Here is a 218,981-nt window from a genome sequence, read left to right as displayed (position 1 = left end):
GGGCGGGTCTGCACTTACGGGAGTGTAGAGGTGCACGAACTCATGGTTATCGAAAGATATTCCCATGTCATGCACCTGGTCTCCGGGGTGCGGGGGGAGCTAGCCCCGGGAAAAGACATGTTTGATGTCTTTCGGGCCACCTTTCCCGCAGGCACGGTCTCCGGGGCCCCCAAGATCCGGGCCATGGAAATCATCGAGGAACTGGAGCCGGAAAAGCGCGGGCCTTACGCCGGGGCCGTGGGTTATTTTGGGTTTTCGGGAAATATGGACCTCTGTATTACCATCCGCACCCTCTTCCAGAAGGGCGACCGGCTCTACCTCCAGGCCGGGGCAGGGATTGTGGCCGATTCCGATCCGGAAAGGGAGTATCAGGAGACCCTCAACAAGGCCCGGGGCATGATGCAGGCCCTGGAATTGGTCAAAAAGGGGGTGGTCTAGACCGTGCGCCTTCTGGTCATCGACAACTACGATTCTTTTACCTATAACCTGGTGCAACTCCTGGGGGTGATGCTCGAAAGGCTCTTTCCCGGGGGAGAGATTCGGGTCTTTCGCAACGACGAGATCACCCTGGCCGAGGCCGAAGCCCTGGATCCTACCCACATCATCGTTTCTCCCGGACCCTGTGATCCCTCCAAGGCCGGGATCTCCGTCCCCCTCATCCGGCACTTTGCGGGGAAGGTCCCCCTCCTCGGGGTCTGTCTGGGGCACCAGTGTATCGGGGCGGCCTTTGGGGCGCGCATTGTGCGGGCCCGGCGTCTCATGCACGGAAAGACTTCCGAAATCTCTCACGACGGCCGGGGGATCTTCGAGGGTCTGCCTAATCCCTTTGAGGCCATGCGCTATCACTCCCTGGCCATTGAGGAAAAGAGCCTGCCCCCGGAGCTTGAGGTCACCGCCCGGTCCGAAGACGGGGAGATCATGGGGGTGCGGCACCGGGAATATCCCCTGGAAGGAGTACAATTTCATCCGGAGTCCATCGGGACCTCCCTTTCGGCCTGGCGTCGGCTCCGCCGGCCTCCGCGGGAGTGGGACTTCCGGAGCGCCGATCTTCCGGAAGGAGTCCTTCTCCTGCGCAATTTCCTTACCCGCTACTGAATCCCATGGGCGGCTTTCTTAAAGGCCCTCTTCTTTTCCTGCTCCTTCTTTTCTTTTTGAGTCCAGGCTGCGGGCGCAAGGGGCCCCCGGTGCCCCCGGAAGAGGCCCGTCCCGAGGCCCCTAAGGATCTCCGTCTCCTCCCTCGTCCCCTATTCGTGGAACTGCGCTTTAAGGTCCCACTTGAGGATGTAAGAGGGGTGCCCCTCAAGAAGATCAAGGCCTTCGAGGTGGAGCGGGTCTGTCGGCCGGCCGAAGGCCCCGGCCCGGAAATACGGACCCGGGAGAAGATTCCCTTCGGGGATTCCCCTTCCCGGCTTGAGGAATTCCTCTGGCGAGAGCGGAGGTTGCGCTCCGGGTGGTGTTGCCGCTTTCGGGTGCGGGCGGTAAAGGGCTGGCGCTCCCGAAGCGACTGGACTCCCCCCCAGGCCCTCTGCTGGCACACCCCGCCCCGGACCCCGGAAGATTTCTCGGTAAAGGTCCTGGTCCCGCATACGGTCTATCTCTCCTGGAGGCCCGTAAAGAAAGACCTTCAGGACTTTCCTCTGGAGCATTTGGTCCTTTATCGCGTGAGGCGCCGGGAGGGAGAAGGCCCCTCTCAGGTCTTCCCCCCTATCCGGGAGACGAGCCTTTTTGACACCTCGGCCCGGGCCGGAAAGACCTATTGCTACCGGGTAGAGCCTCTTTTATCATACTACGGTACGCTGATCCCGGGTTTTGCTACCCCGGAGATCTGCGTCACTCCCTAGGTTGAGGAAAGAAGATGCACCATTTTCATTATCATAAACGGGAACTTTATGCCGAAGAGGTCCCGGTAGCCCGTATCGTCGAGGAGGTGGGCACTCCGGTCTATATTTATTCTGCAGCCACGCTGAGGCGCCATTTTCGGGTCTTTCGAGAGGCCTTTTCCGGGATCCCCCACCTCCTCTGCTATTCGGTGAAGGCCAACTCCAATCTGGCAGTGCTGGCGCTCCTGGCCCGGGAGGGCTCCGGGGCGGACATCGTCTCCGGGGGAGAACTTTACCGGGCCCTCCGGGCCGGCATTCCTCCGGAAAAGATCGTCTTTTCCGGGGTGGGCAAGACCGAAAAGGAGATGGAGGAGGCCCTTTCGGCCGGGATCCTCATGTTCAACGTGGAGAGCCTGGGAGAACTGGAGGCCCTTTCCCGGGTGGCCCGGCGCCTGGGACGCAAGGCCCCTCTGGCCATTCGGGTCAACCCCGATGTGGACCCCCGTACCCATCCCTACATCTCTACCGGGCTCAAGAAAAACAAATTCGGACTTCCGGAGGGCCTGGCCTTCCAGGCCTACCTTCGGGCCAAGGAGGACCCCTATCTGGAGCCCGTGGGAGTGGACTGCCATATCGGCTCCCAGCTTACGGAGATCTCCCCTTTTGTGGAGGCCTTAAGGCGCCTTAAGACCCTCTACCTCCGGCTGCGGGAAGAGGGCCTGCCCTTGAGGTATCTCGATCTGGGAGGGGGACTGGGGATTGTCTACGGAGAAGAGGAGCCTCCTCCGCCCCGGGAATATGCGGAGGCCCTTTTGCGGGAGATGCGGGACCTCCCAGAGACCACCCTTATCCTGGAGCCCGGACGGGTGATTGCCGGAAACGCAGGCATTCTGGTCACCCGGGTCCTTTATGTAAAACATCACCCTCCCACCGAGGAAAACCCCGAAGGGCGCACCTTCGTGATCGTAGATGCAGGGATGAACGACCTTATCCGCCCCACCCTCTACCAGGCCTACCACCGCATCCAGCCGATCAGGGAAACTCTGGAAGGGGAGACCCTGGTGGCCGACGTGGTGGGCCCCATCTGCGAGAGCGGAGACTTTCTGGCCCGGGAAAGAAGGCTTCCCGCGGTAAGGCCGGGGGAGCTTTTGGCGGTGATGAGTGCCGGGGCCTACGGCTTTGTGATGTCCTCCAACTATAATTCCCGGCCCCGGGCCGCCGAAGTCCTGGTGGACGGGGCGCGCTTTTTCGTGGTAAGAAAAAGAGAAACCTATGAAGACCTGGTGCGCCTGGAAGAGATCCCCGAATTTTAGCCCGCGGCTTTCCATTTATGTGCCGGGCCTACGCCGTCTCCGGGACTGTCTGAGAAAAAATCTTTGAGAGGAGGAGGCCATGAAAGTTCTGGTGGTCGGAGGAGGGGGACGGGAGCACGCCTTATGTTGGAAGTTAGCCCAGAGTCCGAAGGTGGAGAAGGTCTACTGTGCCCCGGGAAATGCGGGCATCGCCCGGGAGGAAAAATGTGTCTGTCTGCCCATCGACCCCTTTGATTTTGAGGCCCTGGCCCGGTCCGCCCGGGAAAAGGAGGTGGCCTTCACCGTGGTGGGACCGGAGGATCCCCTGGCCCGGGGACTGGCCGACTATTTTCAGGAAAGGGGGCTTCGGGTCTTTGGACCCACGAAGGCCGCGGCCGAAATTGAGGCCAGCAAGGCCTTTGCCCGGGAACTCCTGGCCCGCTATGGAATCCCCGTGCCCCGTTTCGAGGTCTTCGACGACCCCACGGCGGCCAAGCGCTATATCGAGAAGACCGGGGCTCCCATTGTAGTCAAAGCGGATGGCTTGGCCGCGGGCAAAGGGGTCATCGTGGCCGAGACCGTGGAGGAGGCCCTTTCTGCAGTGGAAAAGATCATGGAAGAGCGGGTCTTCGGGGAGGCCGGGGCCCGGGTGGTCATCGAAGAATGCCTGGTGGGAGAGGAGGCCTCCTTCATGGTCCTTACCGACGGGGAGGTGGTGCTGCCTCTGCCCACCTCTCAGGATCACAAGCGCCTCCTTGACGGAGACCGGGGCCCCAACACTGGGGGCATGGGGGCCTATTCCCCGGCCCCTCTGGTCACTCCGGAGCTTCAGGAGGAGATCCTTGAACGGATTATGAAACCCACCATCCGGGCCCTGGCCCGGGAGGGACGGCCCTATCTGGGGGTGCTTTACGGGGGGCTCATGATGGTAAAGGGGCGGCCTTATGTGCTGGAATTTAATTGCCGTTTCGGGGATCCGGAGGCCCAGCCGGTCCTCATGCGCCTGGAGTCCGATCTGGTGGAACTCATCGAGGCCGCTTTTGAGGGAAGGCTTGCCGAAGGCGAAGTGAAGGTAAGGCCGGAGCCTGCGGTCTGTGTGGTCCTGGCCTCTGAGGGCTATCCCGGAAAGTACGAAAAGGGCAAGGAAATTCGCGGAATTGAGGAGGCCGAAAGAATCCCCGGAGTAAAGGTCTTTATGGCCGGAGTGGCCGAGGCTGAAGGGCGACTGGTGACCTCCGGAGGCCGGGTCCTGGGAGTCACGGCCCTGGCCGAAGACCTCCCCTCGGCCATCGACCGGGCCTACGAAGCGGTGGAAAAGATCTCCTTTGAAGGAGCCCATTTCCGCAGGGACATTGGGGCCAAGGCCCTGAAACATCTTAAGCCCCCCAAGGTGGGCCTTTTGGTGGGAAGCCCGAGCGATCTTTCCCAGGTGGAGGCCGCCGAGAGGGTCTTTCAGGAGTTCGGGGTCCCTTATGAGGTGGTGGTGGCTTCGGCCCATCGCACCCCGGAGAAGGTCCGCCGCTATGCGGAGGAGGCCGAAGCCCGGGGGACCAAGGTCCTCATCGCCGGGGCGGGCCTTTCCGCCCATCTTCCCGGGGTGGTGGCGGCCCATACTACCCTTCCGGTAATCGGGGTGCCGGTGGCTGCCGGGCCTCTTAAGGGGGTGGACGCCCTCCTTTCCATAGTGCAGATGCCCCGGGGGGTGCCGGTGGCCACGGTGGGCATAGGGAATTTTGCCAACGCCGCCCTTCTTGCGGTAGAGATTCTGGCCCTTTCCGAGGAACGCCTGCGCAGGAAACTCCAGAATTATCGTAAAAACCTTTCTTCGGGATGAAGATCCTGCGTGCGGAAGAGGAAGAGGCCTTAAGTGAGGCCCTGCGGGTGCTCTCTGAGGGGGGGCTGGTGGGTTTTCCCACCGAGACCTTTTATGGTTTGGGGGCCGATCCCTTCAACCCGGCGGCCATTGAAAGACTCTATGAGGTCAAGCGCCGCCGGAGGGACAAGCCGGTTCTCCTTCTCCTCGGGGACCGGGAGGAGGTGGGCCGGCTGGTGGAAGAAATACCTCCGGTAGCCGAGCTCCTGATGGAGCACTTCTGGCCCGGGCCTCTGACCATTGTCTTCCGCGCCCGGACGGATATCCCTCCCTGGCTCACCGCTGAGACCGGAACCGTGGCCCTGAGAGTGTCCTCTCATCCTCTGGCCCGGGATCTCCCCCGCCTTTTTCGCGGGCCGGTTACCGGAACCAGCGCCAATCTTTCCGAAGAGCCTCCGGCCCGAACCGCCGAAGAGGTGGCCCACTATTTTCCCGAGATCGACCTTATCCTGGACGGCGGTCCCTGCCCCGGAGAAAAGCCTTCCACCCTGGTCTCCGTGGTCTCCGAACGGGTGGAGCTTCTGCGCCCCGGGGCCGTGCCCTGGGAGAAAATTGAAAAGCTGTTAAAATCATTCTCATGAAAATCGCCTTCTGCGGAAAGGGCGGAGTAGGAAAGAGTACGGTGGCGGCCCTCCTCTGCCGGGCCCTGCGCGAGGAAGGCCTTTCCGTCCTGGCCATCGATGCCGATCCCAGCCCTCATCTGGGGCGCTTGCTCGGCTTTTCGGAGGAAGAAAAGCTCACGCCGCTTTCCGAGATGCGGGAGCTTCTGGCCGAAAGGGCGGAGAAGGCCGGCCCCTACTATACCCTGAACCCCCGTATCGAGGATCTTCCGGAAAGGTTTATGCTCACCCGGGACGGACTCAAGCTCATGGTCCTCGGGGCCATAAGAGAGGCTGGAGGGGGCTGTGCCTGCCCGGAGCAGACCGTCCTGCGCCGGCTCCTTTCCCATCTCATCCTCCAGGCCCGGGAGGCCGTGGTGGTGGACATGGAGGCCGGGGTAGAGCACTTCGGCCGGGGCACCGTGGTCCCCATGGACTTCATCCTGGTAGTCACCCAGCCTTACCGGGGTAGTCTGGAGACCGCCAAACAGATCCTCCGCCTGGCCCGGGAGCTAGAGCTTAAAAACGTTCTGGTGGTGGGAAACGCCGTCCGCACGACCGAAGACGAAGCCTTTATCGAAAAGACCCTGGGGCAAAGCCCGGTGCTCTCCTTTCCGGAAGACCCGCAGGTGGCGGCGGCGGAGAGGGAGGGGCGCAGTCTTTTGGAGGTAGAAGGTCCGGCGGTGGAGGCCGCCCGGCGCCTGGCCCGGATCCTCCTTTCCCATGGAGCTTAAAGACGTCCAGAGCGAGCCGGCCAGCTGCGAGATCCCCATCGATAAGGTGGGGATCAAGGGCATCCGCTATCCGGTCTCGGTGCTCGACAAACGCCGGGGGCTTCAGCACACGGTGGCCGAGATCGACATGTTCGTAGATCTACCCCAGGAATTCAAGGGCACCCACATGAGCCGCTTCATTGAGATCCTCAACGAATTCCGGGAGGAGATCCACATCCGCAACATTCCCTTTATCCTGGATCGCATGCGGGAGAAGCTCTCAGCCAAGGTGGCCCATCTGGAAATACGCTTTTCTTACTTTCTTAAAAAGGAGGCCCCGGTGAGCCGGGCCCCCTCCCTGATGGAATATCGCTGTCTTATTGCCGGGGCCAAAGACGAAAAGGCGCTGGATATCGTTCTGGGGGTTAGAGTGCCGGTGATGACCGTTTGTCCCTGTTCCCAGGCCATAAGCGAGATCGGGGCCCACAACCAGCGGGGGGAGGTCAATCTCCGGGTGCGTTTCCGGCGCTTTGTCTGGTTGGAAGATCTGATCGAGATCGTGGAGGCCTCGGCCTCAAGCCCGGTCTATCCCCTTCTTAAACGACCGGACGAAAAATTCGTCACCGAGGAAGCCCACCGCCGACCGCGATTTGTGGAGGATGTGGTCCGCGAAGTGGCCCAGCGGTTGCTGGAACACCCAGACATTACTTGGTTTGCGGTCTCGGCCGAAAATTTCGAATCCATTCACGCCCACAACGCCTACGCCTATATCGAAAGACGGAAAGGCTGAACTTATTCCCCCTCCTCGGTCTCCATCTCTATTTCCAGGAAGGAATGTCCACACTCGTAACATTTGACGTCCAGGATCCTTCCGAGCAAGGCCACATAGATCTCCTGGGCCCCGCATTCCGGGCACTTTTTATCTATTTCGGCCTCCTCTACGAGGCTGCGGATTTCCTCCTTTAACTCCTCCGTAACCTCCGGATCGAAGATAATCTTCACCGCCAGACCTCCTCCACAGACTTTCTCGCAAAATAACAATCCCTCTCAGGCTTGTAAAGGAGATTTTTGGAACAAAATGAAAAACTCCCGATTTCCGGAAGGGCCGGGAAGGGGGCTTTCGGCCACCCCCAGGGCCTTGAGCCCCAATTCTTCCCCGAAGCACCAGATTTCTTTTATCACCCGGCGGTGCTTGGCGTGGTCCCGCACCACCCCTCCCCGCCCCACCTCCCTTCGGCCCACCTCGAATTGGGGCTTAATCAGGGCCAGGATCCTTCCCCCGGGTTTGAGGATGGTGAGGGCCGCCGGAAGGATCTTTTTGAGGGAGATAAAAGAGACATCGATGGTCACCAGATCCACCGCTTCCGGAAGGCTTTCGGCGGTAAGGTACCGGGCATTAACCCCCTCGAGGACCACCACCCGGGGATCCCGGCGCAGGCTCTCATGGAGCTGCCCTCGTCCCACGTCCAGGGCATAAACCCTGCGGGCCCCGTGCTTAAGGAGGCAATGGGTAAAACCCCCGGTGGAGGCCCCCAGATCCGCACAGACCCATCCCCGAGGGGAAAGTTCGAAGACCTTTAGGGCCCCTTCCAGCTTTAGCCCTCCCCGGGACACATAAGGCAACCCCCGGCCCCGGATCTCGATCCGGGCCTCAACCGGGACCCGGGCCCCGGCCTTTTCCACCCGCTGTCCCTCCACGAAGACCTCCCCGGCCATAATCAAGGCCTGGGCCTTTTCCCGGGTTTCCACAAACCCCCGAGCCACCAGCAGTTTATCCAGCCTCTCCTTTTTCATCTTGTCTTCCTCTCCTTAAGACTATAATTTTTAGACCAAAAATCGGCTTTGTCCCGGGAGTCCTTTCGTGGAAAACCTGGATTGGCTTCGTCAGGATTGGCCCTACCTCTTTAAGCTGGTGGCCACCTGTTTTTTGGTGGTCCTCTATGTGATTATCGCTTCTACGGTCAATATTTCTCTCGGTCGGTACGCCAAGAGACACCATCTGGCCTATCGAAGACTTATTTATACCCGAAAATTTGCAAATTTACTTCTTTTTTTACTCTTCTTGCCCCTTCTTTTGGGCTTTTGGGGCATAAATCTGCGAGGGCTTTTGGTCCTGGCTTCTTCCCTCTTTGCCCTGGTAGGTGTCGCTTTTTTTGCCTCCTGGTCTCTTCTCAGTAACATTACCTCGAGTCTGATCCTCTTTGTGGCCTTTCCCCTCCGAATAGGAGACACCATTCGCATTGTGGATGGGGACAATTCGGTAGAAGGAGAAATCTTAGATATGGGGCTTTTCAACGTAAAGATCCGTACCTCTCAAGGGGGAATCGTGCTCTATCCCAACAATCTCTTTTTACAGAAACCGGTGGTCAAAATCTTGAAGGAGTCTCCGGAGGAGGTCTTCTATCCCTGGTAATTCTCCCGCCAGCTCGAAGATCGGTCTTTTGGGGGGTACCTTTGACCCCATTCACCTGGCGCATCTACGCTTGGCCGAAGAGGTGCGCGAGGCCTTAGGGCTGGCCGAGGTGTGGTTCATCCCGGCGGGGGTTCCCCCGCACAAAAGGGCCGAGCCCCATCTTCCCTTTGAAGAACGCTTGCGGTTGGTGGAGCTGGCTCTTCAGGATCATCCGGCCTTTCGGGCCCTCGATATTGAAGGGCGCCGGCCTGGCCCTTCTTACACCGTGGATACCCTGCTTGAGCTCCGGAGCCGGTATCCCGAAAGGCGCTTTTACTTCATCCTGGGCTGGGACGCCTTCCTGGAGATAGAGAGCTGGCACGAATACCGGAGGCTTCCCGAGCTGGCGCACCTGGTGGTGGTCTCCCGGGGGGACTTCTCCTCCGCGGAGGCCCGCAAACAGGCCCAAAGACTATTTCCGAACCATAGAGTGCATTTCCTCCGGGTAACCCGCCTGGACATCTCCTCTACCGAGATCCGCCGGAGGAGGCGGGCCGGGCTTTCCATACGCTATCTGGTACCGGAGGCCGTCTTCCGTCGCATTGAGGAAGCCGGTCTTTACCTTTAAACTTTTTATCCCATGCAGAAGTTCACCCCTATGTTCCGTCAGTATCTGGAAATCAAGCGTCGTTATCCGGAGGCCATCCTCTTTTTCCGTCTGGGGGACTTCTACGAAATGTTTTTTGAAGACGCGGAGAAAGCCGCCGGGATCCTGGGCATCGCCCTTACCTCAAGGGACGCCGGGGGCGGACGCCGGGTCCCCATGTGTGGGGTACCGGCGGCCAACGCCACCCCTTATATACGCAAACTGGTGGAGTCCGGCTACCGGGTGGCCATCTGTGAACAGGTGGAGGACCCCCGGGAGGCCAAGGGGCTGGTCCGCCGGGAGGTCCTGCGGGTAATTACCCCGGGGCTTTTCCTGGACCCGGAGGCCCTCCCGGAAAAGGAGGCCTGTTATCTCGCGGCGGTCTTTCCGGGGCGCAGACCGGGACTCGCTCTCTTGGATCTTTCGGCCGGAGACTTCCGGGTTACCGAACTTCCCGAAAGGGAGGATCTCCTGAACGAACTCTTTCGACTCGAGCCCCGGGAGATCCTCCTTCCACCGGGAAACGAACCTCTGAAAAAAAGTCTGGCCGAAATCCTTCCCCGGGTGGCCTTCTCGGAGAGACCCTCCGGGGAGTTCAGCGAGGCCCGGGCCCGGGAGCTTTTGGCCCGCCATTTCGGGGTGCACGACCCCGCGGGGCTGGGCCTTGCGGAGATGTCTGCGGGGCTTGCGGCCGTGGGCGCGGTCCTCACCTACCTTTCCGAAAATGAACCCGGGGCGCTGGAGCGTCTGGCCCCGCCCCGACCTTATTTCCCGGGAAACTATCTGGTCCTGGATGAGCCCACCAAGCGCAATCTGGAGCTGGTGCGCAACCAGCTCGACGGCACGGTCCGCCACAGTCTCCTCTGGGTCCTGGATCAGACCCGGACTCCCATGGGAGGGCGCACCCTCCGCTCCTGGATCCTCTATCCCCTGCGAGATCTTTCCGCCATTCGCCAAAGACAGGCCAGCCTGAGATTCCTCTTAGAGGAGGCCGAAAGGCGGCGCCGTTTGCGGGAGGTCCTTTCTCGGGTCACCGATCTGGAAAGGCTGGCTACCCGTTGCGCCTTGCGGCTGGCGGGCCCCCGGGATTTGGTGGCCCTGCGAGAGACCCTGAAAAGGCTACCGGAGATCCGGGAAAGCCTTCCCCCGGAGGCCCCCGGGCGCTTGAGGGCTCTGGTCCAGGAGCTAGCGGACTTCGGAGAACTCTTGCGGCGCCTGGAGGAGACCTTGCTCGAAGAGGTGCCGGCCAGTCCCAAAGAGGGGGGCCTGGTGCGCCCCGGGGTCCATCCGGAACTGGACGAACTGCGCGATCTCAAGGAAAACGCCCTGCGCTACCTTTCGGAGATCGAGTCTCGGGAGCGGGCCCGCACCGGGATTCCCAACCTTCGGGTGGGCTTCAATCGGGTCTTTGGCTACTACATCGAGGTCACCAAGAGCCATCTGGCCCGGGTCCCCAGGGACTACATTCGCAAGCAGACTCTGGCCAACGCCGAACGTTTTATCACCCCGGAACTCAAGGAGTTTGAGGCCCGGGTCCTTTCGGCGGAGGAACGCATCCAGGCCCTGGAATACGAAATCTTTGTCGGCTTGCGGGAGGAGGTGGCCGAAAGGGCCGAGGAGTTGCGGCAGACCGCGCGGGCCCTGGGAGAGATCGATGCCCTCTGCTCGCTGGCGGAGGTGGCCGAAAAGTACGGTTACGTCTGCCCGGAGGTCACCGAGGCCCCGGGAATAGAAATCGTGGAGGGGCGGCATCCGGTCCTGGAAAGGGTCCTTCCCTACGGAAGCTTTGTCCCCAACACCGTGCGTCTTGAGCCCGAAGGCGAACGTCTGCTTCTTATCACCGGTCCCAACATGGCCGGAAAGTCCACCATCCTGCGTCAGACGGCCCTTATCGTGCTTCTGGCCCATATGGGAAGTTTTGTCCCCGCGGCTTCGGCCCGTATCGGACTCTGTGATCGGATCTTTAGCCGTATCGGGGCCTCGGATGAACTCTCCCGGGGGCGTTCCACCTTCATGGTGGAGATGGCCGAGTGTGCCAACATCCTGCGCAACGCCACGGAAAGGAGCCTGGTGATCCTGGACGAGATCGGCCGAGGGACCAGCACCTATGACGGGCTGGCCATCGCCTGGGCGGTGGCCGAACACCTTCACGGCTTGCGGGCCCTGACCCTCCTGGCCACCCATTACCACGAACTCACCCGGCTGGCCGAGGAACTTCCGGGGGTCAAAAACTACAATGTGGCGGTAAAGAGTTGGCGGGATCAGGTGGTCTTCCTCTACCGACTCCAGCCCGGACCGGCCAGCCGCTCCTACGGGGTGGAAGTGGCGGCTCTGGCGGGGCTTCCCCCGGAGGTGATCGCTCGGGCCCGGGAGATCCTCTCTACTCTGGAAAGGAAGGCCCTGGAAGTCCGACCCCCGGCCCCGGAAAGGCCCCGCCAACTCCCCCTCTTCGATCCCCTTCTTCCCCTCAAAGAAAGACTCCTTTCCGTGGACCCGGAGGAACTTACCCCCCGCGAGGCCCTTAATCTGATTTTTGAATTGCGGGCCCTTCTATTAAAATCGGGACTATGAGAGTTTTTTTCACGGTCTTCTTCTGGGTGGCCCTGATCCTGGGCGCCCCCACCTCTTCCCAGGCCCGCACTCCCTCCCAGAAGGCCTTTGCCGAGGCCAAGCGAGAGCTGGCCCGACTGGCGGCCTCCCCCAAAAGACAGCGTTACCGACGTTACTGGGTCCGGGTCATCAATCGTTTCCGGAGGGTCTATCTCCGGTATCCCGAAAGCCCGGAGGCCCCCAAGGCCCTTATCTGGACCGCCCGGCTCTACCGAAATCTCTACGGGTATTCCCATCGGGTAAGCGATCTTAAGGAGGCCCTCAGACGCTATCGCCTCCTCTGGGAGCACTATCCCCGAAGTCCTCTGGCCGACGACGCCCTGGCCGAGGCCGCGGGGGTCTTACGGGATCTCCTGAAAGAGCCCGGCCAGGCCCAAAGGCTTTTAGAGATCCTTTGCCAGCGCTATCCCCACGGAGACCAGGCCCGTAAATTCTGCGGCCTCGCGGTTTCCCGAAAGAGGGCCTCGAAAGAGGTCGCTCCGAGCCGGACCTCCGGTCCGGCCCTGGTCAAGAACATCCGTCATTGGTCCGGGGAGGACTATAGCCGGGTGGTGGTGGATCTGAACGGCCAGGTGCGCTTTCAGGACCATGCCCTGAAGGCCCATGCCGGTCGCCCTCCACGGGTCTATGTGGATCTCACCCCGGCCCGGCTTTCCCCCTATCTCAAACCCGAAATTCCCATCCGGGACGGACTCCTTACCCGGGTGCGGCTGGGCCAGTATCGCCCGGACACGGTCCGGGTGGTCCTGGATCTGAAGAGCCTCACCTCCTACCGCACCTTCTTTCTCACCCAGCCTCCGCGGGTGGTGATTGACCTCCTGGGAGAGGCCCCCGCCGGCCCTTCACCCCTTAAGCCCCCTCCCCAGGGACGCTATTCCCTGGCCCAGCAGTTGGGCCTTTCCATCCGTCGGGTGGTCATCGATCCCGGCCACGGGGGCCACGACCCCGGGGCCCTCGGGCTTTATCGGCTCCGGGAAAAGGACATCACCCTCAAGGTCAGCCGGTATCTGGCCGAAGAATTGGAAAAGAGGGGCTTTGAGACCCTTCTTACCCGGACCCGGGACATTTTTCTTCCCCTCATCAAGCGGCCGGCCATCGCCAACCTCAAGCGGGCAGACCTTTTTGTCTCCATTCACGTCAACGCCGCTCCCAATCGGCGCAGTCGGGGTATCGAGACCTACTACCTTTCCTTTACCACCGACCCCGAGGCCATGCGGGTGGCTGCCCTGGAAAACGCCATCTCCAACCAGTCTCTGAGCGACCTCCAGAACATCCTGAAAAAGATCCTGCGCAACACCAAGCTGGAGGAATCCCGGCGCCTGGCCCAGTTGGTTCAGGAAAATCTGGTAAGAGAGCTGCGAAGGCGCTGGAAGGGGGTGAAAGATCTGGGGGTCAAAAGGGCTCCCTTTCTGGTATTGGTGGGGGCCCGGATGCCCGCGGTCCTGGTGGAGATCTCCTTCATCACCAACCCGGTTGAGGCCCGCCGCCTGCGCGACGAAGGCTATCTCCGGGATATCGCCCGGGGGATCGCCCAGGGCATAGTGGCCTACGCCCGGGAGATCCAGGTGGCCCGTAAGCCATGAGGGTGCGCCCGGGGCTTGCAGTCCTTCTTTCCGAAAGGCCGGCCTGGCTCCGCGGCCGCCGGGCAGGCTTGCTGCTCCATCAGGCCTCGGTCACCCCGGATCTGGTCCCGGCCCAGGTGGCCCTGAAAGAAATCCTGGGAAGGGATCTGGTACGCCTCTTTTCCCCCCAGCACGGTCTTTACGGAACCGAACAGGCCAATATGATCCCCACCGGAGATGAGATTGACCCCCTTTCGGGGCTACCGGTGGTGAGTCTCTATGGCCCGCGCCTGCGTCCGGAGCCCGCCCACTTTGCGGATCTGGATCTCCTTCTGGTGGACCTCCAGGATGTGGGCTGTCGGGTCTATACTTATCTTTGGACCCTTTATTTGCTGCTAGAGAGCCTTTCGGGCTCCGGGGTGGAGGTGGTCATCCTGGATCGTCCCAATCCCCTGGGAGGGTATGTGGAGGGGCCTCTTCTTTCCGAAGACCTCCTTTCCTTTGTGGGGCTCTTTCCCCTCCCTATGCGCCACGGGCTCACCTTAGGCGAGGCGGCTCTCCTCTTTCAGAGGGCCCGGGGCTTTGACCTTGAATTGCGGGTGATCCGAGCCGAGGGCCTGCGCCGGGAATATACCTTCCCCCAGACCGGCCTTCCCTGGATACCCCCATCCCCCAATATGCCTTCCTTTGAGACCGCCCTGGTCTATCCCGGTCAGGTCCTTCTTGAAGGGACCAATCTTTCCGAGGGCCGGGGGACCACTCGGCCCTTTGAACTTTTCGGAGCCCCTTGGCTTCGCCCGGAAAGGGTGCAAGCGGTCCTGCCCGAAGGCCTTCCGGGGGCCAAACTTCGACCGGTAGTCTTTCGCCCGGTCTTTGACAAATGGAAGGACCGCCTGGTGTGCGGGTTTCAACTTCACGTTACGGATCTTGCGTCCTTCCGCCCGGTGCGTACCACGCTCCTTCTCCTGCGTGTCATAGCCCAAACGCACCCGGAGTTCGCCTTCCGCCTTCCTCCCTACGAATTTGAAGAAAAAAGGCTGCCTATTGATATTATAGCGGGTCACTCGGATATACGGTCTTTTATTGTCGGAAAGACAGACTGGGAAGAGCTTGATTTTTTTCTCAAAGAGGGCTTAACTAAATATGTAGATCAGGTGGCCTCCCTGGGACTCTATAAAGGGAGGCTTTTTTTGTAAGAGAAAAAATGCCTGGACATTCAAGAAACGGCAAGCGGCGTTTCCGCTCCAATCGGGAGCGGGTGCAGGCCCTCTTTTCCCTCTTCCGCCGGGAAGACCGGGTCCTTATCCCGGTGTGGGCCGATCCCGACGCCCTGGCCAGTGCCTTTGCCGTTAAACGCCTTTTAGCCCAGCGTGTCTCTCAGGTGGTCATCGCTCACGTGAACGAAATCCGCAGGGTAAACAACCAGCTCATGATTTCTCTACTGCGCATCCCGGTGGTTAAGTTTTCTCAGATTTCTCTGGAAGACTTCAGCCGTTTTGTGCTCGTGGACGCCCAGCCTCCGCATCATGAGGTCTTTCAAAAGATCTCCTTCGATGTGGTGATTGATCACCACCCGGAGACCCAGGGCTGGGAAGCCTCCCTGGTAGATATCCGACCGGAGTATGGAGCCTCCTCCACCATCCTGGCGGAATACCTCAAGGCGGTGGGGATCTCTCCCTCCGTGGCCCTGGCCACGGCCCTGGTCTACGGGATCAAGACCGACACGGACAACTTTGAAAAACACTGCACCCTCCAGGACGTCATTGCCTTCCATTTTCTTTTCAAACGCCTCAATCGTCACCTCCTCCACAAGATCGAGGCCTCGGACATTCGGCGCTCCGAGCTCAAATACATAAAATTGGCCCTGGAGAACATGAAATTCCGCAAACAGCGGCTTTTTACCCACATAGGGCGGGTACCCAATCCGGACATTTTGGTGGTGATTGCCGACTTCCTTAACCACGTGCAGGAGGCCGGCTGGGTCTTTGTTTCCGGAGAATATCGCCAGAAGCTGGTGGTTATCATCCGGTGTGACGGGTACCGCAAGGACGCCGGAAGGCTGGCCGCCAGGGCCTTCGGATCCTTGGGCTTGGCTGGAGGACACCGGGAAAAGGCCCGGGCCGAGATCCCGCTGGCCACCCTGGGGGTGGAGGGCAACGGAAATTTAAACACCCTCTTTCTTATCCAGCTTTTACGCAAACACTTTCGGGATATGCAGGCCGGCAGGAGGGCCCAAGGTGCCGCTTTATGAGTACCTGTGTCTCGAATGCCGCAGGATTTCGGAACACCTGGTTTTCCGCGAGGAAGATTTTACGCCCTATTGCCGGCGCTGTGGTTCTCAAAAGGTGCGCAAACTGATCTCCCGGGTGCGGGTAAGGCTTTCCCTGGATAGCCGTCTGGAGCGCTTGGCGGATCCGGCCCTCCTTTCCGGACTGGATGAAGAGGATCCTCGCCGTGTGAGGCGTTTCATGGAGAAAATGGGGGCCGAGTTCGGAGAGGAGCTGGGGGACGATTTTGAGGAAGTCTTGGGCGAGGCCGAGGAGGAAATGGAAAAGGAACTCTCCCGAGAGGGAGGGTCTGAGGAGGGGGATGGCGGCGAAGGGGAAACGGATTGAGGCCGAGGTGGAGGTGAAGGGCCCCCTGGGATTGCACGCCCGGCCGGCGGCTCGCCTAGCCCAGGCCTTGAAATCCTTGAGAGCCGAGGTCTATCTCTCTCGGGGAAACCACCGGGTCAACGCCCGCAGTATTCTGGATGTGTTGACCCTTGTGGCTTCGACCGGCACCCGTCTTAGGGTGATTGCCGAAGGAGAGGAGGCCGAGGAGGCCGTAAAGACCCTCAAGGAGATCCTGGAGGCCGAGGGATGAAAATCCTGCGGGGGCTTGGGGTTTCGGCCGGGGTGGCCGTAGGTCCGGCCCATGTGATCTTTCCGGGGCGCATCAAGGTTACCCGGACCCGCATCACCCCGGAGGAGATTCCCGCGGAGATCCGGCGTCTGGAAGAGGCCATACAGACGGTCTTCCGACGCATCGAGGATCTGGAGGCCGGAATTCCCGAGGGACTGGGAGAGGTGCGAGCCATTCTGGAGGCCCAGCGTTACATTCTGGCCGACCCCTCCCTGCGGGAGGAAGTGGCGGCCCTTATTCGGGAGGGTCTAAATGCCGAGTGGGCCCTCCTTCGGGTCCTCAAACGCTATCAGAAGGCCTTTCAGGAGCTCCCGGAAGAATATTTCCGGGAGCGCTTCCGCGATCTCGAAGGGCTGGTAGAGATGGTGATCTCGGCCCTTTCTGGAGAGGAAAATGCGCGGGTGAAGGAGCCGGCCATCATTGTGGCCCAGGATCTCACCCCGGCCGATACCGTATCCCTCACCCCGGCCAACACCCTGGCCTTCGTGACCGAAGGAGGGAGTCGCACCTCGCATACGGCGATTATGGCCCGCAGTCTGGGGATCCCGGCGGTGGTGGCGGTTAAGGGATTGCTGGAGGAAGTCTCCCCCGGGGACTGGCTGGCCGTGGACGGGACTACCGGAGAGGTCATCCTCGGCCCCGGGGAGGAGATCATCCGGGAATTCCGGGAAAGGGCCCGGCGATTTGAGGCCCTTAAGGTCCGGCTCCATCAGGTAAGCCATCTTCCCGCAGAGACCCGCGACGGCCGTCGTCTGGCCCTGAGGGCCAATCTGGATCTCCCAGAAGAGGTCTCCTTTGCCCGGGAATACGGGGCCGAAGGGGTGGGACTTTTCCGCACCGAATATCTTTATGTCTCTCGCCGGGAACTTCCTTCAGAAGACCTCCTTTTCGAGACCTATCGGAGGGTAGTGGAGGCCCTAGCTCCCCATCCGGTGACCATCCGGACCCTGGATATTGGGGGGGATAAGTTTGCCTCCGTCCTCTCCCTCCCGGAGGAGATCAATCCCGCTCTGGGTCTCCGGGCCATTCGGCTTTGTCTCAAGGAGGAAGGCCTTTTCCGCACCCAGCTGCGGGCCATCCTCCGGGCCAGCGCCTACGGCAAGGTGAAGATCATGTTTCCCATGATCTCTGGGGTTACGGAATTCCTAAGGGCCCGCAACCTGGTGGGAGAAATCCAGCAGGAACTCGCGGAGGAAGGAATCCCTTTTGACCCAGATTTAAAAATTGGGGCCATGATTGAGGTTCCCTCGGCCGTGGCTGTAGCCGACCTCTTGGCTCAAGAGGCCGATTTTTTCAGCATCGGCACCAATGACCTCATCCAGTACACGCTGGCTATCGACCGCGGGAATCAGGAAGTGGCTGAACTCTATGAGCCCCTGCATCCCGCGGTTCTACGTTTTATTCGCCAGACGGTGGAGGCGGGCCATCGGGCGGGTATCCCTGTGGCCCTCTGTGGGGAAATGGCCGGGGAACTCCTTTATGTGCCGGTCCTGGTAGGCCTGGGGCTCGATGAGCTCAGCATGAACCCCCAGAGCCTTCCGGAGATCAAACTCTTCCTCCGGGAGCTTTCTTATGAAGAATGTCGGGAGGCCGTGGAGGAGCTCCTCAAGCTTACCTGTCAGGACGAGGTCAAGGAGGCCCTAAGCGCCCGTTTCGGCCCTATGATCCGGCGTTTTTCTAGATCCCTTTGGTCTGAATGACCGAAAGCCTCTTTTTCATCTTTTCCATAAGGAGGTGGAGTTCGCTCTTGAGCTCCGCCAGGGTCTGGTGCTTTCGGCGATAGACCTTCTCCAGCTCCGCCAGCCAGTACTCCAGGACCTCCCGTTCCCGGTTAACCAACTCCTGCTGGACTTTCCGTTTGAGATTCTCAAGCAGTTTGGGATCCATGTCCTCTCAGGAAGGAGAAAATTCCTTCAATTTCTTTTTGAGATAACCCGCAAGTCCGTAGGAGAGGATCGCCCCCACTAGGACCGCCAAGACCATCAAGATCAGGGTTTCGTTAAAGCTCAACACACTGGGCCACCCCTTTGGCGTTTTCGCTCAAAACCAGAAAAAGGCTTCCCGCTACCATCAAAAGAATCACCACCCAAAACCCCACCAGGGCGTCTCCTCTAGGGAGCCCTTTTTCTAAGAGACTTTTTACCAGTATAGCTAAAGCTACTCCCAAAGCCAAATTGTAAAACCAACGTCCTAATTCCTGAAAAAGGCGCTCCATATCTAGATTTTAATCTTTTGGAGATCCTGGGCCAAGAGGATCTCTCCGGAGAAGAATTTGCGGGCCGGGCTCAGGAGATCGGCCTCCTCGCAGGGGGGATAAAAGTGGGAAAGGAGCAGGCGCTTCAGTCCGGCCTCCTCGGCCATGCGGGCGGCCACCGAGGGGGTGGAATGACCGGCCACCGGAAGCTCCTCCGGGAAGGCACATTCGGCGATCATCAGGTCCGCTCCCCGGGCCAGATCCACCACCTCCGGGCTGTATTCGGTGTCTCCGGTATAGACCAGGGCGCGGCCCTCGGCCGAAAGGCGCACCGCAAGACTTTCGGGATTGTGCCGGGCCGGAGCGGTCTCCCATTCCAGTCCCTCCAGGGCCAGCTTACTCCTTTTTCCGCGGGGTCTTTCCAGGATCTCCACCAGGCCCTCCGGGGGATCCAGCCAGTGGCCGTAGGCCCCGCGCAGGGCGGAAAGAAAGGCTCCAAAACCCTCGGCAGAGATAAGCCTCACCGGCCGGTTCCGGGTGAAGCCCAGGCGATAGCGCGTGGCAAAAAGATAGGGGGTGAGATCGGCCACATGGTCCGGGTGCCAGTGGGAGAGGAAGATAAAATCGATTTCGTTGATATCCACCCCGGCCTCGGTGAGCCTTCGCAGGATTCCCGGGCCGAAGTCCAGGAGGACGGTCTTGCCGGCGGCCCGTACCAGATAGCCTGCGGCGTTGCGTTCCCTGCGAGGCCAGCCGGTGCCAGAGCCCAGAACTATTAACTCCAAAGTCCTTTCACCTCCTCCAGGATCTCTCGGGCGGCCTTGCCTCCTCGGCGTACCGCCTCGCGGGCGAGCACCCGGGCGGCCTCCGCCTCGCCCTTTTCAAAATAGATCACCGCCAGTCGGGCCAGGACCGCCGCCGGGCAATCCCGATGATAGGAGAGCCCCTTGAGGACCTTGAGGGCCTCCTCCTTACGGCCCTCCTGATAGAGGAGTTCCCCGTAAAGGGCCTGAGTTTCGCGGTCTAGATGGGGAAGGGAGGAAAGGACGCCCAGGGCCTCCTTTCGCCGCCCCTCCCGGGCCAGGGCCCGGGCCAAGGTCCCGGCGAAAAGGGGGCGTCCCCTGGAAAGTTCCCAAGCCCTTCGGAGATGTTCCAGGGCCCGCGGGTCTCCTTCTTCTAAAAGGATCTCCCCATAATTGTGATGGATAAGGGGATCTTCCGGGCAAAGGCGCAGGGCTTCCTCTAAGGCCTCCCGGGCCTCGGCCCTCAGCCCCAGGGCCCGGTAAACTCCTCCCAGGCTGTTCAGGAGGTCTGCCGGCTGGCGAGTTCCGGAAAGGCCCTTTTCATAAGCCCAGCGGGCGGCTCCCAGGTCCTCCCATTCCAGATAGAGGTCTCCCAGCACATGATAGGTAAAGGGCTCGAAGCGCACCACGCCGCCTCCGGCTCGGCGGGCATGTTCGCAGGCCGCAAGGGCCAGGGCCAGAGGGGGGCCTTCAAAGTCCCCCTCGTAAATTCCGGCACAAAATCCCCGGCCGCCCGGAAGCCTTTCGGTGGTGAAGAAAAATTCCCCGGCGGCTATCCCGGAAAGGCCCTCCGGGGACTGCCTTACCCGCAAGACCGTAAGTGGGCCCCCCCGCCGGAGAAGGCGCTTGAGCGCCGGAAGGATTTCAAGTACTGGAGAGAGGGCCCTGGCCCCTTTCTCCCCGAGATAGGTAAGCCCCAGGGGAGAAAGGGCCTTGAGGGCCCAGGGAGCCCTTTTCAGGTCTTCTTCCTCGGCAAGCTCCAGGGCCCGGGCCCGGAAACTCCTCCCTTCCCTCCAGTGTTCCCGGAGAAAACGCTGGCGCAGGGAAAGGCTATCCGGAAGAAAGTAAAGCCCCCGGGTGAGGGCCAGCGTCCCCTCGGGAAGTTTGAGACCGCGGCCCCGCAGCAGAAGTCCGGAAAGCGGACCCTCTTTCAGGAGTTCACCCAAGAGACCCGGGCCGGGAAGGCCGTTCAGGCTCAGGGAAAGCACGGTGCGCTCTATCAAGGCCCGGGCCAGGGAGGTCAGCACCGGGAACCAGCGCCGCATCTCCGAAAGGGGCCTCCTTTCTTCTACCCGAAGGGTGGCCGGAATCCGATCGAAAAGGAGAAGGTTGCCCTCCTCCGGAAGGAGACGCAGGCAAAGATCCGGCCTCAGGGCCTGCAATTCCTCTTCCGCCCGGGCCAGATAATGGGGGAGGTAAATCTCCCAACCTCTAGGCTCCGGCACCTTCCACCACCCTCTTCAGGGCCTTGGCTACCAGGGGAAACTCTTCCTCAAAGATGGTGCGGACCTCAAGGAGGAAGCGGTCCTCCTCGATGCGGCCTACCACCGGAGGTTCTCCGGTGCGCAGTCTTTCGTGAAGTTCTTCCGGGGAAAGCCCTTCCACCTCTACGGCTACGGCAAAGGAAGGGAGATCGGCCAGGGGAAGGGCCCCACCTCCGGTGCGTCCTACGGTGGGGACTACGGAAAAGCGGGCCCTCTCCGGGAGGGCCTTTTGGAGAAGACGAGTCAGGCGTCGAGCGCGGCGTTTTACTTCTTCGGGAGTCATAAGGATCATCTTCAGGGTGGGAATACGTTCCACGGCTATTTTTTCGTCCAGATAAAGCCTCAGAGTGGCCTCAAGACCGGCCAGGGTGAGTTTGTCTATGCGCAGGGCCCGATTCAGGGGATTGGCCCGAATACGCTCTACCAGCTCCGCCCGGCCCACAATGATTCCGGCCTGGGGACCTCCCAAGAGCTTGTCTCCGGAGAAGGTCACCACGTCCACCCCGGAGGCCACCACCTCCTGTACCGTAGGTTCCCGCCGTAGCCCGTAACGGGCAAAGTCCACCAGACACCCGCTTCCCAAATCCTCCACCACAAAAAGGCCGTGCCGGCGGGCCAGACGCACCAGCTCTGCCCCGGAGACCTCCTTGGTAAAGCCCACGATGGCGAAGTTGCTCCGGTGGACCTTCATGAGAAGGGCCGTCTCTTCGCTTATGGCCTCCTCATAGTCCCGCAGATGGGTGCGATTGGTGGTCCCCACTTCGCGCAGGCGACAGCCGGCCCAGGCCATGACCTCCGGCATGCGGAAGGAGCCCCCGATTTCTACCAGCTCTCCCCGAGAAACCACCACCTCTTTGCCTCGGGCCAGGGTATTCAGGGTGATGAGGACCGCCGCGGCGTTATTGTTCACCACCAGGGCCTCCTCGGCTCCGGTGAGCTCCCGCAGGAGGTCCCGCACATGTTCGTAGCGGCTTCCCCGGCGCCCTTCAGAGAGGCGATACTCCAGATTGGAGTACCGCCGAGCCACGGAGAGGATTTCCTCCAGGGCCTCTTCGGCCAGAGGAGAGCGTCCCAGATTGGTATGGACCACCACTCCGGTAGCGTTAATCACCGGCCGGAGGTGGGGACGGGCCTCCTCCGAGAGGATTTCCTCGGCCCGAGAGAATACTTCTTCTGGAGAAAGTCCCCGAAGGTGCCCCTCCAGGATCTCCTGGCGCAGGATCTCGGTCGTGCGCCGGGCGGCCCGTAAATAGAAGACCTCCGGGAGACCGGGATGTTTCCGGGAAAGTTCCTCCCTCAGGCGATGTACCGCCGGGATCTGGGAAAGGAGCTTTTCTTTTTCCGCCATGCCGACTACCTTTATACCATGCGTTTCCCGGTCCGTCTCCTTCTCTTGGCTCCGGGTCCCCTGCACTTTCCCTTCATCAAAGAGGGGCTGGACTATTACACCCGCAGGCTAAAGGCCTATCTCCGATTTGAGACCCGCTTTCCCCGCCTGAAAAGCAAACGCCCGGCCGAAGAGGCCCGAAGGCTTCTGGCCCATCTCCCGAAGGGGGCTTATCTCCTGGCCCTGGACGAAAGGGGGCGCAGCCTGCGCACACCGGAGATGGCGGCCTGGCTGGAAGATCTCTTCTTTCGGCATCGGGAGATGGCCGTGGTCTGCGGCGGGCCGGAGGGCCTGCCCCCAGAGATCCTGGAGGCCGCCGAGGAGCGCCTCTCCCTCTCTCCCCTCACCCTCAATCATGAGCTGGCCCTCTTGGTCTTTGCGGAGGCCCTTTATCGAGCCCTCACCCTCCTTTCCGGCCACCCCTATCACCGGGAGGGAGTTTCCGCATAGATCCATTCCAGAAAGGGGGGATGTCCTCCGGCTACCGGGATCTCCAATATGCAGGGACAGCTGTAGGAGTGGAGACGCACGATTTCTTCCCGGGCGGCCTCGGCCAGTTCCTTTCGGGTCTTGACCAAAAGCACCGCCTCCCGGGAACTCTCGAGCTTTCCCTCCCACCAGTAAAAGGAGTGCATCTCCGGAAAGATATTCACGCAGGCCGCCAGTCGCCTTTCCACCAAGTGCCGGCCCAGCCTTTTGGCCTCTTCCGGGCCGGAAGCGGTAACATAAAGGAGCATCACCTCCCTCATAGGACCTCCCTCCGCAATTCTTCCAGGAATTGCAAGGCCTCCTCCCGAAGGGCTTCTCCGGGGGAAAGCCCTTCAATGAAGCCTTGAAGATACTCCAGGATTTCTTGGTGCCAGCCGTTTTCCCAAAGGCCCTCCCGCTGGGCGAAGCGCCGTAATCTTTCCCAGTTGATGCGGGCTCGGGGCAGCCCCCGATAATGGGGTTTTCCGATGTTTTCCGGGGTGAGATCCCGGCGAATGATGGCCAGATAACGCCGGCAGACGGCCTCCTTGAGATACCGCGTCTCTTTTCCGTTGAGCCGTAATCCCAGGCCCTCCGGGGGAGGGGAGGTCAGAAAGAACCAGGCGTTCCAGTAGGCCACTTCGGGAATTTCCCCTCCCTCGAGGAGGATCAGTTCGGCCTCTTCCCGAACTTCTTTCCGGATCACGCCCCCTCCGCCAACTTCCGGATTTCTTCCAGCGGCGGAAGATCCTCCAGACTCCTTAGACCGAAAACTTCCAGGAATTTGGCCGTGGTCCCGTAAAGAAGGGGACGGCCGGGCACGGCCTTGCGCCCTACGATGCGGATGAGCTTTTCCTCAAGGAGCACCTTGAGCGCTCCCGAGGAATCCACCCCCCGCAGACGTTCGATTTCGGCCCGGGTTACCGGTTGATGATAGGCTACCACGGCCAGGGTCTCCAGCGCCGCTCGGGAAAGTTTGCGGGGCCGGGGTTTGAGAAAGGCCCGCACCGGTTCGGCCACCTCCGGGGCGGTCTCCATCCGGAAGCCCCCGGCCACTTCCCGAATCCGCAGTCCCCGCCCCTGGTATTCTTGAGAGAGTTCCCTCAGGGCTTGCCGCAGCTCCTCCTCGGTCACCCCCGGAAATATCCCGCGCAACTCCTCCACTTTTACCGGTCTTCCCGCCACAAAGAGCAGGGCCTCAAGCGCGGCCTTAAGCCCGAGGCCTCCTTCCATTCAGAAAAATCCCTTCTCCCGCAGAAATTCCAGGCTGAGATCCCTCTGGCGGTAAGGGGAGAGAAACTTTTCCACGTATTTGGCGATGAGATCCGCCTCTAAGTTCACCCGATCTCCCGGGCGCCGCAGGCCCAGAGTGGTAAGACGGGCGGTATGGGGAATGATGGCCAGCTCAAAGGTCCGTCCGGAGACCCGGTTCACGGTAAGACTTACCCCGTCTACGGCCACCGAGCCCTTTTCCACCAGATAGCGGGCCACCTCCTCCGGGGCTTCAAGACGCAGAAAGAGGAATTCTCCGGTCTCCCGTCGCTCGAGTACCCGGCCCACTCCGTCCACATGCCCGGTCACCAAATGGCCCCCCAGACGATCCGAAAGACGCAGGGCCCGCTCCAGATTTACCGGGTCTCCTCGGTGCAGATCCCCCAGGGTGGTCCGGGAAAGGGTCTCCGGGGAGACCATGACCTCAAAGGCCCCGGAATGGATGCGGGTCACGGTGAGACAGGCCCCGTTTACGGCCACACTTTCCCCTAAGGAGAGTTCTTCCGCCGGGAAGGGAGGGGCGATGAGGAGAAGGGCCCCTTCTCCCTCCCGGCGGAGGTCTTCCACCCGGCCGAGGCCTTCCACCAGCCCGGTAAACACGGCCCTTTAGCCCAGATCGTGGGTCCCGATAACCACTTCGGCCCCGGTCTTCTCCTTGATCATCTGCACCAGCTGGTCCAGGTCGTGGTTTTTGCAGGCCGGCTGGGCCTTGGCCAGACAGTTGGTGAGATGGACCACCTCAAAGCCGGTCTTCTCCTTGGCCATGGCGATGTTGGCCACCAGGCTCCGCCCCGGACACTTGCAGCGCAGAAATCCCATGACCTTGACCTCATCGGGGTACTGGGCAAAAGGCCCCTTCTTTTCCGCGGCGGAGGAAAGGCACTTCCAGTCTCCCACGCAAGAATGGGAGGTCTCCGCATAGGAACCGCAGGCCACGATAAGGACCTTGGGCATACCCCACCTCCTTCGTTTAGTTTTTGAGAAAAAGCTACCCCTTTTCCCGGACCAGGGCAAGAAAACCCCATTCCTCCTTGCTCCGCACCCTCAGGGGGCTGAACCCCAGAGGACGATAGATTTCGAGCATCTCCGGGATCTCCTTTTCGAGAAACCCGGAAAGGAGAAGGCGTCCTTCGGGAAGAAGATGGCCGGAAAGTGCGGGAGCCAGACGCCGCAGCTCCAGGGCCGAGATATTGGCCAGTACCAGCTGGTATCTTCCGGGGTGTCTTTCCAGGGGCTCGGTGGAGAATTCAAGGTCCAGGGCGTTCAGGGTCGCGTTCCTTCGGGCCTCTTCTACGGCCACCGGATCCACGTCAAGGCCCACCACCTTCGGGGCCCCGAGTTTGGCCGCGGCCAGTGCCAGGATGCCGCTTCCGGTTCCCACATCGAGGACCGAGGTCCAGGGCCTTTCCTGGAAGAATTCCTCCAGGGTCTCGAGCACCAGGGCGGTGGAGGGGTGTTGCCCGGTACCGAAGGCCTGTCCGGGATCGATCACGATCTCTATCTCTTCGCCGCTGGCCCTCCCTCGGGCCCAGGGGGGCACGATCCAGAGTCTCCTTCCTACCCGCAGAGGCCGGAAATGCTCTCGAAAGCGCCGGCCCCAGTCTTCCACCGGGCACTCTTCGGTGCGGACCAGAGAGAGCCCCACCTTGCGGACCTGGGCCTCAAAGCGGGGAAGATCTTGGGGATCTTTTAAAAAGAAGGCCGCCCGCAAGGGGACCTCGGAGAGGACCCAGCACCCACCCCAATCCTCGGCCAGGAGGGAGAGCCCTTCCTCCAGGGCCTCCTCCGGCCCCTCCACCTCCGCCTTAAGCAGGATTTGAGTTTGGTCCTTCTTCATGGTAGAGATTAAGGTAGCTTATTTTGGCCTTTGGCGCCAGGAGAGGTGGAAGATGAAAAGAAGCCTGGGGCGAGGAATCTTTTTTTTAGCCGGATGGTTGGTCCTTCTTGCGGCCTTTCTTTATGCGGCCCTTCCTCCGGAGGTGTCTCGAGATCTTTCTCCGCTTTCGGCTCTGGTCATTGGCCTTGACGGGGACCGCGTTATCCTGGACCATGGACGGGCCCAGGGAGTGCGTTTGGGGGATCTTTTTACCGTCTATCGCCGGGGAAACCCGGTCATCCATCCCCAGACCAAGAAAGTCCTGGGTTATCTCAAAGAACCCGTGGCCTTGGCCGAAGTGGTCCAGGTGGAGGAAAACTTTGCCACCGCGCGCCTCCTAAGGCGTAAGGGCGATTTTCCCGTGCCCACGGCTGCCGTCCGTTACGGAGACCTCAAGATCCTGGTGCTGGGGCCGGCCCTCAAGGATTTTCTTTCGGACTTAGAGGGTGCCCTTCCCTCGGCCCATCTTCTTCCGCGGCCGGACCTTACCCTGGGGGCCCTTTCTCCTGCGGAATTGGCCCGGCAGGAGGTGGCCCTGGTCCTCTACCTGGCCCCGGGGGAGTTGCGCCTCTATGGTCCTTCCCTCAATCTCAAACGGGTCTATAGTCTTCCGCGCCTGGTCTCTCCTTCCCCGGCGGCTCAGGCCCCCGCTCCGGCTCCGAGTCCGGTTCCTACCCCAGCTCCGGCCCCTGCTCCCGGGCCGAGGCCGGCCCCCGCCCCGGCCCCTTCGCCAGCCAGGCCCCAAGGGCCCTATCCCTACACCACGCTCACCTATACCCAGCCCCAGGCCCCGGTCTTTCGCCGTCTGGGGCGTTTCCCTCAGGTGGTAGTGGATCTAGAGGTGGCCGATCTTGACGGAGACGGGACCCCGGAGGTGGTCTATCTCACCCCGCAGGCCCTTTTTGTGGCCCACTATCGTCAGACCTCGGCCCCCATAAGGTATAAGATTTCCGGCTTTGTAAAACCCCTGAACTTTTCCCTGGGCCCTCGGGGATGGGTGGCCCTCAATCTTTATGAGGAGGGGAAAGGTCTGCGGAGTGCCCTCCTACATTTCGACGGCCGCTCCCTTACGGCCCCTATTCGAGACCAAAATCTGATCCTGGCCTTTGCGGACTTTAACGGCGACGGCCAAAAGGAGGTCCTCCTGGGTCAGACGTACTCGGAAGAAAACTTTTTCGGCTCCCGGGTCTATATCCTCAAAAGGGAAGGTTCCCGTCTCCGGCGGGGCCAGGAACTCAAGGTTCCCGAAGGTTTTCGCCTGGTGGGAGGGACCTTTGCCGATCTCGATGGAGATGGATATCTGGAGACCCTCTTTATTGACCAGGGGCACAAGCTCGAAGTCTATAAGTACACCCGCAGGCTCTGGGTTTCCTCTACCAAGGTAGGCGGGAGCCTTTATGGCCTCCGCTTTCGCAAAACTCAGTTTTCTCCTCCGGAGATCATCCCTGCAGAGGTAGACTTCGTCACCCTAGATCTCAACCGTGACGGACGCCGGGAGGTCCTTCTCCTCTGGAACCACAGCGCTCACCATGACCTTCTTCCCGGAATCCCCGCCTTCACCGCCGGGGAGATCATGGTCCTTTCCTGGGGAGCGGCCGGTCTGGAGCTTCGGCCTTATTCCGGGAAATTCGAGGGTCCTCTTCAGGGCTTGAGCCTGGTAGGCCGGGAACTCTGGGTGGCTTTAGTCAAGGGAAATCCCTTCACCCAGGAGGGAGAGACCTACCTTCTGGCCTTACCCCTCAAGCCTCTTACTCGATGAGTTGGGCTTCGGGGTGATGGGAGAGCCAATCCTTTAAAAAGGCCTCTCTGAGGGCTGAAAGTTTTTTCTCGTAAGTTTTGCGGTCCACCCGGGCCCCTTTGAGGCCTCCGCGCAGATTGATTTCCGAAAGGTAGGGACCCCCGGTCTCCGTATAGATCAGGTCCAGGTGAGCGTAAGGGAAGCGGCCCCGGGCCAGGGCCCGAAGGCAAAAGTCCCTTTCGGCCTCTGAGAGTTCGTAGGGCCGGGCTTCGGCCCCGAAATAGAGATTATTACGGAAACCGTAAGGATTTTCCCGAAGGTAGGCCTCCTCGTAGTCTCCCAGAAGGATTACTCGAATGTCCCGCAACTTTCGGAAACGGGGCTGCAGCACGAAGGGATAGGCCAGAGGCCCGCCTCCGGCATGGTTGTAAACCTCCTCCACCCGGGACCAGAGGTGGATTCCCAGTCCGCAGTTGGCCCGGTCCTCCTTGGTGACCACCTCCTCTATCCCGAGCCTTTCGTAAAGGGCCACGGCCCGCAAGAGATCGTGACGGTCGTAAACCACCAGCGTATGCGGAGGCATGAATTCTTTAAGGACTGCGGCCTGGAGACACTTGGAGCGGGAGAGCGCCTGGGAAAGGAGCGAGGGAAAGGCTTCCACTCCGCGGGCGGCCAGGTCCAGGAAGAGCCCTTCTTCTCCCCGTTTGAGACTCAGGGGGACCAGAAGGAGATCCCCGGCCTCAAGATCCTGAAAGCGGGCCCTCAGGGCCCGGTTAGAAAGGATAACCCAGGGAGGGCGCATCAAAGCCGGTCGCGGAGGTGAGAAAGATCCGCTTGACACCGGCCGCAGAAAAACTTCACCGCCCCGGCCTCCATGCTCTCGTCCAAGGGGACGAAGGTGCCATCCTCGTTTTGAAGATAGTGGACCACCATGAGGGCATTTTCGGCTACCTCGTAGAACTCCTCCTGGTTGCCACAATAGGGACAGACGATCTTTTCCCGCACCAGTACCGTTACCGGCTTGCGGGCTACGATCCGGTGGCGGCGTTCACCGGGATTGGGAACCTTGGTCATCCTTTCCTCCTCTACCTCTCATAATAAGCCGTAAAGGAGGCCTTGGCCAGGATATGGTCCTTAAGATAACGCTCTATCTCCGCAAAGGAAGGTCTTTCCGGAAGCTCCACCCTTTCCACATCTAAAGCATAAAGGATGAAATGGTAAGGGTGGGGACCGGTCCCTTGAGGGGGCTGGGGACCACCCCAGCCAGAAAATCCGTAGGAATTTACCAGCTCCCTCGCCCCTGCGGGCAGGTCTTTCCCGGAGGCCCCCTCTGGAAGCTCCAGGGTCTCCGGGGGGAGATTGATCACCACCCAGTGAATCCAGTTGCGGGCCACGGGATGGGTGTCCACGCAGACCAGGACCAGGGAGCGGGCCTCTGCCGGGACTCCTTCCCACTTGAGGGGAGGGGAAAGGTTTTTCCCTCCGATAGTCCGCATGACATACTTTTTAGGGATGGTTCCTTCGGCCGGAATAGTAGGGGACCAGATCTTCATGGCCCAACCTCCTTTAGAAAGCCCCCCTATAAGGAGGAGCCCTAAAAGAAGGACTGCCCTTGGCATAACCTAATGATAAGACAAAAAAAGAGGGGCCACAAGAAGGCCCCTCCGAGAATCCCGATCGGGGTCAAGGTTAACGGGGATGGCCGGCCTTGGCCCTTTCGGCGAGCGCGATACGGGTGAGGGCCCTCTGGAGGGCGGCCCGGGCCCGGGCCTCGGCCACCCGGTCTCCCTTGGCCTGAGCTTCCTGGAGGCGCTTTTCCGCCCGTTCCTTGGCCCGCAGGGCCCGTTCCACATCGATCTCGTAGGCCCGCTCCGCCGCCTCCACCAGGAAGGTTACCTTCTTACCCGTGACCTCACAGAAGCCCCCGGAAACAGCTACCCATTCTTCGCGATCTCCCACCCGATAGTGGAGGGGCCCAATCTTGATCCCCGCCAGCATGGGGGCGTGTCCAGCCATCACTCCGAACTCTCCAGCCACCCCCGGAGCGGTCACAATGTCCACCTCTTCGCTTATCACCACCCGATCCGGGGTTACGATTTCCAGGAGTATCCGGGCCATCTTTAGCCTCCGGCTGCCATCTGCTTGGCCTTCTCTACGGCCTCCTCAATGCCCCCCACCATGTAGAAGGCCTGCTCCGGAAGATCGTCGTGCTTGCCCTCCAGGATCTCTTTGAAGCCCCGGATGGTATCCTCGAGCTTCACGTAACGGCCGGGCGTTCCGGTGAACTGTTCAGCCACATGGAAGGGCTGGGAGAGGAAGCGCTGGATCCGGCGCGCCCGGGCCACGATGACCTTGTCTTCCTCGGAAAGCTCGTCCATACCCAGGATGGCGATAATGTCCTGGAGGTCCTTGTAGCGCTGAAGGACCTGCTGTACCTGCCGGGCCACTTGATAGTGCTCCTCGCCCAGCACGTTGGGATCAAGGATTCGGGACTGAGAATCCAGGGGGTCCACCGCGGGATAGATCCCCAGCTCGGCGATCTGTCGGGAAAGCACCACCGTTCCATCCAGGTGGGCGAAGGTGGTCGCCGGAGCAGGGTCGGTGAGGTCGTCGGCCGGCACGTAAACGCACTGGACCGAAGTAATGGAGCCCTTGGTGGTAGAGGTGATGCGCTCCTGCAGGGCTCCCAGGTCGGTGGCCAGGGTGGGCTGATAACCCACGGCCGAGGGGATGCGGCCCAGAAGGGCCGAGACCTCGGAGCCGGCCTGCGTGAAGCGAAAGATATTGTCAATGAAAAGGAGCACGTCCTGGCCTTCCTCATCCCGGAAATACTCGGCCACGGTCACCCCGGTAAGGCCCACCCGGGCCCGGGCCCCCGGAGGCTCATTCATCTGTCCGTAAACCAGGGCCGCCTTGTCGATCACCCCGGAGTGTTTCATTTCCAGATAGAGGTCGTTGCCCTCACGGGTACGCTCCCCCACCCCGCAAAAGACGGAGATTCCTCCGTGCTCCATGGCGATGTTGTGGATCATCTCCATCATGACTACGGTCTTGCCCACTCCGGCTCCCCCAAAGGTCCCCATCTTACCGCCGCGGGGGAAGGGGATGAGGAGGTCGAAGACCTTAATTCCGGTCTCCAGCACGCGAATGTTCACGTCCTGTTCGGTGAGGGCCGGGGCCGGCCGGTGAATGGGATAGTAGGTATCCGAGACTAGGGGACCCGCCTCGTCCACCGGGTCGCCCACCACGTTCATGATCCGTCCCAGAGTGGGCTTGCCCACCGGAACCTTGATAGGCGCTCCGGTGGCCACCACCTCCTGGCCCCGATAGAGGCCGTCGGTGGTGTCCATGGCGATGGTCCGCACCACATTGTCTCCCAACTGCTGGGCCACTTCCAGCACCAGGTTCCAAGGCCGATCGTCGATGGCCGGGTTGGTCACCCGCAGGGCCTCCAGAATGGCCGGAAGATACCCTGGGGAAAATTCTACGTCCACCACCGGGCCCATCACCTGCACGATGCGGCCCACCGCCTTGACTTCGATCTTCTGGCCCCCGACCTCAATGACCTTTTCCGCCATATCTCTCACTCCTCCTTCCATTATTTCAAAAAATTAAGCCTTCTTGAGGGCCTCCGCTCCACCCACGATATCCATAAGTTCTTTGGTGATGGAGGCCTGCCTGGTCTTGTTAAAAAGAAGCGTCAGATCCCGGACCATGTCTCCGCAGGCCCGGGTGGCGTTGTCCATGGCCGTCATCCGGGACGCTTGTTCACTGACCGCGGTCTCTAGCATGGCCGCAAAGACCCTAGTGTTCACATACATGGGCAGTATCTGATCCAAAAGTTCCTCCGGCGAGGGCTCGTAAATAGGGGCCCCACGAAAGGCCTTTTCCTCCGCCTCCCCCTTTTCTACGCTGATGGGAAGGAGTTTTTCCCGCTTCGGAATCTGCCGGACCACATTTATAAAGTAACCGTAAAGGAGATAGGCCTCGTCGATCTCTCCGTCCAGAAAGGCCCGCATGGCCCGCCGGGCGATGGTCCGGGCATCCTGCATGAGGACCCGTCCCATCACATCCGTATAGGCCTCTAAGATCTCTGCCCGCTTTCGGAAATACTGGGCCCCTTTCTTTCCCACACAGATGAGCTTGACCTGGCGGCCCTCCCGGGCCTGCTCGGCCATGAATTTTTCCGCTTCCTTGATGAGGTTAGTGTTAAAGGCCCCGCAGAGGCCCCGGTCCGCGGTGACCAGAATGAGCCCCACATTCCGGACCTCCCGGGTCTCCATGAGGGGAAACTGCGAGGGGAGCACCGCCCCGCTGGCCACCAGCTCCCGAATTACCTCCCGATACTTCTCCCCGTAAGGGCGGAACTTCTCCAGACGGGTCTGGGCGCCGCGGAGCTTGGCCGCGGCCACCATGTTCATGGCCCGGGTAATCTGGCCGATCTTCTTGACGGCCTCTATCTTTCGCCGGATGTCTCTCAGGTTAGGCATCGCTTAACCCCTTACGGCACCGGTACGGGCTCAACATTGTAATTCTTTTTGAATTCCTCGTTGAATTCCTTGAAGGCCGCGTGCATCTTTTCCTCAAGCTCGGGACTGATCTCCTGCTTTTCCTTGATCTCCTTATAGATCTCGGGATAGCGGCTTTCGATGAATTGGTAAAGCTCCCGTTCGTAGTCTGCGAGCACTTCCAGGGGCATTTCGTCCAGATATCCGCGGGTGCCCGCAAAGAGGATACAGACCTGCTTTTCCACGGGAAGAGGCTGATACTGGGGCTGTTTCAGGATTTCCGTAAGCCGGGCCCCGCGGTGGAGTACCCGCTGAGTGGCCCGGTCAAGCTCGGAACCGAACTGGGCAAAGGCCGCAAGCTCTCGATACTGGGCCAGCTCCAGACGCAACCTACCGGCCACCTGCTTCATGGCCTTGATCTGGGCCGCTCCTCCCACCCGGGAGACCGAAAGCCCCACATTGATGGCCGGACGAATACCGGCAAAGAAGAGACCGGGCTCCAGATAAACCTGGCCGTCGGTAATAGAAATCACGTTGGTGGGAATGTAAGCCGAGACGTCTCCCTGCAAGGTCTCAATGATGGGAAGCGCCGTTAGGGAACCGCCCCCGTGCTCTTCGTTCAGCTTGGCCGCCCGCTCGAGCAACCGGGAATGGTTATAGAAGATGTCTCCGGGATAGGCCTCTCGGCCCGGAGGACGGCGCAGGAGGAGCGAGACCTCACGATAGGCGTTGGCCTGCTTGGAGAGGTCGTCGTAGATGATCAGGGCGTGCCGACCCGAATCCCGGAAATACTCGCCCATGGCGCATCCAGAGTAAGGGGCGATGTACTGCAGGGTGGCCGGATCCGAGGCGCAGGCTACCACTACCGTGGTGTACTTCATGGCCCCGTACTTGCGCAGGGTCTCTACGATCTGGGCCACCGTGGACTTCTTTTGCCCCACCGCCACATAGATGCAATAGACGTCCGTTTCTTTCTGGGCCAGAATGGCGTCGATACAGATGGCTGTCTTTCCGGTCTGCCGGTCCCCGATGATGAGCTCCCGCTGGCCGCGGCCAATCGGGGTCATGGCGTCGATGGCCTTGATTCCGGTATACATGGGCTCGTGCACCGGACGCCGGGCAATAATCCCCGGGGCCTTTACCTCGATGCGCCGGAATTCCTTGGCCTCGATGGGCCCCTTTCCGTCCAGCGGCCGCCCCAACGGATCCACCACCCGGCCGATTACCGCCTCACCCACCGGAACCTCCGCGATACGGCCCGTACGCTTGGCGATATCCCCTTCCTTGATCTTGGTGGCGTCTCCCATAATGGGGACACCCACATTATCGAACTCCAGGTTGAGGGCAATCCCCATTTCTCCGCCCGGGAACTCCACCAGCTCCATGGCCTGACAGTTGCGCAGACCATAGACCCGGGCCACCCCGTCACCTACGGAGATGACCACCCCCATTTCGTTGAGGTCGACCTTTTTTTCGTACTCCTCAATCCTCTTTTTGATCAGATCACTAATTTCTTCGGCTCTAATTCCCTGCTGCATATTAGGCCACCTCTCCTCTTATTATGGATTCCTTAAAGGCCTCAAGCTGGGTCCGGACGCTACCGTCCAGGACCAGATCTCCGATACGGACCACCAGCCCCCCGATAAGTTCGGGGTCTTCGGAAACCTGGAGCTTGACCTCTTTGCCCACCAGCTTCTTGAGTGTTTCGGAAAGTCGGCCCTTCTCCTCCTCCCCCAGAGAAAAGGCCGCCCGCACCTCCGCCCGTACGATGCCTAACTCTTCGTCTACCAGCTGATCGTAGGCCTCGATGATGGCCTGAATGTATTGGATGCGCTTTTTCTCTACCAGTAGCCTCAGAAAACGGGCCACCTCCTCGTCCAGGGAAAGCCCCTTGATCACTTCTTCCACGATCTCCATCTTGAGATCCGGGGGATAAATGGGGCTTTCCAGGGCCTCGAGCACCTCCGGGGAGGCGGCCAGAAAGGCCCCTACCCGTTTGAGCTCTTCTCCGAATTCCTGAAAACGACCCTGCTCCTTGCCTACCGCAAAAAGACCCCGGGCATACTTTTGGGCAATAATGGTCCTAATCAATGTAGCCTCTCCCCCTCAACCTTTTGGAGAAATTCCTCAAAAAGCCGCCGATGATCCTCGGCGGTGATGTTCTTCCGGATGAGTTCCTCGGCCATCCTTACGGCCATCTCCGCCACCTCTCGCTGTAATTCCTCTCGGGCCCGGGCCATCTCCTGCTGGATATAAAGCTCGGCCTGTTGTTTGAGACGTTCCGCATTGGCCTTGGCCTCTTCGATAATCCGCTGGGCCTCCTTCTCGCCCTGCTCCCGAAAAGCCGCCAGCAATCTTTCGGCCTCGGCCTCAAGACCCTTCAATTTTTCCTGAAGTTCCGCGTACCGGGCCTCGGCCTCCCGTTTTTTGGCCATAAGATCCTCGTACTCATTCACGATGGCCTCTTTGCGGGAACGGAAAAGATTGGCCACGGGCTCCTTTCCGAACTTGTAAAGAATGGCCAGAAGAATGAGAAAATTGACCGACCACCAGAGGAAATTTTTAAGTTGCTCCCGGGTCACCCCCGTCGCATGTTCTTCTTGGACCTGACCGGCCTCTCCGTGCCCTAGAGTTTCCCCGTGCACCGTTTCCGCATAGACCTTGGGCCCTCCCCAGAAGGCCTCTCCCAGACTTGTGGAGACTGCCAGCGCGGCCCAACTCAAGAAGGTCACCAGCAATAGAAGAAGCCCTGCCCTTCTCATAACGCTCTCCCCAAAATCTTTTCCGCCACGGCCCTGGAAAAGACCTCCACCTGGGCCTCCAGGGTCTTGCGCACCGCCTCCACCTGAGACCGCAACTCGGTCAAAACCTTATTTTTGTAAGCTTCGGCCTCGGCCATGGCCGTCTCCAGAATCTTCTTTTCCTCTTCCCGGGCTTGATGCTTCAAGGCCTCCCGTTCCGCAGCGGCCCGACTCCGGGCTTCCGCTAGTTCGGCCTCGTACCTCTTGAGGGCCTCCTCTGCCCGAGAAAAAAGGCTTTCGGTCTCCTGCCGCAGACCCTCAAAACGGCGACGCCTTTCCTCCAGGGTCTGCATCACCGGACGGATCAAAATAGCGTTAAAGATGAAGGTAAAGATCAAGGCTTCGACAATGGTAAGCCACAGGGTAATGTCAAAATTGAGCATCGCCTCGCCCGCCTCCCCAGCTTTTAAAAGGCCAATTGAGCTTTTAGCCCAATCTGGGATAGATGTCAAGAAAAGTTAGGTTCCAAAAAAAACCGAGAGTTCATTTTACATAAAAGAAAAGCGCCTTTTCAGGACTGAAGCGATTATTCCTAACAAAATCATGTTGGTAAGGTAGGCCGAACCTCCGTAGCTGAGAAAAGGGAGGGGGACGCTGGCCGTAGGCAAAAGCCGGATGACCCCTCCCAGGTTGATAAAAATCTGCCAGAAAAGGCAGGCCGTGGCCCCAAAGGCCAGGAAGCGTCCCAGATGATCCCGGGCCAGATAGGCGGCCCGAAGGCCCAGCCCCAAGAGAACTCCGTAAAGGGTAAGAAGGAGAGTGCTTCCCAAGAAGCCCCATTCTTCGGCCCAGACGGCAAAGGCCAGATCGGTATGTTTGGCCGGAAGGTAATGAAGTTTTGCCGAAAGGCCCTTTCCAAAGCCTTCTCCCTTGAGTCCTCCAGAGCCCACGGCAATTAGGGCCTGTTGGGTTTGATAGGACCAGCGCTTTTGGGTCTTGCCCGGTTTCAAGAAGGCCGTTATGCGGGCCCTTTGATAGGGCTTGAGATGGTGCCAGAGGACCGGTCCTACCAGAAAGCCTGTGAGGAGGGCCAGGAGGGAAAGTCCTAAAATCAGCCGTCGGGAAAGGCCGGCAAAACTCACGATGGTGAAACCTATGAGGACGATCATGAAGGCCTGGTCCAGGTCCGTAGAGGCGATCAAGAGGGCCGGCAAGAGGACCACTCCCATAGCCCCTAAGAAAAAAGGAAGAGAGAGCACTTCCCCTTCCAGACCGCTGAGAAAAAGCCCTAGGAGGACCACCAAAAGAGGCTTGGCAAATTCTGAGGGTTGCAGACTAAATCCTCCAAAGTAGAGCCATCTTCGGTGGGTCAAGGCCAGATAAGCCAGAAGCAGGGCATAGAGCAGATAGAGCCAGAAGACTTTTCCCAGGGCCCAGCGCCGATAGTCCCAGAAAATAAAGATTCCGTAGACCACCAGGCCTCCGAAAGAGAAAAGGAGGTACCTCCAAAAATAATGAGGCCCTCCGGCGCTCCATTGATTGAGAAGTCCCAGAATTACCAGAAGAAATACTACCAGATGAAAGGGCCAGTCCCTTAACCAGGCCTTCATGGCCTTTCTCCCTTGAAATAGAATCTCAGAAGTTTCCCGGCGATGGGGGCTGCGGCACGGCCTCCGTGGCCTCCGTGCTCCACGAAGACCCCTACCACTATTTCCGGCTTTTCTACCGGAGCAAAGGCTACAAACCAGGCATGATCTCGTTCTTCATAGGGAACTTCTTCGTCCTTCCGGTCTTTTTCGGTTTTTTTCCGGACCACCTGAGCTGTTCCGGTCTTTCCGGCCACGAGGATTCCGGGCACCCGGGCCGCGCGCCCGGTCCCTCTTTTTCCCTCGACCGCTTGAGTAAGCCCTTGAATCACCCAGCGGAGATTTTCGGGATGGACCGGAAGGCGACCCAGGGCTCGGGGGCCGCGCTGAAGGAGAGGACCTCCTTCGAGGCCGGAGGCCTCCTTCACCAGCCAAGGCTGCCAGAGGGTCCCTCCATTGGCCAGAGCGGCGTAAAACCGGGTAAGTTGTAAGAGATTTACCTCCAGGAAACCCTGTCCGATAGCCACATTCAAGGTTTCCCCCTTTTGCCAGCGTTCACCGAAGCGGACCCTTTTCCAGGCCCGATCCGGGACGATCCCCGGCTTCTCTCCGGGGAATCCCAGACCGGAAGCCTTTCCAAAACCGCACTTTCGGGCAAAATCCGCGAGGTAATCGATATCCAATCTCTCTCCCAGGACATAAAAGTAAGTGTCGCAGGATTCGGCTAGAGCCCGCACGATATCTACTTTGCCGTGTCCCCAGCGTCGCCAGCAGCGGAAGACGCGCCGGCCCAGACGATAGTATCCCGGGCAAAAGATGATCTCTTTGGGGTCCACCAGATGGGCCTCCAGGGCCGCAAGCAGGGTCACGGGCTTAAAGGTGGAGCCGGGATGGAAGCTCAACAGGGCCTTATTGAGCTGGGGATGCCGGGGGTCCTTCAGGATCTTCTCCCACTCTTGGGGACTCCACCCTTCCACAAAATGATTGGGATCCAGGGCCGGAGCGCTTACCAGGCTCAGGACCTCTCCGTCGGAGGGATCGAGGATGACCACCGCTCCGGATTTATCCTTCAGGAGGGCATAGGCCTGACGCTGGAAGGCGGCCTCCAGGGTGAGAAAAAGGTCGGCCCCGGGCTGGGGAGGGGTCTCGCTTACGATGTGGACCACCCGTCCAAAGGCGTCTCTTTCTACCTCCCTTTCTCCCTTGCGCCCGCGCAGGAGATTTTCATAGGCCTTCTCCAGGCCAGTACGCCCCACATAATCCGAGGGCCCGTATCCTAAGGGGCGCAGTCTCCGGATTTCCTCCTGGGTAATCGGAGCTACGTAACCCAGGACGTGGAAAAAGGCCTCCCCGAAGGGATAGTATCTTTCGGGGCGGGGTTCGACCCGTATGCCCGGAAGAAAATAACGTCGGGCCTCCAGACGGGCTACGGTGTCCCGACTCAGGCGCTTTTTTAAAAGGACTTCTCCATAGGCCTTCTTTTTCTTCCACAAAAACTCATTTTTGAGCTCCGAGAAATCCTCTCCCAAAAGGCGGGCCAGCCGTCGCAGGACCTCATCTTCTTTCCCTCGAAGATACTGGGGATCTACGTAAAGGTTAAAGGTAGGGCGATCCCCGGCCAGGAGCAGTCCCCGACGGTCAAAGATTCGTCCTCGGGGAGCCGGCAGAGGCCGACGGTCATAGGTGCGTTCCCGGGCCAGGCGCCAAAAATAAGGATGGCGTAAAATCTGAAGATAGAAAAGTTTGAGAAGGAGGACGAAAAGGACGAATCCGCAGAAATAGCCGAAGAGGATAAGGCGCTGTTGAAAGGCTTCGGTGCGCTTTGAGGGAATCATTTTCTTCTGGGCAAAAGAAATTCCTCTTTTCGGCCTTCATAGAGGAGAAAGATCAAAAAATACCAGAGGGCCAAAAAGAAACTAAATTTGAGGTAATGCAGTCCCCAGCGGGCCGGAAGTCCCTTTTCGAAGAGATAGGGAAAAAGACCTTCGCCCAGGAGACCCCAGAGGAAAATACTAAGACCAGAAAAGAGGAGAAAGGGATAGGGGCTTCGGAAATGGAAGTGTCTCCGGGAAAGGCTCTTGAGGTGTAAGAGAAAGATCAGGGTGAGGAAGACCGAAAGAAGACGGTCCCTTAACCAGCCGTATCCGGCCAGCAAAATAAGCCCGGTTAGGGCCTCCTGGGAGCGCTCTTCGGCCACCAGGAAAAAGTAAAGCCCTGCGGCCAGAAAGATTTCTCCGGGATAGACCCTCAAAAATTCTCGCAGAAAGATCTCCAAGGCCCAAATAAGGCCTAAAATTCCCAGGCGTTTCATGGAGAAAGTTCCTTTTTCCGCAAAGGTTTGATAAGAACCGCCACCCAGGAGAGCCGCCGCAGGTCCACCAGAGGTTCTACTTCGATGGTCTGGAAAAAGCCCTGGCGTCTTTGCGGAAGGATTCGCACAATCCGTCCCACCCGGATGTTCCGGGGGAAGAGGGCGTCCAGACCGGAGGTCACCAGGAGGTCTCCCACCCGAAAGTCTGTCCCGTAGGGTACATAGTCCAGAAGGAGGGGCTGGTCCATACCCCTTCCTTTAAGGAGCCCCCTCTCTTTAGATCGGAGGCTATAGACATCTACGGCGCTCTGGGGATGGGTAAGCGGAAGGACTCGAGCGTAATGGCGGGTGGTTTCCACTACCTGTCCCACCAAGACCCCGGGTTCGCCTTCGGCCACACTCACCACAGGCATCTCCGGCCGGAGGCCGTCTTTTCCCCCTTTATCAATAATGAGAAGCCCCTCAAAGGGGGAAAGGGGATGATAGATCACCCGGGCCAGCACCCGGGGATAGCGGCGGAAAAGGGCCTCCTTTTCTTCCTCCTTAAGGGCCTTGCATAGGTCCAGTTGGTCCTGGAGTTCCACCAGGCGACTCTTCAGGGCCTCGTTTTCCCGAAGGAGACGCTCGTTTTCCTGGCGCACCCGGGTCAGCCATATATAGCGCTCGAATTCCTTGCGGAGCCCCCCTCCGGCCACGGAAATTCCCTTAAGAAGAGGGGAAAACAGAGAGCTTCCCAGGCGAGAGGGGTGGATCTCCCATATCCAGGCTAGCACGAAAAGCAGGATCCCTCCCACGACTGCGCCGGCCAGGACTTTAAGGACTTTAACCGAAGGCACCGGTTAGGAGGAGAACATTATTTCCCGAAGGACTTCAATATTTTCCAGGGCCTTTCCGCAACCCAGAACTACCGAACAAAGGGGATCCTCGGCCACCATTACCGGAAGACTGGTCTCCTCCCGAATGAGACGATCCAGATTTTTGAGAAGGGCCCCGCCCCCGGTCAACACGATCCCCCGATCCACAATATCCGCAGCCAGCTCCGGAGGAGTTTGTTCCAGGGCCTCCTTGATGGCCTGAACAATGGTCTGGACCGGCTCCTCGATGGCCTCATAGACCTCCTGCGAAGACACGGTGATGGTGCGCGGAATCCCGCTTATTAAATCCCTGCCCTTGATCTCCAGGGTTTCATAAGGAGGCTCCGGCATAACGTTTCCGATGCGGATCTTGATCTGTTCGGCGGTGTGTTCCCCGATCAGGAGATTGTACTTGCGTTTGATGTATTGCATGATGGCCTCATCCATGCGGTCTCCGGCCACCCGCACCGAATTGCTATAGACCACTCCGGCCAGAGAAATCACCGCCACCTCCGTGGTGCCTCCCCCGATATCCACCACCATGTTGGCTGTGGGCTCGGTAATGGGGAGGCCCGCCCCTATGGCCGCGGCCATGGGCTCCTCTATAAGATAGACCTCCCGGGCTCCGGCGCTTTCGGCGCTCTCCCGCACCGCTCGTCTTTCCACCTGAGTGGTCCGCGAGGGGACACTGATGATGATCCGGGGGCGCACCAGGAAACGCCGATTGTGAATCTTCTGGATAAAATAGCGCAACATGGCCTCGGCCACTTCAAAGTCCGCAATCACTCCTTCCTTGAGGGGGCGAATGGCTTGAATATTGCCCGGGGTGCGGCCCAGCATGCGCTTGGCCTCTTCCCCTACCGCCAGAACCTTTTTGTATCTACCGTTTTCCTTGACGGCCACCACCGAGGGTTCCCGGAGGACGATCCCCTTGCCCTTGACATAGATCAGGGTGTTGGCCGTGCCCAGATCCACGGCCATATCCGTAGAAAACAAACCAAAAAGGGACTTGAACATAGCAAATTCACTTTAGCAGACCTGTTTCTTTCCGGCAATAACTTTACGGCTTTCCCAGAGGTTAGTATGTTAAAAGATATGCGACGGGAGCCAGCCGTAGCCGGGCAGTTTTATCCGGGGGATCCGGTCCATTTACGGGCCGAACTGGCCCGTTTAATTCGGGCCACGGGGCCCCAGGTGGAGGCCCTGGGGGTGGTGGCTCCTCATGCGGGCTACATGTACTCCGGGGCGGTGGCCGGGGAGGTTTATGGCCGTTTGGTTCCCCCGGAGGTGGCGGTCATTCTGGGGCCCAACCATACCGGTCTGGGGCAGCGGGCCGCGGTGCTCCCCGTGGGGGTCTTCCTTACCCCCCTGGGAGAGGTCCCCATCGAAAGTCCTCTAGCCGAAGACCTTCTTTCCCGGGTCCCTTTTCTCCGGGAAGATGCCCTGGCCCATCTTTATGAGCATTCCCTAGAGGTCCAAGTCCCCTTTCTTCAATACCTTAATCCGGAGGTAAGCCTGGTCCCCGTTTGCCTTTCGCGGCTCTCTCTGGAAGAAATCTTCGAGTTAGGGGAAGGCCTGGCCCAGGCGGTTGAGGCCTACCCCCGACGGGTGACCCTGGTGGCCAGCACAGATTTCAGTCACTACGTTCCGGACGAGGTGGCCCGCCGGAAGGATCGTTTAGCCCTAGAAAGGATCCTGGAACTCGACCCCGAGGGTCTGGTGGAGGTGGTCGCCCGGGAGAGGATCAGCATGTGCGGGGTCATCCCTACGGCGGTGATGTTGGTGGCGGTGCGCGCCCTGGGGGCCCAGAGGGCCGAACTGGTTCGCTATGCCACCTCTGGAGAGGTCTCCGGAGACTACGCTCAGGTGGTCGGCTACGCCGGAATCCTCATCTGGTAAGGAGAGGTCCATGAGTCAGGTCAAGACCCGCTTTCCTCCTAGCCCCACCGGCCATCTCCATCTGGGTGGGGCCCGCACGGCCCTTTTTAATTGGCTCTTTGCCCGTCACCATGGAGGCCTTTTTGTCTTGCGCTTCGAGGATACCGACCGGGAACGCTCCCGGCCGGAGTTCGTAGACTCCATTCGGGAGGCCCTGGAGTGGCTGGAGCTTTACTGGGACGAGGGGCCCTTCTTTCAGAGTCAGCGTTTGGAGATCTATCAGGAATACGCCCGCAGACTCTACGAGGAAGGCCGGGCCTATTATTGTGAGTGTTCTCCGGAGGAGCTGGAGCGCAAGCGCAAGGAGGCCCTAGCTGCGGGGCGCAAACCGGGCTACGACGGTACCTGCCGGGAAAAGGATCTCCCTCCAGGCCCGGGCCGCGTCCTGCGCCTTAAGGTCCCTCCTGTGGGCTCCACCGTGGTGGAGGACCTCATTCGGGGGCCGGTGGCCTTCGATCACCGGGAACTCGACGACTTCATCCTCATGCGCAGCGACGGCACCCCCACCTATCAATTCGCGGTGGTGGTGGACGACCTCACCATGGGGATCACCCACGTCATCCGGGGAGACGATCATCTCTCTAACACCCCAAAGCAGATCCTCCTCTACCGGGCCCTGGGGGCCGAGCCCCCTCAGTTTGCCCATGTTCCCATGATTCTAGGCCCTGACGGGCAGCGTCTTTCCAAGCGCCATGGAGCGCGTTCTATTCTGGAGTACCGGGAGGAGGGCTATCTCCCCCAGGCCCTGCGGAACTATATGGTGCGTCTGGGGTGGTCTTACGGGGATCAGGAGATCTTTACCCTGGAGGAGATGATCGAAAAGTTTGATCTTTCCCGGGTGAGCAAGTCTGCGGCTCGCTTCGACCCGGAAAAACTCTTGGCCTTAAATGCTCACTGGATGCGGGCCACCCCTCTTGAAGAACTCTCCGCCAGGGTCAAACCCTTTATCCAGCGTTTAGGGCTTCCTCTTCCCGAGGAGGAGTATCTCCGGGCGGCCCTGGCCACGGTCCAGCCCCGGGCCCGCACCCTCAAAGAGGCCGCAGAGATGCTGGCCTTCTATCTGGTAGAAGAGGTGGACTACGATCCAGAGGCCGCGCGCAAGTTCCTCACTCCGGAGGTGGCTCCGGTCTTTAAGCGTCTGCTTAAGGAATTGCGGGAGGTGGAATTTTCCGACGAGGCCTTGGAAAAGCTTTTTCGAGGTCTGGCCGAAGAGATGGGTCTTAAGCTCAAGAAGATCGCGCAGCCCGTGAGGGTGGCCCTTACCGGAAAGACGGTGAGCCCGGGACTTTTTGAGATCATGCGCATCCTGGGCCGGGAACGGGTTCTGCGGCGTCTTGAGCGGGCCCTGCAATATCTCCAAGGAGGACGCTCGTGAACGAAATTATCCTTTTGGGGATCTTGATTCTTTTCTGGGTGGTCCTCAATTCTATCGTTCTTCCCCGGCTCGGGGTCCCCACCTGAACCACAGCCCCTCAGTGCCCACTGGATAAGCGGGCCCAGAAGAAAAAGAAAGGGAAAAAGTAGAGGGCGCGGGGAGATTCGAACTCCCGACCTCTGGCTCCGGAGGCCAACGCTCTATCCAACTGAGCTACGCGCCCTTCCTTTCAAATTCAAATTTTAAAGGCCCCGGCTCCCCTGTCAACTGTCGTCTTCCAGCCGGGCGCTGCGGTACTTACAGATAAGGTGCGGGATAAGCCCTCCGTCCCGCAAGAGTTCGCGCATGAAAGGGGGAAGAGGCTTTATGCGATAGACCTTGCCTTGGGTGAGGTTGCGGATCTCTCCGGCCTCCAGGTCCACCTCCACCTCGTCTCCCTCCTGGATCTCCCGGCTGGCCTCTGGGGCCTCCACGATGGGAAGTCCGGTGTTGAAGGCGTTGCGGTAAAAAATGCGGGCGAAGCTTTCGGCAATTACGCAGGAGATCCCCGCGGCCTTTATGGCCACCGGGGCGTGCTCTCGGGAGGAGCCGCAGCCGAAGTTACGTCCGGCCACGATGATGTCCCCGGGGCGGACCTTTTTGACGAATTCGGGATCCGCATCCTCCATACAGTGCCGAGCCAGCTCTTGAGGATCGGTAGTGTTGAGATAACGGGCGGGAATGATTACGTCGGTGTCGATATTGTCTCCAAATTTGAATACTCTTCCCCGGAAACGCATCTCAGTCCTCCTCTCTGAGTCCCAGCTCTTCGGGACTTCCGATCCTTCCCAAGACCGCCGAGGCTGCGGCCACAGCCGGCCCGGCGAGATAGACCTCGCTTTCGGGATGCCCCATACGCCCCACAAAATTGCGGTTGGTGGTGGCCACGGCCCGTTCCCCTTTGGCCAGGATCCCCATGTGTCCTCCGAGACAGGGGCCGCAGGTGGGGGGAGAAACGATGGCCCCGGCCTCCAGGAAGACCCGGAGATAGCCCCGCCGTAGGGCCTCTCGATAGATCCGCGGAGTGGCGGGGATGATGATGGTGCGCACGTTGGGGTTCACTTTGCGCCCCTTGAGGATCTTGGCCGCCACCGCCAGGTCCTCCAATCTCCCGTTGGTGCAGGAGCCGATGACCACCTGGTCAATGGGGATCTCCGGGATCTCCGTCACCGGGCGCACATTGGAGGGCAGATGGGGAAAGGCCACCTGAAGATCGATCCGGGAACAATCGTATTCCCGCACCTCCCGGTAGGGGGCCCGGCGGTCACTTCGGAAGACCCGAGGGGACCGTGAGCTATGTCTTCGGACATAGGAGAGGGTCTTGCGGTCCGGCTCGATTAGGCCCACCTTGCCTCCGGCCTCGATGGCCATGTTGGCCATGGTAAAGCGTTCGGCCATGGAAAGCCGGCGGATAACTTCTCCGGAAAACTCCATGGCCATGTAGAGGGCCCCGTCCACCCCGATGTCTCCTATGGTGTAAAGGATGAGGTCCTTGCCCGAGACCCAGGGCTTGAGGCGGCCCCGATAGACAAATTTGATGGTCTCTGGGACCTTGAACCAGGTCCGCCCGGTGATCCAGGTGGCTGCAAGGTCGGTGGAGCCCACCCCGGTGGCAAAGGCCCCCAAGGCCCCATAAGTACAGGTGTGACTGTCGGCCCCGATGACGATGTCTCCCGGGACCACCAGGCCCAGTTCGGGAAGCAGGGCGTGTTCGATGCCACAGGCCCCCCCTTCATAATAGTGTTGAATACCGAAACGGCGGGCGAACTCCCGGCAGATCCGCACCTGCTCCGCGCTTTTGATGTCCTTGTTGGGGGTGAAATGGTCCATCACCAAGACGATGCGTTGCGGATCAAAGACCCGGTTGATACGGGTTTCTTCAAAGATCTTGATGGCCAGGGGCGCGGTGATGTCATTGGCCAGAGTGAGGTCTACCGGGACCTCTACCAGTTCCCCGGGCTCCACCGCCGGAAGCCCCGCCCGGTCGGCCAGGATCTTTTCGGCCATGGTCATGGGCCGTTTGGACATGTAACCCTCCTCTTTACCGGGATGGCTTCTATACATAACCTTGAATCTGGGGAGAAACAAGGTGGAGACTTTTCGGAAGGCCGCCCGGGATCTGGCCTGGCTCTTGGACCGGGGCTATCCGGAAAGGGCCTCCCTTAAGCTGGTAGGCGACCGCTACGGGCTTTCGTCCCGGCAAAGGGCCCTCCTCCTGCGGGCGGTGGTCCCGGAGCCCCGGGCCTCCTTTCGTCGGAAAAAGAAGGTCCCGGCCCGGGCCCTACGGGGCCGAAAGGTGACCGTGGACGGCTACAACGTCCTGGCTACCCTGGTCCACGGCCTGGAGGGGCGGACCCTGGTGCTCGCTCGAGATGGCTTTGTGCGGGATGCCGAGGGGGCCGGCCGCAGGCTGCGTCTGGCCCCTCGGCTTCCGGAGGCCCTGGAACTTCTGCGGGAATTTTTCCGCCGCTACCCTCCCGCTTATCTGGGCCTTTATCTCGACGCCCCCGTCTCGGGCTCCGGAGAGTTGGCCGCCCATCTCCGGAAGACCCTTTTGCAGGCCCTGGCGCTTCCCGGAGAAGTCCTGGCCCTTCCCGAGGCCGAGCGTCGGGTGCTTTCCGGAGAGGTGGTCTGTACCGCCGACGGGGCTTTGTTGGATGAGGCCCCGGCAGTCTTTGATCTGGCCGGACATCTCCTCCGTGGCCGAGCCCGTCTCCTCCGACCCTTCTAATCCACCGGCCCGGGGCAGAAGGGGTCCCGGTCCTCAAAGGGATTGAGTCCGGAGGTGGCTATGACCGCCAGACACCCCCGGCAGACTCCATAAAGGCGACAGGGCCGGCAGGCCCGGGGGCCCTCCCGATAACACTGGGCGGCCTCGGAATGATAGATTTGGTAAAGGCCCTCCCGGTAAAGATTTCCTAGGGGCGAGGGAAACTTGCGGCAGGCATGGACCTCTCCGTCTGGAAGGAGGGCCAGAAAATTAAAGGCGGCCCCGCAGCCAAAGCCGGTGCAACCCCCGCAAACTTCCGCCCCCCGAAGATAAAGCAGGCGGTTAAAGAGGTTGTCCTTTAGATGGAGATGCCGGAGGCGGCCGGAGGCCTCAAGGTAGTCTTCGAGAAACCTCTCGAAGGCCTTCCTTTCTGCCGGAAGGAGACTCTGGCCCCGGCCGGAAAGGGCCAAACGGTTGAAACTGAAGGTTTCGGCAAGCCCGGAAAGCCTTTCGGCCAGAGGCAACACCTCGGAAAGATTCCGGGCATGGAGGGTGAGCATCACCGAAGAGGATACCCCGTGGGCTTTGAGGGTTTTGAGAAAGGCCAGGGTGCGCTCGAAGTGTCCCGGTCCCCGGAGATAATCATTGGTCTCCGAAAGGCCCTCTAGGCTTACCTGGTAGAAGGCCGGAGGTTCGAGGGCCAGGAGCCTTTCGAGCTCGGCCTCGGGGACGGGATTTCCCAGGATGGCCAGGGTGAAGCCCCTTGCGGCGGCCTCCTTATAGACCTCCCAGAAGTGGGGATAGAGAAAGGGATTCCCTCCGGAAAAGGAGATCTGTCCGAAAACGCGCATCCTTTCACAGAAAAGTTCCAGTTCCTCCAGGACCCGCCGGGCCTCGCTGAGGGTGGGTTCCCGGCGGGGGCTACGGTCGTAACAGTGCCGACAGGAAAGATCGCAGCGCTGGGTGAGATGCCACTGAAGGGTGAAGACCTCGGCCCGCCGGAATTCTTCTTTGGGAAACCAGGCCCCTTCAAAACCCTTTTGGCGCACCAAGGCCGAAGGCTCTTTTTCGAGGAGACCCTCCTGCCAGGCGGCAAGGAGGGCCTTTTTGAGAAGGGCCAGGGGGAGCCCCTCTTCTGCGGCTACCTCCCTTAACGGACGACCTTCGGCGACCAGTTTGAGGGCCGCAAGCTCGTAGGCTCGGGCCGGCCTTTCCTCAAACCGGCCCGCGGAATCTCGGAAAGAAAGAAAATAACGCTCTCCTTCTTTCCGGAGAGAGACTCCGGAGGCTAGACGAAACATGGATGCCCCGCACCGGGGCTGGGCTTAGCCTCAGCCGCTTTTGCCCTGAGGTTTTTCGGCCCGGGGGACCTCCGTGGCGTTTTCCGTGGCATTCTCCGTGGCGTTTTTCGTAGCGTTCTCCGCGGGTTGAGTTTCCATGAGGGCGGGCCCGCCGCCCTTTTTAGAACCTCAACCGCTTCAGCCACTCTGGGCCAGCACCGGGGCCGCCGCCAACCCCCCTCCGGCTAAAAGGGCCGAAAGACTAAGGCCCGCAAGCAACTTCCGAAGCTCTTTTTCCTTCATTTTCCCCTCCACGGGTCTATTAACTAATTTCTAGCATGCCAAATTTCAAAAAACAAGGAATTTTTTATTTAACTTTCCGATGATTTTTATTGGCAAAGGTTTCCGGAAAGGGCCAGGAGGTTCTTTGCGTAGAATTGAAAGAGAAGGGAGAAGGGTTATAATGGGCCGGAAACGGAAGGAGGTGAATTTTTTTATGGCCGGACATTCCCACTGGGCCCAGATCAAACGCAAAAAGGCCGCCCAGGACGCCAAGCGGGGTCGCCTTTTTACCAAAATCGTCCGGGAGATCATGGTGGCCGCCCGGTTGGGAGGGGGAGATCCGGAGGGTAATCCCCGTTTGCGGGCGGCCATAGCCGCGGCCAAGGCGGTGAATATGCCCAAAGAAAATATCGAGCGGGCCATCCGTAAGGGACTGGGCCTGGAAGAGGGAACCCAGTATGAAGAGGCCGTCTTCGAAGGTTACGGGCCGGGGGGGGTGGCGGTCTATATCGAAAGCCTGACCGACAATCGTCGGCGCACGGTGGCCGAACTCCGGCACATCTTCAGTAAGTGCGGAGGGAATCTGGCGGAGCCCGGGGCGGTCTCCTGGATCTTTGAAAAAAGGGGGCTCATCGTCATTCCCCGTGACGGTCTTTCCGAGGATCAGGTGCTGGAGGTGGCCCTGGAGGCCGGGGCCGAAGATGTGCGCAGTTATGAGGGAGAGTTCGAGATTATTACCGCTCCGGAGGACTTTGAGGAGGTCAAACGCCAGCTCGAGGAGGCCGGACTCCGGCCTGCCTCGGCCCAGGTGACTCTGGTCCCCAAGACCACGGTGCGCCTGGAGGACGAAAAGACCGCCCAGCAGATGCTCCGTCTCATGGAGATGCTAGAGGATCACGACGACGTACAGAAGGTTTATGCGAATTTTGATATCCCCGAGGAGCTGATGGAAAGGCTCTCCGGGGGTTAAGGTGCGCATTCTGGGTATAGATCCTGGCTGCCGGGCCACGGGCTACGGTCTAATCGAGGCCCAAAGTCGTTCTCCGCGGGCCCTGGCCTGGGGGGTTATCCGTCCCCGGGCCGGCGATCCCCTTCCCGAGCGTCTGGCCTTCCTCTTCCAGAAACTCGAGGACCTTATTCTCACCCTGGCTCCCCAGGTCCTGGCCCTGGAAGAGGTCATCCCGGAGCGCTTTCCCCGGGCGGCCCTCTCCCTGGGACAGGCCCAGGGGGTGGTCCTGGTCCTGGCCGCCCGCCATGGTCTTCCGGTGCGCACCTATCATCCTTCGGCGGTCAAGCTGGCCCTTACCGGAAACGGACGGGCCCGAAAGGAGGAAGTGGCCTTTATGGTTCGGGCCACACTGGGGCTTGCGGAAAGCCTTCCCCGGGACGCCAGCGACGCCTTGGCCCTGGCCCTGACCCATCTGTACGGAGAGACGAGGTGCTGGCCGAGATCCGCGGGCGTCTGAAACACAAGATCCCGGGAAAGGTCTGGATAGAGGCCGGCCCCTTTACTTTGGAGGTCTCGGTGCCTTTCACCCTGGTGGAGGAGTTGCCCCCGGTGGGAGAGGAGGTGCGGCTTCCGGTCTGCCTGTGGGTGCAGGAGGGGGTTCCGGAACTTTACGGTTTTCCCGACCAGGCCTCCCGGGAGACCTTTCTCCTCCTGGCCTCCCTTTCTGGAGTGGGGCCTCGCCTGGCCCTGAACATCCTGGCCTTTTTTCGTCCGGAGGCCCTGGAGGAGGCCGTGGCTGCGGAAGACCTGGAGGCCCTCTCCCGGGTTCCGGGAATCGGACCGCGCCGGGCGGAGCGTCTTTGCGTGGAGTTGCGAGGCAAACTGGGGCTCAAGCGCCGGCCCCGGGCCGAGGTCCCTCATTTCCGTGAGGCCCTGGAGGCCCTCAAAAATCTGGGCTTTCCGGCCACGGAGGCTGAAGAGGTCCTTCACCGGGTCTACACCGGCCAGGAGGATCTACAGGAACTCCTGCGCAAGGCCCTGCGGGAATTCTCTCCCCCTTAAGGGCGTGCTAAGATAAGGCAGGGATGGACCCCCTTCGCCCGAGGACCCTTGCCGAATATGTAGGTCAAGAAGACCTGAAGAGGGAGCTTGAGGTCTATCTTTCGGCGGCCCGGTCCCGGGGGGAGGCCTTAGACCACATGCTCCTTACCGGTTACCCCGGCCTGGGCAAGACCACCCTGGCCCAGGTAGTGGCCCACGAACTGGGAGTGAATTTCCGGATTACCTCCGGGGCGGCCCTGGAGCGTCCGGGAGATCTGGCGGCCATCCTTACCACCCTGGAGGAGAGGGACGTCCTTTTTATCGACGAGATCCATCGCCTGCCCAAGGCCTGCGAGGAGGTCCTCTATCCGGCCATGGAGGACTTTGCCTTGGATCTGGTGGTGGGGAAGGGGCCCGGAGCCCGGGCCGTGCGCCTTAAGCTGCCCCGGTTCACTCTCATCGGGGCCACTACCCGTCCGGGTCTTCTTTCGGCCCCTCTGCGGGACCGTTTCGGGATAGTCTTTAAGTTGGATTTTTACGATCAGGAAGCCCTGGCCCGCATCCTTCTGCGCTCGGCGGCCCTTTTGGGGATCAGGCTTTCGGAAGAGGCGGCCCGGGTCATTGCGTCCCGCTCCCGGGGCACTCCGCGCATTGCCAACCGCCTTCTGCGCCGGGTGCGCGACTACGCCGAGGTGAAAGCGGCCCCGGAGATCACCCCGGAGATCGCCCAAGAGGCTTTGGATCTCATGGATCTGGACCCTTTGGGTCTTTCTCCCCTGGATCGACGCATCCTGGAGACCATTCTCGAAAAGTTCGACGGCGGCCCGGTAGGGCTTTCCACTCTGGCCACGGCCCTCTGTGAGGACCCTCAGACCCTGGAGGACATCTACGAACCCTATCTCATCCGCTGCGGTCTCCTGCGGCGCACCCGCAAGGGCCGGGTCCTCACCGAAAGGGCCTACGCCTACTTGAAGGCCCCCCGGGAGGGGGTATTGTTCTAGCCATGGGACGCCTGAGCGTACCGGAGATTCAGGCCCGCAAAGGGCGGGAGCCCATCGTGGCCCTTACGGCCTACGACGTGGTCTCCGCCCGCCTGGCCGAAGAAGCCGGGGTGGACCTTCTCCTAATAGGGGATTCCGCGGCCATGGTGGTCCTGGGCCACGAGGACACCCTGCCCATCACCATGGAAGAGATGCTTACTTTTTCCCGCGCGGTAGCCCGGGGTTCGGAACGGGCCCTTCTGGTGGGAGACCTGCCCTTTCTTTCCTATCAGACGGGGCCGGTGGAGGCCATCCGCAACGCCGGGCGTTTCCTCAAGGAGGGGGGCTGCCAGGCGGTAAAGATGGAGGGAGGCCAGGAGGTGGCGGAGATTGTGGCTGCGGTGGTCCGGGCGGGTATCCCGGTTTTGGGGCACATTGGCCTTACCCCGCAGAGGGCCTCGGCCCTCGGAGGTTATCGGGTCCAGGGTCGGGATCTTGAGGGGGCGCGCAAACTCCTGGCCGATGCCGAGGCCCTGGTGGAGGCCGGGGTCTTTGCCCTCCTTCTGGAATGTGTGCCCGCGGAGCTTTCCCGGATCATTACCCAGCGGGTCCCGGTGCCCACCATCGGCATCGGGGCCGGCCCTCACTGTGACGGCCAGATCCTCGTCTTTCACGATGTAGTGGGTCTCTGGCCCCGTTTCCGGCCCAAGTTTGTGCGCTCCTATGCGGAACTGGCTCCGGAGATCGTGCGGGCCTTAAGGAATTATGCCCAAGATGTCCGGGCCGGGAATTTCCCCGGTCCAGAAGAGAGTTTTTCCCTCTCCGAAGAGGTGCTTAAGGCCCTTACCGAAGGCTAGAAAGGGGCCTCTTCGGGACCCTCAAAGTCGTAGGAATAGTAGAGGACCACCCCCCGATCCCGGGCATAGGCTTCCACCGAGGGCTCAGAGATCATGTGGGTGACCAGGACCAGGAAGCGTTCGGGAAAGACTTTTTCGAGGGGCCGCACCTTTTTGCGGAGGAAACGATCCACATCCCGTTTGGAGAGCTGGGCCTTGGCCTCTCCCAGGATGACCACCTCTTGACCGTCCCTTTGCGCCCGGCCAAAGATATTTACCTCCAGGGGGCGACCCTTATCGTCTTCCACAAAGGTGCGCAGGAGACGACCTTTCACCCGGAGGCCGTAGTCTCGGGCCAGGAGCCGGGGAAGGGCCCGATAGGCCTGGTTTTCCAGAGTATAACCCACGGTGATACTTAGCCCTCCCACCTGTTGCCGCAGGTCTCGGAGATCTCCTTTCATCTTGCCCATCTCTCCGGTGAGCCGGCGCACATCCTCCGTGAGTTGATCCACCCGGAGGGTAAGCTGGCGCACATCTTCGGTAAGCTGATCCACCCGCTGGGTGAGCTGATCCATCCGTTCGGTAAGCTGATCCACCCGCTGGGTGAGCTGATCCATCCGTTGAGTTAAGACTTTTAGGTTTTCGCCCTGCTGGCGAACGATCTCTTTGAGTTCATTGAATTCTTCCCGGGTGACCGTCTGGGCCAAGTTTTCGTAGATTTCCCCCAGGGCCCGCAGGAGTTTGAGGGCCGCCTCCTCTCCAAAGCTCTCGCGAAAATCTTCCAAATAGCGCAGAGGGTTGAACATACTTAAATCATAAAAAGCCTTTCCCTCTTAGGCAAGCAAAAGGCAAGGAGGGAAAATTCCGGGCCGGAAGACCCGGCCCGGACGAATTTCCTTTCGAAAGGACTTAAAGGTCTTCGAGGACCAGCTCTTCCCGGTCGTGGATTCCTAAGAGTTTGATCCGGAAGATTACGTTCTTTCCCGCAAGCGGCGGATTGAGATCCAGGACGATCTTCTCCGGATCCACCGCAGCCACTAGGGCCGGAAACTGCATTTCTCCCTGAGGGGTATCCACGATGAGGTTGAGCATCATCCCCGGCTGAGGCTCGGTCTCCAGCGAAAGGGCCTCGCGCGGGATCTCCCGCACCAGGTTTTCGTCCCTTTCTCCGAAGGCCTTGTCCGGAGAAAGAAGAACCTCCTTCTCTTCGCCCTCGGCCATGCCCACCACGGCCTCGGAGAGCCCGGGGATGATCTCCGGAGAGCCTACCTCAAAGTAGAAGGGTTGATCCTCCGGAGTGCTCTCGAAGATTTCCCCGTTTTCCAACATACCTACACAATGGATGCTTACTACATCTCCGATCTGGGCCCTACGCATACAAAACTCCTTTAAATGAATTTCAAGGGAGGGAAGCGCGGACTCCACCCCCCTTCCAGGCCTATTCTACCATACCGGAGGCCAGGCTCAATAGTGGGCCCGGAAAGACCTCTTTTTAGGGGCGAGGAAAAAAAAGGCCACCGGGGCCAGACCGTCGGAAAGGCGGGCCACTCCCGGAGCGCTCAAGAGGTTTTTCAGGGCTTCAATGTGCAGCCGGTGGCCGGAAAGCTCGGCCTCCACCTCTCCCCGGAAGGGAATCCCGGCGGCAAAGAGGTCCCCCACCAGATCCAGGGCCTTGTGGCGCACAAATTCATCGGGACGATGTAGGGGGCCGTTGAGAACCCGGCTCTCGTCAAGTACGAGGGCGTTGGAGAGATCTCCCCCTCGCAGGAGGCCCTTTTCCTTGCGCCGCAAGAGGTCTTCTTTAAAGCCAAAGGTCCGGGCAAAGGCCAGTTCTTTTTGATAGTTAAGGGGGTTAAGGGTCAGTTGAAGGATTTGCTCTCCGATCAAGGGATGGTCAAAGGCGATGCGGACCCGAAGGCGAAACTCCGGGGCCGGGCGAAACCGGAGACAACCCACCCCGTTTCGCACTTCAAAGGGACGCAGGACTTCCAGGTAGCGCTTAAGGGCGGGCTGGAGGCGCAGCCCCTGGCGCAAGATCTCCCGTACAAAGACCTCGGCTGAGCCATCAAAAAGAGGGATTTCCGGACCGAAGACCCTCACCACCACGTTGTCTATCCCCAGACCGTGAAGGGCCGAAAGGAGATGCTCCACCATATAGACGGAGTGGTATCCATCCGAAAGCACCGTGGCCCCTTCGGTCCCCAGCACGTGTTCCGGCCGCAGAGGGATCCGAGGAGCCCCGGAGACCCCTTCCAAGACAAAGGTCACCCCCTCTCCGGCCTCCGCAGGCTCCAGAACTATCCGCACTTTTTGTCCCGAAAAAATCCCTACCTCTTCCAGTTCTACCGGAGCGGCTAAGGTCTGCTGGAACCGCTGCATAAGATCCCCTTCAGTTTGAGTTTGGAGGATTATAATGCAAAAAGTATGCCCTCTCTAGCCCTATTTTTTCCCGTGGAGAAGGGGGATAACTCGATAAGGGATGTGAAAGTCCCTCTTTTTAAGGTTGTTACCTCTAGATCACAGTGTCACTTTTGAGGATCATCCTCAAAAGAAAGGCATTTCCAAGCGGCGCAGAAGGCGTTCTTCCTTACGCCATCCCTTGAGGACCTTCACCCAAAGATCCAGATACACCCGTTTTCCGAAAAGGAACTCCAGTTCCTCCCGGGCCAGGGTCCCGATCTTTTTGAGCATTTGCCCCCCCTTGCCGATTACGATCCCTTTCTGGGAGTCCTTTTCCACATAGATGGTCGCCTGAATATAGAGGAGGTCCTTTTCCGGGTCTTCCCGAAATTCCTCCACCACTACCGCCGTGGAATAGGGGATCTCCTGCCGGGTGAGCATAAAGAGCTTTTCCCGAATGATCTCCGCGGCCAGTACCCGTTCCGGCTGGTCGGTAACCATCTCCGGAGGATAATAGGGCGGCCCCTCCGGAAGTAAGGCCACCAACTCCTCTACCAGTTCGCTCAAGCCGTCCCGCTCCAGGGCCGAGACCGGGACGATAGCCCGAAAGGGATAAAGCCGTGAAAAGAAGTCAATCATGGGCAGAAGCTCGGCCTTTTTGACCAGATCTATCTTGTTCAGGGCCAGAACCGCGGGCTTTTCGGTCTTCTGGAGGATTTCCAGAATTTTTTCTTCCTCAGTGGGCCGGCGATCCGAGGCGTCTACCACCCAGAGGACCCCGTCTACCTCTTCGATGGCCCGCACGGCCTGTTCCACCATGAGACGATTGAAAAGTTCCCGGGCCTGATGGATCCCCGGGGTGTCCACAAAGACGATCTGATAGTCCGGGCCGGTGAGGATCCCCCGGATGTTGAAACGGGTGGTCTGAGGCTTGGGGGTGGCAATGGCCACCTTGGTCCCCAGGATCTGATTCATGAGGGTGGATTTGCCCACATTGGGAAGTCCGACAATGGCCACAAAACCCGAACGAAATTTCTTTTTGGGTGTTTCCGTCATTTCTCCTTCTCCAGGATATCTAGGGCCTTGCGGGCGGCCTCTTGGGCGGCTTCTTTCTTGGAGCGCCCCTTCCCCCGACCCAGCACCCGCTCCCCCACCCGAACTTCCACCTCGAAGATCGGGGCGTGGGAGGGCCCTTTTTCGGAGACTACCTCATAGGTGGGGGTTTCCCGAAACAGGGCCTGGGTGAGCTCTTGGAGCCGCGAGCGGTAATCCGCCTCCATCCCTCGCCGGGCCTGAGGGAGAAGCCGGGCAAAGAGCCGCCGCAGGCATTCAAAGACCTTCCCGTAGCCTCCATCAAGATAAATCGCTCCGATCACCGCCTCAAGGGCCCCGGCCAGGATAGAAGCCTTTTTCGGCCCTCCGGAGCGGGCCTCTCCTCGACTCACGAGCACAAACTCGAAAAGCCCCAGTCTTTCCGCTATCCGAGCCAGACGTTCTTCCCGAACCAGCCAAGCCCGCATGCGGGAAAGCTCTCCCTCCGAGGCCTCGGGAAACCGCTCAAAGAGGAGATGGGTTATGACCGCCGAAAGTACGGCATCTCCCAGGAATTCCAGCCGTTCATTATCCGCCCCGGGCGGAAGCTTTTTTTCTGCGGCGTAAGAGCGGTGGATGAGGGCCTGTACCAGGAGCCCCGGGTCCCGAAAACGGACCCCCAGTCGTCTTTCAAGCTCTGGGAGACGTGGATAGAGCTCCTTCACCGGGCCACCACAAAGGCTTCGGGGAACTCCCTTCGCAGACTTTCTGCCATTTTGCGGGCCTTTTCCAGGTCATAGGCCAGGAAGATCTTGACCCGGTAAAAGGGGCCCTCGGGAGAGTCGTAGGGTTCGATGAGCACGGTGCGGAAGCGCCGGGCCAGGCGCTCCCGCAGGCGCACCGCGTTGGTGTAGCTGCGAAAGGCCCCCACCTGAAGATAGAACTCGCCCTTTTTGAGGTTGGGCACCCGGGCAAAGACCGGCCCTTTGGGTCCCGGTCGGGCCGGGGCCAGCACGGTGATCCTTACGGGAACCACCCCATCTTCGACCATGTTTAAAGCCCGGGCCGCGGCATAGGAAAGATCAATAATCCGTCCCGGGACAAAGGGGCCCCGATCGTTGATGCGCACCACTACCCGCCGGCCGTTTTTGAGATTAGTCACTAGGACATAGGTCCCCAGGGGGAGGGTCTTGTGGGCCGCGGTAAAGGCATACATGTTGTAAATCTCTCCGCTTGCGGTGCGGCGGCCGTGAAAACCCGGACCATACCAGGAGGCCAGGCCTTCCTCCGTATAGCCCAGAGGGCGGGGTAAGGGATAATAGGTGCGCCCATTTGCTTTGTAGGGCTTTCCTGCTGAAGGCCCCAGGGGGACGTGCACGATCTTTACCCGGTGCTCCGGACCGCCACAGGAAAAAAGAAAGAAAAAACCACTCAAGATTAAAAGTTTCTGCCCCCAGGTCATGCTTTTCGGCCCTGAGGAATTATACTACAATTTCGGTCATGAAAAACCTTGGGTGGCCCAAAAGAGTTTTGGCGTTGCTGGAGGGGGCCTTCCTGGCCCTTCTAAGTTTGGCCTCTTTTTACTATTTTTCCTTTTGGAAAGTTTCTTCTCTTTTTCCCCGGTCCGAGGATTTTACTTTCTGGATTTTTCGGTTTTTCCATAATATTTTCTTTTTGTTGATTGTTTTGTTGGTCTATGGGATTTATTTGAGGATTTATCGGCGGAAAGGGCGGTTAAAAGTCTTTTTAGCCTACCATCTTTTTGAAATCCCCCTGAGTCTGGTGGTGGCGGCCCTGGCTGGGTTTCTTACCACTGTGGCCTTTCTGGCTTCTTTCAGGGGTCAGGGGTTGGGGCTGGCCGGGGTCCTTTTGGTCCCTATTTTTGTGCTCGCGGTTTTTCCCTTTTTCTTTCTGGGGCTTCACCTCCTGGCCCTCTATCTCCTGCGGCGGAGGTTGCCTTTCGGGTTGGGTGTGCAGGAGGCCTGGCGTCTTTGTCTGGTGAGTCTTTTGATCCTAGCTCCCTCCGTAAGAATTCTTTCGGTAGCCAACACCGCCTTAAAGAGGACCCTTTTTCTTTCTCCGGATTCTCCAAAGTTGGTTCAGGGCTCTTCCTTACCTCTCTATTCTCTAGGAAAATTTTCCTGCGGATTTTTGCCGGAGGATATTCTGCGGCGTTATACGATTCTCTCTATCCAGGGAGATCCTTCCTCGGCCTTGAGGGTCACCTGGCGCCAGTGGAAGGACCGGGGCTTTTTCTGTCTTCTTCCCGCCTTTCCGGAAGGAAAGGAGGCCCCAAAGAGGTTGAGGGTAGAGACCCAGGAGGAGATCCCCCCACTAGGGACTCGTCCGGGGCCGGTCTTTCTCTTTCCTCTGGAGCCCCCAAGGCCTCTGGATATATCTTTGGTGAAGGCACACTGGAGAGAAGGGTCTTCACCGGCCTTAATCCTTTCCCTGAGGACGGATTTGCCCCTAAGCGAAGTTCGGGTATGTTTTCGTTTCGGGGAAAACCTCAGCCTGCGCCTGGCCCAGGAAGGCCCCCCGCGGGACCTTCTCTTTCAGGCCCAATTGCTGGGGGTGAGGAACTGGAAGGGGCGAGAATACGCCTGCTACGGCCCCTTTTTCCCGGACTCCGGCCCGGGGACCTTTTCTCTGGAATTCCCCCTGGTCCAAGAAGATTTTCAGGAACTTAAGCGCCGGGGAACCCGGGATTTCGGAAAGGGGCCGGTTCCGGCGGAAATCCTCCTTGAGGTTCAACCGGATTCAGGAATCTTTCCCGGCCTGCGGCCCCTGGAAAAACATCTTTCTTTTCCTCTGAGTTTGCCCTGATGGAAGATATAGCCAGACGCAAAAAGGAGCTTCGGGAGGCGGTCTGGCGCAGGCTCACCGAGGCCGGAGTGGCTCGTTTCCCCGGGGCCTGGGGGCGTATTCCCAACTTTGTGGGGGCCGAGGAGGCCGCCCGCCGGGCCCTGGAACTCCCGGAGGTGCAAAGGGCCCGGGTGGTCTTCGTTAATCCCGATAGCCCCCAATATCCCCTGAGGGCCGAACTCCTTTCTGCAGGAAAGGTCCTAGTCATGGCCGCCCCCAAACTTTCCGGGGAAAAACCCTTTCTCCTCCTGGACCCCACAAGGATAAAACCCCATCCCTTGAGGGTGGCCACCCTCAAAGGCGCCTTCCGTTACGGGATAAGGATCGGTCCCGAGGAGGCCCCGCTGGTGGACCTTTTCGTTACGGGCTGTGTGGCCGTGAGCCCCGAAGGGGCGCGCCTGGGAAAGGGTGGGGGTTTTGCCGATCGGGAATACGCCCTGCTCCTGAAGGCCGGGCGTCTCGCTCCCGGGGCCCCGGTGCTGACCACCGTGCACGAATTCCAGATCCTTTCGGGAATCCCCCAGGAACCCCATGATCTTAGAGTGGATATCCTGGTGACCCCCGAGAGGGTCCTTCGTGTTTCACGTGAAACATAGCCGCCCCCTTCTTTAGAGGTTTATCTTCTGATAAACTGCGGAAATATGGTTTTCGGATCGGCAGATCATTCTTATTATTTGGATTATCTTCCCGAGGGGGTGATGCTCCTCGATGCGGAGGGGCGCATAATTTATGTTAATCAAGCCCTGGCCCGCCTCCTAGGGCGCTCGCGGGAAGACCTCTTGGGAAAAAAGTGCTATGAAGTGGTGCACGGCTCGGGGAAAAGACCTTCTTTCTGTGTGGATCTCTGTATGCGGGAAGAGGCTCGATCCACCAGCGCCCTTTTTTACGAGCCCCACCTCCAGTGCCTCCTTTGGGCCTACGCCGCCCCCATTAAGGACGAAAAGGGGCGCATCGTGGGTTGTTTTCACCTGGTGCGGCCTTTGGCTAGCAAAGAAGCTGGGGGTTTTGCCGCGACCCTGGTTGGAGCCTTAATGGATCTGGTCCCCGGCCCCTGCTATCTTGCGGACCAGGATTACTATATCCTTTTGGCCAATCAGGCCTTGCAAAGGATGGTGGGGGAGGAGGTCTCGGGGCGTAAATGCTACGAGGTTATCGCCGGAAGGGACTTCCCCTGTGAGGAGTGCCTGGCGGAGAGGGTCTTTCAAGAAGGAAAGGTTGAAAGTTGGGAAGTGCGTTTTCCCTTGGATGGGCGCTGGTATCTAGCCCTTTCCGGACTTTGGAGAGATCCTTTAACCGGCCGGTCCTACCGGCTGAGTCTCTTTTGGGACATCCACGAAAGGAAGGTCCTTGAAAAACGTTTGCAAGCCCTGTTTGAGGAATCTCCGGCGGCCCTGGTGGTCACCACCCCGGAAGGGGAGATTCTCATGGCCAATCGGGCTTTTCGGGCGCTCCTGAAGCTCCCGGAAAAGGCGGAGCTTTCCCGCCTTTCTGCCTGGGATTCCTGGGTGGATTCCCGAGATCGTCAGCGCTTTCTGGAGCAACTGGCTCTTAAAGGAGAGGTTTCCGGAAGAGAAGTCCGCCTAGGGGATATGGAGGGTGGAGAGCGAACTTTCATCTTGTCCTCGCGCCTTTTTTCCCTGGAAAGGGGGCAGGAGATCTGGACCCACCTTCAGGATATCACCGCCCTCAAGGAGGCCGAAAGGGCCCTCGTCGAAAGTGAGGCCCGGTTCCGGACCCTAGCCGAGAGTGCTCCCCTGGCCATCATCCTTATGGACGAAGAGGGTAAGGTCACCTATTTCAACCCTGCGGCCGAGCGCATGTTCGGTTTTCGCGAAGAAGAGGTCCTGGGGCGGGATCTTCACCTTACTCTGGCCCCACCCGAATATCACGAGCGTTATCTGCGGGCCTTTAAGCGGGTGAAAGAAAGCGGAAAGAGCCGTCTTGCGGGTCAGGCGTTCCAGTTTCAGGCTCTGCGGCGGGACGGAACCCGTTTTCCGGTAGAAATCTATTTCTCCATCCTGGAATTCGACGGAAGAAGGCTTTTCCTGGGTTTGGTCCAGGACATCACTGCGAGAAAACGCCTGGAAGAGGAAAGACTCCGGATGGAGAAGTATCGGGCCCTGGAGCTCCTTGCCGGAGGGGTGGCCCACGATCTCAACAATCTCCTGACCTCGCTTATCGGGAACCTGGAGCTTCTTGAGATGTACCTTGAAGATAAGCGGGCGCGCGAGATTCTTGAGCGGGCCGAGAAGGTGGCCTCCCAGGCCCGGCACTTGGCCCGGGACCTTTTGATCTTCTCTAAGGGGGATGTTCCGGTTCCCAAGGAGGTGGTCTTGCGGGACTTCCTCCAGGACTTTTTGAAATTCCTTCTTCACGGCCAACCGGTAAGGCTCCACCTGGAAATCCCTCCAGGACTTCCTCCAATCCGGATGGATATTTCTCACCTGACCCAATTGATCCAGAACTTGGTGTTCAACGCCCTGGAGGTCATGCCTGAAGGAGGAGATCTCTTTGTCCAGGCCGAGCCCCGGGAGGAAGAGGTGATCCTTGTTTTCCGGGACACTGGTCCGGGGATTCCTCCGGAGATCCTTCCCCGCATCTTCGAGCCCGGATTTACTACCAAACCCGCGGGTACAGGTCTGGGGCTTGCGGTGGTAAAAAGCGTGGTCGAGCGTTACGGGGGGCGAGTGGAGGTCTTCTCCAGCCCCGGTCTGGGGACCACCTTCCGCCTTTGCCTCCCCCTCGCGAAAGGCGAAGGGGGGCGACCTGCAGAGGAAAAGGAGGTCCCTTCCCGGCCTCAAAGGTTTTCGGGAAGGGCTCTGGTGATGGACGACGAGGAGTCCATCCGGGTGCTCCTTTCCGAGGCCCTCTCTTACCTGGGGCTGGAGGTAGAGACGGCCTCTGAAGGCGGAGAGGCTCTCCAAAAGTTTGAAAAGGCCCGGGCCGAGGGGAGGCCCTTTGATCTTCTCATCCTGGACCTTACCGTGCCGGGGGGAAAGGGGGCTCTGTGGGTCGCCGAAAGGCTGAGAGGAGAAAAGGATCTCCCGCCTCTCATCCTTTCTACGGGCTACAGCCTTGAAGCCGAGACCTTGGGAGACAAATTTGGACTCTTTGCGGATATCCTGCGCAAACCCTATACCCTCGCGGAGCTTTCCGCGCTCCTTAAGCGGCACCTTCCGGGCGCATGATCCTGGCTCTGGCCAACCAGAAAGGCGGGGTGGGCAAGACCACCGTGGCCGTAAATCTGGCTGCGGCTCTGGCCGAACGGGGTCGCCGGGTCCTTCTGGTGGATACCGATCCCCAGGCCAACGCCTCAAGCGGTCTGGGGATAAGGGTTTCGGCGGAAAGATCCCTCTATGCGGCCCTGGTGGGGCGGGTCCCGGTGGAAAAGCTTCTGGTAAAGACCCCCTTCGGCCTGGATCTCCTCCCTTCCTCGGTGGAGCTGGCCGGGGCGGAGGCGGAGTTTCTGGAGCTTCCGGAAAGAGAAAGGCTCCTCCAGCGCACCCTGTCCCCGCTCTTTTCCCGCTACCACTTTGTCTTGGTGGATCTTCCCCCCTCCCTGGGGATCCTTACCGTAAACGGTCTCTGTGCCTCCCAAGGGGTGATCATCCCTCTCCAGTGTGAATACTACGCCCTGGAGGGACTTTCTCTTCTGGTGCGGACCCTGCGGCGGGTGAGGGAGGGCCTCAACCGGGACCTTTTTCTTTTCGGGATCATCCTTACCATGTACGATAAGCGTAACCGCCTCTCCCGGGAGGTGGCCGAGGAGGTGCGGCGGCACTTTCGGGGGACGGTATTTGAGGAGATGATTCCGCGGACGGTTCGGCTTTCCGAGGCCCCCAGCCACGGAAAGCCCATCACGGTCTATGATCCCCGGGGGCCGGCGGCCGAGGCCTTTCGCAGACTAGCCAAGGAGGTGGAGGAACGTGCCCGCCAAGAAAAAGCGTCTGGGTAGGGGGCTGGCGGCCCTTCTACCGGAGGCCGAAGGGGAGTTGAGGGAGGTCCCGGTGGAGGCCATCTTGCCCTCGCCCTTTCAACCTCGCCGGAGATTCTCTGAAGAAGATCTACAGGAACTGGCCGAATCCATCCGGGAAAAGGGGGTGCTTCAGCCTCTCTTGGTGCGGGAGGTGGGGGCTGGAACTTACGAGCTGGTGGCCGGGGAAAGGAGGCTGCGTGCGGCCCGGATGGCCGGCCTGCGGGAAGTGCCGGTTTTGGTAAAAAACTTCTCCGACGAAGAGGCCCTGGCGGTAGCCCTGGTGGAAAACCTCCAGCGGGAAGATCTCAACCCCCTGGAAGAGGCTGAGGGCTACCGGCGCCTTATGGAGGAATTCGGTTTCTCCCAGGAGGAGGTGGCCCGAAGGGTGGGCAAGGACCGTTCTACGGTGGCCAACGCCTTAAGGCTCCTCCGTCTTCCAGAAGAAATCAAGGAAGACCTCTGGGAGGGCCGTCTTTCGGCAGGCCATGCCCGGGCCCTGCTGGCCCTAGAGACTCCGGAGTTAATGCTTGCGGCCCGCAGGGAGGTCCTGCGCCGGGGACTTTCGGTACGGGAAACCGAGCGCCTTGTGAGGCGCCTCAAAGAGGGCCCTCGACCCAGGAAAACCCCCCCGGAAGACCCGGACCTTTTAGCCCTTTCGGAAGAACTTTCCCGGCTCACCGGGGCCCGGGTGAAGGTGGAGATGGCCCGGGGAAAGCCCCGCTTGCGCCTGGACTTCCCAGGCCTGGAGGAGGCCGAAAGGTTCCTAGAGCGCCTAAGAAGCCTCTTCCTGGCTTAAAGGCCGGAACTTGACCTGCCCTTCTTCCAAATAAAATTCTCCGGGCCCTTGGAGGAGCTCCTTTACTTGGTGTTCGTGGCGGCCGATAAAGACCCGCACCCCAGGAAAGGCCCTTTCCAGGATCTTGAAGGTGTATTCCCCATAGGCCTTAAGGGCTTCTTCCTTTTCGCGGAGCCTCTCCTGGGCCTCGGCCTGGGCCCGGAGTTTTTCGCCATAGACCTTTTGAAGCTTGGCCAGAATTTTGAGCTTCTCCGGGGTGAGCTTCCCTTCCTTTTTTAATTTGAGCCCCAGGGCTACCGCCTTGCGTAATTTTTCCGTGGTCTCATCCAGAAGGGAGAGTTCTCCCCGGAGGTGTTCAATTTCTTCGTAGAGATCCGGCGGGGCCCCGATCCGAAACACGGTGGGCACAAAGGAATCGTTTCCAGCCACCTTCACCGTGGCCTCCTCTCCCACCTGGATCTCCCCGGCGGCCACCAGGCCTCGCCCTTCGACCACGGTAAGGTTTCGGCCCACCTTCACTCGGGCCTGAAGGAGGTAATCCCTTACGGTAAGATTTCCCCCTACTTTGATGGTGGCGTACTCCACACTGTGAAGGACGGCGTCTCCGGAACATTCAATATAGGCTTTCTCCCCGTGGATGAGCCCCCTGATAGTCAGGTTGCCCTGAACTACGATCCGGGCCGCATCCTCCACTCCACCTCCGATCTCCACCTCCCCTTCGGCTTCTACCCGAAAACCTCGCTTTACCCCGCCGGAGATGGTGAGTTTTTCTCCAAAGAAGCGGATGTTTCCGGACTCCCAGTCCACATCCCCTTCAAGAGTGTAGGTGGGCTCGATGCTCAGACGGCCCTGTTTTTCTACCACACAGCCGGATCTTTCGGCGATGAGGACCTGGTTTTCTTGATCCAAACGGAAACCCTCTCCCGGGATAAGGTCCACATCTTTGACCGGAGGAGGGGAGATGATCTCTCCCCAGATGTTGTGTCCGGGCTGGCCGGGACGCGGGGGGATCTTTTTGACTACCGGGGTGCCGGCCCGGACGGAAACCACCAGGTTCATCTCCCGGAAGTTGACCCGATGTTTGTCCACCTCCCTGGGGCCGTGAGAAAGATCCACCAGGAGTTCCAGCCGGGCGTCTTCTCCCGGCACCGGAGGGGTTCCTCGGGCCACAATCACCCGTCCGTCTTCTCGGACCTCGGGCCGCTCAAGGATACCGGTGATCCCGAGGTCTTCCATCTGGCGCTTGAGTTCCTCCCAGTTCTCTCCCTCCGGGATTCCCCCCTCCACCCAGACCTCCATTTCCTCCTTTGAGGTCCGCAGGAGGAAGTTTCCTACCTGGTAACCCTTTTTCTGGAGCTCCTCCCGTACGCTCACTTAGGCCCTCCGCCAGCTCTTTTCCTCGCCCCGCAGGAGGCGCTGGAGGTTGGCCCGGTGTTTGACCCAGATGAGAATAGCCATGGAGAGGGTCATCCAGAAGTAAGCGGGCTCCGGATAGAGGAATTTGACCCCCAGCGGGGCCAAAGCCGCCGCGGCCAGGGAACCCACAGAGACGTATCCGGAAAGGGCTACGGCCAGGACAAAGACCGGAAGAAGGAGGGCCAGGGCTTTGGGACAGAGCACGGCCAGTACCCCGGCGGCGCTGGCCACCCCCTTGCCTCCTCTGAAACCCAGCCAGACCGGAAAAAGATGCCCCAGAAAGGCCGCCAAACCGGTGGCCGCCACCCACCAGGGGCCCTCGGGAATCCCGGAAAGATAGGCCCGGGCCAAGGCGGTGGGAAGGAGGGCTTTTCCCAGATCCAGGGCCAGGACTAGGGCCCCCCACTTTTTCCCCAAGAGCCGGGCCACATTGGTGGCCCCCGGATTCCCCGAGCCGGCCCGCCGGGGATCTATCCCGAAGGGCCGGGCCACCACCAGGGCAAAGGGGATGGATCCCAGAAGATAGGCTCCGGCCACAAAAAGCAAACCTATGAACATTATACTTTACCTACCTAAAATATCGGAAAAAATCAAGATTTATGGGAATCCAGCGCCTTGAGCTTCCGGGCAATTTCCTCTCTCAGGGGGTCTTTTGCGGGAAGATATTTCAGGGCCTGGCGGTAGTGATACCGGGCCACCCGGAGGTCCCCTTTAAGGGCGAAGTAGCGGCCAAACTGGTAGTGGGCCCGGCCTTCATGGCCGGTTTCCGAAAGGAGGCGTCCATAGTGATAGTGAAATTCGGGAAGATCGGAAAGCTTTTCGGCTAGGGCCTCAAAGGCGGAAAGGGCCTCCTTTGGGCGGCGGAGTTCCTGATAGGTGCGGGCCAAAAGCCAGCGGGCCCGGAGATTTCCCGGATGGCGCGAGAGATAGTCCTTAAGCCAGGCCTCGGCCTCCCGGTAGCGTCCGGCCTCGAAATAGACCTGGGCCAGATCCAGGCGGAAATAATCCCGGTCTGGAAAGGCCTGGACCACTCGGGAGAGTTCGTGGAGGGCCTCGTTAAAGAAGCGGCTCCGGGCCAGGGCCAATCCCAGGCCGTAATGGAGCATGGGATCCTCGGAGAGCTTCAGGGCCTCCCGATAACGGACCACTAAAGTGCCGGGGTCGTGGGTGAGGACTTTGAGGCGTACCTGGAGTCGGCGAAGATATAGGGGGTCCCCAGAGGTTTTCTTGGGGGAGGGGTAGCGCCGCACCAGGTTTTCGAGATAGGTAATCCGTTCCGGGGGAGCAGGATGGGTGAGAAGGTAATTGGGGCCAGTTTCCGTAAGAAGCCAGCGGTGCCGGGTGATCTTCTCCAGGATGGAGAGAAAGGCCGCGGGATCGTAGCCTGCCTTCACCAGGTATTCAAAGCCCAAACGGTCGGCTTCTTCTTCGTCGGCTCGGCTGTAGGCCAGGGCCCGGGTAAGGGCCAGGGCCGAGGAGGTGACGGCCACGGCGCTTCCGGCTTTTCCTCCTCCCAGGAGGAGGCCGGCTAGGGAAAGGCCGGCGGTGGCGATCTGGAGCCGTTTTAAGGCCTCAAGCCGCCGGGCCACATGGCGTGCCTGCACGTGGGCCATTTCGTGAGCCATGACCGCGGCCAGTTCGTCTTCGCGGTCCACCTCCTCGATCAGGCCGGAGGTGAAGAAGATATACCCTCCGGGAAGAGCAAAGGCGTTAAGGGAACTGTCCTTCAGGACCAAGAAGCGGAAGGGAAAGTAGTGGGGGCCAGCCTGGCGCAGGAGCCGGTGTCCGATACGTTCTAAGTACTGGGTGATTTCCGGATCTTCAATGATCTGGGCCTGGGCCCGGATCTCCGAGAGGATCTTCTGGCCCAGCTCGGCCTCCTCTTCCGGGCTCATGAGGGCCAGGGCCGGAAGGGCCCAAAAAAATAAAAGGATCAAAAGAAGGACCCGCCGCATAAATACATTTTACCTTTACCCGGATTAAGGACCAATAAAAAAGGGCGGGCCACAGCCCGCCCTTTAGATCCCTTAGGAGATCTCCTTAGAACTCCGGAGGAGCGCCGGCTCCGGTCTTCTCCTCCTTCTTGGGCTTTTCGGCCACCATGGCCTCGGTGGTGAGAAGCAGTCCGGCAATGGAGGCCGCATTCTGGAGGGCCGTGCGGCTGACCTTCTTGGGATCGATCACTCCGGAGGCCATGAGGTCTTCGATCTCGCCCTTGGCGGCATTAAAGCCGCGGCTACCCTCCTCGGCCTTGACCTTCTCTACGATGATGGAGCCCTCAAAACCGGCGTTGGCCGCAATCTGCCGCAAGGGCTCCTCCAGGGCCCGCATGATAATGCGAACCCCCTGTTTTTCGTCATTGTCTTCAATCTCGTTCAGGAGTTTTTCCAGGGCCGGCAGGCACCGTAGGTAGGCCGTACCACCACCGGGCACGATCCCCTCCTCCACGGCGGCCCGAGTAGCGTTCAGAGCGTCCTCCACGCGGGCCTTCTTCTCCTTCATTTCGGTCTCCGTGGCCGCACCCACATAGATGACCGCCACGCCGCCCACCAGCTTGGCCAGCCGCTCCTGGAGCTTCTCCCGATCGTAGTCCGAGGTGGTCTCCTCGATCTGGGCGCGGATCTGCTTGATCCGGGCCTCAATGTCCTCCTTCTTGCCGGCCCCATCGATGATGGTGGTGTGCTCCTTGGTCACTACCACCCGCCGGGCCCGACCAAGGTCCTTGAGCTGGGCATTTTCCAGCTTGAGGCCCAGTTCCTCGGAGATCAGGGTCCCGCCCGTAAGGATGGCGATATCCTGGAGCATGGCCTTGCGCCGCTCTCCAAAGCCCGGGGCCTTTACCGCGCAACAATTGAGCACTCCCCGGAGCTTATTCACCACCAGGGTGGCCAGGGCCTCGCCCTCTACGTCCTCGGCAATTACCAGAAGGGGTTTCCCGGAACGGACCACCTGCTCCAGAACCGGGAGGAGATCCTTCATGGAGCTGATCTTTTTGTCGTGGATCAGGATGTAGGGGTCCTCGAGGACGCACTCCATCTTGTCGGGATCGGTGACGAAGTAGGGAGAGATGTAGCCGCGGTCAAACTGCATCCCTTCTACTACGTCGAGATAGGTCTCGAGGCTCTTGGACTCCTCTACGGTGATCACGCCCTCTTTGCCCACCTTGTCCATGGCGTCGGCGATGATATTCCCGATGGTCTCGTCATTGTTCGCAGAGATAGTAGCCACCTGGGCGATCTCCTGGCGATCCTTGCAGGGCTTGGCCAGCTTCTCCAGCTCCTTGACCACCACCTCTACCGCCTTATCAATGCCCCGCTTGAGGGCCATGGGGTTTACTCCCGCAGCCACCAGTTTGGACCCTTCCCGGAAGATGCACTGGGCCAGTACGGTGGCCGTGGTGGTTCCGTCACCGGCCACATCGCTGGTCTTGGAGGCCACCTCCTTGACCATCTGGGCCCCCATGTTTTCGAACTTGTCCTCCAGCTCGATCTCTTTGGCCACCGTGACCCCGTCCTTGGTAATGGTGGGGGACCCGAAGGTCTTCTCAATAATGACGTTCCGCCCCTTAGGGCCCAGGGTTACCTTTACGGCATTGGCTAGCTTGTCCACTCCAGCAAGGAGCTTCTCCCTCGCCTGTACATCATAAATAATTTCCTTGGCCGCCATAACTTCACCTCCCTTTCAGAATTTTGGGTTTTTATTCTTCAATAATGGCCAAAACGTCGTCCTCACGCATGATGAGGTATTCCTCACCCTTGATCTTGACCTCGGTGCCCGCATACTTTCCGAAAAGGATCTTGTCCCCTTCCTTGACCGCCAGGGGCTGCTTTTGACCGTTTTCCAGGATGCGCCCGTCACCTACGGCGATCACCTTTCCCATGACCGGCTTCTCTTTGGCGGTGTCTGGAATGATGATCCCCGACTCCGTCTTTTCCTCTTCTTCCAAGCGCTTGACCAAAATACGATCGTGAAGCGGTTTGATCTTCATAACAACCCCCTCCTTAAAATGGATTTGTTATTAGCACTCTCGAAGTTCGGCTGCTAATATAATCACCGTCGCCGGGGTTGCAAGAGGGGGGTCAGCGGCGGGAAAGGGCGGCCAGAAGGCTTAAGAAGAAGAGGCCCACCGAAAGCCAGAGAAAGGTAGAAAGACTGAAGGAGTAGCGAACGAGGGCCTCGGGGAAGACCGAAGACAAAAAGTCCGGAAGGGAAAAGAAGAAGAGGAAAAGCAAGGTCTCCCCTAAGAGGAAGAATTTGAGAAAGAAGGCTAGCTGTCTTCGGAAGAGCCAGAAGGCCTCCAGCCGCTCCTTTTCCTTCTCCAGGGCCTCCAGGTCGGCCGCCACCTGGGCCGTCTCTTCCAGGAGGGGTTTGAATTCTTTGGCCGGGTCGCGGTCCAGACGGTGTTCGATCCGGGTGAGCCGTTCGCCTACCTCCCGGAGTTTTTTTCCAAAGCCTGGGGCCTCGGTCCGGTAGGGATAACGGCTCCAGTAGCGCTTGAGGTGCCAGTAACGATGGTAAAATTCGGAAAGGCGGTCTTTCAGTTCTCGAATCTTGCGGTAGGCGTAGCCCTGAAGTTCCAGGGCCAACTCCGCGGCCTTGAGGGCGGTCCTTTCCAGTTCCGCATAGACTCCGCTGTAGATGGTCTCCCGGAGGGTTCTTAAAGTTTCCTCCAGAGAGTTTCTTTCCTCCTCAGAAAGGATGGTTTTTAAGGCGTGTAGGTGATCTTCGGCCTCCCGCAGACGGGCCAAGGCCTCGGCCTGCTTGTCTTCGAGGAGTTGCAAGAGGGTTTTTTCCAGGGCCTTCTCCCAGAGGATGGCCGTGGGTTCCAGAAAGGCGTAAAGGAAGATCAAGGGCTGGGCCAGAAGGGGCTTTAGACGTTCCAGGGTGCGGGTCTCTGGGGTGCCGTAAAAGAAGGAGACTCGGAGGCGGTGAAAGGCCGCCGGAAAAAAGGAGGGATCCGCCCTCTGGGCCTCTCCGTAGAGGCGTTCGGCCGAGGCGTAGTCCCCTTGTGTTTCAGAGAGCCGGGCCCGCCAGAGGAGGGCCGTGGCCCGAAGGAGGGGAGAAGCCTCCTCCAGGTCCAGCTCTTCAAAATGGTAAAGGGCCCGGTCGTACTCTCCTTTAAGAAGGGCCACCTGGACCAGGGCCAAGAGGACCTCCGGGCCGGCTCCTTCCGCGGCGAGCAATCGTCTTTCGGCCTCATCGATTTCCTGGTGCGCTAAAAGTTCCAGGGCGATCTGGACCGGCCCTCCCCTTCCGGGGACTTCCTGGCCTGGGGTGAGCTGGGAAAATTGATGGAAATTCTTGTGAAAGACCGGGCGCAGAAAAAGCGGCAAGAAGTAGAAAAAGCGGCCGTAGAGTCCCTGAAGTTCCGGGGCGGAGAGCTCTCGGGAAAGGATCTTCTGGTTGAGGGTTTTAGCCAGTTCGTGAAGCGGGGCGGAGAGATATCCTCGGAGACCACCTCCGGGGACCGTTTCCTTCAGGGCCGGACAGCGGGCGGATGCGTGCCAGGGGAGACCGCAATAAAAGCAGGGCCTGCTCTCCCCCACCCAGAAAAGATCTCTCACCTCAAGCAGGGTCTGCGGACGGGTAGCTGCCGGAAGGGTGACCTCCAGAAGGCGACCGGCCCTGGTGGCCTTGATCAGGGAATCCAGCCCCCCACGGGCCTCCCGTAGGGCAGGCTCCATTTCCCGGGGAAGATAGAGAAGTCCCGGACGCAGCCAGGGTCCTGGGGAGCCCTCTGGGGCCAGGGTGAAAGGAAGGGGGGCCTCTCCCAGAGAACTCTCAAAGAGTTTGCGGAGCTCAGAAAGGCCCTTTTCGAGGTCTGAAAGACGGGTGGGGTCAAAGAGGAAACCTTCTCCGGCTCGAGGAAGGGCCCGCAGGAGATAACGTTCGGCCAGGGTCCGAAAGTCGAGTTCTCGTCCGGGAAAGAGATATCGGAGGAGATGGGGATGCCAGTAAAGTCGCAGATGAACCCTCAAGCCTTCCACCTCAAAAGGTAGAGAAGAAGTCCCAGGACGATGGCCGCATCGGCCAGGTTAAAGGCCGGCCAGTGATAGGGGCCCAGATGAAGATCCACGAAATCAAAGACCGCCCCGTGCCACAGCCGATCAATTCCGTTCCCCAAGGCCCCCCCGGCTATCAGCCCCAGGGCCACCCTCTTTCCTCTATCTTTTTCGGTTCGGCCCAGCCAGAGGATAAGCCCGGCCACGGCCAGTCCCGCCAGGGTCCAAAAGAGCCCCAAAGAGGCCTCACGAAAGAGCCCAAAGGCGATCCCCTGGTTGCGCACCTTGACCAGAGAAAGAAATCCCGGGATCAAGGGAAGTCCCTCCGGGGGAAGCCCCCGGTCCAGGAGATATTTGGTCAAGAGATCCAAGGCCGCGACCGCAAAGGCCAGGAGAGGAATCACGCCTCCTCCTTAAGTCTTCCCTCCTCCCGGAGTCTCCGGACCACCTCCGCGCAGCGGCCACAGAGCCCGGGGATCTCCTGCCGACCGACTTCCTCCCGCCACTGCCAGCATCTTTCGCACTTGGCCCCTGGGGCCCGGCACACCAGGATCTCCAAGCCCGGAAACTCCTCGCTCCGGTAAAGGACTTCTCCCTCTTCAGGGTCCGGAAGTTGGTCTGCTAGGCGAAAGTCCGAAACGATGGTGAAGTAGGCCCACCAGGAGGGGTCGGTAAAAAATTCCTGCAGATCTCCGGGTACCCGGGCCAGGACCTGGGCCTCTAGAGAATTTCCGATGAGGTCCTTGTCCTTGCGGGCTATTTCCAGGGCCCGGGTGATCTCTCCCCGAAGGGAGAGCAATTTTTCCCAGCGCTGTGCAAATTCCGGGCCGGGATCCGGCCAGGTTACCTCAGGAAAGGAAAGGAGGTGTACGCTTTCCGTCTTTCGAGGAAAAGGAAAGTGTTGATAGAGGTCTTCGGCGGTAAAGGAAAGGATGGGGGCCGCGAGCCGCACCAGGGCCTCAAGCGCATGGTAGAGGGCGGTCTGGGCCGCCCGTCGCCGGGGGGAGTCCGGATGTTCGCAGTAAAGTCGGTCCCGATTGATGTCGATGGAAAGCGCCGAAAGTTCTACCACACAGAAGCGGTGGATCTCCTGGACCGCGATATGGAATTCGTATTCCTCATAGGCCCGGCGTACGCGACGGATGACCTCTCCCAGGCGGAAAAGTAGGTAGCGTTCGAATTCCGGAAGCTCCTCCCAGGAAAGGAGGTGTCTTTCGGGGTCGAAGTCGTAGAGGACCCCTAAAAGGTAGCGACCGGTGTTGCGGATCTTGCGATAGGCCTCCACCAGGCGCCGGAGGATTTCCTCGGAAAGGCGGATGTCTTCCCGATAGTCTTCGGAGGCCACCCAGAGGCGCAAGATCTCCGCCCCGTAGCGCTCGATAATGTCCTGGGGGTGGATGACGTTGCCCAAGCTCTTGGACATCTTGCGTCCCTGGCCGTCCACCACGAAACCGTGGGTGAGAACCGCCTTGTAGGGGGCCTTTCCTCGAGTGCCCACCGCACAGAGGAGCGAACTCTGGAACCAGCCCCGGTGCTGGTCCGAGCCTTCGAGATAGAGGTCTGCGGGGAAGGAAAGCTCCGGGCGTCTTTCGAGGACCGCGGCAAAGGAGACCCCGGAGTCGAACCAGACGTCCAGGATGTCTTCCTCTTTGCGAAAATCCGTCCCCCCGCAGGCCGGACACCGGGTCCCTTCGGGAAGGAGTTCCGCCGCCGACCTTTCGAACCAGGGATCCGTGCCCTCCTTTTCGAAAAGGGAAAGGACTTTGGCGTAGTATTTTTCCTCGCGCAGGATTTCCCCGCAGGAGGTGCAGGTAAAGACGGTGAGGGGAACCCCCCAGGCCCTCTGTCGGGAAAGACACCAGTCCGGTCGTTTTTCCACCATCCCCCGGATTCGTTCGCGTCCCCAGCGAGGAATCCAGCGTACCTCCTCGATGGCCCGTAGGGCCTTTTCCCTCAAGCCTTTTGCTTCCATGGAGATAAACCACTGTTCGGTGGCCCGAAAGATCACCGGTTTCTTGCAGCGCCAGCAGTGGGGATAGCTGTGGGTGATCTCCTCGGCGAAAAGGAGCCGCCCTTTTTTCCGGAGGAGGTCCAGGATGCGCGGATTGGCCTTCCAGATCTTAAGGCCCCCGAAAAGGGGAAGGTCGGGGAGGAAGTGCCCGGTGTCGTCTACCGGAGAGTAAACCTCCAGCCCGTAGCGCAGACCGCTTTCGTAGTCCTCTTCTCCGTGGCCGGGAGCGATGTGCACGCAACCCGTTCCTGCCTCCAGGGTTACGTAGTCGGCCAGGATGAAAAGGCTTTCCCTTTCGTAGAAGGGGTGTTGGGCATGCCGGCCCTCGAGCTTTCGCGGATCTACCCGGAGGAGGATCTCGGGAAGGTCCCGGGAAAGCTCCGCACAAAGGGCCGAAAGGCGACCTTCGGCCAGAAGCAAGGGTTCCTCTCCGGGCCAGCGCACCAGCACGTAGTCGAATTCCGGATGGAGGGCTACGGCTAGATTAGCCGGAAGGGTCCAAGGGGTGGTGGTCCAGATGAGGACCGCAGCCGGCTCAGAAAGTCCCAGGGCTTCAAGGGCGTCCTTGGCCAGAGGAAATTTTACATAAACGGAGGGGGAGCGGTGATCGTAATACTCTACTTCGGCCTCCGCCAGGGCGGTTACGCAGTGGGTGCACCAGAAAACGGGCTTTTTGCGCCGGTAGACCTGTCCTGAGGAGAGGAAACGCACGAACTCCCGGGCGATGGTAGCCTCGTAGTCCGGACTCATGGTGAGGTAAGGATTCTCCCAGTCGCCGAGGACCCCCAGCCGGCGGAATTCCTCCCGCTGGATGTGGATGAAGCGTTCGGCATAGGCCCGGCAGTGTTGCCGGATCTCGTTTTTGGGAAGTTCTCCCCGGCGCACTCCCAGTTCCCGCTCTACATTGAGCTCAATGGGCAAACCGTGGCAGTCCCACCCCGGGACATAAGGGGCCCGGAAGCCCATCATGCGCCGGCTCTTAAGGATGATGTCTTTCAAGACCTTGTTTAAGGCGGTGCCCATGTGGATGCGCCCGTTGGCGTAAGGAGGGCCGTCATGGAGGACGAAAAGAGGGCCTTCCCGCTGGTTGAGCTTTTGGTAGAGTTTAAGGGATTCCCAAAAGCGCAGGAATTCCGGCTCCCGCTGGGGGAGCTTTCCTTTCATCGGAAAATCCGTTTGCGGGAGATTGAGGGTCTTTTTCCACTCCATATGCACCGCCTCCGCTTGGGGACTTTCCCAAACTTAAACCGGGAAGACGGGCTATGACAAGGAGAGTTAGTATTCTTCGGCGGGCCACATATCGGGGGTGAAACGGACCACCCGGTTGCGGCCCATCTCCTTGGCCTTGTAAAGGGCTACATCGGCGTACTTGATGGCCTCCCAGATCCCCTGGGCGTCGGTGGGAAATTCGCTCACCCCGATGGAGACCGTCTTGTGGAGGATATTTCCCCGGATGTGGAATTCGTGGGCCTCCACCGCCCGGCGCAGTTTTTCGGCCACCTTCACCGATTCTCCATTCCGGGTATCCATGAGGAGAATGAGGAATTCCTCCCCCCCGAAACGGACCACTAGATCCGAATTGCGTACATTTTTCTTGAAGATCTGGGCGGTTTCTTTCAAAATGAGGTCTCCGGCATCGTGTCCATATTTGTCGTTGACCTCTTTGAAGTAGTCCAGATCGGCCATAAGGATTCCCAGTGTGGTCTTGCGACGCATGACCCCAGCCACTAAACTTTCTATAGCCGTCTCCAAGAAACGGCGATTATAAAGTTCGGTGAGGGGGTCTTTAAGGCTTTGTTCCTTAAAGGAAGCGGCATAACGTTTGGCCTCAATTACCGGGACGGCCTCTTCGATGTATCTGTTGGCCATGCGTAACTTTTCGTGGAGATTCTTCTCTTTCCTTACGGCATATTCCGGAGGAAGCAGGAACTGGACCACCCCGATGCACTCTCCTCCGCTCATCATGGGGATACAGTAATGATCGGCCTCCTCTGGCCAGAGAAACCGGGGACAAATCCCTTTGTGATCCAGGGAACTCACCACATGTCCCGTACGCTTGGCCCGACAGAAGGAGGCATTAAAGAGGATCTCGGGATTGACCTCTAGTCCTGGGGGGGAGGTGCAGACGATCTCCATAGTGTTCTGAGAGTTGGAGACCTGGAGAAGGACAAAATTTTCAAGCCCCAGTTTTTTCTGAAAGGCCTCTCCTAGCCGCTTAAAGACCTCTTCTACCTCCTCATCCTCTTCGATCACGTGCTTGAAGAGATTGAGATCCTGATAATTGGAAACCAGTTCATTTACCGAATCTACCAACTGTCCAATCTCATCCCGGGCGTAATACTCCAATACGCAACCGGTCTCCCCATCTATACATTCCTCCAGCCCCTTTCCCCGGGCCATATCCCGAATTCTTTCAGTAACCTGGCGCAAAGGTTGAAGGACCATGAAAATGAAGGCCACGGCCCCCCAGAGGAGGAAGACCCCCACAAAAACGAGCATGATCCATTTAAAGGTGGTGGTGCGGGAAACCAATATACTCATTTGTTGGCGGAATCTTTGGCAGTTATCGTGCCCCCATATCAGGGTCTTTTCTAGGGAGGCCCGGAGCTTGGCCAGGTTTTCGGAGGGGGCCTTTCCTTTTTCTAGGGCTTCGAGGGCCTCAAGGGAGGCTTTTAAATAAGAGCGGGGTTCAGGAGGAAGGGTCTCCGGGTTTGGAAAGCGTAAAGTGAACTCTCCGGGCAGGCTCGCCAGCCGGCCATGGTAGATTCCTCCAGCCATTCCGGCCTTAAGGAGGGTGCGCAGTTCTAAGAGATTCCGTAGGTATTCTTCCGAGTTTTCCGGAGACTTTTCCATCCGCTCCAGAAGCCGAAGGCCCTCTTGGGCCAAAAGTTCATATTTATAACCCGGAGAAAATTCGAAACCTGTATAGAGTTTTTGGAGCTCAAAGTAAAGGATCCCGGCCATGATAAAACTTACCAACACGCAGGCTCCGATCACCATTCCCATCTTCCAGAAGAGGCTCAGATCCAGGATCGGCTGAATATAGCGGACCACCCTTCGCCACCTCTCCCGACAGGCCGGGGAAAGAAAGCTCGTTTTTGCCTCTTTTATTTTTTGTTTCCTATTAATATTATCTATTCTTAGTTTGCAAATCTATCCTCTCTTTTTTAGATAATTTTGGCGTTTGTCAAACCCTAAAATGAAAATTTCGCGACTGGTGCTACGGGTGCTCTTGGGCCGAAAGAATTTGACCCTTTGAAAGAGCCCTTCCACCTCTTTGCGGAAGGCCGCCGTTCTTTCCCCCTCGAAGATCTTGACCATAAAATGGCCTCCGGGATGAAGGACTTCCCGGGCCACCTCCAGGGCCCGGCGGGCCAGATGCAGGGAACGAAAGTGGTCCCCGGAGCGGTCCCCGGTGGTCTTAGGGGCCAGATCGCTGAGGACCACCTGAAAACCCCCCGGGGCTAGTTTCCGCAACTCCTCCGGGTCAAGCTCAAAGACGTCGGCCTTTACAAAGACAAAATTGGGGGCGGATAATTTCACTTCCTGAAGATCCACCCCCACCACCAGGCCCTCGGGGCCTACGATCTTAAGGGCGTACTTACTCCAGGCCCCGGGGGCGCAGCCCAAGTCCAGCACCCGGTCTCCGGGCCGGATCAGACCATACTTCTTTTGGGCCTCCTGGAGCTTGAAGACCGAGCGGGCCGGAAAGCCCTCCTCCTTGGCCCGGCGGGTGTAATAGTCGGCCCAGGGATTTTTGCGCTTAGCCACCGGAAAGCTCCCGGGCCCTCCGGGTGGCCGCGGCCACGGCCTCCATCACCGCCCCGTGAAAGCCACGGTCGGCCAGGGCCTTGAGGCCGGCAATGGTGGTGCCCCCCGGAGAGGTTACCATGGCCTTGAGGGCGTAAGGGTCTTTCCCGGTCTCTTTCATGAGCCGGGCCGCCCCGAGCACCGTCCCCACGGCCAGCCTTTCAGCCACTTCCCGGGAAAGTCCCTCCCGCACTCCCCCGTCCACCAAGGCCTCGATGAAGGCGAAGACGTAGGCCGGACCGCTTCCCGAAAGCCCGGTCACCGCGTCAAAAAGGGCCTCCGGCACCCGAACCACCTCCCCCAGGGCGGAAAAGAGGGCCTCGGCCCGGGAAAGGTCCTCCTCCGGGGTCTCCGGGGCCTTACAAAGGGCGCTCACTCCGGAAAGGACCAGGGCCGGGGTGTTGGGCATGACGCGTACCAGGCGCTCCACTCCCCCAAGCCCGGCCTTGAGTCTCTCAAGGGGGAAACCGGCCACCACCGAGATGAAAAGAGGGCGGTGCTTCCGGGCTGCTTCCCGGATCTCTTCCAATACCCCGGAAAGGACCTGAGGTTTTACCGCCAGGACCACCGTCTCACACTCTCGTACCAGGCGGGGATTGTCAAAAAAGGCCGCCACCCCATAGGTCTTCCGAAGATACTCCTGACGGTCCTTCCCCGGAGTAGAGATCAGAACCTCCTGCGGTTTAAGGATTCCTGCGGCGAGGCCTCCCCGCAGGAGGGCCTCAGCCATCTTTCCCCCACCAATGAAACCCCATCGGGCCATCTCTCCTCCTCGCGAGGAATTTGGGCTCAGGATACCGCAATTTCCCGAAATTTTACAGGGAGGCTCGGCCCACCTGGGCTAGCTTTCTGGCGCTGGGCGTGCGGCGGCCGCTCTCCCAGGCGTAGATGGTGTCTGGAATGCTCCCCGATTTTTGGACTGTTTAAAATATTAGGGTGCAAGGCCGCCTCCCTGAAAAACAGGAGGAGGTGGCAATCTCCCTGCAAGCCCCTACTACAATGGCCAGATTGAGAGCCTGCACAGCACGATGGAAAAGGATTCGGGAGTTAAAATGAAAGGCTGGCCTGGTGGAGGGAATATTACAACTCGGTCAGACCACCTTCGGCTCTGGATTATCGGACGCCCAAGACGGCAGACCACGAATTTTTGATTACAAGAATACAAGAATATGACTGTGCGGGTATACCTACTCCTATATACTAAGGAGGGAACCAAGGCTCTCGAAAATTATCGGAAGTACTGGTTTGATTCCTTGGATGCAATTTCAGCCTGCCTGCAAGCAAATTTAGTGTTTCTTCGGCTTATTATTGTTTCGTTGCTTGTGTCTGCAAGCAGACTGCAAGCAAAATTGATTGCAATTGACCTGTTCTGGCTGGTTCTGACCGTTCTTGCCATAGGGACCTGATTTGGGTAAGATCCTTAAAAGACAACAAATTCAAGCCTCTGCCCCCGTAGCTCAGGCGGATAGAGCACGGGATTCCTAATCCCGGTGTCGGAGGTTCGAGTCCTCCCGGGGGCGTTTGATTATCAACGGTTTCAGGAAATCACCCCTTCAAGGAAAAACGGTTTTCCTCACCTATTCCCCGCTTAAGAGAGAATAACCCTTGATGGTCGGTGGGAAAAAGTAAGGAAGTTACGAAGGTGAGCTTAGCCCTTCTGGTAGTGTTTCACAAATTGTGTCCGAGGGGGTAAATAAAGAGGCCTTCCTCCTTGCGATAATAAGTGGGAGTCAAACCAAAGGGAAGGAGGAAGGCCATGCAGGGCAGAGAAATTATAGAAAAGCTGGAGGACCTCATCAAGGAGGCCATTAAAAGCGTGATTGAGCGACTGGCTATTGAGGAAAGAAGCCTTTACCTTGAGGAACACCCTGAAACCAAAGGCAATGGTTTCTACTCTCGCTCCCTTCTCACCAAATACGGGCCTATTGAAGGCCTTATGGTTCCCAGAACTCGAGATGGAAACTTTAGAGCTCAGATTCTACCTCCTCCAAGGAGAAGAGCCGGTCTCGACTTGGGAGAAGCTGTATTGGCCTTGTACGCTTCGGGAGCCAGTACCAGGGCGGTTTCAAGATTTATCGAGACCATTTACGGGGCTTACTATTCGCCAGCCAGTATAAGCAGACTAACGGAGGTAGCCGAGGACCAAATTGAGTCCTGGAGAAAGCGAAGGCTTTCGGAGGAATACTTTGCCCTTTATCTGGATGCTACTTTTCTGCCGGTGAGGAGAGGAACTGTGGCCAGGGAGCCGGTGTATCTGGCTTTGGGGATAAGGCGAGATGGGACCAGAGAGATTGTGGGCTTTTGGACCAGTGGAGGGGAAGGTGAGAGCGCTCTGGTTTATCAGGAAATTTTCAACGAACTGCGCGAAAGAGGTCTCAAGAGGATTGAGGTGGTCATAGGGGACGGGCTATCAGGCTTGAAGGAGGCGGTTCTCAGGGTTTATCCTGGGGCCAGGTTTCAGAGATGCGTTCTTCACAGTCTCAAGTATAGCCTGAGGAAGGTTCGGAGGTCTCACCGAGAGGCGCTGGCTCAGGATTTGAGGAAAATTTATCGGGCTGGGAGGAGGTCCGAGGCCCTGGAGGCCTTCAGGGCTTTCAAGGCCCGGTGGCAAGGGAAGTATCCGGAAGTAGTGAAGCACTGGGAGGAGAACCTCGAGGATCTCTTGGTTTTTCTGGAATATCCGGAGCCTATTCGGAATTATATTTACACCACGAATCAGCTTGAAAGGCTGATTAAAGAGGTCAAGCGCAGGACCAAGGTGATAGAGGTTTTCTGTGAGCCTGGGGCACTTTACAAGGTAGTCTATCTGGTGCTTAGGGGTCTAGAGGAGAAATACCGTTCGCGAAAACTGAGAGGTTTTGAGGATCTTATGGAGGAAGGCCTCTTATCCTGCGGACACAGTTGACGAAACACTATGATCTTTCTTGAGATGGCGGAACGATTGCGTTTCAAGAAGGATCTCGCTAAAAGAGTAGCCCATCTCATCCGGAACCACATGCGGCCCTTTCATTTACTTGCTGAAAAAGAAAAAGGCCGACTTACAGCCAGGGCCAAGAGGAGGCTTTTGAGGGATGTTCCAGAGTATCCCGATCTCTTTGTGGTGGCCATGGCAGATGGTCTGGCGGCGAGAGGTCCGGACAAGGACCCAGACGAAGAGGAAAAACTTGCAGAATTTTTTAGGGAACTCCACGAGTTTTACCGAGAAACCTTGCGGAAGGTGGAGAGGAAGAGACTGGTTACCGGCCGTGACCTCATAGAGATCTTCGGACTTGCGCCTGGTCCCATCTTCCGGAAACTCCTTGAAGCCGTAGAGGAGGCCCAGGTTGAGGGCCGGGTAAAGACCCGCGAAGAGGCCCTGGAGTATATCGCCGGAATCATAGATACCTTATAGACCTCCTTCATTTTAGGGGTGGTCGGCCACGGCGGATGGGGAAGTGGTTTTCGAGTGCCAGCTTCTTGATACGGTAGCGGAGTTGTCGGAAGGTAAGCCCTAGTTCCCGGGCCGCACGGGCGATAACAAAGTTGTTACGGCGCAAGGCCTCCAAGATTTCGTCAGCGGAAGGTTCTTTTAAAAAGACCTCGGTGGTTAGGTTCCTCCTCTTTCCACCATTCTTAAGATTTTCTTCAAGACTCAAAAGCTGGGAAACCAAGGCCTCAGGTACCAGGTTTTCCTCAGCCACGATAAAAAGCCTTTCAAGGACATTCTCTAGCTCTCGCACATTTCCAGGCCAGGGATATTCTACCAGTTTCCGCAAGGCCCCTGGGGAAAGAATCAAGCCTCTTCCATGGGTCTTCTCCATGCGGTGCAGGAGGAATTTGACCAATCCCGGAATATCCTCTCGTCGCTCACGAAGAGGGGGGATATAGATGGGAAAGACATTGAGCCGGTAGAAAAGATCCTCCCTGAAGGCCCCTTCGCGGACGAGTTTTTCTAGATCCCTGTTGGTGGCCGCAATGATGCGCACATCCACCCGCCGGGTCCTAGTGCTTCCCAAGCGTTCGAATTCCCGCTCCTGAATGAAACGCAGGAGTTTGCCCTGAAGCGGTAGCGGCAGTTCCCCGATCTCGTCTAGGAAGACCGTGCCTCCGTCAGCGAGCTCCAGGCGTCCGGGCTTGCTGCGATCTGCTCCGGTAAAGGCCCCTCGTTCGTAACCGAAAAGTTCAGCCTCAAGGAGATTTTCCGGAAGGGCGGCGCAGTTAACTTTCACGAAAGGCTTTCCGCGTCTGGGGCTGAGTTCATGTATGAGTCTGGCCGTAAGGGTTTTACCTGTGCCGGATTCCCCGAGGAGCAACACCGTGGCCCGAGCTGGAGCTACCTGTTTCACCAGACTCAAGACCTCTTTCATCTTCGGGCTACGAGACCCATACATGAACTCACTGAAGCGGGCCTTAAGTTCGTCCCTTAAGGCCAAGTTTTCCTCCCGGAGGTGGGTCTCCCGGGCCTCCACGCTCCTTTTGAGCTTCACAAACTGGGCAATCAGAAAGGCCATGACCTCTAGGAACTTCACGTCCTCTTCAAAGGCCACCTGGTAGCTGAAGAGCCTATCCACCCATAGGACACCCAAGGTTTCATGCTCGGCCCGGATGGGCACTGCGATAAAGGAAATCACCTCCTTGGTAAGGCGCCGGGCACCGGTGCGGTTTAAAAAGAGCGGCTCTTGGCTCACATCGGAGACTATGCAGGGTTCTCCGGTAGCAAAGACCCTCCCGGTCACGCCTTCCCCGATTTCATAAATCCCCTGCGCCTCTTCTTCCGGACTCAAGCCATAAGAAGCCTTAATCTTCAAGTGTCCTGAAGCCTCGTCCCATAAGACTATGGAAGCCCTTTTCATATCGAGCTTTTCCGCCAGGATACGGAGGATCCTGCGTAGGGTTTTCTCAAGCTCTAGGGCCTGTCCTATAAGTTCATGGGTGGCGTAAAGAACTTCTAATTTTAGGGCTTCTAGATTTTTCATTTTTACACTTTTGTTAAATAAAATCTAACAAATGTTAAACCAGTATATCCTAACCAACTTTTCCACTTCCTGTTTATTTAGCGGCCGGCCCAGTTTGGAGGAGAGTTTGCGGACCTTTTTTACCAGGCTTTCGAGCTTCTCTTCAGGGAATTCAAGTTTCCACTCCTTAAGCAAGGCCTTCAGGGCCGCCCGTCCGCTTTTGGCCCCGAGCGATAGTTCCCTCTTCAGTCCCAGGGCTTCCGGGGGAAAAGGTTCATAGAGTTCTGGGGCCTTTTTGAGACCTTCCACATGAAGGCCACTTTCGCAGTAAAAGAGTTTCCGGCCTACTACAGGCCTGAATTCTGGAATAACCTCACCGGCTTGCCAGGCTACATAATGAGAAAGTTTCGGAAGAAGCTCTATACGATAATGTTTTTGACCTTTTCGGAAATAGAGATAGGCCAGCACCTCTTCAAGGGAGGCAATGCCGGCCCTCTCCCCTAGTCCCAGAACACTTACATCCACCCAGTCGGCTCCGGCGGCAAGGGCAGAGACGGCGTTGGCTGTGGCTAGGCCGAAATCATTGTGGCCGTGAAACCCTATTTCGGTTTCTGGAAAAGCCTTCTTGAGGGCTCGGATGAGTTCCGCTACCTCCAAGGGATTGAAAAGCCCTAGGGTATCCGAGATCCTTATCCGTTGTGCTCCGGATGAAATGGCCACTCTACAAATTTGAAAAATAAAAATCCTGTCAGCCCGAGAAGCGTCCTCAAGCCCCAGGGTGACGCATGGAGAGTATCTCGCGGCTAGCGATATCATCTCCTCCGTCTTTTTAAGAAGGACCTCGGGATCTAAACGAAGCCGGCGTTTGAGCTGGATATCCGAAACTGGTACTCCAAGATTAAATCCCACTTCCGGCAACCGGGCGGCCTTCTCTATATCTTCTTTTTTTAAACGCAACCATACGCTGAATCTCACCCTCTTAGACACCCTACGGGCGGAAAGGATCAGAACCCGCAGCCTTTCCTCTCCCACCACTCCGAGCTCCACTTCCTCAACCCCCAGATCCGCAAGACGCCTCACAATTTCCCTCCTCACCCTGAACGGAAAATACACCCCCCAGCGCTGAGTCCCCTCCCTTATGGTGGTGTCCATGAGCCTCATCACCAAAAATAAAATGCAAAAAACATTCCACTTTTTAAGAAACTTGCAAATCCTACAAATTAAACTCGCAAAACCTACCAGTCGGTTTTGGTAAGAGGTCCCGTACACCGCGAAAGCCTTAAAAATCAAGGGATTCGGGTTATGGCATCCTCCTTGCTCTCTGGGGGGACAAAAAAAGATCCGAGAAGGAGGGGCTTATGGGAGAAGGGACCAGAAAGATTGGCATATACGGAAAGGGTGGCATAGGAAAATCTACTACTTGCCAGAATTTGGCCGCGGCTCTGGCTCACTACTACAACAAAAAGGTCATGATCCACGGTTGCGATCCCAAGGCTGATGCTACGCGTCTCATCTTGGGAGGGAAGCCGCAGGAGACGGTCCTAGATCTCCTACGCGAAGAAGGCGAAGAAAACCTCACCTTGGAGAAGGTGGTAAAGACCGGCTTTGGGGGGATACGGTGCGTGGAATCCGGAGGACCGGAACCGGGAGTAGGGTGTGCCGGCCGTGGTGTCATCACCGCTATAAATCTCATGGAGGAGCTCGGGGGTTATCCCGAAGACCTAGACTTCCTCTTCTTTGATGTCCTAGGGGATGTGGTCTGCGGAGGGTTTGCCATGCCGGTTCGTGAGGGCAAGGCTCAGGAAATTTACATCGTGGCCTCCGGAGAGATGATGGCCATCTATGCGGCCAACAACATTTGCCGGGGGATGGTGAAGTATGCCCAGCGCACCGGAGTGCGCCTCGGAGGAATTATCTGTAACAGCCGGAAGGTAGACCGCGAAGAGGAGATTATGCAGGAATTCTGCGAGCGGCTCGGCACCAAGATGATCATGTTCATTCCTCGGGACAACATCGTCCAGAAGGCCGAATTCAACCGTAAGACCGTGGTGGAATATGAACCTGAACATCCTCAGGCCCAGGCTTACAAAGAGCTCGCCCGCCGCATCATGGAAAACCGAGACCTCGTTATTCCGAAACCGCTTTCCATGGACGAGCTCGAAAGCTTGGTGGTGAAATACGGTCTGGTCTAGCAGGCCGGAAATCTCCTAAGGAGGCAAATCATGAAGATGATCAAAGCCGTCATAAGACCGGAAAAGACGGAAGAGGTGGTGGAGGCCCTGGCCCAGGAGGGCTTTCTGGCCCTAACCAGGGTGGACGTAGTAGGACGAGGAAAGCAGGGGGGCCTTACGGTGGGAGAAGTGGTTTACGACGAGCTCCCCAAAAGCCTCCTTCTCCTGGTGGTTCCGGACGAAGAGGTCGAGCGGGTCTGTACTACCATTATGGAGGCCGCCCGCACCGGGCGCTTCGGAGATGGCAAGATCTTTGTCTCGCCGGTGGAAGAGGCCTATACCATCCGCACCGGAAAGGCCGAACTCTAGGAGGTGAATCATGGCCTTAAAGGAGATTATAGCCATTGTGAGACCCAACAAAATGCTTGCCACCAAGAAGGCCCTGGAGGAGATGGGATTTCCCTCCTTTACGGCCTTTAAGGTGCTTGGCCGAGGAAAACAGGGAGGAAGGCTCAAGGAACTCGCCTATAGGGTAAGCCCTGAAGTGGCCGAAAAGCTCGAGACTTCCTCTTATGGTTTCATACCCAAAAGGCTCCTTTTGGTAGTGGTGCCGGAGGCCATGGTTCCCAAGGTAGTGGAAAGAATTATTCGAGTAAATCAGAGCGGTGAGCACGGAGACGGCAAGATCTTTGTGCTCCCGATGGAAGGGGTCTTTAGAGTCCGCAACGGTGAGGAGGGCCTTGAGGCCCTTTTCTAAGATAGGAAAAGGAGGTTATCAAATGATCAGACATCCATGTTTTGATGAGACTGCTCATCGGACAGTAGGAAGACTTCACCTTCCGGTAGCTCCGCGGTGCAATGTGCAGTGTGCCTATTGTGATCGACGGTATCCCTGCGTGAGTGAAAATCGGCCCGGGACCGCGCGCCGGGTAATCCCTCCTGAAGAGGCTCCAGACTATGTGGAGATGGCCCTTACGCTTGAACCTCGCATAGAGGTGATAGGTGTGGCCGGCCCAGGAGATCCGTTGGCTAACGAAGAGACTTTTCGGGCACTCTCACGGGTGCGAGAGGCCTTTCCGAGACTCAAATTCTGCGTTTCCACCAACGGTCTTTTACTCAAAGAAAAACTCCCGGACTTGGTTTCTCTTGGAGTACAGTTTCTTACCGTTACGGTGAACGCTGCCACCCTAGAGACCGCCTCCAAATTCTACCTTTGGGTGCGTTACCAGGGGAAGAAGCTTACCGGAAAAGAGGCCGCAGAAGCGATTCTTTCTTGCCAGATGGAAGGTTTGAGGGAGGCCGCGAAGGCGGGTATCCGGATCAAGGTCAACACCGTGCTCGTGCCGGGAATAAATGATGCGGAAGTAGGTGAAATTGCCCGTAGGGTATGGGAGACCGGGGCCCATCTCATGAACATCATCCCCCTCATTCCTCTGGGACGTTTTCGTGACCGGCGGCCACCCACGGAGGCCGAACTCCGCTGGGCTAGACGGTTGGCCTCCCGGTTCATGCCTCAGTTTCTCTCTTGTCGGCGCTGCCGGGCCGATGCCGCTGGTGTTCCAGGTGAAGGCGATTCCTTACAGACAATTCTATGGGCGGCTGCCATATCTTAAAAAAATAAAGGAGGGACGCCATGGGTTACTATCAGATGAAATGTGATGCCTGCATCCCTGAAAGGATAAAGCATGTTTGCATCGTAGATGAGGACAGGAAGACCATACCCAGATGTAATGCTCCTACCGTACCGGGTGATCTTACGGAGCGTGGGTGAGCCTTTGCCGGGGCCCGCGGGGTCGTGGGCGGACCAATTACGGATGTAATTCAGATGATACACGCCCCGGTAGGCTGCGGTTATTACACCTGGGGCACGCGCCGCCATCTAGGAGACGTTTACAACTGGGCCGCTCCCGGAGTGCTTGAAAACGAGGCCAACCACCGCCGCCACTGCTACACCACGGCCATGACCGAACAAGATATCATTTTCGGCGGTGCGGAAAAACTGAAGAGGGCCCTACTTGAGGCCTTTCGCATCAATCCCGGTGCTCAGGGAGCCATTATCTATAACACCTGTTCCACCGCCCTTATTGGGGATGATATCGAACAGGTGGCTCGAGAGGTATCTGCAATGGTGGGCAAGCCCATCTTTGCTTGTGCCTCTCCGGGTTTTTGTGGAGTCTCTCAGTCCAAGGGACACCATGAATTTAACACTCAGTTTTACCGGTGGCTTCTTAAGTATCGTGAGAAACATCCGGAAGTATGTATGAAGGAAGAGGAGAAGACACCCTATGATGTCAATCTCATCGGTGATTACAACATTGACTGGGACTTGGTTACGGTAGTGCCGCTTTTTGAGAAGTTGGGTCTGCGGATTCTCAATGTCTTTACGGGGAATGCCCGTCTCAATGACCTTTTAAAGCTTCCGGATGCCAAATTGAATATTGTTCACTGTCAACGTTCGGCTACCTACATCGCGGAACTTCTAAAGGAGGGCTACGAGATTCCTTTTGTCCGTGTGAGCCTCTTCGGAATCTCCCAGACCGCAAAGGCGCTACGAGATGTAGCGGCCTGGTTCGGAGAAAAGAAGATGAAGCGTCGGGCCGAGGAAATTATCGAGGAGGAGACCGCGGCTATAGAGAAGGCTCTTTCCTGGTATCGAGAAAGACTTTCCGGAAAGCGGGTGGCCATTTACGTGGGAGCTCCACGGGTGTGGCACTGGCCAAAGGTAATGGAGGAACTCGGGATGGAGGTGGTGGCTTGTATGACCACCTTTGGACACAAAGAGGACTATGAGAAGATCGTCCAACGCGTAAAACCGGGAACTCTCGTTATCGATAATCCCAACGAGTTCGAGATCGAAGAGATGATCGAGACTTGTAAACCCGATCTTTTCCTCACCGGTCTTAAGGAGAAGTACCTTGTGCGTAAGTTTGGGGTGCCGACCCTCAATTCACATTCTTACGAAGCCGGGCCGTACGCTGGTTTCCGCGGGTTTGTGAACTTTGCTCGAGACATTTACCAAGCGGTTTGTGCCCCGGTATGGCGACTGGCCCGTAACGAAATTTAAAACTTATGGGGAGGTGAACCATGATAAACCACGTATCGGAAATACCCATAGAAGGGATAACCTATAAACAACTCCGCATAGAAAAGAAGCCTTTGACGCCGGAATATGTTCCACCACCTCCAGAGCTGGTGCCGGCTGCCAAACGGGCAGTTTGTATTGATCCCAGCCGCACCTGTATGCCCTTCGGGGCCATGTGGGCTACGTTGGGGGTACATAGGGCTATTCCTTTTGTACAGGGAGCCCAGGGTTGCACCACTTACGTGCGTTATACTTTTTCCCGTGTCTTCCGTGAACCGGCCTCTATCGCTACGGCCTCCTTTCATGAAGATGCCGCGGTCTTCGGTGGCCGTAAGAACCTTATTCGCGGAGTGCGGAACTTGGTCTGCCGCTATAAACCGGAGCTCATCGCTATCGTTACCACCTGTTCAAGTGAGGTCATCGGAGATGACATCCAGAGTTTTCTTGCCGAGGCCCTGGACCTTATGGAGGAAGAATTCGGACCGGAGGTGCTTGATCTTACGAAGTTTGTGGTGGTAAACACCCCGAGCTTTGCCGGATCCCACGTGGAGGGCTACAACCGGGCCGCACGCGAGTTCCTCAAGGCCCTTTCCCGCAAGAGCGGTCAACCTTCCGAAGACCTATACTTCATCCCCGGATTTCTCATGCCCGGAGATTTGCGGGAGTTAAAACATCTCTTTGAGCTCATGGGGGTATCTTCTCATATCCTCTTTGATATAAGTGACACTCTCGACTGTCCGCTGGTGGGTATGCCCAATAGGATCCCCTATTATCCTCCGGGAGGTACCCGGGTAGAGGAGTTCGTGCGGGCCGGAGATGCGAAGGCTATTTTCGCTCTTTCGCCGGATGCCGGCGGAGCCGGCGCGAAATGGCTTTCCCGTCGTCACAAGGTGCCGGCCTTTGTGCTTCCTATGCCTATAGGGGTGGGCAATACCGATGAGCTCCTCAAAACGGTAAGTGAGGTCTCAGGGCGGCCCATTCCGGAGGCTATACGCTGGGAACGGGGCATCCTCCTTGACGCCATGGCCGATACCCTGCACTACACCATGATGAAACAGGTAGCCATCTGCGGCGACCCGGATTTTGCGGCCGCGGCCACGCGCTTCGTCTGCGAACTCGGTATGATTCCAACTTACATTCTCGTGGGTACCAAGAGTTCTTCAGCTGCGGAAGAGATTTGGAAAGTATGTGAGGAATATAATTACAAACCGGTCATCATGAACGGTAGCGACCAGTTCGAATGGGAATACGCCCTTAAGAACGACAAGCCGGATGTGATCTTGGGACACTCGCGATGTGTAAATATTTCGAAAGAGATAAAGGTGCCGCTTGTCCGGTTTGGTTTTCCGGTTTATGACCGGATAGGCTATCAACGGGAACCCATCGTGGGCTATCGGGGGGGAGAACGTTTTCTGGCCCGGATCGTAAACGCCATCCTGGATCATCACTATCCGGACGACCGGACGCATCAGTAATAAAGGGGAATAGAATGAAGTCTTGCGGAAATTACGGCTGTATGCCTTTGAGAATCAAGCCCTGCGGTCTTGCGAGCGAACCTGGGGGCATGACCCAGCGAAGCTGCGTTTATTTCGGCGCCCGCTATGTGCTCGGGCCGATACGGGAGGCGGTGCATCTGGTGCATGGCCCCGTGGGCTGCGGTTACTATGGAGCTATGGTCCGGGGGGAGGCCAAAGACCTCTTTGGGACCGCACTTACAGCTGGAGAGATTATTTTCGGAGGTCTTGATAAACTGAGGAAGGCCCTGCGTGAGGCCTTCGCCCTTAGACCCTCGGCCCGCGGGGCCTTTCTATACGCTACCTGCACAACGGGGCTTATCGGGGAAGATCTTGCAGGCCTTGCCCGCGAAATCGAGAGAGAATCTAGACGCAGGATCGTGGTGGTGGACTGTCCGGGGTTTTCCGGAAAGAGCCAGGCCGGGGGCCATGCTGTGGCCTACCGGAGTCTGCTTAACTTGGTTCGGCCCTTTTCCAAGGCCGAGCACCCCACGGTAAACCTCATCGGAGAGTACAATGTGGCTGGAGAGGCCCGGGAGATAAAACGACTTCTTGAGAAACTTGGGGTTAAGGTGCACACGGTGCTTACCGGTGATACCCGTTTTTCGGAGATAGAGCGACTTTCCCGGGCCCATCTGAATCTCCTTTTCTGCGGTTCAACCGCTAGGGAGTTTGCCTCGGCCCTGAAGGAGCGATTTGGTCTTCCATACCTAAAGGTCTCCTTTTATGGGCTTTCGGCCGTGGGGGCTTCTCTTCGGAAGGTAGGAGAGGCCCTGGGCCTCTCTTCTGCCAAGGTGGAGGGCCTGATCCGGGAGGAGGAGACCCGGACCTTTAGGGAGATAAGGTCCTGGCTTAAACTCTTTGAAGGAAAAAGAGTGCTTGTGGTACTTGGGGCCGGTAGACTGGGACCTTTAGGGAGAATGCTTAGAGAACTCGGCTTTGAGGTCATAGGGGCGGCTTCGGTCTTCGGGAGTTCCGAAGATCACCGAGAAGCCGCTCCCTTTTCCGGTTTTCTTACCGATGATCCCGGAGATGACGAATTTGAAAGGGCCCTTTCTATGCTTAAGCCCGATCTCGTGATCACCAACGCCCGAGAGCAGTGGCGAGCGGTAAAACTTGGTTTTCCCACCCTCTCTTTTCCTCAAGAGCGCAGACGCGGCCCCTACACCGGTTATCAAGGTTTTGTCAATTTTGTTTATAGTTTGGTCCGCGTTCTTCGGGCTCCGGTGTGGCGCCTTAAAGCCCTATAACCTGAACCGCCAAAAGTTCCCTCGCCAAAGACCTTACCTACTTATGAAACCATCTCGAAAGGATCATTTTCGGCCTTTTTAAGTTACTCTTTGTCACTTTTGTAAACTATATTATTAACAATAATGTCATAAAAATCGTTAAGCTGCTTTCTTAAACCCTTCTAGGGCTATTCGTTACAGTAATTTTCATATTTGGCATAAATCTTGTATTCAAGATTGGTAAAAACGAAGGAGGAGGTAGGTATGGAGAGTGGCAGGTTTTATTCGGGTAAAAGGGTTGGGCCGATTTTATCGGCGGTGTTTTTACTGGGCTCAGGGATGGCCCTGGCCGGGGACCCCACCGGGGCCGAAACCCTGAAGTCCGACCCTGGGCTTCCGGTGGACTATGTCTGGGTGTTGGTGTGCGGATTCCTGGTGATGTTCATGCAGGCGGGCTTTGCCTGTGTGGAGGCCGGTTTCTGCCGGGCCAAGAATGCCACCAATCTCTTAACCAAGAACCTCATGGACTTTGTGGTGGGGGCACTGGCCTTCTGGGCCGTGGGTTATGCCCTGATTACCGGCACGGACTGGAAGGGCCTCATCGGGACCTCGGGCTTTTTCCTCTCTGGTCAGGGTTACGATGTCGGCAACTACCTTTCCTTTTTCTGGCAGATGGTCTTTGCCGCCACGGCGGCGACCATCGTCTCCGGGGCCGTGGCCGAACGTATCAAGTTTCAGGCTTATCTCCTTTATTCCATAGCGATTACCGGTTTCATCTACCCGGTTTACGCCCACTGGGTCTGGGGTGGGGGCTGGCTTTCGAAGCTTCCCTTTGGTCTCGGACATCTGGACTTCGCGGGCTCCGGTGTGGTGCATGCCGTAGGAGGTTTGGTGGGGCTTGCCGGGGCCATCGTTCTCGGGCCGCGTTTTGGGAAGTTCGACAAAAACGGCAAACCCCGGGCCATTCCCGGCCACAACATCCCGTTGGCTACGCTCGGGGTCTTCATCCTCTGGTTCGGCTGGTACGGCTTCAACCCCGGTTCTACCTTTTCTGCCCATCATCTGCGCATCTCGGTGATCGCGGTGAATACTACCCTTGCGGCCGCGGCGGCCTCTCTAACTGCGCTTCTCATCGTGCTCGCCAAGACCCGGAAGTTCGACTTGGGTATGGCCCTGAACGGCGTGCTTGCTGGCCTGGTGGCCATTACCGCTCCCTGTGCCTGGGTTGAGGCCTGGGCCGCGGTGGTGATCGGGGTGGTGGCCGGTATCATCCTTGTGGCCGGGGTCTATTTCCTTGAGGCTATAAAGGTTGATGACCCGGTGGGAGCCGTCCCGGTACACGGTTTTAACGGCCTATGGGGTCTTATCGCCGTGGGTCTGTTTGCCGATGGAACTTACGGAAACTACGCCATCGAACCTCCCTTCGTGAAGGGACTCTTCTACGGGGGCGGGGTAGATCAGCTCATCGCCCAGCTGATCGGAGCGGGGGCCCTATTCGTCTGGGCCTTTGGCGTGGGGCTTATCCTCTTCAAGCTCCTAGATGTTCTTATCGGTATTCGGGTCTCTCCGCGAGAGGAGATTCAGGGGCTTGATCTATTGGAACACGGTACCCCGGCTTATCCCGAATTCTATACCGTAAGGAGGTAAGACCATGAAGGAAATAAGAGCCATCATTAGACCAGAAAAAATGGAGGAGGTTTTGGCGGCTTTGGAAAAAGTGGGCCATCCCGGGGTCACGGTCTATCAGGTGGAGGGTCACGGGCGGCAGGCCGGCCTGGTGGAACAGTTCCGGGGACGGGAATTCCGGGTGGATCTCTTGCCCAAAATAGAAGTGAAGGTGGTCTGTAAGGACGAAGATGTGGAAAAGATTATGCAGGCCATCGCTTCGGCGGCCCGTACCGGCGAGATCGGAGACGGAAAGATCTTCGTCTATGAGGTCATTGAGGCCCTCAGGATACGCTCCGGCGAACGGGGAGAGGCCGCTATTTAAATTCTTTGTTGGGTAAATGTTAAAAAATTTAGACTATCCAATAACAAAAATGTAAAGGAGGTATAGAATGGGTGCTAGAAGGATTTGGGTAATGTTAGGGTTTGTGGTATTCGGGTTATGGCTTCTTGCGGGAGGGGTAAGGGCTGAGGAGGCCAAGCCCTCGGCGGATTTCACGGTAGATGTGCTCTCCCAGTATGTCTGGCGAGGCTTCGGACTTTCGGACGACTCGGTAGTGATTCAACCCTCGATGACGGTCTCCTACCTCGGGGCCTATGTGAACTTCTGGGGTAACTATGACACCGACGAGAAGGGTAGTGACGATGCCAACTGGAACGAGACGGATTTCACCTTCGGATATACCTACGACAAGTTGCCCTACGGAATGAGCCTAGATGTGGGAGCCATCTATTACGCCCTGGATGCCGCGGACGATTCCTTCGAACTCTTTGCCGGGCTTTCGGCCACCTGTCCGAAGACCGGGATCAACTTTGGTCTTACGATTTATCGCGAACTCTCCCACTATCCCGGCACCTGGTATGAGCTCTCGGCCGGGCGGGACTTTGGGCTCCCCTGGTACAAGGCCACTTTGAGCCTCTCGGCCTCGGCCATGTACCTAGACTCCGACGACAAGGGTGCCTATGCCGATCCCGACAATAATAACGATGCGTTTTCCGGCTGGCTGTACATGCAGCTTGGGGCAGAGGTCAGCGTCCCGGTTGGTCAGTACTTCACCGTGACCCCCAAGGTCTACTACAGCTTTTCCCTTTCCGGCGATGCGGACCGTCTCCTTGAGGGCGGGTCCTGGGACAAGCACCACGATCACTTCTTCGGCGGCGTGAGTGTGAGCTTTTCCTTCTAAGGCCGATCTTGCGAAATGGGGCCCGGCCCGGCCGGGCCCTGCCTACTTAAATTCTCATCCCGTAAAGGGCCGCCCCGAGAGCGCCCGTGATCTGCGGGTCTTCGGGAACTAAGACCGGGAACCCCAGTTCTTCCTCGAGAATTTTCACCACGGCCCGGTTACGGGCTACTCCACCGGTGAAAACCAAGGGCGGGACAGGGGAGATACGATTCAGGAGGGTCAGGGAGCGCTTAACGATGGAGGAAATGATCCCACGGGCGATTCGGTCCAGCTCTTCTCCCCGTCCGATAAGGCCTACCACCTCGCTTTCGGCAAAGACCGTGCACAGGGCACTGATGTTGGCCGCGTGATCTGTGTTAAGGGCCAGTTCGGCCAGTTCTTCGAGCTCTACGCTCAGAGCTTCCGCCATGACCTCTAGGAAACGCCCCGTCCCGGCGGCGCAGCGGTCGTTCATCTCGAATTTTACTATCCGTCCTTCGGGATCGAGGGCTATGGCCTTACTGTCCTGCCCTCCGATATCGAGGATGGTCCTCGCTTCTGGGAAGAGGCTCCTCACGCCCATAGCATGGGCCCTGATTTCGGTTAGGGTTTCGGCCCAGAAAAGTTCCCTGGCCAGATTCCGGCCGTAACCGGTAGCGATCAACCGCTCAAAGGAGAGACCAGAGAGGAGGGCCTGGAGTTGTTCCCTCAGTCGGGCCGAGGTTTCGAGACACCGCTGGTCAATAACGTCATAGTCGGTAGTGTTTCACAAATTGTGTCCGAGGGGGTAAATAAAGAGGCCTTCCTCCTTGCGATAATAAGTGGGAGTCAAACCAAAGGGAAGGAGGAAGGCCATGCAGGACAGAGAAATTATAGAAAAGCTGGAGGACCTCATCAAGGAGGCCATTAAAAGCGTGATTGAGCGACTGGCTATTGAGGAAAGAAGCCTTTACCTTGAGGAACACCCTGAAACCAAAGGCAATGGTTTCTACTCTCGCTCCCTTCTCACCAAATACGGGCCTATTGAAGGCCTTATGGTTCCCAGAACTCGAGATGGAAACTTTAGAGCTCAGATTCTACCTCCTCCAAGGAGAAGAGCCGGTCTCGACTTGGGAGAAGCTGTATTGGCCTTGTACGCTTCGGGAGCCAGTACCAGGGCGGTTTCAAGATTTATCGAGACCATTTACGGGGCTTACTATTCGCCAGCCAGTATAAGCAGACTAACGGAGGTAGCCGAGGACCAAATTGAGTCCTGGAGAAAGCGAAGGCTTTCGGAGGAATACTTTGCCCTTTATCTGGATGCTACTTTTCTGCCGGTGAGGAGAGGAACTGTGGCCAGGGAGCCGGTGTATCTGGCTTTGGGGATAAGGCGAGATGGGACCAGAGAGATTGTGGGCTTTTGGACCAGTGGAGGGGAAGGTGAGAGCGCTCTGGTTTATCAGGAAATTTTCAACGAACTGCGCGAAAGAGGTCTCAAGAGGATTGAGGTGGTCATAGGGGACGGGCTATCAGGCTTGAAGGAGGCGGTTCTCAGGGTTTATCCTGGGGCCAGGTTTCAGAGATGCGTTCTTCACAGTCTCAAGTATAGCCTGAGGAAGGTTCGGAGGTCTCACCGAGAGGCGCTGGCTCAGGATTTGAGGAAAATTTATCGGGCTGGGAGGAGGTCCGAGGCCCTGGAGGCCTTCAGGGCTTTCAAGGCCCGGTGGCAAGGGAAGTATCCGGAAGTAGTGAAGCACTGGGAGGAGAACCTCGAGGATCTCTTGGTTTTTCTGGAATATCCGGAGCCTATTCGGAATTATATTTACACCACGAATCAGCTTGAAAGGCTGATTAAAGAGGTCAAGCGCAGGACCAAGGTGATAGAGGTTTTCTGTGAGCCTGGGGCACTTTACAAGGTAGTCTATCTGGTGCTTAGGGGTCTAGAGGAGAAATACCGTTCGCGAAAACTGAGAGGTTTTGAGGATCTTATGGAGGAAGGCCTCTTATCCTGCGGACACAGTTGACGAAACACTATGTCTTTTTGAGAACCCGGGTAGTATTATTTTTATCGTTAAGGCCTCTTCTAAGAGACGTATAAAGTGCGTGTTACACGCCTCGACCTCATCAAGATACCACCAAGTAGTCTCAGGCAAGAATTTTCCAAATTTTTGCTTGGCTTCTTCGACTATCTCTTGCCACCTTTGTTTAAAGACTTTACTAGGAATTCGCCCTTTTCTGGGAAGATTTAAAGGCGGATACCCTGGGAGAGCTTTTGGAAATTTCCCATCAGATGTCCACGGTAATGGAAAAACAAACTTTTCTTGCTTCACCCAAGACCTCCCTCATGCGGCCTCCCTCGTTCAAAAAGAGCCGGACTCCCAGGCGGGCGAGGGTCACCCGCTTTTCGGGGCGCGCATCCCTAGAGAGCCCGGTTTTACTCATTTGCAAGGCGTTTGACCGCCTCCAGAAGGGAGGGGGACACATAAAAAACCTGCCTGTTCAAGCTTATCTAGTACCGTTGTTATATCCGGTAAAAGCTTCCTTTTCCGGGCTAGAACCAAAATCGCCAGAGTCCCTTTGGTCTTTATGCCCAAAGTTTGGGCACACTTCCGGGCAGCTCGGTCATCAAGGAGGGCAATAAAGTCTCGATTCCGATAAGCGAAAGTCAGAACTTCAGTCTCACCTAACCCCAGATCCCACTTCAAGACCTCGAGCTCCGAAGGGCCGATTTCTCTCACAAAAGCCTTACCCGGACCTTTGAGCCATTCACGGGCAGGGTCTCCGGGGCTTCCAGCAAGGATTTCTTTATAAACTCCATGTGGGATGACTACCTCATTAGCTAAAGAAGGCAAAAGGTGAAGCTGGTTGATCTTTCCCAGAATAATAAGCGGGGAGGCGTTTACCACAAACTTTTTAGGCATTCACTACCTCGGCTTCCAGCTCTTCGGGCGTCACTTGGAAAGGGGAAACTCCAAAGCGTTGGAGGGCCCTTAGAAACTCCTCCCTGCTTACTCCGGCGATTTCAGCGGCCTTTGCTTGAGAGATTAGGCCCATCTCATACCACTTCACCGCAGCTGCTAATCGCATCTCCCGAACAAACTCCTCAGGTGATAGCCTTAAGCTGGCTAAATCGTCTTCATTGAAGGTTAATTCTACTTTTACAGGCATTTTAAACCTCCCGCTTGTGGTCTTCCTCCAAGTCCTTGGTGGAAACGATCCCTTCCAGGGAGCCTCTCAGCTTGCGCCAGTCTCCTCGCTTCTCTCTGGTCTCTTTAAGCTCTAATAACTTTCTGGATGCTTCACGGAAATCTTCCGGCAGACCCAAAGATTCTTTTATGCGCTTCCAAAGCTCAAGAGGGATAACCACTCGATCTTTTTCTTGACGTATTTCCAGAGTAGCCATGCTTAACCTCCTAGCCTTTCGGTCAAGGAAATCACCTTGCCGCCCGTGACCTGTCGAGCCACCTTTTCGATTTCCTTGACGGCCTCCCTCCGGGCTTCGGCGGCAAGGTGGGCGTAGCGTTCGGTCATCGCCAGGGTCTTGTGGCCCATTAGCTCTTTGACCGTGTAGATCGGCACCCCGGCCATGACGAGCCAGCTTCCGAAGGTATGTCGCAGGGTATGGAAGCAAACTCTCATCCGGGGGTCGGCCACCCCTTCATTGAATCCGAGCTTCTGAACCACTTCCCAGAATACCCGCGAGACTTTCTTTATCTTTTGCCCTTTGCGATCTTTAAAGACCAATTCCGAGGGGTCTCCAGGGACTTTTGCCATAAAGGTCCGTTTGACCTCCTCGGTCATGTAAGCCACGCGAGTAGTCTTATTTTTAGGATCTCGGACATAGATGAGGCCACGGGCCAGGTCTACATCGCCCCAGGTGAGGTTAAAGATTTCTCCAGCTCTCATGCCGGTATGAAGGGAAAGCAAACAAATCTCATAAAGTTGCTGACTCCTGGCTTTGATAGCCTCAAGGAGGACTCTAGCTTCATCCGGTGTGAGAAAACGCAACCGGCGATTATCCTTTCGAGGAGGTTTAACTTTACTTGCGGGGTTATCGCCTTGAAAAAGCTCCCACTCCTTGGCCCGATTGAAGGCCATGCGAACCACGGCCAGGGCATACTCTATGGTCCTCTCGGCAAGGCCTTCTTTGCGCATGTGGCTTTTGACTTTTTCAAGGTCAAAAGGCGAGATGTCTTTCAAGGCCTTGTCGCCAAGGATGACCTCAAGATACCTTCGGAAAAGCTCTTCCTCTCGACGGTAGGATTCCCATGCTTTGTTCTCTTTGGCCCAAGGCAGGTAACGTTCTCGCATGAACTGGGCAAAGGTGATGGCCTCTTTGCGTTTTTTGTGGATGGGTATGGGCTCCTCACCTAGGCGGATGGTTCTTAACCTTTCAGCCCGGATTTGGGCGGCATAGGCGGCTGTGATTCCCTCAGAGGCCCAGCCGATCTTTTCCTCAATGAGCTTGCCGTTTAAGGCCTTATAGCGAATGTAAAAGCACTTATCAGGCTTTCCATCAGGCGTTTTTCGGGTCTCGCTTAGGTAAGCCCTTACTCCAGGGAACTTTTTGAAAGTTTCATACTTTTTGGGTTTCGCCATAAACGCACCCCGTGTCCGTTTTTAATCCCAGGGTTTCCCCACCTTGCACCTTCTTTTCCCCACCCTCCGAGGAGGACTTAATGCTTAAGAATCCCATTAGATCCCGTTGTCTAGGCCTTGAAATTTTCCCCACCTATTCCCCACCTGGAAGGGGAATTTTAGGGAAGTTCCGGGAAATATAGTATTCCCAAAATCCTTGATTTGTAAAGGTGTTAGGAAGGACAAGGAAATAGTGGGAAAGTTTTTAGATGGGATTCCTAATCCCGGTGTCGGAGGTTCGAGTCCTCCCGGGGGCGCTTCTTTTCTATCATCCGGCGGTAAAGTTCCTTAGAAGAAAGTCCGTAGCGGGAGGCTACCTCCTTGACCGCCTTTTTGAGGGAAAGTCCCCGGGCCTGAAGTCCCTGAACCTCGGCCAGGATCTTTTCCGCGGAGAGGCTCTTTTCCGGGAGGGCCGGCTCTACCAGAAGAAGGATCTCTCCTCGCGGGGACTCCGCGGAATATCGCTCTAGAAATTGAGAGACCCTCCCCGAGACCACCTCTTCGAAGACCTTGGTTAGCTCCCGCCCCAGGATGGCCGGGCGATCCCCCAGGACGGCCAGGAGATCCCCCAGGAAAGTCCTCAGGCGATGAGGAGGGACGAAAAAGACCAAGGGGTAGGGGACCTCTTTGAGCTCTGCCAGAAGCCTTCTCCTTTCCGCACTCCTCGGGGGAGGGAATCCCAGGAAGAGAAACCCCCCGGAAAGGTCTCGTCCGCAGACCGAAAGGAAGGCCGTAAGGGCCGAGGGTCCGGGGACCGGGACCACCGGAAAGCCGGCCCTCCGGGTTTCAGAGACTACCAGGGCCCCGGGATCGGAGATCCCGGGGGTGCCGGCCTCAGAAACCAGGGCTACCTTCTGGCCCTCGGCCAGGGCTTTGAGGATCTGAGGAAGGCGCCTCCTTTCGTTGTCCTTGTAAAGGCTTAGAAGACGCTTTCCGCGGATTCCATAATGGGTAAGGAGTTTGCGCGTGGTGCGCGTGTCCTCGCAGAGGATGAGATCGGCTTCCCGCAGGACCTCAAGCGCCCGTAGGGTAAGGTCGGAGAGATTACCAATGGGGGTGGCCACCACATAGAGGACCCCCCTTCCCTCAGGGGTGGGCCGCGCGCCGGACATGGAGGATGCGCTGAAGGGTGGTGAAATGGGTAAGGACCGCTAAAACCGCGAGCACCGGGATAAGAAGACCGAGGAGAAGCCCCAGGGTAAGAAGGAGCAAGCGTTCAAAGCGGGTGAGGAGTCCCACCTTACAGGAAAGTCCCAGGCCCTCGGCCCGGGCCCGGGCATAGCTCACCATGAGAGACCCGGTGAGGGCTACAAAGGCCAGCACCACTCCCAGGGGGTCTTCCCAGACCAGAAGATACCAGAGGATTCCCAGAAAAAGGACGATTTCCGCATAGCGATCCAGGGTGGAGTCCAGAAAGGCCCCGAAGGTGGAGACCTGTCCGGTGCGCCGGGCCAGCAGGCCATCTACGGCGTCCAGAGACCCGAAGATCCCCAGAAGAAGCCCCCCGAGGCGGAGATGCCCCAGGGCGATGAAGCCCCCGGCCAGGGCTACCCCTAAAAAGCCAGCCACGGAGACCGCATTGGGGCTTACCCGAAGGCGGGCCAGGAGGCGGGCCAGGGGAAGAAGCAGGGGTTCGCTACGGGCTTTTACTCTTTCGGTAAAGGTCATGCAGAAATTTTAACCTCCGAGGAGGATTCGATCTAGGCTACGATACTGTAGAGCTTCGGAGACGTGGGCCGCGGAGATCTTTTCCTCCCCTTCGAGATCGGCAATGGTCCGGGCCAATTTGAGGACCCGGTGGTAGGCTCGGGCCGAAAGCCCCAACCGCTCACAGGCCCGCTCTAAAAGCTTGCGGGCCGACTCCTCCGCCTGGCACCATTTTTGGATTTCTCGCGGCCCCAGATGGGCATTGAGGTATCCTGTACGTCCGTAGCGTTCCTCCTGACGCCGGCGGGCGGCTTCCACCCTCCGGCGTACCGCCTCCGAAGGTTCGCCCCGTCTTTCTGCAGAAAGCTCCCGGTGATCCACCGCCGGTACCTCCAGATGGATATCCAGGCGGTCCAGGAGGGGCCCCGAGAGTTTGGAGCGGTAGCGACGGATCTCCTGGGGACTGCAGCGGCAGGCCCGCCGGGGATCCCCGTAATGCCCACAACGGCAGGGATTCATGGCGCAGACCAGCATGAACCGGGCCGGAAAGGTTACACTGCCTGTGGCTCGAGTGATGGTTACCCGTCCCTCTTCAAGGGGCTCTCTCAGGGCCTCCAGGGCCCGGCGATTGAATTCCGGAAGCTCGTCCAGAAAGAGGATCCCATGGTGGGCCAGGGAGATCTCTCCGGGCCGCAGTTGGGTTCCCCCGCCGATCAATCCTACTTCGGAGATGGTGTGGTGGGGGCTGCGAAAGGGCCGTTCGGTTACAAAGGGCCTTTCCGGAGAAAGGAGCCCGGCCACGCTGTAGATGCGGGAGGTCTCCAGGGCTTCCTCCAGGGAGAGTTCCGGAAGGATGGTGGGGAGCCTCCGGGCCAGCATGGTCTTTCCCGCTCCCGGAGGTCCGATCAGCAGGAGATTATGCCCCCCGGCCGCGGCTACTTCTAAAGCCCGCCGGGCCTGCTCCTGTCCCACCAGATCCGCTAGATCCACCTCGTAGCGGGGCGGCGGGGGCTCGAAGGGCTCCGGAGGGTCCGGACGAAAGCGCCCGTGAAGGTATTCCACCACCTGAGAGAGGTGCTCAAAGGCCAGGATCTCCAGATCCCGGGCGAGCGAAGCCTCCCGGGCGTTTTCTCGGGGAAGGACCAGGCGGGAGAAGCCCAAATCCCGGGCGGAAAGGGCCACCGGAAGCGCTCCCCGCACCCCCTTGAGCCGTCCGTCAAGAGAGAGTTCTCCTAAAAAGAGGTGTTCCTTAAGGGCCTCCCGGGGGATCTTTCCCTCCGCGGCCAGAAGCCCCACGGCCAACGGAAGATCAAAACCGCTTCCCTCTTTGCGGAGGTCCGCCGGGGCCAGATTAACGGTGATCTTGCGGTCAGGATAATCGTAGCCGGAGTTGCGCAGGGCCGAGCGCACCCGCTCCCGGCTTTCCTTTACGGCGCTGTCCGGAAGACCCACAATGGTGGTCCCCGGAAGACCGAAAGAAAGGTCTACTTCCACTTCCACGGGGATGGCCTCCACCCCCGAAAGGGCCACGGTAAAGACCCGCACCGGCATGGATTTTTTATAGCACAAAAAGGAAAGGCCGTGGAAGCGGAAAGCCCCCACGGCCTTAAGAGCCGGAAAATTAGTTTGAAATTAGCCGCCCAGGCCGGCCAGGGCCATAAAGCTTCCGAGCTTGGCAAAGATGAGGTAGAAGCCCAACACCAGGGCGTAGAGGGTCAGGGCCTCGATAAAGGCCAGACCCAGGATCATGGTCACGGTGAGCTTTCCGGCCAGTTCCGGATTACGGGCGATGCCTTCACAGGCCCCGCGGGTGGCGTGACCCATACCCACGCCGCAGCCGCTGGCGGCAATCCCTACGCCCAGGCAGGCCCCCAGGACCACCGCCCCGAGAAAGCCGAAACCGAGCTGTCCGGCGGCTCCACCCTCGGCCGCCAGCGCCAGGCTCGCACCCACCAAGAGAAACAGCGCCGCAAGTCCCAGAACCTTTTTCATCCTTTTCCCTCCTTTTTCAATTTTTTTGTTTTATACTCGCCAGATGCGAGGTTCTCCCCCGCACCCCTGCCGTCTTAGTGCGCCTCCTCCACCGCCCCGGCAAAGTAGGCCAGAGAAAGGGCGATAAAGATGAGCATCTGCACAAAGGCCACCACCACACCCAGGAGAAGGATGGGCAGAGGAGCCAGGTATTTCCCCGCCAGGAAGAGCAGGATCCCCACCAGGAGCTCCTTGGAATACATGTTGGCAAAGAGTCGTACGGAAAGGGAGATCACTCGGCCCAGGTGGCTGAAAACCTCAATGAAGAACATGAGCGGGGCCAGCCACTTAATAGGACCCAAGAAGTGTTTAATGTAGCCCGGTCCGTGAAACCAGATCCCCAGGATGTGGTAATAGACGATGGTGATAAGGGTGAGCCCCAGGGTGACGTTGATGTTGGCCGTGGGGCAGGCAAAGCCCGGGATGAGGCCCATAAAGTTGGAGATCCCGATGAAAAGGGCGAAATAGACGATCAGCGGGAAGACCAAGGGGAAGACATCCCGTTTGAGATGCCGGGGATCCGGGAGGTTTTCCCGGGTGAAATTATAGAGGATCTCCATCACGAATTCCCAGAAGTTCTGGAGACCACTGGGAATGAATTCCCCCCGCCGGGCTCCGGCCAGGGCCAGGACCAGGATAATGGCCAGGGTCAGATACCCATAGACCATGTGGGGAGCCACTAGATACTCCAGCTTTAGGTGAAAGAGATCCGCAAAGAGGCTCCCTTCGGGATGGGCATGCACGTAAAAGTGCTCTCCGGAGGGAAGGCCGAGCTTCTGCAGAAGAAGACACAAGAGATAGAGAGGTTCTTCCATGGGGCTACCTCCTTGAACCTATTGGCAAAATACGACCTAAAAGGGCCTCTCCGGCCAGGAGAAAGCCCTGGAGGACTACCACCGAAAGGCCCAGGACCAGAAAGACCGGATGCAAAATTCCCGTACGAAAGGCCAGTCCCAGGAGAAGGCCCACGGCCAGAAGCCGCAGGTAGTACTTCAAGAGGAAGCTCCGGAGGATTTTTCCGTAAGGCACTCCGGCCAGGGCCTGCCCGGCGATCCAGCGGCCGTCACGTTTAAGATATTGAAAGAGCACCAGACTCAGGACAACCCCGGCGAGCACACTACCCACCGCCCGGGGCTCCCGAGCTGCAAGCGCCGTTCCTATCACCAGGGCCAGCCCCAGAAGAAGATTGCGCACCTCAAACTCCCGCAGGGCCCTTTCCGGATGGGAAAAATTCATTCTTCCTCGTCCTTAGGGGGATTCATACGGCGCTGAAAGTAAAAAACATTCTTGATCCCTCCGGCAGCCCCCAACCCTATACCTATGACCGTGAACCAGGGAGAGGTCCGGCCGTGAAAGAGCTTTTCGTCCAGGAACCAGCCGAAGACGGCCCCAGCCAGCACCGAGCCCACCATGGCCAGCCCTACACTCAGGGCCTCGCCTATCAATTCCCAGAGATACTCCCAGGTGCCTTTTCCCATTCACGCCCTCTACGCTTAGCAGGAAAAGCCCCACAAGTCAAACGAAATAATAGCCGATCCCCGGCTAAAAAGTTATAAGAGGCGCCCTTTTTTCCGTCTTTCCTCAAAGTGCTCCCGCACCTGATACATGAAGGCCTCGATGCGCATGCGTGTTCCCATAGACCGTTGGCCGTCACAGGGCACGGTAAGCACCGGCACGTAGCCCTGGTCCTCCCTTACCCGTTTAAGGAGCATTCCGGCTACGGTCCCGGGCATGCAGGTAAAGGGGATGACGTTCACGATTCCGTTGACCCCGTGCCGGAGGTAGTCCAGAGATTTGCCCACGGAAAGGATGGCCTCCCCCTCAAATTCGTCGTTCATGTATTTGCGGGCCAGGGCCAGAAGTTCCTCCACCGTAGGCTCTTCGGCGGTGCGCAGGAGGTCCCGCACCAGGGCCACAAAACGATGCTCGTCCTGGAGCTGCACCCGGTTTTCCAGGACCAGTTTGAGGAGGTTTTTGAAGAGCCGGTAACGCTTGGCCCAGCGCTTGGAGGTGTAGTTGATATAGTAGAACCATTCGGCAATGGTGGGAGTCCAGACCTCGGCCCCCAGATCCTCGAGCACCCGGACCAGATTCTCGTTGGCAAATCGGTTGGAACGCACATAGATTTCGCCCACGATTCCCACTACGGGCTTGCTCCCCCGGTCTTTTACCGGAATGGCCGCAAAGTTTTCCCGGATTTCGGCCATGACCTCTACCAGATCTTCCCGGGCCTCCACCGCCCGCTCCAGCCGTTCCACGGCCTCCCAGTAAACCTTTTCCGTGTCCCCGGGATGGACCTCGTAGGGCCGGATCTCCCGCAGGAGTTTGTCCAGAAGGTCCATACAGATGAGGGCCTTCCAGGTAAGCCGGGTGAAATCCCCCCCGATCATTCCCAGGTCCTCGTAAAGTTTCACGTCCTGAGTGGGGGAGTAGATGGGCACCTCCGCAAACCCCAGTTCGTCCAGGATCTTGCGGTGCAGCCGGTTGTACTGGCCGAACCGGCAGGGCCCGGCCCCAGAGGGCATGAAAAAGGCTACTTTTTGAGGATCTACCCCGTTTTGGAGGAGTTTGATCATGTCTCCGGTGGTAAGCACCGTGGGGTAGCACTCCCTTCCGGAGGTGTAGCGGCGTCCCCAGTAGAGGGCCTCCTCGTCGGGCTCGGGGAGGACTTGGGCCTCTACCCCGCAGGCCCGGAAGGCCGCGGCCAGCACTCGGGCGTGATCGGCCATATAGGGGATGTAAAGCACCCGCCCGTCCCCGGGACGCACTCGAGGGCGCGCTGGCTTCTGGGGTTTGGGGTAGCTCCGGGCCTTGCCCCGGATACTGTCCAGGAAGGCCTCGATGCGGGTGACCACCCCGGCATCGGCACTGTGTTCGTCGATCTCGATTTGAAGATAGGGCTTTCCCCCGAGAAGTTCCTCAAAAAAGTGTTCGATAAAGGAGTCCGGGCCGCAGGAGAAGTTGGTGATGAAAAGGGGAAAGAGCTGGGGAATCTCCCGACAGAGGTGGGCCGCAAGGAGGATACGCTGTCCGTAGCGCCAGTACATACCCTCCAGCCCGTCAAGCTCCCGGACCTCCGAAAGGGGGAGCATATCCACCGGGAGGGCCAGGACCCCCAGGCTGCGGACCTTGTTGTGGATGGCGAGATTGGCCCCGGGATCCAGGGCATTATAAGGGCGGCCCACCAGCACTAGGGCCACCTGGTCCGGGGTGAGGCCCTGGAGGAGCTCCCGGCCCCGGGCCCGAAGCCAACGCTGGAAATCCTCCTGGGCGGCCTCGGCGGCCGAAAGGGCCCGTTTCATCTCCGACCAGGGGATCTCCAGCTCTCGGGCCAACTCCCGAAACTCATCCCGTAGGAGACTCCCTCCGGTCCCGAAATGAAAGACCGGACTTATCGCCCGGGCCCCGAAATCCTGAAAATTGATGGAGGCGTGGATGGCCCAGGGAAAACCTTGCACATAAGGACAGACCTTTCCGCTCTTGAGCTGCGGATGATCCGAGGGGAGATCCGTGATCTGGGGAAGGAAGATGCGTTTTAGGCCTCGCCTCAAGAGGTCCAGTACGTGGCCGTGGGCCAGCTTTACCGGGAAACAGGTCTCGGCAGCCACCACCTCACAGCCCTCTTTGATAAGGGCCTTACCCGTGGGGGAGGAAAGCACCACCCGGAAGCCGAGCTCCTGAAAGAGGGTGGCGAAGAAGGGCAGACGCTCCCAGAAGGGGAGGCAGAGGGGGATCCCTATCTCTCCCCTGGGGGCCTCTTCTACTTCTTTCACGTAAGAGAGGAGCTTGCGGGTGCGTTCCTCCACGGGATTGGGGAGGTCTTTCGGGGGTTTGCGGTGTTCGGCCTCGTAGCGCTCGCAGCGGCCCCCGTAGAAATAAGGCGGCCGGCCTTCTACCGAGACCCGGTGAATTTCACAGCGGTTGGGACAGGCCTGACATTCAAAGGAAGAGATGGCGTATTTCACCTGAGAGAGGTCAAAGCCCCGGAAGCGACTCCGCTCCCAGGTCCGTTCAGCCATGGCCAGACGGGCCACGCCAATGGCCCCGGTAACTTCATGATGCGGGGGAACGGTAAGGGGCTTTCCCAGGACTTTTTCAAAGGCGGCCACTATCCCGCGGTTGAAGGCCGTGGCCCCCTGGAAGAAGATTTTTTTCCCGATACGCCGGTCCTCTACCACCTTGTTGAGGTAATTGTAGACGATGGCGTAGCAGAGCCCGGCGATGAGGTCCTCTTTGGGAAGCCCCTGCTGTTGATAATGCAGGAGGTCGGACTGCATAAAGACCGTGCAGCGCTCGCCCATCTTGAGGGGGGCCTCGCTTTTTAGGGCCAGCTCTCCGAAGCGCTCGATGGGCACTCCCAGGCGTACGGCCTGCTCCTCAAGGAAAGATCCGGTCCCCGCGGCACAGGCCTTGTTCATGGTGAAATCCACCACCGTCCCCCCCTCAAGACGGATGTACTTGGAGTCCTGGCCCCCGATCTCAAAGATGGTGTCCACCTCTGGATCCAGGGCCAGGGCCCCCAGGGCCTGGGCGGTGATTTCGTTGCGGATCACGTCTGCCCCCACGAAGTCTCCCACCAGATAGCGCCCGGAGCCCGTGGTCCCCACCCCCAGGACCTCCACCTCCTCCGGAAGCTTTTCCCGCAGGGCGAGAAGAAGCTCCTTCACGCTTTCTAAGGGTTTTCCGTGGTGCAGTCGATAGACCTTGGCCACCAGAGCCCCGCTTTCGTCTAAAGCCACGGCCTTGGTGCTCACCGAACCTACATCGATTCCGAGGTAGACCCTCCGGGGTCGGGCCGGGGCCTCCGGGGCTTTTAAATAGACCGAGCGCATGGGGGAGAGCTTGGGGAACCGTTGGGGGGCTGGGCGGCGCTCCTTGAGGTAGGCCCGGAGGAGTTCCGCCCCCCGGTAGGGGGAGGCGGCCTTTCCGTCAAGCCCGTAAAGGGCCGCTCCGATGGCCCCCATGATTCCGTGGTGTTCGGGGATGATGAGTTCCTCGTCTTTGAGGCCGAAGACCTCTTTGATGGCCCGGCGCACCCCGAGATTGGCCGCCACCCCGCCTTGGAAGACCACCGGGGGCTCCACCCGGCGGCCCTTGGCCAGGTTGCTCTTGAGGTTGCGCACGATGGCGAAACAGAGCCCGGCAATGATCTCGTGATCCGGGACCGCGGCCTGCTGGAGATGGATCATGTCCGATTTGGCAAAGACCGTGCAGCGGCCGGCGATCCGGGGGATGTTTTCGGCCTTAAGGGCCAGACGACTGAATTCTTCGATGGAATAACCCAGCCGGGCCGCCTGCTGTTCCAGAAAGGCCCCGGTGCCCGCAGCACAAAGGGTATTCAGGGCAAAGTCTGCGATACGAAACCGGCCTTCTTCATGCTTGATGAAGACCAGCTTGGAGTCCTCACCCCCGATATCGATAATGGTCCGAGCCTCGGGATGAAAGTGTTCTACGGCCCGGGCGTGGGCCATGACTTCGTTGACAAAGGCCACCCCCAGGATCTGGGAGATGAATTTTCCCGCGGTTCCGGTGCAGGTGATCCCGGAAAGCGCGGAGCCGAAACGGTCTTCCACCTCGGAAAGAAGTCTTTCGGCGGTCTCCACCGGCTGCCCGTGGGTCTTCTGGTAAACCTTATGGACCAGACGGCGGCTTTCATCCAGTACGGCCACCTTGGCCGTCCCGGAGCCTACATCCAGTCCTACATAAAGCTCTCCCATACGACCCCTCCATCCGGTATTTCGTAAAAAACTGGACTTTTCTACGGGCTTTTGGTTTATTTGGCCCCTTTTTAAGTCCGGTTTTCCTAAGAGTAAATTTAAAAAAGGTTCTCGGCAAGGAGGGCCCGCAGTTTTTGAAGGAGCTTGAGGCCGGTGTCTTCGGGGCCTACGGGGAGATGGAAGACGGGGATCCCTTGCTGGAGGTAAAATTCGAGGAGGGGCCGGGTCCTTTCGCGATACCAGGAAAGCTTGCGGGCTACGAGTTCCGGAGTATCGTCCGGGCGCCCTTTGCGGTCGCCTGCAGGGTCTTTCCGGAGGCGGAACCAAAGGGTTTTTTCGTCCACCCGAAGTTCCACCGCCACCCGCAGATCCAGCAGACGCAAAACGTCCCGGGCCTGGCCCAGATGCCGGGGAAGACCGTTCAAGATGAGGAGATCTTTCTCTCGGGCCTGTTTTCTCCAGAGAAAGGCCCGCAGGATTTTTTCGGCCAGAGGAAAATGCTCATCCTCCAGGAGGAGGCCTTCGGCGAGCACCCGGCGCACGAACTCCACCTCCTCCGGGCCGATCTCCGGGGGGCCCTCCCCGGCGGCCACCCGGCGCAGTTCGGCCCCGAAGTCGAAATGCAGGGCCCGGTGCCCGTAGAGCCCTTCCTTTTCCAGGGCCTGGCCCAAGGGGCTCTTTCCCGCTCCCGTGGGGCCCAAAAGGTGCAGGGCCTTCATGGCAGGAGGGCGTCCACAAAGGCTTGCGGCTCAAAGGGGGCCAGATCTTCCATCTTTTCTCCCAAACCCACAAAGCGGATGGGAAGCTTGAAAAGATGGGCCACGGTCACGGCGATGCCCCCTTTGGCCGTCCCGTCCATTTTGGTAAGGATCAGGCTGTGGAGGTTTACGGCCTCGCTGAAAAGCCGGGCCTGGCTTACGGCGTTCTGTCCGGTGGTGGCGTCAAGCACCAGGATATTTTCGTGCGGGGCCTCGGGGATGACCTTTCCGGCCACCCGGACCATTTTCTTGAGTTCTTCCATGAGGTTGTACTTGGTGTGGAGGCGTCCGGCGGTATCCACCAGGACGACCTCCACCCCCCGGGCCTTAGCGGCCTCCAGCCCTTGGTAAACGACGGCTCCCGGGTCCGCCCCCGGGGCCTGTTTGACCACGGGAAAGCCCACCCGCTTTCCCCAGGTCTCCAGTTGTTCGATGGCTGCGGCGCGGAAGGTGTCTGCCGCTACGGCCAGGACGGAAAAACCCCGGCCCCTGAGATGCCAGGCCACCTTGGCCAGGGTGGTGGTTTTGCCCACCCCGTTGACTCCGATGAAAAAGATCACCGCCGGGCTGGCCTCCGGAGGAAAGGGCGGGGCCGGAAGGCTTACCATGCGCAGGATCTCTTCCCGCAGGCTGCGTTTGAGTTCCCCGGTACGCAAGGGTTCTCCCAGGGCCAGCTTGCGACGAGCGGGTTCAAGCAACCGATTTACGGTCTCAATCCCAATATCCGCGGTGATGAGAATTTCTTCCAGCTCCTCCAGAAAGGCCTGGTCCACCAGCCGGTCAATCTCAAAAAGCTCTCCCAGGGTGTCGGCCAGCCGCTCTCGGGTCTTGGAAAGACCGGCCCGGAATTTTTGCCAGAGCCCGCTCTCTTCGGGCTCTTCGGTAGGAGGGGCTTCCGGGGAAGGCTCCGAGGGGAGTTCTTGGGCTGCTGCCGGGGCCTTTTCTTCCTTTTTTCGGCGGAACCACTTGAGCATGGCCGGACCTTGCGTTAAATGTTGGCCATACTTTATTATTGATCTTTTAGCGAGGCAAGCCATGGAGATCGAACTTCACCTGGTCCCGGAGGAAAAGAGGCGTCCGGTCCCGGAGCTCAAAAATCTGGTCTTCGGAAGGCTTTTCACCGAGCACATGTTCGTCATGGAATATGATTGCCGGAGAGGCTGGCATTCTCCACGCATCGTGCCTTACGGACCCGTGACCCTCGATCCGGCGGCCATTGTGCTCCACTATGCCCAGACCATCTTTGAAGGCCTCAAGGCCTACTGGGGGGTGGACGGAAAGATCCGTCTTTTTCGTCCCTGGGAGAACCTGAAGCGCTTAAACCGCGGAGCAGACCGCATGTGTATGCCCCGCGTGGACGAGGAGTTGGTCCTGGAGGCCATTAAGAAACTGGTCCTTATCGACCAGGCCTGGATTCCGCGGGAAAAGGGGGCGGCCCTTTACATTCGTCCCTTCATGTTTGGAGACGAGCCCACCTTGGGGGTCAAGCCCAGCCATACCTATACCTTTATGATCATCCTCTCTCCGGTGAGTGCCTACTATCAGGAGGGGTTTAACCCGGTAAAGATTTATGTCACCGACGAATTTGTGCGGGCCGCTCCCGGGGGCACGGGGGAGGTCAAGGCCGGAGGCAACTACGCCGCCAGTCTCAAGGCCGCAGAGGTGGCCAAGGCCAAAGGTTATACCCAGGTCCTCTGGTTGGACGCGGTGGAACGGCGCTATGTGGAAGAGGTGGGGACCATGAACATCTTCTTTTATTTCGAGGATGAACTGACCACCCCGGCCCTTTCCGGAAGCATTCTTCCGGGGATCACCCGGGACTCGGTCCTGAAACTGGCCCACTCCTGGGGGCTTCCGGTCTCCGAAAGGAGGATCTCCATCGAAGAGGTGATCGAGGGGGCGGAAAGCGGGCGCCTCAAGGAGTGTTTTGGCACCGGCACCGCCGCGGTCATCTCCCCGGTGGGGGCCCTGGCTTACCGGGGACGGGAATACGTCATCAATGACGGAAAGACCGGCCCTCTGGCCCGCCGTCTCTTTGAGGAACTCACCGGCATCCAGTACGGGGAAAGGCCCGACCCCTTCGGCTGGACCTTGATCCTGACCTAAAAATCGACGATCTTTTTGGCCTTGGCCGTCTCGCGCTGGATGGCTGCCGCCTTGTCCAGATCAAAGTCGGCCAGCTCTTCCTCCCCCAGGTCGCGATAGACCTGACTGCGGGCCATAAAGGCCGCCGCATAAAGGGGTTCAAGATCAATAGCCCGGTTGAAGGTCTCCAGGGCCTTCTCGAGTAAGGCCTTTTTTTCTTCCTCTTGCTGGGTCAATTGACTCCGGCGGTAGAAGACCTGCCCCAGCCGAAAATAGAGGCGGGGGTTTTCGGGCTCCAGCTCCAGGGCCCGGTTAAGGTCGGCCTCGGCCTCCTCCAGGCGCTCCAGCTTGAGATAGGCCGCAGCCCGGGCCTGGTAGGCCTTGGCTAGCCGGGGATCGGCCTCCAGGGCCTTGGTAAGATAGACAATGGCTTCCTCAAATTGTTGTTTGAAAAGGAGGAAGGCTCCTTCTTCGAAGAGCTCTTCCGGACTCATGGATTTGACCTCCTGGGATTTGTGGCTCAAAATTTATAAGATAAAAGACGGACTTACAAGGGAGGGGTGCCCGAGTGGTCGAAGGGGGCGGCCTTGAAAGCCGCTGAGGGCCTTAGCGCCCTCCGGGGGTTCGAATCCCTCCCCCTCCGCTTGTCGCCCGAGAGGATATAGCTTAAAATGGAAAAGGCCCGGAGGGGTGGCCGAGTGGTCGAAGGCGCTCGCCTGCTAAGCGAGTGTGCCCCCAAAAGGGGCACCGTGGGTTCGAATCCCACCCCCTCCGCCACCTCCACCCACCCGCCGGCGTAGCTCAACTGGCAGAGCATGGGATTTGTAATCCCAGGGTTGAGGGTTCAAGTCCCTCCGCCGGCTCCAAGTTTTACCAAAAGGCTTTAGAAGGGTCGAAAGTGCGAAGGAAAAGGCGTACCTCCTCCAGGGGCAGGGGACGGGCAAAGAGAAAACCCTGGATCTCTTCCACCCCTAGGCCGGCCAGAAAGGCCAGTTGTTCTTTGCGTTCCACTCCTTCGGCCACCAGGCGTTTTCCCAGATTGCGGGCCATAGAGACGATGGCCATGACTACCTCGGCGTCCTCTCGACTTTCCGGAAGCCCTTTGACAAAGGAGTAGTCGATCTTAAGGGTCCGGGCGGGAATCTTTTTGAGGTAAGCAAAAGAGGAGTAGCCGGTACCGAAATCATCAAGGGCGATCTCCAGACCCATCCCGGCCACCTCTTCTAGGAGGCCTTCCCCGGAAGCCCCTACCTTGAAGAGGAGGCTTTCGGTGATCTCCATCTCCAGGGCTTGGCCGGGCAGACCGGTCTCCGAAAGGGCCTCTCGCAGAGCGGAAAGGAGGACCTCCTGGTCCAGAAATTGTTTTACGGAGACATTGAAGGAAAGACGAAGCTCCGGGAATTCCTCGCGGAGCTCCTTCAGGGCCCGGGCGGCCTCCCGGATCACCCAGCGGCCCACCTCTACAATGAGGCCGGAGTCCTCCAGGGGGGGGATAAACTCTCCGGGAGGCACCAGCCCCTTTTCTGGCGCTTGCCAGCGGATCAGGGCCTCTAGGGAGGTGACCTTGCGGGAAGAAAGGGCGATGCGGGGCTGGAAGTAGAGTACAAATTCCTGCCTTTCAAGGGCCCTTTCCAGGTCCCGCAGGAGGACAAAGTGCGTGAGGGCCTTTTCCGAGACCTTGGGGGAGTAAAAGGCCATCCCACCCGGGCCCTTCTTTCGGGCTTCTTTCAAGGCCAGAGAAGCGGCATCCAGGAGGGCCTCCGGCTCCCGGCCGTCTTCGGGAAACAGGGCCGCCCCCAGAGAGGCCGTAAGGCGGATTTCCTCGTGGTCAATGCGGAAGGGCTCGCTCAGGGCCTTCTGGACCCGGGCCACCAAGGCCCCGGGAGAGAGGTCATCCAGGAGATAGGAGAAGGCAAACTCATCGGGACCCACCCGGGCCAGGGTCCCAGAGTTGCTCACCAGCCAGAGGAGGCGAGCCCCGATCTCCCGTAAGAGGGCATCTGCCCGGACACGGCCGAGTTCCAGGTTCAGGGCGGAGAAACGATCAAGATCGAGCCTTACCAAAATCAGGGGAAGAGCTTTGTGCCCGGCGATCTCTAGTTCGTGCTCTAGGGCCGCCAGGAGATAGCGCTGGTTGGGGAGCCCGGTAAGGACGTCTCGAAAGAGGGCCTCCTCCAAGGCGCGGGTCTTTAAGATATGGAGGTAGCCCAGGGAAAGGTCCCGGGCAATCTCTTCCAGGAGACGGATTTCCCTGGCGGTGAAGTGGTGGGGCGTGCGGGCGTAAAGGAGGAGGCTTCCCCGGAGCTCGCCTTCCAGAGACAGGGGCAGGGCCACCAGAGAGCGGAAGCCTAACCTTTCGGACTTTTCCGCCCAGGGACGAAAGCGGGGGTCCTGACGGGTATCTCCCACGACCACCGGACGGCCCTCCCGCAAAGAAAGGCCGCAGGGGCCCTGGCCGGAGGGTCTTTCCGGATCCGCAGAGACTTCAAAGTCTTCAAGATAGGCCGTCTCTCCGGCGGCAGCCGCAATCTCTACCTCCGGGGAAGGGGGCCGGTTCAGGGCCACCCAGGCCAGGGCAAAGCCCCCTACCCGGACCATAATCTCACAGGCCCGTTCCAAGAGCCGGTGCACATCCTCCCGTTCCTCAAAGATGAGAAGATTGATCTCCCGCAGGAGGGCGTAAATGCGGTTCAGGGTCTCGAGTTCTTTTAAGGCCTCCGCAAGATTTTCCTCCCGCAGGACAAAATAGACCCCGGTGACCCGGAGAGAAAGCCAGAAGATGAGCCGGGTAAGGAGGATGCGCAGGGTCCCGCGCCTTTTGGGAACCTTCTCCCGGGCCCCGAGCTCCCGATAGAGGATGTGCCACAGGAGGAAGAGCCCCTCCTGAAACCGGGCCGGGCTGACCCCCACCTCCAGATGTCGTCGGGCCACCGCTTCGGTGCGGGCAAGGATCTCGGCCGAAGAAGGAGCCGCCAGAAAATCCACCAGGAAGGAGGAGATCTTTTCTTTAAGGGCGGCAAATCTTTGGGGGTCGGAGAAGATCTCTTCCAGGGCCGGGGAGTCCTTGAGAAGGGCTACATGGCGATAAAATTCCTCGTAGAGCCCTCTTTCCTGAGCCAGGGCCGCAAGCTCCTCCAGGAGCCCCTTCTCCTCTTCCGTAGGAAGAAGTAGCGGGGAAACCAAGGAAAACTCTCTGGGCCCTATCTCCAGCAGACCTCCTTTCTTTTGCTCAATTTTATCGGAAAAGATCCCCTCTTCAAGTTTCCGGTTTTTGACCAAAAATAATTTCTGGATTGCAAATTTTACAGGGAGAATTTTTCTGCTAAACTAAAATTATGTTTGATTTGACCATCCTGGGAGGGGGAGCGGCGGCCTTTGCCGCGGCCTATCGGGCCGAGGAGCTCGGCAAACGCACCCTTCTCATAAACGACAGCCGAATCCTTCCCCTGGGGGACCTGCGTCAACGTGGGCTGTATCCCTTCCAAGATTCTCCTGCACCGGGCCAAGCAGGCCTGGGAAGGGGGCCGCAGGGGAGAAGACTTTTCAGGCCCGTTTCCTTCTGGTGGCCACGGGGGCTTCTCCGGCTCTGCCGCCGGTGCCGGGGCTTGCGGAAACCCCGCATCTCACCTACCGCAACCTCCTGGAGCTTTCTCGAGCGGTGGCCTCGGTGGCGGTCCTGGGAGGAGGTCCGGTGGCTCTTCCCCACTATGGGTGAGGCCCCGAAAAAGGTGGCCCAAAGTTTTACCCAAGATCCGGCCTGCCAGCCCTGCTGTGTGGAATAATCCCTGAAAGGAGGGTCCCATGTCTTTTAAAGAAGCTGCCGGAGGGCTGGTGGCCAGTGTGGCCTCCATCTTGGCCGCCTCTTGCTGCGTAGTCCCCACGCTTTTTTTAGTCTTCGGGGTCTCGGTAAGCGGACTGGGTTTCTTGAGCAGCCTCGAACCCTATCGCCCTTATTTTTTGGTGGTGGGCTATCTGGCCGTAGCCTTTTCCTTCTATCGGATGTACCACCTCCGGGACTGGTTCCGGGAAAAGATCCTCAAAAAGAGGGTCTTCCGCTGTGCCTGTGAGGAGGCCGGATGGGTCTCTCGGGTCGGGCGTCTCCTCACCTGGGTGGCCCTGGTCCTTCTCTTGGTGGCCACCTTTTACCCCTGGGCTTTGGCCCATATTTACGGTTAAGGGGGTCGGCATGAAAAAGAGGATGGGGGTTTTCCTTCTCCTTTTGAGCCTTACGGCTTCTGCGGCCTGGGCGGAGACGGTGTGGGTCATCGATGTGGAGGGTATGACCTGTAAGCTCTGCCCCATCGCCATCCGCAAGTCTCTTTCCCGGATAAAGGGGGTCAAATGGGTGAAGACCTCCCTCAAAAACCGCATCGCGGTGGTGGTAAGCGAAGATGCGGTTCCGGAAGAGGCCCTACTTCAGGCCATTTCTCGGGCCGGAGGCTACAAGGGTCGGGTAATCGGAAAGACCCGGTTTTAACCCCTAAACCCGGAATTGGGCCGCCAGAGAGGCCAGATCCTGGGCCAGGCGAGAGAGCCCCTGGGCCTGCTCCAGGTTCTTGCGGGCGGTCTCTACGGCCTTGAGGGCTTCCTGGTAGGCTGCTTGGGCCTCCCCGGAGAGGTTTTCGGCCTCCCTTCTGGTGGATTCCAGCCGTTCGGCGATCTCGGAAATGACCGCGGTCTGTTCTTCTACTGCGGCCGCGATGGCCGAGGCGATCTGGTTGATTTCTTCAATGATGTTCACGATTTCGTCCGTGGCCTCTACGGCCTGGCGGGACTCGTTCTGCATGGCCCGGATCTTTCCGGTGATCCCCTCCGTGGCCTCGGCGGTCTGCCGGGCCAGCTCCTTGACTTCATTGGCTACCACGGCAAAGCCCTTTCCGGCCTCCCCGGCCCGGGCGGCCTCGATGGTGGCGTTCAGGGCCAGAAACTTGGTCTGTTCGGCCACTCCGGTGATGAGCTGGATCACGGACTCGATTTCCCGGGAGACCTCTCCCACCTTGTGGATGACCTCCTGGGCCAGCCGGGCCTTCTCCACGGCCTCGTTGGTGATCTGGGTGGCCTTGGTGGTGTTCTGACTAATTTCCTGGATGGCGGTGGAGATCTCGTTTACCGCCTGGGCCTCGGCCTGGGCATGGGAAAGGATAGTCTGGGCGTTGCGCTCCATGCTTTCGGCCCGCAGTTTGGTCCCTTCGCTGCTCTGGATGGTCTCTTCGGCGGCGGCCTGCATCTGCCGGGCCTCCTCCTGCAGGTCTCCGGAGGCCTCCCGGATCTTCTGCACCATGGGGCGCAGTTCTTCCAGGGTCTGGTTGATCATGGCCAGCATCTGGGCAATCTCGTCGCGGTCTCGCACTTCCAAATGATGGGAGAAATCTCCCTGGGCCAGGCGGGTGAGGGCCTCACTTAGGGCGGCAAAGCCTCCCCGGAGTTTGCGATGAAAGTAAAGTCCAAAGGCCACAAGGAGAAGTACCGAAAGCCCCACCACCACCGCCTGAAGGAGGGAGACTAGTCGCAGGCGTTCTTCAGCCCTCCGCTGAAGTTCTCCGATCTGGGACCGCAGGATCTGGGCCCCCTGATCTAGCTCCTTGTAGAGGGTCTTGGTAAGGGGGCTTAATTCCTCATTGTAGATCTCCAGGAGGGCCTCGCGCAGTTCGTCTTCGTCCTCCCATTGGTCGGCCCGGGAAAGCATCTCCAAGACCCGATCGGAGAGCGCATTCATTTTCCGGTAGCGCCTCTGCAATTTATCCAGGAAGGCCTTCTCTTCGGTGGTGTGGGCCTTGAGACTTTGGAGATCTTGGACCAGGTCCTTGGTGGAGAAGCGGAATTCCGCAAGATTGAACATGCCGGAAAGGATATTCACCTTCCAGCGCGTGAATTGATATTTGAGGTCTTGGAGGCGTAGGAGCTCTTCTATACGCTCATTGGCTTCCCTTTGAACGAGGCGGTATTCCTGTTTGGCCCAGAAGAGGGCGGCTAGACCCAGAAGGTTGAGGGCCACGATGATCCCGAAGACCAGCCCCATGCGCGCTACCAGACCGAAACGCTTCATGTCTCTCCTCCCGGCTTTTGGGCATTATATAACATTTGAGCTATAAGAAAAGGGCTATTCTATAGAGACGGCCGTAAGGCGATTCCGCCCGTGGGTCTTGGAATAATAAAGGGCCTTGTCCGCCACTTCGATGAGGCGCTGGGGGGTAGCTTGGGTGGCAGAGGGGAAAACGGAGGAGACCCCTAAGCTGATGGTGATTTGGAGGGTAAGGCCGTTGGCTTCGAAGGAATGTTGTTCTACGGTCTTCCGAAGGCGCTCTCCGAAACAGGAAGCTCCTTGGAGATCGGTCTCCGGGAGGATGATGGTAAATTCTTCCCCTCCGTAACGAGCTGGAATATCCGAAGTCCGCATGCTTTGCCTTATGAGGCGGGCCAGTTCCTTGAGGACCTGGTCGCCCACCGGGTGCCCGTAGGTATCGTTTACTTTCTTGAAATGATCGATATCCAGGATCACCAGAGAAAGGGCCCGTCGGTAGCGCCGGGCCCTCTCAAATTCCTCCCGCAAGCGTTCCTGGAAGTAGCGGTGATTGTAAAGTTCGGTAAGACCGTCGCGGATGCTGAGCTGGCGTAGTCTTTCATTGGCGGCCTTGAGCTTCCGGGCCAGTTCCTCGGCCCGGGCCTTTTCCTCCTGGAGTTTTTTTACCAGAAGAACATAATTCAGGCTCAGCTTACCCAGCTCTTCTCGTACCTCTTCCAGGATGTGGGAATAGGGAGGGATTCTTTCCCCAGGGAGTTCGAAGAAGGCCAGGAGTTGGTTGGTCTCTTCGGCCACCCGGTCAATGATCTCCCGGGTATTTTCCTCGGGGAATCCTAAGAGGTCCTTAAATTGGGAAAGGGTCTCTTCGTAGTAAAAGGCACTCCTCCGGCTGAAATAGATCCCTCCCAGGAGGCCGGCCAGAGAGAGAATGCGGGCGTGCGCGCGATATTCCTCAGGGGCTTTAGTCCAGCAGTGATGGTAGGTAATATCCATCACCAGGTGATCCGGAAGGGACCAGGTCTTGAGGAAGTACCCTCCGGCCTCCGCATGGGTAAAACCCCACATCTCCCTTTCGATTTCCGCCAAGGACCTCTGAGAGACCTCCTTTTCGTCGAAGGCCGCGAGATAGTCTTCTCCTAAGAGGAGATAGAGGGCCAGGACTCCGATGTCCATGAGAAGACCGGCGGAAAAGAGGTGATCCTCCTCCAGCCCCATTTCCTGGGCCAGGAGTCTGGCTCCCACGGCATTGGCCACCGAACGTTTCCAGAAGTGTTCCATATCGAATTCTGTGGCTCTGGTCAGTTTTTTTTCGCTCTTCAATCCCTCGTAAACTTTGAAAGTAAGGGCCAAATTTTTGATAACTTCCGTTCCCAGGAAGGCGATAGCCTTCTCCAGGGAGGTAATTTCCTTTCCTCCGCCCCGATAGAGGGGAGAGTTGGCCAGCCCCAGGACCCGGGCGGCCAGGGCCGGATCCAGGCGGATGGTCTCGGCCAGCTGGCGATAATCGTCGCGTCGGACCTGCTCCAAAAGCCTTACCGCCAGGGCCGGAGGGGAAGGGAGATGTACTTTTCGATCCGCAAAAAAGGCTTTAACTTTGTCAAGGTCCATCGGACTTCCCCCAAGAAAAATTCAATTTTGGTTTAACCAAAAATTTAGAAAAAGGCAACCTTAACGAGGAAGAAAGTTGAGAAAAATTGTCCTGCGGGGCTGTCGCGAACATAACCTAAAGGGGTTGGATCTAGAGATTCCCCTTTACCGGGTGGTGGCGGTCAGTGGACCCTCGGGCTCGGGAAAGTCCACCCTGGTCTTCGATACTCTCTTTGCCGAGGGTCAGCGCCGCTATCTCGAGACCTTTTCTTCTTACGTGCGCCAGTATTTTGAGCGTCTGCCCCGGCCCCGGGTGGAAGCCATCGAGAATATCCCCCCGGCCATCGCCATCAGCCAAACCAACCCGGTGAAAAGCTCCCGTTCCACGGTGGGGACCCTGGCGGAGATCACCCATTTTGCTAAGATGCTCTGGTTTCGGGCGGCCGAGGCCCGCTGTCCGGGATGCGGGAAGCCCCTTCTGGCCGCCGATCCCCTTTCGGCCGCCCGCCGCCTCCTTTCTGAGGCCGAAGGGGCTCCGGCGGTCATCACCGCCCCCCTTCACGTGGAAAGGGACCCGAGGCTCCTGCGCGAAGGCCTCCTTTCCGCAGGTTATTTCCGGGTCTGGTCCGCGGGAAAGGTCTGCGATCTGGAAGAAATGGGCGAGATTCCCGAAGAACTCGAGGTGGTTCTGGATCGGCTGAAGCTCCGGGCCGAGGAGTTCTCCCGGCTGGTCGAGGCCCTGGAGCGGGGGCTTTCCATGTCCGGAGAGGTGCGGATTCACCTGCCTTATGACCGGGAACTGCGCTTCGCCTCCGCCGAACGCTGTCCCTACTGCGGACTTCCTGCCCCCCGGAGACATCCCAACCTCTTTTCCTTCAATAGCCCGCTGGGGGCCTGTCCGGAATGCCGGGGCTTCGGGCGGGTGCTGGATATCGACTGGGATCTGGTCATCCCCGATCCCCGGAAGTCTCTCAAAGAAGGAGCCATCAGCGTACTGGAGATGCCCTTGGCCTGGGAGGTGCGGGAGGACCTAATTTCCTACTGTCGCCGGAAAGGCATCCCTCTCGACCGGCCCTGGAAGGAACTCCCGGAGGAGGTAAAGCAGAAGATCCTTTTCGGGAATGGGGACTGGTATGGGGTCAAGGAACTCTTCGACTGGCTGGAGACCAAGCGTTACAAGGCTCACGTGCGCATTTTCCTTTCCCGCTTTCGGGCCTATCGGGAGTGTCCGGCCTGCAAAGGGACGCGCTTTCGCCCGGAGGCCGGGCTTTTCTATCTGGGAGATCTGAACCTTCCCCAGTTTTACGCCCTGCCCATCGCCGAGGCCCGGAGGTTTACGGAGGGGCTTCTTGAAAGGGGAATCTCCGGGGCGGCGGAGGAGCGCCTGGTGCGGGAGATCTTGCGGCGTCTGCGCTATCTCGACGAGGTGGGCCTTTCTTACCTTACCCTCGATCGCCAGAGTCGCACCCTTTCCGGGGGCGAAGTGGCCCGGGTCCTTCTTACCCGGGCCCTTTCCTCAGACCTCACCGAGACCCTTTACCTCCTTGATGAACCCACCACCGGGCTCCATCCCCGGGACACGGCCCGGGTGGTGCGCTTTCTTCACGAGCTTTCCGCGGCAGGGAACACGGCGGTGGTGGTGGAACATGACCCGGAGGTCATCCTTTCCGCGGATCTGGCCCTGGACCTCGGTCCCGGGGCTGGGGAGGCCGGGGGGGAGCTCCTCTATCAGGGGCCTCCCGAAGGACTGCTCCAAGAGGAGACCCCCACCGGAAAGGCCTTAAGAGCCCTTCCCTTTACCCGTAAACCCCGACGGTCCCAGACCTTCCGGGAGTTTCTGGTCCTTTCCGGGGTGCGGGAGAACAATCTCAAGGATCTTATCGTGCGCTTCCCCCGGGGGGCCCTTTCCGTGGTCTGCGGGGTTTCGGGCTCGGGAAAGTCCACTTTGGTGGAACTCTGTCTTTACCGGGGGCTCAAGCGGCTGCGCGGGGAGGCTACCGAGCCCCCAGGGGCGCTGGCTGAGATTCAAGGGGGAGAGGGCTTTTCCGAGGTGGTCCTTCTCGATCAGAGCCCTCTGGCCCGCACCCCTCGGGGGAATTTGGCCACCTATCTCCGGGTCTACGATCTTCTGCGGCGTCTGCTGGCCTCCTCCCCGGAGGCCAAGGAGCGCGGTCTTGGCGCCTCTCATTTTTCTTTCAATTCCCCGGAAGGCCGCTGTCCGGAATGTGAGGGGCTGGGATATCAGGTGGTGGAGATGCAATTTCTTTCCGACCTCACCTTCCCCTGTGAGGCCTGCGGAGGAAAACGCTTTCGTCCCGAGGTCCTTTCCGTCCGCTGGCGGGGCAAGAACGTGGCCGAGATGTTGGAGATGACCGTGGAGGAGGCCCTGGAATTTTTCAAGGGCCACGGGGAGCTGGTACGCCGGCTTCTGCCAGCCCGAGAAGTGGGGCTTTCTTACCTCCGTCTGGGTCAGCCCCTTTCCACCCTCTCCGGAGGCGAGGCCCAGCGCCTCAAAATGGCCCGGGCCTTCAGCCTCTCCGAGGACCAGCCGGCCCTTCTCCTCCTGGATGAGCCCACCGTGGGACTCCATCTCCTGGATATCCAGAGACTCCTTTCGGCCCTGCGGGCCCTTGTGTCCCGGGGGCATACGGTGATCGTGGTGGAACACCATCCGGAGGTGATTCTTTCGGCCGACTGGGTGGTGGAGCTGGGCCCTGAAGGAGGAGAGGGTGGGGGCTATCTCCTTCACCAGGGGCCGGTGGCCGAACTCCTGCAAAAAGAGACTCCCACCGGAAGGTGGCTGGCCCGCTATCTTTCCGGAGAGGTGGCCTTTAAGCCCGGAGAACGTCCCCGGGTGGAGCCTGCCGAAAGGGTCATCCGCATACGCGGGGCCCGGCATCACAACCTCCAGAACCTGGACCTGGATCTCCCCCGGGAGCGCCTTATCGTAATCACCGGGGTCTCGGGCTCAGGGAAGTCCACCCTGGCCTTTGACCTCCTTTTTGCCGAGGGCCAGCGTCGGTATTTGGAAAGCCTTCCGGCCTATTTGCGGCAATTTGTCAAACTCTACGAAGAACCGGAGGTAGACCTCATTGCCGGGCTACCCCCTACGGTGGCCCTGGAGCAGAGGAGCAGCCGCCCCGGGCCCCGCTCCACCGTAGGCACCCTCACGGACACCCTGCCCTATCTGCGCCTTCTTTTTGCCCGTCTCTCTAACCCCTATTGCCCCTCCTGCGGAAGGCCCCTTTCCCGGGTCTCTCGCGAGGTCCTTCTTTCTCGTCTCTTTCAGGAATTTTCCGGCCGCAGGGTGAAGATCCTTTCGCCCCGAGTGAGGCGCCGCAAGGGCTTTCACCGGCCGGTCTTCGAAAGGGCCCTGGCCGCAGGCTTTTCCGAGGTGCGCGTGGACGGACGGTTCCTTACCCTGCCCCCTCTCCCCGAACTTTCCCGCTTCCGGGAGCACACCATCGAGGTGGTGGTGGGGGAGACCGTGATCTCTCCGGAAAGGGAGTCCGAGGTACGAAGGCTTCTGGAGATAGCCCTTTCCGGAGGGCGGGGAGAGGCCCTGGTCTGGTCTCCAGAGGAAGAATTTTTCGTGAGCGAGAGGCTTTCCTGTCCGGACTGCGGACTGAGTCTTCCGGAGCCGGATCCCCTTCTCTTTTCCTTCAATACCAAAGCCGGGGCCTGCCCGGACTGCGGGGGCTTGGGGATGAAGGGCGGAGGGGTCTGTCGGTCCTGTGGCGGGAGCCGTCTGCGTCCGGAGGCCCTGGCCTGGCGCCTGGGGGGGCGAAACATTGCCGAACTTTCGGACCTTCCGGTAGAAGACCTCCGGGAGTTTCTCGCCGGGCTTTCCTTTTCCGGGCGCGAGGCGGAGATTGCCCGGCCTATCCTCCGGGAGCTCCTTGCGCGTCTCGATTTTCTCGTGGAGGTGGGACTCCCCTATCTTTCCCTTTCCCGGCCCGGGGAGAGCCTTTCCGGGGGCGAGGCCCAGCGGGTGAGACTGGCCGCGGAGTTGGGCTCCAACCTTACCGGGGTGGCCTATGTGCTGGATGAGCCCACCATCGGGCTCCATCCCCGGGATACGGAAAAACTCCTTTCGGCCCTGCGAAGTTTGCGCGATCGGGGCAATACGGTGATCGTGGTGGAGCACGATGAAGACACCATTCGGGCGGCGGACCTGCTGGTGGATCTAGGGCCCGGAGGGGGCCGGGAAGGAGGGCGGGTGGTCTTCTGCGGTCCGCCTGAGGAACTTCCCCGCGCCCCCCAGTCGGTCACCGGAAGGGTCCTTTCCGATCCCTCGCGTTATAGGCTTGCCGGGGGCGGACGCCAGCCGGAAAGATTCCTCACCGTGGAGGGGGCCCGGCTTTACAACTTAAAGGACCTCACCGTGCGCTTTCCGCTGGAAGCCCTCACCGTGGTCACCGGGGTCTCGGGCTCGGGGAAGTCCACCCTGGTCACCGAGGTCCTTTACCGGAGTCTAGAAAGGCTTCTTTCCGGTCGGGGAGGCCCTGTGGGCTGCCGGCGCCTCCGGGGACACGAGGCCCTGCGTCGGGTCCTTCAGGTGGACCATTCCCCCATCGGGCGCACCCCTCGCTCCACCCCGGCCACCTATGTGGGCTTCATGACCGCCATCCGGCGGCTCTTTGCCGGCACCCCCGAGGCCCGGGCCCGGGGCTATACGGAAAGCCGCTTTTCCTTTAACGTGGAGGAGGGAAGATGCCCGGCCTGCAAGGGGCAAGGGGTGGTGCGGGTGGAGATGAAGTTTCTCCCGGAGGTCTATCAGGTCTGTGAGGTCTGCGGCGGGGCCCGTTTCAACGAGGAGACCTTGGCGGTGCGCTGGAGGGGCAAGAATATAGCCGAGGTGCTTTCCATGACCATGGCCGAGGCCCGAGAATTCTTTGCCCCGGTGCCGGAGATTGCCCAACCCCTGGGCCTCCTCTGTGAGCTGGGCCTGGATTACCTCACCCTGGGGCAGCCGAGCCCTACCCTTTCCGGGGGCGAGGCCCAGCGGGTAAAACTGGCCACCGAGTTTGTAAAGGGCGGCCGCGGAGGGACCCTCTTTGTCCTGGACGAGCCCTCTACCGGACTCCATATCGCCGATGTGGAAAAGCTGGTCCGGCTCCTCCAGGGCCTGGTGGACCGAGGGCACACCGTGGTGGTCATCGAGCACAACCTGGAGGTCATCAAGGCCGCAGACTGGATCGTGGACCTGGGTCCCGAGGGGGGCGAGAAGGGAGGGGAGGTCCTCTATCAGGGGCCACCTGAAGGGCTCCTGGCCCTGGAGACCCCTACGGCCCAGGCCCTGCGGGCCTATCTTCAAAGAGGAAAATGAAGTGCCCAGGGTTCTTCTCGTAAAACTTTCGGCCTTAGGGGACGTGATTCAGACCCTCCCGGTGCTTTCGGCCCTGAAAAGGGCCCGGGAGAATTGGAGGATAGATTGGGTGGTGGAAGAAGAAAATGCGGAAATCTTGCGGGGGCATCCTCTGATAGAGGAGCTTTTCCCCTTTCCCCGACGGCGTATCTTGCGCCTTCTGCGCTCCGGGGAAATAGGTAAAGCGCTAAAGCTCTGGGGTGAATTTTTGGAAGGGCTCCGGGCCCGACCCTATGAAGTGGTCCTGGATCTTCAGGGGCTCTTTAAAAGCGCCCTGGTGGTAGCTCTGGCCCGGGGGAAACGCAAGCTGGGCTTTGCCAACCACCGGGAGGGGAGCACTCTGGTGCTTACGGAAAAGCTTCCGGCCTATGACCCTGATCTCCATGCTGTAAGGCGCTATCTTTCCGCAGCCGAAATCCTGGGTGGAGTGGCCGAGCCGGTGGATTTCCCCATGGCCCCTTATCCCTCGGCCGGGGAGATGGCCCGAAAGCTGGGGCTTCCGCCCCCTCCCTGGCTGGTCTTCATCCCGGCCACCCGCTGGGAGACCAAACTCTGGCCGGAGGAGCACTGGAGGGCCCTGGCGGAAAGGGCCCCGGCCTTTGGCCTTCCCCTCCTCTGGGTGGGAGGGCCCGGAGACCGGGAATATGTTTCCCGGTTAGCGGTCTCCGGGCTAAATCTCGCCGGAGGCCTCAGCCTCAAGGAGCTGGCCGGGATCCTCTCCGGGGCCGCGGCGGTAGTCTCCGTAGATACCGGCCCCATGCATCTGGCCGCGGCCCTGGGCCGGCCGGTGGTGGCCCTCTTCGGCCCTACGGCCCCCTGGCGTACCGGTCCCTTTGGAAAGGGCCACCGCATCCTGCACTCCGGGCTCCCCTGTGCCCCCTGTTTTCGCCGACGTTGCCCGGCTCCTCGCTGCCTTTCCGGGATTTCCCCGGAGGAGGTCCTCAAGGCTTTGAGAGAAGTGTTGGCGGGCAATAGGGCTGAAAACCCGCAAGTCCGTAAGTGAAGACCCCCGCACTTTCCGGGACCAGGCCGTAATGGTCGTCGTTGGTAAGGTAGTAGAGACCTCCGGGGAGGGTGACCGGGCCGAGGGCTTCCAGAGACTCCGCCGTAGGGGGAAGACCGCGGGCCGCTATTTCCTCTAGCAGGGCCAGAGCATCCACCAGGGCGGCCCGCTCCAGGTTGAGAGGGACCGCGGTGGGGAGCCTGCGGCCAAAAAGGGCCGTACCCGGAAAGGGATAACCGTAAAGGGAGGGGTGGGTCCGCAGGAATTCCTCATCGGCCAGCTCCGGCCCGAAAAAAAAGGGAAGCCCCAACCCGTAGCGTTCCTTTTCCTGGACTACCTTGAGGGCACTTTCCCGATCGCACCACACCACCACCCCCTCGGTGGAAAGGAGTTCCTCAAACTTGGGGTAGAGGTAGGTGTCCTCCGGAGAAAACCAGGCCACCTTGGTTAGCCGGAGGCGCGCTTCCCAAGCGTAAATTTTGAGCCACTTAAGCCCTTCCCGCCCTACCTCGTTCAGGGAGAGAAGGACTCCCACCCGCCGCAGTCCCTTACGGGAAAGACAGGAAAGGAGCACCCGGGCCGCCATCCGGGGAGAGAGCCCGGTGCGGAAGATGTAGGCGAAGGGTTCGTCCGGGACGCGGATGGGATCATAGTCCCCGGAAAGAAGGATGAGGGGCAGGCGATAGGCCTGAGCGGCGGTGAGGGCCTCGGACTGGAGACGGGGATCAAGGGGCCCCAGGAGAAAACGTACCCCCTCCTCCCGGGCCCTCCGCACCAGAGGGAAGATCCTCTGGGGCTCCCCGGAAGGGTCGTAAAATTTGACCTGCAGGGCGTGGCCCCGGAGGCGGGCCTGGGAGGCCAGGATCCGGGCCAGTTCCGCCTCCGGGGTTTCCGTCCCGAAGAGGGCCCCTACGGTAAAGGCCTGCAAGGCCCAGGGCCAGAGGAAAAAGACCACGCAAAGAAGGATCCTCATCGGGAAAGGCGCTTGAGATACTTGCGGGCCAGAGGAGCTTGCTCGCTTTGGGGATACCGGGAAAGGATCTTCTTAAAGAGGATGCGGGCGGCCTCCGTGTCCCCTATACGGAGAAAGGCCAGGCCCTGTTTAAGGAGGGCTGCCGGGACCTTGTAACTCTGAGGAAACCCATCCACCACCTTCTGGTATTCCAGGATGGCTTCCTCGTAGCGCCGCTGGGCATAATAAGTTTCGGCAATCCAGTAGTGGGCGTTGGCTGCATACTTTCCTTGGGGATAGACCTCGAGGTAGCGTTGCAGAAGTTTGCGGGCCCCCTCGTAGTCCTTCTTTTTAAGGGCCGCCAGGGCCTGATCATAAAGTTCCTTTTCGGAGGGGGTTTTGGGCCCGGAGGGGGCCTTGGCCGGGGCCGGAGGCTTTTCCCCTTGAGAGAGTCTTTTCAGGACCTCGGCCTGAAATTCGGAAAAGGCCTCCCGGTCCTGCTTTTGTTGGTAGGAAAGTTCCTCGTAAAGACCGTTCAGACGGGCGATCTCCGCCCGCAGGGCCTCTATCTCCGAAAGGAGCTCGGCCCTTTTCTCCGAAAGGACCGAGACCTGCTTTTCCAGGGACGCCAGTCGCTTCTCCAGGGCCGCCAGCCTTACGGCCTCCTCCCTCCGGGCCTTCTCTAGGGAGGTCTGCTGGACCTCAAGCGCCGAGACCCGCAGGGCCAGTCCCTGGAACTGCTGGTCGGATACACAGCCGACTAAAAGGAGGGCCAAAAGGAGAAAGATTCCCCGGCGCATACTTTGCTTTTAGTCGGCCCGGGAGAGCTCGTCAAGTTCGGAAAGGATGCGCCGGGGGGCCTCCGGGTCAAGGAGGGTAGCCGTGCCCACCTGAAAGGCCCGGGCCCCGGCGAGAAGATACTCATAGGCGTCGCGGCCGGAGAGAATTCCCCCACAGGCGATGAGGGGCCGTCTTAGCCGGCGCGAAAGCTCGTAGACCAGACGCAGGGTGAGGGGCTTTATGGCCGGCCCGGAAAGACCTCCGAGATGAAAGTACGGCCCCTTGGGGCCCGGGTGAATGGCCAGCGCGGGATAGGTATTGGCACAGGTGAGGGCCGAGGCCCCGCCCTCCTCCGCAGCGTGGGCCACCTCCGCCACCGGTCCCACCGGGGAAAGCTTTACGCTCATCCACCCCGGCCAGACCTCCCGCAGGCGTCGGACCATCCGGAAGACTCCGTCCGGATCCTGCGAAAAAGCAAGCCCGCCCTTTTTGACATTGGGACAGGAGATGTTCACTTCCAGTCCCGCGACCCCGGTTTCGCGCAGGCCCTCGGCCAGGCGCAGGAATTCTTCTTCGCTTTCCCCCAGGATATTGACGATCACCGGAGGACCGATCCGGAGAAGGCGCGGAAGGATCCCTTTCCGGAAGGCCGCCAGTCCGGGATTTTCCAAGCCGATGGAATTGAGGAGCCCGCAAGGGGTCTCTGAAAGCCGGGGAGGCGGATTCCCTGCCCGGGGCTCAAGCGAGATTCCCTTGGTCACCAGGGCCCCCACCGACCGGAGGATCTCCGGAGAGAGGGTTTCCCCAAAGCCCCAGGTCCCGGAGGCCAGCATCAGGGGGTTGGAAAGTCGGAGGCCGGAAAGCTCAACCGAGCCGGTCAAGGTCCACCTCCTCGGCCGGAAAAACCGGCCCTTCCACACAGACCTTAAGGTAGCCTCCCCCCTTGCGGGAGACGGCGCAGCCCAGACAGAGTCCCCGCCCGCAGGCCATCATGGCCTCCAGGGAGAGATAGACCGGGACTCCGGCCCTTTCCCCCAGGTGCCCTACGGCGGCCAGCATCCCCGGAGGGCCACAGGCCAAAATGAATTCCGGGCTCCCTTTTTTCAGGGCCTCCCGTAAGAGATCGGTCACCAGTCCCGGCCGCCCCCGGGAGCCGTCCTCCGTGGCTACCTGTACCGGACAGAGCCTCTCAAGCGCAGAGAGTCTCACCAGATCCCCTCTCGTGCGGGCCCCGTAAAAAAGCCGTGCGGAAAGGCCCCGGGCCCGAAGGGTCTCTAGATAGAAGAAAAAGGGGGCCAGGCCCACCCCTCCGGCCACCAGCCAGACCTCTCCCCTTTCCGGAAGAGGAAAGGGGTGCCCCAGAGGGCCGTCCCACCACACCTCCTCTCCGGGCCGCAGCCGGGAAAGAACCGCCGTGGCCCGCCCCCGTTCTTGAATAAGGAAACTCAGGGTCTTTTCGGAGCGGGCATGGATGGAAAAGGGGCGAGGGAGCAAGGGGTCGTAGCCGGGCCAGGCCTTAAGGCGCACAAATTGCCCCGGGCGGGCCCTGGGGGCCGCCTCCGGGGCCTCTATCTCCAGGAGGAAATATCCTGGAGCCAGTCTGCGTCTGGATCGGACCTTGGCCGGCCTCACCAGCCCATTTTCTCTAAGAAAAAGATGAAGGCCAAGAGGAGCCCGGCGAAAAGGACCGCGAGAAGAAGCGGCGGAAGGTGGAGGAGCTGGGGAAAAGAAACCTTTCCGTAGCCCCCGATCCCGTAGAGGGTCTGTTTCCAGAAGGGATAGGTATGGGCAAAGGCCGCGGCCCCGCACAGGCCACCCAGGACCGCAAAGAGCCCGTCCAGCGATCCCTCACCCACGGCCCCGGGGGCCGTTCCCGGGCAATATCCCAGGATGGCCCAGCCCAGACCATAGATCACTCCGCCCACGAAGTTGGCGGCCACGAAGGTGGGCTTGAGGTGATAAGGGGCCAGGCCCAGGGTGGCCAGGAGGTTGATCCCCAGGGTCCCTACCACCACTCCGGAAAGGAGGAATTTCAATACCGTGAGATCGGTAAGGGTGAGGAGCCCGATGTGTTTTTCAAAACGCAGGATGCGGGCCCGCTGAAAGATATAGCCCCAGAGGATACCGGTGATAAGTCCTACGATGGGCTCCATGGCCTACCTCCTTCTCCCGTAGATTAACAGGGCCAAAGGGATACCCCCCACAAAGAATCCCGCCACCACGATGAAGCCACTGGCGGCCAGTTGGCTCATCCCGGAAAGTCCATGCCCGCTGGGACACCCCCCGGCAAGCCGCGCCCCATAGATGATCAGAAAACCCCCTACAAAGGCGCCTACAGCCCGCAGAACCGGAGAGGAGCCGAAACGCTCCGCCCAGCGCTCCGGCACCCAACGCAACCGGAATTCCCGGTTGCGCAAAGCGGCGATCAGGGCCCCCAGCGGTACCCCGAGAACCAGCATGACCTTCCAGTCGATCCCCACCCCCTCCTTGGCGTAGTAGGCGTTTGTGGCCACACTCTCCGGAGAAAGGGCCTTCTCTACCAGTCCGGCCACCCTCACATAGGCCGTGGAGGTGCCCAAATACCGGGGATGGCCGAAGAGCTGATAGGTAACCAGGACCGAAAGCACCAGGAGAAGCCCGGTGAGGGCCCCTCCCAGATAGGGCGACCAGCCGTTACGCATGGTGTTTACCTCCCCAAGATTTTATTTCACCACCACAGTGGTCCGATCCACCCCGGTGTTTCCCGTGAGTTTATCGTAAGCGTAAAGGGTCAATTCGTAGATCCCCTTCTGGGGAAGCTCAAGGACCGTAGAAAAGAGACTGGTCTTTCCGGTAAATTTCAGGGGGAAGGTCCCGTAAGGCCTTCCATTGCGCAGGACCTGGACCGCCACCTCATAGTTTTCCGGCTTCCAGAAAAATTTGGGGTTTACCGGACAGCCACAAAGGGGCATGACCGCGGCCCGCACCTCCACCCGGGCCGGGGCCTTGAGTCGGGCGTGGGCCACCGGCGCCAGGGCCCGCACCACAAGTCCGGGCATCTCCAGGACCAGTTCCGGAAGGTCCTTTCCCGGAAAGAGCCAGGTGGTCACCGAAACCTCCTGCAGGGCCTGGGGCTGGGCCAGAGGCCCCCGGGCCACAATGCGCACTCGCCGGGGTCTCTGGAGATCCAACACCGCTTCAAACCGGGCCGTCTTTCCTTCCAAATACCGGGTATAGCGTTCCTTAGGAGTGGCCATGATCAGTTTGGGATTTCCCGGAAGCCCCCGGGTGACCCCCTGGGCCAGGATCTCTCCGGTGTCTGCATCCCGAATAATCACCTGCGCTCCCCCCATGGGGGAACCGATGAAAAGGGCATCCCGGGCCTTTACGCCCACCACCACCCGGGTAGGCACCGCCCGGGCCAGAACCGGCAGAAAGACCAGCCCCCAACACCCCAGCACCCAGAGTATCTTCCTCATGATTCACCTCCCGATCTCAATTTTTCTTTAACGATCGCGCAATTTCACCTCAAACGATAAGCCCTTTTAGAGGCTTCCGCAAGGGGGCTTTTCCCCCTTGTCAAAGGCAGGCTTTTCGGCTAATCGGTGGAGTTAAATCGCGGTGGAGGAGGCCTATGAGCATTCCTGAAGATCGGCTTTATTCCGAAGAGCACCTGTGGGTGAAGAAAGAACGAGGGGGGCGGGTCTATCTCGGATTTTCGGACTTTGCCCGCCGCAAGTACGGGGAGATCCTGGACTTAGAACTCCCGGAGGAGGGAGAGGAGATCGAGAGGGGGGAGGTCTTCGGGAGCGTAGAGACTCCCCGGGGGGTGGAGGAGCTGGTGGCCCCGGTCTCCGGAGAGGTGGTGGAGGTCAACGAAGAGGTCCTGGAGGACCCGGAACTGGTGAGTGAAGATCCTTATGGAGACGGATGGCTCCTGCGGGTCAAGCTTTCGGATCCGGAGGAGCTGGAAGAACTCATGAGTGCGGACGAATACGAGGACTATCTGGAGGAGGGGTTTGAGGAGCTAGAGGAGGAAGAGGAAGAGCTGGAATTCCTGAGCGAGGAGGAAGAGTAGTCTTGCGGGTGGCGGTAGTCTTTCCTGGACAGGGATCGCAGTATGTGGGTATGGGGCGGGCCCTTTTCGAGGCCCGGCCCGAGGCCCGGGAGATTTTTGCGCTCGGGGAGGAGATCACCGGGCTTCCTTTGCGGGAGCTGGCCTTTTCCGGCCCGGAAGAAGCCCTTCAACGTACGGAAAACCTCCAGCCGGCCCTCACTGCGGTAAATCTTGCGGTCTGGGCGGTGCTTCGGGCCGAAGGTCTGCGCCCGGTCCTGGTGGCCGGCCACAGTCTGGGGGAATTTTCCGCCCTCTGTGCGGCCGGGGTGCTTTCTCCGGAAGATACCTTTCGGCTGGTCCGACGCCGGGGAGAACTCATGGCCCGGGCCGGAGAGACGGCCCCGGGGGCCATGTATGCGGTGATCGGACTTGAGCGCTCTCGCCTGGAAGATCTCCTCTCCCGGGTGCCCGGGAGGGTCTATCTAGCCAACCATAATTCTCCGGAGCAGAGTGTGATCAGCGGGGAGGAAGAAGCCGCCTGCCGGGCCGCCGAGGCGGCCAAAGAGGCCGGGGCCAAGCGGGTGGTAAGGCTTCCGGTCTCGGGGGCTTTTCATTCACCGCTTATGGAGGAAGCGGCCCGGGAGTTTCAAAGGGAAATAGAAGCCGCGGCCTTTCGGCCGGCGGAGATCCCGGTGGTCCTGAACGTCACCGCTCAGGCCGAAACCGACCCGGAGGCCATCCGCGAGGCCCTTTCCCGGCAGATGCTTTCGGCGGTGCGCTGGGTGGAAGGGGTAGAGGTCATGGTTCGGGCCGGGGTGGAGCTCTTTGTGGAGGCCGGGCCCAAGAAGGTCCTTTCCGGCCTCATCCGGCGCATCGCTCCGCAGGTGCGCGTGGTCCAGGTGGAAGGCCCGGAGGAAATAGAAAATCTCCTAAGGGAGCTTTGAACTTTTATGGCCCGCCGCCGAGTACAGATCTCCTTTCCGGAACGCTGCAAGGGCTGTGGCCTCTGTGTGCACTTTTGTCCCAAGGAAGTGCTAATAATTACCGGGGAGCGCAATGTCCAGGGCTACCGGGTGGTGGGGCTTAAGGCCCCGGAAAAGTGCACCGGTTGCGGGATATGCTATCTTATGTGTCCGGATGTGGTCCTGGAGGTAAGATGAAGCCCATCCTGGTCAAGGGTTCAGAGGCCATCGCCCTGGGGGCCCTGGCGGCCGACTGTCGCTGTTACTTCGGCTACCCCATTACCCCGCAGAACGAAATTCCCGAACTTATGGCCCGGGAGCTTCCCAAAAGAGGCGGGGTCTTTCTGCAGGCGGAAAGCGAACTGGCTGCGGTGAATATGCTCCTTGGGGCGGCCTCCACCGGGGTGCGGGCCATGACCTCCTCTTCCAGCCCGGGAATCTCTCTCATGGCCGAGACCTTTTCCTATCTGGCCGCCCTCGAGCTTCCGGCGGTGATCGTGAATGTCTCCCGTGGGGGACCAGGGCTCGGAGGGATCGAGGCCTCCCAGGGGGACTATTTTCAGGCCACCCGGGGGGCGGGTCACGGGGATTACCATTTTTTGGTCCTCTCTCCGGCGAGCATTCAAGAGGCCTACGAGCTTACGGCCCGGGCCTTTGAACTTGCGGAAAGATATCGCCAGCCCGCGATGATCCTCACCGATGCCCTTCTGGGGCAGATGAAAGAACCCCTGCGTCCCCGCAAGCTCCGTATCCGGCGCTATCCGGTGGAGGACTGGGCCCTTACCGGGGCTAAAGGGAGGCCCGGCCGCACGCTACGGAGCCTTTTTCTGGGACCGGGGGAGCTCCGGGCCCGCAATCTCCTCCTCCAGAAGAAGTACCGGGCCATGCGCAGGGAGGCCCGGGCGGAGGTCCTTTATGCCGAAGGGGCGGAGCTTGCGGTGACGGCCTTTGGCTCCCTCTCGCGCATCGTGCGCGAGGCCGTGGAGATGGCCCGGGAGAAGGGCTATTCCGTGGCCTTCGTGCGTCCGATTACCCTTTTTCCCTTTCCGGAAAGGCCTTATCAAGAACTTTCGGCCCGGGGAGTTCCCTTTCTGGTGGTGGAACTCAACTGTGGCCAGATGGTCGAGGATGTAAAATTGGCCGTCTGCGGGCGCGCGGAAGTGGAGTCCTGGGCCCTTCCCCCAAGCGATCTCCCTGCCCCGGAGGACATTTACCGGAGGATCCGAAGATGCCTGGCTCGAAGGTGAAATTCACCTTTCCCCGGGTGCTCACCGCGCGCCCCTTCCATTATTGCCCGGGCTGCCACCACGGGATCGTCCATCGTCTCCTGGCCGAGGTGCTGGAAGCGCTTGATCTCCGAGAAAGGGCCTACGGAGTGGCCTCCATCGGTTGCGCCTGTTTCCTTTACTATTACTACGATATCGACATCTGTGAGGCCCCGCACGGAAGGGCCTGTGCCGCGGCCACCGGGGCCAAGCGGGCCCGGCCGGAGCTTGCGGTTTTCACCTATCAGGGAGACGGAGACTTTGCGGCCATCGGACTTAACGAAAGCCTCCAGGCCGCAGCCCGGGGCGAACGCATCACCGCCATCATGATCAACAACACGGTTTACGGAATGACCGGAGGGCAGCTCTCTCCTACCACCCTTCCCGGACAGAAGACGACCACTACTCCCCAGGGCCGCGACCCCCGGGTTTACGGATATCCCCTGAAGGTGGCGGAGATCCTGGCCCAGTTTCCGGGGGTGGCTTATTGTGCCCGGGTGGCGGTAAATACCCCCAAAAGGGTCCTTGAGGCCCGCCAGGCCCTGTACCAGGCCTTTCTGGCCCAATTGGAGGACCGGGGCTTTGGCTACGTGGAGGTCCTTTCCGCCTGTCCGGTCAACTGGAAACTGGATCCGGTCTCCGCGGCGCGTAAGATAGACGAACTGGCGGAGACCTTCCCTCTGGGAGTTTTTCGCACGTGGAAAGACGAGAAGAGTTAATCGAACTCGGAAAGGGGTTCTATCACCTAGCCCTTGCTGTAGTGGCGGCAAGAGTGATAAAACCTCTTTTTGATCAAAAGTTTTCCTGGTATTTTTTTCTTGTAGCTTTTCTTTCTATGCTGGCTCTATTAACTGCGGGTTTCTTCCTCATCAAAAGAGGGAGGATGAAAAATGGATCCTTTTACTTTGAATCTTCTTCTCTTCACCGGAGGGGCGATCCTTTTCGGTCTTCTCCTGCTCAAGGTGAGTGACTGGTTGGAAAAACGAGAAAGAGCGCGGGCCCGTGAAGTTTGAGGTCATTCTTGCGGGTTTCGGGGGACAGGGAATCCTTTTTGCCGGGAACCTCCTGGCCCAGGCGGGGCTGGAGAGCGGCCTTGAGGTGACCTTTCTTCCGGTCTACGGTCCGGAGATGCGCGGCGGGACCTGCAACTGCACGGTGGTCCTTTCCGACCGGCCCATCGCCTCCCCGGTGGTGCGCCGCCCCTCAGCCCTCGTGATCATGAACCGCCCCTCTTTCGAAAAATTCATGCCCTGGCTCAAGCCCCGGGGCCTGGCGGTGGTCAACGGCGACCTGGTTCCCGAGGCTCTGGCTCGGGATTTCCCCGGGCGACGCCTGGTCTTTGTCCCTGCCGACCGGTTGGCCGAAGAGGAGGGTTTTCCGGCCCTGGCCAACATGGCCGCCCTGGGAGCCCTGGTGGCCGCCTCCGGGGTGATCCCTCCGGAAAAGGTTATCGCCGGGCTCAAGGCCCTTCTTCCTCCGGAAAGAAAGGCCCTTCTCGAGCCCAACCGGCGGGTCTTTGAGCAGGGCTATAGATTTGTCAAAAACTCCCTTACCGCCTCCTCCAGATAGTGCCGGAAGGCGGCCTCTCCTCCCAGGAGTCGCAGGCCGAAGACAAAATTGAGCTCGTTGAGAAGGGGGATTCCTTCCCGGAAGAGGAGATCTACGGCCACCAGGTTGAAACCCGTCTTTTCCACCAAGGCCTCCACCACCTCCAGGGCCCGGGCCTCAATTTCCGGATCCGGGCAGGGTACGGGGCGCCCCTCCTGAGCCAGATTGCGTCTGAAGCCGCCCTCCCGCCAAAAGGGAAGCCTTTTTTTCCCGAGGACCACCACCCTCAGGTCGTAGGGGAACTCCAGATACTCCTGGAGGAGGAAGCCGTAACGGCCGGAGGCCTCCCAGGAGCGCAGACGGGCCAGGGCCTCCTCCCAGTCCTCCGGATTTCTCACCAGAAAGACCTCCCGGCCCTCGTGTCCGTGGTTTCCCTTGACCACAAAGGGGGGCTCCGGAAGGGGGATTTCCGCCGCCCCGGGATGGGGGCCGAAGGCACAGATGCGGGGGATACAGAGGCTCCGGGGATGAGGGAGTCCCAGGGCCCGGAAAAGGAGGATCTGTCCGATCTTTCCCGGAAAGGTAAAGCGCAGATCGTACTGAGGAAAGACCGGTTTGCCCAGCCGGCGTACAAAGTAGTAGAGTTCCGGGGAGACGGTCTGGGGAAAAATGACCGCCCGGGCCTCGGCCAGGGCCGAAAGGACCTCCTCCGTAAGCCCGGTGAACTGGAAAAAGTTGCGCTCCCCGTCCACCCAGGGGTTGAAAGAGACCACGATCGTGCCCATGGAATTAACTGTAAAAGATCCCGGCCAAGGGGGTAAAGGTGCAGGCGGTAATCCTGGCGGCGGGGCTGGCCACGCGGATGGGGCTGGACCGGGAGGGCTTCCCCAAAGGGCTTCTCCGGGTGGCCGGAAGGGAACTCCTCCTGCGCCAATTCCTGCTTCTTTCCCGGTATGGAATCCGGGATTTCGTGCTGGTGATCAACCCCCGGTCCCGCCCCTATTTTGAGGAATTCCTGGCCCGCTATCCCCAATACCGGGTGACCCTCATAGAGAATCCCTATCCCGAAAGAGGAAACGGCTATTCCTTCTGGTGTGCCCGGCTAGCGGTCTCCGGGCCTTTTGTCCTCACCATGAGTGACCATCTCTACGAGGAGGAGTTTGTCCGGGCGGCCCTTCAGGGCCAGGGGCTCATCCTCGATCGGGAAGGCCGCTATGTGGATCACCGGGAGGCCACCCGGGTAAGGCTTTTCGGGGGGAGGGTGGCCGCCCTGGGGAAAGGACTCGAGCCCTACGAGGGGCTGGATACCGGCTTCTTTGTGCTCTCTCCCGAGGTCTTCGAGGTGGCCGGCCGAATAGTGGCCCAGCGGCCGGAAGGGGAAATCTCCCTTTCGGAGATTCTGGCCGCAGCCCGCATCCCGGCCACGGAAGTCTCCGGGCTCTTCTGGATGGACGTGGATACCCCGGAGGACCTCCGCCGGGCCGGAAAACTCCTGGTGCGGGCCAGTGTGAAGGGAGGAAGCGACGGCCTGATTTCCCGTCTTTTCAATCGCCGGCTTTCCACCCGCCTTACCCCCTATCTCTGTGACCACCTTTATCCCAATCAGGCCACGGTCCTTTCCACCCTTCTGGGGTTCTTTTCGGCCCTGGTGGCCGCCTTTCATCTCCCTTTGGGGGCCTTCCTTTACCAGATCCATTCCGTGCTCGACGGGGTGGACGGGGAACTGGCCCGGGCCACCCTGCGCACCTCCCGCTTTGGCGGACTTTTGGATTCCGTGCTCGATCGCTACGTGGACTTCGTCTTTCTGGCGGTGCTTCTTTGGCGCTGGAGCCCGGCGGGGATGGACCTGGCGGTAGGCCTTCTGGCCCTTCTCGGCACGGTGATGGTGAGCTATGTCACGGAGCGTTTCCGGGGGGCCTACGGACGCGAGGCCTACACCCTTTTTCCGGAACTTCACCGCTTTCCCGGAAAACGGGACGAGCGCATCTTCCTTATCTTTATTCTGGGGCTTTTCGGGAGACTGGCCGAGATCTTCTGGACTCTAGCCCTTCTTACTCACCTCAAGGTCTTCTATAGTCTCTGGGTCTTCTGGAGAGAGAAGGAAGGACTAGAAGCCCAGGACTAGGGCCTGCCAGCCTTCGAGATTTTCGGAAAAGTACACCCGGGCCTGCGGAAGGCGAGCGAGGAGTTCTCCCTTCTGCGAGGGACCGAACCCGGAAAGGATGGCCAGTCCTCCGGGCCGGAGCAGCCGGGGAATCTCCGGAGCCAGGGCCAGGATGGTCCCGATGGTGAGATTGGCCAACACCAGATCGAAGCTCGCGGGACGGGCCGCGGAGAGACTCCCCCGGATTACCAAGATGCGCTCCCCGAGAGCGTTGAGGGCCACGTTGTAACGGGCCTCCCGCACGGCCCGGGGATCGATGTCTGCGGCCAGGACCCTTTCGGCCCCCAGGTGGGCCGCAGCCAGAGAGAGAATGCCGCTTCCACAGCCCAGATCGAAGACCCGCCCGAGGGGAAGCTCTTGGGCCAGCCGAACCAGGGCCTTAAGACAGAGGAGGGTGGTGGCGTGGCGCCCGCTTCCGAAAGAGAGATTGGCCCGGAGGGAGATCTCCCCGGGCGGAACCGGGCCCGGGGAGAGGGTCAGGCGAAAGGTAAGAGGTCCCACCTGAAAAGTTTTCTCCTGGAGATCGGCCTCCTCGGCCAGTTCCGTCTCTTCAAAATCGGCCTGGGGCAAAAGTCGGGCTAGACGCCGCAGACGCTCATGGAGCCCTTCGCCGGGATAGACCAGGATGAGAAGACCTTCGGTGTCCAGGAAGTGGCTGGCCAGAGGAGCTTCCCCTCCCGCGGAAAGGCGGGCCAGAACTTCTTGCGGATCCCGGGTCCGGATCTTTACCCGCAGATAGGGCATCCTTAGAGTCTCTTGCGGGAGTCCAGGATGAGGGTTACCGGCCCGTCGTTGGTCAGGAAGACCTCCATGTAGGCCCCGAAGACCCCGGTCTTTACCGGAAGGCCCGCTTCGGTGAGTTTGCGGGCCAGGGCCTCACAGAGGGCGCGGGCCTTTTCGGGGTCTTCGGCGGGATCAAAAGAGGGCCGCCGGCCCTTACGACAATCCCCACAGACCGTAAAATTGGAGACCAAAAGGATCTCTCCCCCTGCTTCGGAGAGGGCCCGATTGAGTTTCCCGGCCTCATCCTCAAAGATCCTCAGGCCGGCGATTTTTCCGGCCATCCACCGGAGGTCCTCCTCCGTATCCCCCTTTTCCACCCCCAGAAGGACCAGGAGGCCCCGGCCGATGCGGGCCACCTCCCGGCCCGTCACCCGCACTCCGGCCTCCTTTACCCGCTGGACCACCGCCCTCAAAGGAACCTCCCGAAGTCTTCGATCCTTACGGGACGGCCGAAGAAATACCCCTGTCCCTCCTCACATCCCAATTTAAGAAGGATCTCCACCTGGTCAGCCCTTTCGATCCCCTCGGCCAGCCCCCGGGCCCCTACGCTTCGGGCCAACTCCAGAATGGTGCGGATCACATGGAGGGCCTTGGAGTCCAAGGGAAGGGCGCTTACAAAAAATTGGTCCACCTTGATCCGGTCCACGGCGAATTCTACCAGGTAGCGCAGAGAGGAATAACCCATGCCGAAATCATCCAGGGCCACTTTGAGCCCTAGGGAGCGAAGATCCTCAAGGATTTTGAGGGTCAGGGCCGGATCTTCCATGGCCGTGGACTCGGTGATCTCTAGAAAAAGCTTCTCCGGAGGAAAGTTCGCTTCCGTAAGGGCCTTTTCTATCCGGAGCGAAAGGTCTCTTTTGCAGAACTGGCGGGGGGAAAAATTGAGGGCCAGCTCCAGGCCCTTTTCCCGGGCCAGGGGGCCAAACTCCTTGAGGGCCTGAGAAAGGACATAGTCTCCCAGGGGCTCGATGAGCCCGGTGCGCTCCGCCAAGGGGATGAATTTCGCCGGGGCGATAGGCCCCAATTCCGGATGTTGCCAGCGCACCAGGGCTTCCGCTCCGATAACCTGCTTTTTCTGGAGGGTCACAATGGGCTGGTAAGACAGGAAAAATTCTCCCTTTTTAAGCCCTTCAAGGAGGGCCCGTTTCAGAAAGTCTTCTTCCAGAAGAAGTCGCTCTAACTCCGGAGAGTAGAGGGCGTAGGGTTCGTCGGCCTCTTTGGCCCGTTTGAGGGCTATTTCGGCCTTGCTAACCACTTCTTCGGGATCTTCGCCGTCTCGAGGGAAGACCGCCCCTCCCATACGGGGAAAAAGAAAAATTTCCCGAGAATCCAACCGGAAGGGCCTTTCAAAGAGACCTTGAATCTTCCGAATTACCGCGGCCACACTTCCCAGTCCCCGGAGGTCCCTCAAGGCCAGGGCGAATTTGTCGGCAAAGAGGCGGGCCTTGAGATCTTCTTCCCGCAGTTGATGGGCGAGTCTGCGGGCTACTTCCTTAAGAAGGGTGTCTCCCGCTTCGTAACCATGGGCGGCGTTGATCTCCCGAAATTTCCGAAAATCCAGGACCAGCACCAGGATCTCTTCCCGGTGCCTCCGGGCTCCAAGAAGCAGGGCCCGCAGTCTTTCTAAAAAGAGCGTGCGGTTGGGGAGTCCGGTGAGCCCGTCAAAGAGGGCTACTTCCGTAAGGCGCCTTTCCAGGACCTTTTGCGGGGTGAGATCCAGCCCGATGCCCAGGCCCAGGACCTCCCCCTGCCAGGGGAGACTTTCGGCCAGAAAGTTGACCACCCTCTCCTTTCCGTTTTTAGTGAGAAGGACGATCTCGGTATAGAGTTCCGGGCCCGGGGCCTTCCCGGAAAGTCGCCGGCGGACCCGCTCCTTGATCTTTTCCCGGAAGCGGGGATGGACCACCTCCCAAACGTATTTTTCTCGCAGTTCCTCCAGGGTGTAGCCCAGAGACTTAAGCACATAGGGGTTGGCGTAGACGAACTTTTCCCGATAAAGGATGACCCCCACCGGGGCCCTCTCGGAAACCTCCTGCCAGAACCGGGCTTCCCGCCGGAGATTTTCCTCAAGATCCTTCTGGAGAGTGATGTCTAGGAGCACCCCCAGGGCAAGTGCCGAGTCCCCATCCTCAAGGAGGATCCTCAGACAGATTCGCCCCCATCGGATCTCCGGCAAAAGCAGAGGAAGTTCCTCACAGACTTTTCCTTCCTCAAGGAGTTTCCTTAAGGCCCCTTCAAACTTTTCCCTTTCCTCGGGAGGGATGATCCTTTGGAAGGCCTCCGGAAGGGAGGGCCCCTCCAAACCCGGAGGGGGACCTCCGAAGAAATGGAGAGTCCGGATACTTAAGGGCCCCTTTTCTATTTCCAGGGCGAAGACCGGGAAAGGGAGTTCTCCCAGGCAGGACTCGCACTTTCTTTCAAAAAAGCCCCACTTGGCAATCCCGTCCACAGGATTAGAATAGACTTTCCTCGGGTTCAAAGTCAAGGAAGAGTTGCCCTTGACAAGGCCGCGGGGGTGTTTTTTAGTTAAGCCCGGCAATCTGTGTGGAGGGGAGTACGGCTATGGAGATCTTTACGCCGCAGACGCCCATGCCTACCAAGGAGGAGGCCTTGGCCAAGCGGGAGTGGTATGTGGTGGACGCCTCGGGCAAGACTCTGGGGCGCTTGGCTTCGGAGATCGCCAAACGCTTGCGGGGAAAACACCGTCCGGAGTTCGCCCCGCACCTCGATCTGGGGGATTTTGTGGTGGTGATCAATGCGGAGAAGGTGCGCCTTACGGGAAAGAAGCTCGACCAGAAGATCTACTGGCGGCACTCGGGCTATATGGGAGGACTCAAGTTGCGTACGGCCCGCCAGATGCTGGAAAAAAAGCCCGAGGAGGTTATTCGCCTGGCGGTCAAGCGCATGCTTCCTAAAAACCGTCTGGGCCGCAAGCTCCTCAAGAAGCTCAAGGTCTATGCCGGCCCGGAGCATCCGCACCAGGCCCAGAACCCCAAACCCTTTGAAATCTAGGAGGTGAGTCCTCATGGCCGAAACCCAGGAGAGATACTACGCCACCGGTAAGCGCAAAACGGCCATCGCCCGGGTGTGGCTCAGGCCCGGAAACGGCCGTATTGTAGTTAATCAGAAGGATTTCGATGAATATTTTTACGACCACATCGTGGCCCGCTATATTGTAGAGCAGCCCTTTCGTCTTACGGGCACCGAGGGCAAGTTTGACGTCATCTGTACCGTAAAAGGCGGGGGCAAGAACGCGCAGGCCGAGGCCATCCGACACGGGATCGCCAAGGCCCTCACGGAGTATCATCCCGATTATCGTCCCCCTCTCAAGAAGGCGGGGCTCCTTACCCGGGACGCCCGGGTCAAAGAGCGCAAGAAGTACGGTCTGCGTGGGGCCCGGCGCGGACAGCAGTACTCCAAGCGGTAAAGTCCTTAAAGGAGGGAGCTTTTGGTCCGGGTGGCCGTGGTTGGGGCCACGGGTTATACGGGACTTGAGTGTTTGCGCCTGGCCGCGGCTCACCCCGAAATACGGGTCACCTGTGTGACCTCCCGTCGGGAGGCCGGCCGCCGCCTTTCCGATTACTGGGGCTTCAAGCCCTACCCCGAGGATCTGGAAATCCTCCCTCCGGAGCCGGAAACCATAGCCGAAAAAGCCGAAGTGGCCCTCCTCTGCGTGCCTCACGGCACCGCCCAGGAGATGGCCGCAGAACTTCTTTCCCGGGGCCTTCGGGTCATTGACCTTTCCGCGGACTTCCGTCTCCCGGATCCGGCCCTTTACGAGAGCTGGTACGAGACCCCGCACCGCTTTCCTCATCTTCTTTCCGAGGCCGTCTACGGTCTTCCGGAGATCTATGCCCCGGAGATCCGCAGGGCACGGCTGGTGGCCAATCCCGGCTGTTATCCCACCGCGGCCCTCCTGCCCCTCCTTCCCCTATTGGAGGCCGGTCTTATCGAGGCCGAAGACCTCCTGGTGGATGCCAAAAGCGGGGTCTCCGGGGCCGGGCGCAAGGGCGAGGTGGCCCTTTCCTTCTGTGAAGTCCACGAAGACTTTCGAGCCTATAAGGTGGCCAGCCATCGCCATACCCCGGAGATGGAAGTTCAACTCTCCCGGGCTGCGGGAAGGGAGGTCCGGATTCTCTTCACCCCCCACCTTACTCCCATGCAGCGGGGGATCTTCGCCACCATTTACGCCCGTCCGCGGGCTCCGGAAAAGGAGATCTACGAGACCTTGCGGGAGTTCTACCGAGAAAAACCCTTCGTGGAGGTCCTTCCCCCCGGAAGGCCCCCTCGGGTGGCCGAGGTCCGGGGAAGCAACCTCTGCCGCATAGGTCTCAAGGTGGACGCACGCACCGGATGTCTTCTTCTCCTTTCGGTGATCGACAACCTGGTCAAGGGGGCCAGCGGCCAGGCCCTGCAAAACCTCAACCTGATGTGCGGCCTTCCGGAAGACCTGGGGCTTCCGCGGGTGCCGCTCCATCCTTAAAGATGCGCAATCTCCGACTGCTCATCGCCTATGACGGCACCAACTATTTAGGCTGGCAGCGCCAAAAACAGGGCCCCACCATCCAGGGCATCCTCGAAGATACCTTGCGGCAGATCCTGGGGCACAAGGTGAAGTTGCGGGCGGCTGGGCGCACGGACGCCGGGGTGCACGCCCTGGGCCAGGTGGCCCACTTCCACACCACCAGCAAGCGCGACCTGGAGACCCTCTTTCGGGCCTTAAACGCCCTTCTTCCCAAGGATATCGCCGTCTTGCGCGTGGAGGAGGTGGATTTCAAGTTTCACGCCCAGCATCACGCCCTGCGTAAGACCTACTTTTATCAGATTTACAATCATCCGGTGCGCCACCCCCTTCTCCGGCTTTACAGCTGGTGGGTGCCCGAACCCCTGGATCTCGAGGCCATGAAGGCCTGTCTGCCGCACATTATCGGGGAGCGGGACTTTGCCAGTTTTCGCAAGTCCGGGACCGATCTCAAAAGTACGGTGCGCACGGTTTACGAGGCGGCCTTCAAGCGCGTGCCCGGAGTGGCCCATCTTCTGCGTTTTGAGATCACCGGCCGGGGCTTCATGCGCTACATGGTGCGGAACATTGTGGGGGCTTTGGTGGAGGTGGGCCGGGGACGCTTGGGGCCGGAAGATTTTCTGAAGATCCTGGAGGCCCGGGACCGTTCGGTGGCCCCGCCCCCGGCCCCGCCGCAGGGGCTCTTCCTCAAAGAGGTCTATTACGGTAAAAAGTGGAGAGCCAAAGATTACGCCCCCAAGGGGGTCAAGAGATGAAACTCTCCGAGCGCATTCGGCGGCTCAAGCCTTCGGCCACGCTTGCCGTGGACGCCCGGGCCAAGGAGTTGCGGGCCCAAGGGGTGGATGTGATCAACCTTTCGGCCGGAGAGCCCGACTTCGATACCCCGGCCCATATCCGCGAGGCGGCCAAAAGGGCCCTGGATGAGGGTTTCACCCGCTATCTCCCGGCCGCCGGTCTTCCGGAGCTCCGGGAGGCGGTCTGCTTCCGCCTCAAGGAGGATTACGGATTTGAGTACCGGCCCGCGGAAGTCCTCATCACCTGCGGGGCCAAGCAGGCCCTCTACAATCTGGCCCAGGCCTTGCTTGACCCCGGGGACGAAGTCCTCATTCTGGCCCCCTACTGGGTCTCTTATCCCCCCATCGTGGAGCTGGCCGGAGGGGTGCCGGTGATCGTCCCCTCTTCGGCGGAGGAAAATTTTGAGCCCACCCCGGAAGAGCTGGAGGCCCGTCTGAGCGAGCGCACCCGAGGTCTCATCCTGAACAGTCCTTCTAATCCTACCGGGACCATCTATTCCCGGGATTTTCTGGCGGCGGTGGCCGAAATGGCTCGCCGGCATGGTCTCTGGATCATAAGTGACGACATTTACGATCGCCTGCGTTTCGACGGGGCCCGGCCGGAAAATCTGCTTTCCGTGGCCCCGGATTTGCGGGAACGGGTCTTTCTGGTGAACGGGGTCTCCAAGGCTTACGCCATGACCGGCTGGCGCATTGGCTGGGCCGTGGGGCCGGAGGAGGTCATTCGGGCCTGCGCCAAACTTCAGGGACAGAGCACCTCCAACGCCACGGCCTTCGCCCAGAAGGCCGCGGTGGTGGCCCTTTCCGGCCCTCAGGACTGTGTGGAGGAGATGCGCCGGGCCTTTGCCGAACGGGCGGCCTTCCTCTTTGAGGCCCTTTCGGCCATTCCGGGGATCCGGCCCCATCGACCCAAGGGGACCTTTTATCTCTTTGCCGACTTCTCCTCCTTTTACGGCCGGAGGAGCCCTTCCGGAAAGGAGATCCGGGGCTCGGTGGATCTGGCTACCTATCTCCTGGAGGAGGGGCGGGTAGCCACCGTGCCCGGGGTGGCCTTCGGAGAGGACCGCTTTTTGCGCCTTTCCTTCGCCCAGAGCCTCGAGACCCTGAAGGAGGCCGTCTCCCGTCTCGAGGCGGCGCTAGCGGAGCTACGCTAAAAGGGGGAAGTTTGCAACCTTTAATTCCTCTTGAACGTGTCATTTTTGCTATATCCAAGGCCCTGGATATGTCTTATCCTGCTTTGGCGGAACATCAACTCCGAGTTTCTTATTTGGCCCGGATATTAGGACGAGAAGTGGGATTTTCCGGAAAAGAACTTGAAGCCCTGGTGATCGCAGGGGCCTTGCATGACCTGGCCCTTTTTACTTCTGTAGACAAAAAGTTAGCCCTGGAAGAGGACCCTCAAACTCTCGAAAGGCATGCCCGCTGGGGATATGCGCTTCTTCGTGGTTTTCCCTACCTGCGCCGTAGCGCGGAATTTATTCTTCATCATCATGCCCCGTGGCAGATCTTAAAAGAAAAAGACGATCAAATGTGGGCCCTCGGGAGCAATATTCTTCGTTTGGCAGATACCTTAGAAATCCGCTCCCGAGAACTTCGTCCATTGCTTTTTTACCGCTCTAGGCTCTTAGAGGATCTCAATTCTTTAAAAGGCAGTGAATTCGCCCCTGAGGTGATAGAGGCTTTACACCGTGCTGGAGAAAAGGAACTCTTCTGGCTTCGTCTTGAGAATTTTTCTAAGGAACGGGAGGTTATTTTTCAGACGGAGACGGCCACTCATCTTCCCTGTGACCAGATAGAATTTTTGACCCGGCTTTTTGCTCTGATCATCGATCTTAAGAGCCCTTTTACCCGCATTCATTCAGCCGGAGTAGCCGCGGTTACGGACTGGCTGGCAGAGGTTTTAGGATTTCGGGATTTTATGCGGGTATTTTTGAGAGTAGCGGCCTATCTTCACGATCTGGGAAAATTAGCTGTACCTGAGGCCATCCTCAACAAGCCCGGCCACTTAACCGAGGAGGAGTGGGCCGTAATGAAGGCCCATCCCTTTTATACCTTTCGCATTCTTGAGGAAATTCCGAATTTAGAGATGGTTAACTATATAGCTTCTGCTCATCATGAGCGGCTGGATGGGCGGGGCTATCCGGCTAAACTTTCCGCCCCTGATTTGTCCTTGGGGGCGCGGGTTCTAGCCGTAGCGGATGTCACCACCGCCCTTTTAGAGGATCGACCCTACCGGAAGGGCTTTTTGCCGGAAAAAGCTCGAGGGATTTTGGGAGAACTTTCGGGATCGGCCCTTGACCCAGAAATTGTCTCTTTAGTTGTAGGAAATATGGAATATGTGGTCAACTTGATAAGATATGTTGAGGAAAAACGTCTGGAGCAGCTGAGCACCCTAGGGTACTGGGAGTCAAAATCTGGTAGAGGAATTTAGAAATGCAGATTTTCTTTTTGGGAACGGGTGGGTCGGAGGGGTTGCCCTGTCCTCACTGTTTTTGTGACCACTGCCGCGAGGCCCGAAAATACCCCCTCTTTCGCCGAGTGCCCAGTGCAGTTCTGGTATTAAATGCTCGAGGAGAAGCCCTGCTGGTGGATGCCGGAACAGACGTGGCCGAGGTCTGTGACGGCCTGAACCTTCAGGGAGTCCTTCTTACTCACTGGCACGCCGACCATTATGCCGGTCTTTTCCGTTTGGGCTGGAGTCCCCACCCTCTGCCCCTGGTCTCTCCTGAGCCCGGCCGAGGCCGCAAGCTCTTGCCCAAGGGGCTTAAGGAGAGGCGGGGTGCTCCTCTGAAAGCTCTGGAGCTGGGCTCCTTCAGGATTTTTCCCCTCTCCCTTAAGCACACCGTCCCCACCTGGGGATATTTGGTGGAGGACGAAGAGGGCCATTCCGTGGCCTTCCTCTGGGACACCAAGGGGCTGCCCCTCGAGACCGAGGCCTTTTTGCGACGCTACCGGCCGCATCTTGCGGTGGTGGATGCTACCTATCCCCCAGAAATTCAGGCGGAAAACCACAATAACCTTCGAGAGGCCGCGGAGATAGGGCTTTCTTTAGCCCACGAGGTCCTGCTTACCCACATCTCTCATCAGAATCACTCGCCCTTTTTCCTTGAGGAATATTTGGGCAGGGCCTTTCCCCAAAGTCCGGTGGCCTTGGCCTATGACGGTCTCAAGCACTCCCTGGCCTATCCCCTAAGCCTATCTCTCAAAGAGGCCGAGGGTTCCTCCCTAAGTGGAATCCCCTGATGGTTCGAGAGGGAAAAGGCCCACAATTTTCGGGAGGAGATCTCAGGGCAGGTCGGGAAGGCCTACGGCGTGGGCCAGGCGGGCCCGGGCTATTTCGTAAGCGGAAAGAGCGGAGACTTCATGGGTTTCAGCCTGGAGGAGCAGGGTTTCGGCGTCCATGACCTCCGTGGTGTCGGAAAGACCTTCCCGAAAGCGGGCCCGCACCAGGCGGAAGTTTTCCCGGGCCGCGGCCACCCCCTTGCGGGCCGCCTCCACCTGCCGCCGGGCGGCGCGAAGCTGGAGATAGGCCTCCTTCACCTCTAGGGCCACCTGGTCCTTCACTTCTTGCAGAAGAAACTTCTGGGCCGCAAGTTCCGCCCGGGCGGCCGCTACCTCCTGGCCTCGGAGGCCCCAGTCCCAGATCTCCCAGTTCAGGGAGAGTCCCACCCAGGCGTTTTCCCGGTCGCCGTAAGGGTTTTCGGAAAGAGCGAAGGTGTCCCCCCGCTTGTAGTACTGGGCCTCCAGGTCCAGCCAGGGAAAGTAGCGGCTGCGGGCCAGCCGCACCTCCTTTTCCCGCATTCTTATGGCCAGTTCGGCGGCCCGCACCTCCGGGCGGTGCTCAAAGGCTGATTTCACCAGGTTTTCGCAGGAGGCCTTTAACGGCCGCTGGGGAAACTCCGGGACCACCTTCAAGGGGGCCGAAAGGGGGCGCTGAAGGAGGAGATTGAGCCGGGCCCGGGCCACGGCCAGCCGGCTTTCCGCAGCGGCAACCCGATAGCGGGCCTCTTCTACCTGGGCTTCGGCCTCAAGGAGCTGGTTGCGGGCCACCAGTCCCTGCCGCAAAAATCCGCGGACGTCCTTGAGATGGGCCCGGCGTCGGGCTAGCGACTTTCGGGCCAGCTCCACCTCTTTTTCCGCCTCTACCAGACCGAAATAGGCCTCCCGCACCTTGAGGAGGATCTCCTGCCGGAGCCGGGCCTCTTCTACCGCGGAAAGCCGTACCCGGAGTTTGGCCAGGGCCTGTCGGGTGGAGATGGCCAGCCCGTGAAATACGGGAAGCCTTACGGTGATGGCCAGGAGGGCTTCCTCTCGATCCCTTAAGGGATAAGCCCCGAAGGGAGTCTTGATCAGTTCGGGGTCGCGATAGGCCCGATACTCGTAAGTGCCGTAAAGCTTAGGAAGGTGCTCTCGAAAGGCCGCCTTTTCCCGGGCCTGAGCCGCTTCTTTCTGGAAAAGTGCGGCCTTAAGCGCCGGATATCGGGATAGAGCTAACTTTTCGCACTCCTTAAGGGTAAGGACCGGGGATTCGGCAAGGACCGATCCGGCGAGGGCTCCCCAAAGCAGGATCCAGAAAAGAAGGGTCCTCAAGTTTTCACCCCCCCACTTTCCCCATCTCCTGGCGCAGGGTCCGGAAAAAGAGGATCATCAGGAAGAGCGCTCCGATAAGGGCCCAGTAGTAGGTGCGCCGGAAGGTGTCCTGAAAGGCCCAGCTTGTGGCGTAGAGCCTTTCCACCCCGAAAAAGAGGGCCTTGGCCTTGTGAAGGGCCAGAGCCGAAGGAAAATAGGGCTCCAGGAAGGCCTTTCCCTGGCGAAGGGCCCTCTCCACCAGGGCCGGATTCTGGAGGGCGGTGAGCTCCTGGAAGTGAAAATCCGTGCGGTAGGTGAGGGTATTGGTGGCCAGGGCGGTGCCGAAGGAACCTCCGATAAAGCGCTGGTAGTGAAGGAGGACCACTCCCAGGCCGGTGCGCGGCCCGAGGCCCGAAAGGGTGATCCGGGTAAGGGGAGGGAAGAAGGTCCCCATGGCTATTCCCAGGGGTACGGTATAGAGGGCCGCGGTAAGGGCCGGAGTGTAGTAGTTAAGCCGCGGGAGAAGAAAGAGGGAACAGAAGGAATAGATGAGAAAGCTCACCAGGAGGAGATACTCCGGGCGAAAGCGATCGCTCAGGGCCCCGGAGATCACGGAAAAAAGCCCGATGAAGGCCGCAAAGGCCAGCATGTGGAGTCCGGCCTGAAAGGTGGTGAGTCCCTTGAGGTTTTCATAATAAAGGGGAAGGAGATAGAAGATCTGGTACATGGAAAAGCCCAGGACGAAGAAATGGTAGGCCATGGTAAACCCGAAACTGGGAATGAGGTAGATGGAAAGATCAAGGAGGGGACGCCGGGAAAGGAGCTCACTTATGAGATAGGCCAGAAGGGAAAGTAGGGCTACGAAGCCCAGGAGCCCGATAAGTTGCGACTGAAACCAGCCGAGCTGCTGCCCCTTGGCCAGAAGCACCAGAAGGGAGACGGTGAAAGTGGAAAGAAAGAGGTAGCTCAGGGGGTTGAAGGTAAAACGGCCGCTCTTTCCCAGACCCCGGGGCAGGAAAAAGAGCCCGGCCAGCAGATTCAGAATCCCTACGGGAAGATTCACATAAAAGACCCAGCGCCAGGAAAGGTGTTCGGTGAGGAACCCTCCCAGAGTGGGCCCCAGGGCCGGGGCAAAGCTTACCCCCAGCCCGAAGATCCCCATAGCCAGCCCGTGACGCTCCCGGGGATAGACGGCCAGGAGTATGGTCTGGGCCGAGGCGGTGATAAAGGATTCTCCCAGACCCTGGGCTATCCGCCAGAAGACCATGGAGGCCAGGGAGTGGCTCATCCCGCACATGGCCGAGGAGAAGGTAAAGAGGGCCAGGCCGAAAAGGAAGGTGCGGGCATAGCCTACGGCCGGGGCCAGGGAGACCACGAAGATAAGCCCCACGGCGGCCGCGGTCATATAAGAGGTGATCACCCACTGGATGCCGTAAAGGTCCGTGGAAAGGGGCCCCATCATTTTGGGCACCACCACGTCCACGATGGTGGTGTCCAGAATGGCCATGAAAAAGCCGGCCATAACGATAAAGGTGATGAGCACCCGATCCAGGGTGGGAACCGGATAGTAAAAACCGGAAGAAGTCGGGACTTCGGCCATCAGAGATCCCTCCGGATCTCCACCTCACCCCCGAGACCCACGCGCAGAAGCTCTACCGGCCCTTGAGTGAGGCGGATCTTTACCGGGACCCTCTGGGCCACTTTGGTGAATTCTCCGGCGGAGATGTCCCGGGGAACCAGGGCGAACTTGGCTGCGGTGGCCGGGAGCACCGCGGTGACCACTCCGCGGAATTCCTTTCCCGGGTAAGCATCGATCCGGATGCGGGCCTCACAGCCCGGCTTTACCCCCCGGAGTTTGTTCTCTTCGAGGAGGACCAGGATATAAAGCTTGGAGAAGTCCACCACGGCATAAACCGGCTCTCCCGGGCCCACCACATCACCTACGGTGTGAAAGCGTTTGGCGATGTAGCCGGAGGTGGGGCTTTTAAGTTTGCAGTAAGAAAGGAGGACCCGGGCCTCGGCCAAGGCCTTCTCCTGGGCCCGGATCCGGGCTTCAAGGGCCGCAAGTTCCTTTTTCTTCTCTTGAATGAGTTTGCGCTGGTTCCGGGCCCGGGCCTTTTCTTTTTCTGCCGCCCGTATGGCGGCGGCAAGGGCGGCCCGGCGGGCGGTGAGGGCCCGGTATCTTTCTCGGAGGGTGGCGGCCTGGGTGGCCACCTCTTCGAAACGATGGCGGGCCACCAGACCCTCCCGCCATAGTCTTTCGAAGCGTTGGCGGTCGCGTTCGGCCTGGGAGAGTTGAGCCGAAAGGGCCGCCCTCTCCCCTTCCACCGCCTCTCTTTCGGCAGAGAGGCGTTCTATCTCGTGGCCGGCCTGGGCCTCCCGTAAGGCAATCTCCCGGGTTAGACGCCGAATTTCGATCCTGAGGGCCTCGGCCTTTCTCTTCAGTGCCCCAAGATTTTCCTCTAGGGTCTTGGCCTTCAGGGCATAGGTGGTCTCGTCCAGAGCGGCGAGAAGCTCTCCGGCGGAGACCGGCTCTCCTTCCTCCTTTAAAAGTTTCCTGATCCGGCCCCCCACCTGGTCAAAGGAGACCAGGGCCAAGGAATCGGTCTCCACGAAAACGGCGTTGGTGACGGCGTAAAGGTGCCGATGCCAGAGAAACCGGGCCAGAAGGGCCAGCAGGAGGAGAAAAAAGAAGGCCAATACCGCCACCGCCAGACGGCGATGCTTAGGGGGCATGGGCTTCCTCCTCGGGGATTAGAGCCCGGGTAAGGAGAGGCCAGAGGTCTTTGGCGGTGGGGAAAGGACTCCGCCCCTCCAGGGCCTCCACCACCGCGGTGGCGATCACCCCGTCCACCAGGGCGGCGTAGAGCCGGGGTCTTGAGGAAAGGGGATGGGGAAGACGAGAAAGAACCTCCCCTAGGGCCGAAAGATACTCTTCATAAAGTTCCGGAAGTACCCGAGCCCTTACCCCCTGGAAACGAGCCTCCCAGACCTCCCGTAGGTGGAGGCCCAGGATGTCCTGGTTTTCCTCAAGGGCCGCAAGTTTCACCGTCAGGAATTCCCGGAGGAGGGGAAGGACCGGGGCCTCCTTCCTGAGGACCGCAAGAACCCGCCCGTGGATCCGCCGGGCCACCTCTTCGAGCAGGGTCTGGTAGAGGTCCGCCTTTCCGGAGAAGAACTGGTAAAGGGTCCCTACGGCCACCCCGGCCCTCCGGGCGATGTCCACCATGCGCGCCCCGTGAAAGCCCTTCTCGGAAAAGACGGAAAGGGCCGCGGCTAGGATCTCCCGGCGTAGCTCGGCCCGGAGGGCCTTCTTTGAACGCCTGTTCATATTTTGAATGCTAATTCAAAGAGGTGGGGCGGGTCAAGGGGGGGCTATCTTTTTTCCAGGCGGATGCGGCTTGTGCCCTTGACCTCTCTAAGGCGGGAAGGGTCGTCCAGGAGGCGTCCTACCAGGTTGACCTCGCTTGCGGGTACAGGGTCCGGGCCGGTGGAGGCCGGGGTGGGCCCGAAAAAGAGGGCCAGGGCGCGGCCCGGAGGCCAGTAGCCAAGATCTCCGGCCCTCACCTTCAGGGTGTAAGTCTCGTCGGGTTCACATTCTACGGGTACCCGGAAGTAAAACTCGTCTCCCCACTCCTGGACCTCGGCCTCCAGGGGCAGGGCCTCATAGATCCGGCGGGCACATTCGGTCTCGGCAAGTTCTGCTTTAAGCTTGAGGCCTCCGATCTCAATCCAGATGGGATAGGGCATGGAGGACCTCCTCTACCAGTTTCTCCAGGGGTTCTCTGCCGAAAACCCTCAAATGCCGGAAGCGGGGAAGAAGGTCTTCGTAGAGGCGGGAAATGGCCGCAAGCCTTTCCGGGGTCTCAAAAGCTTCCCGCCCTTGTCCCCGCCTTTTAATTCGTTGCAGGGCCTCTTCCAGGGGAAGATCCACAAAGACTACCAGATCCGGGACCGGGGCTACGGTCTCGTTCCGCCGCCAGAGTCCCTGCAGGGAAAGCCCCTGACTTCCCTGATAGGCCAGAGTAGAGGGGTAGTAACGGTCGCAGAGAATGATTTTGCCCTGGAGGAGGGCCGGGATAAGGAGCTTTTCTGCGTGTTCCCAGCGATCCCGAAAAAAGAGCTCCGCATAGGCCTGGGGAGAAAGAGGAGTGCCTTTGGTCAGATGTTCTCGGATCTTCTGCCCCCATTCTCCGCCGGAGGGCTCCTGGGTGAGGACTACCGGAAGGCCCTGGGCCTTGAGCCTCCGGGCCACCTCCTGGGCCAGGGTGCTTTTCCCCGAGCCATCAAGCCCTTCAAAGACCAGGAGTCTTCCCGGACGGTCAAACTCCACCCGGATACGGTTTACCAGGAAGTCCCGGTTTTCCGGGGTGATCTCACAGAAGATGGGGCCTTCGAGCTCGAAGATTTCTTCCAGAAAGGGCACCTTGCCGTAGCCTACCGAAGCTAGCAGAGGTTCCGGGCCGGAAAGGAGCTCCCGGATACGGTGGCGAAAGGCCTCGGAGAAGATCTCCATTTTGCCGATTTCGTCCACCACGTAGAGGGTCCCGGGCTCGGCCGGGGCCAGGGCCGAAAGGGCCAGTTTCTCGAAGGTCTCCAAGAAGACCCGATATTTTCCTACCTGGGGCCAGCCCCGCCCCTTCCTGGCTAACCAGGCCTCCCGCCCATCCAGGGTGTGGATCTTGAAACCGATCCGCCGCCCGCCCTCGCGTACCTCCCGGGTTATAAAGCCCCGTTTGGGCCCGGAAAGGTCTTCCACTACCCGGGAAATCAGGGTGGTCTTCCCGGTGCCGGGAAGCCCGTGGATGAGCACCTTGCGTCGTCCGTGGGCCGGGAGTCTCATCGCCATTTTCTCAGGGTAAGTAAAACATAGGTGGCTCCGGGCCCACCGTCACAGGGCCGGGCCGTGGCGTAGGCCAGGACGTGCCTCCTTAAGGGCCCCTTTTCCAACCAGAAGCGCACCTTTTCTTTAAGGACCGGCCCTCGCGGAGAGGAAAGACCCCGACCGTGGATGATGAGCACACAGCGGTCTCCCCGAAAGAGGCATTCCCTGAGGAACTGATGGAAGGCCTCTTCGGCTTCGGCCACGGTAAGGCCGTGAAGATCCAGGACCCGGCTCCAGGCAATCCGTCCCTCCCGGAGCTTGCGCAGGAGTTCCTTGGTGACCCCCGGGGCCCGCCCTTCCATGTATTCCGAGGTCTGCCAGACCCGCACCCGCAGGGGCTCCGGGGGCCAGGTCTTCTCTTCAAAACGCGGAGGCTTCCGGAACCCCGGGGCCCAGAAGATCTCCTTTTTGGGCCGGAGAGGCTTGACCTGGCGAAAGAATTCCTCCGGGTCCTCCTCGCAGATGGGTCTTTCTGGCCCCGGAGGGAGTTCCTCCTTGCGGATCTTTTCCTTGAGGACCTCAAAGGGTCTAAACCCCATTGTTTTCACTCCTCCAGCTTTATCAGTTCGTATTTCCGGCTTCCCAGGCCCAGTTTTTCGGCGTGATCCAGGGTGATTTCCCAGGGCAATTCCGGATAAAGCCGCCGAAACTTATCCTCTCCCGGTCCACAGGCTTCTACCTTGGAGCCCGGAAGTCCTGCGGCCTGATTGACCAGATCCACCGAGGCCTGATCCAGGGCCACCGGATCCTCCGAGGCCAGGATACCCAGGTCGGGCACCAGGGGATAGTCGTTAAAGGGATAGCAGTCACAGGCCGGAGAGACCTGAAGGACGAAGTTGAGAAAAAAGACTCTTCCTCTCTTGGGAAGGATGACCGCCGCGGCGTATTCGGCCATCTTGCGCATAAAAAGTTCGGCTTTTTCGTTCCACTGGACCTTGATGGCCTCCTGGGGGCACACGGCGATACATTCTCCGCAACCGATACAGCGTTTCTCGTTAATGCGGTAGCGGGGTTTTTTCACCCCTTTCGCCGGCTCCGGAGCTCCTACCGGGCAGAACTCCGCACAGGTCCCACAGGCTACACAGAGTTTCTTGTCGATCTTCGGGGCCACGGTGGAGTGTTGCTCGAGTTTTCCCTTGCGGGCGGCACACCCCATGCCTACGTTTTTCAGGGCTCCGCCGAAGGCCGAAAGCTCGTGGCCCTTGAAGTGGGTGAGCACCACCAGGCCGTCGGCCCGGACGATCTCCTTGGCTAGGAAAAACTCCTTGAGCACCGGGAAATCCATCTCCACCCGCTCATAGGAATTGCCTCGCAGGCCGTCGGCAACGATAAGGGGGGCCCCCACCACCGCATAATCGAATCCGTTGGCGATGGCGGTCTCCAGATGACTTACCGCATCGGAGCGGCTTCCCCGGTAAAGGGTGTTGGTGTCGGTAAGAAAGGGTTTGACCCCCAGGCCTTTCAGATGATCCACCACCCGGCGGACCCACTGGGGCCGGAGATGAGCCAGGTTCCCGGCCTCGCCAAAATGGAGCTTTACCCCTACCAGGGCCCCGGGGCGAAAGCGCCCTTTCATTTCCAGAGCGGAAAGGAGGGCCGTAACCTTTTCCAGAAGGGAGGCCTTCTTTTTTAGATGAAGATCCACCCAGAAGACGCGGCTCGCCATGAGAAAACCCCCTTTCCCCGATCCGGGCTTTCCAGTTACTATTAAAGCTATGGATAAGAAAGATCGCAAGCTCCTTAACCTGGTCCAGAAAGAATTCCCTTTGGAGGAAAGCCCCTTTGCTCTCCTGGGGGAACGCCTAGGGCTTTCGGAAACGGAGGTCCTTTCCCGCCTGGAACGGCTTTCCCAGGAGGGAATCCTGCGCCAGATAGGGGGGATTTTCAATCCCCAGGCCCTGGGTTATCGGACCACTCTGGCGGCCTTTGAGGTACCGGAGGAGGGGATCTCTCGGGCCGCAGAGGTGATCAATGCCCACCCGGGGGTGAGTCATAACTACCTGCGGGATCACCGGCTGAACCTCTGGTTCACCCTGGCGGTACCCCCGGGACGGAACCTGGAGGAAGAACTGGCCTCTCTGGCCCGGGCCGCGGCCGCCAGGCGGTATCTTATACTCCCCATCCGGAGGGTCTTTCGCATTGCGGTGGTCTTTGATCTGGAGGAGGGGGTGACCGGAGATGGAGGGCCTCCCCGGATTTCGGAAAACCTGATCCCGGACGAAAGAACCGTCCGGCTGGTGCGGGCCACCCAGGAGCCTCTGCCCCTTGTCCCCCGGCCCTTTTCCGAGGTGGCCCGGCAGGCCCGGGTCTCGGAGGAGGAACTCCTCACCTGGATTCGGGAGATGCTCCGGCGAGGGGTTATGCGGCGCTTTGCCGGACTGGTGCGTCACCATCGGGCCGGATTCCGGGAAAACATCATGGTGGCCTGGCGGGTGCCGGAAGAAAGGATGGAGGAGATAGGCCGGGCCCTGGCCTCTGAGCCGGGCATAACCCATTGTTACGAGAGGGAAAGCTACCCCGACTGGCCTTACAATCTTTACACCATGTTGCACGCCCGGAAGGCCCCCGAGGAGCGGGTTGCGGAGATAGCCCGCCGCCACCATCTCACCGACTACCTTCCCCTCCGCACCGTAAAGGAACTCAAAAAGACCCGCCTGAAACTCTTTACGGAATAGGCCTCCCCTGGGAATTGTCCGGGAGGGTTTTTGGGGTAGGAAAGACAGGCGTATGGAGGCCTGGGTTCTTCTGCAGTTTGTCTTTTCCGGGCTTACGGCCGGGGCCATTTATGCCCTGGTGGCCCTGGGTTTCTGCGTGGTGGAAAAGAGCCTGTGCATCGTAAACTTTGCTCAGGGGGACTTTTTGACCCTGGCCGGCTTTCTCGCCGGAACCCTCCTTAAAGGACCTGGAGCTCCCCTGGCTCCTTGCGGCCCTTCTGGCCGTCCTCGGAGCGGGCCTTTGCGGCTTTCTCCTGGAAAGGGTGGCCCTTCGGCCGGCCCGCACCCGGGGCCCCCTCGCCCTCATTTTTATCACCATCGGGGCCTCCATCTTTCTGCACGCTCACGGTGGCCAATTTCACTGCCTTAAATGTACTCACGGTCTCGGGTCTGGTCCTTCTCATCGGTTATGCCGGGGAGATCTCGCTGGGGCACGCCGGCTTCTGGGCCTTGGGAGCCTATGGCTCGGCCCTCCTTTCCCTCAGGCTGGGGATCCCTCCCCTTCTTTCCACCCTGGCGGTGGTGGCCGGAGGGACCTTGCTGGCTGCTCTCCTCGGACGCCTGATCCTGCGCCTTAAAGGAAACTACCTGGTCATGGCCACCCTGGCCTTCAACCTCATGGTTTACTACTTCCTGGTGGAGGCCGAAGGACTCACCGGAGGCCCTCCGGGCCTTCCGGGTATACCTCCCTACCGTTTAGGCCCTTATGTCCTTTCCGGGGACCCCCTCTTTTATTACTTCTTATGGGGGGTGACCCTGGCCGCCTTTTTTTCCTTTTTAACCTGGTGCACTCCGGAGAGGGCCGGGCCCTCAAGGCCCTCTCCGAGGAGGCCGCGGCCGCCTGTCTGGGGATCTCTCCCCTGCGCTACAAGATTCTGGCCTTTGCCGTGAGTGCGGCCTGCGCCCTTCTGGCCGGGGCCTTCTATGCCCATTATCTCTCCTTTATCAGTCCCAAAACCTTTGACATTTTCTTTTCCGTAGAACTGGTCACCATGTGCCTTTTCGGGGGAAAGGGCTCCCTCTGGGGAGCTCTCCTCGGGGCCGGAGTCCTCACCCCTCTTCCCCACCTTCTGGAGATCCTGGAAGACTACCGGGATTTCTTTTATGGAGGGCTTCTCATGGGGCTTCTCATCTTTTCCCCGAGGGCCTGAGCGGGCTGGGGAAGCGCTGGAGAGGAGATGCTTGAGATAGACGGGGTGAGTAAAAGCTTCGGAGGGCTTGCGGTCCTTTCCCGGGTGAGTTTTCGCGTGCGGCCCGGGGAGATTGTGGGCCTTATCGGGCCCAACGGAGCGGGCAAGACCACCCTCCTTGAACATTATCTCCGGAATCCTTTCCGAAGACGAAGGAGAGGTCCGCCTTGGAGGGGCCTCCCTTAAGGGGCTTTCTCCCTGGGAGAGGGCCGCCCGGGGCCTGGCCCGTACCTTTCAGCATATCCGTATCTTTCCGGGGATGAGTGTGCTGGAAAACGTCCTTTGCGGGTTCCACCTTCGGCGCCAAACCGGGTTCCTTTCCGCCCTCCTTCACCTTCCCCGAGCCCTTCGGGAGGAGGTCCGGAACCATCCCGCCGTCCTTGAAGCCTATATGGGAAAATGATATGAGGGGGAAGATCCTTTAAAAGGAGGAAGCTTATGCGGAAGGGGCTGTTTTTAGTGGGCCTCTTTCTTCTGGGGCTTTGCGGAGGGGTTTTCGCCCAGGAGTCCATCAAGATCGGGGCCCTTTTTGCCCTTTCCGGGCCGGCGGCCTTCATCGGGACCCCCACCAAGCTGGTGGCGGAGATCAACAAGGAGGGGGGAATTCATGGCCGGCCGCTAAAGCTGGTCCTGGGAGATACGGAGGGCGATCCCAGCAAGGCCGTGGGTTTTATTTACAAGGAAAAAGTGGTGGCGATCATCGGCCCCACCCGCACCGGAACCGGCATGGCGGTAAAGCCCCTGGTGGAGGCGGCCCGGGTGCCCACCATCATGACCGTGGGTGGAGACCCGGTAATCATGGGGGGACGATTCGGTTCCTACCGTTACATCTTCAAGACCCCCCAGCGTTCAAGCACCGCCGTACGCAAGATCTACGGCTATCTTCGGAAAAAGGGCCTCACCAAAGTAGGACTCCTTACGGCCACCGATGGGTTCGGCAAGGACGGCCGCAAGTGGCTGGAAAAGCTGGCCCCGGAGTACGGGTTGACCATTGTGGCCGCCGAGTCCTTTAATCCCCGGGATACGGACATGACCACCCAGCTGGCCAAAATCTGGCGCAGGCGCCCCCAGGTAATCGTGGCCTGGACTATTGGGCCGGCCGGGGCCATTATCGCCAAGAATGTGAAACAGCTGGGCCTCCCCGTGCCTCTTTTCCAGTGTCACGGGCTCCCGGATCCCAAATATATCGAGCTTGCCGGCCCGGCGGCCGAGGGCAACCTCATGCCCTCCACCAAGCTCATGGCCTGGGAGCAACTTCCGGACTCCGACCCTCAGAAGCCGGTGATCGCCCATTTCGTGCACCTTTACCGGGAGGTCTATCATTACGACCGCGAGTTCCCCATCAACACCCATTCCGGGTACGCCTGGGATGCGGTCATGATCCTGGCCCGGGCCCTGAAGAAGGTGGGGCCGGATCGGGAAAGGGTACGGGAGGCCATCGAGAACCTCAGGGGTTATGTGGGAATAAGCGGGGTCTATCGTTTTACCCCAGAGGACCACAACGGGCTCGATGAATCCTCCATGATTATCGTGAAGATCAAGAACGGACGCTGGATCCTTGAAGATTACTGAGCGTCTGGCCTGGCTGGCGGCCACCTGCTTCGGTCTGGGGAAGATCCCCTGGGCCCCGGGCACCTGGGGCTCGGGGGTGGGGATTTTCCTGGCCTGGGCCACCGCAGGGTGGCCTTTAGGAGGAAAGGGCGCCCTCCTTGCCGGGCTCACCCTTATCGGGGTCTGGGCCTCGGGGCGGGTGGCCCGGAGGCTTACGGAGGAAGACCCCTCCTGCGTGATCCTCGACGAGGTGGCCGGGGCCTATCTGGCGGCCCTGGCCTTTCACTCCGGGCTCGAACTCCTGGGGGCCTTTCTACTTTTCCGTCTCCTGGACATCTTCAAACCCTGGCCCCTCAAGCTCTTTGAGAGACTTCCCGGCGGCTGGGGGATCATGGCCGACGATCTGGCCGCCGGAGCTCTGGCCCTCTTGCTGAGGCTGGTCTTGGCTAGGGGTTGATAGTCAAAGCAAGGCTCTTTTGAACCACGCTTCCGTCCGCATCTCTCACAAAAAAGGTCAACCTGTAGGTGCCGGACCCGGTGGCATTTCCTGAAAATTGTAGGTAAGCACACCGAGGCCAAAGATCATTACCGTCCGAACAATTACCATCAGGAGCCACGGGATTGGTACCATTGCAGTCTAGCCCGAGACCTATACCCACCAAACCGTCACGGTCTTCTACACACCATTCATAAGCCTCTCCCGTAAAAGGGACTCCTCCTGCCGCATAAACTCGTGCATTATATGTAGAATTTTCATAGCCAGAGGGCAACTCATTATTCAATATTCGCAGATATTCTTCTCGATAAGGACATTTCAACTTGGCTTTAAGTTCGTTAAGGCTAACATATTGCACCATATCGTCATAACTTTCGGGACGATTGAGATCCGAGGGATTATCGTCCACACTGGCCGTATCCGGGGTATAGATCCTTATAGGAGAATTACTAGCTGTTTGGAGATTGTAATTGGGCCCACCACTAAAAATTACAAAAGCTAGGTCACTTTTGGTCTGATTCCCTTCATTGTAATCAATGACCTGCAAAGAAGTCTTTTGGCGAGCACAAGTACCGGTAGAGGATAGTTCGGGGGCTATAACACACACAAAATCTTTGCCCCAAACATCCTTGATGTATTTTAAGGCCTGAGAGCAATTAGCTGAGGAGGGAAGTCTTCCGTTGTGGGTGAGGGCGTAACCGATGAGGGCCTCCACATTGGACCTCAGGCGTTCAAGATTCTCGTTGTAACGAGACCTCTTGATCAAAAGTCCTACTAGACCCGCACCCATACCTAGCAGAATCCCTATAATCACCAGGGTAATGGCCAGCTCTATGAGGGTAAATCCTTGATTAGCCTTCACTTTAAGTCTTCCGGAAAACTTAGTCCTTCTTTTTCGGCCAGGGCCCGCACATAATGCCAGTCGCCCTGGCGGATCCACTCCGGAAGGGGGGCCAGGGCCAGCCGGTTGAAGAGGACCCGGCGTTCCTCCTCGGGGAGATCGCGGGAGAGGATCTCCCGCCGCCAGCGGGCCATGAGCTCCAGATAAACTTCCCACTCCGGCCCAAATTCTTCCTCCAGCCGCTCGCGAATCCTGCGGGCCGCCGCCGGGCTGGCCCCGGAGGTGGAGATGGCCAGCTGCAACCTGCCCCGCCGCACCACCGAGGGGACAATAAAAGAGCAGATTTCCGGTTTGTCCACCACATTGCAAAAGAGCCCCCGCTCCTCAGCCTCCCGGAATACGGCCTCCTGCACCCCGGGATCATCGGTAGCCGCGACTACCAGCCAGGCCCCGGAAAGATCTCCCTCCCGATACGGACGGACCTCGAGTTCCACCCGCCCCTCTTCGGCCCACCGCCGGAGGGTCTCCGTGACCTCCGGGGCGATGACCCGCACCCGGGCCCCGGCCTCCAGCAGGGCCTCCACCTTGCGCTCCGCCACCTCCCCTCCCCCCACCACCACACAGAGCCGGCCTTCAAGTTTTAAAAAGACGGGATAGTATCTCATAGCCCCATGATAACCCTTGCCATCCTCCAAAGACAAGGGTTAAACAGAGGTATGCGCAACCCCGCCCCCTATATCGAGCACACCTGTTTGCGACCTACGGCTACGGAAGCGGACATCCGCCGCCTCTGTGAGGAGGCCCGGGAATTCGGCATGGCCGGGGTCTGTGTGCCCCCGGTGTATGTGCCTCTGGCCCGGGGTCTCCTTTCCGGCTCCCCGGTGAAGGTAGTCACCGTGGTGGGGTTTCCCCTGGGTTTTGAGCCGGTGGAGATCAAAGTGGCCCAGGCCGAACTTTACACCGACCTCGGGGCCGAAGAACTGGACATGGTGCTGAATCTGACCCTGGTGAAATCCGGGGCCCTGGCCGAGGCCCTTTCCGAGGTGGAAGAGGTGGTCCGGGCGGCGGAACCGGCTCCGGTGAAGGTGATCCTGGAGTGCGGATATCTTTCGGTGGAAGAAAAGCGGGAGCTGGCCCGCCGGCTTCCGGAGACCGGGGTGGCCTATCTCAAGACCGCTACGGGCTTTGGTCCGGGAGGGGCTACGGTGGAGGACGTGCGCCTTCTGGTGGAGGCCGCCCGCGGACGGGCCAAGGTCAAGGCTGCCGGAGGGATTCGCACCCTGGAACAGGCCCTGGCCTTGCTTTCGGCCGGGGCGGCTCGGCTGGGAACCAGCTCCGGGGCGGAGATCGTGCGGGAGTATCTGGCCCGAAAGGAAGGTCCCTCGGACACGGTGGAGATCTTCGTGGACGGAGCCTGTCTGGGGAATCCCGGCCCCGGGGGCTTTGCGGCTCTTCTCCGGGCCCGGGGAAAGGAAAGGGTCCTCACCGGGGGTGAGCCCCAAACCACCAACAACCGTATGGAACTGCGGGCGGCCATCGAGGCCCTGAAGGCCTTAAAACGCCCCTGCCGGGTGAAGATTTACACCGATTCCCGATATCTCCTTCAAGGGGCTACGGAATGGCTCCCCCGCTGGGAAAGAGCGGGTTTTCGCCTCTCTGGGGGTAAAGCGGTGAAAAACCGGGACCTCTGGGAGGAGCTTTCCCGGCTTCTCAAGGTCCACCAGGTGGAGTGGATCTGGGTGGAGGGCCATGCCGGACACCCCGAAAACGAACGCTGCGATCGTCTGGCCCGCGAGGAGGCCCGGAAATGGAAAAAAGACTCTTAGTGGGCATAACCGGAGCCAGCGGAGCCCCCTATGCGGTGGCCTTCCTGCGACTCCTGCGGGAGCTTTCCCAGCCGGCGGAGGTCATTGTGACCGACCCGGGCCTTTCCGTGCTGGAGCATGAAACCGGGCTCACCCTGGCGGACCTTGAGGAACTCTGTGCGCGGGTCTTTCGGGAGGGGGAACTCTCCGCCCCTCCGGCCAGCGGCTCCGCTCCTTATCGAGGGATGGTCGTTTTGCCCTGCTCCATGGGAACCCTTTCGGCCGTAGCCCGGGGCTCGGCCCGCAACCTCCTTCAGCGGGCCGCGGACGTGATGCTCAAGGAGCGCCGGCCCCTGGTGCTGGTGGTACGAGAGACCCCCTTCAACCTCATCCACCTGCGGAACATGCTGGCCGCAGCCGAGGCCGGAGCAGTAATCTATCCGGCCATGCCCGCCTTCTATCACCGTCCCCGAACCCTGGAAGACATGGTAGACTTTTTTGCACGGCGCCTGGCCGAATTCCTGGGATTTCCCGTGGAGAATCCCCGGCGCTGGAAGGGCCTATGATCAAAAGATATCGCACCCTGGAAGAGGCTGCCGCGGATCTCCCTTCCTTTCTTGCGAAATTGCGCCGGGGGAAGCTTCGGCCCATTTACCCTCTCTTGCGTGTTCCTCGAGGGATCAAGAAATTCAGGACCCTTGAGGAGGCCCAGTGGGACCGGGAAAGGTGGATCTTAAAGATAAAGTATCTTCTCATCGGAGGATTGGGGTAGTCCTGGAAGGCCAAGATGTTGACCAAAATTAAGCTCCTCCTGGAGATGATCAAATTTGAACACACCATTTTTGCCCTGCCCTTTGCCTATGCCGGAGCGGTGCTTGCGGCCAAGGGATTTCCGGCGGCCAAACCGGCCCTTCTTATCCTGGGCTGCATGGTGGGGGCCCGCACCGCAGCCATGACCTTTAACCGCCTGGCCGATCTCCCCTTTGACGCGGAAAACCCTCGCACCCGCAATCGCCATCTGGTAACCGGGGCCGTAAAGCCGGCCGAGGCCTGGCTTCTCTTTTTCGCGGCCTCCTTCCTCTATTATCTCTGTGCCGCAGGACTCAATAAGCTTACCCTCAAGCTCTCCCCCATCGCCTACATGGTGATCCTCATCTATTCTTACACCAAACGTTTCACCTGGCTCTGCCATCTTTTCCTGGGGGCGGCCCTGGCCCTGGCCCCGCTGGGGGGATATGTGGCCGTGCGCGGGGCCTTCTCTGAGCCGGGGATCTTTCTTCTGGCGGCCGGGGTGATCTTCTGGGTGGCGGGCTTTGATATCCTTTATGCTTGCATGGATGAGGCCTTCGATCGCCAGGTCGGGCTTCACTCCGTTCCCGCCCGTTTTGGCCGCCGCCGAGCCTTCCGCCTCTCGGCCTTCTTTCACCTCCTGGCCTTTCTCTTCTTTGCCGCCGCGGGTCGGGCCTTCGACCTTACCTGGCCCTATTATCTGGCTCTGGCTCTTACGGCCGCCCTCTTCTTAGCCCAGCGCCTAACGGTCAATCCCCGGACTCTGGAAGGCCTCGACCTGGCCTTTTTTACCTTTAACGGGGCCATAAGCGTGGTAATATTTCTGGGTATACTTCTAAATTTTCTCATAAAGGGGTAGAGACTTATGGAGCGCATTCCTTTTACTCCCGAGGGCTTTCAGCGTCTGAAGGCCGAACTCGAACGCCTCAAGACCGTGGAGCGCCGGGACGTGGTCAAGGCCATTGAGGAGGCCCGGGCCCACGGGGACATTTCCGAAAACGCCGAATATGAGGCGGCCAAGGAGCGTCAGGCCCATATTGAAGGGCGCATCCAGGAGCTTTCCGATCGCCTAGCCCGAGCCGAGGTGATCGAGATCCCCAAAGAACCACCCTCGCGGGTGCAATTCGGAGTGAAGGTAAGACTCCTGGATCTGGATACCGAGGAAGAATTGGTCTATCGCCTGGTGGGCCCTTATGAGTCCGACGTGGAAAAAGGGCTCGTTTCCGTGACCTCCCCGCTGGGGCGGGCCCTTATCGGAAAGGAGGTAGGCGAAGAGGTGGAGGTGCGTACCCCTTCCGGTGTCCGGCACCTGGAGATCCTGGCCATAGAGGTCTAGGGGTTGAGCAGGCTCACCTCCACGGAAAAACGCCTTCTGGATCGCCTGCAGGAAGGCCTTCCTCTAGACTCCCGTCCCTTTGCCCGGTTAGGGGAGGAACTGGGTCTTTCCGAAGGAGAGGTCCTTTCTCTTTTGCGAGGGCTCAAGGAAAGGGGCATCCTGCGGCATTTGGGGGCCAGTCCTGATTCCCGGCGCCTGGGCTTTGTGACCACGCTGGCCGCGGTCTCGGTGCCCCCGGAAAGGGCCGAGGAGGTGGCCTGGAGAATCGCCTCCCGGCCCGAAGTGACCCACTGCTATCTGCGCCGTCACCGCCTGAACGTTTGGTTTACCCTGGTGGCCCGTAACTGGGAGGAGATCGAAAGGATCCTTTCCGAGATCTCGCAGGAGGCCGGCGCTGCGGCCCGACACTTTCCGGCGGAAAAACTCTTCAAATTGCGTGCGGTCTTCCGCTTGGATCCGTAAGACTATTTTCGGCGCAGGTCTTCGGCCAGCACCACAAAGGCCTGGGCTAGAGAGAGGGCCCTTGCGGCATCTTTCCGGGTATAAACCTCCCACAGTAAAGGAAGCCGGGGAGAAAGCCGCCCTTTTTCCAGGAGAACCGGTGTTCTTCTTTCATTTCTTCCGGTAATGAAACCACAGATAAAGCCCCAAACAGAGAAGGGCAAAGAGGGTGACCCCGGCTCCGGCGCGGTGAAGGGTTCGGCCTAACAACTCCTGATTTTTCCCTACCAGATAGCCACAGAGGGCCAGCACCGTGACCCAGATTCCGGCTCCCAGGGCGGTAAAGAGGCTGAAAAGCCAGGGATTCATCCGTCCCAGCCCGGCCGGAAGGCTGATATATTGCCGGATGCCCGGAAGGAGTCGGCCCACGAAGGTGGAAATGTGGCCGTGGCGGGCAAAAAAATCCTCTACCTGAAAAAGCGCTCCCTCAGAGAGGAAAAGATAGCGGCCATAGCGCCGGAGAAATCCGCGCAGGGCGGGTCGTCCGAGTTTTAGGGCCAAAAAGTAGTTAAACCAGGCTCCGGCGAGGCTTCCCGCCGTTCCGGCAGCCACGACCCCGGCAAGACTCATCTCCCCCCTGGCGGCCAGATAGGCCGCTGGCGGTATGACCACCTCGCTGGGAAAAGGAAAAAAAGAGGATTCTAAGGCCATGAGGAGGAAGATTCCCGGATAGCCGAGGCGACCAATGGTCTCGAGCAAAAATTGAAACACACCCTCCAGCATGGAGGGCATTTAACCCGGAAAACCGGGGGCGCACAACCTATGGGGAGGGGCGCCCGGCCCCTCGCCCCTTAAGCTCAACCGAAGCCGAAACCCGTACCCCCGCTTCCGCAGGAGCCGAAACCCAGGCCCCCGCCTCCGAGGGTGCAGGCGAAGGTAGAGAACTCCCGCTTTACCCGGGAGCTACCACACCGGGGACAGCGGGTCTCCCGCTCGTCCCGGCTGGTGAGACAGAGTTTTTCGAAGCGTTCACCGCAGTGTTCACAGCGGAATTCGTAAATGGGCATGGCCCTCACCTCCTGCTTTAATCTTCCGATCTCTCAAATTTAAGTTCTTTCTCGCTAAAGTAAAGGTCACCGCGGGAGATATTCCGGACGCCAGTTGAAGATGGCCCGAAAGACCGAGCCCCGCACCTTGGGGTTGATGGCATAAAGATGCTCCTCGAGCCACCGCTCCATAAAGACCCGCCGGGTCTCCCCGGAAAAGGGGCAGGGATTTTCCACAATGGGAAAGTCCTCCTTTTGGGCGAAGGCCTGGAGGGCGGACTTCTCACAGAGAATTAGAGGTCTTATCAGGTAGAGGCGTCCCTGAAACATCTCCTGGACGGGAAGAATGGTGGAAAGTTCTCCGTGAAAACACATATTGAGGAAAAAGGTCACCACCAGGTCGTCCCGGTGATGACCGAAGGCGATCTTATTGAAGCCCTCCTCCCCGGCCAGACGGAAGAGATGCTTGCGGCGGTGCCAGGAGCAGACAAAACAGGGGGAGGGTTTTCCCCGCTCGGCAGCCTCCAGGGCCTGCATTCCGCAGTCGGTCTTTAGCAAACGGAAAGGCACTTCCAGGTCCTCACAGAAGGCCGCCAGGCGCTTTAGGCCCTCTTCATATTCCGGCCCCCGGGGAAAGCCCATGTCTAGGTGTACGGCCAGGATCTGGTAATCAAACTGCACCTTGCGCCGCCACTCCCCAAGGAAATAGGTGAGCACCAGACTGTCGGCCCCGCCGGAAAGGGCGATCAGGATGCGGTCCCCCGGAGCGAGCATCTCGTACCGATGAAGGGCCCGTCCGATAAGACGCTTGAGTTTGTGATAAAGGGCCATGGACCTGAATATAAAGGACTCCCTTCTTCCCACAAGAGGAAAGGGTTTCTCCTCCTTTTTCGGAAGTAGCTCTGCCCGGGTGATTTCTTAGTCATTAAGGAATATACTCGAATAATCAAAGATGAGAGAGCGTCCCAAGTCCAAGATAGTGGCCACGATTGGTCCGGCCTGTGCCTCCCAGAAAGTGCTACAACAGATGATTCAGGCCGGGATGGAGATCGCCCGGCTCAATTTGGCCCATGGGAACCTGGAGACCCACAAAAAATATATCTCTCTGGTGCGGGCCGCGGCTCGGGCCGTGGGCCGCCGGGTAGCCCTTCTGGCCGATCTCCCGGGACCCAAGATAAGGGTAGGGCTTCTCCCTCAAGAACCCTTGGAACTCAAACGGGGAACTCGAGTATTTATTGTGCCCGAGGAAAAATCCTCCGATCCCCGGACTATTCCCATCCCTCTCCCGGGACTCTTGGATTTCCTGCGTCCCAAACAGAGCATTTATCTAAATGATGGTCTTATCCAGCTTCTGGTAGAAGAGGTCTCCAGAGGCAGGGCCCAAGCAAGAGTGGTGGTGGGAGGGGAACTCTTTTCCCACAAGGGAGTAAATCTCCCCGGGATGGACCTAGGGATTTCCGCCTTCACCGAAGAGGATCGGCGTCTCATGGCCTTTGCCCTTTCTCAAGGAGTGGAGGCCATCGGGCTTTCCTTTGTCCAAGGCCCGGAGGATGTGCGCGAGGCCCGAGAGTATGCGCGTTCTCTGGGCTATGCTCCCTTTCTTATCGCCAAGATCGAACGGGCCCAAGGGGTTCGCCATCTTTCGGCCATCCTGGCGGAGGCCGATGGGATCATGATCGCCCGTGGAGATCTGGGGGTAGAGCTCCCCATAGAGGAAATCGCTATCGTGCAGAAGTCTCTTATTGAAAAGGCTGCGCTAGCCGGAAAGGTGGTCATTACCGCCACCCAGATGCTCAAATCCATGACCACCACTCGGCGCCCTACACGGGCGGAGGTTACCGACGTGACCAACGCCATCTTGGATGGGACCGACGGCCTTATGCTTTCGGAAGAGACCGCCGCCGGGCTCTATCCTGTGGAAGCGGTGAGGATGATGGCCCGCATCGCCCGGACCACCGAAAAGGAGCGGCGGTACTTCCCGGTCCGGGAAAAAATCCTTGAGGCCCGGGGGAAAAAGAAGCTTGATCTGGACGAAGTTCTCTCCTTGGATGTTTTTACCACCGTGGAACACCTGAAGGTGAAGGCGGTGATCATTCCCACGGAATCCGGGGAAACAGCCATAAAGGTGGCTCGATTTCGTTTGCCGGTGTGGATCTATGCTTTCAGCCCCCACGAGTCTGTCTGTCAACGTCTACTCTTCTATTACGGTATCCGACCGGTGCTTCTTTCACAGAGCCTTAGCGACTGGCAGGGGCTAGCGCTGCACTGGTTGCGCAAAAACGTCCTCAAGGAAGGCCTGGTACTTTCCCTCCAGCGCACCTTCCTGGGCTCCCACAGGAGTCACCGTCTGGATTTGATCGAGCTGGAGAGGGACTGAGCCCGGAAGGGGGAGCCTACATGGCTCACGGGTTCGGATTATAGTAAAGGGGTGCGTCTTGAGGGAATCACCACCCATAATCTCCGGATCAGGGAGCTCGAACTTCCCGAAAGGGCCCTGATTGTCGTTACCGGGCCCTCGGGTTCCGGAAAATCCAGTCTGGCCTTTGATACCCTGGCCCGGGAGGGGGAGCGCCGCTACCTTTTGGCCCTCTCGCGCCGGGAGGCGGTGAGGGTCCCCCCTCCGGCTTCGGTAAAGGGGGCCGAAGGCCTTCCCCCGGCGGTGGCCCTTCCCCAGAGGGTCCCTCCCAAAAATCCCCGCCTCACCGTAGGCACGGTCACCGGAATCCTGGAGATCCTCCGGGGTCTCCTTGCGGAGTTCGGAGAAAGACCCTGCCCGGGCTGCGGGCATCCCGTACGTCCCCTAAGCCTGGCCGAAGCCCTTTCCCTTTACGACGAACTTCCGGAGGGAAGGCGCTTAGTGGTGCGGGCCCCTATCTTTGGGCCTTCTCCGGCGGTCCTTTCCTACCTTCAGGGAGAGGGTTTTTCTCGTTTCATCATTAACGGGACTCCGGTGGATCTTACGGAAGAAGCCCCTCCGAAAGAGATTCAGAGTCTTGAGGCGGTGGTGGATCGGTTGATCAAAAAGGGGGCCGAAAGGCTTCGTTATCTGGAGGCCTTGCGTCTGGCCCAGGGACTTTCCGGAGGGCCGGTGATCCTCGAGGTCCTTGAGGGGCCTCTCTTCCGTTTCACCCTAGGCGATTACTGCCCTTACTGCGGGAGAGGTTTGCCCCCTCTTTCTCCGGGGGCCTTTTCTTACAATCATCCCGCCGGGGCCTGTCCCTCTTGTCAGGGATTGGGAGAAAAGGAGGGAGAGATCTGCTCCCGGTGCCAGGGCCTTCGCCTCCGGCGGGAAAGCCTTGAGGTGCGCCTTTCCGGAAGCCCTCTGCGGGAGATCCTTTCCACCCCTCTGGGCAAGTTGCGGAACTTTGTCCGGGACCTCAAGCTTCCGGCCCCGGAAGACCTGTGGGGTCCCTTCCGCCGTCGTCTCCTGCGGATTCTTGAAAAACTGGTCTTTCTCGAACTGGGTCATCTTCATCTCTTTTCGCCCTTTCACCGGCTTTCCACCGGGGAACGCCAGCGGGTGGAGCTGGCCACCCTCCTTTCTCTGGAAATCTCCGGGGCCCTTTTCGTGCTGGATGAGCCGGGCTTGGGGCTTTCGCCTCTGGAAAAAGAAAAGGTTTTGGTCCTGGTCCGCGAGCTGATCCTTTCCGGGAATACGGTGGTGATTGTGGAACACGATCCCCTCTTTATCCGCAGCGCAGAGATGGTGGTAGAGCTGGGGCCGGGGGCCGGTCGCAAGGGGGGAAAACTCCTTTTCTGTGGTCCCCCGGAGGAACTTTCCCGCCGGGCGGATCTTCCTACCGGGGCCTTTCTTTCCGGGGGCCGCATCCTTACGCGTCCCCGCCGGAGGCCTCGAAAATTTCTCTCTTTTTCCGGGGTGCGCCTGCCCCAGGAGGCCCTTACCGTGGTCTGCGGACCTTCCGGCTCGGGAAAGACCCTCTTTCTCCGAAAAATACAGGAAGAGGCCGGGTATCAGGACCGGGATCCCCTCCTGGTAGAAGGAGAGATCTCGGCCCCGGCCCGGGCTTTAGTGGCCACCTACCTGGGAATCTTTGACGAGTTGCGCAAGCTCCTTTCCGCCACCCCTCGGGCCCGGGAACTGGGGCTTCGTCCGGCGCATTTCAGCCCCTTTTCCCGGGAAGGACGCTGCCCCACCTGCGGAGGAAGGGGGGAAAGAACCTTTGAAATTCCGGGAGTACTTTCCACGGAGGTCCCTTGCGAGGGGTGTCAGGGCACGGGGCTGCGCCCGGAAGCTCTGCGGATAACCTACCGGGGCCTTTCCGTGCCCGAGATCCTCGACCTTACCCTCACCGAGGCCCTTTCGGTCTTTTCCCGGGTGGCCCGCATGGTGGAGCCTCTTTCCAGGGCCGAGGCCCTGGGGCTCGGTTATCTGCGCCTGGGCCAGCCCCTGAAGGCCCTTTCTGGGGGAGAGAAGTTGCGCCTGCGTCTTACGCGAGAGCTCCTTTCCGGAGGAGGGAAAGAGCTGATCCTCCTCGACCTTCCCACTATGGGCCTCCATCTGGGAGATCTCGAGGGGCTCTTGAAGGTCTTTGAAGCCATGCTTTCCGCGGGAAAAACCCTGGTAGTGGCCGACAATCACCCGCTCCTCGTTTTATTGGCGGACCATCTCCTGGTCCTCGAGAAGGGCCGCGCGGTCTTTGAAGGTCCTCCCCAGGATTATCTGGAAAGTGGGCACCCGCTGGCCGAAAGACTGCTTCCCTATCGGGCTCTGGTGAAATAATTTGCCTTAACCGCTTCCCCTTCCCAATTTTTCGGGATCTACCGTTATTCGGCCGAATTCCGTTTCCAGTCCTCCTTTTTACCTCAACTTTGACACCCCGGGCAAAAAAATTCGCTTGTATCAACGGTTTCCGGGCATACTACCCCCGCGTTCCACAACATCCTCTCCTCCCACCTCAAGAACCCTCCCTGGTACCCTTATCCCCACCGCCTTGAATACCTCATAGGCCTTCCCCTCAAGTTCCGTCCTCACCAAGTAATTCCTCCCATCCACCGTAACCTCCACCGCCTTAAGCCGCTCAAGATCCGTCATCACCTCCTGATAACTTCCCTCGTAGCCAACCTCCCTCAGCCTCCTCATCAGCACCACCTCCAGCACAAAGGCCAAAAAACATACCATGATGTGCCCCCGAATCCGCTTCTCCGTCCAGTGATACACCGGCCTAAGATCCAGACCGCTTTTCATCTCCCGAAAGGCCCTCTCTACCTGCCAAAGTCCCCTATACGCCAAAGCCGCCTCCTCCACACTTAACCCCGCATTCGTCTCAAGCACATACTTCCCATCATATCTAGCCTCCTCCTCCAAAACCTCCCGATCAACAACCGCCGAACTCCCCTCCACCTTCAAATACCGACGATAACCCCGGTTCCCTATAAGCCCCTTAAGACCCCCGGCCTTGAGCTTCTCCTCAAGCTTCCCTACCATCTCCTCACGGGAAAGCCTCTCCCTCTCCGCCTCCTCCGGATTGAAACAAATCAGATAACGCCTCCCCTCATGCCAGACTTCCTTCACCTTAAGGTTACCCTTCACCTCCCGAAAACGCCCCCCTCTGCCCAGCACTTCCTTCATGGCCCTGAGCCTCCGCATCCTCACCCCCACCAAGTACTCAAGCCCCATAGCCTCTATCTCCTTTAACACCTCCCGACTCACCATCCCCCGGTCCGCCACAAGAATGACCCGCCTTATCCTGAACCGATTCTGTAAGTCTTTTAGCACCACCCGAAAGGTCTCTACGTCCGCCGTAGCCCCCGGAAATACCTCGTGGGCTATCGGTATCCCCTCCCGCGTCATAAGAAACCCCAATATCACCTGCACCCTGTCCGGACGATGATCCTTCGAAAATCCATACTCGCAAAACCCCTCCGCCCCTCTCCCCTCAAAATACACGCTCGCCGTGTCCCAAAACACCAAATCAAGCTCCAAATGAAATAGATCCCTTATCCTCTCAAAAAGCTTCTCCTCTATTTCCTCCTTATGATCGGCCAGAAAATCAAGAGCCCGGTAGAAATGGTGTAGCTTAAGCCTTTCAAACTCCGGCCGATAGACTGTCTCCTTCCATCGGCTGACCCCGAGTTTTGAGGCCGGATCACAGAGCCGGTTCAAAACCATGGCAAAAACCGCTTCCTCCACATCTATGGCAATCTCCGTTCCGGCAAGAAGCTCCTTCAGTATGCTACTAAGCTTAAGATCTTCCCAAAGTCTTCTGAAAATCAAAGCCGGACCAAAGTCCTTGGCCCATTGGGCCTGAATGCTTCGAGCCTGAGCTTCTATCCATTGTCTCCGGGAAAACTTGGCCAGCCCCTCTATCAGCTTATCCAGTTCTCCCTCTTGGAGTTTTTCCAGGCGCCCCAGGTTGGCCACGATCCTCTGGCGTACCTTTCCGTTGACCCGCTTGCCCTCCACAATATAGAGGTAGGTTCTAGTGGACCCGTCCTTGTTTTTGAAGGTTTTGGTTCGGATATACATAGCACTAACATGCTAGCATTATCTCTCTTTATATCAAGAGGTAATTCTTGTATACGTAGCACAACATTTGAAAATGAAAACAGTAGAGCATGAAAAGAGAGGGGGAAATAGAGGGCATTTTTGGGGTATTTTGGACCGAAAATGCTTACTTCAGATTCGTCGATCCTTCCCGACTGTCAAACTTGAGTCTAAATATTTCCCACAGAGCCTTTTTCGGCCTTCTCACCTTCCGGCTGATCCCTTTAACCGGATGGGGAAAAATCCTTCGTACCCCAAAAGACCGTTAGGTCGCAATCCCTTCTTAATGAGGGAGGGTTTTTTCACCCTCAAGTCGGAGAATGACGCCATTCACCATAGTAGTCACGTCGCAATCCCTTCTTAATGAGGGAGGGTTTTCTCACGGTGGATGTTATAATTCCTTATTTTACCGAAAATTTTAAGGCCTAAAATGATAGGGTTAAAAGGAGGGCCTCCTCGATCGAGGCCCTCCAACGATCTCCGAAAAGGATCTGCAACCTAACCGGGCTTTTAATCGCAAAAATTGAAAATGATCGGCCTTTTTTGAGACAAGTCAAAAAACGACGAAACTACGCCCGGTTATAATCCTCCCTCTCAAACGGGTAGGCTTATCGGCCACTTTTCAAAGAACTAATCCCTCTTCTACCTTTAAAGCACAACATAAAGAAACTTGTAAAGGGGCAGGGGCCAACACTTGCTTGAATTCCTGATCGAACCCGATTATACGGAACGAGAATCGGGGTCAGGTGTCGGTCGGAAACGGAGGAAGGATTTGAGGATTACCGGAGGGATTTTTCGGGGAAGGAGGCTGGCCACCCCTCGGGGGGTGGGCACCCGTCCCATGACCGAGCGGGTGCGCAAGGCCCTCTTTGACATCCTGGGAGGGCTTTCCGGGGCCCGTATCCTGGATCTCTTTTCCGGAAGCGGAGCCCTGGGGCTGGAGGCCCTCTCCCGGGGGGCCGCCAGTGTGGTCTTCGTGGAGGCCTCGGCCGAGGCCCTTTCGGTGATCCGAAAAAACGTCCAGGCCCTGGGGCTGGAGGACCGGGTGCAGCTGGTGCGGGGAAGCCTCCCCCAGGCCCTGAAAAGGATCCCGCCTGGCCCCTACCAGCTGGTCTTTATTACTCCCCCTTACGGAAAAGGCCTTGGGGAAAGGACCCTCGCGGCCCTGCCTCCGGAGATCCTTGCCCCGGAGGCCATAATCGTGTTAGAAGAAAGGAGGAACAGCAGGATAGATCCGGGAAAGACGCCCTTTGAAGTTCAGGAGATTCGAAAGTACGGGGATACCAGTCTTTATTTTCTAAAAGTCCGCGAGGAGTCGAGAGAATGGCCCCGGAGCCCAAGATAGCCGTTTATCCGGGAACCTTTGATCCGGTGACCAACGGGCATCTGGATCTTATCCGGCGGGCCCTGCGGCTTTTTGATCGTCTGATCGTGGCCGTGGGGGAAAACCCGGCCAAAAAGCCCCTTTTCAGTCTGGAGGAAAGGCTGGAAATGCTGGAGGAGGCTGTGGCCGATCTTCCGGAAGAAGAGCGAGAGCGTCTGGAGATCGAAAGTTTTTCCGGTCTTCTGGTGGAATTCTGCCGGGCCCGGGGAGCCCGGGTCATCGTGCGGGGTCTTCGGGCAGTCTCAGACTTTGAATATGAGTTTCAGTTGGCCCTCATGAATCGCCGCCTCTGCCGTCATGTGGACACCATCTTTCTCATGCCGGGCTTTCGTTGGATCTTCATCAGTTCCACCATCATCAAAGAGGCCGCCCGCTTCGGAGGTAATCTGGAGGGACTGGTGCCTCCGGGGGTGGAAAGACGCCTTCGGGAAAAGTTCGCCTCCCTCGAGGGGGCTCCGTGAGGCTCCTTCTATTTCTCTGCGGGTTTTTCCTTTTCACCGGATCCTCTCTGGCCTCGGGGTATTATTTACGCTTTCGGGTAGCCTGGGAATTTATCCCGGTGGGCCGAATCGAACTCTGGCTTTCCCCGCCCCGCCTTACGGCCTATGCGTACACCACCGGAATTGGGGCCTGGATTTTTCCCTTCCGCTCCCTCTGGCGCACGGAAATTGACGCCCGGGGCTTTCCCCGACGCACGGTGATCGAAGTCCTAGAGAGGGGACACCCCAAACGCAAGGAGATAGTCTTTTTTCCGGAAAAGGGCCGGGTGGAAAAGCGCAAGATTACCCCGAAAAAGGAGCGCCGGGAGGTCTTCCGGGCCCGCCTTCCGGCCTATGACGAACTTTCGGCCTTTTATGCGGTCCTGAAACACCCCTTCCGGCCGGGAGAAACCTGGGTTCTTTCGGTCTTTGCCGGGGAGGGCGTACACCCCACCAAGGTTACGGCCCGCGATTTTGAGAAGGTTAAGACCTTCCGGGGCTGGGAGAAGGCCCTGCGCCTTGATATCGAATTTTCTTTTGAAAGCGAGCTCATTCGGCGTTCCCGCCGGGCCAAGCTCTATGTGCGGGAAGGGTTGCCGCTGGCCGGAGAGGGAGATATCTCTCTGGGACATCTCAATATTTATCTGGACCGGGTTTCAGAGATAGGCTCCGCCCCGCCACCACCAGCCTCACTTCTTCAACCCGGCTGGCAAGCTCCTGATTGAGCCTTCCCAGGAGGTTTACAAAGCGCCGGAGGGCGGGGTCCGGGGCCACTGGACTGAGACCCACCTCGTTGGAGACCAGAATGAGCCTTCCGGGAAACTTCTCTACCGCGGAAAGGAGACGGCGGATTTCGGCCTCCGGATCCCTCCGGTAATGAAAGAGATTCCCCAGCCAGACCGTGAGGCAGTCCACCACCACGGTACCTTCGGAAAACCCCTCGAGGGTCTCGGCCAGCGCAAGAGGCACCTCCAGGGTCTCAAAGTCCGGGCCCCGTTCTTTACGATGGCGGGCGATCTTTTCGGCCATCTCCGCATCCAAGGGCTCGGCCGTGGCCACGAAGACCCGCGGAGGAGGCCCCTTGCGGGCCAGCTCCAGGGCCAGCCGACTCTTTCCCGAGGCCGCACCCCCCAGAATCAAGGTCCGCATGTGCTTGCTTTTACCCTGCTTTTGGCTTAAAGAAAACTGTTAACCAAGAAAGATCCCCAAATGGAATCCGGAGGGTACCGTGAAAGAACTCCCAAAGAGTTATGACTTCCGGAAAGCGGAAGACAAATGGTACCGTTTCTGGGAGGAAAGAGGATACTTTAGACCTTCTCTTGACCCGAAAAAGCCCAAATTTTCTGTGGTTATTCCTCCTCCCAACGTCACCGGGAGCCTCCATATCGGGCATGCCCTGAATAACACCATCCAGGACATCCTCGTGCGTTACAAGCGCATGGACGGCTATGATACCCTGTGGGTTCCGGGAACGGACCATGCCGGGATCGCTACCCAGAACGTGGTAGAGCGGGAACTGGCCAAGGAGGGCAAGACCCGGCACGATCTCGGTAGGGAGAAATTTCTGGAACGGGTCTGGCAGTGGAAGGAACGTTTCGGGAACCGCATTATTGAGCAGTTGAAACGCCTCGGGGCCTCCTGCGACTGGTCCCGCCTGCGCTTTACCATGGACGAGGGTCTTTCCCGGGCGGTGCGGGAGGTCTTCGTGCGCCTTTGGGAAGAGGGCCTCATCTACCGGGGAGACTACATCATCAACTGGTGCCCCCGGTGTCATACGGCGCTGGCGGACATAGAGGTGGAACACCGCCCCACCCCCGGACACCTCTGGTACATCCGCTATCCCCTGAGTGAGGGCTCCGGAGAGATCGTGGTGGCCACTACCCGGCCCGAGACCATGTTGGGCGACACTGCGGTGGCCGTCCATCCCGAAGACGAGCGTTATCGGGCCTTCGTGGGGAAGACCCTGCGCCTTCCCCTTCTCGGAAGAGAGATTCCGGTGGTGGCCGACCCGGCGGTGGATCCGGAATTCGGGACCGGGGCGGTCAAGGTCACCCCGGCCCATGACTTTGCGGACTTTGAGATGGCCCAGCGTCACGGCCTGCCCCTGGTAAAGATCATGGACGAAAACGGCCGGATGACCCCTGAAGCCGGCCCCTACGCGGGGCTGGACCGTTTTGAGGCCCGACGCCGGGTCCTTGCGGACCTTGAGGCTCAGGGATTTCTGGTCAAGACCGAGGACTACGAGGTCATGCTGGGACACTGCTACCGCTGCGACTGCGTGGTAGAACCCCTGGTCTCCAAACAGTGGTTCGTGCGGATGAAGCCCCTGGCCCAGCCGGCCATCGCCGCGGTGGATTACGGATTTATTCGTCTGGTCCCGGAGAACTGGAACAACCTTTACTTCGACTGGATGTACCGCATTCGTGACTGGTGTATCTCCCGGCAGATCTGGTGGGGACACCGTATCCCAGCCTGGACCTGCGAGCACTGTGGTAAGACCTCGGTCTCCCGGGAGGACCTGGAGCGCTGTCCGGAGTGCGGCTCGGAAAAGATCCTCCAGGAAGAGGATGTGCTGGATACCTGGTTTTCTTCGGCCCTCTGGCCCTTTTCTACCCTGGGATGGCCGGAAAAAACCGAGGATCTCCGGACCTTTTACCCTACTTCGGTTCTGGTCACCAGCTTTGATATCCTCTTTTTCTGGGTGGCCCGGATGATCATGATGGGGCTCCATTTCATGGGGGCGGTGCCCTTCCGCACGGTCTATATCCACGCCCTGGTGCGGGACGAGAAGGGCCAGAAGATGAGCAAGAGCCGGGGCAACGTGATCGATCCGGTGGATATGATCGAAAAGTACGGGGCCGACGCCCTGCGTTTTACGCTGGCGGCCCTGGCCGCCCAGGGTCGGGATATCAAGCTTTCCGAGTCCCGGATCGAGGGCTACCGCCACTTCGTGAATAAGATCTGGAACGCCGCCCGCTTCGTGCTCCTCAATCTGGAGGACTTTGAGCCGGGAGAGATCCCGCAAGAGGCCCTGCCGCTGCCTTCCCGCTGGATCCTTTCCCGGCTTGCGGCCACCGTAGAGCGGGTGAGGGATCGCCTGGAGGCCTATGAATTCGATCAGGCGGCCCTGGCCCTCTACCACTTCTTCTGGCACGAGTTCTGTGACTGGTATGTAGAGGCCTCCAAACTCTATCTGCGCCAGCAGGGTCAGAGAGGCCTTACCCAGCGGGTGCTCCACCGGGTGCTTGAGGCCTCTTTGCGCCTCCTCCACCCCTTTATGCCTTTTGTGACTGAGGAACTCTGGCAGAACCTCCCCCACGAAGGCGAAAGTATCATGGTGGCTCCTTATCCCCGCCCCGAGGATTTTCCGCGGGATGGGGCCGCGGAAGAGGAAATGGGCCTTCTCATGGAAGCGGTGGTAGCTCTGCGAAACATCCGGGCCGACTATCGTCTGCATCCCACCCAGGAGATTCCCGCGGTGATCGTAAGCGAAGATCCCGAGACCAGGGCCTTCTTCGAAAGGGAGGCTGCCCTCATCCGCATGCTGGCTCGGGTGGGGGAATTTGCGGTGAGGGCTTCGGGGCGTCCGGAGGCTGCGGCCTCGGCCGTCCTTTCCCGGGCGGAGATCTTCGTCCCCCTTTCCGGACTGGTGGATTTTCGCCAGGAAATAGCCCGGCTGGAAAAAGAAAAAGCCAAGGTGGAAAAGGAATGGCAGCGGGTGAAGGCCCGGCTTGAGAACCCCGCCTTTGTGGAAAAGGCCCCGGAGGAAGTGGTGGAAAAGGAAAAGGAACGGGCCCGGGAACTTGAGGAACGCTACCGGCGGCTCTTGACCAATCTGGAAGTCCTGCATCAAGCCTTAAAGGAATGATTTATCTCCTATTTATAGGTATTTTTCTTCTTTTGTTGACTCAAATTTTTCTTTTTCGTGAGCTTTCGCGTCTTTCGGAGAAGTTTAAAAGTGCTGAGGATTCCCTGCGGGAGATCCGGTGGCGCAGTGAAGCGCTTTCTCCGGTAGAGGCCCGCCTGGAGGCCGTAGCCGAGGAAGTCTCCCGCATGGCGGCAGTGCTTTCCGGCCGCCGTTCGGGAAAGGGGGGAGAAAATCTCCTGGAGGAGGTCCTGGCCGATCTTCCTCCGGAGATCCTGGCCCGGGGAGTGGAGATGGGGGAGGGCCGGGTGGAATTTGCCTTACGCCTTCCGGACGGCTCCCTTATTCCCCTGGACAGCAAGTTTGTGGAGCCCGGGACCGACTCCAGGGGTCTTTCGGGAAGGCTTCTTTCCCGGGCCCGGGAGCTTACCAAATATCTCAAGGATTCTCGGGCCGCCGGGGTGGCCCTGGCGGCGGTACCCGACGGGGTCTATCCCGAGGCCTGTCGCATCCTTTCCCGGAGTTTTCTGGAAAATCGGGTCATCCTTATCCCTTACAGCCAGGCCCTGCCCCTGGTCCTTTACGTGTGGGCCCTTGCGTCCCGTTTTCCCGGAGGGGCCCGCGGAGAGCCCAACCGTCATCTCCTGGAAGAAATGGAGAAGAACCTGGCCCAGCAGGAGCGCCTGCTACAGCAACTCTTGCAGAGGGTTGCCAATTTTAAGAAGATCATTATAGTGTTAAAACAGGCGGTATTAGGACATGGGTGAAGAAAAACGCTGGTACAATCGATACCTTGTCCATGTGGACGGCAGTCTGGCCAACGGGGCCTTAATGTGTCGGGTGGAGGTCCTGGATCTTAGCGCGGAGGGGGCCCGCATTCGCGGGGATCTCGGGCGTCTCAAGCCCGGAGACGTGATCAAGTTCTGCATCCAGGCCAAACCCCCCATTAAACTTGGGGCGGAGGTGCGTTGGGTCAAAAAGACCCCTCAGGGTTACGAGGCCGGGCTTAAATTCCAGGATGTCCCCTTTCAGGTCCGCCAGCACCTTCAGCTCTTTCTTTCTCAGGTGGCTCTCGCCAGCACTCCCGAGGCCTATTTCCGGTAGGCCTTGTCTCTTATCGTTTTTCCCGTTAGCTTAAAGCCGAAAAATCTTTAAGGAGAGGCGAATTATGAAGGTCAATGTGGAGGATATTTCTAGGGTAGAAAAGCGCCTGCAGGTGGAGATCCCGCCGGAGGCCGTAGCCCGGGCTATCGACCGCACCTGTCAAAAACTCTCTCACCGGGTAGATCTCAAAGGTTTTCGCAAGGGGCGAGTTCCCAAGAGTGTCCTCCGGAGGCTCTTTAAAGAACACGTGGAAGAGGAGGCCATTGAGCTTATCGTGAGGGAGAGCCTTCCGGAGGCCATCCGGGAAAGCGGTCTGGAACCCATCCTGCGTCCCACGGTGGAAGATTACGGGGAACTCCGGGAAGACCAGGCCTTCACCTACTCAGCCCGGGTGGAGATCCGTCCGGAGTTTGAACTTCCCCGGGAGGCCTATGTGGGGCTTGAGGTGGAAAAGCCCTCGGAGGAGGTCTCGGAGGAAGAGGTGGAGGAATATCTGGAGGCCCTGCGCTATACCTTTGCCGAGGTGAAAAAGGCCCCGGAGGATCACGAACTTCAGGAAAGAGACGTGGCCATTATCGCTTTTAAGGCCTTTGAGGGGGATCGGCCGGTGCCCGGGCATGAGGCCGAGGCCCTTTATGTGGATGTGGGCACCGGGGAGTTTGACGAGCGGGTGGAGGAGGCCCTTCTGGGGCACAAAGCCGGCGAGGAGATCGAGGTGGAGGTGGAGTATCCCGAGGATGCCCTTAATGAACTTTTGGCCGGGAAAAAGATCCGCTACCAGGTGACCCTGCGGGAGATTTATGTCCGGGAACTGGCCCCCCTAGACGACGAATTTGTGAAGAAGATGAAACTGGGCTTTGAGTCTGCGGAACATCTTCGGCAGAGGGTCCGGGCGCGGCTGGAAGAAGAGCGTCGGCGCAAGGCCGAAGAAAAGCTCCGCGAAGACCTCCTTTCGAAGATCCTGGAGAAGGTAGATTTTCCTGTGCCGGAGCGGTATGTGGAATTCAAGATCGCCCAGATGCTTGAGGGGATTGAGCAGGACCTTCAGCAGAGAGGGCATACTTTCGAGAGTGCGGGTATTTCCGTGGAGCGGCTCAAGCAACGCCTGCGGCCGGTGGCCGAAAGGCAGGCCCGGGAGGAGTTTGTCCTGGAAAAGATTGCCGAGCAGGAGGGCATAACCGTAAGCCAGGAAGAGCTTGAAGAAAAGGCCCGGGAGATGGCCCGGGCCTCTGGAGGGCGTCCGGAGGAGGCCCTCCGGGTCATCATGACCTACATGGTCCCCAAACTGCTTGCGGAAAAGACCCTAGAATTCTTGGTCTCCCAGGCCCGAATCAAAAACGGAACTGCGGAGTCCGAAAAGAAAGAGGAGGAATAGCGCATGCCCCTTATCCCTATCGTTATCGAACAGACCGGCCGTGGAGAGCGGGCCTACGACATTTATTCTCGGCTGCTTAAGGAGCGCATCGTCTTCATCGGAGGTCCCATTGATGACCATCTGGCCAACCTGGTGATCGCCCAGCTCCTTTTCCTGGAGGCCGAAGATCCGGAACGGGACATTATGCTCTACATAAACTCTCCCGGAGGGTTGGTGACTGCGGGACTGGCCATCTATGACACCATGCAATACGTAAAGCCGGATATCTGCACCATCTGTATGGGGCAGGCCGCAAGCATGGCCGCGGTGCTCCTGGCCGCAGGGGCCAAGGGCAAGCGGTATGCCCTTCCTCACTCCCGCATCATGCTTCACCAACCCATAGGGGCCTTTCAGGGTCAGGCCACGGATGTGGACATCCAGGCCCGGGAGATCCTGAGGTTGCGCGAGATTCTAAATAATATTTTGGCCCGGCACACCGGACAGCCGGTAGAGCGCATTCGTCAGGACACGGAAAGGGACTTTTATATGTCCGGTGAAGAGGCGCAGAAATATGGTATCATAGATAAGATCATCGAGCCGCGTGAGGCTCAGAAGAAGGAGGAAAAGGAGAAGGCATGAAGCGGTCATCGGGAGAAATGGAACTCCACTGCTCCTTTTGCGGAAAGAGTCAGCAAGAGGTCCGCAAGCTCATTGCCGGGCCTTCGGTCTACATCTGTGACGAATGTGTGGAACTCTGCAACGAGATCATCGCCGAGGACTACGAAAAGGAGATCTCCGAAGAGAGGCTCAAGCGCATCCCCAAGCCTTCGGAGATCAAGGCCTTTCTTGACCAGTATGTGGTGGGTCAGGAGCGGGCCAAGAAGATCCTGGCCGTGGCCGTCCACAACCATTACAAACGGATCGAGGGAGCCGAGGCCCTGAAGGATGTGGAGCTCCAGAAGAGCAATATCCTTCTTATCGGGCCCACGGGTTGCGGAAAGACCCTTCTGGCTCAGACTCTGGCCAAGTTCCTGAACGTGCCCTTCACCATCGCCGATGCCACCACCCTTACCGAGGCCGGTTACGTGGGCGAAGACGTGGAAAATATCCTCCTCAATCTCCTGCAGGCCGCAGATTTTGATCTGGAGCTGGCTCAACGGGGTATTGTGTACATCGACGAGATCGACAAGATCGCCCGCAAGACCGAAAGTCCTTCGATTACCCGGGATGTCTCCGGGGAGGGGGTGCAGCAGGCCCTGCTGAAGATCCTAGAGGGAACCATCGCCAACATCCCTCCTAAAGGCGGGCGCAAGCACCCCCAGCAGGAATACATCCGGATGGACACCACGAACATCCTCTTTATCTGCGGGGGAGCCTTTGTAGGTCTCGAGGATATCATCCGGCAGCGTCTGGGGAAAAGCGGCCTGGGGTTCGGGGCAGAGATCAAGCGGGTCAAAGATATGTCCCTGGGGGAGATCCTGGCCCAGGTGCAGCCGGAGGATCTGATCAAGTACGGCATGATCCCGGAATTTGTGGGGCGGGTCCCGGTAGTGGCTACCCTGGACGAGCTTACCGAAGAGGAAATGGTGCGCATCCTCACCGAGCCCAAGAACGCCCTGGTCAAACAGTATCAAAAGCTTTTTGAGATGGACGGGGTGACCCTACGCTTTACCGAGGGGGCACTTAAGGCCGTGGCCCGGGAGGCCATCCGGCGCAAGACCGGGGCCCGGGGCCTGCGGGCTATCATGGAAGAGGCTATGCTTGAGGTGATGTACGAGCTTCCGACCCTCGAGGGGGTCAAGGAGTGTGTGGTCACCGAGGAGGTCATCTTGCACCGGGAGAAGCCGATTTTAATTTATGAGAAAAGGGCCCAGGAGGCCTAATAAAGATGGCGAAGGCCAGAAGGCCGAAGGAGGGTTATGAGTATCGAACGTCAGGAACTTTTAAGACTGCCCCTTTTGCCCTTAAGAGACATCGTCCTTTATCCTAACTCTCTGGTTCCGCTTTTTATCGGCCGGGAAAAGAGCATCCTGGCCATCGAACACGCCCTTTCCACAGGAAAAGAGATCTTCCTGGCGGCCCAGAAGGACGCCCAGCTGGACGAGCCCGGTGAGGATGACATCTACCGGGTGGGGACCATTGGCCAGGTGGTCCAGGTCCTGCGTCTCCCGGACGGGACTATCAAGGCCCTGGTGGAGGGCAAACAGCGGGGCCGCATCGTGCGTTTTGTTCCGGAGTACGAATTTTTTGTGGTGGAGGTGGAGCCCAAGACCGAGGTCATCGAGGCCGGCCCGGAGCTTGAGGCCCTGGTGAAACTCACCCACGAGGCCTTTCAGGAATACAGCCAGATCAACAAGAAGCTTTCCGCGGAACTGGTCCAGAACATCCTCAAGATTCACGAGCCGGCCAAGCTGGCCGACCAGGTGGCCACCATTTTGAACCTGAAGCTCCCCCAGAAGCAGCGGCTCCTGGAGCTTACCAGCGTGCGCAAGCGTCTAGAGCTGGTCTATGGATACCTGCGGGGAGAGATCGAGGTGGCCCGGGTGGAGCAGCGCATCAAGGAGCGGGTCAAGAAGCAGATGGAAAAGAGCCAGCGCGACTACTACCTCAACGAGCAGATGAAGGCCATCCAGAAGGAGCTGGGCGAGCGGGAGGACGGTCGCAGCGATCTCGCGGAACTGGAGCGCCGTATCAAGAAAAAGCGCCTGCCCAAGGAGGCCGCGGCCGTGGTCCGGCGCGAATTCAAGAAGCTCTCCATGATGTCCCCCATGAGTGCTGAGGCCACGGTGGTCCGCAACTATATTGACTGGATCCTTTCCCTCCCCTGGTATGAAAAGACCAGGGACAAGTTAGATCTCGAGGAAGTGGAGCGCATCCTCAACGAGGACCACTTCGGCCTGGAAAAGCCCAAACAGCGCATCCTAGAGCACCTGGCGGTCCAAAAACTCTCCAAGAAGATCAAGGGACCCATCCTCTGTCTGGTGGGGCCTCCGGGTGTGGGCAAGACCTCCCTGGCCCGCTCGGTGGCTCGGGCCCTGGGTCGGAACTTTGTGCGCATGTCCCTGGGTGGGGTGCGGGATGAGGCCGAGATCCGGGGGCATCGGCGGACTTACATCGGGGCCCTTCCCGGAAAGATCATCCAGGGTATGCGCAAGGCCGGAACCATCAATCCGGTCTTCTGTCTGGATGAAGTGGACAAGATCGGGGTGGATTTCCGGGGGGATCCCGCGGCGGCCCTGCTCGAGGTGCTCGATCCCGAACAGAATCATGCCTTCCAGGACCACTATCTGGAACTGGGCTACAATCTCTCGCAGGTCTTTTTCATTACCACGGCCAACGCCCTCCATACCATTCCGGCTCCACTTCTGGATCGGATGGAGATCATTGAGATTCCGGGCTATACCGAGGAGGAAAAGTTAGAGATTGCCAAGAACTATCTCCTTCCGCGGCAACTTGAGGCCCATGGCCTGAAACCCGAACAGGTCCCCATTCCGGACAAGACCCTTCTGGAGATTATCCGGCGCTACACCCGGGAGGCCGGGGTGCGGAATCTGGAGCGGGAGCTGGCCTCCATCTGCCGCAAGATCGCCAAGGAGGTGGCCAAAGATCCCAAGGCCTTCCGGCCTACCACGGTGACCATCCGGCGCCTGACCAAGTTCCTCGGGGTGCCGCGTTACCGCTATGGAGTGGCGGAGGGCAAACCCGAAGTGGGGATGGCTACCGGCATGGCCTGGACGGAAAGCGGGGGCTCCCTCCTTCAGATCGAGGCGGTGATCATGCCTGGAAAGGGTCAGCTCCATATTACCGGAAAGCTCGGAGAGGTGATGCAGGAGTCGGTTCAGGCGGCCATGAGCTACGTGCGCTCTCGGGCTCATCAGCTGGGCCTGCCCTGGGACTTTTACCAGAAGATCGACATCCATGTGCATGTGCCTGAGGGGGCTATCCCTAAAGACGGTCCCAGTGCAGGGATCACCATCGCCACGGCCATCGTCTCCGCCCTTCTCAAGATCCCGGTCAAAAATACGGTGGCCATGACCGGGGAGATCACCCTGAGAGGGCGGGTCCTTCCGGTGGGAGGACTTAAGGAGAAGTTGCTGGCGGCCAAGCGGGGGAACATCGAGACGGTGATCCTTCCCAAAGAAAACGAAAAGGACCTCAAGGAGATCCCGGCCAAGGTCCTTAAGGGTCTGCGGATCCTCACCGTGGAGCACATGGACGAGGTGCTCAAAGCCGCCCTGGTGCTGGAGGATCCGGAAAAGCTCTTTCGGGATGTACCTCCGCTGGACATTTGGGCCCTGGTAAAGGAGAAGGAGGCGGAAGAGATCCGGCCTCATTGACACTTAAAGGAAAACCGGTTATTTTGCCCCTCGGCGGGCGGATAGCTCAGTGGGAGAGCATCGGCCTTACAAGCCGGGGGTCAGAGGTTCGAATCCTCTTCCGCCCACCAGGATTTGGGTTATATTTAGAAAAAGAGGCGGGGCTGTAGTTCAGCACGGTTAGAACGCCGGCCTGTCACGCCGGAGGTCGCGGGTTCAAGTCCCGTCAGCCCCGCCAGTTTTAATTTTTCAAGATGCCTGTAGGCTTTCTCCTCAAAAAGGTCTTGCTTTATCTTCTCTACCCTTCAGGGGTGATCTTCCTCCTTTTGTTGGGGGTTAGTTTTTATGCTCTTTGGGGGAAAAGGCGGGGAAGGCGCCGGGCCCTTCTTTTCACGGCCCTGGTCCTTTATTATTTGGCCAGCACACCCTTCTTGCCCTATTTTCTTCTGCGGCCCCTAGAGGCCGGCTTTGAGCGTCCTCCGCTGGAAAGCCTCCGGGAGGTGGACTATCTGGTGGTCCTTCCGGCCCGCATCTATGGGGCCCCGGGGCTCTATTTAGAAGAACGTTTTAGCCGGGAGACCTTGGCCCGCTGGCTTGCCGCCGTAAGGCTCAAGAAGGAGCTCCTCCGGGCGCACCTTTTGTTGGTGGGCGGCTCGCTAGAAGGTCCAGGAAGCGTTTATCTGGCGGAGCTTTCCCGAGAATGTGGAATAGAGGCGGAATTCTTGGACGCCCCTCGGGATACGATTTCCAGCGTGGCGGCCTTGAAGGATAAACTTTCCGGAAAGCGCTTTGTGGTCATCACCAGTGCGCACCATCTCCGTCGGGCCCTCTATCTCTTCCGAAGGGTAGGGCTTAAACCCCTTCCCTATCCCGCGGTCTATCTTTCTCATCAGAGTCGTTTTCGGCCCTTCCATCTAATCTATCTCCTTCCGGATCCCGTGTATCTGGAGCTCACCAATGAGGCCGTACACGAATACCTGGGGCTTGCTTTTTACCGGATAAGAGACCTTCTCTTAAGGAGAGAGACATGAAAAGCCCTTTCCCCAAGGCGCGTCTTTTGGAGATCCTCGAGGCCTCCCACCAGGCCACCCGGGCCTTTATTGAAAAAGAAGGAGAAAAAATTCTTTCCCTGGTGACCACCACCTGGGAATGTTTTGTCCGGGGAGGGAAACTTCTTATCTTTGGCAATGGCGGAAGTGCGGCCGACGCGCAACACTTGGCTGCGGAGCTGGTGAATCGTTTCCGACGCGAGCGCTCCCCCCTTCCGGCCCTAGCCCTCACCACGGACACCTCTATTCTTACGGCCATAGGCAACGACTACGACTTTGAACTGATCTTTGTCAAACAGATCGAGGCCTTGGGGCGTCCGGGAGACATTGCCTTGGGGATCAGTACCAGTGGTCGCTCCGCAAACGTGATCCGGGCCCTTTCCCGGGCTCGGGAACTTGACCTTTACACCGTGGGCCTCGGAGGGGGAGACGGGGGGAGACTCCCGGAGGTCTGCGACCTGGTGCTCCTGGTGCCCTCCAACGAGACCCCCCGCATCCAGGAGGGACATCTCCTTTTCCTGCATCTTTTTGCGGAGCTCCTCGAGGAGGCCTGCTTTGGGGAAACGGCCTGAGCCCCTTTCCTTTGAGGACCTGCGCACTTACAGCCTTTTCGAACGTCCCAGCAAGGTCTCCGTAGAGAAACTGGGTCGCCCCCTGGGGCCGGGGAGGACTCTTCGTGAATTCTTAAGGGCTCTCCCTAAAGAACTTGCCGCCCGGGATCTTCTGGATCTGGCCCGGGAGATAGTCCGGGCCCGGAAAAGAGATCGGCCGGTGATCTGGGCCTTCGGGGCCCACGTGATCAAGGTGGGGGCTTCCCCCTATCTCTTGGATCTTATGGAAAGGGGCCTGGTGACTGCCTTGGCCACCAACGGAGCCTCTATGGTCCACGATGCAGAACTGGCCATGTGCGGGAACACCTCAGAGGATGTGGCTGCGGCCTTGCGTGATGGAAGCTTTGGGGCTGCAAAGGAGACCGGGGAACTCCTCAATGAGGCGGCCCGTCTCGGGGCCCGGGGCCAGGGGCTGGGCTGGGCCCTAGGAAAACTCATCGCCGAGGGGAATTTCCCTTACAAACACCTGAGCCTCTTTGCCCGGGCCTACGAGCTGGGGGTGCCGCTTACCGTACATGTAGCCATAGGCACAGACATTGTACACATCCATCCTTCGGCCGAGGGGGCAGCCATTGGGGAGGCCACCTATCTGGATTTTCGAATCTTCTGCCGTCTGGTCTCTGAACTCGAAGGGGGGGTCTTCGTCCTTTCCGGCTCTGCGGTCCTCTTACCGGAGGTCTTTCTCAAGGCCCTTTCCGCGGTGCGGAACCTGGGCCATCGGGTAGAACATTTCGTGACCGCTAACTTAGACTTTCTTCGTCAATATCGCCCTCTTACCAATGTGGTGCACCGGCCTACCCTTTCCGCCGGAAAGGGTTATAGTATTACCGGACATCACGAGATCTTGATCCCGCTCCTTCACGGGGCGGTAGTGGAGATGTGGGAGGGCGAAGATGCCGATCTATGAGTTCGAGTGCGAGGACTGTGGTGAGACCTTCGAGGAGCTGGTCTTTGGCTCCGCGGAGGGGGTGAAGTGCCGCAAGTGCGGAAGCGACCGGGTGCGGCGTTTGATGTCGGCCTTCGGGTTTAAGAGTGGGAGTCGTTTTGTGAGTTCCTCTGGGCCTGCCGGAGGCTGCAGTGGGTGTGCCGGCGGGACCTGTAGCTCCTGCCACTGATGAAAAAGACCTTTCGGGTCGGCACCCGCGGAAGCAAGCTGGCCCTCACCCAGACTCAGTGGGTCCTTTCCCGCCTCCGGGAGCGTTTTCCCGAGGTCCATTTTGAGACCGTAATCATCAAGACCAAGGGGGACAAAATCCAGGACGTTCCCCTGGCCAAGATTGGGGGCAAGGGCCTTTTTGTAAAGGAGATCGAGGAGGCCCTTCTGCGGGGAGAGATCGACTTTGCCGTGCATAGCCTAAAGGATGTCCCTTCGGAGCTTCCGAGAGGGCTTTATCTGGCCGCCTTCCCTCCCCGCGAGGATCCACGAGACGCCCTGGTGAGTCGGGTAGGCCAGGGGCTTTCTGATCTTCCTGCCGGGGCCCGGGTAGGCACCAGTAGTCTGCGCCGGGCGGCTCAGTTGCGTCACCGGCGTCCAGATCTCAAGATCCTTCCCCTGCGGGGAAACGTGGATACCCGTTTGCGCAAACTTTCCGAGGGGCAGTACGAGGCCATTCTTCTGGCTGAGGCCGGGCTCCGCCGGCTGGGGGTGAATGTGGAGCGGACCCCGCTTCCGGTGGAGGAGTTTCTTCCGGCGGTGGGGCAAGGGATCCTGGCCGTGGAGGCCCGGGAGGAAGACCGGGAGACCGCGGCCCTCCTTGCGGCCCTGCACCACGAGGAGACCGCCCTCTGTGCCCGGGCCGAAAGGGCCTTTTTGCACCGTCTGGAGGGGGGCTGTCAGGTGCCTCTTGCGGCCCACGCTCGGCTCGAGGATGGCCGCCTGCACCTGCAAGGTTTTGTCGCCGATCCGGAGGGGCGGCGTTTTTATCGGGCCGGACGCGAGGGAGATCCTCGGGAGGCCGAGGCCCTAGGGGTGGCCCTGGCCGAGGATCTCCTCTCTCAGGGTGGGGAGCAAATTTTAGCGGAGCTTCTCTCATGAGAAAGGGCAAGGTCTATTTGGTAGGGGCCGGGCCGGGAGATCCGGGGCTTATCACCTTGCGGGGTCTCAAAGCCCTGGCCCAGGCCGAGGTGGTAGTCTACGATTATCTAGCCAATCCCCGACTTCTCTCTCACGCCCCCGAGACCGCCGAAAAGATTTACGTAGGCAAAAAGGGCGGGCACCATACCCTTTCTCAGGAGGGGATCAACCGCCTCTTGGTGGAAAAGGCCCTGGCCGGGAAGATCGTGGTTCGCCTCAAAGGGGGGGATCCCTTTGTGTTCGGACGAGGAGGAGAGGAGATCGAGGCCCTTCTGGCCCACGGGATCCCCTTCGAGGTGGTCCCGGGGGTGACCTCGGCCCTGGCCGCCCCGGCCTATGCCGGAATTCCCGTTACCCATCGCCGTTTCACCTCTACCCTAGCCCTGGTGACCGGACACGAGGCCGAGGGCAAAGAGGACTCGGCCATTGATTGGCAGGCTCTCTCGCGTATCGGTACCCTGATCTTTCTCATGGGGATGAAAAATCTTCCCCGAATCTGTGAGCATCTCCTCTCCCAGGGCCGGTCTCCAGAGACTCCGGTAGCCGTGATCCAGTGGGGGACCACCCCCCGTCAGCGGGTAGCCACCGGAACCCTCTCTACCATTGTGGAGGAGGTGCAACGGGCGGGCCTTTCCGCCCCGGCCATCATTCTGGTGGGAGAGGTAGCCCGTCTGCGAGAAAAGTTCCGCTGGTTTGACAATCGTCCCCTTTTTGGCCGCCGGGTGATCGTAACCCGTACCCGGGAACAGGCCAGTCGCCTCACCGAGGCCCTGGAAGAATTGGGGGCTGAAGTTCTGGAGATTCCCACCATTAAGATCGTGCCGCCGGAAAGTTTTGAGCCCTTAGACCAGGCCCTGCAAAGCCTCGAGGAGTTTGACTGGGTGATCTTCACCTCCCAGAATGCGGTGCGCTTTTTCCGGGAAAGGCTCTTTGCCTTGGGGAGGGATGCTCGAGCTTTAAGCCGGGCCCGCCTTGCGGTAATTGGAGTGGCTACCGGGGAGGCCTTACGGGAGCTCGGTCTTTTACCGGATCTCCTTCCTCGGGAATATCGGGCCGAGGGGCTGATTGAGGCCTTCTCCAAGGTGGATCTCCAGGGGAAAAAGGTGCTTCTTCCTCGGGCTGAGGAGGCTCGAGAGATCCTTCCGGAAAGCCTCCGGGAGATGGGGGCCCAGGTGGAGGTAGTCCCGGCCTATCGCACGGTACTCCCCGAAGAGTCCCAAAGGTTACTAGAAGAGGCCCTTTCTCAAGGAGTGGACCTGGTGACCTTCACTAGTTCCTCCACGGCCCGTAACTTTTTCAAGCTTTTGGGAGGGCGAGAACTGCCTCAGGGGATACGCCTGGCCTCCATTGGGCCCATCACCAGTGAAACCCTGCGGGAGTTGGGCCATCCCCCCCATATTGAGGCTCGAGAATATACCATCCAGGGTCTGGTAGAAGCCATCCGGGAGCATTTTGCTTGACAGACTCCCCGCGGGTGTTAATTTAAGGGGCGGTGGGCCGCTAGCTCAACTGGTAGAGCAATGGACTCTTAATCCATAGGTTGGAGGTTCGAGTCCTCCGCGGCCCACCAAAAATTTCGATAAAAAGCTTAGTTATATCACTCAGTAATTGAGATTCCTTTACGATACCTCTCCTGGGGCACCTGATTCATAACTTCTTGTAAAATCGTCAAAATTGTGTTGCAATTCCTTCTCAATAAGGTGGGAGTCCGGAGGACTGTTTCCGATTTTCGGCGATTATTCCAGATCGATTTTGGCTTTTGGAAAGGGGAGGATCCTGGCCCCTTCGAAGACGCTTTTGACCTGTTCGGCCCGTAGGCGGGCGTAGCGTCTGGTGGTTTGAGGCGAACTGTGTCCCAAGGCGGCCCCCACTTCTTCGTAAGAGAAGCCCTGTTGCAGGCGTTGCAAGGCGAAAGAGTGGCGGGAGGCCTGGTAGAGGGTGACGCCCTGTATTCCCACTTTCGCGCAGGCTTCCTTAAAGATGGCGAGCAAGCGCTTGTGGGGTAAGCGGTGTAGTAGTCCTTGCGGCGGGGATGTCGATAAGGGAAGACCCACACGGCCTTTTTGTTCCGAGCCTGGTGCTCTATGACGTCTCGGATCACGCTCACCAGAGGGATGGCCTTCTGTTTTCCCTCTTTAGGGATTTCCCGGAGGTAGTCCCCGGAGAAGGTCCGACGGATGAGAAGAAACCCTTCGGACAGGTAAACGCAATCCCACATGAGGGCCCGGACCTCGCCTACACGGCATCCGGTGGCAAAGAGGAAGGTGAAGATGGGTCGGTGTTCTTCGGGTATAGCCTCAAGCACGAGGGCCTGTTCGTGTGGCGTGAGGAAGCGTATAGGAGACTCAGGCACTTTGATTTCCGGAAGGGCCGGTACCCGGTCGATGATTTCTCTTTTGCGGCACCAGTTAAGAAAGGCCCGGAGTTCCACGAAGATCTTCTGCAGGGCCCTCCCCCGTTTCCCGGGATTTTCCCGGAGCCTTTGAAGGAGGTCCTCTAGGTGGAAGGCCCGAATTTCCCGAACATCCATGTGGCCGAGCTCCCGCAGGACGTAGGAGAGCCAGTTCCGCTTGGCATAGAGACTGAGGGGGCCAGGCTAAGGGAACGGAGGTAGGTCGGGATCAGGTTGGCCACCCGGAAGTGCTCAAGCTCACCTTTGACCCATTTGGAGGGATCGAACGTTCCACTTTCGATCTCGTGCGTGATCACCTCGCAGGCCCGGTTGGCCAGCTCCCAGGAGGAAAGGGGTTGGCCGTCTTTGAAGGAGTAGACTTTGATCTTGCGGCCCTTCCAGGATGTAGAAGCGTCGGGGCATGGTGAGACACTTGAGGCAAAGAAGGCCCACCGGAGTTTCCTGAAACTTCCCCTTGCACTTGGGGGTAGTGTTTCACAAATTGTGTCCGAGGGGGTAAATAAAGAGGCCTTCCTCCTTGCGATAATAAGTGGGAGTCAAACCAAAGGGAAGGAGGAAGGCCATGCAGGGCAGAGAAATTATAGAAAAGCTGGAGGACCTCATCAAGGAGGCCATTAAAAGCGTGATTGAGCGACTGGCTATTGAGGAAAGAAGCCTTTACCTTGAGGAACCCCCTGAAACCAAAGGCAATGGTTTCTACTCTCGCTCCCTTCTCACCAAATACGGGCCTATTGAAGGCCTTATGGTTCCCAGAACTCGAGATGGAAACTTTAGAGCTCAGATTCTACCTCCTCCAAGGAGAAGAGCCGGTCTCGACTTGGGAGAAGCTGTATTGGCCTTGTACGCTTCGGGAGCCAGTACCAGGGCGGTTTCAAGATTTATCGAGACCATTTACGGGGCTTACTATTCGCCAGCCAGTATAAGCAGACTAACGGAGGTAGCCGAGGACCAAATTGAGTCCTGGAGAAAGCGAAGGCTTTCGGAGGAATACTTTGCCCTTTATCTGGATGCTACTTTTCTGCCGGTGAGGAGAGGAACTGTGGCCAGGGAGCCGGTGTATCTGGCTTTGGGGATAAGGCGAGATGGGACCAGAGAGATTGTGGGCTTTTGGACCAGTGGAGGGGAAGGTGAGAGCGCTCTGGTTTATCAGGAAATTTTCAACGAACTGCGCGAAAGAGGTCTCAAGAGGATTGAGGTGGTCATAGGGGACGGGCTATCAGGCTTGAAGGAGGCGGTTCTCAGGGTTTATCCTGGGGCCAGGTTTCAGAGATGCGTTCTTCACAGTCTCAAGTATAGCCTGAGGAAGGTTCGGAGGTCTCACCGAGAGGCGCTGGCTCAGGATTTGAGGAAAATTTATCGGGCTGGGAGGAGGTCCGAGGCCCTGGAGGCCTTCAGGGCTTTCAAGGCCCGGTGGCAAGGGAAGTATCCGGAAGTAGTGAAGCACTGGGAGGAGAACCTCGAGGATCTCTTGGTTTTTCTGGAATATCCGGAGCCTATTCGGAATTATATTTACACCACGAATCAGCTTGAAAGGCTGATTAAAGAGGTCAAGCGCAGGACCAAGGTGATAGAGGTTTTCTGTGAGCCTGGGGCACTTTACAAGGTAGTCTATCTGGTGCTTAGGGGTCTAGAGGAGAAATACCGTTCGCGAAAACTGAGAGGTTTTGAGGATCTTATGGAGGAAGGCCTCTTATCCTGCGGACACAGTTGACGAAACACTATGCACTTGGGGCACCGCTCCTTGGTCCGAATGTACACCCTGCGGCCCTCCTCCGGCGGGGAGGATGATAGCAAAGCCACAAAGGCGGGGGCAAGTTTCCCCATTTGCTGCCCCTCGGTATAAATTTTAGGAAATTAGCCCGGGGCAGCCTTGCCATTTCGAACTTTTTTCGAAGGGGACAGGGACGCCCGCGGGCTCTGTGGGCTATCTCTCGAATTTCCCGGTGAAGCTCTTCGTATGGATCCTTCTTCCTCTCCAGTTCTTCCTCAAATCCTTTCTCTCACAAAGGCCGATATGCTTTTTCCGTAAAGCGCTCTTCTCTTGAGTTCGCGCCAGGTTTCTTCAGGAAGGGTAACGGTAATTACCTTGCTCTTTGCCATTTTGCTTTGACAATCAAATTTTGATTTATAAATAGCATATTTTGCGCTTTTTGACCAAGAGCCGAGTTACCTCCATTAAAAATCCATAAGGAAGCCCCCCTGCGTATCACATTTTTGTTATTTCTGTTAAAATTTATTTTACTTTTTTGTCAAAATATGCCTGGAAATCGCGGAGTTCTATGTGACCCATTTGCTTATAGCACATTATTTTTCATTTTTGGCACAAATTTTGTATCTACTTTTGGCAAAAACGCGAAGGAGGTAGGATATGCGGTACAGGTTAGGGGTAAGACCAAAGTTTGGTCCATTGCTGGTGGCGCTTTTAGGGGGTTTGGCCGGGGTAGCCCTGGCCGGGGACCCCACCGGGGCCAAGACGCTCAAGGCGGATCCTGGGCTTCCGGTGGACTACGTGTGGGTGCTGGTGTGCGGATTCCTGGTGATGTTCATGCAGGCGGGCTTTGCCCTGGTAGAGGCCGGTTTCTGCCGGGCCAAGAACGCCACCAATCTCTTAACCAAGAACCTCATGGACTTTGTGGTGGGGGCACTGGCCTTCTGGGCCGTGGGTTATGCCCTGATTACCGGCACGGACTGGAAGGGCCTCATCGGGACCTCGGGCTTTTTCCTCTCTGGTGAGGGTTACGATGTCGGCAACTACCTTTCCTTTTTCTGGCAGATGGTCTTTGCCGCCACGGCGGCGACCATCGTCTCCGGGGCCGTGGCCGAACGTATCAAGTTTCAGGCTTATCTCCTTTATTCCATAGCGATTACCGGTTTCATCTACCCGGTTTACGCCCACTGGGTCTGGGGTGGGGGCTGGCTTTCGAAGCTTCCCTTTGGTCTCGGACATCTGGACTTCGCGGGCTCCGGTGTGGTGCATGCCGTAGGAGGTTTGGTGGGGCTTGCCGGGGCCATCGTTCTCGGGCCGCGTTTTGGGAAGTTCGACAAAAACGGCAAACCCCGGGCCATTCCCGGCCACAACATCCCGTTGGCTACGCTCGGGGTCTTCATCCTCTGGTTCGGCTGGTACGGCTTCAACCCCGGTTCTACCTTTTCTGCCCATCATCTGCGCATCTCGGTGATCGCGGTGAATACTACCCTTGCGGCCGCGGCGGCCTCTCTAACTGCGCTTCTCATCGTGCTCGCCAAGACCCGGAAGTTCGACTTGGGTATGGCCCTGAACGGCGTGCTTGCTGGCCTGGTGGCCATTACCGCTCCCTGTGCCTGGGTTGAGGCCTGGGCCGCGGTGGTGATCGGGGTGGTGGCCGGTATCATCCTTGTGGCCGGGGTCTATTTCCTTGAGGCTATAAAGGTTGATGACCCGGTGGGAGCCGTCCCGGTACACGGTTTTAACGGCCTATGGGGTCTTATCGCCGTGGGTCTGTTTGCCGATGGAACTTACGGAAACTACGCCATCGAACCTCCCTTCGTGAAGGGACTCTTCTACGGGGGCGGGGTAGATCAGCTCATCGCCCAGCTGATCGGAGCGGGGGCCCTATTCGTCTGGGCCTTTGGCGTGGGGCTTATCCTCTTCAAGCTCCTAGATGTTCTTATCGGTATTCGGGTCTCTCCGCGAGAGGAGATTCAGGGGCTTGATCTATTGGAACACGGTACCCCGGCTTATCCCGAATTCTATACCGTAAGGAGGTAAGACCATGAAGGAAATAAGAGCCATCATTAGACCAGAAAAAATGGAGGAGGTTTTGGCGGCTTTGGAAAAAGTGGGCCATCCCGGGGTCACGGTCTATCAGGTGGAGGGTCACGGGCGGCAGGCCGGCCTGGTGGAACAGTTCCGGGGACGGGAATTCCGGGTGGATCTCTTGCCCAAAATAGAAGTGAAGGTGGTCTGTAAGGACGAAGATGTGGAAAAGATTATGCAGGCCATCGCTTCGGCGGCCCGTACCGGCGAGATCGGAGACGGAAAGATCTTCGTCTATGAGGTCATTGAGGCCCTCAGGATACGCTCCGGCGAACGGGGAGAGGCCGCTATTTAAATTCTTTGTTGGGTAAATGTTAAAAAATTTAGACTATCCAATAACAAAAATGTAAAGGAGGTATAGAATGGGTGCTAGAAGGATTTGGGTAATGTTAGGGTTTGTGGTATTCGGGTTATGGCTTCTTGCGGGAGGGGTAAGGGCTGAGGAGGCCAAGCCCTCGGCGGATTTCACGGTAGATGTGCTCTCCCAGTATGTCTGGCGGGGCTTCGGACTTTCGGACGACTCGGTAGTGATTCAACCCTCGATGACGGTCTCCTACCTCGGGGCCTATGTGAACCTCTGGGGTAACTATGACACCGACGAGAAGGGTAGTGACGATGCCAACTGGAACGAGACGGATTTCACCTTCGGATATACCTACGACAAGTTGCCCTACGGAATGAGTCTGGATGTGGGAGGCATCTATTACGCCCTGGATGGTATCGACGATTCCTTTGAGCTCTTTGCCGGGCTTTCGGCCACCTGTCCCAAGACCGGGATCAACTTCGGTCTTACGATTTATCGCGAACTCTCCCACTATCCCGGCACCTGGTATGAGCTCTCGGCCGGGCGGGACTTTGGGCTACCCTGGTACAAGGCCACTTTGAGCCTCTCGGCCTCGGCCATGTACCTCGACTCCGACGACAAGGGTGCCTATCCCGATCCCGACGATCCTAACGATGAGTTTTCCGGCTGGCTCTATCTCCAGCTTGGGGCGGAGGTCAGCGTCCCAGTTGGTCAGTACTTCACCGTGACCCCCAAGGTCTACTACAGCTTTTCCCTTTCCGACGACGCCGACGATCTCCTTGAGGCCGGCTCCTTGGACAACCACCACGACCACTTCTTCGGCGGCGTGAGTGTGAGCTTTTCCTTCTAAGGCCGATCTTGCGAAACAGGGCCCGGCTTGGCCGGCCGGGCCCGCCTACTTAAATTCTCATCCTGTAAAGGACCACCCTCAGAACTCCCGTAATCTGCAGGGCTTCGGAAAGGGATCGGAATTTTCGGTACGGGCTATTGGCCAAAGAACTTTTAGAGGGTCGCTGGAGGCGTCCTAACTGGAAGTATCGGGAAGTAGCTCATCTCCTGAGGTACCTTTTCATAGTGTTTCGTCAACTGTGTCCGCAGGATAAGAGGCCTTCCTCCATAAGATCCTCAAAACCTCTCAGTTTTCGCGAACGGTATTTCTCCTCTAGACCCCTAAGCACCAGATAGACTACCTTGTAAAGTGCCCCAGGCTCACAGAAAACCTCTATCACCTTGGTCCTGCGCTTGACCTCTTTAATCAGCCTTTCAAGCTGATTCGTGGTGTAAATATAATTCCGAATAGGCTCCGGATATTCCAGAAAAACCAAGAGATCCTCGAGGTTCTCCTCCCAGTGCTTCACTACTTCCGGATACTTCCCTTGCCACCGGGCCTTGAAAGCCCTGAAGGCCTCCAGGGCCTCGGACCTCCTCCCAGCCCGATAAATTTTCCTCAAATCCTGAGCCAGCGCCTCTCGGTGAGACCTCCGAACCTTCCTCAGGCTATACTTGAGACTGTGAAGAACGCATCTCTGAAACCTGGCCCCAGGATAAACCCTGAGAACCGCCTCCTTCAAGCCTGATAGCCCGTCCCCTATGACCACCTCAATCCTCTTGAGACCTCTTTCGCGCAGTTCGTTGAAAATTTCCTGATAAACCAGAGCGCTCTCACCTTCCCCTCCACTGGTCCAAAAGCCCACAATCTCTCTGGTCCCATCTCGCCTTATCCCCAAAGCCAGATACACCGGCTCCCTGGCCACAGTTCCTCTCCTCACCGGCAGAAAAGTAGCATCCAGATAAAGGGCAAAGTATTCCTCCGAAAGCCTTCGCTTTCTCCAGGACTCAATTTGGTCCTCGGCTACCTCCGTTAGTCTGCTTATACTGGCTGGCGAATAGTAAGCCCCGTAAATGGTCTCGATAAATCTTGAAACCGCCCTGGTACTGGCTCCCGAAGCGTACAAGGCCAATACAGCTTCTCCCAAGTCGAGACCGGCTCTTCTCCTTGGAGGAGGTAGAATCTGAGCTCTAAAGTTTCCATCTCGAGTTCTGGGAACCATAAGGCCTTCAATAGGCCCGTATTTGGTGAGAAGGGAGCGAGAGTAGAAACCATTGCCTTTGGTTTCAGGGGGTTCCTCAAGGTAAAGGCTTCTTTCCTCAATAGCCAGTCGCTCAATCACGCTTTTAATGGCCTCCTTGATGAGGTCCTCCAGCTTTTCTATAATTTCTCTGTCCTGCATGGCCTTCCTCCTTCCCTTTGGTTTGACTCCCACTTATTATCGCAAGGAGGAAGGCCTCTTTATTTACCCCCTCGGACACAATTTGTGAAACACTACCTACCTTTTTGAGGAGAGGTTTTCTAAAGATGACCACTAAGTCCAGACACAGAAAACTTGACAAGCGCCCCGCCTCCCGTGCGTTTTTATACGGAAAGTAGCCCTGAAAAGTCAAAGTTGATAAAAAACGAATACCGACGGTTATTCGGACCGGTTTATGGACACCAAGGAGACTTATGAAACAGAGGGTGTTTGGAAACCCTTGAAAATACTGGCGGCCCCACCGGGACTCGAACCCGGGTCTCTGGCGTGAGAGGCCAGTATCCTAGGCCGCTAGACGATGGGGCCGCAGACGTTTTTAATGATAACGGCTCTCGCTTGCTTGTCAACCAACCTTGCCTCTTGCGGCCTGCCACACCTCGTTAAAAAAGCGAGGTCTGAAGCCCTGAAGGAGGCGGTTTTTTCGGGTGGGATGCACCCGGTTGGTAAGAAGCACCGCGATGAGGGTCTCCTCGGGGGCTATCCAAAAGGCGCAGCCGGTATAGCCCAAATGACCGAGCCCCTTCCGGGGCCAGGAGGGCCCGGCGCTTGAGGCCCCTCCAGAGGGACGATCAAAGCCCAGGGCCCTTACTCCATAAGGATGGCGATAGTCCCAGAAGGTGCGTAATAATTCCGGGGTAAGAAAGCCCCGGGGCCTTCCGTGATAGACCTCTAGAAAGGCCTTAAGAAGGCCCAGGACGCCTCGAGTGGTCCCGAAAAGGCCGGCGGTCCCGGAGACCCCCCCGAGCACCCAGGTATTTTCGTCATGAACCTCTCCGCGAAGAAGCCTTTTCCGAAAGGGACAAATCTCCGTGGGGGCAATTTTTTCCCTGGGAAGACCGTGCTCCAGAGGCCGAAAAAGGATCTCCCCTGCGGTCTCCGGAGCCACCTCAAGGAGGGCTTCCTCGAAGAGGGCCTCCAGTTTCTTCCCGGCCCGGCGCTCCAGGAGATCACCCAGGAGAAAAAATCCGAGATCACTGTAAAGTTCCCCTCTAGCGGGAGGATAGACCGGAGGTTCCGAGAGAATGGCCCGAAGGAGAGCCGGACGCCTTTGAGCGAAAGGAAGCCCCGCCAGATCTTGATAGTAAGGCCGCCAGTCTGGAAAGCCTGCGGTATGCGCCAGAAGCTCCCGCACGGTGACCTTCCGATAGGCCTTTTCCCCGAAAAACTCCCCCGGATAGAGCCCTTTGAGAGGGGTCTCCAGGCCGAGCCGGCCCTCGGCAAGAAGTTTCAAGGTCACCAGGGTGGTAGAAAGGGGCTTGGTGAGGGAGGCCAGGTCGTAAAAAGTTCCCGAATCATTGAATTCCCGCTCCGGGACCAAGGCCCGAAAGCCCGCGGCGAAAAAGTAATCCCGCCCCTGAAAATGGATGGCCGCCACCGCCCCGGGGAAGACCCCCCGAGACACGGCCTCCTTGAGAAGATCAAGTAGAGGGAGAAGGCGCATCAGTGGGGCTTTTCCAGTTCGGAAAGAAGGCGCCGCAGGTCCTCCAGCGGCACCTCATATTCCTGCCGACAAAAATGGCAGGTCACCCGGGCGGGTTCATTTTTTTCAATAAGCTTGAGGAGTTCCTCCCGTCCCAGGGCCGCAAGCGCATTCTCTACCCTTTCCCGGGAGCATCGGCAACGAAAACGGACCTCCCTCTTTTCCAGGATCTCCACCCGCCCTGGAAAAAGCTTTTCCAGAATATCCTCGGGGGAGAGCCCCTGGGAAAGAAGCTGGGTCACCATCCCGGCCTTGGAAATGGCCTCTTCTGCGGCCCGGAGATCTTCCTCGCTGGCCCCGGGCATACGCTGAACCAAGAAGCCTCCGGCCTCCTTGACCGAGCCATCCACCTCCACCAGGACCCCCAAGGCCACCGCCGAAGGGATCTGCTCGGAGACCGTAAGATAATAGGCCAGATCCTGGGCGATCTCCCCGGAGACCAGGGGCACCGAACCCTGGTAGGGCTCTTTGAGCCCCAGATCCCGGATTACCGAAAGAAAGCCCTGCTTTCCCACGGCCTCCCCCACGGAAAGTTTCCCTCCCCGGGGCTCGGGATGCACCCAAGGGTGCTGAACCATCCCCCGGAGGTTCCCCTCGGCATCTCCCTCGGCCAAGATCTCCCCTAAAGGGCCGCCTCCGTTGATCTGGAGCATCACCCGACCGGTCTTAAGATCTGCAGCCAGAAGGGCCACCCCAGCCAGGGCCCTTCCCAGGGCCGCGGTGGCCGTAGGAGAAAGCCCTTGGAGCCGGCGCACCTCCTCCACCACCTCCCGACACTCCACGGCAAAGACCCGGAAGCTCCCCTCCCGAGCCAGTCCCCTGACCACATAAGCCATCAGCGCCCCTCCCTGAGGATTTCCTCCACCCATTTCGGGACCTCCCGACTGGCCGGCCCATAACGGTGTTCCTGAAAAAGATGGGCATTTTCCGCGGGTTTAAGATTGATCTCCACGCAGTGGGCCCCGGCCCGCCGGGCCACCTCCACAAAGCCTGCCGCCGGCCAAACCGTGCCCGAGGTCCCGATGGCCACAAAGAGATCGCAGGAAAGAAGGGCCTCATAGACCTCCGGAAGATAAAAGGGCTCCTCCCCGAACCAGACCACATGGGGCCGAAGGCCCCCGGTCTTCCCGCAGGCCGGACACGGGGTTTCCGGGAAGACCTCACCCTCCTCCCGAAAGATCCCCCCGCAGGCCTCACAGCGCACCTTGAGGAGCTCCCCGTGAATATGAAGCACCCTTTTTGAGCCCGCCCGCTCGTGAAGATCGTCCACGTTCTGGGTGACCAGGAGGACCTCCCCCGGAAAACGCCTTTCCAGTTCAGCCAGGGCCCGGTGGGCCGGATTGGGCCTTACCCGAAGGAGATCGCGTCTTCGGGCATTGTAAAACTCGTGCACCAGACGAGGATTGCGCCGGAAACCCTCCGGGGTGGCCACTTCCTCCAGAGAATACCTTTCCCAAAGCCCTCCTGGGTCCCGAAAGGTGGGAATTCCGGACTCGGCCGAAATCCCCGCTCCGGTAAGGATAACCAGCCTCTGAAACCGCATATCCTGAATTTTAAAACAAAAAGGGCGGGCTCTTAAGCCCGCCCAAGGAAAAGGCAAAAAGGGGAAAGATTATTTTTTCTCCATTTCCTTGCGCGTGCGGATGAGTTCCTCCACTACCGAGGGATCGGCCAGAGTGGAGGTGTCTCCGAGGTCCTCGTACTGACCGGTAGCGATCTTCCGGAGGATCCGGCGCATGATCTTTCCGCTCCGGGTCTTGGGAAGCCCGGGGACGAACTGGATGAACTCCGGAGTGGCGATGGGGCCGATGAGCTTGCGCACGTGCTGACGCAGGTCGTTGGCCAGCTCCTCCGAAGGCTGATAACCCTCCCGCAGAATCACAAAGGCGTAAATGGTCTCTCCCTTGACCTCGTGGGGCACTCCGATGACCGCCGCCTCGGCCACCGCCGGATGGGCCACCAGAGCACTTTCCAACTCCATGGTCCCCAGACGGTGCCCGGAAACATTGATCACGTCATCCAGCCGTCCAATGATCCAGATGTAGCCGTCTTCGTCCCGCCGGGCCCCGTCTCCAGTGTAATAGAGCCCAGGAAAGCGGCTGAAATAAACTTCCTTGAACCGTTCAGGATTGCCCCAAACCCCCCGGAGCATGCCGGGCCAGGCCCGTTTCATGCAGAGGTGTCCCCCTTCGTTCACATCGGCCTCGGTCCCGTCGTCCCGGAGGATGACCGGTTCCACCCCCGGAAGCGGAAAGGTGGCCGAACCCGGCTTTTGAGGTATGGCATACGGAAGAGGGGAAATGAGGAACCCTCCAGTCTCCGTCTGCCACCAAGTATCCACAATGGGGCAGCGGCTACGGCCCACATGCTTGTGGTACCAGAGCCAGGCCTCGGGGTTGATGGGCTCTCCCACCGTACCGAGGATCCTCAGGCTCGAAAGATCGTATTTGTGAGGCCATTCATCTCCGGCCCGCATGAGGGCCCTGATTACCGTAGGTGCGGTGTAAAAGAGGGTGACCTTAAATTTCTGGACCAACTCCCAGAAACGCCCCGGATGGGGATAGGTAGGCACCCCTTCGTACATGATCTCCGTGGCCCCCAGGGCCAGCGGTCCATAGACGATATAGGAGTGTCCGGTGATCCAGCCGATGTCCGCCGTGCACCAGAAGATGTCTTCCGGCTTGAGATCGAAAACCCACTGGAGGGTATGGGCCACATAGACCAGGTAACCTCCGGTGGTGTGAAAGACCCCCTTGGGCTTTCCGGTGGAACCGGAGGTGTAAAGGATGAAGAGAATATCCTCGGCGTCCATCTCCTCGCAGGGGCACTCGTCGGAGATCTCGGGATCGTTAATGAGCTCGTGATACCAGAGATCGCGGCCCTCCACCCAGTTCACCTCGTTTCCCAGGCGCCGGACCACAATGCATTTTTCAACCGTAGGACAATCCTTGAGGGCCTCGTCAGCGTTCTTCTTGGCCTCCACCTTCCTGCCCGCCCGCCAGTAACCGTCAACGGTAATGAGGATCTTGGCCTCGCAGTCCTGGATGCGGGTCTTCAAGGCTTCGGCGGAAAAGCCCCCGAAGACTACGGAGTGAATGGCCCCGATCCGGGCACAGGCCAACATAACGATGGGAAGCTCGGGGATCATGGGAAGGTAAAGGGAGACCCGATCTCCCTTCTTTACCCCGAGCTTTTTGAGCACATTGGCAAAGCGGGAGACTTCCCGGTGGAGCATCTGGTAGGTGTAGACCCGGACCTCGTCGTCCGGCTCTCCCTGCCAGATGATGGCCGCCTTATTCCGGTTGGGGCCTTCGAGGTGTCGGTCCAGGCAGTTGTAGCAGGCGTTGAGTTTTCCTCCCTCGAACCAGCGGATCTCGGGCTTATGGAAGTCCCAGTAACAGGTGCGGTCCCAGTAGCGAAACCAGGTAATGAGCTCCTTGGCCCGTTCGCTCCAGAAGCCGTCCGGGTCCTCAAGGGAGTACTTATAGATCTCCTGATACTCATACTTTGAGGAAATGTAGGCCTCGTCCCGCCCCTTCTGGGGAGGATAAAAGATGCGCTCCTCTTTCAGCACCGACTCGATCTTGCTGTGTCCGCCCATGATCCACCTCCTAGGGGTCTCTAGTCTTTCAAATAAGGCAAAAGTTCCTTAAAGGCCGGGGTCCCGGCCTTACCCAACCACTCATAAATCAACATCTCCGTGGAGACCACCGCCGCTCCCAGATCCCGCATCCTTCCCAATCCGTAAAGGTGGTTTTCCTGGGTGCGGGAGGAAGTGGCGTCTCCCACCACGACCACCCGAAAGCCCTCTTCCAGGGCCGAAAGGGCGGACTGATAGACGCAAATATGGGTTTCGGCTCCACAAAGGACCAAGGTTTGGCGCCTCAGGCTACGAAGGCGCTCGGCAATGGCCGGATTTTTAAAAACACTAAACTCCATTTTGTCAAAGGGTTCAAGTCCTTCCAGAAGTTCCTTTACCTCCGGAACATAGTTCCCCAGCCCCTTTCGATACTGGGTGGTGGCCACCACCGGAACCTCAAAGATTCGAGCGGCCCGAAGAAGAAGGACTAGGTTGCGCACCAACCTCTCCCGCCCCGTAACCGCTCCAAGTAGGCGCTCCTGGGGATCAATCAGCACCAGCACGCAATCCTGAGGCCGCGAAAACATTTCTTCTCCCTTTCGAAGACTTAATTTCAACTCTTTAACATTTAGAAATCCTTTCTACAAGGGGATTGAAGGGAAAGGGCCCTGGTTTTAAGTTTGGGGCATGTCCCCGGAAAGCCTTCTGGCCTGGCTCAACCAACATCAGTTTCACGGTATAAAACCGGGGCTTAAACGGATATGGGCCCTTCTTTCGGCCCTAGGGAATCCGGAAAGGCGTTTTCCCAGCGTGCATCTTGCGGGAACTAACGGTAAGGGCTCTACAGCGGCCATTGTAGCTGGCGTCCTTTCCGCCCATGGCCTTCGCACCGGTCTTTATACCTCTCCGCACCTGGTTTCCGTCACCGAAAGGTTCCGCCTCAACGGAAAGGAAATCTCCCTGGAGCGCCTGGCCCAGATCCTTGCCCGCATCCGGGCGAGCGTGGAAGAGCTGGGGATCCCGGTGACCTATTTTGAGATCACCACCGCGGCGGCCTTTCTCTTTTTTGCCGAGGAAAAAGTAGATCTCGCGGTGATCGAGTGTGGTCTGGGAGGGCGCCTTGACGCCACCAACGTGCTCCGCCCCGAAGTGGCGGTCATCACTACCGTAGCCCGGGACCACATGCAATTTCTGGGAAAAACCCTGGCAGCCATCGCCAGGGAAAAGGCCGGAATTATCAAGCCCGGAGTGCCCACGGTGATCGGAAGGCTTCCCCCAAAGGCCCGGGAGGTCGTCCTGGATCGAACCCGAAGGCTCCAGGCCCCGGTCTATCTCTTTGGCCGGGATTTCCGGGTCCGCCAAAGCATCTCCGGTCTTTCCTTTTCGGGAAGACGCTGGCGTCTTTCCCGGCTTCCCCTAGCCCTTTCCGGAGACTTCCAGCGCTACAATCTGGCCCTGGCCCTGGCCAGCCTGGAAGTCCTCGAAGAAAAAGGCCTCTTCGAGCTTAAGGAAACGCCCCTCCGGGAGGCCCTGGCCTCCTTAAAGTGGCCCGGGCGTTTCGAATATTTTCCCGTAGGACCGGGGGTCATCCTAGACGGGGCCCACAACGAAGAAGGGGTTAAAAACCTCCTGCGCTCTCTGGAAAGGCGGGGAATCCGAGAATATACGCTCATCTTTGGGGCCACCAACGAAGGGGGAGACAAGCCCTATCTCCGCATGCTGAAAAAACTAGCCCCCCGGGCCCGGCGCATCTATCTTTGTGAGCCTCCCGGGCCGCGGCATCCTGTAACCCTAGAGGAATGGAGGGCTAGACTTCCCCAAGCCCTCCATTCCCGCACGGTATTCTCCGGCCCCCAGGAGGCCCTCTCCCAGGCCCTCTCCCAGAGAGAGCCGGTGGTCATCACCGGCTCCCTTTACCTGGTGGGCGCCCTGCGTCGCCTTCTAGCCTAGAACATAAGCCTCCTCCCCGTGCTCGGTGATATCCAATCCGGTGTATTCCGTTTCTTCGTCCACCCGCAGACCTACTAGCAGGTCCACCACCTTGGCTAGGAAGAAGGTGACCCCTAAAGTATAAGTCACCGTAGCCACGGCCCCGATAACCTGAGGGAAAAACCTCACCTGAGGAGAGAGAAGGCCCGCAAGCAGGGTCCCCAAGACACCCCCTACTCCATGAATCCCCACTACATCCAGGGCATCATCATAGCCTAGACGGTTCTTGGCCAGCACCGCAAAGTAACAGACCGTCCCGGCCAGGGACCCGATGAGTACCGCCCCTTGAGTGGAAACGAAGCCTGCCGCCGGAGTGATGGTGGCCAGTCCGGCGATGGCCCCGGAGCAGGCCCCCAGCGTGGTAGGCTTGCCCTGCTTTAGCCACTCGGCAAGCACCCAGAAGAGCATTCCCGTGGCCGCAGCGGTATGGGTATTAATGAAGGCCTGGATGGCGGTATGATTCACCGCCAGCGCGCTTCCCGCGTTAAATCCGAACCAGCCGAACCAGAGAAGCCCGGTTCCGATGACCGTAAGGGGAAGGTTATGAGGGATAAAGGGCTCCTGCTTGCTCCCTTTCCGGGCCCCGGCTACCAGAGCCATGACCAGGGCCGCAGCCCCACAGCTCGCGTGTACCACCAGACCCCCGGCAAAATCTAAAGTCCCTAGCCTGGAGAGCCAGCCTCCGCCCCAGATCCAGTGACACAGGGGATTATAAACCAGCAGGGCCCACAAAAGACTGAAAAGGACAAAGGCCCGAAAACGCACCCTTTCGGCGAAGGCCCCGGTAATGAGGGCGGGGGTAATCACCGCAAACATACCTTGGTAGATCATGAAAACCGGTTCGGGGACCGTGGAAGCGTAGTGAGAATTGGGGGAGAAGCCCAGACCCCTTAAGGCCCAGTATTTAAGACTTCCGATGATCCCATGAATATCTGGTCCAAAAGAAAGGCTATAACCCACATAAATCCATTCCAAAGTTACCAAAGAGATCATAAATAGACTCTGGATAATCACCGAAAGGACATTTTTTCTCCGCACCAGGCCTCCATAGAAGACCGCCAGCGCCGGGGTCATAAGAAGAACCAGGGCTGCGGAGATCAACAAAAACAGAGTGTCCCCCTTGTCTACCATGAAGCTGCCCTCCTTTTTTTCTGGATCCTTATCAAGATCTATGCCAGAGTCTGCCGGGGAAAGAGGCCCAAGGCCTCGCTCGATTCCGCCGCCCTTTCCGAAAAAATTAAGCTTACATTTTTGTAAACCGGCTCCCTCCTTTCCCCAAACTTTCAAGACTCAAGGGCTTGTCTCTCAGGTCTTTCAAGCGCATGAACCATTTTGTCAGAGGGCATAGGCCGTTTCACGATGCTGGGCCGGGTCTAGAAGTAGGGATGAAAAGTTGGAAGGGGGATGGGAAGGAGATAAACTGGCGGAGATGAAGGTCTATCCTCATCCCGAAGGGCCGCCGCGGCTTCTTTTTGCCGACCGCCAAGGCCACATCTATGAACATCCGGAGCTTCTGGCCCTCGGGCTTTCAGGATGGGATCTGGTCCTTCCCGAACCGGAAGACTTCATCCCCCTTCCCGAGGGCTCGGCCCTCTATGTGCTTCCGGATCGACATCCCGTGGGCCTGGATCCCCAAACGGGCACCCCCCTGGTTCTTACGGAAAATCCCTTCCAGCCCGGAGAGCCGGCCCTGGCCGTGGCGGCCTTCCTGGCTCCGGCTCACACCCAGCTTTATCTCGCCCCTTATGAGCCGGCCCAGGAGGATCTTCCGCCCCTTCCCCTCTATTCCTACGCCTGTGTAGGCTGGTGGCAAGGACGCTTCTGGGCCACGGCCTTTCGCTCCGACTGGGACCGGCGCCAGGAGGCCCGCGGGTTTAATCCTCAAAGGATCGAGCTTGCGGCCACTAAAATGTTAAAGAGCTTTCCGGGAAATCGCCTGGTGCGCCATCTGGTAGAAAATTGCGTGAGGCGTTATCAATGTCCCGCAGCCCGCAACTTCGTTTTGAGACGCTTTGAGGCCCCGGTGCCCGTCTCTCGGGCCTGCAATGCCCGGTGTCTGGGCTGCCTTTCGGAACAGCCCCCCGAAGGCCCCCATGTGGCCCAGGAAAGGATAGACTTTACCCCCACCCCCGAAGAGATCGCCGAGGCTATGGTCCCCCATCTCCGCCGTCCGGGACCGGTGATGGTCTCCTTCGGCCAGGGTTGCGAAGGGGAGCCCCTCCTTGAGGCCCAGGTGATCGAGAAGGCCCTTCACCTTATCCGTGGAGCCACCAACCGGGGGACCATCAACCTCAACACTAACGGAAGCCGACCCGAGGCCCTCACGCGCCTGATTCGAGCGGGGCTCGACAGTGCCCGGATCAGCCTGGCCAGCGCCCGGCCTGAATACCACCAACGCTACTTCCGGCCCCGGGGCTGGAGCCTTTCGGAAGTTAAAGAAAGCCTTCGGGTCCTCAAGACCGCCGGACGCTTTGTGTCTCTTAATTACTTTGTTTTTCCGGGTTTCACCGACCAGCCCCAGGAATTGGAGGCCCTGAGCGAGATCCTGGCCCTAGGGGTGGATTTTCTGCAACTGCGCAACCTGGCCATTGATCCCCTGTGGTTTCTTTCGGAGATGGAGATCCCCCCTCAGGAGGCCTTGGGAATCCGTCCCTGGCTTTCGGAACTCAAGCGGCGCTTTCCCGGTCTGCGCTTCGGCTACTTCAACCCTTACCTGCGCTAATTAAGACTGGAAGCTGGCTCAAGGAGGAGTAAACTTTTTAAGATCCCGCTTGGAGGAGCCCATGAAGGAAGAAAAACGCTACGGAGAACGGGCCATTGAGGAGGCCGAGCTCGAGGCCTGGCCCAACCCCTATCCGGACCGAGACTACCTCATCGAAATCACTTTCCCGGAGTTTACCTGTCTCTGTCCCCGCTCCGGGTATCCGGATTTCGCCACCATCAAGATCTCCTACATCCCGGACCAAAAAATCGTGGAATTGCGCTCCCTCAAGCTTTGGCTAAACAAGTTCCGTACCCGCTATATTTCGCATGAAGCGGCCACCAACGAGATCTTCGACGCCCTCTGGCGACTCCTTGAACCCCGTAAACTCAAAGTGGTAGGAGACTTCCATCCCCGGGGAAACGTCCATACGGTGATCACCGTAGAAAGGGGCTCTGGAGATTAAGCCTGGTTTTCAAAAAAATGGTGGAGGCGGCGGGAATCGAACCCGCGTCCGAGAGTGCTTCAGCCTGAACTTCTACGTGCGTAGCCCGGGTAGTCATTCTCGGTGAAGGGGAAGACCCGGGCGCTCCCCCTTCACCCAGCCTGCAGGATTCTCAGTGAAAGGGAGGCAGGCACTCCCTTTCACCCAGCCCGCTAACCGGTCGCCCCGGAGGACCCGCGGGCCGAGGTCTCTTCCGGAGCGGGCGGCTCTATTCTTTAGGCCGCCAGAGCGTAGGCGTACTCGTCGGCACTTGTGTTTTTCCCACCTTTTTAACGAGGCGGTGGGGACCTCGGCACGCCGTTCAGGCCTACACACCCCCGTCGAGCCCACTTCGCCCCCAACTATTAAAGAACGTACCGACATTTTTAAAAATAACTCCCTTCGAGGGGGTTGTCCATGTATCTAGCGGATCTTGCCTTTGAAACGTCGGCGCAGAGCTCTCTCCTCCTCCCGGCGTTTAATGGTCTCCCGCCGGTCGTGGAGCTTTTTCCCTTTAGCCAAGGCCAGCTCCACCTTGGCCCAGCCATCTTTAAAATACACCCGCAGGGGCACCAAGGTATAGCCCCTTTCGGCCACCTTCCCGGCCAGACGCTCAATCTCCTTTTTGTGGAGAAGGAGCTTGCGGGTCCGGCGTGGATCTTCGAACTGGGCCTCCCGGGAAAAGGGATAAGGACTTATATGCAGGTTATAAAGATAGACCTCTCCATTTACCACTCGGGCAAAACTGTCGGCTAGATTGGCCCGGCCCATCCGCAGGGACTTTACCTCCGGACCGGTAAGGACAAGCCCCGCCTCATAGGTCTCCTCAATTTCATAAAGATAGCGGGCCTTTTTGTTGGTGGCTACGGTCTTTTCCATAAGGTTCTCCTAATGCAAAAAGAGATTATAAACCGCATGTACCAGGGCCAGAAGGAGGGTAAGATAGGCCAGGAGATGATGAAGACGCCGCGAGGCCTTTCCCTTTATCATCAAGCGACCCACCGTGGCCGTGGAGGCCAAAAGCCCGAGAAGGGCCAGCCCGGTGATTAGGGCCACCTTCGAGGGGCCCTCCTCATGCCCCTCAGCCGCCCAGACCCTAGAGGCCCCCATCCAAATCAAAAAGATACTCCACCAGAAAAACATGATCTCCTTCCTTACCTTTTTGGAAAATTATAATCTCTTTTCTTGGAGAGGATAGAGAAAGGCAGCTTAAAGGCGGATGATCTTTGTGGCTCGGCCGAGGGTCAGCATGGCCTCATACATGTTGGTAAGTTTTCCTACACGGAGACGATCTCCCAAGCCGTAATATTCCACACAGGTCCCGCAGGCCAAGATCTCTACTCCCTCCTTTTCTAAATGCTGAAGATCCTCCAAAACCGGAGAATCCTCCGTGAGGAGAAAGACCCCTTTAGTATAAAAAAGAATGACCTGGGGCTTCGGCTGCATTTCCCGCAGCCCCTTAAAAAAGGAAGCCACCAGTCTGCAACCCAACTCCGGTTCTGCATCCCCTATGCGATCTGAAGGGAAAAGGATAGCCCAATACTCCCCTTCGGGACGCTCACAAGAGATCTCTCCCACCGGGACTCCAGCCCCTCTCTTTTCAATCTCCACCACAAAATAGTCCCCCTCCTTAAAAGCCTCCACTCGGTGACCCTGAGTCTCTGCAAAGCGCGAGACATTTTTGACTGCAGCCTCATTGTCCACCAGAACCCGCAGGACCTCCCCCTCTCTGAGGCCCTCCAGGGCCTCTTTGGTCTCCAGTACCGGCTGGGGACAGGCCAATCCGCGACAGTCCTTTTCCACCATGGCCAGACCTCCTTGCCGTTGTGGTTCCAAGTTAAACATATTTTGGTACACAATCAACCTCATCGAAAGCAAATATATTATATAAATTATTGTCAATAAATTGACAAAAGAAAAAACAAGGGCCCTTTTCCAGGGCCCTGAGAGGACTTGACCCAAAAAGGCTTAGCGCACGGAAAGAACTACAAAACGGCGGAAGTGCTGGTCACGAACCAGGAGAAGGACCCGGCCGCTTTTGAGGGAAGGCTCAAGGGCCCGGTAAAATTCCTCCAGGGTCTTTACCGGCCGGCGATTGACCTCTTCAATCAGAAGGCCCGGCCGCAGATCGGCCATGGCCGCAGGGCTTCCGGGGGCCACCGCGGCCACGATTACCCCATGTCTTACCGAATAACCCAGTTCTTGGGCCAGATCCGGGGTGAGCTCCCGCACCTCAAAGCCTAAGGCCTCCAGGAACTTCTGAATCTCCGGGGCGGCTGAAGAAAGCTCCTCCCGTTTGGGATACTCCCCGATGGTCACCTTGAGGGTGACCGGACGGCCGTTGCGCAGGACCTTCATGGTGACCGTGGTCCCCGGATGGGTGAGCCCTACGTATGTGCGCAATTCGGAGGAGTTGCGCACCGGTTTTCCCTCGTATTCTACGATCACATCCCCGCGCTGGAGACCCGCCCGGTCTGCCGGAGAGCCCTTCATCACCTCGGCCACCAGAGTCCCCTCCGTACTTTTAAGTCCAAATTCCTCGGCCAGAGCAGGGGTAAGATCCTGAACCACCACCCCCAGCCAGCCCCGGACCACCTTGCCCTGCTTGATGAGCTGTTCGGCTACCAGTTTTACGATGTTGATGGGAATAGCAAAACCGATTCCCATGTAGCCCCCGGAGCGAGTAAAGATAGCCGTGTTCATCCCGATCACTTCTCCCCGGAGGTTGAGAAGGGGGCCTCCGGAATTTCCGGGATTGATGGCCGCATCCGTCTGGATAAAGTCTTCATAGTCCGTAATTCCCAGGCCGCTTCTTCCCTTGGCGCTCACCACCCCCACGGTCACGGTGTGACTCAGCCCGAAGGGGTTTCCGATGGCGATCACCCATTCCCCCACCTGGATCTTGTCCGAGTCCCCGAGAGGCACCGTAGGAAGATTCTGGCCATCGATCTTGAGCACGGCTACATCGGACTGGGGATCCTTTCCCACCACCTTACCTTTGAAGGTCCGCCCGTCGGCAAGCTTGACGATGACCCGGTCGGCGTCGGCCACCACGTGATTGTTGGTGTAGATATAGCCATCAGGGGTGACAATGAAACCGGAGCCGGCCCCTCGTTGCTTATATTTCCGGGGTAGCTGCGGAAAGAAGCGCCGCAGGAAGTCGTCCCCAAAAAAGTCAAAAGGGAAAGGGCCGAAGGGAAAGGGATGGGGCTCCTTGCGCACCACGGTCTTTTCCACCTCAATAAAGACCACGGCCGGAGCCGCCCGTTTGACCACAGCGGCAAAGGCCCGGGAAAGGGCCTGGGCTACAGCCAGATCCTTTTCCGAGGCCGCCGGAGGAGGTGTTGGGGACGGTTTAGCCGGTTCCACCTTTTTGACCTTAAAAAGGGAGTCCCAGATCCCCGGCTCCGCCGAAGCCGGAAAAGAGACCAGAAGCAGGAGCCCGATAAATAGCCAGACGATCCGGTTGCGCATCACATCCTCCTTAAGGGATTTTGGAGATCTTTTTCTGGTGGGGCCATTCCGAAGGCGCCCGAGGGCCGGCATAGAAGGCCCGCTGCCATTCGGTCTCCGGCCCCAAAGGATGAGGTTTTTCGATCTCCATCACGATCTTTCCGTTACGAAAAACGGTCACCGTGCCCGTGGACTCACTTACGGTTATGGCCACCGCCCGGGTGAGGGCCGTGATGGCCGCGGCCGAACGGTGCCGGGCCCCCAGCCCACTGGGAATATCTTCACTTACCACCCCGGTGCGGATATAGGCCCCGGCACTCTCAATAACTCCGTCGCCCCGAATGACAAAGGCCCCGTCAAGCAGGGCGAACTCCTTGACCGTCTCCTCCAGGCGGGGGTCCAGGATGTTGCGCTCATTTTCGGGATAGCCCTTAAAGGGATTGATCACCATCTGGTCGCAGTGCTGAAGGACCTCATCGGAGTCCCCCAGGATGAAACAGGTCCCCACCGGTCGTCCTTCGCGACCCTGGGTGGCCAACACAATGGCCAGAGAAAGCACCCGCTGAAAGACTTCGGGCCGCACAATTTCCCGCAGATCCTCCAGCTGGGAGACGGCAAAGATCTCAAATTCGCTTTCCAGATCCAGGATAAAAAGGCTGTCGAGGTGTCCGCTTTCCGCCACTCCGGAAAGACAGATGAGGAGATCCTCGTGGTTGAAAAGGCCCCGAGCCACGCCGATAAGCACCGCCACTTTGATCTGCCCCAGCCGGGTGAGCTTAATTCCTGGGACCTCAATCACCTCGGTGCCCTCCGGGCCCTCAAAGCCGGCCTCCCGGGTCACCAGGACCACCCGGTGCCCCCGGACATGTTCCAAAAAGCGGGCCAGTTCCTCCCCTCCGGGGAAGACATCCGCATAGACCAGTATGGCGCTGGAGGGCAAAGTCTCGCTGAGGTCTGCAGCGTAACCCAGAAACTTCTCCGTGACGGAAATCCTCAGTTTTTCCTTATCCAAGAGGGGCCTCCCGGCCTAATTTGGCCGCCGCGATCTCCAGAAGAGGGCGCAGATTGGCCACATCTTCCCGATTGTAATGGAGAAGGAGCCGCAGGGCGCGCCGATCTCTCTCCCGCTGCCAGCGCTGCCAAAGCCTTACCGCATGATAACCCGTAAGACCCTGGGTCTTCCGGGAAAGCCCGAAACGTATCTCCAGTTTCTTGAGCCCTCCCCGGTAGCCCAGATGCCGAAAGACCCGACAAAGATCGATGTGGAGGGCCGGGGCGGGGAGATGCGGAAAGTGGGCCCGGAGGAAAGGAAGATCAAAGGTAGAGCCCCCGAAGGTCACCCACACCGGAAAGCGCCCCAGATAGGCCGGACCTTTTTCCAGATTGTGTCCGGCCACAAAGGCCCGATAGCAACGTCCCACCATGGTTCCCAGCACGGTCAATCCGTTGCGTTCCTTGGAAAGCCCCTCGGTCTCTATGTCCAAAAAGAGGATATGTCTTTCCGGGGCCCGGAGCACCTCCCGGGCCAGAGGCTCCGGAAGGCTCCTGCACCAGGGATCTAACCTCACGGAAGGTTCTCCGGATGCAATTCTACCGGATATTTCTTACGGAGCCGGGAAAGGAGGGCGGAAAGACGCTCGGTCTTCTTTTCTTCCAGGAGGTCTTTTTTGACCTGTTCTTTTACCTTTTCATAAGGCTGGACCTGGGCCGGGACCCGCGCCTCCACCCGTACCAGATGGTAACCAAACCGGGTGCGAATGGGAGGGCTGAGTTCCCCCACCTTGAGTTTGAAGACCGCCTCCTCGAATTCGGGGATCATCTGACCCCGAGAAAAGAGCCCCAGATCGCCTCCCTTTTCTTTGGTCCCCGGATCCTGGGAGTACTGGCGGGCCATCTTGGCGAAGTCCGCCCCGGCCAGGATCTGCCGGCGGATCTTCTCAATCTGGGCCCGGGCCGCGGCCTCTTCCTTGGGGGAGGCCTTTTCCGGGACCCGAATCAGGATGTGGCGGGCCTGAATGCGCTCGGGCAGGCTGTAGTCCTTTTTGTGTTTGAGATAGTACTGCTGGGCCTCGCCCTCGGTGACCTTAAGGCCGGAAAGGACCTTCTTCCGATAAAAGTTCTGGGCCAGGATCAGGCGGATCTGTTCTTCAATCTGGGCTCGAACCTCGGGATCCTTTTCCAGTCCGGCCTCCTTGCCCCCTAAGGCCAGAAGATTGACCTCCACCCATCGTTCAAGGAGGATCTTTTTCATCTCCGGTTTCACGGTAATCAGGGCCTTGAGCTGGGGATTCCCCTCTACCTCCCGCTCAAAATCTGCCCGCGTAAGGGTATAAGGACCCACCTTGGCCACTACGGGGTTGTCCTTGGCCGAAAGGGGAGCGGCCCAAAGAAAGAGTAACCAGAGGATCGCCAAAAATTTAGACATACAGAGCCTCCTTTTTGGGTCCATTCTATCACCCGAGGAAGGGCTAGTCGAGCAGGGCCTCCGGGTGAAGAAGACCGCGGTAGATGCGCCGGGTTTCCCCTTCCAAAAAGAGGGTCTCTTCCCGATGAATGGTCAGGATTTCCCCTCCCCGGGTCCGTATCCGCACCGGAAAACGCACCTTCCCCAGTTCAGCAGCAATGAGGGCACTGGCCGCCGCTCCGGTACCACAGGCCAGGGTCTCTCCCTCCACCCCTCGCTCGTAAGTCCGCACGGCGATCTCTTCCTCGGAAAGGATCTCAACGAAATTCACGTTGGTCCCCGCCGGAGAAAAACGTTCGTGATATCTCAGGGCCGGCCCCAAAGAGTTCACCGGAGCGGCTTCCAGATCCTCTACCAGGACCACCGCATGCGGCACGCCGGTATTTACAAAATGTACCTCAAGGGGCTTTCCCTCCACCAAAAGTTTAAGCCCCAGGGACAGATCCTTAGGCGGGGTAAGGGCCACCTTCACCCGGGACCCTTGCACCCTGGCCCGGATGATCCCGGCCCGGGTCTCAAAGGAGAGCACCGGGCGAGCCAGCCCCTCTTCCACCGCGAAGCGGGCCGCGCAACGGCCTCCGTTTCCACACATCTCCGCCTCGGAGCCATCGGCATTAAAAAAACGCCAGCGGAAGGCGTGAGTCGGATCCTCCGGGGGTTCAAGCAGGATGAGCCCGTCAGCCCCTACGGAAAGCCTCCTCCGGCAAAGCCTGCGGGCCAGAACCGGGGCCTCCTCCGGCAAAATCCTCCGGGAAAAATTATTTATAAGCAGAAAATCGTTTCCCGAGGCCTGCATCTTCACAAAGGAGAGCTCCGGAAACATTTCGTCCCTCCCGCAACCTTCATATCGAGATTTCTTTTAGGACCTCAAGCAAGCTTTCCCGCGGAGGATCCTCATAAAAGACAAACTCTCCCAGGCGGCGCAGGAGGACCATGGTGAGACGTCCGTGCCAGACCTTTTTGTCGGCGGAAAGGAAGGCCGGAAGGGCCTCCGGGGCCACCCCCTCGGGAAGCCGCACCGGAAGCCCCAGACGCAAAAGCAGGGCCTCAAGCCTTTCGGCTACCGGCTCCTCCGCCACTCCCAGGGCCTCCGAAAGCCGGGCCGCGGCCACCATCCCCACGGCCACGGCCTCTCCGTGCAGGATCTGGTAATTCAGGGCCGCCTCAAGGGCGTGTCCCAGGGTATGTCCAAAGTTCAGGACCCGGCGAAGCCCGGCCTCCCGCTCGTCCCGGGAGACCACCTCGGCCTTGAGCCGGCAACTCTGATAAATGATCTCTTCCAGGGGCTCGGGATGATAGGCCAAAAGAGCTTCGGCCTGCGCCTCAAGGAACTCAAAGAGCCCCCGGTCCAGGGCCGCCCCATATTTGACCACCTCGGCCAGCCCGTTTCGGAGATGGGAAAGGGGAAGGGTGGTGAGCACCCCGTAGTCAATATAGACCCGCCGGGGTTGGTAGAAGGTACCCAGGAGATTTTTGCCCTCCGGGAGATCCACCCCGGTCTTTCCTCCGACGGAACTGTCCACCTGGGCCAGAAGCGTGGTGGGTACCTGCACGTAGGGCACCCCTCGCAGGTAAATGGAGGCCAGGAACCCGGCCACATCCCCCACCACCCCTCCGCCCACGGCCAGGACCGCCGAACGCCGGTCGAATCCGGCGCGCACCATGGACCGAGAAAGTTGCACCACGGTCTCCATGTTTTTGGAGGCCTCGCCCGGAGGGAAACTGAAGATTTCCGTCCGAAATCCGGCCTCGGTGAGGATCCGGGCCAGGTCCTCGGCCACCAGATCCCGCACCGTCTCATCGGTAATGAGGGCTAGATGGCGCGTCTCCAGGACCTGGGGAAGATCCTGAGGAATCTCCGTAAGGAGACCCCCTCCGATGAGGATCTCATAAGGCTCGGCGGTCTCCACCCGCAGGACTCTCATCTTTCGGCCGCGGAAACCAGCTCCGAAAGGACCTTTTGGACGCGTTTCGGGGCCCTTCGGCCCTCTTCCTCCACGATGCGCACCAGGGCGCTTCCCACCACCAAAGCGTGGGCATGGGGAGAAAGCAGTCTTACGTGTTCCGGTTTCGAAATACCGAACCCTACGGCCACCGGGACCGGGGAGATCTCCCGGGCCAGATCAAGTCGCAGGGCCAGATCCTCCGGAAGACGTTCCCGGACTCCGGTAATCCCGGTGACCGAAACATAGTAAAGAAACCCGCTTGAGGCCCGGGCAATGCGTTCTAGGCGCTCGGGTGGGGTGGTAGGGGCGGCGAGGAGAACCGCCGCCAGCCCCGCACGGCGGGCCTCCCTTAACCAGGGGCGGGCCTCTTCCAGAGGAAGATCCGGAATGATGGCCCCCCCGAGCCCGGCCTCTCGGGCCGCCTGAACAAAGCGGGAAAGCCCGAACCGGAAAAAGGGATTGTAATAGCCCATGACCACCACGGGCAAAGGATAGCCTTCGGCGTAAAGTGCGGCCACGAACTCCAGGAAGGCCTCCAGCGTGGGCCGGTGTTTCAGAGCCCGCTGGGTGGCCGCCTGAATGATGGGGCCGTCGGCCAGAGGGTCGGAGAAGGGAAAGCCCAGCTCCACTACCGAGGCCCCGGCCTCGGCCGCAGCCCAGAGAAGGGCCCGGGTGGTCTCCAGATCCGGATCCCAGGCGCAAAAATAGGGGATAAGGGCCGCTCGCCCGGCCCGATGGGCCTCTTCAATGGCCTTCCTTACCCTTTCCGCCCCGATCATCTCCTCTCCTCAAGGTACTCCTTTACCGCGGCCACGTCCTTGTCGCCCCGGCCGGAGAGATTGACGAGGACCACACTGCCCCGGGGGAGACGGTCGGCAATTTTCGCCAGATAAGCCACGGCATGAGCACTTTCCAGCGCAGGGATGATGCCCTCGGTCTCAGAGAGAAGACGGAAGGCCGAAAGGGCCTCCTGGTCGTCCACAGCCACATACTCCGCCCGACCGCATTCTTTGAGAAAGGCGTGCTCCGGACCCACCCCGGGATAGTCCAACCCGGGAGCAATGGAATGGGCTCCCTTGATCTGGCCCACCCGGTCCTGAAGGAGGTAGGTCATCATGCCGTGAAGGACCCCGGGCTCACCTGCGGTAAGGGTGGCCGAATGTTTGTCCGTCTGGAGCCCCTCTCCGGCGGCCTCCACCCCCACCAGTTTCACCGCCTGGTCCTTGACAAAGGGGTAAAAAATGCCCATGGCGTTGGAGCCCCCACCCACGCAGGCGATAACCAGATCCGGAAGACGCCCTTCCAGTTTCAGGATCTGTCGTCGGGCCTCCCGCCCAATTACGCTCTGAAAATCGCGCACCATCATAGGGTAAGGGTGGGGCCCCACCACCGAACCGATGATGTAGAAGGTATCCTCCACGTGGGTCACCCAGTCGCGGATGGCCTCGTTGATGGCGTCTTTCAGAGTTTGGGTGCCGGAGTGCACCGGCACCACCCGGGCCCCGAGAAGTTCCATCCGGAAGACATTCATGGCCTGGCGCACGGTGTCCTTGGCCCCCATGTAGACCACACATTCCAGGCCCAGAAGGGCCGCGGCGGTGGCCGTGGCTACCCCATGCTGTCCGGCCCCGGTCTCGGCGATGATCCGCCGCTTGCCCATGCGTTTGGCCAGGAGGGCCTGCCCCAGGGTGTTGTTGATCTTGTGGGCCCCGGTGTGCAGGAGGTCTTCCCGTTTGAGATAGATCTTGAGGTGCCCTCCCAGGGCCTCGGAAAGCCGGCGGGCAGGATAAAGGGGGGTGGGCCGGCCGGCGTACTCCCGAAGATACCAGGAAAGTTCCCGCCGGAACCCGGAATCGCGCTTGAAACGCCGGTAGGCCTCTTCCAGCTCGGCAAGCGCCGGCATTAAAGTCTCGGGCACAAAGCGCCCGCCGAAAGGTCCGAATTTCCCCTGGCGATTGGGAAGCATGGAAGTTTCTTACCCGCTTTTTGGAAGACCCGCAAGCACTATTCCTGATCAGGCCAGGAGGACGGCCACGATCCCGGTAAGGAAGATCCCGTCAAAGGTCCCGGCCCCACCGATGGAGGCCACCGGAGTGCGTAGGCGCGGTATATCTCGCAGGTGTAGGAGATCGGCCCCGATGAGGGTCCCGAGGGTACCGGAGATGTAGGCCACGGCCGGGGCCTTCTGCGGGGAAAAGAGCACGGCAAAAAGTGCAGCTACGATGGGCGGAATGAGGAAGGGCACGGCGATCCCCACTCCCGGGACCGGACGGGCCAGCCGAAAGGCCACCGCAGCCACCAGGGCCGTTCCCACCACCGGCGAAAGGAAAAGTCCGTTTTTTATCCACAGGTAAAGGGAAAGAAGGACGGGGATAAGCCCTCCGCCCACGTTGAGGGCGATCACCGTGTAGCGTTCCTCGGAAAGACGCGGCACGGCATAAGGGACCCCGAAAAAGCGCACGATGGTCTCCTCTAGGATATCCACCTCTCGGCGCACCCGGGCCAGGGGAAGATTCACCTGACTGCCGACAAGGGAGGCCAAAAGAAAGAGAAAGACCTGGTTGGCCGAAAGACCGATCTTTCCCGCGGCCAGAGTAATGAGCCCCAGATGCACGAATAGAAAGAGAAAAAGGAGGAGTCCGAAAAGAAAAAAGAAAAAAAGCAAGGCGAAAGGACTGAAAATAAGCATACTAGAGCCTCTCTCGCCTATAACCCCGGGAAAGGAGTTCTTTTTCCAGGGCCTCTTCGTCCACGCGCTCAAAAAGTTCCGGCGGGCGGGTTTCCGGAATCCCGAACCGTTTGAGGGAGTTGAGGCCGATGGCGGCCCGTCCCCCGTCAAGCACGAACTGGTGAAAATGAGGAAAGAGCCCCGGCTCACAGCCCAGACACCGGGTTACCCCCTCGTCACGCACCAGTAGGACGTAACCCCGCTTGTCCCGGGGAAGATCCTGGACCCTTTCCACGAAGCGCTCCCAGGCCTCGGGCCGGTCGATCACCAGGAGGATCATGGTCCCTCCTTGAGTCTGGCCGGGAGGGCCTCGGGAGGGAGTTCCTCCCTCTGGCCGCTGGCCCGCTCTTTAAGTTCCACTCGGCCGGTCTCTTTAAATTTCTTACCCAGGATCACCTGGTAGGGGATTCCGATGAGGTCCGCATCTTTAAATTTCACTCCCGGGCGCTCGTCCCGGTCGTCCCAGAGGACTTCCAGACCTTCGGCCTGGAGACCCCGATAAATCCCCTCCGCGGCCTCCAGGAGCTCGGACTCCGGCCCCAGGGTGAGAATTACGGCCTCAAAGGGGGCAATCTCCCGGGGAAAGATGATCCCGGCCTCATCGTGATTCTGCTCGATGGCCGCAGCCACGGTGCGGCCCACACCAATTCCGTAACAGCCCATGATCAGGGGGCGCTGTCGGCCTTGGCGATCGAGGAAAGTGGCCCCCATGGCCTCGCTATACTTGGTGCCCAGCTTGAAGATATGCCCGACTTCGATTCCCCGGGTGAGGCCCAGAGGCCTTCCGCAACGGGGACAGGGGTCCCCCTCCTGGGCCACGGAGAGATCGTAAAATTCCGGCTCGGGAAAATCCCGACCATAGTTCACATTGACGTAATGGGCGTCGGCCTCATTGGCCCCGGTGACAAAGTTTTTGAGCCCCTGGACCGAAAGGTCGGCGAGCAAGCGGACCCCGGAAAGACCCACCGGTCCGGCAAAACCCACCGGGGCCCCGGTAAGACGCTCCACGGTTTCGGCATCGGCCATCTCCACCGCCGGAACCCCCAGAAGATTGCGCAGCTTGACCTCGTTGAGTTCCAGATCGCCCCGGATGAGAACGGCCACCACCTCCTTTCCAGCCCGGAAAAGGAGGGTCTTGACCAATTTTTGGGGGGAAATCCCCAGAAACTCGGCCACCTCCTCCACACTCTTTACCCCAGGGGTGGGCACCTTCTCGAGCGGCCTTTCCGGCTCTTCGGGATAGGCATAGACCCGTTTGACCTCGGCCAACTCCACGTTGGCCGCATAGCCGCAGGCCTCACAGAGGGCCAGACGATCCTCTCCGGTCTCGGCCAGCACCATAAACTCGTGGGATTCGCTTCCGCCGATGGCCCCGGTGTCGGCGAGCACGGCCCGGAAGCGCAGGCCGCAGCGGGAAAAGATCCTCTCGTAGGTCTCGTACATGAGGCGGTAGCTCCGCTCGAGCCCCTCCTCGTCGGCGTCAAAGCTGTAGGCGTCTTTCATGAGGAATTCCCGAGCCCGCATGATCCCAAAACGGGGCCGGATCTCGTCTCGAAACTTGGGGGCGATCTGGTAAAGGATTAAAGGAAGGTCCCGGTAGGAACGGACCTCCTTGCGCACGATATCCGTGACCACCTCTTCGTGGGTGGGGCCAAGGCAGAATTCGTGCTCTCGTCGGTCCTTGAAGCGCAAAAGTTCCGGTCCGAAGTTCCCCCAGCGGCCGGTCTCCTGCCAGAGTTCCGCCGGCTGGACCAGGGGCATGAGGATCTCCTGGGCCCCGGCCCGGTCCATCTCTTCGCGGATGATATTTTCCACCTTGCGCAGGGCCCGCAGGCCGAAGGGTAGCCAGGTATAGATTCCCGAGGCCAGGCGGCGGATCATCCCGGCCCGTAACATGAGCCGGTGGCTTACCACCTCGGCCTCCGAGGGGTCCTCCCGCAGGGTGGGGAGAAAGTAACGTGAAAGCCGCATGCAGACCTCCTTTCCGGGCGAAGGCTCAGGAGTTAGGCTAAACTTTAGGACATGAGGCGTCAAGAAGAACCCCTTCTGGTCCTCACCATGGGCTGTCCGGCTGGGGTGGGCCCGGATGTAATCCTGGCCGGAGCTAGGGATTTGGTGCGCCTTCCCGCCCGGATCCTCGTTCTGGGAGACGCCCGAGTGCTCCGGGAGCGGGCCCGGATCCTGGGCCTTTCTCCTCCCCTTTCCCTGGTAAAGACCCCGGAGGAGGCCCGGGCCGGGAGGTTAAACCTCCTTTCCCTTTCGGAGCTTTCGGTCCAGCCCGGAAAGCCCACCCTCGAGGGATTTCAGGCCATGGTGCGTTACATCCGGGAGGGGGTGAGGCTCTGCCTTTCCGGACAGGCCGCGGCCCTGGTCACCGGTCCCATCTCCAAGGAGGGGCTCGCCGCAGCCGGGGAGCCCTATCCCGGACACACCGAGATGCTGGCCGCCCTCACCGGGGCCCGGGAGGTGGCCATGGCCTTTTGGGGCGAACGCCTGCGGGTGGTCCTGGTCACCACCCATCTGGCCCTCAAGGAGGCCCTAAAGAGGCTTTCTCCAGAGGCCATCCTTCGGGCCGCCCGTCTGGCCCATCGCTTTCTCCAAGAAGACCTGGGGATAAAAAGACCGCGCCTGGCCCTTTCGGCCTTAAACCCTCATGCCGGAGAGGGGGGACTTTTCGGAGACGAGGAGGCCCGGATCCTGGCCCCTGCGGTGGAGGCCGCCCGCAGAGAGGGGCTTCCCCTTGAGGGGCCCTTTCCCGCAGACAGCCTCTTTTTCCGGGCCGCCTCCGGAGAGTTTGACCTGGTGGTGGCCCTCTATCACGACCAGGGGCTCATCCCCTTCAAACTTCTTCATTTCCGCGATGGGGTCAACGTGACCCTGGGGCTTCCCATCGTGCGCACCTCGGTGGATCACGGGACCGCCTATGAGATCGCCGGAACGGGCCGGGCCGACCCGGCAAGTCTCATAGCAGCGGTCGCTCTAGCCCTCCGGGTCGCAACTCACAGGCTTTGCCGGCCTCAAGTTCCACCCGATCCGGACTCCCCATACAGATTGAAAGCATGAGGGCCAGGTAGTCCCGCACATGGCGGGTGATAAGAAAATTCTGGCGCACAAATTCCCGGGCCTTGTGCCCCATCTCCTGGCGTTTTTCTTCATAAAAGAGAAGGTAGCGGATGCGCAGGGCCGCCCCCTCCGGGGTGTTCACCAAAAAGCCGGTATGGTGGTTGACCACCTGGAGGCGGATCCCCCCGGTGGCTCCCCCGATCACCGGTTTGCCCTTCCACATGGCCTCCGTAACCGTAAGGCCAAAGCCCTCCCGCAGGGACTTCTGAAGCACGATATCCGCGGCCCGTTGCAGGGCGTTAATGGTCCTATGGGCCGTGGGCGGGAGTTTGAAGACATAAACATCCGGCTTGCCCCGGGCCGCCTGAACCACCTCCTGATATACCCTTTCTCCCTCAGGATCGTCGGCCGCCCCCCCTCCGGCCAGCACCAGCTGAAAGGGTACAAACTTCCGGGCCAGCTCCGCGGCCCGGATAACCCCCAGAGGGTCCTTGAAGGGATCGAAGCGGGAGATTTGGACCACCATGGGCCGGGAGGCATCCAGCCCTAGCTCCCGATAGACCTCGAAGATTTCTTCCGGGGTGAGTTCCCGGTTTTTTTCGGAAAAGGGGTCAATGCTCGGGGGAATAATATACTGGGGATGCGGAAGGGGCTGGCTGAATTCCGGCATGGAAAAGATACTGGCGTGGTAATTAATCACCACCTTTTCCAGAAAACGCCAGACCGGATAAAAGGGCCGGGAAAGGTCGATGTGGCAGCGCCAGATCCAGTAACCCTTCCTCCGGGAAACATATTTGATGAGATAGGCGGGCTGAGGATCGTGGACGACTACAAATTCCGCCTCCCGGAGCTTTTCCTCCAGGCGCTCGGCCTCCCGACGATTGATCTCCTCGTAGAGCCGCAGTTGCTCCTCGGTGAGAGAGATCCGGCGGCCCTGGAGGGCGTTATGGAAGCTCTTGGTAACCTCAAAAAATTCCGGTGGGCCTTGAATGACCTCCCAGGAAACCTCGAGCCCCAGGGCCCGCATAAGGGGAACCATGGAGTGCAGGATCTCCGCCACCCCGCCCCCGTAGGCCGTAGAGTTGACGTGAACGATTCGGGCTCCCCGTAGACGCTCCGCCAGGGCCCGCATCTGCTCGATGACCTCGGCCCCGGCTACCTGGGCGTAGCGTTCAAGAAGACCTTCCGAATTCTCGCTCATAGTGCTCTCTTATGGCGTGAAGTCGGGCACAAAAACTCTGGATGTGCCGCAGCAGAAAATCCTTGATTTCGTAAAGGGAAAGGAAGAAGGGATCTATACGGGCAATGAGGTCGGAAAGGGGTTGAAAATCCGGGGGAAATTTGCGCAACCAGTCCCGAAAATCGTCAAGTCCCTGCGGATGGCGCCTGCGGGCATCGATGAAGTGATAGAAGATGCTCCCCGGAGAAAGGGACTCCAGGAGGTCGACGATCTCGTGGGGCCACTCGAGGCGGATTCCGGTATCGAAGATCACCAGCTGGCTCTTTACGAAATAGAAGGGGCTTTCGGCCTTGCGCCAGCCCAAGTGTTCGTCCTCAAAGATCCTTTCCTGGAAATAAAGAAGGAGGGCCTCCCGAAGGTCCTCAATGGAAGAGTGCTCATAAGGGGCGATGAGGTTTAGACGCTCGGCTAGCACCCGATCGCGCAGCTCCTGATGGACCCAGGCCGCAAAGTCGTTGTGGAACTCCGGGTGATCGAAGGAGGGGCGCAGGTGCCGGGCCCAGAAGTGGTGATAAATGCAAGCAGGCTCAATGCGTTTGAGTTTTTCCGCCAGTTCGGCCAGGGTAAAGGCCTTTTCCCCGGTAGAAACGGAGACCAGGGCGCAGTCTTTGACTACGAAGGGCCCGGGGTGCCGGAACTTTTTCTCCGCCACAGCTCCTCCAGAAAGCGGCGGGCCTCGGCCACCCCTTCCAGGCGATAGCGGGCCCGCGTAAGTCCGTAACCGATTTTTACCGTAAAACTTTCCGGAGGCAAAGCCTCAAAAAGATACTCGTCCGTCCAGTCGTCTCCCATGGCCAGCACGAAATCGTAGGCCCCTTCGGCCAGGATCCGCCGGGCCATGGTCCCCTTGTTGATCT

228 protein-coding genes, 9 tRNA genes, 1 other RNA gene and 3 pseudogenes (2 of these 241 only partly in view) are annotated in these 218,981 nt (G+C 59.1%); 115 read left to right on the top strand and 126 right to left on the bottom strand.

The window, feature by feature from the left end; all coding sequences use genetic code 11:
• The 8 genes from trpE to folE2 form a co-directional block, all read left to right on the top strand.
• A protein-coding gene (gene trpE / locus FVE67_RS04715) for an anthranilate synthase component I (RefSeq protein WP_168719487.1) crosses the window boundary here: on the top strand, positions 1–438 show its 3' end. Its footprint begins 1,047 nt before the window's first position; only the last 438 of its 1,485 coding nucleotides appear in the window; the start codon falls outside the window, past its left edge; it ends in the stop codon at positions 436–438.
• Between the two features lie 3 nt (positions 439–441).
• Positions 442–1,095, top strand: coding sequence for an anthranilate synthase component II (locus tag FVE67_RS04710; protein ID WP_168719486.1), 654 nt, complete (start codon positions 442–444; stop codon positions 1,093–1,095).
• Between the two features lie 5 nt (positions 1,096–1,100).
• Positions 1,101–1,841, top strand: a complete 741-nt coding sequence (locus FVE67_RS04705) for a fibronectin type III domain-containing protein (RefSeq protein ID WP_168719485.1) — start codon at positions 1,101–1,103, stop codon at positions 1,839–1,841.
• A 14-nt stretch (positions 1,842–1,855) separates the two neighbouring features.
• Positions 1,856–3,133, top strand: a complete 1,278-nt coding sequence (gene lysA, locus FVE67_RS04700; protein ID WP_168719484.1) for a diaminopimelate decarboxylase — start codon at positions 1,856–1,858, stop codon at positions 3,131–3,133.
• 79 nt (positions 3,134–3,212) lie between these two features.
• Positions 3,213–4,946, top strand: coding sequence for a phosphoribosylamine--glycine ligase (gene purD, locus FVE67_RS04695; protein ID WP_168719483.1), 1,734 nt, complete (start codon positions 3,213–3,215; stop codon positions 4,944–4,946).
• Positions 4,943–5,566, top strand: coding sequence for an L-threonylcarbamoyladenylate synthase (locus FVE67_RS04690; protein WP_168719482.1), 624 nt, complete (start codon positions 4,943–4,945; stop codon positions 5,564–5,566). The genes purD and FVE67_RS04690 overlap by 4 nt, the downstream gene beginning before the upstream one ends.
• Positions 5,563–6,318 (top strand): ATP-binding protein, encoded by a 756-nt coding sequence (locus FVE67_RS04685; protein ID WP_168719481.1) that lies wholly within the window; start codon positions 5,563–5,565, stop codon positions 6,316–6,318. The genes FVE67_RS04690 and FVE67_RS04685 overlap by 4 nt, the downstream gene beginning before the upstream one ends.
• A complete protein-coding gene (gene folE2 / locus FVE67_RS04680; protein WP_168719480.1) occupies positions 6,308–7,087 on the top strand; it encodes a GTP cyclohydrolase FolE2 in 780 nt (259 codons plus the stop codon). The genes FVE67_RS04685 and folE2 overlap by 11 nt, the downstream gene beginning before the upstream one ends.
• Before the next feature lie 2 nt (positions 7,088–7,089).
• Here folE2 and FVE67_RS04675 read toward each other — a convergent pair whose 3' ends face one another.
• Positions 7,090–7,299 carry a hypothetical protein gene (locus FVE67_RS04675; RefSeq protein WP_168719479.1) on the bottom strand — a complete coding sequence of 70 codons (210 nt, stop codon included), beginning with the start codon at positions 7,297–7,299 and terminating at the stop codon, positions 7,090–7,092.
• A 45-nt stretch (positions 7,300–7,344) separates the two neighbouring features.
• Entirely contained in the window at positions 7,345–8,091 is a 747-nt protein-coding gene (locus FVE67_RS04670) for a TlyA family RNA methyltransferase (RefSeq protein WP_168719478.1), read from the bottom strand.
• Between the two features lie 67 nt (positions 8,092–8,158).
• On the opposite strand from FVE67_RS04670, the gene FVE67_RS04665 reads away from it, so the two are divergent.
• From FVE67_RS04665 to ptsP, 9 genes are read left to right on the top strand one after another with little or no spacing between them, the layout of a single operon-like run.
• On the top strand, positions 8,159–8,710 hold the full coding sequence (locus FVE67_RS04665) for a mechanosensitive ion channel domain-containing protein (protein ID WP_210534664.1): 552 nt from the start codon (positions 8,159–8,161) through the stop codon (positions 8,708–8,710).
• Positions 8,700–9,317, top strand: a complete 618-nt coding sequence (gene nadD, locus FVE67_RS04660) for a nicotinate-nucleotide adenylyltransferase (RefSeq protein WP_168720335.1) — start codon at positions 8,700–8,702, stop codon at positions 9,315–9,317. Before FVE67_RS04665 ends, nadD begins: the two co-directional genes overlap by 11 nt.
• A 30-nt stretch (positions 9,318–9,347) precedes the next feature.
• Positions 9,348–11,906 carry a DNA mismatch repair protein MutS gene (gene mutS, locus FVE67_RS04655; protein WP_210534662.1) on the top strand — a complete coding sequence of 853 codons (2,559 nt, stop codon included), beginning with the start codon at positions 9,348–9,350 and terminating at the stop codon, positions 11,904–11,906.
• Positions 11,903–13,528: an N-acetylmuramoyl-L-alanine amidase gene (locus FVE67_RS04650; protein WP_168719476.1), complete on the top strand. Its 1,626-nt coding sequence runs from the start codon at positions 11,903–11,905 to the stop codon at positions 13,526–13,528. Before mutS ends, FVE67_RS04650 begins: the two co-directional genes overlap by 4 nt.
• A complete protein-coding gene (locus FVE67_RS04645; protein ID WP_168719475.1) occupies positions 13,525–14,703 on the top strand; it encodes an exo-beta-N-acetylmuramidase NamZ family protein in 1,179 nt (392 codons plus the stop codon). Before FVE67_RS04650 ends, FVE67_RS04645 begins: the two co-directional genes overlap by 4 nt.
• 8 nt (positions 14,704–14,711) lie before the next feature.
• The gene (locus FVE67_RS04640; protein ID WP_168719474.1) at positions 14,712–15,758 is read left to right on the top strand and encodes a DHH family phosphoesterase; all 1,047 of its coding nucleotides are present in this window, start codon (positions 14,712–14,714) and stop codon (positions 15,756–15,758) included.
• Positions 15,745–16,122 carry an FmdB family zinc ribbon protein gene (locus tag FVE67_RS04635; protein ID WP_168719473.1) on the top strand — a complete coding sequence of 126 codons (378 nt, stop codon included), beginning with the start codon at positions 15,745–15,747 and terminating at the stop codon, positions 16,120–16,122. The genes FVE67_RS04640 and FVE67_RS04635 overlap by 14 nt, the downstream gene beginning before the upstream one ends.
• Entirely contained in the window at positions 16,097–16,372 is a 276-nt protein-coding gene (locus FVE67_RS04630) for an HPr family phosphocarrier protein (RefSeq protein WP_168719472.1), read from the top strand. The genes FVE67_RS04635 and FVE67_RS04630 overlap by 26 nt, the downstream gene beginning before the upstream one ends.
• A complete protein-coding gene (gene ptsP / locus FVE67_RS04625; protein WP_168719471.1) occupies positions 16,369–18,111 on the top strand; it encodes a phosphoenolpyruvate--protein phosphotransferase in 1,743 nt (580 codons plus the stop codon). The genes FVE67_RS04630 and ptsP overlap by 4 nt, the downstream gene beginning before the upstream one ends.
• On the opposite strand, the gene FVE67_RS04620 is transcribed toward ptsP, so the two are convergent.
• The 5 genes from FVE67_RS04620 to selA form a co-directional block, all read right to left on the bottom strand.
• On the bottom strand, positions 18,089–18,298 hold the full coding sequence (locus tag FVE67_RS04620) for a hypothetical protein (RefSeq protein ID WP_168719470.1): 210 nt from the start codon (positions 18,296–18,298) through the stop codon (positions 18,089–18,091). The two genes, ptsP and FVE67_RS04620, sit on opposite strands and share 23 nt — an antisense overlap.
• 112 nt (positions 18,299–18,410) lie before the next feature.
• A complete protein-coding gene (locus FVE67_RS04615; protein ID WP_168719469.1) occupies positions 18,411–18,626 on the bottom strand; it encodes a hypothetical protein in 216 nt (71 codons plus the stop codon).
• 2 nt (positions 18,627–18,628) lie between these two features.
• Positions 18,629–19,390 carry an MBL fold metallo-hydrolase gene (locus tag FVE67_RS04610; RefSeq protein ID WP_168719468.1) on the bottom strand — a complete coding sequence of 254 codons (762 nt, stop codon included), beginning with the start codon at positions 19,388–19,390 and terminating at the stop codon, positions 18,629–18,631.
• The gene (locus tag FVE67_RS04605) at positions 19,381–20,853 is read right to left on the bottom strand and encodes a tetratricopeptide repeat protein (RefSeq protein WP_168719467.1); all 1,473 of its coding nucleotides are present in this window, start codon (positions 20,851–20,853) and stop codon (positions 19,381–19,383) included. Before FVE67_RS04605 ends, FVE67_RS04610 begins: the two co-directional genes overlap by 10 nt.
• Positions 20,840–22,240, bottom strand: coding sequence for an L-seryl-tRNA(Sec) selenium transferase (selA, locus tag FVE67_RS04600; protein ID WP_168719466.1), 1,401 nt, complete (start codon positions 22,238–22,240; stop codon positions 20,840–20,842). The genes FVE67_RS04605 and selA overlap by 14 nt, the downstream gene beginning before the upstream one ends.
• Here selA and FVE67_RS04595 point away from each other — a divergent pair.
• A complete protein-coding gene (locus tag FVE67_RS04595; protein WP_210534661.1) occupies positions 22,196–22,729 on the top strand; it encodes a 23S rRNA (pseudouridine(1915)-N(3))-methyltransferase RlmH in 534 nt (177 codons plus the stop codon). The genes selA and FVE67_RS04595 overlap by 45 nt on opposite strands.
• On the opposite strand, the gene cutA is transcribed toward FVE67_RS04595, so the two are convergent.
• Genes cutA through FVE67_RS04565 form a run of 6 tightly spaced genes read right to left on the bottom strand, consistent with a single transcriptional unit; the run spans position 22,705 to position 25,856 of the window.
• Positions 22,705–23,028 carry a divalent-cation tolerance protein CutA gene (cutA, locus tag FVE67_RS04590; protein ID WP_168719464.1) on the bottom strand — a complete coding sequence of 108 codons (324 nt, stop codon included), beginning with the start codon at positions 23,026–23,028 and terminating at the stop codon, positions 22,705–22,707. The genes FVE67_RS04595 and cutA overlap by 25 nt on opposite strands.
• A complete protein-coding gene (locus FVE67_RS04585) occupies positions 23,025–23,453 on the bottom strand; it encodes a hypothetical protein (protein ID WP_168719463.1) in 429 nt (142 codons plus the stop codon). Before FVE67_RS04585 ends, cutA begins: the two co-directional genes overlap by 4 nt.
• The gene (gene scpB, locus FVE67_RS04580; RefSeq protein ID WP_168719462.1) at positions 23,450–23,980 is read right to left on the bottom strand and encodes an SMC-Scp complex subunit ScpB; all 531 of its coding nucleotides are present in this window, start codon (positions 23,978–23,980) and stop codon (positions 23,450–23,452) included. The genes FVE67_RS04585 and scpB overlap by 4 nt, the downstream gene beginning before the upstream one ends.
• Positions 23,981–24,619: a riboflavin synthase gene (locus tag FVE67_RS04575; protein WP_168719461.1), complete on the bottom strand. Its 639-nt coding sequence runs from the start codon at positions 24,617–24,619 to the stop codon at positions 23,981–23,983.
• 6 nt (positions 24,620–24,625) lie between these two features.
• A complete protein-coding gene (locus FVE67_RS04570) occupies positions 24,626–24,973 on the bottom strand; it encodes a CGGC domain-containing protein (RefSeq protein WP_168719460.1) in 348 nt (115 codons plus the stop codon).
• Positions 24,974–25,007: 34 nt separating this feature from the next.
• Positions 25,008–25,856 carry a 50S ribosomal protein L11 methyltransferase gene (locus FVE67_RS04565; RefSeq protein WP_168719459.1) on the bottom strand — a complete coding sequence of 283 codons (849 nt, stop codon included), beginning with the start codon at positions 25,854–25,856 and terminating at the stop codon, positions 25,008–25,010.
• 52 nt (positions 25,857–25,908) lie between these two features.
• On the opposite strand from FVE67_RS04565, the gene FVE67_RS04560 reads away from it, so the two are divergent.
• The gene (locus FVE67_RS04560) at positions 25,909–27,654 is read left to right on the top strand and encodes an FG-GAP-like repeat-containing protein (RefSeq protein WP_168719458.1); all 1,746 of its coding nucleotides are present in this window, start codon (positions 25,909–25,911) and stop codon (positions 27,652–27,654) included.
• On the opposite strand, the gene FVE67_RS04555 is transcribed toward FVE67_RS04560, so the two are convergent.
• The 15 genes from FVE67_RS04555 to FVE67_RS04485 all read right to left on the bottom strand — a co-directional run bounded on the left by FVE67_RS04555 (position 27,644) and on the right by FVE67_RS04485 (position 40,650).
• Entirely contained in the window at positions 27,644–28,435 is a 792-nt protein-coding gene (locus FVE67_RS04555) for an ATP-grasp domain-containing protein (protein ID WP_168719457.1), read from the bottom strand. The genes FVE67_RS04560 and FVE67_RS04555 overlap by 11 nt on opposite strands.
• On the bottom strand, positions 28,435–28,707 hold the full coding sequence (locus tag FVE67_RS04550; RefSeq protein ID WP_210534660.1) for a hypothetical protein: 273 nt from the start codon (positions 28,705–28,707) through the stop codon (positions 28,435–28,437). Before FVE67_RS04550 ends, FVE67_RS04555 begins: the two co-directional genes overlap by 1 nt.
• Before the next feature lie 11 nt (positions 28,708–28,718).
• Positions 28,719–29,186 carry a YbhB/YbcL family Raf kinase inhibitor-like protein gene (locus FVE67_RS04545; RefSeq protein WP_168719456.1) on the bottom strand — a complete coding sequence of 156 codons (468 nt, stop codon included), beginning with the start codon at positions 29,184–29,186 and terminating at the stop codon, positions 28,719–28,721.
• 136 nt (positions 29,187–29,322) lie between these two features.
• Positions 29,323–29,751 (bottom strand): F0F1 ATP synthase subunit epsilon, encoded by a 429-nt coding sequence (locus tag FVE67_RS04540; RefSeq protein WP_168719455.1) that lies wholly within the window; start codon positions 29,749–29,751, stop codon positions 29,323–29,325.
• 2 nt (positions 29,752–29,753) lie between these two features.
• A complete protein-coding gene (atpD, locus tag FVE67_RS04535) occupies positions 29,754–31,211 on the bottom strand; it encodes a F0F1 ATP synthase subunit beta (protein WP_168719454.1) in 1,458 nt (485 codons plus the stop codon).
• Positions 31,212–31,244: 33 nt separating this feature from the next.
• Positions 31,245–32,123: an ATP synthase F1 subunit gamma gene (gene atpG / locus FVE67_RS04530; protein WP_168719453.1), complete on the bottom strand. Its 879-nt coding sequence runs from the start codon at positions 32,121–32,123 to the stop codon at positions 31,245–31,247.
• 11 nt (positions 32,124–32,134) lie between these two features.
• Complete coding sequence (gene atpA, locus FVE67_RS04525; RefSeq protein ID WP_168719452.1) at positions 32,135–33,679, bottom strand: F0F1 ATP synthase subunit alpha; 1,545 nt, start codon at positions 33,677–33,679, stop codon at positions 32,135–32,137.
• Between the two features lies 1 nt (position 33,680).
• Positions 33,681–34,232: an ATP synthase F1 subunit delta gene (gene atpH / locus FVE67_RS04520; RefSeq protein WP_168719451.1), complete on the bottom strand. Its 552-nt coding sequence runs from the start codon at positions 34,230–34,232 to the stop codon at positions 33,681–33,683.
• Positions 34,229–34,903 (bottom strand): F0F1 ATP synthase subunit B, encoded by a 675-nt coding sequence (gene atpF / locus FVE67_RS04515; protein WP_168719450.1) that lies wholly within the window; start codon positions 34,901–34,903, stop codon positions 34,229–34,231. Before atpF ends, atpH begins: the two co-directional genes overlap by 4 nt.
• Complete coding sequence (locus FVE67_RS04510; protein WP_168719449.1) at positions 34,900–35,325, bottom strand: F0F1 ATP synthase subunit B family protein; 426 nt, start codon at positions 35,323–35,325, stop codon at positions 34,900–34,902. The genes atpF and FVE67_RS04510 overlap by 4 nt, the downstream gene beginning before the upstream one ends.
• Before the next feature lie 105 nt (positions 35,326–35,430).
• The gene (locus FVE67_RS04505) at positions 35,431–36,492 is read right to left on the bottom strand and encodes an FtsW/RodA/SpoVE family cell cycle protein (RefSeq protein ID WP_168719448.1); all 1,062 of its coding nucleotides are present in this window, start codon (positions 36,490–36,492) and stop codon (positions 35,431–35,433) included.
• A complete protein-coding gene (gene mrdA, locus FVE67_RS04500) occupies positions 36,489–38,303 on the bottom strand; it encodes a penicillin-binding protein 2 (protein ID WP_168719447.1) in 1,815 nt (604 codons plus the stop codon). The genes FVE67_RS04505 and mrdA overlap by 4 nt, the downstream gene beginning before the upstream one ends.
• Positions 38,300–38,779, bottom strand: coding sequence for a hypothetical protein (locus FVE67_RS04495; protein ID WP_168719446.1), 480 nt, complete (start codon positions 38,777–38,779; stop codon positions 38,300–38,302). The genes mrdA and FVE67_RS04495 overlap by 4 nt, the downstream gene beginning before the upstream one ends.
• Entirely contained in the window at positions 38,776–39,573 is a 798-nt protein-coding gene (gene mreC / locus FVE67_RS04490) for a rod shape-determining protein MreC (RefSeq protein WP_210534659.1), read from the bottom strand. Before mreC ends, FVE67_RS04495 begins: the two co-directional genes overlap by 4 nt.
• A 45-nt stretch (positions 39,574–39,618) precedes the next feature.
• On the bottom strand, positions 39,619–40,650 hold the full coding sequence (locus tag FVE67_RS04485; protein WP_168719444.1) for a rod shape-determining protein: 1,032 nt from the start codon (positions 40,648–40,650) through the stop codon (positions 39,619–39,621).
• Between the two features lie 78 nt (positions 40,651–40,728).
• Between FVE67_RS04485 and amrB the strand changes: the two genes are divergently transcribed.
• On the top strand, positions 40,729–41,532 hold the full coding sequence (amrB, locus tag FVE67_RS04480) for an AmmeMemoRadiSam system protein B (protein ID WP_168719443.1): 804 nt from the start codon (positions 40,729–40,731) through the stop codon (positions 41,530–41,532).
• Between the two features lie 10 nt (positions 41,533–41,542).
• Complete coding sequence (gene gltX, locus FVE67_RS04475) at positions 41,543–42,946, top strand: glutamate--tRNA ligase (RefSeq protein ID WP_168719442.1); 1,404 nt, start codon at positions 41,543–41,545, stop codon at positions 42,944–42,946.
• A gap of 149 nt (positions 42,947–43,095) precedes the next feature.
• Here the strand turns inward: gltX and FVE67_RS04470 are convergent.
• From FVE67_RS04470 to leuC, 3 genes are all read right to left on the bottom strand, one after another.
• Positions 43,096–43,169 (bottom strand) — tRNA-Arg (locus FVE67_RS04470).
• 40 nt (positions 43,170–43,209) lie between these two features.
• Positions 43,210–43,725 (bottom strand): 3-isopropylmalate dehydratase small subunit, encoded by a 516-nt coding sequence (gene leuD, locus FVE67_RS04465; RefSeq protein WP_168719441.1) that lies wholly within the window; start codon positions 43,723–43,725, stop codon positions 43,210–43,212.
• Position 43,726: 1 nt separating this feature from the next.
• The gene (gene leuC, locus FVE67_RS04460; protein WP_210534658.1) at positions 43,727–45,013 is read right to left on the bottom strand and encodes a 3-isopropylmalate dehydratase large subunit; all 1,287 of its coding nucleotides are present in this window, start codon (positions 45,011–45,013) and stop codon (positions 43,727–43,729) included.
• 61 nt (positions 45,014–45,074) lie between these two features.
• Between leuC and FVE67_RS04455 the strand changes: the two genes are divergently transcribed.
• A complete protein-coding gene (locus tag FVE67_RS04455; RefSeq protein WP_168719440.1) occupies positions 45,075–45,716 on the top strand; it encodes a DUF434 domain-containing protein in 642 nt (213 codons plus the stop codon).
• Here FVE67_RS04455 and sbtM read toward each other — a convergent pair.
• Together sbtM and sbtA are read right to left on the bottom strand one after the other, a co-directional pair.
• Positions 45,713–46,996 carry a thio(seleno)oxazole modification radical SAM maturase SbtM gene (sbtM, locus tag FVE67_RS04450; RefSeq protein WP_168719439.1) on the bottom strand — a complete coding sequence of 428 codons (1,284 nt, stop codon included), beginning with the start codon at positions 46,994–46,996 and terminating at the stop codon, positions 45,713–45,715. The two genes, FVE67_RS04455 and sbtM, sit on opposite strands and share 4 nt — an antisense overlap.
• Positions 46,997–47,026: 30 nt before the next feature.
• The gene (gene sbtA, locus FVE67_RS09260) at positions 47,027–47,278 is read right to left on the bottom strand and encodes an SbtA family thio(seleno)oxazole RiPP natural product precursor (RefSeq protein WP_210534657.1); all 252 of its coding nucleotides are present in this window, start codon (positions 47,276–47,278) and stop codon (positions 47,027–47,029) included.
• A gap of 193 nt (positions 47,279–47,471) precedes the next feature.
• Here sbtA and FVE67_RS04440 point away from each other — a divergent pair, with 193 nt between their 5' ends.
• The 5 genes from FVE67_RS04440 to panB are packed head-to-tail and all read left to right on the top strand — an operon-like array spanning position 47,472 to position 51,084.
• Entirely contained in the window at positions 47,472–48,227 is a 756-nt protein-coding gene (locus FVE67_RS04440; RefSeq protein ID WP_168720332.1) for a YebC/PmpR family DNA-binding transcriptional regulator, read from the top strand.
• A gap of 1 nt (position 48,228) precedes the next feature.
• Positions 48,229–48,723: a crossover junction endodeoxyribonuclease RuvC gene (gene ruvC, locus FVE67_RS04435; protein WP_168719437.1), complete on the top strand. Its 495-nt coding sequence runs from the start codon at positions 48,229–48,231 to the stop codon at positions 48,721–48,723.
• On the top strand, positions 48,696–49,268 hold the full coding sequence (gene ruvA, locus FVE67_RS04430) for a Holliday junction branch migration protein RuvA (protein ID WP_168719436.1): 573 nt from the start codon (positions 48,696–48,698) through the stop codon (positions 49,266–49,268). Before ruvC ends, ruvA begins: the two co-directional genes overlap by 28 nt.
• A gap of 23 nt (positions 49,269–49,291) precedes the next feature.
• Positions 49,292–50,248: a Holliday junction branch migration DNA helicase RuvB gene (gene ruvB, locus FVE67_RS04425; RefSeq protein WP_168719435.1), complete on the top strand. Its 957-nt coding sequence runs from the start codon at positions 49,292–49,294 to the stop codon at positions 50,246–50,248.
• 2 nt (positions 50,249–50,250) lie between these two features.
• Positions 50,251–51,084, top strand: coding sequence for a 3-methyl-2-oxobutanoate hydroxymethyltransferase (panB, locus tag FVE67_RS04420; RefSeq protein ID WP_168719434.1), 834 nt, complete (start codon positions 50,251–50,253; stop codon positions 51,082–51,084).
• Here panB and FVE67_RS04415 read toward each other — a convergent pair.
• From FVE67_RS04415 to FVE67_RS09465, 6 genes are all read right to left on the bottom strand, one after another.
• Positions 51,081–51,869, bottom strand: a complete 789-nt coding sequence (locus tag FVE67_RS04415; RefSeq protein ID WP_168719433.1) for a chordopoxvirus fusion protein — start codon at positions 51,867–51,869, stop codon at positions 51,081–51,083. The genes panB and FVE67_RS04415 overlap by 4 nt on opposite strands.
• Before the next feature lie 103 nt (positions 51,870–51,972).
• The gene (locus tag FVE67_RS04410) at positions 51,973–52,440 is read right to left on the bottom strand and encodes an FKBP-type peptidyl-prolyl cis-trans isomerase (protein WP_168719432.1); all 468 of its coding nucleotides are present in this window, start codon (positions 52,438–52,440) and stop codon (positions 51,973–51,975) included.
• 87 nt (positions 52,441–52,527) lie between these two features.
• Positions 52,528–53,442, bottom strand: coding sequence for a UDP-3-O-acyl-N-acetylglucosamine deacetylase (gene lpxC / locus FVE67_RS04405; RefSeq protein WP_168719431.1), 915 nt, complete (start codon positions 53,440–53,442; stop codon positions 52,528–52,530).
• A gap of 165 nt (positions 53,443–53,607) precedes the next feature.
• Positions 53,608–54,519, bottom strand: a complete 912-nt coding sequence (era, locus tag FVE67_RS04400) for a GTPase Era (protein WP_168719430.1) — start codon at positions 54,517–54,519, stop codon at positions 53,608–53,610.
• Entirely contained in the window at positions 54,516–55,220 is a 705-nt protein-coding gene (rnc, locus tag FVE67_RS04395) for a ribonuclease III (protein ID WP_168719429.1), read from the bottom strand. Before rnc ends, era begins: the two co-directional genes overlap by 4 nt.
• A complete protein-coding gene (locus FVE67_RS09465; RefSeq protein ID WP_281347184.1) occupies positions 55,217–55,930 on the bottom strand; it encodes a septal ring lytic transglycosylase RlpA family protein in 714 nt (237 codons plus the stop codon). Before FVE67_RS09465 ends, rnc begins: the two co-directional genes overlap by 4 nt.
• A gap of 239 nt (positions 55,931–56,169) precedes the next feature.
• Between FVE67_RS09465 and FVE67_RS04385 the strand changes: the two genes are divergently transcribed.
• Genes FVE67_RS04385 through FVE67_RS04365 form a run of 5 tightly spaced genes read left to right on the top strand, consistent with a single transcriptional unit; the run spans position 56,170 to position 62,132 of the window.
• Positions 56,170–57,321: a DUF4956 domain-containing protein gene (locus FVE67_RS04385; RefSeq protein WP_168719427.1), complete on the top strand. Its 1,152-nt coding sequence runs from the start codon at positions 56,170–56,172 to the stop codon at positions 57,319–57,321.
• A complete protein-coding gene (locus FVE67_RS04380; protein WP_168719426.1) occupies positions 57,321–57,956 on the top strand; it encodes a 5-formyltetrahydrofolate cyclo-ligase in 636 nt (211 codons plus the stop codon). Before FVE67_RS04385 ends, FVE67_RS04380 begins: the two co-directional genes overlap by 1 nt.
• Before the next feature lie 45 nt (positions 57,957–58,001).
• Positions 58,002–60,548, top strand: a complete 2,547-nt coding sequence (locus FVE67_RS04375) for a PAS domain S-box protein (protein ID WP_168719425.1) — start codon at positions 58,002–58,004, stop codon at positions 60,546–60,548.
• Positions 60,545–61,315: a ParA family protein gene (locus tag FVE67_RS04370; RefSeq protein WP_168719424.1), complete on the top strand. Its 771-nt coding sequence runs from the start codon at positions 60,545–60,547 to the stop codon at positions 61,313–61,315. Before FVE67_RS04375 ends, FVE67_RS04370 begins: the two co-directional genes overlap by 4 nt.
• Positions 61,287–62,132, top strand: coding sequence for a ParB/RepB/Spo0J family partition protein (locus FVE67_RS04365; RefSeq protein WP_168719423.1), 846 nt, complete (start codon positions 61,287–61,289; stop codon positions 62,130–62,132). The genes FVE67_RS04370 and FVE67_RS04365 overlap by 29 nt, the downstream gene beginning before the upstream one ends.
• Here FVE67_RS04365 and FVE67_RS04360 read toward each other — a convergent pair.
• From FVE67_RS04360 to proC, 11 genes are all read right to left on the bottom strand, one after another.
• The gene (locus tag FVE67_RS04360; RefSeq protein ID WP_168719422.1) at positions 62,109–63,506 is read right to left on the bottom strand and encodes a flagellar assembly protein A; all 1,398 of its coding nucleotides are present in this window, start codon (positions 63,504–63,506) and stop codon (positions 62,109–62,111) included. The two genes, FVE67_RS04365 and FVE67_RS04360, sit on opposite strands and share 24 nt — an antisense overlap.
• Complete coding sequence (gene plsY, locus FVE67_RS04355; RefSeq protein ID WP_168719421.1) at positions 63,507–64,106, bottom strand: glycerol-3-phosphate 1-O-acyltransferase PlsY; 600 nt, start codon at positions 64,104–64,106, stop codon at positions 63,507–63,509.
• A 32-nt stretch (positions 64,107–64,138) separates the two neighbouring features.
• Positions 64,139–65,503 carry a beta-barrel assembly-enhancing protease gene (locus FVE67_RS04350; RefSeq protein WP_168719420.1) on the bottom strand — a complete coding sequence of 455 codons (1,365 nt, stop codon included), beginning with the start codon at positions 65,501–65,503 and terminating at the stop codon, positions 64,139–64,141.
• 85 nt (positions 65,504–65,588) lie between these two features.
• Entirely contained in the window at positions 65,589–67,214 is a 1,626-nt protein-coding gene (groL, locus tag FVE67_RS04345) for a chaperonin GroEL (RefSeq protein ID WP_168719419.1), read from the bottom strand.
• Between the two features lie 31 nt (positions 67,215–67,245).
• Positions 67,246–67,536 carry a co-chaperone GroES gene (gene groES, locus FVE67_RS04340; protein WP_168719418.1) on the bottom strand — a complete coding sequence of 97 codons (291 nt, stop codon included), beginning with the start codon at positions 67,534–67,536 and terminating at the stop codon, positions 67,246–67,248.
• A gap of 91 nt (positions 67,537–67,627) precedes the next feature.
• Positions 67,628–69,526, bottom strand: a complete 1,899-nt coding sequence (locus tag FVE67_RS04335) for a hypothetical protein (protein WP_168719417.1) — start codon at positions 69,524–69,526, stop codon at positions 67,628–67,630.
• Positions 69,523–69,954, bottom strand: a complete 432-nt coding sequence (gene lspA, locus FVE67_RS04330; protein ID WP_168719416.1) for a signal peptidase II — start codon at positions 69,952–69,954, stop codon at positions 69,523–69,525. The genes FVE67_RS04335 and lspA overlap by 4 nt, the downstream gene beginning before the upstream one ends.
• On the bottom strand, positions 69,951–72,770 hold the full coding sequence (ileS, locus tag FVE67_RS04325; RefSeq protein WP_168719415.1) for an isoleucine--tRNA ligase: 2,820 nt from the start codon (positions 72,768–72,770) through the stop codon (positions 69,951–69,953). The genes lspA and ileS overlap by 4 nt, the downstream gene beginning before the upstream one ends.
• A 66-nt stretch (positions 72,771–72,836) precedes the next feature.
• Positions 72,837–74,615 carry a sensor domain-containing diguanylate cyclase gene (locus FVE67_RS04320; protein ID WP_168719414.1) on the bottom strand — a complete coding sequence of 593 codons (1,779 nt, stop codon included), beginning with the start codon at positions 74,613–74,615 and terminating at the stop codon, positions 72,837–72,839.
• Between the two features lie 99 nt (positions 74,616–74,714).
• Entirely contained in the window at positions 74,715–75,332 is a 618-nt protein-coding gene (locus tag FVE67_RS04315; RefSeq protein WP_168719413.1) for an RlmE family RNA methyltransferase, read from the bottom strand.
• Positions 75,325–76,134: a pyrroline-5-carboxylate reductase gene (gene proC / locus FVE67_RS04310; RefSeq protein ID WP_168719412.1), complete on the bottom strand. Its 810-nt coding sequence runs from the start codon at positions 76,132–76,134 to the stop codon at positions 75,325–75,327. Before proC ends, FVE67_RS04315 begins: the two co-directional genes overlap by 8 nt.
• A 297-nt stretch (positions 76,135–76,431) precedes the next feature.
• Here proC and FVE67_RS09605 point away from each other — a divergent pair, with 297 nt between their 5' ends.
• The 4 genes from FVE67_RS09605 (at position 76,432) to FVE67_RS04290 (ending at position 78,762) form a co-directional block, all read left to right on the top strand.
• On the top strand, positions 76,432–76,575 hold the full coding sequence (locus FVE67_RS09605; protein WP_168720331.1) for a transposase: 144 nt from the start codon (positions 76,432–76,434) through the stop codon (positions 76,573–76,575).
• A gap of 242 nt (positions 76,576–76,817) precedes the next feature.
• Positions 76,818–76,891, top strand: a tRNA-Arg gene (locus tag FVE67_RS04300).
• Between the two features lie 236 nt (positions 76,892–77,127).
• Positions 77,128–78,276 carry an IS256 family transposase gene (locus tag FVE67_RS04295; protein ID WP_425505379.1) on the top strand — a complete coding sequence of 383 codons (1,149 nt, stop codon included), beginning with the start codon at positions 77,128–77,130 and terminating at the stop codon, positions 78,274–78,276.
• 24 nt (positions 78,277–78,300) lie between these two features.
• On the top strand, positions 78,301–78,762 hold the full coding sequence (locus tag FVE67_RS04290) for a tRNA nucleotidyltransferase/poly(A) polymerase family protein (protein WP_210534656.1): 462 nt from the start codon (positions 78,301–78,303) through the stop codon (positions 78,760–78,762).
• Between the two features lie 7 nt (positions 78,763–78,769).
• On the opposite strand, the gene FVE67_RS04285 is transcribed toward FVE67_RS04290, so the two are convergent.
• Both FVE67_RS04285 and FVE67_RS04280 read right to left on the bottom strand, forming a co-directional pair.
• Complete coding sequence (locus FVE67_RS04285) at positions 78,770–80,326, bottom strand: sigma 54-interacting transcriptional regulator (RefSeq protein ID WP_168719410.1); 1,557 nt, start codon at positions 80,324–80,326, stop codon at positions 78,770–78,772.
• Between the two features lie 24 nt (positions 80,327–80,350).
• Complete coding sequence (locus FVE67_RS04280) at positions 80,351–81,457, bottom strand: LeuA family protein (protein ID WP_246167934.1); 1,107 nt, start codon at positions 81,455–81,457, stop codon at positions 80,351–80,353.
• A gap of 206 nt (positions 81,458–81,663) precedes the next feature.
• Between FVE67_RS04280 and nifH the strand changes: the two genes are divergently transcribed.
• The 10 genes from nifH to FVE67_RS04230 all read left to right on the top strand — a co-directional run bounded on the left by nifH (position 81,664) and on the right by FVE67_RS04230 (position 91,150).
• Positions 81,664–82,497: a nitrogenase iron protein gene (gene nifH / locus FVE67_RS04275; protein ID WP_068669439.1), complete on the top strand. Its 834-nt coding sequence runs from the start codon at positions 81,664–81,666 to the stop codon at positions 82,495–82,497.
• Between the two features lie 30 nt (positions 82,498–82,527).
• On the top strand, positions 82,528–82,845 hold the full coding sequence (locus FVE67_RS04270) for a P-II family nitrogen regulator (RefSeq protein WP_068669441.1): 318 nt from the start codon (positions 82,528–82,530) through the stop codon (positions 82,843–82,845).
• A 10-nt stretch (positions 82,846–82,855) separates the two neighbouring features.
• Positions 82,856–83,233 (top strand): P-II family nitrogen regulator, encoded by a 378-nt coding sequence (locus FVE67_RS04265; RefSeq protein ID WP_210534655.1) that lies wholly within the window; start codon positions 82,856–82,858, stop codon positions 83,231–83,233.
• Between the two features lie 22 nt (positions 83,234–83,255).
• Complete coding sequence (locus FVE67_RS04260; protein ID WP_168719408.1) at positions 83,256–84,089, top strand: radical SAM protein; 834 nt, start codon at positions 83,256–83,258, stop codon at positions 84,087–84,089.
• Between the two features lie 20 nt (positions 84,090–84,109).
• A complete protein-coding gene (locus FVE67_RS04255; protein ID WP_168719407.1) occupies positions 84,110–85,540 on the top strand; it encodes a nitrogenase component I subunit alpha in 1,431 nt (476 codons plus the stop codon).
• 20 nt (positions 85,541–85,560) lie between these two features.
• Positions 85,561–87,033, top strand: a complete 1,473-nt coding sequence (locus FVE67_RS04250) for a nitrogenase component 1 (protein ID WP_168719406.1) — start codon at positions 85,561–85,563, stop codon at positions 87,031–87,033.
• A gap of 41 nt (positions 87,034–87,074) precedes the next feature.
• The gene (locus FVE67_RS04245) at positions 87,075–88,322 is read left to right on the top strand and encodes a nitrogenase component 1 (protein ID WP_168719405.1); all 1,248 of its coding nucleotides are present in this window, start codon (positions 87,075–87,077) and stop codon (positions 88,320–88,322) included.
• Positions 88,323–88,640: 318 nt separating this feature from the next.
• Positions 88,641–89,948 (top strand): ammonium transporter, encoded by a 1,308-nt coding sequence (locus FVE67_RS04240; RefSeq protein ID WP_343036323.1) that lies wholly within the window; start codon positions 88,641–88,643, stop codon positions 89,946–89,948.
• A 4-nt stretch (positions 89,949–89,952) separates the two neighbouring features.
• Entirely contained in the window at positions 89,953–90,291 is a 339-nt protein-coding gene (locus tag FVE67_RS04235) for a P-II family nitrogen regulator (RefSeq protein ID WP_168719304.1), read from the top strand.
• 67 nt (positions 90,292–90,358) lie between these two features.
• Positions 90,359–91,150: a TorF family putative porin gene (locus FVE67_RS04230; RefSeq protein WP_168719403.1), complete on the top strand. Its 792-nt coding sequence runs from the start codon at positions 90,359–90,361 to the stop codon at positions 91,148–91,150.
• A gap of 46 nt (positions 91,151–91,196) precedes the next feature.
• Here FVE67_RS04230 and FVE67_RS04225 read toward each other — a convergent pair whose 3' ends face one another.
• Entirely contained in the window at positions 91,197–91,841 is a 645-nt protein-coding gene (locus FVE67_RS04225) for an acyl-CoA dehydratase activase (RefSeq protein ID WP_281347186.1), read from the bottom strand.
• A gap of 142 nt (positions 91,842–91,983) precedes the next feature.
• Between FVE67_RS04225 and FVE67_RS04220 the strand changes: the two genes are divergently transcribed.
• A complete protein-coding gene (locus FVE67_RS04220) occupies positions 91,984–93,132 on the top strand; it encodes an IS256 family transposase (RefSeq protein WP_425505381.1) in 1,149 nt (382 codons plus the stop codon).
• On the opposite strand, the gene FVE67_RS04215 is transcribed toward FVE67_RS04220, so the two are convergent.
• The 15 genes from FVE67_RS04215 to ftsY all read right to left on the bottom strand — a co-directional run bounded on the left by FVE67_RS04215 (position 93,112) and on the right by ftsY (position 106,873).
• On the bottom strand, positions 93,112–93,438 hold the full coding sequence (locus FVE67_RS04215; RefSeq protein ID WP_168719402.1) for a hypothetical protein: 327 nt from the start codon (positions 93,436–93,438) through the stop codon (positions 93,112–93,114). The genes FVE67_RS04220 and FVE67_RS04215 overlap by 21 nt on opposite strands.
• Before the next feature lie 108 nt (positions 93,439–93,546).
• Positions 93,547–94,029: a PIN domain-containing protein gene (locus FVE67_RS04210; RefSeq protein ID WP_168719401.1), complete on the bottom strand. Its 483-nt coding sequence runs from the start codon at positions 94,027–94,029 to the stop codon at positions 93,547–93,549.
• Entirely contained in the window at positions 94,022–94,276 is a 255-nt protein-coding gene (locus tag FVE67_RS04205; protein WP_168719400.1) for a UPF0175 family protein, read from the bottom strand. Before FVE67_RS04205 ends, FVE67_RS04210 begins: the two co-directional genes overlap by 8 nt.
• A 1-nt stretch (position 94,277) precedes the next feature.
• The gene (locus tag FVE67_RS04200; RefSeq protein WP_168719399.1) at positions 94,278–94,511 is read right to left on the bottom strand and encodes a hypothetical protein; all 234 of its coding nucleotides are present in this window, start codon (positions 94,509–94,511) and stop codon (positions 94,278–94,280) included.
• 2 nt (positions 94,512–94,513) lie between these two features.
• A complete protein-coding gene (locus FVE67_RS04195; protein ID WP_168719398.1) occupies positions 94,514–95,707 on the bottom strand; it encodes a tyrosine-type recombinase/integrase in 1,194 nt (397 codons plus the stop codon).
• Between the two features lie 257 nt (positions 95,708–95,964).
• On the bottom strand, positions 95,965–96,858 hold the full coding sequence (gene rsmI, locus FVE67_RS04190; RefSeq protein ID WP_168719397.1) for a 16S rRNA (cytidine(1402)-2'-O)-methyltransferase: 894 nt from the start codon (positions 96,856–96,858) through the stop codon (positions 95,965–95,967).
• Complete coding sequence (locus tag FVE67_RS04185) at positions 96,833–97,414, bottom strand: CDP-alcohol phosphatidyltransferase family protein (protein ID WP_168719396.1); 582 nt, start codon at positions 97,412–97,414, stop codon at positions 96,833–96,835. Before FVE67_RS04185 ends, rsmI begins: the two co-directional genes overlap by 26 nt.
• Positions 97,415–97,423: 9 nt before the next feature.
• Entirely contained in the window at positions 97,424–98,944 is a 1,521-nt protein-coding gene (locus tag FVE67_RS04180) for a YifB family Mg chelatase-like AAA ATPase (protein ID WP_168719395.1), read from the bottom strand.
• A gap of 81 nt (positions 98,945–99,025) precedes the next feature.
• On the bottom strand, positions 99,026–99,385 hold the full coding sequence (gene atpE, locus FVE67_RS04175) for an ATP synthase F0 subunit C (RefSeq protein WP_168719394.1): 360 nt from the start codon (positions 99,383–99,385) through the stop codon (positions 99,026–99,028).
• A gap of 74 nt (positions 99,386–99,459) precedes the next feature.
• Positions 99,460–100,239 carry a F0F1 ATP synthase subunit A gene (gene atpB, locus FVE67_RS04170; RefSeq protein WP_168719393.1) on the bottom strand — a complete coding sequence of 260 codons (780 nt, stop codon included), beginning with the start codon at positions 100,237–100,239 and terminating at the stop codon, positions 99,460–99,462.
• A gap of 4 nt (positions 100,240–100,243) precedes the next feature.
• Positions 100,244–100,660 (bottom strand): ATP synthase subunit I, encoded by a 417-nt coding sequence (locus tag FVE67_RS04165; RefSeq protein WP_168719392.1) that lies wholly within the window; start codon positions 100,658–100,660, stop codon positions 100,244–100,246.
• Complete coding sequence (locus FVE67_RS04160; RefSeq protein WP_168719391.1) at positions 100,657–100,902, bottom strand: AtpZ/AtpI family protein; 246 nt, start codon at positions 100,900–100,902, stop codon at positions 100,657–100,659. Before FVE67_RS04160 ends, FVE67_RS04165 begins: the two co-directional genes overlap by 4 nt.
• Positions 100,903–100,974: 72 nt before the next feature.
• A complete protein-coding gene (locus tag FVE67_RS04155; protein WP_168719390.1) occupies positions 100,975–105,141 on the bottom strand; it encodes an acyl-CoA dehydratase activase in 4,167 nt (1,388 codons plus the stop codon).
• A gap of 98 nt (positions 105,142–105,239) precedes the next feature.
• Positions 105,240–105,860: an adenylate kinase family protein gene (locus FVE67_RS04150; RefSeq protein WP_168719389.1), complete on the bottom strand. Its 621-nt coding sequence runs from the start codon at positions 105,858–105,860 to the stop codon at positions 105,240–105,242.
• On the bottom strand, positions 105,857–106,873 hold the full coding sequence (ftsY, locus tag FVE67_RS04145) for a signal recognition particle-docking protein FtsY (RefSeq protein ID WP_168719388.1): 1,017 nt from the start codon (positions 106,871–106,873) through the stop codon (positions 105,857–105,859). Before ftsY ends, FVE67_RS04150 begins: the two co-directional genes overlap by 4 nt.
• Positions 106,874–106,934: 61 nt before the next feature.
• Between ftsY and FVE67_RS04140 the strand changes: the two genes are divergently transcribed.
• Positions 106,935–108,005, top strand: coding sequence for a branched-chain amino acid aminotransferase (locus FVE67_RS04140; protein WP_168719387.1), 1,071 nt, complete (start codon positions 106,935–106,937; stop codon positions 108,003–108,005).
• On the opposite strand, the gene FVE67_RS04135 is transcribed toward FVE67_RS04140, so the two are convergent.
• Complete coding sequence (locus FVE67_RS04135) at positions 108,002–108,478, bottom strand: tetratricopeptide repeat protein (RefSeq protein WP_168719386.1); 477 nt, start codon at positions 108,476–108,478, stop codon at positions 108,002–108,004. The genes FVE67_RS04140 and FVE67_RS04135 overlap by 4 nt on opposite strands.
• 60 nt (positions 108,479–108,538) lie before the next feature.
• Between FVE67_RS04135 and FVE67_RS04130 the strand changes: the two genes are divergently transcribed.
• From FVE67_RS04130 to FVE67_RS04120, 3 genes are all read left to right on the top strand, one after another.
• Positions 108,539–108,627: transfer RNA gene (locus tag FVE67_RS04130), tRNA-Ser, on the top strand.
• A gap of 41 nt (positions 108,628–108,668) precedes the next feature.
• Positions 108,669–108,761: transfer RNA gene (locus FVE67_RS04125), tRNA-Ser, on the top strand.
• 13 nt (positions 108,762–108,774) lie between these two features.
• Positions 108,775–108,850, top strand: a tRNA-Thr gene (locus tag FVE67_RS04120).
• Positions 108,851–108,854: 4 nt separating this feature from the next.
• On the opposite strand, the gene FVE67_RS04115 is transcribed toward FVE67_RS04120, so the two are convergent.
• Positions 108,855–111,167, bottom strand: coding sequence for an EAL domain-containing protein (locus FVE67_RS04115; protein WP_168719385.1), 2,313 nt, complete (start codon positions 111,165–111,167; stop codon positions 108,855–108,857).
• A 355-nt stretch (positions 111,168–111,522) separates the two neighbouring features.
• Here FVE67_RS04115 and FVE67_RS04110 point away from each other — a divergent pair.
• The 3 genes and pseudogenes from FVE67_RS04110 to FVE67_RS04100 all read left to right on the top strand — a co-directional run.
• Positions 111,523–111,699 (top strand): annotated as a pseudogene (locus FVE67_RS04110) (FAD-dependent oxidoreductase); the annotation flags it as partial.
• A gap of 86 nt (positions 111,700–111,785) precedes the next feature.
• Positions 111,786–112,160 (top strand): mercuric transporter MerT family protein, encoded by a 375-nt coding sequence (locus FVE67_RS04105; RefSeq protein WP_168719384.1) that lies wholly within the window; start codon positions 111,786–111,788, stop codon positions 112,158–112,160.
• Between the two features lie 10 nt (positions 112,161–112,170).
• Positions 112,171–112,461 carry a heavy-metal-associated domain-containing protein gene (locus FVE67_RS04100; protein ID WP_168719383.1) on the top strand — a complete coding sequence of 97 codons (291 nt, stop codon included), beginning with the start codon at positions 112,171–112,173 and terminating at the stop codon, positions 112,459–112,461.
• A gap of 3 nt (positions 112,462–112,464) precedes the next feature.
• Here FVE67_RS04100 and FVE67_RS04095 read toward each other — a convergent pair whose 3' ends face one another.
• Positions 112,465–114,030, bottom strand: a complete 1,566-nt coding sequence (locus tag FVE67_RS04095; protein WP_168719382.1) for a methyl-accepting chemotaxis protein — start codon at positions 114,028–114,030, stop codon at positions 112,465–112,467.
• 54 nt (positions 114,031–114,084) lie between these two features.
• Positions 114,085–115,614 carry a sensor domain-containing diguanylate cyclase gene (locus FVE67_RS04090; RefSeq protein ID WP_168719381.1) on the bottom strand — a complete coding sequence of 510 codons (1,530 nt, stop codon included), beginning with the start codon at positions 115,612–115,614 and terminating at the stop codon, positions 114,085–114,087.
• A 76-nt stretch (positions 115,615–115,690) separates the two neighbouring features.
• Between FVE67_RS04090 and uvrA the strand changes: the two genes are divergently transcribed.
• The gene (gene uvrA, locus FVE67_RS04085) at positions 115,691–120,922 is read left to right on the top strand and encodes an excinuclease ABC subunit UvrA (protein ID WP_168719380.1); all 5,232 of its coding nucleotides are present in this window, start codon (positions 115,691–115,693) and stop codon (positions 120,920–120,922) included.
• A 1-nt stretch (position 120,923) separates the two neighbouring features.
• A complete protein-coding gene (waaC, locus tag FVE67_RS04080; RefSeq protein WP_168719379.1) occupies positions 120,924–121,964 on the top strand; it encodes a lipopolysaccharide heptosyltransferase I in 1,041 nt (346 codons plus the stop codon).
• On the opposite strand, the gene FVE67_RS04075 is transcribed toward waaC, so the two are convergent.
• The 7 genes from FVE67_RS04075 to FVE67_RS04045 are packed head-to-tail and all read right to left on the bottom strand — an operon-like array spanning position 121,903 to position 127,154.
• Positions 121,903–122,937: a type 1 periplasmic-binding domain-containing protein gene (locus FVE67_RS04075; RefSeq protein WP_168719378.1), complete on the bottom strand. Its 1,035-nt coding sequence runs from the start codon at positions 122,935–122,937 to the stop codon at positions 121,903–121,905. The genes waaC and FVE67_RS04075 overlap by 62 nt on opposite strands.
• Positions 122,934–123,716 carry a tol-pal system protein YbgF gene (ybgF, locus tag FVE67_RS04070; protein WP_168719377.1) on the bottom strand — a complete coding sequence of 261 codons (783 nt, stop codon included), beginning with the start codon at positions 123,714–123,716 and terminating at the stop codon, positions 122,934–122,936. Before ybgF ends, FVE67_RS04075 begins: the two co-directional genes overlap by 4 nt.
• 9 nt (positions 123,717–123,725) lie before the next feature.
• The gene (locus FVE67_RS04065; RefSeq protein ID WP_168719376.1) at positions 123,726–124,577 is read right to left on the bottom strand and encodes a dihydroorotate dehydrogenase; all 852 of its coding nucleotides are present in this window, start codon (positions 124,575–124,577) and stop codon (positions 123,726–123,728) included.
• Positions 124,561–125,328, bottom strand: coding sequence for a dihydroorotate dehydrogenase electron transfer subunit (locus FVE67_RS04060; RefSeq protein ID WP_168719375.1), 768 nt, complete (start codon positions 125,326–125,328; stop codon positions 124,561–124,563). Before FVE67_RS04060 ends, FVE67_RS04065 begins: the two co-directional genes overlap by 17 nt.
• The gene (locus FVE67_RS04055; RefSeq protein WP_168719374.1) at positions 125,325–125,849 is read right to left on the bottom strand and encodes a YeeE/YedE thiosulfate transporter family protein; all 525 of its coding nucleotides are present in this window, start codon (positions 125,847–125,849) and stop codon (positions 125,325–125,327) included. Before FVE67_RS04055 ends, FVE67_RS04060 begins: the two co-directional genes overlap by 4 nt.
• Positions 125,850–125,852: 3 nt before the next feature.
• Positions 125,853–126,377, bottom strand: a complete 525-nt coding sequence (locus FVE67_RS04050; RefSeq protein WP_168719373.1) for a YeeE/YedE thiosulfate transporter family protein — start codon at positions 126,375–126,377, stop codon at positions 125,853–125,855.
• A gap of 21 nt (positions 126,378–126,398) precedes the next feature.
• Positions 126,399–127,154 carry a hypothetical protein gene (locus FVE67_RS04045; RefSeq protein ID WP_168719372.1) on the bottom strand — a complete coding sequence of 252 codons (756 nt, stop codon included), beginning with the start codon at positions 127,152–127,154 and terminating at the stop codon, positions 126,399–126,401.
• A gap of 155 nt (positions 127,155–127,309) precedes the next feature.
• Here FVE67_RS04045 and gcvH point away from each other — a divergent pair, with 155 nt between their 5' ends.
• The 7 genes from gcvH to FVE67_RS04015 all read left to right on the top strand — a co-directional run bounded on the left by gcvH (position 127,310) and on the right by FVE67_RS04015 (position 131,528).
• A complete protein-coding gene (gcvH, locus tag FVE67_RS04040; protein ID WP_168719371.1) occupies positions 127,310–127,753 on the top strand; it encodes a glycine cleavage system protein GcvH in 444 nt (147 codons plus the stop codon).
• An 8-nt stretch (positions 127,754–127,761) separates the two neighbouring features.
• Positions 127,762–128,676 carry an ACP S-malonyltransferase gene (gene fabD, locus FVE67_RS04035; protein ID WP_246167933.1) on the top strand — a complete coding sequence of 305 codons (915 nt, stop codon included), beginning with the start codon at positions 127,762–127,764 and terminating at the stop codon, positions 128,674–128,676.
• Positions 128,677–128,682: 6 nt separating this feature from the next.
• Positions 128,683–128,892, top strand: coding sequence for a 4Fe-4S binding protein (locus FVE67_RS04030; RefSeq protein ID WP_168719369.1), 210 nt, complete (start codon positions 128,683–128,685; stop codon positions 128,890–128,892).
• A complete protein-coding gene (vorB, locus tag FVE67_RS04025; RefSeq protein ID WP_246167924.1) occupies positions 128,889–129,941 on the top strand; it encodes a 3-methyl-2-oxobutanoate dehydrogenase subunit VorB in 1,053 nt (350 codons plus the stop codon). The genes FVE67_RS04030 and vorB overlap by 4 nt, the downstream gene beginning before the upstream one ends.
• Positions 129,923–130,678 carry a thiamine pyrophosphate-dependent enzyme gene (locus tag FVE67_RS04020; protein ID WP_168719367.1) on the top strand — a complete coding sequence of 252 codons (756 nt, stop codon included), beginning with the start codon at positions 129,923–129,925 and terminating at the stop codon, positions 130,676–130,678. Before vorB ends, FVE67_RS04020 begins: the two co-directional genes overlap by 19 nt.
• A gap of 171 nt (positions 130,679–130,849) precedes the next feature.
• Positions 130,850–130,972 carry a hypothetical protein gene (locus FVE67_RS09460; RefSeq protein WP_281347183.1) on the top strand — a complete coding sequence of 41 codons (123 nt, stop codon included), beginning with the start codon at positions 130,850–130,852 and terminating at the stop codon, positions 130,970–130,972.
• A complete protein-coding gene (locus FVE67_RS04015; protein ID WP_168719366.1) occupies positions 130,962–131,528 on the top strand; it encodes a 2-oxoacid:ferredoxin oxidoreductase subunit gamma family protein in 567 nt (188 codons plus the stop codon). Before FVE67_RS09460 ends, FVE67_RS04015 begins: the two co-directional genes overlap by 11 nt.
• Here FVE67_RS04015 and FVE67_RS04010 read toward each other — a convergent pair.
• Positions 131,486–132,292, bottom strand: a complete 807-nt coding sequence (locus tag FVE67_RS04010; RefSeq protein ID WP_168719365.1) for an ATP-grasp domain-containing protein — start codon at positions 132,290–132,292, stop codon at positions 131,486–131,488. The genes FVE67_RS04015 and FVE67_RS04010 overlap by 43 nt on opposite strands.
• 38 nt (positions 132,293–132,330) lie before the next feature.
• Between FVE67_RS04010 and FVE67_RS04005 the strand changes: the two genes are divergently transcribed.
• Positions 132,331–133,632 carry a bifunctional L-myo-inositol-1-phosphate cytidylyltransferase/CDP-L-myo-inositol myo-inositolphosphotransferase gene (locus FVE67_RS04005; RefSeq protein WP_168719364.1) on the top strand — a complete coding sequence of 434 codons (1,302 nt, stop codon included), beginning with the start codon at positions 132,331–132,333 and terminating at the stop codon, positions 133,630–133,632.
• Here the strand turns inward: FVE67_RS04005 and FVE67_RS04000 are convergent.
• Genes FVE67_RS04000 through FVE67_RS03990 form a run of 3 tightly spaced genes read right to left on the bottom strand, consistent with a single transcriptional unit; the run spans position 133,615 to position 136,903 of the window.
• The gene (locus FVE67_RS04000) at positions 133,615–134,415 is read right to left on the bottom strand and encodes a 50S ribosomal protein L11 methyltransferase (RefSeq protein ID WP_168719363.1); all 801 of its coding nucleotides are present in this window, start codon (positions 134,413–134,415) and stop codon (positions 133,615–133,617) included. The two genes, FVE67_RS04005 and FVE67_RS04000, sit on opposite strands and share 18 nt — an antisense overlap.
• 2 nt (positions 134,416–134,417) lie before the next feature.
• Positions 134,418–134,867: a D-aminoacyl-tRNA deacylase gene (dtd, locus tag FVE67_RS03995; RefSeq protein WP_168719362.1), complete on the bottom strand. Its 450-nt coding sequence runs from the start codon at positions 134,865–134,867 to the stop codon at positions 134,418–134,420.
• On the bottom strand, positions 134,864–136,903 hold the full coding sequence (locus FVE67_RS03990; RefSeq protein ID WP_168719361.1) for a putative bifunctional diguanylate cyclase/phosphodiesterase: 2,040 nt from the start codon (positions 136,901–136,903) through the stop codon (positions 134,864–134,866). Before FVE67_RS03990 ends, dtd begins: the two co-directional genes overlap by 4 nt.
• Positions 136,904–137,016: 113 nt before the next feature.
• Between FVE67_RS03990 and rplM the strand changes: the two genes are divergently transcribed.
• The 7 genes from rplM to FVE67_RS03955 all read left to right on the top strand — a co-directional run bounded on the left by rplM (position 137,017) and on the right by FVE67_RS03955 (position 143,013).
• Positions 137,017–137,466 carry a 50S ribosomal protein L13 gene (gene rplM, locus FVE67_RS03985; RefSeq protein WP_168719360.1) on the top strand — a complete coding sequence of 150 codons (450 nt, stop codon included), beginning with the start codon at positions 137,017–137,019 and terminating at the stop codon, positions 137,464–137,466.
• A 13-nt stretch (positions 137,467–137,479) separates the two neighbouring features.
• Entirely contained in the window at positions 137,480–137,881 is a 402-nt protein-coding gene (gene rpsI, locus FVE67_RS03980) for a 30S ribosomal protein S9 (protein ID WP_168719359.1), read from the top strand.
• Positions 137,882–137,902: 21 nt separating this feature from the next.
• Positions 137,903–138,937, top strand: a complete 1,035-nt coding sequence (gene argC, locus FVE67_RS03975; protein ID WP_168719358.1) for an N-acetyl-gamma-glutamyl-phosphate reductase — start codon at positions 137,903–137,905, stop codon at positions 138,935–138,937.
• A 2-nt stretch (positions 138,938–138,939) separates the two neighbouring features.
• Positions 138,940–139,731 (top strand): tRNA pseudouridine(38-40) synthase TruA, encoded by a 792-nt coding sequence (gene truA, locus FVE67_RS03970; RefSeq protein WP_168719357.1) that lies wholly within the window; start codon positions 138,940–138,942, stop codon positions 139,729–139,731.
• The gene (locus FVE67_RS03965) at positions 139,728–140,924 is read left to right on the top strand and encodes a pyridoxal phosphate-dependent aminotransferase (RefSeq protein ID WP_168719356.1); all 1,197 of its coding nucleotides are present in this window, start codon (positions 139,728–139,730) and stop codon (positions 140,922–140,924) included. Before truA ends, FVE67_RS03965 begins: the two co-directional genes overlap by 4 nt.
• Positions 140,925–140,992: 68 nt before the next feature.
• Complete coding sequence (locus tag FVE67_RS03960; RefSeq protein WP_168719355.1) at positions 140,993–142,201, top strand: HD domain-containing phosphohydrolase; 1,209 nt, start codon at positions 140,993–140,995, stop codon at positions 142,199–142,201.
• A 2-nt stretch (positions 142,202–142,203) separates the two neighbouring features.
• Positions 142,204–143,013, top strand: a complete 810-nt coding sequence (locus FVE67_RS03955; protein ID WP_210534652.1) for an MBL fold metallo-hydrolase — start codon at positions 142,204–142,206, stop codon at positions 143,011–143,013.
• 42 nt (positions 143,014–143,055) lie between these two features.
• Here the strand turns inward: FVE67_RS03955 and FVE67_RS03950 are convergent, their stop codons facing one another.
• From FVE67_RS03950 to FVE67_RS03915, 8 genes are read right to left on the bottom strand one after another with little or no spacing between them, the layout of a single operon-like run.
• On the bottom strand, positions 143,056–144,360 hold the full coding sequence (locus FVE67_RS03950; protein ID WP_168719353.1) for a TolC family protein: 1,305 nt from the start codon (positions 144,358–144,360) through the stop codon (positions 143,056–143,058).
• Positions 144,361–144,364: 4 nt separating this feature from the next.
• Positions 144,365–145,939: a DHA2 family efflux MFS transporter permease subunit gene (locus tag FVE67_RS03945; RefSeq protein ID WP_168719352.1), complete on the bottom strand. Its 1,575-nt coding sequence runs from the start codon at positions 145,937–145,939 to the stop codon at positions 144,365–144,367.
• The gene (locus FVE67_RS03940) at positions 145,939–147,075 is read right to left on the bottom strand and encodes an HlyD family secretion protein (protein ID WP_168719351.1); all 1,137 of its coding nucleotides are present in this window, start codon (positions 147,073–147,075) and stop codon (positions 145,939–145,941) included. The genes FVE67_RS03945 and FVE67_RS03940 overlap by 1 nt, the downstream gene beginning before the upstream one ends.
• Positions 147,065–147,670: a TetR/AcrR family transcriptional regulator gene (locus FVE67_RS03935; protein WP_168719350.1), complete on the bottom strand. Its 606-nt coding sequence runs from the start codon at positions 147,668–147,670 to the stop codon at positions 147,065–147,067. The genes FVE67_RS03940 and FVE67_RS03935 overlap by 11 nt, the downstream gene beginning before the upstream one ends.
• 44 nt (positions 147,671–147,714) lie before the next feature.
• Positions 147,715–148,089, bottom strand: a complete 375-nt coding sequence (locus FVE67_RS03930; protein ID WP_168719349.1) for a cyclophilin-like fold protein — start codon at positions 148,087–148,089, stop codon at positions 147,715–147,717.
• Complete coding sequence (gene tmk / locus FVE67_RS03925) at positions 148,067–149,188, bottom strand: dTMP kinase (protein ID WP_210534651.1); 1,122 nt, start codon at positions 149,186–149,188, stop codon at positions 148,067–148,069. The genes FVE67_RS03930 and tmk overlap by 23 nt, the downstream gene beginning before the upstream one ends.
• Positions 149,179–149,763 (bottom strand): Smr/MutS family protein, encoded by a 585-nt coding sequence (locus tag FVE67_RS03920; RefSeq protein WP_168719347.1) that lies wholly within the window; start codon positions 149,761–149,763, stop codon positions 149,179–149,181. Before FVE67_RS03920 ends, tmk begins: the two co-directional genes overlap by 10 nt.
• Positions 149,764–149,768: 5 nt before the next feature.
• Positions 149,769–150,890, bottom strand: a complete 1,122-nt coding sequence (locus FVE67_RS03915) for a DUF362 domain-containing protein (RefSeq protein WP_168719346.1) — start codon at positions 150,888–150,890, stop codon at positions 149,769–149,771.
• A 49-nt stretch (positions 150,891–150,939) separates the two neighbouring features.
• On the opposite strand from FVE67_RS03915, the gene ahbA reads away from it, so the two are divergent.
• From ahbA to FVE67_RS03875, 8 genes are read left to right on the top strand one after another with little or no spacing between them, the layout of a single operon-like run.
• Entirely contained in the window at positions 150,940–151,899 is a 960-nt protein-coding gene (gene ahbA, locus FVE67_RS03910) for a siroheme decarboxylase subunit alpha (protein WP_168719345.1), read from the top strand.
• 52 nt (positions 151,900–151,951) lie between these two features.
• Positions 151,952–152,308 (top strand): ABC transporter permease subunit, encoded by a 357-nt coding sequence (locus tag FVE67_RS03905; RefSeq protein WP_168719344.1) that lies wholly within the window; start codon positions 151,952–151,954, stop codon positions 152,306–152,308.
• Positions 152,287–152,829 carry a branched-chain amino acid ABC transporter permease gene (locus tag FVE67_RS03900; protein ID WP_168719343.1) on the top strand — a complete coding sequence of 181 codons (543 nt, stop codon included), beginning with the start codon at positions 152,287–152,289 and terminating at the stop codon, positions 152,827–152,829. Before FVE67_RS03905 ends, FVE67_RS03900 begins: the two co-directional genes overlap by 22 nt.
• Positions 152,724–153,089 (top strand): branched-chain amino acid ABC transporter permease, encoded by a 366-nt coding sequence (locus tag FVE67_RS03895; protein WP_168719342.1) that lies wholly within the window; start codon positions 152,724–152,726, stop codon positions 153,087–153,089. The genes FVE67_RS03900 and FVE67_RS03895 overlap by 106 nt, the downstream gene beginning before the upstream one ends.
• A 27-nt stretch (positions 153,090–153,116) precedes the next feature.
• Positions 153,117–153,314, top strand: coding sequence for an ATP-binding cassette domain-containing protein (locus tag FVE67_RS03890; protein ID WP_168719341.1), 198 nt, complete (start codon positions 153,117–153,119; stop codon positions 153,312–153,314).
• The gene (locus FVE67_RS03885) at positions 153,247–153,531 is read left to right on the top strand and encodes an ATP-binding cassette domain-containing protein (RefSeq protein ID WP_168719340.1); all 285 of its coding nucleotides are present in this window, start codon (positions 153,247–153,249) and stop codon (positions 153,529–153,531) included. Before FVE67_RS03890 ends, FVE67_RS03885 begins: the two co-directional genes overlap by 68 nt.
• A 35-nt stretch (positions 153,532–153,566) precedes the next feature.
• Complete coding sequence (locus FVE67_RS03880) at positions 153,567–154,700, top strand: ABC transporter substrate-binding protein (protein ID WP_168719339.1); 1,134 nt, start codon at positions 153,567–153,569, stop codon at positions 154,698–154,700.
• The gene (locus tag FVE67_RS03875; RefSeq protein ID WP_168719338.1) at positions 154,687–155,136 is read left to right on the top strand and encodes a phosphatidylglycerophosphatase A family protein; all 450 of its coding nucleotides are present in this window, start codon (positions 154,687–154,689) and stop codon (positions 155,134–155,136) included. Before FVE67_RS03880 ends, FVE67_RS03875 begins: the two co-directional genes overlap by 14 nt.
• Here FVE67_RS03875 and FVE67_RS03870 read toward each other — a convergent pair.
• A complete protein-coding gene (locus tag FVE67_RS03870) occupies positions 155,126–156,037 on the bottom strand; it encodes a type II secretion system protein (RefSeq protein ID WP_168719337.1) in 912 nt (303 codons plus the stop codon). The genes FVE67_RS03875 and FVE67_RS03870 overlap by 11 nt on opposite strands.
• On the bottom strand, positions 156,034–156,681 hold the full coding sequence (locus FVE67_RS03865) for a precorrin-2 dehydrogenase/sirohydrochlorin ferrochelatase family protein (RefSeq protein WP_168719336.1): 648 nt from the start codon (positions 156,679–156,681) through the stop codon (positions 156,034–156,036). Before FVE67_RS03865 ends, FVE67_RS03870 begins: the two co-directional genes overlap by 4 nt.
• A 6-nt stretch (positions 156,682–156,687) precedes the next feature.
• Between FVE67_RS03865 and deoC the strand changes: the two are divergent.
• From deoC to FVE67_RS03830, 7 genes and pseudogenes are all read left to right on the top strand, one after another.
• Positions 156,688–157,356 (top strand): annotated as a pseudogene (gene deoC, locus FVE67_RS09550) (deoxyribose-phosphate aldolase); the annotation flags it as partial.
• A gap of 21 nt (positions 157,357–157,377) precedes the next feature.
• Complete coding sequence (rnhA, locus tag FVE67_RS09545; RefSeq protein ID WP_425505384.1) at positions 157,378–157,842, top strand: ribonuclease HI; 465 nt, start codon at positions 157,378–157,380, stop codon at positions 157,840–157,842.
• Complete coding sequence (locus FVE67_RS03850; protein ID WP_168719335.1) at positions 157,824–158,387, top strand: UbiX family flavin prenyltransferase; 564 nt, start codon at positions 157,824–157,826, stop codon at positions 158,385–158,387. The genes rnhA and FVE67_RS03850 overlap by 19 nt, the downstream gene beginning before the upstream one ends.
• Positions 158,384–158,593, top strand: a complete 210-nt coding sequence (locus FVE67_RS03845) for a hypothetical protein (RefSeq protein WP_168719334.1) — start codon at positions 158,384–158,386, stop codon at positions 158,591–158,593. The genes FVE67_RS03850 and FVE67_RS03845 overlap by 4 nt, the downstream gene beginning before the upstream one ends.
• Positions 158,594–158,608: 15 nt before the next feature.
• Positions 158,609–159,469, top strand: a complete 861-nt coding sequence (locus FVE67_RS03840; RefSeq protein WP_168719333.1) for a 4-hydroxybenzoate octaprenyltransferase — start codon at positions 158,609–158,611, stop codon at positions 159,467–159,469.
• A 6-nt stretch (positions 159,470–159,475) separates the two neighbouring features.
• On the top strand, positions 159,476–159,946 hold the full coding sequence (gene greA, locus FVE67_RS03835; protein ID WP_168719332.1) for a transcription elongation factor GreA: 471 nt from the start codon (positions 159,476–159,478) through the stop codon (positions 159,944–159,946).
• Between the two features lie 3 nt (positions 159,947–159,949).
• Entirely contained in the window at positions 159,950–160,408 is a 459-nt protein-coding gene (locus tag FVE67_RS03830; RefSeq protein WP_168719331.1) for an Lrp/AsnC family transcriptional regulator, read from the top strand.
• A 150-nt stretch (positions 160,409–160,558) separates the two neighbouring features.
• Here FVE67_RS03830 and FVE67_RS03825 read toward each other — a convergent pair whose 3' ends face one another.
• From FVE67_RS03825 to FVE67_RS03815, 3 genes are all read right to left on the bottom strand, one after another.
• A complete protein-coding gene (locus tag FVE67_RS03825; protein WP_246167922.1) occupies positions 160,559–161,158 on the bottom strand; it encodes a DedA family protein in 600 nt (199 codons plus the stop codon).
• A gap of 86 nt (positions 161,159–161,244) precedes the next feature.
• A complete protein-coding gene (locus FVE67_RS03820) occupies positions 161,245–161,454 on the bottom strand; it encodes an FmdB family zinc ribbon protein (protein ID WP_168719329.1) in 210 nt (69 codons plus the stop codon).
• Positions 161,455–161,520: 66 nt separating this feature from the next.
• Entirely contained in the window at positions 161,521–162,264 is a 744-nt protein-coding gene (locus tag FVE67_RS03815) for a tRNA lysidine(34) synthetase (protein WP_168719328.1), read from the bottom strand.
• A gap of 121 nt (positions 162,265–162,385) precedes the next feature.
• Between FVE67_RS03815 and pyk the strand changes: the two genes are divergently transcribed.
• Both pyk and FVE67_RS03805 read left to right on the top strand, forming a co-directional pair.
• Positions 162,386–163,810: a pyruvate kinase gene (pyk, locus tag FVE67_RS03810; protein WP_168719327.1), complete on the top strand. Its 1,425-nt coding sequence runs from the start codon at positions 162,386–162,388 to the stop codon at positions 163,808–163,810.
• A 51-nt stretch (positions 163,811–163,861) separates the two neighbouring features.
• A complete protein-coding gene (locus tag FVE67_RS03805; protein WP_168719326.1) occupies positions 163,862–166,174 on the top strand; it encodes an excinuclease ABC subunit UvrA in 2,313 nt (770 codons plus the stop codon).
• A 120-nt stretch (positions 166,175–166,294) separates the two neighbouring features.
• Here the strand turns inward: FVE67_RS03805 and FVE67_RS03800 are convergent, their stop codons facing one another.
• Complete coding sequence (locus FVE67_RS03800; protein WP_168719325.1) at positions 166,295–167,920, bottom strand: IS1634 family transposase; 1,626 nt, start codon at positions 167,918–167,920, stop codon at positions 166,295–166,297.
• A gap of 790 nt (positions 167,921–168,710) precedes the next feature.
• Here FVE67_RS03800 and rsmD point away from each other — a divergent pair.
• Genes rsmD through FVE67_RS03785 form a run of 3 tightly spaced genes read left to right on the top strand, consistent with a single transcriptional unit; the run spans position 168,711 to position 170,526 of the window.
• The gene (gene rsmD, locus FVE67_RS03795; RefSeq protein ID WP_168719324.1) at positions 168,711–169,283 is read left to right on the top strand and encodes a 16S rRNA (guanine(966)-N(2))-methyltransferase RsmD; all 573 of its coding nucleotides are present in this window, start codon (positions 168,711–168,713) and stop codon (positions 169,281–169,283) included.
• A complete protein-coding gene (gene coaD / locus FVE67_RS03790; protein ID WP_168719323.1) occupies positions 169,262–169,783 on the top strand; it encodes a pantetheine-phosphate adenylyltransferase in 522 nt (173 codons plus the stop codon). The genes rsmD and coaD overlap by 22 nt, the downstream gene beginning before the upstream one ends.
• Positions 169,780–170,526: a DUF3108 domain-containing protein gene (locus FVE67_RS03785; RefSeq protein ID WP_168719322.1), complete on the top strand. Its 747-nt coding sequence runs from the start codon at positions 169,780–169,782 to the stop codon at positions 170,524–170,526. Before coaD ends, FVE67_RS03785 begins: the two co-directional genes overlap by 4 nt.
• On the opposite strand, the gene FVE67_RS03780 is transcribed toward FVE67_RS03785, so the two are convergent.
• Positions 170,435–170,950: a bifunctional adenosylcobinamide kinase/adenosylcobinamide-phosphate guanylyltransferase gene (locus FVE67_RS03780; protein WP_168719321.1), complete on the bottom strand. Its 516-nt coding sequence runs from the start codon at positions 170,948–170,950 to the stop codon at positions 170,435–170,437. The two genes, FVE67_RS03785 and FVE67_RS03780, sit on opposite strands and share 92 nt — an antisense overlap.
• Positions 170,951–171,029: 79 nt before the next feature.
• Here FVE67_RS03780 and FVE67_RS03775 point away from each other — a divergent pair, with 79 nt between their 5' ends.
• From FVE67_RS03775 to FVE67_RS03700, 16 genes are all read left to right on the top strand, one after another.
• The gene (locus tag FVE67_RS03775) at positions 171,030–173,669 is read left to right on the top strand and encodes a valine--tRNA ligase (protein ID WP_168719320.1); all 2,640 of its coding nucleotides are present in this window, start codon (positions 171,030–171,032) and stop codon (positions 173,667–173,669) included.
• A 35-nt stretch (positions 173,670–173,704) separates the two neighbouring features.
• Entirely contained in the window at positions 173,705–174,433 is a 729-nt protein-coding gene (locus FVE67_RS03770) for a DNA recombination RmuC family protein (RefSeq protein WP_168719319.1), read from the top strand.
• Positions 174,426–174,770 carry a PilZ domain-containing protein gene (locus tag FVE67_RS03765; protein ID WP_168719318.1) on the top strand — a complete coding sequence of 115 codons (345 nt, stop codon included), beginning with the start codon at positions 174,426–174,428 and terminating at the stop codon, positions 174,768–174,770. Before FVE67_RS03770 ends, FVE67_RS03765 begins: the two co-directional genes overlap by 8 nt.
• A gap of 64 nt (positions 174,771–174,834) precedes the next feature.
• Positions 174,835–176,145 carry a trigger factor gene (tig, locus tag FVE67_RS03760; protein ID WP_168719317.1) on the top strand — a complete coding sequence of 437 codons (1,311 nt, stop codon included), beginning with the start codon at positions 174,835–174,837 and terminating at the stop codon, positions 176,143–176,145.
• Positions 176,146–176,148: 3 nt separating this feature from the next.
• A complete protein-coding gene (gene clpP, locus FVE67_RS03755; protein WP_168719316.1) occupies positions 176,149–176,763 on the top strand; it encodes an ATP-dependent Clp endopeptidase proteolytic subunit ClpP in 615 nt (204 codons plus the stop codon).
• Positions 176,760–178,007, top strand: a complete 1,248-nt coding sequence (gene clpX / locus FVE67_RS03750; protein ID WP_168719315.1) for an ATP-dependent Clp protease ATP-binding subunit ClpX — start codon at positions 176,760–176,762, stop codon at positions 178,005–178,007. Before clpP ends, clpX begins: the two co-directional genes overlap by 4 nt.
• A gap of 36 nt (positions 178,008–178,043) precedes the next feature.
• Positions 178,044–180,461: an endopeptidase La gene (gene lon / locus FVE67_RS03745; RefSeq protein WP_168719314.1), complete on the top strand. Its 2,418-nt coding sequence runs from the start codon at positions 178,044–178,046 to the stop codon at positions 180,459–180,461.
• Positions 180,462–180,496: 35 nt separating this feature from the next.
• A tRNA-Val gene (locus FVE67_RS03740) sits at positions 180,497–180,571 on the top strand.
• Positions 180,572–180,600: 29 nt separating this feature from the next.
• Positions 180,601–180,678, top strand: a tRNA-Asp gene (locus FVE67_RS03735).
• A 16-nt stretch (positions 180,679–180,694) separates the two neighbouring features.
• Complete coding sequence (locus FVE67_RS03730) at positions 180,695–181,471, top strand: YdcF family protein (protein ID WP_168719313.1); 777 nt, start codon at positions 180,695–180,697, stop codon at positions 181,469–181,471.
• A complete protein-coding gene (locus FVE67_RS03725) occupies positions 181,468–182,061 on the top strand; it encodes a D-sedoheptulose-7-phosphate isomerase (protein ID WP_168719312.1) in 594 nt (197 codons plus the stop codon). The genes FVE67_RS03730 and FVE67_RS03725 overlap by 4 nt, the downstream gene beginning before the upstream one ends.
• Complete coding sequence (locus FVE67_RS03720; RefSeq protein ID WP_168719311.1) at positions 182,045–183,007, top strand: GSU2086 family protein; 963 nt, start codon at positions 182,045–182,047, stop codon at positions 183,005–183,007. The genes FVE67_RS03725 and FVE67_RS03720 overlap by 17 nt, the downstream gene beginning before the upstream one ends.
• Complete coding sequence (locus FVE67_RS03715; RefSeq protein WP_168719310.1) at positions 182,994–183,215, top strand: FmdB family zinc ribbon protein; 222 nt, start codon at positions 182,994–182,996, stop codon at positions 183,213–183,215. The genes FVE67_RS03720 and FVE67_RS03715 overlap by 14 nt, the downstream gene beginning before the upstream one ends.
• Complete coding sequence (gene hemC, locus FVE67_RS03710) at positions 183,215–184,135, top strand: hydroxymethylbilane synthase (protein WP_168719309.1); 921 nt, start codon at positions 183,215–183,217, stop codon at positions 184,133–184,135. The genes FVE67_RS03715 and hemC overlap by 1 nt, the downstream gene beginning before the upstream one ends.
• Entirely contained in the window at positions 184,132–185,634 is a 1,503-nt protein-coding gene (cobA, locus tag FVE67_RS03705; protein ID WP_168719308.1) for a uroporphyrinogen-III C-methyltransferase, read from the top strand. The genes hemC and cobA overlap by 4 nt, the downstream gene beginning before the upstream one ends.
• 34 nt (positions 185,635–185,668) lie before the next feature.
• Positions 185,669–185,744, top strand: a tRNA-Lys gene (locus FVE67_RS03700).
• Positions 185,745–185,910: 166 nt separating this feature from the next.
• Here the strand turns inward: FVE67_RS03700 and FVE67_RS09455 are convergent.
• Positions 185,911–186,228 carry a tyrosine-type recombinase/integrase gene (locus FVE67_RS09455; RefSeq protein ID WP_281347182.1) on the bottom strand — a complete coding sequence of 106 codons (318 nt, stop codon included), beginning with the start codon at positions 186,226–186,228 and terminating at the stop codon, positions 185,911–185,913.
• Positions 186,229–186,260: 32 nt separating this feature from the next.
• A pseudogene (locus FVE67_RS09600) lies at positions 186,261–186,704 on the bottom strand (tyrosine-type recombinase/integrase); the annotation flags it as partial.
• Between the two features lie 445 nt (positions 186,705–187,149).
• On the opposite strand from FVE67_RS09600, the gene FVE67_RS03690 reads away from it, so the two are divergent.
• The 4 genes from FVE67_RS03690 to FVE67_RS03675 all read left to right on the top strand — a co-directional run bounded on the left by FVE67_RS03690 (position 187,150) and on the right by FVE67_RS03675 (position 191,537).
• Positions 187,150–188,298: an IS256 family transposase gene (locus FVE67_RS03690; protein ID WP_425505383.1), complete on the top strand. Its 1,149-nt coding sequence runs from the start codon at positions 187,150–187,152 to the stop codon at positions 188,296–188,298.
• A gap of 657 nt (positions 188,299–188,955) precedes the next feature.
• Positions 188,956–190,335 carry an ammonium transporter gene (locus tag FVE67_RS03685; protein ID WP_168719305.1) on the top strand — a complete coding sequence of 460 codons (1,380 nt, stop codon included), beginning with the start codon at positions 188,956–188,958 and terminating at the stop codon, positions 190,333–190,335.
• 4 nt (positions 190,336–190,339) lie between these two features.
• Complete coding sequence (locus FVE67_RS03680) at positions 190,340–190,678, top strand: P-II family nitrogen regulator (protein WP_168719304.1); 339 nt, start codon at positions 190,340–190,342, stop codon at positions 190,676–190,678.
• A 67-nt stretch (positions 190,679–190,745) separates the two neighbouring features.
• Complete coding sequence (locus FVE67_RS03675) at positions 190,746–191,537, top strand: TorF family putative porin (protein WP_168719303.1); 792 nt, start codon at positions 190,746–190,748, stop codon at positions 191,535–191,537.
• 232 nt (positions 191,538–191,769) lie between these two features.
• Here the strand turns inward: FVE67_RS03675 and FVE67_RS03670 are convergent, their stop codons facing one another.
• The 7 genes from FVE67_RS03670 to FVE67_RS03640 form a co-directional block, all read right to left on the bottom strand.
• Positions 191,770–192,918: an IS256 family transposase gene (locus FVE67_RS03670; protein WP_425505382.1), complete on the bottom strand. Its 1,149-nt coding sequence runs from the start codon at positions 192,916–192,918 to the stop codon at positions 191,770–191,772.
• A gap of 308 nt (positions 192,919–193,226) precedes the next feature.
• Positions 193,227–193,302 (bottom strand) — tRNA-Glu (locus tag FVE67_RS03665).
• 37 nt (positions 193,303–193,339) lie between these two features.
• On the bottom strand, positions 193,340–194,437 hold the full coding sequence (locus FVE67_RS03660) for a serine hydrolase domain-containing protein (protein ID WP_168719301.1): 1,098 nt from the start codon (positions 194,435–194,437) through the stop codon (positions 193,340–193,342).
• Complete coding sequence (gene hslO / locus FVE67_RS03655) at positions 194,437–195,312, bottom strand: Hsp33 family molecular chaperone HslO (RefSeq protein WP_168719300.1); 876 nt, start codon at positions 195,310–195,312, stop codon at positions 194,437–194,439. The genes FVE67_RS03660 and hslO overlap by 1 nt, the downstream gene beginning before the upstream one ends.
• Positions 195,312–196,019, bottom strand: coding sequence for an NAD-dependent deacylase (locus tag FVE67_RS03650; protein WP_168719299.1), 708 nt, complete (start codon positions 196,017–196,019; stop codon positions 195,312–195,314). The genes hslO and FVE67_RS03650 overlap by 1 nt, the downstream gene beginning before the upstream one ends.
• 69 nt (positions 196,020–196,088) lie before the next feature.
• Positions 196,089–198,077: an acetate--CoA ligase gene (gene acs / locus FVE67_RS03645; protein WP_168719298.1), complete on the bottom strand. Its 1,989-nt coding sequence runs from the start codon at positions 198,075–198,077 to the stop codon at positions 196,089–196,091.
• Between the two features lie 20 nt (positions 198,078–198,097).
• On the bottom strand, positions 198,098–198,643 hold the full coding sequence (locus tag FVE67_RS03640; protein ID WP_168719297.1) for a hydrolase: 546 nt from the start codon (positions 198,641–198,643) through the stop codon (positions 198,098–198,100).
• 100 nt (positions 198,644–198,743) lie between these two features.
• Between FVE67_RS03640 and FVE67_RS03635 the strand changes: the two genes are divergently transcribed.
• A complete protein-coding gene (locus FVE67_RS03635) occupies positions 198,744–200,006 on the top strand; it encodes a bifunctional folylpolyglutamate synthase/dihydrofolate synthase (RefSeq protein ID WP_168719296.1) in 1,263 nt (420 codons plus the stop codon).
• Here FVE67_RS03635 and FVE67_RS03630 read toward each other — a convergent pair.
• Complete coding sequence (locus FVE67_RS03630) at positions 199,998–201,176, bottom strand: ammonium transporter (RefSeq protein WP_168719295.1); 1,179 nt, start codon at positions 201,174–201,176, stop codon at positions 199,998–200,000. The genes FVE67_RS03635 and FVE67_RS03630 overlap by 9 nt on opposite strands.
• Before the next feature lie 298 nt (positions 201,177–201,474).
• Between FVE67_RS03630 and FVE67_RS03625 the strand changes: the two genes are divergently transcribed.
• Complete coding sequence (locus tag FVE67_RS03625; RefSeq protein WP_168719294.1) at positions 201,475–202,767, top strand: radical SAM family protein; 1,293 nt, start codon at positions 201,475–201,477, stop codon at positions 202,765–202,767.
• Positions 202,768–202,828: 61 nt separating this feature from the next.
• The gene (gene queF / locus FVE67_RS03620; RefSeq protein WP_168719293.1) at positions 202,829–203,212 is read left to right on the top strand and encodes a preQ(1) synthase; all 384 of its coding nucleotides are present in this window, start codon (positions 202,829–202,831) and stop codon (positions 203,210–203,212) included.
• A gap of 18 nt (positions 203,213–203,230) precedes the next feature.
• Here queF and ssrA read toward each other — a convergent pair.
• The 15 genes from ssrA to FVE67_RS03545 form a co-directional block, all read right to left on the bottom strand.
• Positions 203,231–203,590, bottom strand: a transfer-messenger RNA (tmRNA) gene (gene ssrA / locus FVE67_RS03615).
• A 63-nt stretch (positions 203,591–203,653) separates the two neighbouring features.
• Positions 203,654–204,109, bottom strand: a complete 456-nt coding sequence (gene smpB, locus FVE67_RS03610) for an SsrA-binding protein SmpB (protein ID WP_168719292.1) — start codon at positions 204,107–204,109, stop codon at positions 203,654–203,656.
• A 9-nt stretch (positions 204,110–204,118) separates the two neighbouring features.
• A complete protein-coding gene (locus tag FVE67_RS03605) occupies positions 204,119–204,373 on the bottom strand; it encodes a hypothetical protein (protein ID WP_168719291.1) in 255 nt (84 codons plus the stop codon).
• Positions 204,374–204,439: 66 nt separating this feature from the next.
• The gene (gene yedF / locus FVE67_RS03600) at positions 204,440–205,036 is read right to left on the bottom strand and encodes a sulfurtransferase-like selenium metabolism protein YedF (RefSeq protein WP_168719290.1); all 597 of its coding nucleotides are present in this window, start codon (positions 205,034–205,036) and stop codon (positions 204,440–204,442) included.
• A gap of 162 nt (positions 205,037–205,198) precedes the next feature.
• Positions 205,199–206,704 (bottom strand): DegQ family serine endoprotease, encoded by a 1,506-nt coding sequence (locus FVE67_RS03595; protein ID WP_168719289.1) that lies wholly within the window; start codon positions 206,702–206,704, stop codon positions 205,199–205,201.
• A 10-nt stretch (positions 206,705–206,714) separates the two neighbouring features.
• Positions 206,715–207,695 carry a DNA integrity scanning protein DisA nucleotide-binding domain protein gene (locus FVE67_RS03590; RefSeq protein ID WP_168719288.1) on the bottom strand — a complete coding sequence of 327 codons (981 nt, stop codon included), beginning with the start codon at positions 207,693–207,695 and terminating at the stop codon, positions 206,715–206,717.
• On the bottom strand, positions 207,688–208,251 hold the full coding sequence (locus FVE67_RS03585; protein ID WP_168719287.1) for a ribonuclease H-like domain-containing protein: 564 nt from the start codon (positions 208,249–208,251) through the stop codon (positions 207,688–207,690). Before FVE67_RS03585 ends, FVE67_RS03590 begins: the two co-directional genes overlap by 8 nt.
• Positions 208,248–209,108 carry a peptidylprolyl isomerase gene (locus tag FVE67_RS03580; protein ID WP_168719286.1) on the bottom strand — a complete coding sequence of 287 codons (861 nt, stop codon included), beginning with the start codon at positions 209,106–209,108 and terminating at the stop codon, positions 208,248–208,250. The genes FVE67_RS03585 and FVE67_RS03580 overlap by 4 nt, the downstream gene beginning before the upstream one ends.
• A 43-nt stretch (positions 209,109–209,151) precedes the next feature.
• Positions 209,152–209,970, bottom strand: coding sequence for a diaminopimelate epimerase (gene dapF, locus FVE67_RS03575; RefSeq protein ID WP_168719285.1), 819 nt, complete (start codon positions 209,968–209,970; stop codon positions 209,152–209,154).
• Between the two features lie 19 nt (positions 209,971–209,989).
• On the bottom strand, positions 209,990–211,072 hold the full coding sequence (gene aroB, locus FVE67_RS03570) for a 3-dehydroquinate synthase (protein WP_168719284.1): 1,083 nt from the start codon (positions 211,070–211,072) through the stop codon (positions 209,990–209,992).
• Positions 211,069–211,872 carry a tryptophan synthase subunit alpha gene (gene trpA / locus FVE67_RS03565; RefSeq protein ID WP_168719283.1) on the bottom strand — a complete coding sequence of 268 codons (804 nt, stop codon included), beginning with the start codon at positions 211,870–211,872 and terminating at the stop codon, positions 211,069–211,071. Before trpA ends, aroB begins: the two co-directional genes overlap by 4 nt.
• Entirely contained in the window at positions 211,869–213,059 is a 1,191-nt protein-coding gene (gene trpB / locus FVE67_RS03560) for a tryptophan synthase subunit beta (RefSeq protein ID WP_168719282.1), read from the bottom strand. The genes trpA and trpB overlap by 4 nt, the downstream gene beginning before the upstream one ends.
• A 48-nt stretch (positions 213,060–213,107) precedes the next feature.
• On the bottom strand, positions 213,108–213,758 hold the full coding sequence (locus FVE67_RS03555; protein ID WP_246167921.1) for a DUF1614 domain-containing protein: 651 nt from the start codon (positions 213,756–213,758) through the stop codon (positions 213,108–213,110).
• Positions 213,759–213,783: 25 nt separating this feature from the next.
• Positions 213,784–214,101, bottom strand: coding sequence for a hypothetical protein (locus tag FVE67_RS03550; RefSeq protein WP_168719280.1), 318 nt, complete (start codon positions 214,099–214,101; stop codon positions 213,784–213,786).
• Entirely contained in the window at positions 214,098–215,792 is a 1,695-nt protein-coding gene (locus tag FVE67_RS03545) for a proline--tRNA ligase (RefSeq protein ID WP_168719279.1), read from the bottom strand. Before FVE67_RS03545 ends, FVE67_RS03550 begins: the two co-directional genes overlap by 4 nt.
• Before the next feature lie 51 nt (positions 215,793–215,843).
• On the opposite strand from FVE67_RS03545, the gene pdxA reads away from it, so the two are divergent.
• On the top strand, positions 215,844–216,884 hold the full coding sequence (gene pdxA, locus FVE67_RS03540) for a 4-hydroxythreonine-4-phosphate dehydrogenase PdxA (RefSeq protein WP_168719278.1): 1,041 nt from the start codon (positions 215,844–215,846) through the stop codon (positions 216,882–216,884).
• On the opposite strand, the gene FVE67_RS03535 is transcribed toward pdxA, so the two are convergent.
• The 3 genes in view from FVE67_RS03535 to FVE67_RS03525 are tightly spaced (each overlapping or abutting the next) and all read right to left on the bottom strand, a layout consistent with a single transcriptional unit that may run on beyond the window.
• Positions 216,784–218,085 (bottom strand): glycosyltransferase, encoded by a 1,302-nt coding sequence (locus tag FVE67_RS03535; RefSeq protein WP_168719277.1) that lies wholly within the window; start codon positions 218,083–218,085, stop codon positions 216,784–216,786. The two genes, pdxA and FVE67_RS03535, sit on opposite strands and share 101 nt — an antisense overlap.
• The gene (locus FVE67_RS03530) at positions 218,057–218,776 is read right to left on the bottom strand and encodes a DUF5752 family protein (RefSeq protein WP_168719276.1); all 720 of its coding nucleotides are present in this window, start codon (positions 218,774–218,776) and stop codon (positions 218,057–218,059) included. The genes FVE67_RS03535 and FVE67_RS03530 overlap by 29 nt, the downstream gene beginning before the upstream one ends.
• Positions 218,737–218,981 carry the 3' portion of a bifunctional alpha,alpha-trehalose-phosphate synthase (UDP-forming)/trehalose-phosphatase gene (locus tag FVE67_RS03525; protein WP_168719275.1) on the bottom strand. 1,954 nt of this gene lie beyond the right edge of the window, so only the last 245 of its 2,199 coding nucleotides appear in the window; the start codon falls outside the window, past its right edge; it ends in the stop codon at positions 218,737–218,739. The genes FVE67_RS03530 and FVE67_RS03525 overlap by 40 nt, the downstream gene beginning before the upstream one ends.

This window comes from Thermosulfurimonas marina, assembly GCF_012317585.1.
Classification (GTDB): domain Bacteria; phylum Desulfobacterota; class Thermodesulfobacteria; order Thermodesulfobacteriales; family Thermodesulfobacteriaceae; genus Thermosulfurimonas_A; species Thermosulfurimonas_A marina.
Note: the sequence above shows the minus strand (reverse complement) of the source record. Positions and strands in the feature narration are given on the sequence as shown.

What these genes read in the sequence shown, in the direction of transcription:
- FVE67_RS04705 (WP_168719485.1), top strand. Translation starts at nt 1,101, where the DNA reads ATGGGCGGCTTTCTTAAAGGCCCTCTTCTTTTCCTGCTCCTTCTTTTC.
- lysA (WP_168719484.1), top strand. Translation starts at nt 1,856, where the DNA reads ATGCACCATTTTCATTATCATAAACGGGAACTTTATGCCGAAGAGGTC.
- purD (WP_168719483.1), top strand. Translation starts at nt 3,213, where the DNA reads ATGAAAGTTCTGGTGGTCGGAGGAGGGGGACGGGAGCACGCCTTATGT.
- FVE67_RS04690 (WP_168719482.1), top strand. Translation starts at nt 4,943, where the DNA reads ATGAAGATCCTGCGTGCGGAAGAGGAAGAGGCCTTAAGTGAGGCCCTG.
- FVE67_RS04685 (WP_168719481.1), top strand. Translation starts at nt 5,563, where the DNA reads ATGAAAATCGCCTTCTGCGGAAAGGGCGGAGTAGGAAAGAGTACGGTG.
- folE2 (WP_168719480.1), top strand. Translation starts at nt 6,308, where the DNA reads ATGGAGCTTAAAGACGTCCAGAGCGAGCCGGCCAGCTGCGAGATCCCC.
- FVE67_RS04670 (WP_168719478.1), bottom strand. Translation starts at nt 8,091, where the DNA reads ATGAAAAAGGAGAGGCTGGATAAACTGCTGGTGGCTCGGGGGTTTGTG.
- mutS (WP_210534662.1), top strand. Translation starts at nt 9,348, where the DNA reads ATGTTCCGTCAGTATCTGGAAATCAAGCGTCGTTATCCGGAGGCCATC.
- FVE67_RS04650 (WP_168719476.1), top strand. Translation starts at nt 11,903, where the DNA reads ATGAGAGTTTTTTTCACGGTCTTCTTCTGGGTGGCCCTGATCCTGGGC.
- FVE67_RS04645 (WP_168719475.1), top strand. Translation starts at nt 13,525, where the DNA reads ATGAGGGTGCGCCCGGGGCTTGCAGTCCTTCTTTCCGAAAGGCCGGCC.
- FVE67_RS04640 (WP_168719474.1), top strand. Translation starts at nt 14,712, where the DNA reads ATGCCTGGACATTCAAGAAACGGCAAGCGGCGTTTCCGCTCCAATCGG.
- FVE67_RS04630 (WP_168719472.1), top strand. Translation starts at nt 16,097, where the DNA reads ATGGCGGCGAAGGGGAAACGGATTGAGGCCGAGGTGGAGGTGAAGGGC.
- ptsP (WP_168719471.1), top strand. Translation starts at nt 16,369, where the DNA reads ATGAAAATCCTGCGGGGGCTTGGGGTTTCGGCCGGGGTGGCCGTAGGT.
- FVE67_RS04620 (WP_168719470.1), bottom strand. Translation starts at nt 18,298, where the DNA reads ATGGATCCCAAACTGCTTGAGAATCTCAAACGGAAAGTCCAGCAGGAG.
- FVE67_RS04615 (WP_168719469.1), bottom strand. Translation starts at nt 18,626, where the DNA reads ATGGAGCGCCTTTTTCAGGAATTAGGACGTTGGTTTTACAATTTGGCT.
- FVE67_RS04595 (WP_210534661.1), top strand. Translation starts at nt 22,196, where the DNA reads ATGTACCGCCGGGATCTGGGAAAGGAGCTTTTCTTTTTCCGCCATGCC.
- selA (WP_168719466.1), bottom strand. Translation starts at nt 22,240, where the DNA reads ATGGCGGAAAAAGAAAAGCTCCTTTCCCAGATCCCGGCGGTACATCGC.
- cutA (WP_168719464.1), bottom strand. Translation starts at nt 23,028, where the DNA reads ATGAGGGAGGTGATGCTCCTTTATGTTACCGCTTCCGGCCCGGAAGAG.
- scpB (WP_168719462.1), bottom strand. Translation starts at nt 23,980, where the DNA reads ATGGAAGGAGGCCTCGGGCTTAAGGCCGCGCTTGAGGCCCTGCTCTTT.
- FVE67_RS04570 (WP_168719460.1), bottom strand. Translation starts at nt 24,973, where the DNA reads ATGCCCAAGGTCCTTATCGTGGCCTGCGGTTCCTATGCGGAGACCTCC.
- FVE67_RS04565 (WP_168719459.1), bottom strand. Translation starts at nt 25,856, where the DNA reads ATGAAGAAGGACCAAACTCAAATCCTGCTTAAGGCGGAGGTGGAGGGG.
- FVE67_RS04560 (WP_168719458.1), top strand. Translation starts at nt 25,909, where the DNA reads ATGAAAAGAAGCCTGGGGCGAGGAATCTTTTTTTTAGCCGGATGGTTG.
- FVE67_RS04555 (WP_168719457.1), bottom strand. Translation starts at nt 28,435, where the DNA reads ATGCGCCCTCCCTGGGTTATCCTTTCTAACCGGGCCCTGAGGGCCCGC.
- FVE67_RS04550 (WP_210534660.1), bottom strand. Translation starts at nt 28,707, where the DNA reads ATGACCAAGGTTCCCAATCCCGGTGAACGCCGCCACCGGATCGTAGCC.
- FVE67_RS04545 (WP_168719456.1), bottom strand. Translation starts at nt 29,186, where the DNA reads ATGAAGATCTGGTCCCCTACTATTCCGGCCGAAGGAACCATCCCTAAA.
- FVE67_RS04540 (WP_168719455.1), bottom strand. Translation starts at nt 29,751, where the DNA reads ATGGCCCGGATACTCCTGGAAATCGTAACCCCGGATCGGGTGGTGATA.
- atpD (WP_168719454.1), bottom strand. Translation starts at nt 31,211, where the DNA reads ATGGCGGAAAAGGTCATTGAGGTCGGGGGCCAGAAGATCGAAGTCAAG.
- atpG (WP_168719453.1), bottom strand. Translation starts at nt 32,123, where the DNA reads ATGCCTAACCTGAGAGACATCCGGCGAAAGATAGAGGCCGTCAAGAAG.
- atpA (WP_168719452.1), bottom strand. Translation starts at nt 33,679, where the DNA reads ATGCAGCAGGGAATTAGAGCCGAAGAAATTAGTGATCTGATCAAAAAG.
- atpF (WP_168719450.1), bottom strand. Translation starts at nt 34,903, where the DNA reads ATGAGAAGGGCAGGGCTTCTTCTATTGCTGGTGACCTTCTTGAGTTGG.
- FVE67_RS04510 (WP_168719449.1), bottom strand. Translation starts at nt 35,325, where the DNA reads ATGCTCAATTTTGACATTACCCTGTGGCTTACCATTGTCGAAGCCTTG.
- FVE67_RS04505 (WP_168719448.1), bottom strand. Translation starts at nt 36,492, where the DNA reads ATGAAGGCCTGGTTAAGGGACTGGCCCTTTCATCTGGTAGTATTTCTT.
- mrdA (WP_168719447.1), bottom strand. Translation starts at nt 38,303, where the DNA reads ATGATTCCCTCAAAGCGCACCGAAGCCTTTCAACAGCGCCTTATCCTC.
- FVE67_RS04495 (WP_168719446.1), bottom strand. Translation starts at nt 38,779, where the DNA reads ATGAAACGCCTGGGAATTTTAGGCCTTATTTGGGCCTTGGAGATCTTT.
- FVE67_RS04485 (WP_168719444.1), bottom strand. Translation starts at nt 40,650, where the DNA reads ATGTTCAAGTCCCTTTTTGGTTTGTTTTCTACGGATATGGCCGTGGAT.
- amrB (WP_168719443.1), top strand. Translation starts at nt 40,729, where the DNA reads ATGCGACGGGAGCCAGCCGTAGCCGGGCAGTTTTATCCGGGGGATCCG.
- gltX (WP_168719442.1), top strand. Translation starts at nt 41,543, where the DNA reads ATGAGTCAGGTCAAGACCCGCTTTCCTCCTAGCCCCACCGGCCATCTC.
- leuD (WP_168719441.1), bottom strand. Translation starts at nt 43,725, where the DNA reads ATGCGTTTCCGGGGAAGAGTATTCAAATTTGGAGACAATATCGACACC.
- leuC (WP_210534658.1), bottom strand. Translation starts at nt 45,013, where the DNA reads ATGTCCAAACGGCCCATGACCATGGCCGAAAAGATCCTGGCCGACCGG.
- sbtM (WP_168719439.1), bottom strand. Translation starts at nt 46,996, where the DNA reads ATGTTTCGTCTAGCCTCCGGAGTCTCTCTCCGGAAAGAAGGAGAGCGT.
- FVE67_RS04440 (WP_168720332.1), top strand. Translation starts at nt 47,472, where the DNA reads ATGGCCGGACATTCCCACTGGGCCCAGATCAAACGCAAAAAGGCCGCC.
- ruvB (WP_168719435.1), top strand. Translation starts at nt 49,292, where the DNA reads ATGGACCCCCTTCGCCCGAGGACCCTTGCCGAATATGTAGGTCAAGAA.
- panB (WP_168719434.1), top strand. Translation starts at nt 50,251, where the DNA reads ATGGGACGCCTGAGCGTACCGGAGATTCAGGCCCGCAAAGGGCGGGAG.
- FVE67_RS04415 (WP_168719433.1), bottom strand. Translation starts at nt 51,869, where the DNA reads ATGTTCAACCCTCTGCGCTATTTGGAAGATTTTCGCGAGAGCTTTGGA.
- FVE67_RS04410 (WP_168719432.1), bottom strand. Translation starts at nt 52,440, where the DNA reads ATGCGTAGGGCCCAGATCGGAGATGTAGTAAGCATCCATTGTGTAGGT.
- lpxC (WP_168719431.1), bottom strand. Translation starts at nt 53,442, where the DNA reads ATGCAGCGGTTCCAGCAGACCTTAGCCGCTCCGGTAGAACTGGAAGAG.
- era (WP_168719430.1), bottom strand. Translation starts at nt 54,519, where the DNA reads ATGACGGAAACACCCAAAAAGAAATTTCGTTCGGGTTTTGTGGCCATT.
- FVE67_RS04380 (WP_168719426.1), top strand. Translation starts at nt 57,321, where the DNA reads ATGGAAGATATAGCCAGACGCAAAAAGGAGCTTCGGGAGGCGGTCTGG.
- FVE67_RS04375 (WP_168719425.1), top strand. Translation starts at nt 58,002, where the DNA reads ATGGTTTTCGGATCGGCAGATCATTCTTATTATTTGGATTATCTTCCC.
- FVE67_RS04370 (WP_168719424.1), top strand. Translation starts at nt 60,545, where the DNA reads ATGATCCTGGCTCTGGCCAACCAGAAAGGCGGGGTGGGCAAGACCACC.
- plsY (WP_168719421.1), bottom strand. Translation starts at nt 64,106, where the DNA reads ATGTTCATAGGTTTGCTTTTTGTGGCCGGAGCCTATCTTCTGGGATCC.
- FVE67_RS04350 (WP_168719420.1), bottom strand. Translation starts at nt 65,503, where the DNA reads ATGCGGCGGGTCCTTCTTTTGATCCTTTTATTTTTTTGGGCCCTTCCG.
- groL (WP_168719419.1), bottom strand. Translation starts at nt 67,214, where the DNA reads ATGGCGGCCAAGGAAATTATTTATGATGTACAGGCGAGGGAGAAGCTC.
- groES (WP_168719418.1), bottom strand. Translation starts at nt 67,536, where the DNA reads ATGAAGATCAAACCGCTTCACGATCGTATTTTGGTCAAGCGCTTGGAA.
- ileS (WP_168719415.1), bottom strand. Translation starts at nt 72,770, where the DNA reads ATGGAGTGGAAAAAGACCCTCAATCTCCCGCAAACGGATTTTCCGATG.
- proC (WP_168719412.1), bottom strand. Translation starts at nt 76,134, where the DNA reads ATGGCCCGATGGGGTTTCATTGGTGGGGGAAAGATGGCTGAGGCCCTC.
- FVE67_RS04295 (WP_425505379.1), top strand. Translation starts at nt 77,128, where the DNA reads ATGCAGGGCAGAGAAATTATAGAAAAGCTGGAGGACCTCATCAAGGAG.
- FVE67_RS04290 (WP_210534656.1), top strand. Translation starts at nt 78,301, where the DNA reads ATGGCGGAACGATTGCGTTTCAAGAAGGATCTCGCTAAAAGAGTAGCC.
- FVE67_RS04285 (WP_168719410.1), bottom strand. Translation starts at nt 80,326, where the DNA reads ATGAAAAATCTAGAAGCCCTAAAATTAGAAGTTCTTTACGCCACCCAT.
- FVE67_RS04280 (WP_246167934.1), bottom strand. Translation starts at nt 81,457, where the DNA reads ATGGACACCACCATAAGGGAGGGGACTCAGCGCTGGGGGGTGTATTTT.
- nifH (WP_068669439.1), top strand. Translation starts at nt 81,664, where the DNA reads ATGGGAGAAGGGACCAGAAAGATTGGCATATACGGAAAGGGTGGCATA.
- FVE67_RS04270 (WP_068669441.1), top strand. Translation starts at nt 82,528, where the DNA reads ATGAAGATGATCAAAGCCGTCATAAGACCGGAAAAGACGGAAGAGGTG.
- FVE67_RS04265 (WP_210534655.1), top strand. Translation starts at nt 82,856, where the DNA reads ATGGCCTTAAAGGAGATTATAGCCATTGTGAGACCCAACAAAATGCTT.
- FVE67_RS04260 (WP_168719408.1), top strand. Translation starts at nt 83,256, where the DNA reads ATGATCAGACATCCATGTTTTGATGAGACTGCTCATCGGACAGTAGGA.
- FVE67_RS04250 (WP_168719406.1), top strand. Translation starts at nt 85,561, where the DNA reads ATGATAAACCACGTATCGGAAATACCCATAGAAGGGATAACCTATAAA.
- FVE67_RS04245 (WP_168719405.1), top strand. Translation starts at nt 87,075, where the DNA reads ATGCCTTTGAGAATCAAGCCCTGCGGTCTTGCGAGCGAACCTGGGGGC.
- FVE67_RS04240 (WP_343036323.1), top strand. Translation starts at nt 88,641, where the DNA reads ATGGCCCTGGCCGGGGACCCCACCGGGGCCGAAACCCTGAAGTCCGAC.
- FVE67_RS04235 (WP_168719304.1), top strand. Translation starts at nt 89,953, where the DNA reads ATGAAGGAAATAAGAGCCATCATTAGACCAGAAAAAATGGAGGAGGTT.
- FVE67_RS04230 (WP_168719403.1), top strand. Translation starts at nt 90,359, where the DNA reads ATGGGTGCTAGAAGGATTTGGGTAATGTTAGGGTTTGTGGTATTCGGG.
- FVE67_RS04220 (WP_425505381.1), top strand. Translation starts at nt 91,984, where the DNA reads ATGCAGGACAGAGAAATTATAGAAAAGCTGGAGGACCTCATCAAGGAG.
- FVE67_RS04210 (WP_168719401.1), bottom strand. Translation starts at nt 94,029, where the DNA reads ATGCCTAAAAAGTTTGTGGTAAACGCCTCCCCGCTTATTATTCTGGGA.
- FVE67_RS04205 (WP_168719400.1), bottom strand. Translation starts at nt 94,276, where the DNA reads ATGCCTGTAAAAGTAGAATTAACCTTCAATGAAGACGATTTAGCCAGC.
- FVE67_RS04200 (WP_168719399.1), bottom strand. Translation starts at nt 94,511, where the DNA reads ATGGCTACTCTGGAAATACGTCAAGAAAAAGATCGAGTGGTTATCCCT.
- FVE67_RS04195 (WP_168719398.1), bottom strand. Translation starts at nt 95,707, where the DNA reads ATGGCGAAACCCAAAAAGTATGAAACTTTCAAAAAGTTCCCTGGAGTA.
- rsmI (WP_168719397.1), bottom strand. Translation starts at nt 96,858, where the DNA reads ATGTCCGGCGCGCGGCCCACCCCTGAGGGAAGGGGGGTCCTCTATGTG.
- FVE67_RS04185 (WP_168719396.1), bottom strand. Translation starts at nt 97,414, where the DNA reads ATGACCTTTACCGAAAGAGTAAAAGCCCGTAGCGAACCCCTGCTTCTT.
- FVE67_RS04180 (WP_168719395.1), bottom strand. Translation starts at nt 98,944, where the DNA reads ATGCCGGTGCGGGTCTTTACCGTGGCCCTTTCGGGGGTGGAGGCCATC.
- atpE (WP_168719394.1), bottom strand. Translation starts at nt 99,385, where the DNA reads ATGAAAAAGGTTCTGGGACTTGCGGCGCTGTTTCTCTTGGTGGGTGCG.
- atpB (WP_168719393.1), bottom strand. Translation starts at nt 100,239, where the DNA reads ATGGAAGAACCTCTCTATCTCTTGTGTCTTCTTCTGCAGAAGCTCGGC.
- FVE67_RS04165 (WP_168719392.1), bottom strand. Translation starts at nt 100,660, where the DNA reads ATGAATTTTTCCCATCCGGAAAGGGCCCTGCGGGAGTTTGAGGTGCGC.
- FVE67_RS04160 (WP_168719391.1), bottom strand. Translation starts at nt 100,902, where the DNA reads ATGGGAAAAGGCACCTGGGAGTATCTCTGGGAATTGATAGGCGAGGCC.
- FVE67_RS04155 (WP_168719390.1), bottom strand. Translation starts at nt 105,141, where the DNA reads ATGGGAGAGCTTTATGTAGGACTGGATGTAGGCTCCGGGACGGCCAAG.
- FVE67_RS04150 (WP_168719389.1), bottom strand. Translation starts at nt 105,860, where the DNA reads ATGAAGGCCCTGCACCTTTTGGGCCCCACGGGAGCGGGAAAGAGCCCC.
- ftsY (WP_168719388.1), bottom strand. Translation starts at nt 106,873, where the DNA reads ATGCTCAAGTGGTTCCGCCGAAAAAAGGAAGAAAAGGCCCCGGCAGCA.
- FVE67_RS04140 (WP_168719387.1), top strand. Translation starts at nt 106,935, where the DNA reads ATGGAGATCGAACTTCACCTGGTCCCGGAGGAAAAGAGGCGTCCGGTC.
- FVE67_RS04135 (WP_168719386.1), bottom strand. Translation starts at nt 108,478, where the DNA reads ATGAGTCCGGAAGAGCTCTTCGAAGAAGGAGCCTTCCTCCTTTTCAAA.
- FVE67_RS04105 (WP_168719384.1), top strand. Translation starts at nt 111,786, where the DNA reads ATGTCTTTTAAAGAAGCTGCCGGAGGGCTGGTGGCCAGTGTGGCCTCC.
- FVE67_RS04100 (WP_168719383.1), top strand. Translation starts at nt 112,171, where the DNA reads ATGAAAAAGAGGATGGGGGTTTTCCTTCTCCTTTTGAGCCTTACGGCT.
- FVE67_RS04095 (WP_168719382.1), bottom strand. Translation starts at nt 114,030, where the DNA reads ATGAAGCGTTTCGGTCTGGTAGCGCGCATGGGGCTGGTCTTCGGGATC.
- FVE67_RS04090 (WP_168719381.1), bottom strand. Translation starts at nt 115,614, where the DNA reads ATGGACCTTGACAAAGTTAAAGCCTTTTTTGCGGATCGAAAAGTACAT.
- FVE67_RS04075 (WP_168719378.1), bottom strand. Translation starts at nt 122,937, where the DNA reads ATGAGGATCCTTCTTTGCGTGGTCTTTTTCCTCTGGCCCTGGGCCTTG.
- ybgF (WP_168719377.1), bottom strand. Translation starts at nt 123,716, where the DNA reads ATGCGCCGGGGAATCTTTCTCCTTTTGGCCCTCCTTTTAGTCGGCTGT.
- FVE67_RS04055 (WP_168719374.1), bottom strand. Translation starts at nt 125,849, where the DNA reads ATGGAGCCCATCGTAGGACTTATCACCGGTATCCTCTGGGGCTATATC.
- FVE67_RS04050 (WP_168719373.1), bottom strand. Translation starts at nt 126,377, where the DNA reads ATGCGTAACGGCTGGTCGCCCTATCTGGGAGGGGCCCTCACCGGGCTT.
- FVE67_RS04045 (WP_168719372.1), bottom strand. Translation starts at nt 127,154, where the DNA reads ATGAGGAAGATACTCTGGGTGCTGGGGTGTTGGGGGCTGGTCTTTCTG.
- gcvH (WP_168719371.1), top strand. Translation starts at nt 127,310, where the DNA reads ATGAGCATTCCTGAAGATCGGCTTTATTCCGAAGAGCACCTGTGGGTG.
- FVE67_RS04030 (WP_168719369.1), top strand. Translation starts at nt 128,683, where the DNA reads ATGGCCCGCCGCCGAGTACAGATCTCCTTTCCGGAACGCTGCAAGGGC.
- vorB (WP_246167924.1), top strand. Translation starts at nt 128,889, where the DNA reads ATGAAGCCCATCCTGGTCAAGGGTTCAGAGGCCATCGCCCTGGGGGCC.
- FVE67_RS04020 (WP_168719367.1), top strand. Translation starts at nt 129,923, where the DNA reads ATGCCTGGCTCGAAGGTGAAATTCACCTTTCCCCGGGTGCTCACCGCG.
- FVE67_RS09460 (WP_281347183.1), top strand. Translation starts at nt 130,850, where the DNA reads ATGGATCCTTTTACTTTGAATCTTCTTCTCTTCACCGGAGGGGCGATC.
- FVE67_RS04010 (WP_168719365.1), bottom strand. Translation starts at nt 132,292, where the DNA reads ATGGGCACGATCGTGGTCTCTTTCAACCCCTGGGTGGACGGGGAGCGC.
- FVE67_RS04000 (WP_168719363.1), bottom strand. Translation starts at nt 134,415, where the DNA reads ATGCCCTATCTGCGGGTAAAGATCCGGACCCGGGATCCGCAAGAAGTT.
- rplM (WP_168719360.1), top strand. Translation starts at nt 137,017, where the DNA reads ATGGAGATCTTTACGCCGCAGACGCCCATGCCTACCAAGGAGGAGGCC.
- rpsI (WP_168719359.1), top strand. Translation starts at nt 137,480, where the DNA reads ATGGCCGAAACCCAGGAGAGATACTACGCCACCGGTAAGCGCAAAACG.
- truA (WP_168719357.1), top strand. Translation starts at nt 138,940, where the DNA reads ATGCGCAATCTCCGACTGCTCATCGCCTATGACGGCACCAACTATTTA.
- FVE67_RS03965 (WP_168719356.1), top strand. Translation starts at nt 139,728, where the DNA reads ATGAAACTCTCCGAGCGCATTCGGCGGCTCAAGCCTTCGGCCACGCTT.
- FVE67_RS03960 (WP_168719355.1), top strand. Translation starts at nt 140,993, where the DNA reads ATGTCTTATCCTGCTTTGGCGGAACATCAACTCCGAGTTTCTTATTTG.
- FVE67_RS03955 (WP_210534652.1), top strand. Translation starts at nt 142,204, where the DNA reads ATGCAGATTTTCTTTTTGGGAACGGGTGGGTCGGAGGGGTTGCCCTGT.
- FVE67_RS03945 (WP_168719352.1), bottom strand. Translation starts at nt 145,939, where the DNA reads ATGGCCGAAGTCCCGACTTCTTCCGGTTTTTACTATCCGGTTCCCACC.
- FVE67_RS03940 (WP_168719351.1), bottom strand. Translation starts at nt 147,075, where the DNA reads ATGCCCCCTAAGCATCGCCGTCTGGCGGTGGCGGTATTGGCCTTCTTT.
- FVE67_RS03935 (WP_168719350.1), bottom strand. Translation starts at nt 147,670, where the DNA reads ATGAACAGGCGTTCAAAGAAGGCCCTCCGGGCCGAGCTACGCCGGGAG.
- FVE67_RS03930 (WP_168719349.1), bottom strand. Translation starts at nt 148,089, where the DNA reads ATGCCCTATCCCATCTGGATTGAGATCGGAGGCCTCAAGCTTAAAGCA.
- tmk (WP_210534651.1), bottom strand. Translation starts at nt 149,188, where the DNA reads ATGGCGATGAGACTCCCGGCCCACGGACGACGCAAGGTGCTCATCCAC.
- FVE67_RS03920 (WP_168719347.1), bottom strand. Translation starts at nt 149,763, where the DNA reads ATGGGGTTTAGACCCTTTGAGGTCCTCAAGGAAAAGATCCGCAAGGAG.
- FVE67_RS03915 (WP_168719346.1), bottom strand. Translation starts at nt 150,890, where the DNA reads ATGGCGAGCCGCGTCTTCTGGGTGGATCTTCATCTAAAAAAGAAGGCC.
- ahbA (WP_168719345.1), top strand. Translation starts at nt 150,940, where the DNA reads ATGGATAAGAAAGATCGCAAGCTCCTTAACCTGGTCCAGAAAGAATTC.
- FVE67_RS03905 (WP_168719344.1), top strand. Translation starts at nt 151,952, where the DNA reads ATGGAGGCCTGGGTTCTTCTGCAGTTTGTCTTTTCCGGGCTTACGGCC.
- FVE67_RS03890 (WP_168719341.1), top strand. Translation starts at nt 153,117, where the DNA reads ATGCTTGAGATAGACGGGGTGAGTAAAAGCTTCGGAGGGCTTGCGGTC.
- FVE67_RS03880 (WP_168719339.1), top strand. Translation starts at nt 153,567, where the DNA reads ATGCGGAAGGGGCTGTTTTTAGTGGGCCTCTTTCTTCTGGGGCTTTGC.
- FVE67_RS03865 (WP_168719336.1), bottom strand. Translation starts at nt 156,681, where the DNA reads ATGAGATACTATCCCGTCTTTTTAAAACTTGAAGGCCGGCTCTGTGTG.
- FVE67_RS03850 (WP_168719335.1), top strand. Translation starts at nt 157,824, where the DNA reads ATGGAAAAAAGACTCTTAGTGGGCATAACCGGAGCCAGCGGAGCCCCC.
- FVE67_RS03845 (WP_168719334.1), top strand. Translation starts at nt 158,384, where the DNA reads ATGATCAAAAGATATCGCACCCTGGAAGAGGCTGCCGCGGATCTCCCT.
- FVE67_RS03840 (WP_168719333.1), top strand. Translation starts at nt 158,609, where the DNA reads ATGTTGACCAAAATTAAGCTCCTCCTGGAGATGATCAAATTTGAACAC.
- greA (WP_168719332.1), top strand. Translation starts at nt 159,476, where the DNA reads ATGGAGCGCATTCCTTTTACTCCCGAGGGCTTTCAGCGTCTGAAGGCC.
- FVE67_RS03820 (WP_168719329.1), bottom strand. Translation starts at nt 161,454, where the DNA reads ATGCCCATTTACGAATTCCGCTGTGAACACTGCGGTGAACGCTTCGAA.
- FVE67_RS03815 (WP_168719328.1), bottom strand. Translation starts at nt 162,264, where the DNA reads ATGGCCCTTTATCACAAACTCAAGCGTCTTATCGGACGGGCCCTTCAT.
- pyk (WP_168719327.1), top strand. Translation starts at nt 162,386, where the DNA reads ATGAGAGAGCGTCCCAAGTCCAAGATAGTGGCCACGATTGGTCCGGCC.
- FVE67_RS03800 (WP_168719325.1), bottom strand. Translation starts at nt 167,920, where the DNA reads ATGTATATCCGAACCAAAACCTTCAAAAACAAGGACGGGTCCACTAGA.
- coaD (WP_168719323.1), top strand. Translation starts at nt 169,262, where the DNA reads ATGGCCCCGGAGCCCAAGATAGCCGTTTATCCGGGAACCTTTGATCCG.
- FVE67_RS03780 (WP_168719321.1), bottom strand. Translation starts at nt 170,950, where the DNA reads ATGCGGACCTTGATTCTGGGGGGTGCGGCCTCGGGAAAGAGTCGGCTG.
- FVE67_RS03765 (WP_168719318.1), top strand. Translation starts at nt 174,426, where the DNA reads ATGGGTGAAGAAAAACGCTGGTACAATCGATACCTTGTCCATGTGGAC.
- tig (WP_168719317.1), top strand. Translation starts at nt 174,835, where the DNA reads ATGAAGGTCAATGTGGAGGATATTTCTAGGGTAGAAAAGCGCCTGCAG.
- clpP (WP_168719316.1), top strand. Translation starts at nt 176,149, where the DNA reads ATGCCCCTTATCCCTATCGTTATCGAACAGACCGGCCGTGGAGAGCGG.
- clpX (WP_168719315.1), top strand. Translation starts at nt 176,760, where the DNA reads ATGAAGCGGTCATCGGGAGAAATGGAACTCCACTGCTCCTTTTGCGGA.
- lon (WP_168719314.1), top strand. Translation starts at nt 178,044, where the DNA reads ATGAGTATCGAACGTCAGGAACTTTTAAGACTGCCCCTTTTGCCCTTA.
- FVE67_RS03730 (WP_168719313.1), top strand. Translation starts at nt 180,695, where the DNA reads ATGCCTGTAGGCTTTCTCCTCAAAAAGGTCTTGCTTTATCTTCTCTAC.
- FVE67_RS03725 (WP_168719312.1), top strand. Translation starts at nt 181,468, where the DNA reads ATGAAAAGCCCTTTCCCCAAGGCGCGTCTTTTGGAGATCCTCGAGGCC.
- FVE67_RS03715 (WP_168719310.1), top strand. Translation starts at nt 182,994, where the DNA reads ATGCCGATCTATGAGTTCGAGTGCGAGGACTGTGGTGAGACCTTCGAG.
- hemC (WP_168719309.1), top strand. Translation starts at nt 183,215, where the DNA reads ATGAAAAAGACCTTTCGGGTCGGCACCCGCGGAAGCAAGCTGGCCCTC.
- cobA (WP_168719308.1), top strand. Translation starts at nt 184,132, where the DNA reads ATGAGAAAGGGCAAGGTCTATTTGGTAGGGGCCGGGCCGGGAGATCCG.
- FVE67_RS03690 (WP_425505383.1), top strand. Translation starts at nt 187,150, where the DNA reads ATGCAGGGCAGAGAAATTATAGAAAAGCTGGAGGACCTCATCAAGGAG.
- FVE67_RS03685 (WP_168719305.1), top strand. Translation starts at nt 188,956, where the DNA reads ATGCGGTACAGGTTAGGGGTAAGACCAAAGTTTGGTCCATTGCTGGTG.
- FVE67_RS03680 (WP_168719304.1), top strand. Translation starts at nt 190,340, where the DNA reads ATGAAGGAAATAAGAGCCATCATTAGACCAGAAAAAATGGAGGAGGTT.
- FVE67_RS03675 (WP_168719303.1), top strand. Translation starts at nt 190,746, where the DNA reads ATGGGTGCTAGAAGGATTTGGGTAATGTTAGGGTTTGTGGTATTCGGG.
- FVE67_RS03670 (WP_425505382.1), bottom strand. Translation starts at nt 192,918, where the DNA reads ATGCAGGACAGAGAAATTATAGAAAAGCTGGAGGACCTCATCAAGGAG.
- FVE67_RS03660 (WP_168719301.1), bottom strand. Translation starts at nt 194,437, where the DNA reads ATGCGCCTTCTCCCTCTACTTGATCTTCTCAAGGAGGCCGTGTCTCGG.
- hslO (WP_168719300.1), bottom strand. Translation starts at nt 195,312, where the DNA reads ATGGCTTATGTGGTCAGGGGACTGGCTCGGGAGGGGAGCTTCCGGGTC.
- FVE67_RS03650 (WP_168719299.1), bottom strand. Translation starts at nt 196,019, where the DNA reads ATGCGGTTTCAGAGGCTGGTTATCCTTACCGGAGCGGGGATTTCGGCC.
- acs (WP_168719298.1), bottom strand. Translation starts at nt 198,077, where the DNA reads ATGGGCGGACACAGCAAGATCGAGTCGGTGCTGAAAGAGGAGCGCATC.
- FVE67_RS03640 (WP_168719297.1), bottom strand. Translation starts at nt 198,643, where the DNA reads ATGTTTTCGCGGCCTCAGGATTGCGTGCTGGTGCTGATTGATCCCCAG.
- FVE67_RS03635 (WP_168719296.1), top strand. Translation starts at nt 198,744, where the DNA reads ATGTCCCCGGAAAGCCTTCTGGCCTGGCTCAACCAACATCAGTTTCAC.
- FVE67_RS03630 (WP_168719295.1), bottom strand. Translation starts at nt 201,176, where the DNA reads ATGGTAGACAAGGGGGACACTCTGTTTTTGTTGATCTCCGCAGCCCTG.
- FVE67_RS03625 (WP_168719294.1), top strand. Translation starts at nt 201,475, where the DNA reads ATGAAGGTCTATCCTCATCCCGAAGGGCCGCCGCGGCTTCTTTTTGCC.
- queF (WP_168719293.1), top strand. Translation starts at nt 202,829, where the DNA reads ATGAAGGAAGAAAAACGCTACGGAGAACGGGCCATTGAGGAGGCCGAG.
- smpB (WP_168719292.1), bottom strand. Translation starts at nt 204,109, where the DNA reads ATGGAAAAGACCGTAGCCACCAACAAAAAGGCCCGCTATCTTTATGAA.
- FVE67_RS03605 (WP_168719291.1), bottom strand. Translation starts at nt 204,373, where the DNA reads ATGTTTTTCTGGTGGAGTATCTTTTTGATTTGGATGGGGGCCTCTAGG.
- yedF (WP_168719290.1), bottom strand. Translation starts at nt 205,036, where the DNA reads ATGGTGGAAAAGGACTGTCGCGGATTGGCCTGTCCCCAGCCGGTACTG.
- FVE67_RS03595 (WP_168719289.1), bottom strand. Translation starts at nt 206,704, where the DNA reads ATGCGCAACCGGATCGTCTGGCTATTTATCGGGCTCCTGCTTCTGGTC.
- FVE67_RS03580 (WP_168719286.1), bottom strand. Translation starts at nt 209,108, where the DNA reads ATGTCTAAATTTTTGGCGATCCTCTGGTTACTCTTTCTTTGGGCCGCT.
- dapF (WP_168719285.1), bottom strand. Translation starts at nt 209,970, where the DNA reads ATGTTTCCGGAGCTCTCCTTTGTGAAGATGCAGGCCTCGGGAAACGAT.
- aroB (WP_168719284.1), bottom strand. Translation starts at nt 211,072, where the DNA reads ATGAGAGTCCTGCGGGTGGAGACCGCCGAGCCTTATGAGATCCTCATC.
- trpA (WP_168719283.1), bottom strand. Translation starts at nt 211,872, where the DNA reads ATGATCGGGGCGGAAAGGGTAAGGAAGGCCATTGAAGAGGCCCATCGG.
- trpB (WP_168719282.1), bottom strand. Translation starts at nt 213,059, where the DNA reads ATGCTTCCCAATCGCCAGGGGAAATTCGGACCTTTCGGCGGGCGCTTT.
- FVE67_RS03550 (WP_168719280.1), bottom strand. Translation starts at nt 214,101, where the DNA reads ATGATCCTCCTGGTGATCGACCGGCCCGAGGCCTGGGAGCGCTTCGTG.
- FVE67_RS03545 (WP_168719279.1), bottom strand. Translation starts at nt 215,792, where the DNA reads ATGCGGCTTTCACGTTACTTTCTCCCCACCCTGCGGGAGGACCCCTCG.
- pdxA (WP_168719278.1), top strand. Translation starts at nt 215,844, where the DNA reads ATGAGGCGTCAAGAAGAACCCCTTCTGGTCCTCACCATGGGCTGTCCG.
- FVE67_RS03535 (WP_168719277.1), bottom strand. Translation starts at nt 218,085, where the DNA reads ATGAGCGAGAATTCGGAAGGTCTTCTTGAACGCTACGCCCAGGTAGCC.